Origin of the sequence: Nocardia australiensis (genome assembly GCF_020733705.1) — a bacterium.
Taxonomy (GTDB): Bacteria; Actinomycetota; Actinomycetes; order Mycobacteriales; family Mycobacteriaceae; genus Nocardia; species Nocardia australiensis.
This window is the reverse complement of the sequence record NZ_JAJFZM010000016.1, coordinates 1-230,686: the sequence shown is the minus strand read 5'-3', so window position 1 is coordinate 230,686 and position 230,686 is coordinate 1. Positions and strand designations below refer to the sequence as shown.

Sequence of the window (230,686 nt, the reverse complement as noted above, 5' to 3'; positions counted from 1 at the left end):
GCTGGGTGGGTGACGGAGCGCAATCCGCCCCTATGTCCATCAGGACTGAGAGACGAGCGGAGCACATGCGCGGTAGCCGCGCGTCCGCGCTGAGCGCGGCGAAGACCCTGATCCCCACCTCCCCCTCGGTGGTCCAGGGCACCCAGCCGATCTCCGCCCTGCCCGCAGAGCCCGGCCGCGCGCTCGTCCGCCGCACCACCAAGACCGCATGCGTCTACAACTCCATAACCGTCGAGGACCACCCACCATCACCGGCCGCGTCACGAGGCCGGGTCGGCCTCGCGACCGACCCAGGAAGCGGCCTCGGTAACGGGCCCTACATCCATGAATAGGACGGAACAGGGCGCGGGTGAGCACTCACGGCGTACAACGACGTTGCGGAACAAGGGCCGACCGCTCGCGGAATGGCAGTCACACCCCATGGGAATACGGAGCCCAGGCGGATCAACGCTGCGGACACCGCCTGGACGCGGGGAGGATGGGACAGATCTGAACGGCGGGACAAGCCGGGCCGACGAACTACCTGAGCTACGGGTACCGACCTGCTACCTCCTCGGCGGGAAGGACATCGTCGTAGATCAGCCCCGGAATCCGACCGCGACCACGCCGCAGAGCTTAAAACTCGAGCTGGTCGCGATCGCCATGTTGCCGAGTGAGCGCCTTCCACGCCTGCGCCGCCGCACGCCTGGCGGGCAAAACATTCACGTTGAGCACCCAGTGCCGTATCAGTCCGACGAAAGCTCCTGCGGCGCAATGCGCTCGCGACTCGAACGCCGACGAGCGACGTAGGCTCGCTTTCTCGGCGAGTTGACGCATTACCTGCTCGGCGACCAAATGCTGGAGACGGTCGATGAAGCGGGCCGAACCGCACGGACCGAGCATTCGCTGATACAGGACGAGCTGTGACTCCACATGGCGGAAGACCTCGACGAAGGCGTTCGGCATCGTGTCGGGCAACTCCACGAGCGGGCACCGAGCTACCAGGTCGGCCAGGGCGGCCAACTCTCCCTCCATCGCATCCAGTAGTAGTTCGTCGCGGTTGCCGTAATGCTGATAGACGGTCGCGCGGTTGACGGTGGCGCGTTCGGCGACATCGGCGATGGTGATGCTGCCCAGATCCCGCTCGGTGGCCAGTTGCAGTACCGCTTCTTGCAGCAGCACGCGAGTGCGCAGGACCCGGGGATCGGTATTCCTATGCCCTGCTTCTGTCGCCGATTCGACCATCTGCGCAGCTTACATCGCCTAACCGACAGATGTCGCGGATGACTCCTCCCTTGTCGAAGCATCTCGAAATTTACACGACATGTGTTGTATAGACGACACATGTCGTGCAATGATCTCGATGTTGCCCGATAGGACGAGGGAGAATATTCGTGAAACCCGATCAGATATCGGATGCGGCAGACGACTCCGACACGGTCACACCAGAACTGTGGTGGCTCAGCGCGATTATGGCCTTCGGCGGCTTCGCAAGCCTGCTCGACGCGACGGTCATCAATGTCGCTATCGGACCGCTGGCCAAGGTGTTCGATGCCGAACTCTCGACCGTGCAGTGGGCCGTGACCGGCTATCTGCTCGCGATCACCGCGACCCTCCCGATCAGCGGTTGGGCGATGGCCCGCTTCGGCGCGAAACAGACGATGATCTTCTCGCAGGCCGCGTTTCTGGTCGGCTCGGTATTGGCCGGACTGGCGTGGTCGGCTTCGAGTCTGATCGCCTTCCGAGTGATCCAGGGCATCGGCGGCGGCCTCGCCGTGCCGGTCGGGCAGGCGCTGCTGGCTCAAGCGGCCGGCCCCGGACGGCTCGGGAGGCTGATGTCGATCGTCACTGTGCCGGCCCTGGTCGCTCCGCTCATCGGACCGTCCCTCGGCGGCATCCTGGTCGACCACCTCAGCTGGCGGTGGATCTTCTTCATCAACGTGCCGCTTTGCGTAGTGTCCATCGCCCTGATGGCGGCGAGGGTGCGAAATGTCGTCGCCCCGTCGGCCGACATCGAACTCGATGTAGTGGGCATGGCGCTGCTGATGCCCGGTCTGACCGCGTTGGTCTACGGGCTGTCCGAGGCCGGTTCGGCAGGCGGGTTCGGCGGGGGCAGGGTCATCGGTGGTCTGGTTGTCGGCGCCGTACTGCTGGCGGCTTTCGCGCTTCGCGCCACGCAGTCGCGGCGAGAGCCACTGCTGGACCTGCGGTTGCTCGGTATCCGCTATTTTCGATCCGGCACACTGGCGAACGTTCTGTTGAGCGTGGCGATGTACGGCGTCATGATCCCGTTGCCCATGTACTTCCAAGTTGTCCGCGGAACCAGCGTGCTGGCCTCCGCGCTGCTTCTGCTTCCACAGAGCGCGGGTTTTCTCGTCGTCGTCATGTTGATGAACCGGCTTACCGCGATGCTGAGTTCGCGGTCGGTGACTGTGCTGGGCCTGCTGCTGGTGATGGTCGGCACAATTCCGTTCACTCTCATCACCGCCGATCCGAACCAGTTCGTCATCGGCGCAGCGCTGTGTATCCGTGGCATCGGCCTTGGAGCCGCGATGATTCCTACTATGACGGTCGCCTTCAGCAGCGTGCCGAAGGCGGCGGCGCCGAGCGCCACCAGCGCGTTCAACGTATTCCAGCGAGTCGGTGCGTCACTGGGCACCGCCGTGCTCGCAGTCGTCCTGCAAAAACAGGTGGCCGACCAGCTGCCCGCCGGTAGGTCGACTCTGGCCCAGGTCACGCCCGGCGGCGACGCAGCCCGCAATCTGGCGACCTCCTTCCACCTTCCTTTCGTGTGGGCGCTGGCCTTTACGGCGTTCGCGGTCGTTCCGTCGTTCTTTCTTCCCGAACGGCAGCCGGCGACAACACAGAACACGACACCCACAGAACCCAGGTCCGACACCGTCGGTAACACACAGAAAACCGGCAGGTAGTCCGGCAGGAATCGGGCCGTGTACACCGATTTCGACTCGAATCGGGCAATGAAAAGTTGGTATGCCCGGCACGGATCGGGCGCGACAACCGCGAGACCGAGAACAACGAAGGCAGTGGAATGATACGACACATATCGATCGCCCTGGCCGCACTGACGATGGTGGTCGGACTGTCGGCCTGCTCGAGACACGCAGCGACCGGGTCCGTATCAGCAACCTCGACAGCAGCGGCCGACCGAGAACCCGGCAAGGTCACGAAAACTGAGGACGTGCCCCACAACGAGTGGCTGGCCGGCGCAGGCAGCGCTCAACGCTTGACCTACTGGACTCGCACCTCGGAGGGAAAACCCGCTCTGTCCACTGGTTCAGTGTTCGTCCCGTCCGGTCCCGTACCCGCGGGCGGGTGGCCAGTGGTGTCCTGGGAGCACGCCACCACAGGGCTCGGCGACTCGTGTGCCCCCTCCGTGGCGGGCAGCGACTCGGGCAGCAAGACCTATCAGAGCCATTGGCTCGGTCAGGGGTACGCCGTGGTGGCTACCGACTACATCGGCTTGGGTACCGACGGGGTGCACCCCTACCTCGACGGCCGGGCCGAAGCGCACGCCGGGATCGATATGGTCCGGGCGGCACGCTCTGTGGCCCCCACCCTGAGCCCGCGTTGGGTGGCCATCGGCCAGTCACAGGGCGGCCAGGCGGCACTGTTCACCGCATCGCTGGCCACCAGTTACGCCCCTGATCTGGACTACCGAGGTGCGGTCGCGACCGCACCGGCGACGAACATCTCCGACATGCTGTCACTGCTGACCCCGCAAACTCCTGATATCGGAATCCCGCATGTGGTCATGTACGCCAGCTTTGTCCTGCGCGGACTTGCCGCGTCGCGCCCGGGGCTCGATATCGACAGCTACCTCACCCCGCTCGGTAAGCAACTCGTCCACGACGCCGAAACCCTGTGTGCCTATCCGATGGTCGGCCGCGCCAAAGGCATCACTGTAGGGCAAATGCTGAGCAGGCCGCTGGCGGAGGGCGATCTCCTCGAGGTCGCCGCCCCGATCGTCGATGTCCCCATCACCGGCTACGACAGACCGTTGTTCATCGGCAACGGTACCGCCGACACCGACGTCCCGCCGCCCTTGACGACGCGACTCATCGCCGACTTCACCCTGCGCGGTGTGAAGTTCGACTATCGCTCCTACCCTGGGGTCGACCATCTCGACACCGCGACAGCGGCCCTGCCCGACAGCACTCCGTTCGTCCAACGTCTGTTCGACTGAACAGAGGGACTGCTTCGCTGATGCCCACGGCGGCCGGCCCGGCCGCAGCTCGTCGGCCAACCCGGCCAGGCCGTGCGCGATGAACCGACTCCCGCCGCTGCGCCTCGGTCACCCGCAACGCCGAACCCGACCTCGACCTTCCGGTCCTCGCCACAACCGAACCCTACAATTAACCACGTATTTCCGGCGCGGAACACTTGACCGGGAACACCCACTATGACCAGATGTTTTCCGGTTGTCCATGTTTTGCATGTCCCGCCGAGGGCACGAACCCGCGACGGACGATGGTCAGACCGTTCAACTGATTGGAAGGCCGGCCCGGAAACTTGGACGTATTCCTGGCTACATACCGAGAAAAAGAGCAGGTCAAGGGACTGCCCCCACTTTGGTTGACTTGTGGGGTTGATGGTTTCAGGCCGCGTGTGCGGTCTGGTTGATTGTCTCAAACTCGATCGGGGTCAGTCGTCCGAGTCGTCGTTGCCGGCGTTTGCGGTGGTAGGTCTTCTCGATCCAGCACACGATCGCCAGCCGTAGTTCGGTGCGAGTCGGCCAGCGCCGCCGGTCGAGGACATTGTTTTGCAGCAGCGCAAAGAACGATTCCATGGCCGCATTGTCACCACAGGCGCCGACTCTGCCCATAGACCCTCGTAAACCGTTGGCTGACAACGTATTCACAAACTTTCTGGACCGAAGAGTCATTTTGGGTTGACATCCCTGGACAAGTAAGCGACCGCACGGCGCATGACCTCGGCTTCTTGCTCCAAGCTGGGGTTTCAAGATGTTCGACCCGGACCGTTCACCCGTTGATGTCGTCTGAGTCTGTGTCGATGTCGAGATCTTCTGGACGTGGCGGCCACGGTGGAGCGTCGATTCGCTGTCCGGTCCACGGGTCGAGCGTGACCACGGAAAACCCTGCCGGGGAGAGCATGCCGGATCGATTCCACATCAGAGTGTCACCGAAGAAGACAGTGGCTGTCACCTGGGGGTGCTGGTTGGAGACGAACAGGTTCCATCCGTTCCCTAATCCGAGCCGCAGGCTTCCAGACTTGAAAAATACCGGCGAGAGAATCGGCGCGGAGACATTGCGTTCAACTTCGGCTCTTGTCCAGTGGCTGATCATGTGACGCTCAGGCGAGTCTTCGGCAATCGAGCGTGGCGCCATCTCGGCTCCGTATCCGACAACTATCCGGAATGGCGTGTCCGTCTCGAATTCGACCTGTTCGGGCAGCCAAGTAGTACGAACGACACGGCTCCCGCGCAGAGGCTGCATGATCCACCTGTCCTCGTATTCCTTTATCGTCTCTCGCCGATTTTTGTCCACGTCACTCATCCAACTCGTCGAGAATGTTTCCGAGGCTGTCTTCGGACACTTCACCGCCGGGGAGCTTCACATACACCTCGCCAGTATCCAAGTCCACGACGACATCTGGGTTCTTGTTGGCGCCATCCCCGCGCCAGGCCCCCTGTGCCTTGATCTTGTGGATGGCTTCTCTCACTTCCTACGCAGGAACCCCGTAATGGCTGGCGATCTTGTTCACCTTGGTCGTAAGCGACGCAGTTGTAAACGCACCACTCGGGCTGCTCGAGTTGATGTCCTCCACGTCATCGGCGTCGAGGAAGATCTTCGCGATGATGATGACGCCGAGCTTGAGGGCTTCTTGGGTGAGGTCCACGTCTTTGAACGCGGTGATCGCGGCGGCACCGGCGCCAGTTACGGCCGCTGCCGCACCGATGATTCGGTAGAGCTTGCTGATGTCGTAGGTGGTCTTGAGTACGCGGGCGGTGTTGCCGGCGATGAGGAGGACTCCGCCCCCGGCGGCGGCGGTGCTGAGGGCGGCGGTGATCCAGGCGGCAGCAATGCCGATGACGACGGTCGCTCCCGCCGCGATCAAAGCGTTGGTGACCGCTTCCTTGAATTTGTCGCGGACTTCGGAAGTGCCTTCGCTATATGCCGCCACGGGTGCGGCGATGTTCGCCGATGCGGCCACAAGTTGGGTGGCGCCGCCGTTCAAGGTGGTCAGGTGTCCGAGCAGTCCGTCAAGGCCGCCCTTCTTGTCCTTGATGTCGGCGAACAGATTGCTGATCTCGGTGATCCGGCCCGGGGCGCCCTTGATAGTGGCGTGTTCGGAGAACGTTTTCCAGACGGACGCGGCCTTGGCGAGATCCTCTTTGTGGCCATTCGGCAGCTTGCTTCCGAACTCTTCCTGGATCTTCCCAACCAGGGCGTCATAAAAGCCAGGGACGCTGTTGTCACCTTCGGTGATGCCGTCACCGTTGTTGCCGACAGAGGTCGGCAACAACACCTTGTAGTCGGTCATCGCGGTCACCGTGGGGCGGTCGGGCATCGGGTTGGACTTGTTGGACAGCGCCCAGTTGTATCCCGCGGCCGACAGCATATAGCCGAAATTGGTCAGTGCGTCAGCCAGATTCGTGTAGGTCTGCAACGTTCCCTGAACTGCTCGGTCGTACTCCCTGCCCCAACTCTCGCAGCCCGCGGTGTCACCGGCCATGCCCGCGCACTCGCCTTTCAGTGCATCGTGGACCGGCTTATCCGCAGTGCGGAGATCAGCGGCCAGGGCGTGACACTTCTTGGCGGCGTCGTAGTAAATCTGCCAGTTGATGACAGTTCACCCATGCCGGTTACCCCTGGTTGAACATCTTGTAGTTGGTATCGACCGCGCGCATGTAGCGGGTGTGCGCTGCCTTGGCGGCGTCGCTCATATCCTGCACGCCTTCGACGAATTCGCGCGCACCGGCGACCCATTGGGCGTGGGCATCGGCATACGCCTGCGCGACGATACCTTCCCACCCGGTGCCGGTCAGGGTGGAGACGCGGTCATCGAGAAGAACACGTACAACCTCGAACCATTTTGCGCTCCTTCGGAATCCACACTTCATGGTCGCTGGCAGCAACCTCCACTGTTGCCGCCAGCCATACGGCACACAGGCCAGATGTGTGATGCGCTCGCCACCTGGCACATGGGCCAGGTGATCTTCGCCTACCGCACGCACCCGTTCCACGGCCGTGCTCTGCCGCGCGATTGAGTCGCTCAACGCCGGGTATCGGCGTGCGATCACGGTCCGTGGGCACTTCCCGTCCGAGCAGGGCGACCGGTCGGAGTGATCCGGCATTCGAAAGTGATAGCGAACGCGTTAAGCGCTGGCTTCCACCTCAGTGCCCATCGTGCCCTGCCCCGCCCGGTCGGATCCAGTGAACGGGTCACCAGATACAAGCATTTCAGCGTGGCCGTCGACGGCGGATGGACCGCACAGTGAACGCGCCGGCCTCCCGTGGGCACGAACGGCTACTGCCCGACTCCCGCTCGGCCAACTCCCGGTCGTGGTCGTGAGCCAATCGACCAGCACCGGCATATTCATGCGAGTCTCCTTGTTCCCCTTGGAGGTTCGAATCGGTGCCCGCATCATCCGGCAACAGTCCATGGACCCCTCCCGACCGTGCTCGGGACCGCGCGGTGGCAGCGGTTCTCGTCACCGCCACCACGCTGGCCATTCGAGAGCCGAAAACTAGAGCCGGACAGCCAGTTGCACACCGTCGGCCACCGGCAATGTCATCGACAGGTAGCCGTGCTCGGGATCGGCGAGGTAGGCGAGCAGTTCGCCGTGCATGTCGCTACCGAAGTCCACGTTCACGTCGTCGACCAGCACCAGGGCGCCCGGACGAAGGCTGGGTTCCAGCAGCCGCAGCACCGGGAGCGCCAGGTCGGGCCATCCGTCCAGGAGCACGAAATCTACGGGGCCGGGCACCTCGGAGAGGGTCGCGCGGGCATCGCCTTCTCTCAGGTCGATCAGGTCGGCGACCCCGGCGGCGTGGAAGTTCTCCCGCGCGACCGCGACCTTCTCCGGCTGCAACTCGGTGCCGATCACGGTGCCGCCGCCGTTGTCCCGCACCGAACTCGCCAGATAGATGGTGGACACACCGAACGAGGTGCCGTACTCGACCACGGTGCGCGCACCGATCGCTCGCGCCAACAGGTACAGGAGTTCGCCTCCCGCGGCGGACACGGACATATAGATGTCCTTGAGCATCTCGGCTCGTGCTGCGGCATCGAGATCTACCGGGAAACCCGGTTCCAAGGCGGCGAACGCCTGCGGGTCGTGTTCCTGCTCGGCGGCCAACAACTGTTGCAGCACAAGCGATACCGGTTCGGAGCGCAAGGTGGAGGTCATCTCGTCAATTCCTTCTCACTGGTCGGATACGACTTCAACGTATGCTCGAATCCCATTGCACTCCAGTGCATATTCGGTAAGGGAGAGTTATCAGAAGTGGAATTCAAGCTGGACCTCAACCTGCTGCTCACCCTGGACGCGTTGCTCGACGAGCGCAGCGTCGGCGGGGCCGCCCGCCGATTGCACACCTCGCCGCCCGCGATGAGTCGCACACTCGCGAAACTGCGGCGCATCCTCAACGATCCGATCCTCGTGCGCGCCGGACGCACCATGGTGCCGACACCACGTGCGCTCACCATGCAGGGTCGGGTTCGCGACCTCGTCGAGCAGGCGCACACACTGTTCGCGCCGCTCGAGCAGCCGGATCCGGCAAGTCTGCGGCGCACGTTCTCGGTGCAGATCGGCGACCTGATGTTCAGTGGTATCGGGTACCGATTGCTGCATCGCATGCATGCCGAGGCGCCGGGGGTGACGGTGCGCTTCGTTGCGGAGAGTCATGAGGACACCCATTCGTTGCGTGACGGCAGCGTCGATGTCGAACTGGGTCGCATCCGCCGCGGCGAACCGGAAACCCACATCGAGCCATTGCTGCGCGAGCGGCTGGTCGGAGTGGTGCGCGAGGGGCACGATCTGCTCACCGAACCGGTCACGCCGCCTCGGTACGCCGCTGCCGAACATGTGGTGTTCTCCCGCCGCGGCATCGCGACCGGCCCGATCGATGACTTGCTCGCCGAGTACGGTCTCACCCGTCGGATCTTGGCATGTGCACCGAATCCGGCGGGCGCGCTGTTCCTGCTGCCCGGTAGTGAGTTGGTCGGTGCGGTGCCCGCCCGGCTCGGCCGCGACGGGATCGAGAGGCTGGGACTGCGCACATTCGAGATTCCGCTGCCACTGCCCGTGGTGGACCTGGGCATGGCATGGCACCCACGGCACGACGCCGATGGCGCGCACCAGTGGCTCCGTGCGCACGTCCGCGCCGCCGTGCTCGACGGGGCGGTCGATTAAGGTAGCGAAAGGGTCAGTGGCCCAACAGGTCCGCGACGCGGAGCAGCTGCGCGGCGTAGCCGGGGATCATGTTCGGGTCGCGGAGCTTCCCCGATGTGGGTATACGGGTGAGAAGTTCGGCCCCGACGAGGCTCCAGGACGGGACAGTGCGCGCCGTGTGCGCGGCGATGAGCGCCGGACCCACCAGCGCCTTGGCACAAACCGGGTCCTGCGCGTCGATCCGGAACTGGGAGTCGAACAACCCGTAGCCGGTCGCGGTCGGCTTGTCGCCGAACATCGCCCGCCCGAGCTGTGAGAACACCCCGCGGTGCCGCACGGAGACCGGCGGATACATCCGGTCGAGCACCACGAGCACCACGATGAAGTTGTGCGTGGTGGTGGTCGTCGAATCGCCGCTCGATGACGTTGTCTGATAAGAGTATTCGGCGACTGTCACCCAGCGCCCGCCGAGCGACCCGCTGACGATCACGCCGAGCCCCCGCGAGTTGCGGCCGGGAAGACGCGCGGTCCAGGCCGCTCGACCGCGTTCGGTGAACGTCCATCCGTGGGTCACCGCCCAATCCCACAGGACCGCCTTGCGCGCCCGCTCGGCGCGCATCGACATCGGTACCACGACAGCCAGGAACACCACAGGTATCACCACCAACAGGCCGAACACACCCAGCACCGCGAGAGTCAGTCCCGCTTCCATCACAGGCCCTTCTGTCGACGTTTCCGTCCCCGGTCGAGGCGACCGCCTCTGCACGGCAGTGTGTGCGCGCCGACTTCCTTCGGGCTTAAGAGATGCTTGCGACGCGGCGCTGCCCATAGAGATCGAGCCGGAGAAACGATGCGGCGAGGCGGAACTCATCGGTCCTCGGGGAGGCGTGAGCGCGTGTCCAGGCGCCAGGAAACGCACGTGTGCTGCGTGCATTGCCAGCGGCAGCGGCACGAAGTCGCCCGAAAGGCTGTGCGTCAGAACTCGATGTCGTCGGTGCCGACAACCCGCGCGGTGCGGCCGGGTGCACTCATATGCTGCCAGTAGAGATTGGTGTGGCGGATGACGGCTTCGGGCGCCGGTGCACCCCATTCGGTGAGGTCCTCGCTGGTGTGCGCGTCCGCGACGAGGACGGTGTCATAGCCACGGACGAACGCGCCGTGCAGGGTGGACCGGATACAGGCGTCGGTTTGCGCGCCCGCGACGAACAGTCGGCCGACCCCGAGTCGCGCGAGGATCGGCTCGAGATCGGTGTCCTCGAATGCGTCGCCGTAACTCTTGTCGACGCGGGGTTCGTCATCGGCCGGAACCAGTTCCGGGACAATCTGCCACGGCACGCTATCGGGGACACGATCCTCGCCGACATCCTGCACCCAGGCCACGGGAACACCGGCCGCGCGCGCGTTGTCAACGAGGCGACCGATCGTCGCGAGGACGGCGTCACGCCGGTGGACGTCGGCCACCACGCTGTTCTGCACGTCGACAACGAGGACGGCGGAATTCGGGCGATCAGCAAGGGATGTCACGAATGCCGATGGTAGCGCCGGGCACCGACACGTTGTTCGCGGCGAATGCGCCTGCTGACGAGCAGCTGCCCGGTCAGCGTGCAGAAGACCGTGTCGAGCCTGCGCTAAAGTCAGTTGTATTACAAAGATTGTCGACCGAGGAGCGGACGTGCCGAAGCAGGTTGACCACGATGCACGGAGGACGGCCATCGCCGAGGCGCTGTGGAGGGTGGCGCTCGTCCGTGGTCTGGATCGGGTGACGCTGCGCGAGGTGGCCGCGGAGGCCGGGATCTCGCTGGGACAGCTCCAGCATTATTTCGGCGGCCGCCAAGAGTTGATGATCTTCGCGATGGAGTTCATGAGCCGCAAGAACGTGGAGCGCGTCACCGAGCGACTCATCCTCATGGGCGAGGGCGGGCGCGCGGCCCGGCTGCGGGCCATCGTCATGGAGATGCTACCGATCGATGAGGATTCCCGAGCAGGGAGTTCGATCAATATCGACTTTCTGCTGGAGGCCGCGCGCAATGACGTCTTACGGGAGAACGTGCGACAACGGACAGGGGCGCTGCGCGAGTTGCTGGAGGGTCAGATCGCGCTGGCCGTGCAGGCCGGGGAGATCGCGTCCGATCGCGACCCCGCCACCGAGGCCGGGTTGCTGATCTGCCTGGCCGACGGCTTGCGGACCCACTTCCTCCTCGGCATGTACACCGCCGAGGAGGTGCTGGCATTGATGGAGGCACACCTCGCACGGCTACTCGTCTCCGCCGATGCGCCGCGACGCCCTTGATTCAAGTCATCTGTATTGCTAACCTCATAGCAATACATGCGACTTGGAAAGGCGATCTGGGTGGCGTTGACAATCCCACCGAGATCGGACGGTGAAAATCCATGCCCGACAACGCAACCACCCACCCGATCGGTGGAACCTCCACCAGTCGACCCGGCGACGCGACATCGATCGCCACCGTCCGGCCGATGGCGCTGATCCGCTCACTCGCCCCCGATCTCGTCCTACCCCTCGTCATCTACTACGCGCTGCATCTGCTCGGCGTCGGCGACACGGTCGCGTTGCTGGCCGCGACCGCGCTCTCCGCGGTGCGGATCGTGTGGGGTGCGGTCCGCGAACGGTCGCTGAACCCGTTCGCCACGGTCATGTTCATCGCATTCGGAGTCGGCGCGGCGCTGGCCCTGATCAGCGGCGATCCCCAGTTCATGCTGCTGAAGAACTCGTTCATCACCGGCGCGGTCGGGCTCGTGTTCCTGGCCACCGCCCTGCGCGGACGGCCGATCTCCCTCGCGGCCGTGCAGACCTTCGACCCTTCCCGGAGTGCCCAGTTCACCGAGCAGTACCGCGTCGATCCGCGAATCCGGCATGGGCACCGGGTTAGCACCACCGTGTCGGGCACGGTCCTCGTACTCGAGTCGCTCCTGCGGATCCCGCTGGTCTACCTTCTTCCCGTCAGCGTGGGAGTCGGCGTCGGCGAAGTGCTCTTGATCGCGACACTGAGCGGCCTGACCCTGTGGAACGTCGTCTACCTCCGGCGCGCTCGCCGAGCACGTGCCGCGCAGGCGTTCACGAGCCTGACGTCGCGGCCACCCCTCGACGATCAACCGATCGCCAGGTGAGCGCGGCTCGCGAGCCGAAATCGTTGCCCGGAGGCTCGCGATGAGTCTTGGCCTTGTCGCGAGCACGCTCCGCTGCAAGCCTCACGCGCGGCGGCCGGGATGGTCATTGCCACCCAGGTCAGGTGACTGCTAGATGTTGCGGGGCAGGACGTTTATGACGGCCTGTAATGGTTGGCGAGCTCGTTGGCGAGGTCGTGTAAGCGAGCCTTGGCCTCGGGCGGGCCGTGGACGGTGACCGACCTTCCGAACGGCAGGAGCGCTCGCACATCCTCCAGTTGCAGGAACTTGATCGTGACTTCGTGGCCGTCCTGTCGAAGTCGTTGACCGAAGATCCACTTCGCTCGTTCGATCTGTGTCCGATCGAAAGTAGCGCTGACTTCGATGACGTGGTCGCGCGCCCACCACTCGGTGAGCGCGGCCGCGACGCTGGCAAGGGTCTGGTCCGGCCGGGTCCGTCGTGCACGATCGGTTTCGGACCATGCCGTGATGCGCTCGAGGCGATACATCCGCGGCACTCGGTCGCAGTCGGCGATCAGATACCAGATGCCTGCCTTGGCCAGCAGCCCGTAGGGGTCCACGACCAGGTCGAGTCGCCGACGCTGGCGAGAACTGTCGTACTCGATCCGGAGCCGTCGACCGCGCCGCACCGGACCGATCAGCGCGGCCGGAGCCGTGCCATCAGGTCGTTGCTGGAGCCAAGGGCGACTGTCCACGTGTATGACCTCCGCGAGTGGGAGAAGATCCTCGGTGTGTGGCTGCCGAACGTTGGTGATCTTGGCGAGCGCGCGCCGGCTCTCGGTCGAGGCATCGAGGTCTTCTCGCTGCTTCTCATCCAGTCCGGTCAGCGACAAGTGGTCGCGTTCGCTCGGGGTGAGGCGGGTGAGGTCGAGTCCCGTGCTGGGGAGAACCGTAACGCCTCCCAGTCGGCCACGTTGTGCGGACACCGGGAAGCCGGCGTCACGGAGCCAGTTGAGGTCCCGGGTGATGGTCCGCAGCGATACCCCGAGCGCTGCGGCGAGGTCGGAGGTGGTCACGGCATCCCGAGTTCCGAGGAGCAGCATCAGGGAGAAGAACCGGTCGGGGGTCACCCTTCGAAGTTTCTCAGCAAATACGACAGGATGTGGCGCATATTCTGTCCAGTCTGGTGGATGCGTTGCCCACAACCTTGAAAGGGAACAACTATGACCGCATCCGTCGTGACTATCGTCTATGTGAACGATGCTCCTGCCGCTGCTCGCTTCTATGGTGACCTCCTCGGTATGAGCCCGTCGTTCGAGACTCCGGGATACATCACCTTCGACCTCGGCCCCGGTGCTGACCTGGCTCTGTGGTCAGGGCAGTTCGAGAATCTTTCCTCCGACGTCTCACGCACCAGCGAGGTCTGCCTCGCCATCGACTGTGGCTCCGACCAACTCGACACCATCTTCGAACGGTGGCAGTCCAAGGGCATCACGATCCTGAAAGAACCTCACGACGCGGGCTTTGGACGCACCTTCCTCGCAGCCGACCCCGACGGGAACCGGATCCGCGTCGCACCGCAGGACTGACGAAGCCCTTCTGGCAGGCGCGGCACCATCACGTCTTTTCACGGTGCCGTGTCTGCCGCACTTCTTATTGAGAGGCCGAATAGTGACTCACGCGAATGCGCCCCTGAGCACTGCGGCGTCGAAGGTCGGTCACGTAGTCCAGCATCACCGTGACGTCGCCAGCGGTTGACCCACTTCGATGCGCAGGCGCGTGAGATGCCCATCTCGGCCGCAACATGCGCGATCGGCCTGGTCTTGCAGCGTTCGATCAGTCGCTTGCGACCCTCGATTGGCTGGCGCATCCACGGCCGCGACAGCGACCAGGCCAAGTCCGCCGACCGGGCGAAGTCAGCGGGTGCGAGAACCGGCTACACCTACCTGCACTCGGCCATCGACGGCTTCTCGCGGCTGTCCTACACCGACTCGGCTGACGCAATATCGCGCTTCCTGCCGTGCAACGAAAACCCTGCGCGGTAAGGCTATTCGATCTTCATGTGCGGGGCTCGCAAGCGCACTGTCATACCGCGACCCGCGATCCAAACCGGCCAGGGCGGTGGTTGGAAGGCCAACCGGCCGAGATCATCTCGGCCCGTCGCAAAACCACACCACATCGCCGTGCCTCGATCAGGCGCGGGACCGATAACGGCTGGTTGGGGTCAGATCAGGGCGGCCATCGGACGAAACCCTGGTGCCTACTCCTTGGCATATTCTTGGTGGAGGTCCCATTAGCAACCACATAAGAAAGGCCCCCGACCAGAAATACCTGGTCAAGGGCCTTCTTGCGCTCCCCCATCTGGACTCGAACCAGAAACCTGCCGATAACGAGCTACGGAAAGGCGCTGGTCACACCAAGCATTGAAGGCATTGTGCGCTTAGGGGGTCGAGTTGAAACGCACGAAATGCCCTATGTACCCAGCAGGTTCGCACACGGCCCCCCAGAACCGACTCGAATATCTGGCGAATATTTGGGGAGGGGTCGAATCCGAACGCGCGCCGCCGACCACGCCGAACAGCGGACGAACGGCACGTGATCGACACCAGCACCCCGTACCGCCAGCCTGCAGTCGATCGGTGAAACACATTGCGAGCGCACCGGCTGCTGATCGCGTGTCCGAGGCGGTCAGTGCTCGACGACGCAAAATCGGCACCGTCCAAAACCAGAACGCCGAGATGATCTCGGCCTGTTGGCCCTTCCAGACTTGGCCCCGACTGATACGAAGCGCGCGATCAGCGGCAAAGAGTGCGTTCTTCAGCTGATCCGCCAGCACCGCTCCCGTCGCCCGATAGGCGGCGGCTCAGCGTCGGGACTCGAGTCCGTCGAGCACGATGCGCAGGTTTCGGGTCCACTGGTTCGGCGCGGCTTGCAGGCCGATGGTGCGCGGCTGCGTCGCGACTCCCGCGAGCGCGAAAGCGACGTCGCACCATGTGATGTCGTCGCGCATGGCCCCCGCCTGCTGTGCGCGGTCGACGAGGCGGCGCAGACTGTCGCCGAGATCGGTGATGGTGTCGCCGAGATCGCAGGATCCCGCACCGCCCAGAGCATCGTTGACACCGCAGCTTTCAGCACGCAGCCGGGCGTAGACGGTGGCGAACTCGGTGAACCCGTGCCATGGGTCCGGATCGGCGAGGGCGTGGTCGGCGGCAGCCCCGGCCTCGTCGAGGACCTCCTCAAGCACGGCCGGGTCGCAGGCGGGATTTCGGTCGCTGATCGACCAGATCGTGCGTGACGGTGCGCGTCAGATGTTGGCGGCGGCGTTGAAGGTCGAGGTCGAGGTCGAGGTCGAGGTCTATGTCGAGCAGTTCGCCGATCAGGTCGACGAGAACGGCTGGCGACCATTCTGCAGTACGTCACCGTCCAATTACTCCGGATCACGATACCGGTGCAACAAATTGTTGAACATCCTTAGCTTGTCGACGGCGTCCTCGGGCACCGGGTCTGGATGGAAGTGCATAACCTTGTTGCGGATGAGCCGGATCTCTTCGAGCCGGGAGATGAATGCGGAGCGGTCCAACGGCCAGCCCAGTTTCTCCCAGACCTCCCTGTTCTCCAGCACACGGCGGTAGTCACCCACTGAGAGCTGGTCGAAACTGGTGATCTCCCGGTGACAGAGTCGTTGGACGGTCCGAACATCCAAGGTGCGGTTCAGGATCCATCGCAGTGTCTGATCCAGCTCCCCCAACTGGAAGAACGGGGTCGCCATCTCGCCGTAGCGCTGAGCCACGTCGGCTGTCGTGACGATGCCGTTAATGGCCTTGCTCTCGTCCCGGACAAAGACGAATTCGCACTGTTGCAGCGTGGGTAGGACATCGGAGAGATCGCGTTCGTAGTCGACGACCTCCACATGCGGGTCGATCGCATCGGCGAGACTCGCATCGGGCTTCTGGTGCATCGCCTGGACGATCGAGCGCCATGTGACTGCTCCGCGCAGGTTACGAGGGCCGCTGAGGACGGCGAGCTGGGAGAAATCGTTCAGAAGCATCTTGGTGATCGCTTCTTCGAGCGTGCTGTTCGGCCCGACGGACTCGACCCCGAGCAGGGGTGACAGATTCCCGACCGTCAGGCGGACATCGAGATCACGCTCCCCCTCGTCGTCCTCGGCGACCGGGACGTCGTCGAGGACGGACGGACCCGCCACCGTGTTTCCCTCCGCCTCACTGGGCGGCGTGGTCAGTGACACCATCGTGTCCAGAGTTACCGCCCGGAAGCTGGGTGACGTAACCAGTCCGTGGTTGGCCAGATCCGCCTCGATCCGGCTGACTTGGTCTCCGCGATCCGATGCTCCCCATAGCGACAGCAGTTCACGAACCGAAATGCGTTCGGCCTCATCCTCGTCCGCATGCCTGCGGGCCTGCCTCAGGCGCTCGTGGATGCGCCGGCGCACCACATCCTCGTTGTGGCGGTGCGCAGCGGCCGCGACATTCGAGATCACTCGGTCGAGCAACTCCTGACGTACGGCGTCCAACATCCGATCTTGCTCGACCACAAGCCACGCCCGCCACCCGTCGACGGCTCGCATCCCGGCGGCCACCATCGCCGCCCGGGACGGTGAGCGAAACTCCTCGCCATCGGGCTCGAGCCGGATACGTCCCTTATCGGTGACTGTCGCGTCGTAGGTCACGCCGATCCGGTTGCGCTTGAACCTGAGCTTCGCGCCAGGCTGAATAAGACCGGCGTCCAACAGGTCCGAAACCGTAACCCGGCGCCCGCCGATCAGATACATCGAGCGACTGCCTAGCTGCTCGGCTCGCTCTGCTGTCACTCCGCTCGGCACGGCGCTCACCATTTCCGCAAGCCGGCAAATTTGCGCCGGGCACCGATCGCCTGCTTGAGCACCCGCTTCTCAAGTTCGGGGCGGCTCAGGCGATCCACCCGAGTGAGCTGCAACTCCGCGGCCACGGACAGCAGACTCGCACGATCGAGATGCTGTTCACGCAGATACGCGATCCCCTCGCCCTCGGTCTCGGTCGCGCGCAGCTGCGCAGCGATCCGGGCCGCATCGGCATTCGGACTCGCGGCTCCGGTCGGCGCCGCTGCCAGCACAGGGCCGGACTCGTTGGGGGTGGGCTGCGACGCGGTGCTACCGGTATCGGTATGGCCGACCCCAGTGTTGTCAGCCGCATCATCGGCCCCGGTGTTCGCGGCCCCTGCCTTGCCGTCGGGCGGATCGAGGGCCGGTGCCGGAGTCGGGGGTTCGTCCGCGGCAGCGTCGTTCCGAGCGAAGTCGTGGTGGACCAATATCTCGAGGAGTTCCGCTTTCCTGGGTTTCGTGTAGCCGCGGAGGCCCAGCAGCTTGGCCACCTGGCGAAGCCCCTGCAGCGGCAGGTCCGCCCCATTCAGGTAGAAGCTCCGTTGCTGCCCGGACGGCAATCGTAAAAGATCCTGCACCACTTGAAGGGGAATCGTTGACGGTGCCCCGACGGGGTCGGCCGCCAGAGACTGGGAAATGCCGCGCGATACCTCATAGGAGGAGCCGACCGGTGCCGCATCGTCAGCGGGTACCACCGCCAACTCCACGGTTCCGTCGAGAATTCCCCGCAGTGTGGCCTCGTCTTGTCGTTCCAAGAACTCGTACAGCCGGGTTTGCAGGGCGACGAAACTTTTCAGGTCGTTCACTGGTGAGCACCCGCCGACGATGCGAGCGCACCCAGTACCTCATCGGCCAGCTGGTCGAACTCCTTGACAACCTCGTCCGTGCCGGTGTTGTGCAGCATCGCCGGCACACCGCTCTCGCCGGCATTGCCGAAGTGCTTGGGACTATTGCGAATCGTGCTCTTCAGCACGGGAACTCGCGAACTCTCGCGCACCTCTTCGATATAGCGGTGCTGAGCGAGCGTCACCTGTTGCGAGTAGATCTGCACCATGGTGAAGACGACACCAAGAAAACTGGGATCGATCGGCGTATGTCCAGCGCCACCACCCTTGTGGTTTACGTAGTCGTTGAACTGCTCCACCAGTCCGGCGCAGTTGCCGACCAGATAGTCCAATCCCAACGTGGACAGATAGTCCGCCTTGGCCGGCACGAGAATGAGCTCGCTGGCCACAATCGCGGTCTTGGTGACGAGGCCGAAATTCGGTGCGCAGTCGATGAGCACCAGATCGTAGGCGTTGCTGAAGTGACTGTCCGCCAACGCTTGTCGCAGACAACCGTGCAGGTCCAGGAACCGCCGCTTCGATCCGTCGAGGGTGGTGGTCCCGCCCAGCCGGGCGGCCAGCTCGAGATCGATATCGATCAGGCCGAGGTGCGACGAGATCAGGTCGAGCTGTCCGACGGGGTTCTCCAGCGCTCTGTTGACCCGCTCCGGCGTGACGACAAGGTCAGCCAGGGAGAGCTCCCTCCCGGGCATTTCACCCTGGTACCACTGTCTGATCGTGCGACCGTCCTTGAGCCGATCGTGCCAGTCGTCGACCGAGAAGAACGAGAACGTCAGATTGGTCTGTGGATCGAGATCGATGAGTAACACACGTAGCCCTCGGCCGGCGGCAACCGCACCGAGATTCGCGGTGAGCGTCGTCTTTCCCACACCACCCTTGTAATTCATAACCGCCACGACCCGCATCAGCTTCTCCCAATGGTTTCGGGCGCCGACGTTGTCGGCGAACAACGATCGATGTCACATGCCGGGGCGGGGCTGGGGCAAATGGCGACCCGAACTTCTCGCCCACCCCGCAGCACTCATCCGAACTTCTGCCCTCCCCACGACACGGCCATCCAGGCTTTCATCGATCGTGCCACCAACCACCTATCTCGCAAGCCGAAACAGATTTCTTCGCAGCAACTTTCGAACAGATTACCCCCGGTGGGATCATACCGACGAGGCCGGTCGGTATGAATATCAATACGGCGCAGTCTGTTTGGTTGAACGCCGTATACCGGACCGTCACCGGCTGAAAAGGTGTTCGGAGAGACGCTGGCCCCATGGCTAACCGATCGGCACGGAACTACTCCACCGTGGGTCGCTCGACGGGACGCCTCAGCGACACATATCGCACGAACCTCTCGACGACACGCCGGAAGACCGATTTCGGGGCGCCTCCTCGCGGTTGAAGGGCTCGTCTCGGAACCGGCGTTGCCCCAGCATATTCTGGTGGCGCCCACAGATCTGATCAAGCCGTCCCCACACGCATGCTTCGGCGGTCGCAGCAGCGGTGTATTGGCGGGATTCAACTGGTCGTTGCAATGCGGACTATGTGGATTGGGATTCGAAGCTGTAGCAAGGTGCTCGTTCAGTGCTTTACCAAATTCCTTGGGCAACAAAGTGATCAGGTGGCAGACTTCGCGCATGCAGTCGAACCCCGACGTCATGGTCGTATCCTGGCGAACCATCTTGAACGATGAGTTTCCCGAGGATGCCTACGAGCCGCACAATGACAGCTCCGCTCAGCCGATGCACCAGATCCGTGGATACGTTATGGCTCAGGCCGGCGAGACAGAGGCTGTCATCGGGCAAGCGCTCCGACATTTTGAGCCCTCGGCAAATCTCGATCGGTCGGCAGGCCGACTCTTGCATGACCTCAAAGCGGCTGCGAAAAAGAACGGTTTCATCGAGTACGGCGACGAATTTGAACTGATCACCAAGGCTTTGAAGCGTCGGAACGCGGTCGTCCACGCGGACGTTCAGATCTGTTCCACTTGGGTGCCCTACGCCACAGGAGGTGGCGAATGGCAAGAAGTCATGTATCTACTCGGCAGGGAAGAGTCGGACGAACGACGTCTGTGGGACGACCTCGAACTCCAGCAAGAGGCAACCATTGCGGCGGTTCGCATTCTCCACGCGTTATCGGTTCGAGCACGACCCCGCAACTCAACTGACGACATAGTGAAATAGATCATCAACCGCAGTACATCGCTCCAGGGCAGTCGATCGTTGGCGCACCTGCTCCTCGCCACACTCGGACCATGCGACGAGATCAGTTGTGACTTCTCGCTCAGTAATCCGAGGGCCACCGCGGACGGACGATTGCCTCGGAGTTAGCGCCGATGGCAAGAGATGTCGAAACCCGCTGGTGAACCTCGAATTTCGATACCCTGAAAGTAAGCGATGTCATCGTCGTAATCGGCCGGACTCAGTGCGGCTGATGCTCAGGGGTTTCGGGGGTCAGCTGACAGGCTCCAGTTGCTGGCACGCAGTTCACCCGGAGTGCTTCTGTGGGTGCGGGGGCGGGAATCACGGCACGGATCGAGCTGTAACGGGCGTACGCGACAATGCCTGCGCCCGTTCGGCCGTCCGTGTTCGCTCAACTGAATCCCGCTGATGCGCAACAGTAGGAACACGACGCTGGGGATCGGCCGCGATGGCGCAGAAGTGTTTTGAGGTTTCCCGCACCACTTCGTTTGCAGAGAATCACCGTCCGGGGCCGGCTCACTCGTCCTGCTCGGCCGCCCATAGCCGCGTGACACGAACGATAGCCGTGCACATCCGACATCAGCGAGCAACACGCCCGCACACCCTTCTCAACTGTCCTGAGCAGATTCCGGATCACCTGCGTCCCATCTTCTATGTGCCCCGCCACACTCCGAGGGCATTAGTTCGCGGTCCAGCGGCGCGGCGCGCCTCGGATGTGTCCTATCACCACGTCGATACCCAGATGCTCGGCAATCAGATGCTTCAGTTCGGGTCCCTCGATGAGCTGAATCTTGCCGTGCCTACCCACGAAGTCGTAGCTGGCTTTGCCGAAGTACGCCGTTGTCACCAGCACTCCGCGGCTGGCACGCATATCCTCCATCACGCCGGCGAGGGCCCGAACAGCTTCGATCTCCACCACCTTGGTATAGCGTTTCGCCTGAATAACGCACACACCGCCCATGATCGGGTCGCGGTTGACCGCAACCGCGTCAACGCCGTCATCCCTGGATCCCTGAGTCGCCCACGCTTCCATACCGATAGCCTCGAACAGCTCTCTGATCAGCCGCTCGAACTCGATCGGAGCCAGTTCGGTCAGCACAGTGCGGTGATCCACGCCGGACATCGCGGAGGCGGCATCGATCTTGTATCTCGACAGGTCGGGGTCGAACAGAGGTCGAATCGGTTCGTGGTCCCACGGATGTGGAGACACCAGCGCGTTGAGATGCTTCAGGCAGGACACCGCGTCGAGTTCGGACAGCACCAGACGATCGAACTGTTCCCGAGTGACCGACACACTGATCAGGCACTTGTCTTCCGGCTGCCCCGTCGCGGTGTTCCTGCCCGCGACCACACCGCTTACCGCCACCTCATCGATCGTCGTCAGCGGCAGCAGTGCGAACGCGTCGCGCGTGACCAGAAGAACCAGTTGGGCAATGAGGTCAGCGTAACGCTCCCGTCGCTCCTTCAACGACCTTGCGGTCGAGACGATCTCGTCGCGAGCTCGTACATACCGGAACTCCCGTTCGGCGGGAATGACGGTGACATCCGGCAGCTGGCGTACCACCAGCAGTCTTCGCGGGGCAGTTACATAGGCCACTCGGATATCCGTCGAGATGCCTTCGGGCAAGTCGGCAGAAGTCATGAACAGCTCCGCGACCTGGGCGACCGAATCGGGATCAGCATCGTCAACGCCGCGAGCCAGCACGCCGACTGCCGCGTTGTACTGCTCCATCTGTTCTCGACGAGCGGCTTCGGCGGCCTCGTGACTTGCCATGTCCTGCGCCAGCGCGGCTGTCCGGTGCGCCTCGCGCTGCTCGTATTCGGTGACCGCCCGGGCATAGTCCTGTTTGGCTTCGGCCTCGCGGATCCGCCACCGAGACTTTTGGAGCTTTTCCCACACCGTCGGTGGCGGCGGCGCGAAGTCCTGCCACAACGGCGCCCTCTCCGGCGTCACGAGCCAGCGCTCCGGGCTGTGTGGATCGGGAGTGTAGGTGCGACGGAGGTCGTCGACAGCGAAGGTCCGGGCGGATCCAGTGGACACGCTCAGCAGTCCGGACAGTTCGTCGGCGCGGGCACGCACGTTATCGGTCAGCCACCTCACCTGCACCTTCTGCTCTTCGATCCACCGGGCCTGTTTGTCACGCACTGCCTGCGCTCTTGCCCGCTCAGCCTCTCGGGCGAACCGAGCCTCATCCCTGGCAGCCTGTGTTGCGGCACGCTGCTGTTGCGACTCCGCCCTTCGGTTCGCCCGCTCGGCTTCACGAAGCTGGTGCTGCAACTCGGCAAACACCCCACGACGACGCCCCATCCGTCCTCCACGTTCGCCGGAACCACCTGAGGTGCACCGGCGTTAACGCATCCCCTAGCCACCAGGCACAGCAAGATCGATTGTGGCACAAATCCGGAAGCGCTACCCCGGCACGGGGCCGCCTCTGGGTCAGCCATGGGCGGTGGCAGGCCGCGCAGTCCCAGGCCCCTGCGATTATGCATCCGATCCTGCCCCGGGCCCAACCAGCCCGCATCCCAATGCCGCCAAGTCGACCGGATTGCCAATGTGCTGGCGCAGATAAAGCGAAGTAGCACTAAGCAATTGGTTCACACCTCTCAAACTCTCGTATCGGGGCCGGCAAATCACGCGCTCCGCTCACGTGGCCTCGATCCGCACGTTGGGAGACCGTGCCTACCAACACATCTGGACGATCGACCAACGGGCCCTCCACAGCACTACCGGATATCTGGCCAACCAGACGCTGGTTCGATATTGACGTGTGCCTTCCGAGACATTCAAATGCGTCGGCGGACACAGTTGACGGGTGGCACCGCTTGGCGGTGCCACCCCTCATTTCAGTTCGGTGCTCGACCTAGCCGGAGCGGCGGCGTGCTACCTCGTTCAGTGCGGGGCCGATCTTGTCGCCGATGAGTGTGGTCACTCCGCGGTCGTACGTATGATTTCCGGAGTACGCGGAGGTGTTGCCGCGTTGGTCGACGACCTTGGGTACATCGAGTCAGGCCGAGATGCCTTCGGTGCCAAGGTGTTTGCGCAAGCTGCGTGGCGTGACCCCTTCGGGGAGGCTGAGCGCGGCAGCCAGTCGCCGCCAGCGTCGGCCCATGCTCTTGAGGTTGCGTTGCCCGGCATCGTTCAGGTCGAAGAACATTAAGCCCTCTGGCCATTCCGCATCGTCCGGGCGCGGCGGCAACACCAACCGGACCTTCTTCAATCGACGTAGTGCCTTCCCGCATCAACATCGACTTCGATAGGTGACTTGTTGAGGTCTGGTGGCGCCGTTCGGCCGGTCTCTCAGTGTCGGAGCATGCTCAAGCTCGCCGCAGCTTTCTGGGGCGGGTGTTGGGCCTATTTGTGTTCGGATAGATGAGGTGGGCCGTGATGAATGCGTACTCGGCGTGATGATCGACCCAGAATCGCTCGGGTTCGAAAGGGTCCTGTTGTGCGAGGAAGAACAACCAGCTTCGGGCTTCGGATCCCGAAGCCTCGCGGGCTTCTCGTCGTGCTGCGGTGATTTCGCGACGCAGGGCCGCACGCAGTTTCGTTCCCCAGGTCGACCAGCTGATGGCGACCCGATACGGGCGAGCCACTCGCGCCCGGTTGTGTGGATCTCGGTCTCCGGCGTACAGCGATATCACCGCCGTGTTGGTTGTGAATTCCGGCGGACTGCTCCAGGCCACTTCGGCGTAGAAGATCCGCCGGTGAGGGTAGTCGGTGATGGCGTAGAGATCGAGTCGTTTGAATGCGTACTGGTAGTGCTGAGTGTCAACGTCGGGGAGTTTGATCCGCAGGATTCCGCGGCTGTTCGGATAGCGGATGAACGTGCGGCAGAAGGGCCGGATGGTGGAGGCGGTGGCCTCCCGGAGGCCGCGTTGGTCTTCACTGGTGGTGATCGAGCGTGTTCTACTCTGGCTGGCTTGTCGTTCGGTATCCTCAGTCGCGTGCGGGTCAACTTGTTCGTGGCGTTCAGAGCGGACCAGCTGATAGGGCATGCTCACGCCGCCACTTAGACGTTCTGTGCGCGCGGGTTCTAGTGGACCAGAACTGCGTACCAGGACCGGGTCGCCAGCGATTTGGCAGTCAGATAGATGTGACCGCTGTCTTCCTGCTCGAAAATAGGGTGTGACGTGTTCGGATGTCAGCGCCGCTGGCATGACGGGGCAGCCGCAGCCGACGCATTCGTAGGGGCCGCTCGTGGACTCGATTTGGTAGCTCAATTCGATCGCGTCGACGATGACCCGCCGACCGATATCCCACGCCTGATCCATCCCGCCTCCTTCGCGGCACGCGGCCGCGTTGCCGACCTCGCTTCCATGGTGCCTTGGCAGGTGTGAATCTTGCTGCGCGCAAGCGCGTTCGGACGCGCTCTGTGAGCGGGTGCGCTCACGTTTCACCAGCGGCGTGCCCGCACGGCGGAGAGGCGGCCACCAGCCGATGTCGCGGGCTTCGCCAATGTCAACAGCACGTTCGTGCTGCAGACGCGGTCGCGGTATTTCGAGTACGCGCCGCTGGTGCATCTGCTGTCCAGGCCGGGGCTCGACAAGTTCGGGCTGTCGGCGCTTCGGCCGGTCAGCCGCACTCGAGGCTCGGTCGAGTGCGACGGTGGTAGCTTCGCAGGGTGCACAGCAATCCCGATCAGATGCACGCCACAGCCGACCGCATGTCTTCAAGGGCGGACGAGTTCTGGGAAGACATAGAGACTTTGCGTATGGAAGCCGATGCGCTGATGTCCGCTGACTGGGTGGGTGAGGCTGCCGATACCCATGCCGCGCTCTGGACGGAGTGGGTCGAATCCGCCCGCAAAGTTGCTGTGGCACTGCGTGAGGACGCGATCCTGGTACATCAGGCCGCGGACAAGTACACGGAGACCGACAGCAAAAACGCGAGCGACGTCACCTATGTGCAGTTCGATCTGGGCGATACGTGATGGCCGCGTATATAGCGAACACCGACCAGATTCTGGCACTTGTCGCCAAGGCTCGTCTCATCGGGCAGCAGATCGAGCAACGTATCGCCGATGTCGAGCGTGAAGTTGCTGCGCTGCATATCGAATGGGAAGGCAGCGCGGCGGAAACGCACCGCGCCAAGCATGACACTTGGCAGCGCGAGATGCAGGACATGAAGGCGGCACTGGCCGAGCTCGAAACCGCGGCCCGGACCGCGCGCGATCGATACCTGGCCAATGTCGAGCACAACAAGCGAATGTGGCCCTGATGGCGCCTATTTCGATGGACTCACGCATCTTGTACGACGCCGCCACGCTGTACGAGGGCGCCTATCACAGCGCAGAAAATGTCGTCAAAGCACTCGCGGCAGCGCTCGACAAGGACTGGGGGTGCGCCGGCAGTGACAGTGCAGGGCGAACGTGGGCGGACAGTTATGACCCGGCCGCGTTCAAGGCCGTCGCCGCCGGAACAGATATTGTCAACGCGTTTGGCAAGCTACACGACCTCCTCGCCTTCACCGCCGTAAACCACTCGAACACAGAGAAACTGAACAAAAACCCTCCCGAGATACCCGACCCCGCCCCTGCGATTCTCGCGGCCACAACCGCACCGACCTTCAAGGGTGCATTCGGTGGTGAGTCCGATCCACCGTTCGGCTGGAGCATGATCAGCAGCTGGCTGCAGGGCCATACGTGGCCGAACGGGGACCCCGACAAACTGAGGCGGCTCGGTACCGCGTGGCGAACCGCCGCCAAAGGGTTACGCGACGCCAGCGACGGCACCAGTCAGGCGTGGACGAATCTCGAGGAGAACGCGTCCGAAGAGCTACCGCAGGCAATCGATCAGATGGACGCGGTATGGATGGGCGTCGGGGAGGTCGCAACGCAGTACGAGAAGCTCGGCAGCGCGTGTGAGGACTGGGCACAGCAGATCGAGGACGCGCACCAAGAAATACTCGCCATACTCGCCGGGGCGATCGGCGCGGGTCTCATCGCGGGCGTCGTAGTCGGCTTTTTCACCGCGGGCACAGGGGCTGTAGCGACAACAACCGCTGCCGGCAGTGCCGCCGGCGCCGCCGTTGTCACAGTGCTCGTCGCATTCGATACCGCCGCAGCCGTTGCGGCCGGGGTTACTGTCGCCGCAGGTGCGGCAGCCATCGGCGTAGCCACAGAGTTACAACCGCTCCTCGAAGCCAACCCTACCCAGTTCAATACCAACACGGGTACCGGTGGTGGAGGAAGTAGCAGCTATTCACGCCCGCCTGAAGTTCCGAGCGACTGGGTACCTCGTACCGCCGACAACGGGAAAGGTGTGGTTTGGCAGAAGCCGGGATCGACCGGGAACGCCGACACGATCCGGGTCATGCAGCCGAACTCGCAATATCCGAACGGATATGTCCGGTTCTACAATTCGCACGGCCAACCGGTCGATCTCGCAGGCAAACCAGGCCCCAAGAGCACAACACATATCTCGGTCAACCCAGATGGAACCTTCCCCAAGCCACAAGGATGGTAATGGAACTACCGATCACCGGACAGCGCGTCTCGGTCGCAGCCAGTGAGTACATGGTCGAGGTCACGACCGTCGGCGGATTCGAACTCCAGATCGAAGGAGACATGGAGATCCAATCCAGCCGAGGCGACCGATGGCCCATCGCACTCGCGAACGGCGGCGGTTCGCAGGTCGAACTCGAACCCGTCGTTCGTGGCGCGATCACCTCTGCTGTCGTCGACTCCTCAGGGACCCTGACCATCGACCTGGACTCCGGGAACCGGCTCGTCGTCCCACCGGATGATGAATACGAGGCATGGACACTCGTGGGTCCGAACGGATATCGGGTTGTCTGCATGCCGCACGGCGAGCTGGCAACCTGGACAGCCGACTGATCGGCTGCTCCCACATACTCGGCCGACCAGGCGGCGAATACATCAGGAGTCCCGATGGATTACTTGGACCGATGGAACGAAGAACAACGTCGTGTCGCGCAAGACTGGCGACGCAAAAATCATCAGGTACAGCAAGCGCTCGCACAGATCGCGGTCCGTGCCAGCTCCCGTCACGGCGAGCTGAGCGCGACGGTGGACGCCCACGGCAAAGTCACCGATCTACGCATAACGCCGCAGGCGCTGCGGCTCGGAGAAATCCAGCTCAGGAAAGCACTGTTGCAAGCTATCCAACGCGCGCAATCGGAGGCACAGCACCAGGTCGACGCAATTACACGCCCCTACGCTGAGGAGCCTGCCAGCGCCGCCGCGATGACATTCATCCGCGACATCCTGGGCCCGTGACGCTGGTTCGATATTGACGTGTGCCTTCCGAGACATTCAAACGTCGAACTTGGCGTGTGTCATTCACTCGAATGACGCACGGAGCCATAGGCATATCCCGCGACGGTATGTCGGCGCAAACTAGCGGAGGCACGCGAACGCACGGGGTAGCTGGTATACCCGCGTACTGCGCGAAATGAGCCGTGAGACAGGTACCCCGACCTAGAGATGACCGACTCCCACCGCAAGGGGCTGGATCGACTACCTCGACGAAGCGAACGCAACCGCCAGGCCGCCGCAGCGCTCGGTATCGTCCGGACACCGGAGCAGAACGGTGGTGAAACGATTCGGGTGCTCGGTCCCCGCCGCGTGGTACTGACCTTCGATCCCGACTCCGACGAGCCAGACTGTTGTGCGCCTCAATTATGATGCTGTGTGCCGCAGGCCTGATGGTGGTCGCTCGCAGTGGCGGTCAGCAGTTGGCCACCGCACAGGAAAGATCCGAGACGCCCTCGCCCGGTTGGAGAAGCTCGCGACGGCGAAGAAGTCCGCAGATGCCATCTTCTCCGCTCGCGCGAGGAGCACGTCCATACACGAACACTGCATCCCCCCACTGCATATGGCGATGATATTCCGCGCTAGCCACCGTTCAGCGATACGTCGAACAGTGAGACAACTTTACCCGCGGACCCACTGTCGTTCGGTGGGATCACAATACTTGGCATGGTCGGCAGTGGACTTCTAGCGGTAACCGTTCGGAACAGTTCAGCAGGAACTAGGCATTGCTCGATCAACGCCTTCTCGCCGATACCTTCGCTGTTGAGCAGCTCGACGGCACGCGGAAGCAGCGACGGTTGTTCCATCACCTTGATCGACGCGGGTTCGTCGCGTCGCCAACCCCGCGCCGAAATCGTAGCCATCGCATTGCGATAGGACACATCGCTGAGCACACCGAGCGAACGAGCGCGGTAGAGCAGCGCCTGGATGCTGACACCCCAATGCTCCTTGAGCTGGCGCAGATCTCGCCAGGCGCTGCCACCCATACTCGTCGGCAAGACTTGGCGGATCAGGTCCGCTGGCATCAGCAGTTCGGACGCGAAGCGGTTGGCCTGGTTCTCCACGATCCTGCCGCCGGGTTCCGCGTCAGTGTGCATCAACAGGTGGCCGAGTTCATGGGCCACATCGAACCGCTGCCGGTAGTAGTCGCGCTTGATCGGATTCAAAACCACGACGGGTCGCAGGCGGCTGTCGAAGGAGTACGCGTCAACATCAGCGGCTTGGTCAGGGCTGAATACGACTAGCACACCGTGATTTTCGAGGGTCCGAATGAGGTGCCCGGCGGGGCCGTCTCCGAAATTCCATTGTTGGCGGATCAGCCGTGCTGCACGTTCCGGACCATCGTCGTCATCGTGTTCGACATCGACAGGAAAGCTCGGCAGGTCGGTTTCGGGAAACTCGACGTGCCGTTCGAGACAGCTGGAGATGTCGACTGCTAGTTGCCCGTAGGCAAAGGCTTGATCGCGCGCGAGCTGACTGGTCGACCGCAACGACCGGAAGTGCGGAGTACAGCTGAGCGAAGCGACGTCGTCCGGGCGAATAACAAAAAAGCTCGGGTCGACCCCAAGCCCAAGCGCCAGCTGTGCGACCGCGGCAGCCGATGGACGTTTGGCACCGGACTCCCAGCTGGCAACGGCAGTCGGGCTCTTGTCGACCATGGCCGCCAAGGCCGTCTTGCGCAACCCAGCCAGCTGCCGCGCCAAGGTCAGGCGACCGCCGTCGAAGAAGGTGGCTGCCTCGATCGTTCGGTCGGTGGTCGAGGACCGAGTGGTCACTGTGCACCACTGGCGTCCACGCCAGGCTCGGTGGAAGCCCGGCGCCGCAGGCGCACAGGAGCGTCCGGCTCGGCATCCGGAGCCGTGGGTCCAGGGCCTGCGTCTCCACGCCGCCCACCGCTGGCAGGCGGCAGATTGAGCAGATTTTCAAGCCACAGCCATGTGTCACCACCACCGGAATTGAGCCGCGGACGCCCGAATCCGAGTTCGAGGTCGCCGCTGATCACATCGATGCTATGGCCAATCACGAAGGTGGTCATGTCCAGTTTCTGGCTTTCGATCAGCTGCGATTCCAGGGTGCTCAGCTCTGTGTCGGTGTCGCCAGCGAACAGCGAGCCCTGCTCGGGGTGCGGATCGGGCTGGGAGGCCACTTTCTGTTTGGTGGGGCTCTTCTGGGACCAAGGCAGCTCGCGCAGCTTGCCGAAGACTGCCGCTGCCAGCAGGAATCTCTTGTCCCCGAAGGCCCACCCGGAGCTCAGGTTGAGGTCGTTGCGCTCCACAAGGCCCGGGGCCAGTCGGGGCATCGACTCGATTTCGTTCTTGGGCAGTTGTGCGTACAGCAGGTCGAGCGCGGCGTCGGGATCGCTTCCGCTGACCGAGTAGCGTTTGCATGCGAAGACCCGGTCGAGGCGATCTGTGAACAGTTTGAAGCGAGAGGTACCGATCCACCCGGGGTCGTCGAAGGCGGCGTCGTCGGCCGAGGTCGTCAACAGTCGCGCGGTCGCTGACAGATACGCCCAACGGATGCCGGCGAGCACTCCGGCGCTTCCGAGTTCGGCAATGACATCCTGTTGTTCGCTCACGCGGGAAACACTACCAGAATCAGTAAATCGCGCTTGAAACTGAACCCCTGTGGCGTGTTGTGGGCCTAGATCCCAACTTCATAGGCATCGACAGGGGAGGTGTCCCGGCCAAGATGCGCCGATCTTGCAGTGTGTCACCTCCACATGCCGCGCCGTCGTTGGACAAGCGGACAAGCCAGCGGGGCCCTTGGTCTGTCTGCTCTACCAGGGCGATCGGTCGGTCAAGTCGTACTCGATCGAGCTGGAGGCCGTGCGGCGCGGCGGTCGCCGAACCCTGCCCCCGAACTGATGACCGAGCGCAGCAGCGGTGCGCTCGGGGTCCGCGGAATATATAGCCGCGCAACAGATCCCACCGACCTCGAGGAGCGAGCGGTCACGCGACTGTTGACGCAGGTACCCGATCAGTTCCGCAGCGAGATCGAAGCGTGGGTGGCCGCATTGCGCGGAACTGGACGGCGACCCTCGCGGCCGGTGGCATGGGTGACCGTGCGCACCTACCTGCAATTCGCCCTGCCGGTCCTCACCGGCTGGGCGCCACGGTTCGGAGGTCTGCGCGAGATAGTTTGCAGCGACGTCGAAGAAGCGCTTGCCAACCACGTCGGTAACTCGCCTCATAACGTCCACACCGCTCTGCGGTCACTAGTTCGTGGTCTCAAGCACGAGAAGCGTATCTTCACCGACCCCGCCTGCAGCGTGGTCGGCTACTACGCCCGCAATCTGCCGCGACCAATGCCATGACGAGCCCTGCGCGGTAGGTCAGGGCGATCGCCGATGATGCCTGCCGCCTGCAGAGCAGGCGGCTGTGCACTTCGTCTGGGACAACATGGCCATTCTCCCAACGCGACAACGCCACCCGAAGACTCGCAGTCGTCATCAACCCCACACGGTCGCGGTCGGCTTGTTCCTGCAGAGCGGAGATCAGCCGCGTCTGTGACCAGCCCCGAGCCCGCCGAGCCGACCTCAACACACTTGCGTCGATACCCACCCCGCTCCCCTTTGCCACCCATTCAGCGCCATGGGCCTCCGGGACACAGACAACACCGACTGCGCCACACCGGGATCACATTCAGCTAAGCAGAACACGGCCCACCTAGCCATTGAATCTTGCGACCTCCTGTGTGGGCGAGATCGGTGTTAGCGCGGGCGATCTCGGCCTAGCGAGATCCATATTCGACCCGGATGGCGCGGCGGCCTCGGTGCAGGGCTTCGACGAGGGGAGTCCCGACGACACCGCACAGGAAGAGATCCTCACCCAGCAACAGGCTGGTATTTGGCTCGAAGTCGCACGATGGCAAACCGACCACCGCGACAGCGGCACCACCCGCCTATAGCCGAAAATCGGCTTCAATCACCAACCGACCACCCCGAAACCGCAGGTCATCCCCGTTCCCATGTTCGACACGCCCTGCCGAGGGCACTAATTGGACATCCAAAAGGGTTCCGATACGGTCACAGTAGCGACGTCGTACACGGTCGAAGGATGGACGTGTTTGGCCGTGTGCGTTGCGGCGCAGTACCTCGCGGTTGATACGACATATGGCGATGCACTGTCGGTACCCCACATGGAAGACTATTCGAATGACCGACTCACGCCGCCTCGTAGACAAACTGTGGTCCTACTGCAACGTGCTGCGTGACGACGGCGTGGGCGTGATCGAGTACACCGAACAGCTCACCTACCTGCTGTTCCTCAAGATGGCCCATGAGCGGACCACCCGCCGCCTCAATCCGCAGCAGGTAGTTCCGCCCCAGTATTCGTGGCAGCGTCTGCTCGACGCCGAGGGCATCCAGCTGGAACTCGAGTACACCAAAATCCTGGTCGGCCTGGCCGAGCAACCGGGCACCCTCGGCACCATCTTCCGCAAGTCACAGAACAGGATTCAAGACCCCGCCAAGCTCAAGCGATTGATTGCCGACCTGATCGACCAAGAGAACTGGTCGGCCTCCGGCACCGACCTCAAGGGCGATGCCTACGAACAGCTGCTCTCAAGAGGTGCTTCCGACAAGGGCTCTGGTGCCGGTCAATACTTCACCCCGCGCGATCTAATCGCTGGCATCGTCGATGTCATCAACCCCAAACCCGACGACACCATCGTCGACCCGGCCTGCGGCACCGGTGGCTTCCTCCTCGTCGCCCACGAGCACGCCGCACGTGGTGCCGAGAACCTCACCCCTTCCCAGCGCGACCACCTCCGCGACGACTTCGCATCTGGTTTCGAGCTGGTCGACGGCACTGCTCGCCTCGCCGCGATGAACCTGCTGCTCCACGGCATCGGCACCCCAACCGGCGACTCGTTGATCGAGGTCAGGGACGCCTTGATTGCTGATCCGGGTCGTCGTTGGAGTGTGGTGCTGTCGAATCCGCCGTTCGGGCGCAAATCCTCGCTGACCATGGTCGGAGCCGACGGCCGTGAAGCGAAGGAAGACCGCGAGATCGAACGTCAAGATTTCGTCGTCACCACCAGCAACAAGCAGCTCAATTTCCTGCAGCACATCATGACCATTCTCGACATCAACGGTCGCGCCGCCGTCGTGCTGCCGGACAATGTTCTGTTCGAGGGAGGCGCGGGCGAGACACTGCGCAAGAAGCTGCTTGAGGACTACAACCTGCACACCATGCTGCGCTTGCCGACCGGCATCTTCTACGCCCAAGGCGTCAAAGCCAATGTCTTGTTCTTCGATAAGAAGCCCGCCGCCGAACAGCCGTGGACCCAACGACTGTGGGTCTACGACCTGCGCACCAACCAACACTTCACCCTGAAACAGAACCCGTTGCGCCGCAAGCATCTTGACGAGTTCGTCGAGGCGTACTGGTCGGATCGGGATGCGGTGGTCTCCGACCGTTGGCGCTCGTTCACCTACGACGAGCTCATCGCCCGCGACAAGACCAACCTCGACATCACCTGGCTGCGCGACGAGTCGCTGGAAGACACCGACAACCTCCCCGCACCCGAGATCATCGCGCGCGAAATCGTCGAAGATCTGACGGCGGCGCTAGCCGAGTTCGAAGCGGTAGCAGCCGAACTGGAACGCACGACCGCCGAAGCATCCTGACCGTTTTGTCACTCTCCTCCTTTACGCTGAAGTGACTATGAGCCAAGAGAACTCAGACCAACGGCTAGCTGCTGAGCAACGCGCTCGGGCGTTGATTGATGCCCAGCTGGTAGCAGCCAGATGGGCGGTTCAGGACCGGCGCTCGATGAACCTCTACGCCGCCGAGGGTGTGGCGGTTCGCGAGGTCATCATGGAGAAAGGTCACGGCCGCGCCGACTACTTGCTCTACGTCGGTAAGAAGGCCGTGGGCGTGATCGAGGCCAAGCCAGTGGGGACACCACTGTCCGGGGTCGAGTGGCAGTCGGCGATGTATGCCGAAGGCCTTCCCGCTGAGGTCCGGTTGAAGGCCCTCACCGTGGGTGGGCGGCTGCCGTTCGTGTTCGAGTCGAGCGGCACCGAGCTTCACTTCACCAACGGTTTCGATCCGCACCCGCGTTCCCGGGCGCTGTTCCATTTCCCGCAGGCCTCGACGCTGGGTCGCTTCTTGCGTGACGCGGCGGCGAACCCTGATGCGCCGACATGGCGCGCCAAGGTTGCCACCATGCCAGAGCTAGATCGCAAAAGTTTGCGGCCAGCGCAGGTCAAGGCGGTCGAAGGTATAGAGCGAAGCCTCGCGCAGCAGCGCTACAAGCGCAGCTTGGTGCAGATGGCGACGGGCGCGGGCAAGACCTACACAGCCGTCACCGAGTCCTACCGTTTGCTCCAATACGGCGGGTTCCAGCGAGTTCTATTCTTGGTCGACCGCAACAATCTGGCTGACCAGACACTTGCCGAATTCCAGAACTATCGTGCCCCAGGCGACGGCCGCCGTTTAACCGAGCTGTACAACGTCGACAAGCTCACCAAAGCGGGCATGCTGAGCTCGTCAAGCGTGGTGATCTCGACCATCCAGCGCGTGTTCAAAGCGCTACAGGGCGACGAGGTACCCGACACCGACGACCCGAATCTCGACGGCTACGTCCCGGACGCCCCGGTCACAGTCACCTACAGCCCCGACCTGCCGCCGGAGACATTCGATCTGGTAATCGTCGATGAGGCGCACCGCTCGATTTACGGCGTCTGGCAGGGGCTGCTGCGCTATTTCGACGCGCACATCGTTGGCCTCACCGCGACCCCAGGCAAACAGACCTTCGGGTTCTTCGAACAGAACCTGGTCTCGGAATATACCTATCCCGAGTCGGTCGCCGACCTGGTCAACGTCGACTTCGACGTCTACCGGATCAGCACCGAGATCAGTGAGCGCGGTTCCCGAATCGAGCAGGGCACCATCGTTCCGAAGGTCGATCGACGCACCAGGGTGGAGCGTTTGGAGGCTCTCGAAGACGATTTGACTTACACCGCAAGGCAACTCGATCGCGCAGTGACCAGCAAGTCGCAGATCCGCACCGTGCTAGAGACCTTCCACAACAAATTGTTCACCGAGATCTTCCCCAGGCGCAGCACCGTCCCGAAGACGCTGATCTTCGCCAAAGACGACGCACACGCCGAGGAGATCGTGACCCTTGTCCGCGAGGTGTTCGGCAAGGGAAATGATTTCGCCGCGAAGATCACCTACAGCGCCAGCGACGCCAAACGTCGCCTACAAGCGTTCCGCACCAGCCCGACGCTGCGGATCGCGGTGACCGTCGACATGATCGCCACCGGCACCGACGTCAAACCGCTTGAGTGCGTATTCTTTATGCGCGACGTACGGTCGGGCCAGTACTTCGAACAGATGAAAGGCCGTGGTGCACGGACAATTTCGAACGCCGACTTCCAGGCTGTGACCCCCGACGCCGAGGTCAAGACGCGATTCGTGATCGTCGACGCGGTCGGAGTTACCGAGCACGCGTTCTGCGACGCACCACTGAACCGCGAACGAGGCATCGGCTTGAAGAAGCTGCTCGACAAAGCTGCGGCGCTCACTCTCACCGAGCCCGAAACTGCCACGCTCGCTTCGCGTCTCGCGAAACTGGAGCTCGACCTCACCGACGCTGAGCGCATCGAACTTGATTCAGTTGCGGGTTCTCCTGTGCGCGACATCGTCCGCGGCCTCGTAGACGCGGTCAATCCCGACACCCAAGCGGCATACGACGGCGACGTCCAAGATCTACTCGATCGCGCAGTAGAACCGATCGCCGCCAATCCTGAGCTCCGCACCCGCATTCTTGAGCTCCGCGCGACCCACGACCGCACGATCGACGAAGTGAGCCGGGACATCCTGCTCGACGCATACGGAGTAGTCGACCCCTCACGCGCCAGATCGGTGGTTGATTCCTGGAGCGACTATCTGAATGAGCACCGCTCGGAGATCACCGCCATCCAGATACTCAGCGAGGCGGGAGACCGCCGCGCGACCTACGACGAGATACAAGAACTAGCTTCCCGTATCGCACGTCCGCCGTACAACTGGACTCCCGAAATTATCTGGAAGGCATACGACAGCCTCGGGGTACAGGTGAGCCGCGATATCGGGGGCCACCGCACCGTCACTGACCTCATCTCCCTGATCCGCTTCACGGTCGGCGTCGACGATGAGCTGGTCCCATACGCAGAGCGAGTCCAGGACCGCTACGACAACTGGCTCGCCCAGCAACGCCAGGCAGGCGTTGAGTTCACCGCCACGCAGCGCTGGTGGCTCGATCGGATAGTCTCAGCGATCGCGGCGTCAGCCGAGTTCACCACCGCCCAACTCGACAACGCCCCCTTCACCGAACGAGGAGGCACCGACGGCGCCCTCCGCGACCTCGGCGACGCCACTGCTGACCTGATCGACGAGCTGAATACGGAGCTGACTGCATGAGCCTTCTCGGTGAGGTAGCGCTCATCATTGACTGCGAGCATAAGACCGCGCCGCGATCTGACAACGATGCGTTCGGCTACTCCGTCGGCACCGGGGCCATCCGCGACGGGCGGATAGCACTCGACAAGGCAAAGCCAGTTTCGCGAACGACATTCGAGGAGTGGACACGACGCGCGATCCCGACGACAGGCGATCTGATCTTGTCACGGGAGGCGCCAATGGGTGAAGTAGGCGCAGTACCTACCGATAGTCCCGTTTGTCTCGGCCAGAGGACAGTCTTGATTCGACCGGACGCGTCTCGTATTGCGACCAGCTTCCTGCTGTACGCGTTGCAGGCACCGACAACACAGCAATGGATACGCGCAAACTCGGCTGGATCCACGGTGCAGCACGTGAACGTCGGTGATGTACGGAAGATCCCTCTTGGTTCGTTGCCACCCGTCGCCGAACAACACCGCATCGTCGAAATCCTCGAAGACCACCTCTCCCGGCTCGACGCCGCTGCCATTTCAGTTCAAACAGCGGTTCGCCGCGTAGAGGCTCTGAAGCTTCGGACGCTCTCCGAGCTTTATGCGGGACCGATGGCCACCTTAGCTAGCACCTCGCTGGACGCCGGTTACGGCACTTCGGAAAAGTGTGCAGCTGATGCGCCGGGGCCAGCGGTTATCAGAATCCCCAATCTTGCTGACGGGAAGATTGATTTGGCCGACGAGAAGCGGGTAGTAGATCCTTCCGTCGATGTTTCGAAATATATGGTCTCACCAGGTGATTTGTTAATTGTGCGCACGAACGGATCTGTCGACCTGATCGGCCGTTCGGCAATCGTCCAGAACGACGTGAATGCCGCATTCGCTTCGTATCTGATCCGGTACCGCCTACGCCCTGATGTGGTTCGTCCAGCATGGGTGCACGCCATGCTGCGAAGCCCGCAACTACGGTCGCGGATAACGTCGCTCGCCGCGTCCAGCGCCGGCCAGCACAATCTCAGCCTGGCGAAGTTGGACCCGCTACCAATCCCGCTGCCCAGCCTCGATATGCAGGATGCCGGATTGGAGCGGCTCGTCGAGATGGACGCACTCACACACAGGCTAAACCGGTCTATCGTCGCTGCGCAGCGTCGTGCGGTGACGCTGCGGCAATCATTGCTCGCGGCTGCCTTCTCTGGCCGCTTGACTTGGCGAGAACCCTGGGCGGATGTCACCGAAACCCTCGTCCCTGCCTGACCGGCCATCGAGGCGTCAGCGAGTCTCCGATAGGGCATCGCGATCCCTCAAACCGCATACGCACCCACAATGACCAGGCGTTTCTCAGTTGCCCATGTTTTGCGTGTCCTGCCGAGTACCGGTACCTGCGACTCTTGCTGAAATCATTACCGTAACAACAGAATTCATCAATATCGTCAACGCGGCGGCTCTCTTTCTCAACTTCCTTCCTGCTGCTGTGAAGTGTCGTGCGCGAACTCCCGGACAGCAGGAGGCCCGACCGCGCACCATGGTCATATGGTGCGGCGAAGCGATCAACTCACTGACCGGCAAGGTGATCTCCTAGAGCGGATCGCAGACGGCGACGATTTGAGCAAACCGGAGTCCGCGCCCCATCGGGTCTCGGCCCGCGCATTAGAGTCTCGCGGGCTAGTCACTGTCTCGAAGCGCAAGGGATTCTTCGCGGCCAGCATCACCGACATCGGCAGGTACTACCTGAAGCATGGCTACCATCCCGAGTGCGATCGGGCATCGGGCGGATACGCCGATGGCGACTCAGAGAATGCGGAGCGTCTGATCAGTCGGTTGGGCAAGACATCGGACGGGATCGTGCGGATTGCCGGAGCGGACGAGAAGACGCGGGTCGCGTATCGTCGCGCTGTATATGCAGCTCGGTGTCAAGGACTCGTGCCGGAAGGCCAGATACTCTGGTACACCGGTCGATCAGACGGGGACATCGTCGTACGCCTGCTGGAAGCCGGCGAGGACAACAACATCGACTGGTACCGGATTCGACAGAAGGCGCGGAAGTCGAAGGCGGAGAAGAAGCAGGCTCCCCCGCAGGATCTGCGCCAACTGCTGAGCGAGAACCCGGCAGCGCTCCAGGTCAGCGACGGACAACGAGAACGGGCAACACGTTTCCTGCTCGAACTCAATGCCGCAGCGGCCAAACAGGATCAAGAAGTCCGGCTGACGCGTCGCGGCGAACACGCCAAACTGGGCTACCGCATCGGGACCCAACAGTGGGAGTTGACCCTCACCGAGGAACACCTCAACGCGTATGGGCGCCCAGCGGATTACTGGGACATGCGATCTTCCTACAGCAAAACGACACCGACGGGAAAGCTGCAGCTGAAGATCGGCGGACACCAGGGGACACACAACGCGCACACATGGGAGGACGAGAAACGTTCGCCACTAGAAGAGCGTATCCGCAAGATCATCACGACAGTCAAGGCGAGCTGCGCAGAAGCCGAACGCCGAGCTGAGGACAGCTATCGAAAACACTTGGCGTACATGGCTGAACAGAACCAGGAACGGATGGAGGAGCGGCGACAGTGGGAATCAGCCATGGCCTCTGCGCGACGGCAGGCTGAAGCAATGCTGCAGCGCAGGACCATGGTCGCAGCCCTGGCTGCATGGCGTAATGCACAGGACCTGCGAGAAATCTGCACCATCCTCGACGACACCGCCGCTGCCGCGGACCAAAGGAACGACCCGCACTCGGCGGCAAACCTGCGTAGCTGGTGCACAGTCGGTCGCGAGTTGGCAGATCGACTCGACCCCACAACATGTCCAGCCTCTCTGGGCAAAATACCGTTCGACATCGAGCCTGGTGTCGACGACTTACGTCTTTACCTCGGTGGGTGGAGTCCAGACGGTCCGCACCAGGACTACCAACGGAAATCCGTTGAGCGGCTGGAACTGAGCAAACCGTGGCCGTCGGACTGGGAACTCGGAATAGTCCCCTAATGGTGGTATCGGCATCTAGGATGCGTGTCGTACGTGGTCATGATTCGCTGATATGTAACGGTTAATCTGTTGTGCTGGAGGATCTTTCGCAGCGATCGGTGCGTTCGGAAAGATCGGTCAACATGCCGAGGGTTTGCGCGTCTTGCTCAAGCATGGAGACGAAAGGATCGCTCAGGGTTTACCCGATGTTGCTGAACCACATCAACGACGACCAACTGCCCACTGGCATGCTACGAGCCGGTCAAACCATGCTCGTCGCCAGCGCCCAATGCTGCTGGGCTACACGAAGCACCGAAGACGCCGACTTCCATGGCAGCGCACCACAGTCGCTCAAGTGCTGGCTGCCCGCATTGGCCACACGCACGCGTCGTCAACGGTAACTGTTTCCACCGAGCCGGTTGCCCAGTGCAGGACGCGTGTCGGCGAGAAAGGCGCAGCACCATTACATTTTCCGACACTGTCCCTCCGGGGCCGGACCTCAAGAACGCCGATGTGCGGGAATCATGTTGCGCAGACGAATGCAGCGCGAGCGCCTCTATCAAACCATCCCGCCGAAGCATTGGGCCAAGGTCAGTTACGCCAACTGCCTGCAGGTGAGCCTTCTGGCAGTTGCATCGGCTGCGAGAGACGGCCTTCGGCGGCCTGCGCGAATCGCCTGAGCCACCTCTCAACGAAGTCCTCGACCTCTTGCCCGACAAGGGCGGTGAACGACACCGCGACTTGCTCGGTATGCATCACGCGTTGCAGTGCCAATAGTGTGTCCCGATCCTGCGGGTCACGACTGTACGGCTCGAGCCTGTATCGCTTCGCATAGCCACCGCCGAAGGACATGGAGTGGAAGGCGGTTTCGTACCAGTAGTACTCGCCAGGCTGCTGAGCATCGCAATACCAGAGGCTGTGAGACCGTCCTGCCCACCTGTCTGTGACCGAGGGCATCTCAACGGTGAGCGCGCCGACTGAGACGACATCGAAGGGCAGTTCGTCGTTCGCTTTGACCTCTGCGGGTTTCTTGAAGGTCAGCAACGCCTGCTCGAAGGAGAAATTCAGTTCCCCCATGCTGGAGGTTTTTTTCACTCCGGGGATGGACTCGAGCGCCTCGACGATGGGATCCATCCACTCTGCTATCAGGTAAGCGGCTGACTCAGAAAGAATCTGCCGCCGCTCCTTCTTTGTCTTCGCTTCGGCGGCCTTGGCGTCCTTGCGGGCTTTCCGCTCAGCACTCTCGCCCGCCAGCTCACGAAGCTGATTGAGCGCACTGGATGACACCTTCCGGCCTGCTTCAGCGAGGCGTTTCAAAATGTCGGTGGGGTTCGGGCGAGACTCAGGTGCCTTCGACAGCATCGTGAGGATCAACGAACGCAGCAGCGGCGAGATCCCAGTGAGCGGGGGCGGTGGAGAGTTCCGATGCTGGTCATGGAAGTCAGGGCCAGGAAACGGAAGTTCTCCTGTCACCAGTTGATAGGCAACAACTCCCAGGGAGTACACATCCGATTTGACGGTGGCTCGTTGCAGCATCCAACGCTCCGGCGCCGTCCAGGGTTCAGACGCATGCCGCTTGTAAGTGACGGTGGCGGTAGCCTCTTCGATATAGCGGGCGATGCCGAAATCCGCCAGGCACCATGCGTCCTGGTACCGAAGGATGTTCTGTGGCTTGATGTCGCGGTGAACGACCAAACTGCCCATATCTAGCAGCGCCGTCGCCACGTCCGTCAGGACTGCGATGACCTCGGACTCTGCGAGGGCACCTCGTTCTTTCAGGAGTTGGTTGAGCGATCCTTCAGCTTTGGGCATGCGGAGAAGTAGTTCAGAACCCGCGTCGTAGGTCTCATCGAAGGGCACGATGTTCCGGCAGCCCCTGAGGTCCTCTACCAGCAGATCTCGGTTGCCTCCGGCGATCTTCTTGACCTTCTTGACAACCGCGCGTGCACCATCGCGCTCGACCTCGATGACGGAACTCATGCCGGCCTGGTCTCCGATGGGGCCGATCACCGTCCAGTTTTCTTCGAGCTGAATAAATTCGGGCATGCTCGCTATCTCACCACGCGATTGCCCGCTATCAGCTCATTACTGCTATCCGTGCGCACGGACAGGACACGCCTGCTCGCCACTGCAACAACTAGTCGAAGAAGTGCTCATCGGTCGTGGCATTCAGCAGCGGCGCCACGCAGCAGGATCGGTCTCAAACTGCCAGGCCCAGCAGTGCTTCTTTGCTGACCACCTGCGAGAGCACCGGACGGCGGCCGCGCGGAAACAATCGATCGAGTGAAGGCTGAGCGCGAGCACCGACCCCGGCGACCACACCAGCAATCGCATCCACGCACATGACCCTCAGAGTCCAATTGTCAGAACTTCATCTGCGAATCCAGTACACGTCGGCGACACGGATCGGGCCAGTGTCGCTGGTTCCGATCGGGCCGCCGTATAGGTAGTAGGCGATTCTGAATTCGCCTTTGGGATTGCGGTCAGTTACTGCCTGGCCAGAAACCAGCACCGCCGTCCCGTGCCAGCCGGGCTGACTGTCGACAGCGTGGCTACCGCGCGAGTCACACTATCGGCTAATGGGAGAGCACACTGCCACCGCATACCCGATCCGACGCCGCTCGAGCCAGGTCCGGAACTTCGAATCGCCGCCGTAGGGTGGCACCGCTTGTGCCACCCCTTAATTCCGTTCGGGAGCGGCGGCGTGCGACCTGCTCGAGTGCGGGGCCGAGCTTGTCTCCGACGAGTGCGGTCACGTCGGGGTGTGGCTGGTGCCGTCGCACGTATGATTTGCGGAGTACGCGGGAGGTTGCCGAGTTGGTCGGCGACCTTGGTGACGTCGAGTCGAGGGCCTCACCCGCTGCCGCGGTGTGAGGGCAGGCGATCCATGGCCAGGGCCACGCGACCGGTAGGTCGCGGATTCGATGAACCCGTACAGCTCTCCCGACTTCGTCTCAGAAGTTCAAGCCCACTCCCCTGGGCCTACGAGGGGGCAGGACTACACACGACGACCAAACTTGTTGTAGCACTTCATTGCTGGTCGCGCCGTGGAACGATCTCGTGAGTGAAGATCGGCGCGCTGCTCGGGTTCCTATGGCGCTAACGTTGCCATGGCGTGCCGTGAACAGACCTCGTGCACAGGGTCAATAGGCGCTCGCGGCGCCGTCAATCCGTCAAACGCACAAAGGGATTCCCATGCCCATCGAACCAGACGAACACCTCGGCATACGCGGACAAGCCAATGCTGTGGTGCACGCCCTGATCACCAGCGTTGTCAGTGTGTTCGCACTGATAGTCGTCGTCGTGCTCATCTCAAAGGCGCTCGGCCTGGGTGAGCAAGAGTCGGAATCGACTTCGGCGCATACAACGAGCAGTTCAGCCCCCACCGCGCCGGCAACCACACCGACCGCTGCGCCGGCATCGCTGTCGGATCCGCGATGCGTGCCAGCGTCGGACAATGTCGTCGCGCCGGTGCAAGCGGGCCTCACCATGGATGGCTACAGGCTCATCAACGCCACGGTGATCATTGAAGGTCGTCTCACGTTCTTCGGTGCGACGACCCTCGACGCATCCGGACAGATGGAAGAGCGGTCGGACGTGTGGATCCTGCGCGACCACGTCGTCTACGCCTCCACCGGTGGCGCACGCAGCAACTCGCAATTCCCGAAAGCCTCGTCGTCACCGCTGAGTATTTCGCGGGAGACGAGCGGGTGCGACCCGTGGATGCCTGTGTAGTGGATGCGACGCGCAGAAGCTGATGCACCTCTAGGCGCGACGAACCGGGAAAGCTCGCAGCGAGGGGTAGACCGCGAATCGGAGTCGTCGAAGCCAACCGATTGGGGGGACGACAGGCAGTCGGTCGGCCACGGTATCGACGGTTCGTGGTCGACGGCGGAAGGCAAGTTGGGACTGATCGCCGCTGAGGGCATTAGTCACTTCGTAGCTCGCGGTGAGGTCGGTGCCGGTCATATCGGATGCTTCCGAATCTGGTTGTGCGGGTGGATGGCTGGAATGCGGTTAGATGTGCCCGGCCCGGGTTCCCGCGTGTGGGGCGGGTTGTTCCTGGGCCGGGGTTTGTCATGCGGCGTGTACGGCTGCCACGGCGGCGCGGGCGATGGCGGCGGGGTTGGTGAGTTCATGCACGGTCGCGCCGGTCAGCCGTTTGGACCATGTCACCTCCGGGGCCAGCCACAGCACCGCGCAGCCGCTGGCGCGCACCCGATCCAGTAGTTTCTGCGCGGCGGCGCAGGGCTCGTCACAGAAGCAGCCGTCGGAGATGATGACCAGCAGGCGGGTGTTCTCCGGCCGGGACAGTCCGAGCGCACCGTCGAGGGCATCGATGGCGGTATCAATGGCCTCGTACAGAGCGGTGGCGGCGAAGTCGGTCACCTTCTGCGGCGCGCTGCCCGGGTAGGCACCCGGCAGCACCTGCCTGCCGAAGGTCAGCGTGGCCGTTTCAGCTGGCATCACAGCGAGTTTCGCGGCAGTGGCGATAATCCGCCGAGGCCACATCGGCGGTGTAGTCCTCCATCGACCCTGACGCGTCGCAGGCGATCCCGATCCGAAGGGTGGTCGATCGACGAAGACACCTGGAGCTATCTGAGTTACCAGGAAAGCGGATGCTGTGCCAGCTCGGTGTCGACTGTCACTGCGGTGCCGGTGGGGCCATCAGCGGGCGGCGTTGCCATCCGAATCGGTAACTTCGCGCCCTGATCTGGGGGGAGGACTCCCTGATATCCGTTCTGGTCGGCGGCGACAGATCCGGGGCATGGCGATCCCTCAGACGAGATACGCACCCACGATGACCAGGCGTTTTTCAGTTGCCCATGTTTTGTGTGTCCTGCCGAGGGCACGAACCTGCGACGTTCAGGCGTCGAGCTGGAGGCGACCAACTGATCGGCCGTATCTACAGGCGAAACGGTGGCAGCGCCGGAAGTTTGGCCCGGAATTCTTGGCGTATTTTTGGTCGCAGCCCGCAAACATAACAGGTCAGGCACGGTGACCGTGCCTGACCTGTTATTTATGCTCCCCCATCTGGACTCGAACCAGAAACCTGCCGATTAACAGTCGGCTGCTCTGCCAATTGAGCTATAGGGGATTATCCTTGGCTTGTCCGTGTCGGGCGCGCCGAGGAGAAACTTTAGCGTATTGCCGCGCGGCTTCCCAAATCGTGTCACTACCAGGGGACATGTGTGGGCTGGATCGACAGGTGGGCGGGGCGTCGGGCAGGATGGTGGGCGCGAACAGCGCTATTGGGAGGAGCTCTAGGAGATGCTGCGGTTGATCATCGGCGTCGCGGCCGGCTATGTGCTCGGCACGAAGGCGGGGCGGGTTCGCTACGAGCAGATCAGTGCGGCTACGCGCGCTGTGACCGAAAGCCCGGTGACTCGCAAGCTTGTACACGTCGGCAGGCAGAAGCTGTCGGACAAGTTGAGCACCCGGCCACAGTTGGAGCCGATGGAGCCGATCGATGAGCGGACCACGATCATGGTTCCGCAGGATCAGCTGCGCCGCTGAGAGTCTGCGCGGCTGAGAGAGTCTGTGCTGCTGAGAGAGTCTGCGCCGCTGGATAACTCGGCGGGCAGGCCGCTCAGGTTGCGGCGAAGTCGTCGGAGTTGCCCATGGCCTGCTCCACCAGGCTCTTGCGGTATTGCTCGAGCGCGACCACGTCACCGAACAGCGTCATGTACGCCTCCGGCTCCTCGGTCGAGGACACCCGTTGCAGTTTCGATTTCAGCTCGGCGACCTGACGGCCAACCCACGCTGCCTGGGTGCGGGCCAGCACGCCCGCGATAAATCGGGGGATGCCGCTGGCCGATTTCACGGGCAGGGGCTCGCCCGATAGTTCGGACACCAGTGCGCGCAGGGTGAGGTCGTCGGTGCGGTCGCAGACCGCGTTCACCCATTCCGCGCCGCCGAGGCCGGCCGCGGTGCCGCCCGCTTCGGCGATCAGGGCGCGCACGGCCGCGTACGCCGGATGAGTGAATGCTTCGGGTTCCAGCGAGTCGAACAATGGACCGGCCATCGCGGGGTATTGCAGGGCCGCGCCGAGCGTCTGGCGCTGCGGCAGCAGCACCGGGTCGTTCGGGTTGGGCCTGGCTGCCGGATGCGCGGCGGCTTCCAGGTTCGGCTGAGCGGCGGGTGAACCACCACGTCGACTGGTTCCGTTGCCGCGCACGCCATTTCGATTGCGCTTGGCTTCGTCACCGACTCGGCGAACCAGTCCTTGGATATCGTCCTCGCCGACCCAGCCCGCTAGTTTCGTCGCATAGACCTTGCGTAGCGCGTTGTCTTTGATTTGCGAGACCACCGGCACGGCACGGTCGAGCGCTTTCACTCGTCCCTCTGCGGTGTCCAGGTCGTAGTCACCGAGCACACCGCGAATTACGAATTGGTACAACGGGGTTCGCCGTGCGACCAGATCACGCACAGCACCGTCGCCGGAGTGCTGGCGCAATTCGCACGGATCCTGGCCGTCCGGGGCGACGGCGATGTAGGTCTGCCCGGCCAGTTTCTGGTCGCCGGAGAAGGCTTTCAGGGCGGCGGCCTGGCCTGCCGCGTCGCCGTCGAAGGTGTAGATGATTTCGCCGCGCCAGAAGTTGTCGTCCATCAGCAGCCTGCGCAGCAGCGCGAGATGTTCGTCACCGAAGGCGGTGCCACAGGAGGCGACGGCGGTTTTCACACCGGCCAGGTGCATGGCCATGACATCGGTGTAGCCCTCTACCACCACGGCCTGGTGGCTCTTGGCGATGTCACGCTTGGCCAGATCGAGCCCGAAAAGCACCTGAGACTTCTTGTACAGCAACGTTTCCGGCGTGTTGACGTATTTGCCGGGCATAGTGTCGTCGTCGAAGAGTTTGCGCGCCCCGAAACCGATGACGTCGCCGCCGAGATTGCGCAGCGGCCACAGTAGTCGCCGATGGAAACGGTCGATCGGTCCGCGCTGGCCCTGCCGCGACAGGCCGGCCGCCTCCAGTTCCTTGAACTCGAAGCCCTTACGCACCAAATGTCTGGTCAAGGTGTCCCAGCCCGCGGGGGCGTAGCCACAACCGAACTGCTGGGCGGCGTTGCCGTCGAAGTTGCGATCGGTGAGGTATTTGCGGGCCGTCTCGGCCTCGGGCTCACGCAGCATCGACATATAGAACTCGTGGGCCGCGGCATTGGCGGCGACCAGCCGGGAACGGGTCCCGCGATCGCGCTGCACGGAGGTGCCGCCGCCCTCGTAGTTGATCTGATAGCCGATCCGGTCTGCCATCTGCTCGACCGCTTCGACGAAGCCGATGTGCTCGATTTTCTGCAGGAACGCGAAAACGTCCCCGCCTTCACCGCAGCCGAAGCAGTGGAAGAGCCCGTGGTTGGGCCGCACATGGAACGACGGCGATTTCTCGTCATGGAAGGGGCATAAGCCCTTCGCCGAGTCCGCGCCCGCCCTTTTCAGCGCGACGTACTCCCCCACCACATCTTCGATGCGGACACGTTCACGTATCGCCGCGATATCGCGATCTGGAAGTCGTCCGGCCACTCAGCGAGTCTAGGCCAGTCCGCCCGCTACCTGCCCGCTGGCTGGTGGCCAACGCCACCACCAGTGGCTCGCCCGGGAGCCGCTGCGAACGCACTCGTCCGGCGGCTGGCTCGCTGCGCTGCACCCGGCGCGACTCGAGACCAACCCCGTACCTATCAGGCTCGAAGTAGCCGCGCGACGCGCTCCAAGCGACTTTCGGTGTAGGAGGCGATCTGGTCGACGATGACGCGCACACGGGCGGTGTCATCAGCGGCGGCTTCCCACCACGGCAGCAAGAGTGGGTCGAGGTGCAGCGGTGCGGCGGCGAGCAGGCGGGTGGCCACGTCCTGGATGAGGTCGCGCTGGTCGGCCTGGCGTTGTTTGTGATCGGGGTCGGACATGACGTAGCGCAGCGCGACGATTTTGAGCATCGCGACCTCGCCGGCGACCACGTGCGGCACCTCCAGGTCGGCGTCGTAGCGCGACAGTGGATTCGTGCCCGCGATCTCGCGGGTCGCGATGATGGCGGCGGTGGCGAAGCGACCGACGAGTTCGCTGGTCAGACGTTTGAGGGCGACCGAACTGGCCAGGGTGCCATCGTAACGGGTGGCGGCGGCGACCACCGGCAGCTCCGAAAGTCGTTGGGCCGCAGCGACGAGTTCGTCGGCCGACAGCCCGCGGTGCTGGGCGTGACCGAGGTCGGCGAGCGCGATTTGCTCGGCGGGATCGGCCAGTGCGCGCAATTCGATGCGACCGGCGATCACACCGTCTTCGACGTCGTGCACGGAATAGGCGACGTCGTCGGACCAGTCCATGATCTGGCATTCAAGGCTCTTGGTGCGCTCCGGTGCTCCCTTACGAATCCAGTCGAGACGGTCGATGTCGATGTCGTAGGCGCCGAACTTGGTGCCCGGTCCCGGTCGTCCCCACGGGTATTTGATCGCGGCGTCGAGCGCGGCGCGGGTGAGATTGAGGCCCGCGCTGTCGCCGTTGTCGTCGAGGACCTTGGGTTCGAGGCGAGTGAGAATGCGCAGGTTCTGGGCATTGCCCTCGAATCCGCCGTAGGCGTCGGCGAAGGTGTCGAGCGCTTGCTCGCCATTGTGGCCGTAGGGCGGGTGGCCGATATCGTGCGCCAGACCGGCCAGATCGACCAGGTCCGCGTCACAGCCGAGGCCGTCGGCGATGCTGCGCCCGATCTGCGCGACCTCGATCGAATGCGTGAGCCGGGTACGCGGAGTGTCACCGTCGCGCGGGCCCATCACCTGGGTTTTGTCGGCGAGCCTGCGCAGGGCCGCCGAATGCAGCACACGGGCCCGGTCGCGGGCGAATTCGGTGCGGTGCCCGGTCTCGAATTCGCTGCGTGGCGGGCCGAGTCCGGCGGTCTTGGCGCCCTCGGTGACCAACCGTTCCTGGTCGTGGTCGGTGTAGCTCATCAATTCACTGTCCAGCCGAGTATTTGAAGTCCGACGAGAAGTGGGTGAGCTGATACCAGAGCAACGCACCCGTTTCGCGCAGGATGCCATGGGCCTGTGACTCCCGGGTGTACACCGCGGGTCCGGTTCGAGTCGGCGCGGTCCACGCGTCCAACCCGGCGTCGCGGGCCATCGTGCGGGTGCGCAGCGAATGCCACGGGTCGCTGACCAGTACCGCCGAGGACATATCGCGAGCGATCATGGCGGTCGCGACGGCCTCGATACTGCGCAGGGTGTCCGAGCCGGTCTCCACGGCGAGGATCTTGTCGGCAGGTATTCCCCTGGCCTCCAGGTAGTTCTTGCCCGACGCGGCCTCGGTGTACAGATCACCGTCCTGCTTACCGCCGACGGTGATCACTCGCGGCGCGACACCGGCCTGGAATAGGTGATAAGCCTGGTCGAGCCGGGCTTCGAACACTGTCGACGGTGTCCCGGAGTACTGCGCGGCGCCGAGCACCACGATCGCATCGGCCTTCGCGTAGTCGTCGATCCGCGCCACCTGCCACACCCGGAAGGCGGTCCCACCGACGAGGACCAGCGCGATCAGCACTGCGCCGAGAATCAGCCTGCGCACCCAGCGGGCCGACCCGGCACCGCGTCCACGCTGCGTGCCGGGTTCGGTCGACGTGCGCTGGGCCGAATTCACCCACCCAGTTTGCCAGGTCCGCTGCCGTCGCCGACGCCGCTCGGGTAACCGCTGGGTCTCGACTCACTTACCTGTGAGTCAGTAGCCCACAAAATAGTAGGTACTTGCCGCCGCGCGGGCAGCCAACAAGAATCGATTCCGGCGCGCCACACCGACGTTATTCCGCTCGACCGAACACTCACCCGTTCGGTCGAGCTTCTCGAATTCAACTACAGGAGTGGACATTATGGCGCAATCCGCGCGCACATCGGTAACGGTTCTCGGGCTCGGCGCAATGGGCCGAGCGCTGGGCGCCGCCTTCCTCGGCGGCGGGCACCCCACAACGGTATGGAATCGCAGCGCGGGCAGGGAGACCGAACTCGTTGCGGCAGGGGCGCTGAGCGTGTCGACGGTTGCCGAGGCGATCGCGAATGCCGATGTCATCGTGGCCTGCCTGTTCGATCATCGTTCCGTGCACGAGGTGCTCGACCCGGTAACCGGGCAACTGACCGGTAGCACCCTGGTGAACCTGACCAGCACCGAACCGCAGGCGGCCCGCGAACTCGCCGAATGGGCCGCCCGCCACGGAATCCGCTATCTGGACGGCGGCATCATGGCCACTCCCCCGATGATCGGACGGCCCGGCTCCTCGATCCTCTTCAGTGGCTCTGAACAGGTCTTCGATACCTACCGCGAGCTGTGGGAATTGCTCGGTGCCGCCGAATATTTCGGCCCCGACGCGGGCAGCGCTTCACTGATCGACTTCGCGATGCTGGCCGGAATGTACGCCATGTTCGGCGGCTTCTATCACGGTGCGGCGATGGTGCGCGGGGCCGGAATCTCCGCCGCGGACTTCGGAACCCGCGTGGCCCCATTCCTCGCCGCGATGACAGCTTCCCTACCCGTAGCAGGCGCACAGATCGACGCCGGATATCCCACGGTATTCCAGAGCCTCGACTTCACCAAGGCCGCGCTGAACGCCATCGTGTCCACCAGTCGCGACGCGGGCGTCGGCCTCGACATCGTTGGCCCGCTCGAGAATCTCGTCGACCGCCAGATCGCCGAGGGCCACGGCGCCGAGACCACCGAGCGGATGTTCGAAAGCCTCAACCCGCCGCAGCGCGTGTAACCGACTGTCCAACAGCCTTTTCCAGCGCGGAGCGGCACCCGTCCCGTGAATGGGATGTCCAGGACCGTGACTCGGCGCAGCGATATGCGGCTCGACTGTTTGGAACAGCCAACGTCCGAAAACGAAACGGTGCAGCGGTTTTCGTCTTCCGTCGAAGACTTTCTCATCCCCGCAGCGGATTCGGCGACTCGTCGCCTCGCCCAGTTCTGGATGAGGGCGGCAGTCGAGTTGAGCGGCGCTCTACCAGCCCCGATCGCGCCACTCGACCAAGTGCGGACGTTCGGCGCCGAGGGTGGTGTCGTCGCCGTGACCCGGGTAGACGATGGCGGCGTCCGGGTAACGGCCGAAGATCTTTGCCGCTACGTCGGCGTACAGGGAGGCGAAGTCCCGCTTGCTGGTAGTACGTCCGACGCCACCGGGGAACAGGGAGTCGCCGGTGAACAGGTGGGCGCCACCGCCGTCGTCGATGAGGGCGAGCGCCACCGAGCCGGGGGTGTGACCGCGCAGGTGGATCGCTTCGAAGGACAGCTCGCCGACGGTGATGATGTCGCCGTCGTCGAGCAGCCGGTCGGGGCTGACCGGCAGGGCGGGCGCGTCGATGCGGTGGGCGGCGGTGGGCGCGCCGATGGCGGCGGCGACGTCTTTCAATCCCCACCAGTGGTCCTGGTGCTGGTGGGTGGTGACGATCAGCTGGATTCGGCCGGGAGTCTCCTGGCCGATCAGCTCCACGATCCGTGCGGGTTCGTTGGCGGCATCGATGAGCAGCGCGGCACCGGTGGTCGTGCACTGCACGAGATAACAGTTGTTGTCCATGCCGCCGACGGACATTTTGACGATGCGTGCGCCGGGAACGTCACGCTGCTGGGGATTCGATCCCGGGGACACGTGGCCGGTGTACGGGAGATCGATGGCAATCACGATTCGATCGTAGCCAGCTAGATTCGTCTCATGCCGGTTACCCTGCCGAATTGTCGAGCTCGCTGGTTCACCCGGGCGTCGATCAGTCTGCTGTTCGCGGGTGTCGTACTGGTGTCAGCCGGTGCGCCATCGGTGCGCGCCCCGATGGCGGCCGCGGAGCCGCCGCTCCGGATGGACACCTATGTGGTCGATTCGGCGAACGCGCTCGACCGGGCGCAGCTCGACGAGACCCGCTCGGCGGTCGATCAGCTGTATGCCGACCAGCAGGTCCGGTTGTGGATCGTCTACGTGCACGATTTCGGCGGGTTGGGCCCAGAGGCGTGGGCCAAGCGCACAACCACCCAGTCCGGTTTCAGCGAGCGTGATCTACTGCTGGCCGTCGGCACCGAATCGCATGACTACTGGTTCTCCGGCGCGTTACCGAGCGGCATCACCGATTCCGAACTCGACAGCCTGCTGAGCAGCCGAGTGGAACCTGCGCTCCGTGGTGGTAAGTGGGCCGCGGCTGGGGTGGCGATGGCCGACGGCCTGGATTCGGCGATGCGCGGCGAAGGCGTGAACTTCTGGGCGCTGTTCATCGGCGCGGTGGTGATCGTGGTGGTCGTCGGCGGGGTGGTGTTGTTCTTCCGTAAACGGCGCGGCGACCGGAACCAGGCCCAATTGCAGGCGGCACGGAGTCTGGACCCGGACAATACGGTCGCGCTCGGGTCGCTCTCACTGGACACGCTGCACGCGAGGTCACGGGAGGTCCTGGTCGAGATCGATAACGCGATCCGCACCAGCGCCGAGGAATTGGAATTGGCGACCGGCGAGTTCGGCGACATTGCGGCCACCCCGTTCCGCGCGGCACTCGACACTGCGAAAATGGCTGCCGCCAACGCGTTTTCGATCCGTCAACAGCTCGACGATCACATCCCGGAGACCCTTGATCAACAACGCACCATGCTGGTGGAGCTGATCGGCAAGGCCGGACGGGCTGACCGGGAACTCGACGCTCGCGTGGCGGAGTTCGACGCGATGCGCGACCTGCTCATCAACGCACCGGACCGCTTGGACGCACTGACCAGGGATCTGGTCGAACTCACCGGGCGCGCACCAGCTTCGGATGCCGAACTGGCCCGGCTCACCGCCACCCACCCGCCCAGCGTGCTGGCGCCTATCCACGACAACGTGGCGATGGCGCGGGAGCGAGTCACCTTCGCCGAGCAGAACATCGACGCAGGCCGCGCCGCCCTCACTCGCCCCGTCGGTGAACAGGGCGGCGCGGTCGGCGCGATCCGCGGTGCGGAGGCCGCCATCGGCCAGGCTCGCAGGCTGCTGGATGCCGTCGACAACGCGGCGGCGAATATCCAGCAGGCAACCGACGGGCTGCCCGCCGCGTTGGACGAACTACGAGCCGATATCGCCACCGCTAAAACTCTGGCAACCTATGGCGGCCAGGAATCGGCCGCCGCCATTGCCGCGGCCGAGGCGGCAGTGCGACAGGCCGAGGCCGCCGCGACCACCGACCCACTCGGCGCGTTCCACAGTGCCGTGTCCGCCGACGGCGACCTGGACCGCGCGAATGCCGCCGCGACCGATCACAAACTGGCCGCCGAGGATCTGCGGCGCCGCCTCGATCGAGCATTGACCGACGCCGGGTCCCGGGTAGACGCGGCAACGAACTACCTGACCACCCGACGCGGCGGCGTCGACGCGAGCGCGCGAACCCGGCTCTCCGAAGCGCAACGCAATCTGGATGCGGCGCAACAACTCAACGCCACCGACCCCGCGCAGGCGCTCACCCACGCCACGTCGGCAGCCGATATGGCGGGCCGCGCACTACAGGAAGCGCAGGCCAGCGTGCGGGCATGGGAGAGCAGCCGGGCGCCGTCGGGCACGGCACAGGCGGGCGCGGTGCTCGGTGGAATCCTGATCGACGGACTGCTGCGCGGCGCGACGGGCGGATCCCGGTCGGGCGGCGGCTACCGGCCCGGCTCCTTCGGCGGCTCGTCGGGATCCCGCCGGGTCGGGCGCGGCGGGCGATTCTGACGGAATGCTTGACCCTGACACCGTGTAAGGCCCTCTCGAGCCATCGGCGATCATCCACTGCTGAGTGGGCGTTCGGTGCACATAGCGGGCGAGCCTCGAGGACGCCGAGTGGATCCACCGACGCTGAGCGCCCGGACCAGACCCGAAGTTGGCCGCGCATCGCTCAGACTCGGAATGTGACGGTATCCGTGCTACGAGCATTCTCCGCCAACCGGCCGAGCGAATAGCAGGATTCACCGCGCCTGCGAGAGACTGCGGGCATGAGTATCGCGGCGCGTTTGGAGGAACTCGGCCTGCCACTGGTCGAACAGCAGCTCACCCATCCGACGGTGGCCGGTATCGCCACCGGCGAATTGGCCGAGCCGGTGTTCAGATCGTGGCTCGAACAGGATTATCTATTCCTGCTCGACTACGTCCGGGTATTCTCCCGGCTCGCGTGGCAGGCGCCCGCGGCACACCTCGGCGACCTGGTGGATCTCGCGCATGCGACCTACCACGAGGAGCTGTCACTACACCGCTCGCTGGCCGCCGAATTCGGCGCGGATCTCAACGGCGCGACGAAAGGTGCCCCCTGCCAGGCATATACGTCATTCCTGCTGGAGTCGGCCGCCTCCTACGCCGAGGGCCTGGCCGCCCTGTATCCCTGCATGTGGGGATACTCGACCCTCGGCGCGAGGTTGGCGCAGCACCCACCAGCCGATCCGCGCTACCGGCGGTGGATCGACACCTACGCCGATCCCGGCTTCGCCGCCCTCACCCGCCGCTGCGCGCGACTGCTCGATGAGGCGAACCCCGATCCCGTCCGCGCCGAGCAGCTATTCCTGGAAGGCATGCACCACGAAATCGCCTTCTGGGATGTGCCGCGCTGACTCGTAATTGTCCGGCGCTGCCGAAGCCGCCACTGATGCCGCCGATGTCATGGGCACGCACGCTCACCTGATCGTTACCCGAACCTGCCGCGGCCGTGCGTGCCGGACCGCCGGGCAGCGACTACGCCGCCCGTTCGCAGAGCAGCTGCGAGAGTGGCTCGGCGAAAGTTGCTGTGCGTCAGCGATTCATGGGTGCAGGACGATCTTGCCGTGGGTGTGCCGCTGCTCGAGTTCGCGATACGCCTCTTGGACCCTGTCGAGCGGATATTCGGCGGCGATCGGCACTTCGACGGTTCCCGCCGCCACCTGTGCCGCCAGTTCCGCGAGCACATCGATGGTGCCGGCGGCCGCATTGCCTTCGGCCTTCACCCCGTACTTCTCGACCGCGGCCACATTGATGATGGTGTCGATCCGCTCGACCGGAACGCCGAGTTCGATCGCCACCTCCACATAGCCGGCGCCGAAGGTATCGATGAACGCGTCCACACCATCGGGCGCCACCGCGCGAATCCGATCGACCAAGCCATCGCCATAGGCCACCGGAATCGCCTCGACCGACCGCAACCAGTCATGATTGGCCTCACTCGCAATGCCGATCACCGTAACTCCAGCCGCCCGAAGCAATTGCACCGCAATCGAACCGACGCCACCCGCCGCCCCGGACACCGCGACGGTGTCACCAGGTTCGGCACTTACCGCGCGAACGGCAGCGAACGCGGTGGTGCCCGCGACATACAGCGATCCCGCTATGTCCCAGGACAATCCGGCGGGCTTGGGCGTCACCTGGTCGACCCCGACCACGACATACGTTGCGTGACTTGCCCGTTCGTCGGTGAACCCGAGAACCTCATCACCGACACGAACACCCTCGACACCGGTCCCAACCTCCTCGACCCGTCCCGCGAAGTCGGTCCCCTCCCCCGAGGGAAACGTCGCGGGCCAAAGCTCATGCAACGCACCCTTCCGAATCATCGCCTCCCCCGGATTGACACCGGCTGCCATCACGGCAACCACTACCTGCCCCGCCCCCGCCGTCGGCGTCGGCACGTCGACAACCTTCAGCTCTTCGATTCCGCCATACCGATCGAACTTCACTGCTTTTGCCATGCCGAAGCTCCTGCCTATTCGGTGACGTATGACACTTCGACCCTAAACGGTGCGACCCCGCCGGATATTTCCACCACTACCGTTCGGCCATGCCGGTACCGAACAGCGCGGCGCCTACCGACCGGGGTCAGACGCGATCGAGGTCCGCATACGGTGAACCCCAGTAGGATTCGAACGGCGATTGGCGCCTGCCCACGTGATCGACAATCGCCTCGGCGCCTGATTCAGCTACTCCGGCGCCCTTGTCATACCAGGCGAGCCGTGTGCTCTTTCCGAAGTGGAAGTTTCCCTTGTAACGGCTGACGACCGAGGCCCGGGTTCGGTATTGGCCGGAATCGACATCGACGCCACCCTTCCCAATAACGGGAAGGTGATAATTTCCGGGTAACGGCGGATTCAAGTGTGTAGCCGGCCGTTGATCGAGCGCAGGAGGAGTCGAGTGCCCGGGAGCGAAATCGTGCCGGTGAGAAAGCCGAATCTAGTTTCGGTGATCATTCCTGTTTTCAATGCTCTTCCATTCCTCGACGTCCAGCTTGAGGGGCTTGCCGCACAGGACTATGCGGGACCGTTCGAGGTGATCATCAGCGATAACGGATCCACCGACGGTCTGGTTGGGCATCTCGAGGGACATCCATTGGGCGAGCGGCTGCGTTTACGCCGCATCGACAGCTCCGATCGTGCGGGCGCACCCCATGCTCGGAATGCCGGTGCCGAGGCCGCTGATGGCGACTTTCTCGCCTTCAGCGATCAGGATGATCGGGCCCATCCGAGCTGGCTGAGCGCGTTGGTCGAGGCCGCCGCGGACTACGATGCGGTTGGCGGCCCGATCGAGACCGTGTCTTTGAACAGTCCGAAGGTGGCTCGGTGGCGACCGTCACCGCCGCCGGAGGCACGCTTCGCTTCCCACTATCTGTTCTGGGCGCACGGCAACAACATAGGCATGTGGCGGACCACCTTCGAGAAGGTCGGCGGATTCGACGAAGCCATGCTCTGCGGTGACGACATCGACATTTCCTGGACGATCCAGGAAGCCGGTATGACGCTCGGGCACGCACCGCGTGCCATGGTCGCGTATAGATTGCGGCCGACCTTACGGCAGGCGTGGCATCAGTCCGTGGGCTATGGCCGTACCCAGGTCGAGGTTTATCTCAAGCATTCACCGAATGGTTGCCCGCCGTATCCACTGCGCGCGACGTTGATAACTGTCGCGGTCGCGCTGTTCTGCAATCCGGCATTCGTGTTCGTGCGCAGGTGGGTTCCGTCAGGACTGTGGGCGCTGCACGCCGGCGTGCTGGCGGGCCGCATCCAGGGCAGCATCCGTCACCGCACATTGGCTTACCTGTAGCGCTCCCAGCGCATTGCTTCACAACCAGTCGGTCCTGCCCGATATTCGGTTATGAAGTCTTCGCTCCAAGGTCGGCCAATTCAGGATCAGGGCGCGGGTGAGCGTCGTACCGAAGGCATTGCTGACTGCGTGCGATCGGTTTTCAGAGTTTCCGGGAGAATATTGGATGTCGTTATCACGTCGAGGGTTTATGGCCGCGACGGCGCTCGGTGCTGCGGCCGGCGCACTGGGTGGCACCGCCGCACATGCTGAACCGCAGGTTGTGCCTCCCAGCGAATTGGATTACCAGCATTTGACTCGCCGGGGATACAACCGGCGCTTCGTTGCGCAGCCGGATCGAATCTATATTCCGGCGAACGCGGACGAATTGCAGGATGCGGTGACCCGGTCGATACAAGATGACTTGCGGATCGCGGTCCGCTCAGGTGGGCACTGCTTCGAAGATTTCGTCGACGGCACGGATACGAGAATTCTGATCGACCTCCAGCGGTTGAATTCTGTCAGCTGGGATGAGGAGTTCCGCGCGTTTTCGGTCGGCGCCGGCGCCGACCTGGACACCGTGTTCCGGGAATTGGCTCGGTGGGGTGTGACCATTCCCGGCGGCATCTGTCGGGCTGTGGGCGTGGGTGGCCATATCAGTGGTGGGGGCTACGGACCACTGTCGAGGCAGTTCGGACTGGTTGCCGATCATCTGTATGGCGTCGAGATCGTCACTGTCGACGCGACGGGGAAGTCGTCGCTGGTCGTGGCCACGAGAGATGGGCCGAACCAGGATCTGTGGTGGGCACATACCGGCGGGGGCGGTGGCAATTTCGGTGTCGTGACCCGATTCCTGTTGCGCTCACCGGCTGCCGATGGGACTGATCCGACGCTCGCGCTGCCCCGGTCGCCTGACAACGTGGTCGTCGGGCGGCTCTTGGTGCCGATGCCGATGTCCACCGAGGATTCTTTCGTACGGCTACTGAGCAACTATCTCGATTTCCATGCCCGGTATCGTGAGCCCGGCAACCGATTCGCGACACTCTACGCGCGGTTGAACTTTCGGCCGATCGTCGAAAGCTTCGCCGATATGTTGATCTTCTCGCATGGCGACGGGGACCAAGCACGTACCCGACTCGACGAATTCCTGGCTGCTGTTACCGACGGGGTCGCACCTGCGCCCTTGGTGCTGCCACCGGTCCAGGTCAGCTACGCCGACAGCATCGCGAAGTATTACGCACCGGCGCCACCGAACCCGGCCCGCGTCAAGATCAAAGCCGCTCTGCTGCGCCAAACGTATTCAACCGATCAGTTGCGTGTCCTCTACCGCGCGCTCGTCGATCCGACTCTGAACGGGGAATCCTTCGTGGAGTTCGCGCCCTTCGGCGGCGCGATCAACGCCGCCGAACCTGGCGCCACCGCGATGCCTGCCCGGGATTCATTCATGAAGATGCTCATCCACGCCGCCTGGCACGAGCCTGGAGACGACGACCGGTTCATTTCCTGGGCCCGGAGGACTTACGGGAATATCTATGCCGATACCGGGGCGGCCCCGGTCCCCAACGAACGCAACGGCGGCGGCTACATCAACTACCCGGACCCGGACCTGGCCGACCCGACCTGGAACACCTCCGCGGTGCCATGGCACGCCTTCTATTACGGAGACGGCTACCCTCGACTGCGGCAGATCAAAACAAAGTGGGACCCGAATAACGTTTTCTGCCACCGCTTTTCGCCCGAACCTCTATGACCGAGACCATGGAGGTTGTGCGGAGCAGTCGCCGCGACCACCACCGCCGCACCGATCCGCGGGGGCCCGAACAGTCCCGCCCGCGATATCGCGCGAATACGCGAAAGGCCGCCGGCACGAAAACGTGCGGGCGGCCTTTCGGAAGAAGATCCGGGCTCAGACGCCGATCAAGTGCTGGGCGAGGTAGCCCTCCACCTTGTCCAGCGCGATCCGCTCCTGCGCCATGGAGTCACGCTCGCGAATGGTCACGGCCTGATCGTCGAGGGTGTCGAAATCCACGGTGATGCAGAACGGCGTGCCGATCTCATCCTGACGGCGGTAACGGCGGCCGATCGCACCGGCATCGTCGAATTCCACATTCCAATTCCGGCGCAACTGCGCGGCGAGGTCCTTGGCCTTCGGCGTCAAATCGGCATTGCGCGACAGCGGAAGAACCGCCGCCTTCACCGGCGCGAGCCTGCGGTCCAGCCGCAGACTGATGCGTTCCTCCATCACACCCTTCGCGTTGGGTGCTTCACCCACGGTGTAGGCGTCGACCAGGAACGCCATCAGCGAACGGGTCAGGCCGGCGGCCGGTTCGATGACGTACGGGATATAGCGCTCGTTCGCGTTCTGGTCGAAATAGACCAGGTCGGTGCCGGAGTGCTCCGAATGCGTCTTCAGGTCGTAGTCGGTGCGGTTGGCGATGCCCTCCAGCTCACCCCACTCGCCGCCCTGGAAACGGAAGCGGTACTCGATATCGGTGGTGCCCGCCGAGTAATGCGACAGCTTTTCCTTCGGATGCTCGAACAGGCGCAGGTTGTCGGGGTCGATGCCGAGGTCGGTGTACCAGGAGAACCGGTTCTCGATCCAGTACTTGTGCCATTCGGCGTCTTCACCCGGCTTGACGAAGAACTCCATCTCCATCTGCTCGAACTCACGGGTCCGGAAGATGAAGTTGCCCGGGGAGATTTCGTTGCGGAAGCTCTTGCCGATCTGCGCGATGCCGAACGGCGGCTTCTTGCGCGCGGTGGTCATCACGTTGGCGAAGTTGACGAAGATGCCCTGCGCGGTCTCCGGACGCAGGTAATGCAGGCCCTCTTCGTCGTCGACCGGGCCGAGGAAGGTCTTGAGCAGGCCGGAGAAGTTCTTCGGCTCGGTCCACTTGCCCGGCTGGCCGGTGTCGGGGTCCTTGATGTCGGCCAAACCGTTGACCGGCGGGTGGCCGTGCTTCTCCTCGTATGCCTCGAGCAGGTGATCGGCACGGTAGCGCTTGTGCGTGTGCAGCGATTCGACCAGCGGATCGCTGAACGTCTGGACGTGGCCCGATGCCTCCCACACCTGGCGCGGCAGGATCACCGACGAGTCGAGGCCGACGACATCGTCACGGCCGGTGACCATGGCCCGCCACCACTGCTTTTTGATGTTCTCCTTGAACTCGACGCCCAGCGGACCGTAATCCCACGCCGACTTGGTGCCTCCGTAGATCTCACCACACGGGTACACCAGGCCCCGGCGCTTGGCGAGGTTGGCAACGGTGTCCACCTTCGACTTGGGTGCCACGCGAGAATTCTCCATCCACTGCGAATCGGATTTTGTTTGTTGCTACACGATCGTTTAGGACAAAACGAAAGTCTCTATAGCCTATCGGCACCGACCAAGTCGATTTCCACCGACGGGGGACACGGTCGGCGAGCCCATTTGACATGCGCAACTATGCATATCAAAATGGGATCGCTTTCCATTAAGGAGTTGGTTCGATGACTGCCGAGACCGCCACGGCTCACTCACACAACCCATATCGGTCACCCGCGCCCGCGCCAGTGCCCACACGGACCGTCCTGGAGGACGCGGGTGAGCTGCTACGCGCCCTGGCGGCTCCGGTGCGTATCGCCATCGTGTTGCAGCTACGTGAATCGCCGCGCTGCGTGCACGAGCTGGTCGACGTACTCGGCGTCACCCAGCCACTAGTCAGCCAGCATCTGCGTATCCTGAAGTCCGCCGGGGTGGTACACGGGGAGCGTTCGGGTCGTGAGGTGCTGTACGAGCTCGTAGACGACCACCTTGCGCATATCGTGGTCGACGCAGTCGCACACGCCGAGGAAGGGTAACTGGTGCAGGACAAGACGGTCTTTCCGCAGAAGCCGGTCGGTATCCGCAGCACTCGCCAGCGCAGTGCCATCGCCGCATTGCTGGGGGATATCGAGGAGTTCCGCTCAGCGCAGGAGCTACACGACGAGTTGCGCCGCCGGGGTGAGGGCATCGGGCTGACCACGGTCTACCGCACGCTACAGTCGCTGGCCGATGCCGGACAGGTCGATGTACTGCGCACCGATACCGGAGAGTCCGTGTATCGGCAGTGCTCCACCGGACACCATCACCACCTGGTCTGCCGCCATTGCGGGCGCACCGTCGAGGTGGAGGGTCCGACCGTGGAGGCATGGGCCGAATCCATCGCATGTGAACACGGTTTCACCGAGGTCAGCCACACGCTGGAGGTCTTCGGCACCTGCCGCGACTGCATGAAAGCCGGTCGCACCACACTCTGAGGACCACTCTGAGGACCACTCTGAGGACAATGAAAGGCCGTCATTGCCGTTCCGAGGGCAATGACGGCCTTCGCTCGCGCGTGTTCGGTCAGACCGTGACCGGTTCCGGCTCCGCCGCCTCGACGGGGGCGGTGTCCGCACCTCGGCCGCGCAACGCGCCGACGCCGAGCATAGCGAACGCGGCGGCGATCCAAATCAGCAGCACAACAAGCGGTTTCGTGGCACCAGCACCGTCGAAGAACGCTACCGAACGCAGCAGCGAACCCGCGGCGCCCGGCGGCAGCAGTTGGCCGATCGCGCCCCACGGCTGCGGCAGCAGCTCCGGCGCCGAGGTGGCGGCCGAGAACGGGTTGCCGATGAGCAGCATGGCCAACGAGGCAACGCCGATGCCAGCACGGCCGAAAACGGAAGCCAGACCGGCGACCGCACCGGCGACCGCAACGGCCACCAGGCCCGCGACGGCCGCCAGCTCGAGATAGGGGCCGGGGATCACCGACATCCAACCGCGCACGATCGCCATACTCAGCAGTCCACCGGTGATACCGAAGGTCACCAGACCGATCACCCGGCCACCGACCGCCGGGATCACCAGACCGAGTAGGACACCGGCCGCGATTCCCGACATGACAAGCGGCAGCACCATGGCACCGAAGGCCGTGCCGCGCGGGTCGTCGGAATCGGCCGCGACCACGTCCTCGACCGGAGCGGCGGGGACGCCGGACATCTGCTGAGCGACCGCGGTGAGCTGCTGGGCAACTGCGGGGCTCGCGCCGGAGGCAATGAGCATCCGGGGCGGACCGCCGCCGGTAATGACTGCGCCGTAGACCTCGCGGTTCTCGATGGCGGCGCGGGCGGCGGCCTCGTCGACCGGATTGGAGATATCGAAGGCGTCGGAACTGTGGCGGGCCAGCTGATCGGCAACCACGGCGGCCTGTGGGCCGGTGACGGCGAGCGGCAGATCTCGGGGCGCGACATTGGCCGCGGGCCAGGCGAATGCGAGCAACATCAACGCTTGGAGCAGGGCCGCGCCGACACCGACGGCGAGCGCCCGCTGGATAGTGTTCATGACGACTCCATAAATCGAATGCTCGTTCTTTTAATGAAATCACCGTCGCACGGGGCACCGATGTTGTCAAGAACGGACATTCGTTTTAGTTTGGTGGCATGCCCCGAGTCAGTGCAGAACACCTGGAACGCCGCAGGCAGCAGATCCTCGACGCCGCGCAGCTATGCTTTGCCCGCCGGGGTTTCCATGAGACATCGATGCAAGATGTATTCACCCAATCGGGGTTATCGGCAGGCGCGGTCTACCGATACTTCAAAAGCAAGAACGACCTGATCTCGGCGTTGGCGGCGCAGACGACCGTCGGACTACGTGCCGCGATGTCCGAGGCGATCCGCGCCGACCCGCTGCCCACCCCCGCCGAGCTGATCACCATCCTCGCCGAGCGAATGGTCGCCCTCAGCGGACCCGAGGGCCCGATCCGTCTGGCACCCCAGGCGTGGGCGTTGGCCCTGACCGACCCCGAGGCATCCGAATACGTCAAGCAGGCCATCCTCGCGATGCGCGACCGGTGGTACGAATACGCCGAGCGGATGTGCGACGCGGGCTGGCTACCTGCCGACACGGACATCCATGCGGTCGCGACGGCGCTGATCAGCCTCATGCCGGGCTTCATGCTGCAGCATTTGATCGTCGGGGACCTGGAACCGGAAACGCTGGCACGCGGAGTGCGCACGCTGCTCCCCTTCGGCGACCACACCCCTGTCACCACCTGACCGGCGGCAGAGTGACGCGCCGGCGACTCAGGGCACCAAACCCTGTCGGGCCCGGCCCCCGCCGGACAGCACCAGCAGCAGCATGGTCGCCAGCGCCTGATCGTCCAGTCCGGCGGCAGGGAAGGTATAGCGCAGGATCACATCGGCGAGCTGGCCGTGTGCGATCAAGGTGATGGAACCGAATTGCAGCGCACCATTACGTTCGGCAACTCGCTTGTGCAACTGCGGTTTCAACGGACGATCCCAGGCCAGCACGCAGGTCAGCGTCAGCACATCCAGGCCGGGCGCCAGGCTGACCGCACGCAACGAACACAGCGCGCCTTCGTATTCGAAACCGAGCGAGCCTTCCGGATCCACGCGCACATCGACGTCGTAGAGCGACAGACAGGCACCGGCGCGTGCCTGTAGCTCCTGTTCCGGGGTGACCGCTGCGTCCATATCCGTGCCGCCGTTCACTCGAGTGCCACCGTTCACTTGGTTCCCCCGAAGCGGCGGTCACGCGAAGCGTACTGGAGGCATGCCTCCCACAAGTTCCGCCGGTCGAAATCGGGAAAAAGGGTGTTCTGGTATACGAATTCGGCGTACGCGGACTGCCAGATGAGGAAGTTCGAGCTACGTAACTCACCCGATGGCCGGAGGAACAGATCGACATCCGGCATGTCCGGCTCGTCCAGGTACTTCGCGACCGTCGCCTCGGTGACCTTCTCCGGGTCTATCTCCCCTGCCGCCACCCGGCGAGCGATTTCCCTTGCCGCGTCAGCGATTTCGGCGCGACCACCATAATTGACGCACATGGTGAGGGTCATCACCGTGTTGTCCTTGGTCAGTTCCTGCGCGGTCTCCAGCTCGTTGATCACGCTGCGCCACAACCGGGGTCGCCGCCCCGCCCAACGCACCCGCACACCCATTTCGTGCATTTCATCGCGACGGCGCCGGATGACGTCGCGGTTGAACCCCATGAGGAAACGCACCTCATCCGGGCTGCGCCGCCAGTTCTCGGTGGAGAAGGCGTAGGCCGAAAGCCACTTCACGCCGATCTCGATACAGCCCTCGACGGTGTCCATCAACACCGCCTCGCCGCGCTCGTGGCCCGCGGTGCGCGGCAGCCCCCGCTCCTGCGCCCACCGGCCATTACCGTCCATCACCAGCGCGACATGATTCGGTACCAGCTCCGGCGGCAATTCCGGCGGTCGCGCCCCCGAAGGATGCGGTGACGGCGGACGGACGGTGCGCTCGGCATCCGACCGCGCACTGTTCGACCTGGTCGCGGAAGAGTCTCGGCGGAGGATCACGCCCCCATCCTGCCTGATCTCCCCACTACCCGAAAACGTCCACCCATCCCCGTGAGGTGCCGAGTGGCGCATGGCTGCGGCATACAGCGAGTAGTGCACTCGATGGTGTGCCACTCACGGCTGGAGTCAGCGTGGGTGTCCTGCTGTGGCGGGGTGGGAGCGTTCTATTAGGGGGAGGGTGCGTAGTTGGCGTTCCAGGTGCCATTGCAGGTGAGCGGCGACCAGGCCGCTGGCCTGCTTACGGATGCTCTCGGAGGTGGTTTCGATATAGGCCCATTCGCCGCGCAGCAGGGCGATCAGCAAATCCAGGACCCCGGGCGCGGGGGTGGCCGCGCCGGGCGGGCGACAGTGCACACATACCGCTCCGCCGGCGGCCACATGAAATGCGCGATGCGGACCAGGTGTCCCGCAGCGGGCGCATTCGTCCAATGCGGGCGACCAACCCGCGAAACCCATGGCGCGCAAGAGAAACGCATCCAGAATCAATTCGTGCGGCCGCTGTTTGGCCGCGATCGCCCGCAACGCCCCCGCGGTCAGCGCGTGCAATCGCGGTGCGGGTGCGCGTTCCTCGCCGGCGAGCCGCTCCGCGGTTTCCAGGATCGCGCACGCCGTCGTATAACGCCCATAGTCGTCGACGATGTCGGCCGCGAACGCCTCGACGGTATGCGCCTGCGTGACCGTGTCCAGATTCCGCCCTGGATGCAATTGCACATCCACATACGCGAAGGGCTCCAGCCGGGCACCGAACCGTGACTTGGTCCGCCGCACCCCCTTGGCCACCGCTCGCACCAACCCGTGCTGTCGGGTCAGCAACGTGACAATGCGATCCGCCTCGCCCAGCTTGTGCTGGCGAACCACCACCGCCTCGTCCCGATACAACCGCACGCCCGCCATCCTTCCACGAACCGGCGACACCCACCGTCATGGCACGGGTCGAAGGATTCGGCGGCGATCAGGTTTTCAGGATGCCCGCGACGAGGAGCATGAGGGACTGCTGTGCCTCGGCGCGGGCGGCATCCTTGTCGGTGGCATGGGCGACGATCAGGCCCGCCTCGGTCACGGCGCTGAGGATCAGTTGGGCAAGGACCTGGATCGGCGCGTCGGCGATCAGCCCGGCGGTGCGGGCGCGCTCGAGTACGCCGACGATCAGGCCGAGGCCGTGGCGGGCTTCGAGTTCACGCCAGGCCGGCCAGCCCAGGACGGCGGGAGCGTCGTAAAGGCCGATACGGATCATGTCGGGTCGCTGGCAGATCTCGAGAAAGACATTCAGGCCGATCGCCATGGCGGCGATGATGTCGTCGGAATTCGCTGCGCCGATGGCATTTTCGATTTCTTTGGTGTTCTCGATCTCTAGTTGTTCGAGCACCTCCAGGAACAGTCCGCGCTTGTCGCCGTAATGGTGGTGCAGCGCGCCACGGGTGACCCCGGCTTCGGTGACGAGTTCCTCGGCCGAGGTTGCCACGAAGCCGCGCTCGGCGAACAGCCGGCGACCGGCCTGCTCGAGCGCGGCCTTGGTGGCGCGGGAGCGATCCTCCTGACTACGGCGTTGCATGCAGCCGAGTGAACTCCAGAATCGTTTCCGAGAGCAACTCGGGCTGATCTTCGGGCAGGAAGGTGTAGGAGTCGTCGATGAGTTTCAATGTGGCGTTCGGCAGGTCACCGACCAGGCGTTCAGCGAAGGAGACGGGGAAGAATTTGTCCTCGCTCGCCCATACGACCAGCACCGGAATCCGCACCGAGGCGAAACGCGTGGCCGTATCGAGGGTGTAGCGGCGATGCACCGACTTGATGAAACGGCGCGCGTCTTTGCGGATCGCCGCCGATTCGCGGCTCGGTAGCAGGTAGGAGTCGGCGATCTCCGACGGCACCGGGTATTTGGATGCCCAGCCGAAGGCGATCGGCAGCCGGTGCAGCGCGCGAATGCGCAGCAATTCGGTCAGCGGACGCAGCGAGCCCGGGATGTGCGCGAGAGCCGGGAGCGCGGCCAATGGCTGCGGGAAGAAGCTCTCGTAGGAGTCGACCGATGCCAGCACGACCCGGCCGACGCGCTCGGGTCGGCGCGTAAGCAACACCTGGATGAGCGCGCCGCCGGTGTCGTTGGCGACGATGGTCACGTCGGTGAGGTCGAGCCGTTCCAGGAAGGCCGCGATGAGGTCGGCGATACCGGTTGGGGTGAGGTCCGCGCCGGGGACCGGGATCGAATGCGCGCCGAGCGGCCAGTCCGGGGTCAGGCAGCGGTGACCCGCCGCCGCGATCACCGGAACGACATTGCGCCATAGATCGGCATTGACGAGCAGTCCATGCACGAAGACAACCGGCGCCCCCTCCCCTGTCTCGTGGTAACGAATGCGGCCGCCGGGCAGCTCGACTTCCCGGGCGGGGCCGAGTGACGTGCTGGTTCCCATCATTCCTCCATGTGGTTGTGGTCCTTCCACTGTTACATACATTCCGTATGTATGTCTATTGCCAATAGCGGTGGAGTTTCGAAATCGACGACACGGGCCGATGCGGCCGGTTGACCAGGTGCGATACCGTGCACAACTAGAGAATGAGGAGACGGAGCTCACATGGCAGTACCTGAATCGACCCAGCTCCCGCCGGAGTCGGACCCCACCGCGCTCATCGCCGGGCAGAGCCCAACACTCCCCACCCTGTCGGCCGACCAGCTCGGCCCGGCCGATCTCGCCGCCGCGCTCGCGCAGCACACCATCAGTTCCGTTGCCGCCGTGGGTGCGGCGCTGAATCGCATCGACGCCAGTCAGCAGACGCTCAACGCCTTTCGCATCGTGCGCCGGGAACAGGCACTGGCCGAAGCGGCCGACGCCGACCGGCGACTGGCCGCGGGCGAACGGCTGCCACTGCTCGGCGTTCCGATCGCCGTGAAGGACGACACCGATATCGCTGGTGCGCCAACGGCATTCGGTTGCGGCGGCGACTTCGCGCCGAAAACCGAAGACGCCGAATCGGTTCGACGGCTACGCGCGGCCGGTGCGGTGATCGTCGGTAAGACCAATACCTGTGAACTCGGCCAACTACCGTTCACCGGCGGCGATGCCTTCGGGCATACCCGCAACCCGTGGAGTTCGGCGCACACACCCGGCGGTTCCTCGGGCGGTTCCGCCGCCGCCGTCGCGGCCGGATTGGTGCCCGTCGCACTGGGTTCCGACGGTGCGGGCTCTGTTCGAATCCCGGCCTCGTGGACGAACCTCGTCGGCATCAAGCCGCAGCGTGGCCGCATTTCCACCTGGCCGGAGGCCGAAGCCTTCAACGGGCTCACGGTGAACGGGCCGCTGGCACGAACCGTTTCCGACGCCGCGCTACTGCTGGATGTCGCCGCGGGCCCGCACGCCGGAGATCTACACACGCCCGACCCGATCCGAGTGTCGGACGCGGTCGGCCGCGATCCCGGACAGCTGCGAATCGCGCTGTCGCTGCGACTGCCCTTCACCACCGTCAAGACCGCCCTACACCCTGAGGTCGAGGTCGCCGTACAGCGCGTTGCGACCGCTCTGCGGCGCCTCGGTCATACCGTCACCGTCGCCGACCTGCATTACGGCATCATGATCGGCGCGTCCTTCCTGCCACGCTCGATGGCCGGAATTCGCGCGGTGCACAACAGAATGCCCGGAGCCGTTGTCGACCCGCGCACCCGGGCCAATGTGCGATTCGGCCAATTACTCAGCGGGCCTGCACTTTTCGCGGCCAGACAGGCGGAGCCGTTGCTGCACAAGAAGATCGGCAACTTCTTCGACGACTACGACCTCGTCTTGGCCCCCACCACGGCGACTCCCCCGCCCCGCGCCGAGGAAATCGACGGAATCGGCGTCCACGCCACCAATAACCTCATCACCGCCGCCTGCCCCTACACCTGGCCGTGGAATGTCCTCGGCTGGCCCAGCGTGAACGTCCCGGCCGGATTCACCGACGCCGGTCTCCCCGTCGGCGCACAGCTGATGGGCACCGCCAGCTCGGAGCCGCTACTGGTTTCCGTTGCCTCCCAACTGGAATCGGAACTCCGCTGGGACCGCCACCGACCCGACCCCTGGTGGTAGCCACCCGAGGTCGAACGGGGCATGGTTGCGCAGTTGCCGGTGTGGGTCGCCATGTCCGGCTTGTCGGGAGCCGTCGGCTAGAAGCCCAGTTTGCCTAGCTGTTTGGGGTCGCGCTGCCAGTCTTTGGCTACCTTGACGTGCAGGTGCAGATAGATGCGAACGCCGAGGATGTGTTCGATCCCCTTGCGGGCGTTGGTACCGACCTCTTTGAGGCGGGCACCGCCCTTGCCGATGATGATGGCTTTCTGACTGGGGCGTTCGACATACAGCAGGGCGTGCACGTCGAGCATTCCAGGAGCGGAGCGGGATGTCGGCTCGTCCTCGTCTTCTTCGCGAGGCAGGACTTCCTCGATGACGACCGCAAGCGAGTGCGGCAGTTCGTCGCGGACACCCTCGAGCGCGGCCTCGCGGATGAGCTCGGCCATCAGGGTCTCTTCGGGCTCGTCGGTGAGTTCGCCGTCAGGGTAGAAGGCCGGGCCCTCGGGCATTTTCGAGGCGATGACGTCGACGAGGACCTCCACCTGCTCGCCCTTGACCGCCGACACCGGCACCACATCGGCTTCGGGACCGAGCAGTTGCGACAGTGCCATCAACTGCTGGGCCACCTGGTCGCGGCCGACCTTATCGATCTTGGTGACCACACCGAGAACGGTGGTCTTCGGCGCCATCTGCTTGATCTGCGACACGATCCATTTGTCGCCCGGCCCGATCTTCTCGTCGGCGGGGATACACAGCGCGATCACGTCGACCTCGGAATACGTATCGCGCACAAGATCATTGAGACGCTGCCCGAGCAGCGTGCGCGGACGGTGCAAGCCGGGTGTGTCGACCAAGATCAGCTGGGCGTGCTCGCGGTGCACGATACCGCGAATGGTGTGCCGCGTGGTCTGCGGACGTGAGGAGGTGATCGCGATCTTCGAGCCGACCAGCGCATTGGTCAGCGTCGACTTGCCGGTATTGGGTCTGCCGACGAAACAGACGAAGCCGGAACGGAATTCAGCCACCCTGCACCTCCACACCTGCGGCGGTATCGAATCCCTCGGCGATATCGAAGACCGCGCCCGAGCGGTCGGTGAACACGATCCGCGCATCGGCGGAAACCTCACGCACCGCCGTGACACCGGCATCGGAGAACCGACCGCCGACCACCACGGCCGCCTCGAACCCTTCCGCACCACTGGAGATCGCGGTCGCGACGGCGGCTTGCAGCGCGGTCAGGCGCAGCGCGGAAATAGCCACCTCACCCGCCGCGTAGGTCCTGCCGTCGGTGTCGCGGATGGCGGCGCCGCTCGAGCCACCGGTACGGCCCAACGCTCCCCGGGCCAGCACAAACAGCTTGTTGTCCTCGGCGTCCAATTCAGTCATCGCTGTCTCCATCCTGGTCCGGTCCGGCCGGTGCGTCCCGATCCGATCCGCTTGTTTTGCGCTTACCGTTCGATTTCTCCGAGGACTCCTCGGCATAGGCCGGCTCAGGCGCCCGGCGCACCACCACGGTGTGCAACCGCATGCGTCCGCGCGCGTCCGCCTCACCCTCGCCGCGCAGCAGCAGACCGTGCGCGGCGGCCTTGGAGCCGGGCAGCGGGACACGGCCGAGCGCGTGCGCGAGCAGGCCGCCGACGGTGTCGACGTCCTCCTCCTCGATCTCCATGCCGTACAACTCGGCCAGATCGTCGACCGACAGCCGGGCCGAAACCCGGTAATGCCCATCGCCGAGATCCTCGATGGGCGGGGTCTCATCGGTGTCGTACTCGTCGGCGATCTCACCGACAATCTCCTCGAGTACGTCCTCGATCGTCACCAGGCCGGCGATACCGCCGTATTCGTCCACCAGCAACGCCATATGGTTGCGCCGCCGCTGCATCTCATCGAGCAGGCTGTCGAGCGGCTTGGAGTCGGGCAGGAACACCGCCGGGCGCATCGTCTCGCGCACCCGCACCTTTCGCGACCGATCCGCATACGGCACAAGGTCTTTCAGATACACCACGCCGAGAATGTCGTCGACGTTCTCGCCGACCACCGGAATCCGGGAGTGCCCACTGCGCACCGCGAGTGACATCGCCTGCGCCGCGGTCTTATCCGCCTCGATCCACACCATTTCGGTGCGCGGCACCATCACCGCGCGCGCGGAGGTCTCGCCGAGTTCGAACACCGACTGGATCATCCGGCGTTCGTCATCGGCAACGACGCCGCGCTCACTGGCCATTTCGACCACCTCGCGCAGCTCGATCTCCGAGGCGAACGGGCCATTGCGAAAACCCTTACCCGGCGTGATCGCGTTGCCGATCAGAATCAGCAACCGGCTCACCGGGCCGAGCAGCGCGCCGATGAACTGCAGCGGCAACGCCGCCGCCAACGCGATGGAATAGGCGTGCTGACGGCCGAGCGTGCGCGGGCCTACGCCGATCACCACATAATCCACCAGCACCATCACGATGGCAGTGAACAGCAATGCCCAGTCCTCGTCCCACAGCGGGATCAGCGCCGCCGCGAGCAGCACCGTCGCGCAGATCTCGCACAGAATGCGCAGCAGCACAAGAAGATTCACATAGCGTGGCCGATCGGCGACAATCCGGCTCAGGCGCACCGCGCCGGGCCGTTCGGCACGCACCATATCCTCGAGCCGGGCGGGTGAGATGGTGTTCAGCGCCGAATCCACGGCGGCGAACACACCGCCCACCGGAACCAGCAGGACCGCGGACAGAATGAGGGTCAGTGAATTCACGCGGGGCCCAGCGTGTCACCCGGTGTGGTGAAGCCCGCCTTCCCGAGCAGTCTGGCATCGCGTGCGGCGAGTTCGGCGCGACGCTGTTGTTCACGCAGGCTCTCGTACCATTCCTCGAGCAACCGGGCCTGTAGCGCGAACATCTCCTTCTCCTCCTCCGGCTCGGCGTGGTCGTAGCCGAGCAGGTGCAGGACACCGTGCACGGTGAGCAGCGCCAGTTCGTGATCGAGCGAATGTCCGGCCTTGCGAGCCTGACCCGCGGCGAACTCCGGGCACAGCACGATGTCGCCGAGCATGGAGGGGCCCGGCTCGGGGCTGTCCGGCCGCCCGCCCGGCTCCAGTTCATCCATCGGGAACGACATCACGTCCGTCGGCCCCGGCAGATCCATCCAGCGCATGTGCAGGTCGGCCATGGTGTCGAGATCGACGAGCACCATCGACAACTCGGCCGCTGGGTGCACGTCCATTTGAGCGATGGCGAAGCGCGCGACACTGACGAGGTCTTCTACGGGCACGTCCATACCCGATTCGTTGGCGATCTCGATACTCACACGATAAGACTACGGCCCGCCGAAAGGGTCGGCCGATGTCACCCCGCGAGCGACATCGGCCGATCCGCGTCGACTATCGGCGCTCGCCCCGGCCGGCCGCGCGACGTTGCGCGCGATTACCCGCATAGTGCGGCGCGACCTGCGGGCGATTCTCTTCCTCGAACCGGCCATAGGCGTCCACGATGTCCGCGACCAACCGGTGGCGCACCACATCACTACTGGTGAGCGTGGCGAAGTGAACGTCGTCGATATCGGTGAGAATCTCACTCGCCATCCGCAGCCCCGACCGCGCCCCACCCGGCAGATCGACCTGCGTGACGTCACCGGTCACCACAATCTTCGAGCCGAACCCCAACCGAGTCAGAAACATCTTCATCTGTTCGGCGGTGGTGTTCTGCGCCTCGTCGAGAATGATGAAGGCGTCATTAAGGGTGTTGTGGGTAAGCAAGAAGTTCTCGGTGACGTACAGCGAGTCCTCGGCGGCCACGTTGATGCATACCGCCTCCTCGGTGCCGACCGATTCGATCCGATCGATGAACCGCATCGGCCGGCCACCGCCGTCCGCGTCGTATTTCGCCGCTTTGCGCGCCAATCGGAACGGCGTCACGCCCGCCGGCAGGCGGATCTCGATGATATGGGCGTCCGAACGGTGTTCGACCGGTCGTCCCTTCGCCACGCCGGGCGTGCGCCCCTCGGCGATTCGTGTGCGCTCGTAGGCGATGCCGCCCAGCGACTGCACCAGGAACAGCACGTCGTCGCGCAGCTGACCCGACACCGTCGTGAATTGGATCCGGCAGGTCCTACCCTGCTGAGTCACTGGTCCACCGTCGGAGTCCAAGAGTCCCTGGAGCACGCCGAGGCGGACGTCGGTCTCGTTGTACAAGTAATCGCGCGGCACGAACTTGGTGTTCGACCGGGTACCGGCCAACCCGAGATCGCGCGCAATCCTCATGACCGGATTCGCGATCGTGATCACTTCGCCCGGGCTGGTGATTCGGTTGATCACATAATCGACAGCCGACTTCCGTCGGAGCAGGATGCCAGGGATGGCCGCTTCCAGCGCGACAGCGAGTTCCGGGTCGTTGGTGGCGAAACTCGGTGTAGTGGAACCAGTTAGGCATCCATCGCCGAGCAGCAATCCGAGCGCATAAGGATCCATCGGCACCGTACGTGCCGCGAACTGTGCGGGCGCGCCGAGTAGCGGCAGTTCGTAGCGGTGGTAGTGCGCCGCACGGAGATTGCCGATCATCTCCTTGGTTTCGAGCACCCGGGCCGGCTTACCGCGCCGCCTATCGTCGCGGGTGTAGACCGACCACAGATGGTCGCCCGAGGCGAGCGTCGAAGAACCGTCCTGGGTGTAGACCCGGTAGATGTCCTTGAACCCTTGCGGATAAACGCCGAGGACCTCGGTGGGCTTGCCGTCGGAACCGATCACCGAATCGCCGACCGCCAGCTCACCGATCGGGCGAAATCCGGTCGGCGTCAACACGTTGGTCGACAATGGCTGCGCACGACCACGCATGTACGCCAGCGGGGCGACCTCGATGACGCCGGCGGCCATCAGTTTCGGGATGGCTTCCGGGTCCATCATGTCGTGCAGCGCGTCGTAGAGAGGGCGCAGGTAGGGGTCGATCTTTTCGTTCAAGGTGCCGGGCAGGAAGCCGAGGCGCTCGCCGGCTTCCACCGCGGGGCGGGTGAGGATGATCCGGGTGACCTGTTTGGTCTGCAGCGCTTGCACGGCTTTCGCCATCGCCAGGTAGGTTTTGCCGGTGCCGGCGGGGCCGATGCCGAACACGATGGTATTTGCGTCGATGGCATCGACATACCGCTTCTGGTTGAGCGTCTTGGGTCGGATGGTCTTACCACGCCGGGACAGAATGTCCAGGCTCAGCACCTCCGCTGGCGATTCCGAAACGCCCTCGGTGAGCATCGAGATGGTGTGGCGCACCGCCTCGGGCGTGACCACCCGATTGTGTCCGGTCAGCGCGACGAGCTGTTCGATGACACGCTCGGCCAGGGCGACATCGGCGGCCCGGCCGGTGAGGGTTACGGAATTGCCGCGAACATGGATATCCGCGTCCAGTAGTTTTTCGAGTTCACGCAGGTTCTGATCGGCCGAGCCGAGGAACGGGAACACGGATTCCGGAGCGAGTTCGATGCTGGAACGCACGGTGCGTGCCGCAGGACCCGTCCCGTTGTCACCGGCACCGATGCCCGCCGTGGATGTGGATGGGTCGCCGATCTCGCCTTGTGTTCTCAAAAGTGGCTACAGCCTCTTTCCGGTCTCGACTGCGTTATTGATCAAAGTTTAACGCGCCCCACCGACAACACGCAGTGAATAAACCCGCTACCACGGCCACGCGACTACCGCTTCGGCAGCGGGATGCCCTCGCGCCGCACCGCCCACCCCTCGGCGAAGTCGCGGAACCTGCGCACCGCGTCCGAGGGCGAGCCCGCGGCCGACCAGATCAGCCCGACCTCGCGCGCGGCGCCCGCATCAGCCAGCGGCAGCATGACCAGGCCCGGCAGCGGGGCCGGGTCCTCGAGCGGCAGCACCGCCACCCCGAGCCCGGCGGCCACCAGACCGGCGACCGTGACCAGATCACTCGACTCGAACACGACGCGTGGGCGAATCTCCGCGGCAGCGCACATGTCATCGAAAATCCTGCGCATGCCGAAGCCTTGATGCATGGTGATGAATTCCGCGTCCGCCGCGTCCGCGAGCCGAATCTGCCTGCGGCCCGCCAGGCGATGTTCGGCAGGCACGGCGAGCACCAATGGCTGATGCAGCAGGCCGCGCCAGCCGACACCCGCTCGGGCCGGGCGCGGCGAGACGATGCCGAGGTCCGCCTCGCCGTCGAGCACCTGTGCGGTGACGACCTCGGCGGCGGCTTGGCGCAGGGTGACGCTGACCGGACCGGAACCGCGACGGAACCCGCCTACCAACTGCGGCACCAGCCAGCCGCCGAAGGAATGCAGAAAAGACAGCCGGACAACACCTTTGGCGGGATTGGCCAGATCGGCGATCGCCTGGCCCGCGGCATCGAGCTCGGCGCGAGCGCGACGCGCGTGCTCGTAGTAGATACGTCCGTAATCGTTGAGGGAGATGCGTTTTCCATTGCGATCGAATAGTTCGACACCGAGCCTGCGTTCGAGTCGAGCGAGCATACGCGAGAGCGTCGGCTGGGCAATGTGCAACCGTGCGGCGGTGGCGCCGACCCGCTCCAGTTCAGCGAGTGTCGTGAACCACTCCAAGTCGTCACCCAGCACGGCTCCCCTTTCTATATGCATTCATCGCATTAGAAGTCTCATTATTATTCATTTCACTTCGTAGGCGTGGGTCGCGATCCTGAAGGTGAGGAGGATCCATGGCCACTACCACCGCAGCACGGGATGCCGCGACATCGCATGAGCGGCGGATCACCGGCGCATTGTTCGCGGCGGGACTGACGACCTTCGCGTCCATGTACAGCGCTCAGGCACTGTTGCCGAGCCTGTCCGAGGCATTCGGTGCGGCGCCCGCCCAAGCGGCCCTTGCGGTTTCGCTCACCACCGGATTCCTGGCTCTTGCCATAGTCCCGGTGAGCGCGCTGTCCTCGCGGATCGGCCGGACCAACGTTATGGTCGGCTCGGCCATCACTTCGGCCGTTATCGGGCTGCTACTGCCCTTCAGCCCATCGCTGGACGCGCTGCTCGCCGGGCGAGCACTTCAGGGCATCGCACTGGCCGGGGTGCCCGCGGTCGCGATGGCCTATCTCGCCGAGGAGATCGGCACCGAGGGCCTCGGCACCGCCATGGGCATTTATGTCGCGGGCACGACAATCGGCGGGTTGGCGGGCCGATTGATCCCCGCCCTCACCCTCGACCTGGTGTCCTGGCGCTGGGCCGAGGCGGCGGTCTCGGTGGCGGCCGTGGTCTGCACCATGTGGTTCGTCCGCGGCCTGCCGCCCTCCCGACGCTTCATCGCCCGTCCCGCCGGAATGCGTACTGTCCTGCGCGATCTCGGCAACGCACTGCGCCATCCCGGACTGCTCGCGCTGTTCGGCCTCGCCTTCGTCGCGATGGGTGCTTTCGTCTCGATCTACAACTTCCTCGGCTACCGCCTGACCCGTCCGCCGTTCGAATTGCCCGCGACCGTAGCTGGTTCGGTATTCCTGCTGTACCTGGCCGGAACCGTAGCGTCGGCGACCACCGGACGGCTGGCCGATCGGCTCGGCAGGCATCGCATGCTCGCGGCATCGGTCGCCATCATGGGCCTCGGACTCGCCGTGACCATCCCCGATAACCTGATCACCCTCATCATCGGCGTAATGCTCTGCACCGCAGGCTTTTTCGGTGCACATACGGTGGCGAGCGCCTGGGTCGGCACCATCGCCACCGGCAACCGAGCCGCCGCGTCGTCCCTCTACCTGTTCTCCTATTACCTGGGCAGCGCCGTCCTCGGCGGCGCGGCGGGCATCGCCTACGCGCACACGGGCTGGATCGGCCTGGTAGCCGCCGTCGCCGCCCTTATCGCCATCGCCGCGATCCTGGTGTACACCTTGGCAATCCACGCACATCCCCACAACGCGGCAAACCGGTAGATCCGGGGCTACCAGCGGGGCGTCACCGCGCCCAGCGCACCGAGGGCAACGGCCGCGGCCGTGGACGTCCGTAGCACGGTGGGACCGAGCAGGACGGTGTCAGCGCCCGCTTCGGAGAAGGCGGCGAGTTCGGAGTCGGCCAAACCACCTTCGGGACCGATGATGAGAATGATTTCGGGGGCCTGCGTGAACGGGAGTTCGGTGAAGCGGGCAGTTTCGGATTCGTGGAGCGCGGCGACTATCGCGCCGGTTTCCTTTGCGCGACGGACCAATTCGAGTATGCCGCCAGTGCGGTGCAGGTCGGCGACATCGGGGATGTAGGCGCGGCGCGATTGCCGGGCGGCCGTGCGGGCGGCGGCACGCCATTTGTCGACAGCCTTGGCGGCCTTGCCTTCCCAGTTGGCGATGCAGCGGGACGCCTGCCACGGAACGATCGCGTCGGCGCCCGCCTCGGTCATCAACTCGACGGCCAGTTCCGACCGGTCCGACTTCGGCAGCGCCTGCACGACGGTCACCCGGGGTGCGGGCGGAGCCGAAAGCACGCGGGCGCTCACCTTCAGTTCGAGGCGGTCCTTCTGTGCCGCGACAACTTCCGACTCGGCGAGTAGCCCCTTCCCATCGGAAAGGGTGATCGGCTCGCCGACCCGAATGCGGCGCACCGTCGCGGCGTGCCGCCCCTCCGGGCCGTCGAGCACCGCGATCGACCCCGGCTCGGGAATCTCGTCGAGGTAGAAGACCGTGGCGGCCAACGGCTATCGCCCGCTGAAGGACGCCCGCAGCCGGGCGAACAGGCCGCTGTTGTGCTCGGACTGGGCCGACATCACCTCGGCGCGTTCCCGCTCACGGGTGCCCTTGTACTTGCGCAGCAGGTCGGTCTGCTTGGCGTCCAGCTTGGTCGGCACCACAATGTCCAGATGCGCGAGCAGATCGCCGCGCGCACCGGAACGCAGGCGCGGCATGCCGTGGCCACGCAGCACCGAAATCTCACCGGGCTGGGTGCCCGCGGCGATGGTCAGTTCGGTCGGACCGTCCAGGATGGTGTCGACGACCACCGTGGTACCGAGCGCGGCATCGACCATCGGCACCCGGATGGTGCAGTGCAGGTCGTCGCCGTCACGGACGAACACATCGTGCGGCTGCTCGACGACCTCCACATAGAGATCACCAGCGTGCCCGCCACCCGGACCGACCTCGCCCTGCGCCGCCAACCGGACCCGCATGCCATTGGCCACACCGGGCGGAATGGGGGCGGCGATCTCGCGGCGCGCCCGCACGCGGCCGTCGCCTCCACACTTGTGGCACGGATCAGGGATGGTCTCACCGGCACCGCGGCAGGTCGGACACGGCCGCGAGGTCAGCACCTGACCGAGGAAGGAACGCTGCACGGACTGGACTTCGCCCGCGCCACCACAGGTTTCACAGCGCACCGGCTTGGACTTGCCGTTGGTGCCCGAACCGGTGCACACATCACAGAGAATCGCCGTATCCACGGTCAGGTGCTTGGTCACGCCCACCGCGCATTCGGCCAGGCTCAACCGGGTGCGCAGCAGCGAATCGGCGCCGGGCTGCACCCGACCGCGCGGCTTGCGGTTGCCGCCACCGGAGCCGTTCATGCCACCGAAGAACGCCTCGAACACATCGCCGAGCCCGCCGAAGCCCGCGCCCGAGTAGGCGCCGCCGCCGCCGCCGGACTCGAGCGGGTCGCCACCCATGTCGACGATGCGCCGCCGCTCCGGGTCCGACAGCACCTCGTAGGCCGCCGAGACTTCCTTGAACTGGGCCTGCGCCACCTCGTCAGGATTGACGTCGGGATGCAGTTCCCGCGCCAGCTTGCGGTATGCGCGTTTTATCTCCTGATCGGTCGCGTTCTTCGCGACGCCGAGCAGTCCGTAGTAGTCCCGTGCCACTTGAGTTCTCTAGTCCTTGGGTCGCAACAGTATTTAGTCGGATGCACTCAACTTTATCCGGCCGAAAGGTCGAGAGTAGCAGCGGCGTCGTCGGACGCCGTCACCGTCAGCGTTCGGCGAGAACCTCGCCGATATACCGAGCAACAGCCGCGACGGAGGCGATCGTTCCCGGATAGTCCATCCGGGTGGGACCCAGCACCCCCATGCCGCCGAGCACCGCTCCCGCCGCGCCGTAGCCCGTCGACACTACCGAGGTTCCACGCATCTGCTCGACCTGGGTCTCCTCACCGATACGAACGGTAACAGTGCCCGGATGCTGCGCGGCGGCCAGTAGTTTGAGCACGATCACCTGCTCTTCGAGAGCCTCGAGCACCGCGCGCAACGAGCCGGGGAACCCGAAGTCGGCGGCATTGCGGGTGAGATTGGCGGTGCCGCCGAGCACGAGACGCTCCTCCGGATGCTCCACCAGGGTCTCGACCAGCACTGTCGATACGCGCACCAGCACGTCGCGCAGTCGCTGCGGGGCGCGTTCGGGCAGTTCGGCCACCGCCGCCGATGCTACGGCCAGCCGTTTGCCGTCCATGGCGCCGCCGAGCATGCCGCGCAACACGGCGAGATCGTCGTCACCGACGAGCGCGCCCAGTTCCACCAGACGCTGGTCGACGCGGCCGGTATCGGTGATCACCACCAGTAGCAGTCGCGCCGGGTTCAGCGCGACCACCTCGATATGCCGCACGGTGGAGGCCGACACCGTCGGGTACTGCACCACCGCGACCTGCCGGGTCAGCTGCGCCAGCAATCGCACGCCGCGACGCAGGACATCGTCGAGGTCGACACCCGACTCCAGGAACTCCATGATCGCCCGGCGCTCCGCGCCCGAAAGCGGCTTCACATCGGCGATCCGGTCGACGAACTGCCGGTAGCCCTTATCGGTCGGGATGCGACCCGAGCTGGTGTGCGGCTGAGTGATGTAGCCCTCGGCCTCCAGTACCGCCATATCGTTGCGGACAGTAGCGCTGGACACCCCCAGATTGTGCCGTTCCACCAGGCTCTTGGACCCGATCGGTTCCTTGGTCGACACATAGTCCGCGACGATGGCTCGCAGGACCTCGAAGCGCCGATCCTCGGTGCTCGACATCGGTCCCACCTCCTCGCTTCGTCCACGGGCCAACGCCCGTCTGTATTCGCACACCAGGTTCCCGACCGCACCACAATGTCGCGAAATCCCGATCCGCTGACTTTCCAGTCTAGTTGTCCACCGCTGGATCGCCCGTTCACGCGTGGCAGACGGGCCTATGCATCTTCGAGCGCGCGTTGCCCCATGCGACCGCCACCGCCACGGCGAACGGACTATTTCCTCCGGGTCATGTGGCACCAGCCCGTCGTGTCAGTAGTACCTGCACCGCCCAATCGGGCAGCGTCAGCTGTCGGCGTGCTCGATCGCCGCCTTTCAGGTACGGCTGGGCGTGTCGCCCGACGCCGGTCGGCAGAGGTCACCGGCAGCCCGTACATGCAGGTCACCGGCCGCCCGGTACGGGCGCGGTCCGGGCTCGCGGACCGGGCGCGATCATGCGTTCGTGCGTATCGATCTGCAGAGCCCGCATCTTGCGGTACAGCGTGGTGCGGCCGAGCCCCAGGATTGCCGCAGCACGTGACTTGTTTCCCTCGGCTTCCCGCAGCGCGCCCACGATTGCATCGCGTTCGGCCTGCTCGTAGCGGCTCATGGAGAATGTGGACGTGTGACACATCGGGGCTGGCAGGTCCTTTGTCTGAATCAATCCGCCGGCCGCCACGTGCGGCAGCAAGGCGAGAAGTCGAGCCAGTTCGGCGACATTGCCCGACCAATGCCAGGCCAACAAGCATTGAAACGCTGCGGGAGAGAACCTCGGCGCCGGTGCCTGCGGGAATAGCGTGGCCGAGACGTCGCGCACAATGCTCGGCAGTTCGTCGCGCAGCTCGGCAAGAGGGGGTATCCGCACCGTAGTCGAAGCTCCGCTGGTTTCGGCATCGTGACCTGCCGTCGCACTGCGCCGCTCGGTGAGAATGATCCGGGCATCCGGGTGCAGGTCGGTGGGCAGACGACGGGCGAAATCGACTAGGCGCGTGCGCATCTCGCCACACAGACTGTCGGCGTCGACGATGACACCACGTCTGTCGTGCAACGCGGCAACTGCGTCGTCCCAGAACACGCCGTCCTCGGCGACATCGGGAGCAGTGAAGACCTCGGGCTCTTGCCCAGTCTGCTCGCGCAGCCACTTCGCGGCCTGGTAATGCTTACCCACGCCGGGTTCTCCGACCACACATACGAGTCTGTCCATGGCAGCGGCGGCGGTGAGTCGCTGTTGGACCGGGTCGTACGGAGATCCCGAGGGCTTGTAGGCGACCAGGGCATCGAGCATGCCACCGACGACGGGTGCGGTCGTTTCCTGCGGTGCGGCGATGACGGCGGACTGCTCGGTCACCTCGACGCCGCCCGGATCCGTGAATTCCAGAGCAAAGATTGCGTCCTGGCCGCCGCGCCCGAGGCGTCGGACCAGGGCCTCGGTGCCGAGCGCAGTCAGCTCGAGTCTCAGGATGTCGTCGCCCCAGCGGTGCTGGCGCAGCTTCTCCCACAGCACCGCATGTGACTCCGCATCGAGATGCGCGAGGGACGGCAGGTCGGTCATGACGGTTTCCGAGTTCATCACCAGTACTGAGTGCCGGGCCGAGCGGAAGCGGCGGTAGGCGCGCGCCAACTCCAGGTCGCGGGAATCGGCCATGTGCTCGAGCGCTTCGGCGATCTCCTGCCCAGCCTGCCGGACCATGGCGACCATCAACGGGCTCGAGACGTCGACATGGGACGCAAGGGAGAGCGAACCGACGATCCGGCCGGTGATGGGGTGTTTGATGGGAGCACCCGCGCAAGCGAGCTTCGCGAGCCCATCGTTGAAATGCTCGTTGCCGCGGACGAAAACGACGCCGTGCGCCTCGAGTGGGGTGCCGAGCCCGTTCGTTCCCAAGGAACGTTCGGAAAAGTCGAACCCTTCGGCCGCGTTGGCACGGTCCAGAATCCGCTCATCCTGGGCGGCGACGATCCGTCGGGACACGATGCGCCCGTCCTCGTCGGCCAGGAACAGTGCCAGTCGTGACTGTGTCAGATTGCTCTGCCACTGGTCGAGGATGCGTCCCGCGGCGCGCAGGATGGCACTGCCCGGATCGATCTCCCCCAGGACGTGGGGTTCTGCGCCCGGATCGACGCGATGCGAGATCGATCGACGCCAGCTCTGCTCGATCTCGGCGGCGACGAGGGACTTGGGCACGAATGCCCGGAGCAATCCCTGCTCGAGTAACCGTTCGCGAGCGATCCGTACCTCGTCCTCACGACGTGGTCCACGCACTGGCATCTCTCCATTCTCACGATGTCAGGACGATGCGTCCAGCGACGCCTCCGGCGGTGAGGTCGTCCAGGGCGCCGGATATCTCGGCGGCTGACAGCGGCCGTTCGATGACGGGGATGGTGGGTAGCCCGCCGCTTTGCGCCAACCGTACGAGCGCCTGCATCTGCGTGAGAGTTCCGACGAAGCTGCCTTCGATCCGGATCATGCGCAGTGCCAGCAGTGCGGTGGGGACGGTGACCTCGCCACCAAAAAGCCCGACTTGCACCATGATTCCGCCCTTGGCTAGAACCTCGAAAGCCGAGGTGGCGGTGGCGCCGTTGTTGACGAAGTCGATGACCGCGCCGGCCGGTCCACCGACGGCACGGTGGAGATCACCCGCGTCTCCGGCGCCGGAGTCGAAGGTACTCGAGGCGCCCATGTCTCGGGCGGCCGCGAGATTTCGTTCGACGACATCGACGGCGCAGATGTTGAGGTGACCCAGGGAACGCAGGATCGCGATGGCCGTCAGGCCGAGTCCCCCCGCCCCGAAGACGACGACAGGCTCGTTCGGGTCGAGGGGAAGGATACGGTCCACGGCGCTGTATGCGGTGAGGCCCGAGCAGGCCAAGGTTGCGGCCCAGCTCGGTTCGAGTCCTTCGATGTCCACGAGGTATTTCTCGTCGGGCACGAGGATGCTCTCGGCGTAGCCGCCGTGGCGGGCTACGCCGAGGTTCTGCCCTGCGGCACATCGGTTGTCGTGGCCTTCCCGGCACTGTCGGCAGGCGCCACATCCGATCCACGGGTAGATAAGCCGCACATCACCCACCCGCACCGACTCGACCTCGTCGCCGACCTTCTCGACAATGCCGACCACTTCATGGCCGAGGACCATGGGGTATTCGATGCCGCGCTCCTTCATGCTCATCGTTCCGCGGCTACCCAGGTCGTATCCGCCGGCGCGCAGGTGGGTATCGGTGTGGCAGACGCCGGCTCGCACGACCGCCAGCAGCACCTGCTTGCCCTCCGCATTCGGTGTGGGCACCTGCAGGTCGTGGATGGTGGTGTCGTCGGGCATTACAGCGAATACACGCATGGGGGGTGCACTCCGTTCGATGTGGCGATCGGCATATCCGTTCACCATGCCCTAACCCACCGATATGCATCCAATACCGAATCCGGGTGCGATTAAGTACTCGAGAAGTATGAATAAGTGGGCATGCCGACTGTTTCATTTCGGAACAACTGTGTTCTGGAACACGTCTCTACGTTGGGGCTTGTCGCCGCGACGGTCATCACATCAAGACGACCGCGGCAGAAGAACTCATATTCAGACCCGAGGCCGAGCATCGCGCTCCAAAGCGGGTCCGACCCCCAAGGAAGAGTCATGACCAGCAACATTTCCGAAAGGCCCGGCACCGCTGTCGGCAGCGCCCCGGGCGAGGACGCCCTGCGCGACCTGTATGCCGAATGGTCCGAGATCATGGCGGCGAATCCGGATCTGTCCGTACGCCTGCTCCGTTCCCTCTTCGACGAGTGGCACCAGCCGACCGTCGAGCCGGAGGACGTGACCTATCGCGAGGATGTCGTCGGCGGTGTCCCTGGCATCTGGTGTCTGCCCCGGGGCGCGGACGCATCCAAGGTGCTCCTGTACACGCACGGCGGTGGCTTCGCCGTCGGCTCGGCGGCCAGCCACCGCAAGATTGCCGCCCATGTCGCCGAGGCTCTCGGCGTCATCGGATTCGTCCTGGACTACCGTCGCGCCCCCGAGTTCCAGCACCCTGCCCAGATCGAGGACGGCGTAGCCGCGTTCGATGCGCTCGTCGAGAAGGGCGTCGCCGCGCACGACATCACCACCATCGGTGATTCCGCCGGTGGAAACCTGGCCGTCTCCATTGCCCTTGCGCTCTTGGCGCAAGGCAAGCAGGGCCCCGGTGCGGTCATCGCCTTCTCCCCGTGGCTCGACATGGAGAACAAGGGCGAGACCCTGGTCACCAAGAGCGACAGTGACGCCCTCATCACCCCGGAATTGCTCGAGGGCATGATCGCCGGCGTCCTCGGCGACGCGGTGGACCCGAAGACCCCCTTGGCGAACCCACTGTATGCCGATTTCACCGAATTCCCCCGGCTGTACATCACGGCCGGCAGCGCCGAGGCCCTCCTCGACAACGCCACTCGCTTGGAGGAGCGCGCCACGGCGCACGGTGTCGATGTCACCTTGTCCATCGGTGAAGGCCAACAGCACGTGTACCCGTTCCTGGCCGGGCGCTCCTCGCTCGTCGACGACGAGTTCGCGAAGCTCGCCTCCTGGTACCGCAAGTAGCCCTCACCTGCTCTTTACCCTCATCAAAACGCCGAAGGACTCGCCATGACCGCCCAGACCACCCCCCATACCGTCGATGCCGTCGTAATCGGCGCCGGATTCGGAGGCATCTACGCCGTCCACAAGCTGCATAACGAACTGGGCCTGACCACGATCGGCTTCGACAAGGCGGACGGCCCCGCTGGCACCTGGTACTGGAACCGCTATCCCGGCGCCCTGTCCGATACCGAGAGCCACCTCTACCGGTATTCCTTCGATCGGGAGATGCTGCAGGAGGACACGTGGACACACACGTACCTGACGCAGCCGGAGATCCTCCGCTACCTCGAGGGCGTCGTCGACCGGTTCGACCTGCGCCGCCACTTCCGCTTCGGCACCGAGGTCACCTCCGCCGTGTACCTCGAGGACGAAGGTATGTGGGAGGTTGCCACCGGGGATGGCCAGGCCTACCGCGCAAAGTATGTGGTCAACGCCGTTGGCCTGTTGTCGGCCGTGAACATGCCGAAGATCGCGGGCATGGATACCTTCGAAGGGGAGATCCTGCACACCGCTGCTTGGCCCGACGGTCAGGACCTGACCGGCAAGCGCGTGGGAGTCGTCGGATCGGGCTCCACGGGCACCCAGGTGGTCACTGCCCTCGGCCCGCAGGTGAAGCACCTGACCCACTTCGTGCGCACCCCGCAGTACTCGGTCCCGGTGGGCAAGCGCCCGGTGTCCGAAGGAGATCGTGCCGCGATCAAAGCGAACTACGACCAGATCTGGGAGCAGGCCAAGAACTCCTCCGTAGCCTTCGGTTTCGAGGAATCCACCGTTCCTGCCATGTCCGTCTGCGAGGAAGAGCGCAACCGAGTCCTCCAGGAAGCATGGGAACGTGGCGGTGGTTTCCGATTCATGTTCGGCACCTTCGGGGACATCGCGACCGACGAGGCGGCCAATGAGGCCGCGGCGTCCTTCATTCGTTCCAAGATCTCCGAGATCGTCAAGGATCCGGAGAAGGCCCGGAAGTTGACCCCCCACGACCTCTACGCCCGGCGTCCGCTCTGCGACAACGGCTTCTTCGAAACCTTCAACCAAGACCACGTAGACATCGTCGCGCTCAAAGAGACCCCCTTCCGGGAGATCACCCCGAAGGGTGTGGTGACCGAAGACGGGAAGCTGCATGAGCTGGACGTACTGATCTTCGCAACCGGTTTCGACGCTGTGGACGGCAACTACCGTCGCATGGAGATCCGCGGTCGCAACGGTCAGCACATCAACGACCACTGGGGCGGTCAGCCCACCAGCTATCTGGGCATCTCCACGACGAACTTCCCCAACTGGTTCATGGTGCTCGGCCCCAACGGTCCATTCACCAATCTCCCGCCGAGCATCGAGACCCAGGTCGAGTGGATCAGCGAGATGATCGGGTACGCCGAGCGCAACGGAGTGAAGGCAATCGAGCCCACACCGGAGGTCGAGGCCGAATGGACCGAAACGTGCACGCAGATCGCCAACGCCACGGTGTTCACCAAGGTCGATTCGTGGATTTTCGGGGCAAATGTTCCGGGCAAGAAGCCCAGCGTGCTGTTCTACCTCGGCGGTCTGGGTAACTACCGGGCCCTCCTGACCGGCGTCGCCGCCGACGGATACCGAGGGTTCGAGCTGAAGTCGGCCGACACGGTCATTGCCTGACAGCCGCATCCCTCACTGATGGTGCGTCCGAACTCGCGAACCCGGCCACCGTCCACCCACAACGCAGGAGAGCCCTATGGGTGTCTACACCACCTCCGACCCCGCCACCGGGGAAAAGATCGCACAGTACCCGGAGATTTCCGACGCTGAGATGGACGATCTCATCGGGAGCAGCGCCACCGCATATCGCACCTGGCGCACCACACCGCTGACGCAGCGCCGAGCCGTCCTGGTACGAACCGCAGAGATCTATCGGGAACAGGCCGACGAATTGGCCGAGCTCCTCACTATGGAGATGGGCAAGCCGATCACACAGGCAAAAGGCGAGGTAGCGCTCGTCGCGTCGATCTATCAGTACTATGCCGACCACGTCGAGGAGTTCATGGCGGACGAGCACCTCGATATCGCCGGACCGGGTACGGCCGTCGTCCGCACCGAGCCGATCGGCCCGCTCGTCGGTGTCATGCCGTGGAATTACCCGTTTTACCAGGTGGCCCGCTTCGCTGCTCCCAACATCGCCCTCGGCAATACGATCGTTCTCAAGCACGCTCGCAACTGCCCACAGTCCGCCCTCGCCATCGCGCGAGTCCTGACCGAAGCCGGGTTGCCCGATGGGGTGTACCTCAACGCTTTCATCTCCTCCGCCCAAGTCGCAGATGCCGTCGCAGACCCACGCGTTCAGGGCGTTTCGCTGACCGGATCCGAGAAGGCCGGGTCAGCCGTCGGTGAGGTCGCCGGACGGCACATGAAGAAGTGTGTGCTCGAGCTCGGCGGTTCGGACCCGTTCATCGTGCTCCGCGACGCGGACGTCGACGCGGCGGCCGCTGCAGCCGTCGTCGGTCGATTCGCCAACGGCGGGCAGGCCTGCACAGCGTCGAAACGTTTTCTCGTCGAGGAACCCGTCTACGACGAGTTCGTTCGAAAGTTCCTCGACGGAACGGCCGGTTGGCAACCAGACGAACCGACCAACCCTGGAACGAAACTTGGTCCGCTGTCGTCGCGGTCGGCGGTCGACGAACTGGACGAGCTCGTACAAGATGCAATCTCCCACGGTGCCGAGGCACTGACCGGTGGCCACCGCCCGAGTGGGAACGGCGCCTACTATCCGCCCACCGTCCTCGTCGGTGTCACGACTGAGATGCGGGCCTACCACGAGGAGCTGTTCGGTCCGGTTGCGGTCGTCCATCGTGTCGGTTCTCTCGACGAGGCGATCGGGATGGCCAACGATTCACCGTTCGGCTTGGGAGCCAGCGTATTCACCTCGGATCCACAGCAGGCCGACCGTGTCGCGGCGGAACTGGATACCGGAATGGTGTGGATCAACAGCACCAGCAAGAGTTCCCCCGACCTTCCGTTCGGCGGAGTCAAGCGTTCTGGCATCGGCCGTGAGCTGGCCCGGTTCGGCTTCAACGAATTTGCCAACAAGAAGCTCGTGAGAAACATGGAAGGAAAACGATGACCAAGCGTGTCGAAAACAAGATCGCCGTGGTGACCGGCGGAGCGGCCGGCATGGGGCGTACACATGCTCAACTCCTGGCGCGAGAGGGCGCGGCGGTGGTGGTCACCGATATCGACATCGACGGAGGTCGCAGGACCGTCGAGCTCGTCGAAGCCGAAGGCGGCACTGCCTCGTTCGTGCAGCACGACGTATCCAGCTCCGAGAACTGGAAGGCCGTCGTCGACCACACGGTCGCGCACCACGGACGGATCGACGTCTTGGTGAACAATGCGGGGATCCTCGCCTTCAAGTCGCTACCGGAGACCGATGACGACGTATGGGATCGGATCCTCGAGGTCAACGCCAAGGGCACTTTCCTGGGATGCAAGGCGGTCATACCAGCGATGAAGAACTCAAAGGCGCCGTCAATCGTCAACATCTCCTCGATGTACGCGATCATCGGCGCACCGAACGCGGCCGCGTACGAGGCGTCCAAGGGTGCGGTGCGGTCCCTGACCAAAGCCGCAGCAGTGGACCTTCAGCAGTACGGAATCCGGGTCAACTCCGTTCACCCCGGTGTCATCGCGACGGCGATGACGAACGACATACTCGCCGACCCTGAAGGAGCCCGAGCCCTGCTGGGCACCACCATTCTCGGACGCGCGGCACAGCCCGAGGAGGTCTCCGCAGCGGTAGTGTTCCTCGCCTCGGACGAATCCTCGTTCATGACCGGTTCCGAACTCGTCGTCGACGGTGGCTATATCGCCCAGTAGATCCCCCTACCGGACCTGTTCACGAATCCGATCGGGATCACGGGCTCGACCCGCGATTCCGATCGGTATGGCGGGCTGGAGCCCATACGGTTGTTCAGCACCCGTCCATCAGGTGACGTTCGGCTGCTCCAGGGAGAAAACAAGATCGAGAACAGATCGGAGAGCCGGGTTTGTGTCGTCGCGGCGCCACGCCACCCGCAAGTCGACGTCGTTGCCAGCCACATCCAGCGGAATGAAGACCACGTGCGGATCGGAGACGTTCAGCGCGACCGAGGCCAGGGTCAGGTGACATCCCACCTCGGCGCCGACGAGTGCCAAGGCCGTCTGCGTGTCCGGAGCGACCTGCACGACATCGGCGACGAAGCCGTTCGCCTGTGCCATCTTCCGCAGCCGGTCCGGCAGTACCGCGCCCTCGTGCGGCGGCAACATGACGAACGGTTCACCGGACAACTGCGCTGCGGTCAGTCGGCGTCCACCGGCGAGCCGATGTGTGTCCGGTAGCGCCACGACGAGCGCATCCGCCATCACTACCTGCGCGGACACCTCTGCGGGAATGACGTCCCACCGCCCCAGGGCGATGTCCGACGCGCCCTGTAGGAGCTTCTTCATCGCCGGTTGCGCGAAGTTCTGGCTCGATAGTTCGAGCTGGATCCCCGGCCGCTGCGAGCGAACCGCCCGAGCCAGCCTGGCCACCAGCGGGTGCGTCGAGACCCCAGCGAACGCAACACGCACCAGCCCCGTCTGTCCGTCGTCCGCCAAACGAACCGACTCTTCCGCACGACGTATGGCGTCGAGGACGTTGCGAGCGGGACCCACCAGCGCCTGCCCACTCGACGTCAGCCGCACCGACCGCGTACTCCGGGCGAACAACACCGTCCCGAGTTCGCGTTCGAGCACTTTGATCGTGCGGCTGAGTGGTGGTTGTGCGACGTGCAGACGCTCCGCTGCCCTCCCGAAGTGCAGTTCCTCTGCCACCGCAAGGAAGGCTCGCAGCTGCCCGATGTCCATAACGCTCCCGATTATTCACCAATGGGTATTTCAGAACTGAATATTAGGTATTGGACCGATCATAATCTGACAGTGATAGTGAGGTCATGCACACTGCCAACCCCGACGTCCCCGATCATGTCTTCGCCGATGTCCTGGAGCAGGTCGGTGACTTCGTCCGCACCAGGGTCGTTCCTCGTGAGCAGGAGATCTCCGAGACCGACGCGATCCCTGAAGACATCCGAGCCGTCGCCAAGAAAATGGGTCTGTTCGGATACGCCATCCCCCAGGAGTGGGGAGGGCTGGGCCTGAACCTCATTCAAGACGTCGAACTCGCGATGGAGCTCGGCTATACCTGCTTGTCGCTGCGATCGATGTTCGGCACGAACAACGGCATCGCAGGTCAGGTGCTGGTCGGATTCGGTACCGACGAGCAGAAACAGCTGTGGCTCGAGCGGATCGCCGCGGGCGAGGTCGTCACCTCTTTCGCGCTCACCGAATCAGGCGCCGGATCGAATCCGGCCGGCCTGCGCACCAAAGCCGTCCCGGACAGCGATGGCTGGGTGATCACGGGAGAAAAGCGGTTCATCACCAACGCCCCCATCGCGGATCTGTTCGTAGTGTTCGCCCGTACCCGCCCGGCCGACGAGAACGGAACCGGTATCGCTGTGTTCCTGGTGCCGGCCGGCACCGCCGGGGTTTCCGTCGGAACCAAGGACCGCAAGATGGGGCAGGAGGGGGCCTGGACCGCAGACGTCCACTTCAACGACGTTCGGGTGCCGGCATCCTCGCTCGTAGGGGGTAGCGAGGACATCGGGTACCGGGCAGCGATGACCTCGCTCGCCCGAGGACGCGTGCATATCGCGGCGCTGGCGGTGGGCCAGGCCCAGCGCGCCCTCGATGAGTCTGTTGCTTACGCCGCGACCTTGACGCAGGGTGGCACCCCGATCGGCAACTTCCAGCTGGTCCAGGCGATGATCGCGGACCAGCAGGTCGGAGTGATGGCCGGTCGCGCGCTGGTCCGCGATGCCGCGCGGGCTTGGGTCAACGGCACCGATCGACGGATAGCGCCCTCGGTCGCCAAACTGTTTTGCACCGAAATGGTGGGCAAGGTCGCGGACCTCGCCGTTCAGATCCACGGCGGCAGTGGCTACATGCGCGAAGTGGCCGTCGAACGGATCTACCGGGATGTGCGCCTGCTGCGCCTGTACGAGGGCACCAGCGAGATCCAACGCTTGATCATCGGTGGAGGACTCGTGAAGCAAGCGAAGAGGCAGGCGTCATGAGCCTGCCACTCGACGGGGTCACCGTCGTCGCACTCGAACAGGCCGTGGCCGCACCTCTGGCCACCCGCACGCTCGCCGACCTCGGCGCGCGGGTAATCAAGGTCGAGCGGGTCGACGGCGGCGACCTTGCCCGCAACTACGACCACGTTGTCCACGGCACCGGGGCACACTTCGTCTGGCTCAACCGAGGGAAGGAATCGATCGCTGTCGACCTCAAGAGCCCCGAGGGGTGCTCGGCAATACGACGCCTGGTCGACAATGCCGACGTTTTCATCCAGAACCTCGCCCCCAGGGCCGCCGAACGGCTCGGCCTCGGCGCCGAGGAACTGCGCGTCGCGCATCCCGAGCTGATCGTCGTCAACCTCTCCGGGTTCGGCGGCGGTGGTCCGCTCGAAGACCGCAAGGCCTACGACATGCTCATTCAGGCCGAAGCCGGCTTGATCTCGATTACCGGCACCCCCGACACCCCCGTAAAAACGGGAATTCCCACAGCCGACATCGCATCCGGTGCGGCCTGCTCCCAGGCGATCTTGGCTGCCCTACTTCGCCGATGGCATACCGGTGCAGGTGCCACCATCGAGGTGTCGATGCTCGAAGCGACCATCGAGTGGATGGGGCACGCGCTCTACACCCAGCTCTACACCGGAAGCCAGCCACCGCGAATGGGATTGAGCCACACCTCGATCGCTCCTTACGACGCGTACCCCACCCGTGACGGAAAGATCCTGATCGGGATTCAGAACGACCGGGGTTGGCGCACACTCGTCACCGAAGTGTTCGGCGTCCCCGAGTTTGCGGACGACCCCCGTTTCGTGACAAATGTTCAACGAGTGGCCAACCGTCGCGAATGCGACGAACTCGTCGCGACCAAGACGGCCCGATGGACGACCGCGGAACTGGACATGAGGCTGGCCGCAGCAGGAATACCCGCCGCTCAGGTCAAACAACTCGACCAAGTCGTCGAGCACCCTCAGCTTCGTGCCCGCGACCGATGGCGGACGGTGTGGACCGAACATGCCCAGGTGCATGCCCTGCTTCCGCCGGCCACGTTCGAGGACACCGAGGCCCGAATGGGCGATGTCCCAGCTCTCGGTCAGCACACCTGCGCTCTGCTCGTCGAATCCGGACTCGATACCGATGCCGCCGACATGCTGATAACAGCCGGCATCGCGTTGCAGTCCGATACCACGTACACCGCCGCCACCCGATAATCCGCCGACGCACAGAGAAGAGGACAACATGCTCGAAGGACGGACCGCTGTGATCACCGGAGCGGCGCAAGGAATCGGACTGGCGATCGCCCGCACGTTCGCCGAGCGCGGGGCGAACATTGTCATCGGCGACCTCGACGAGACGAAGGCCCGTGCGGCCGCGGTGTCACTACTGGGACCTGCCGTCGGCGTCCGATGCGATGTGACCTCCTCCGACGACGTCACCGCCCTCCTGTCGGTGGCGACCGACTCGTTCGGCTCGCTCGACGTGATGGTCAACAACGCGGGTATCACTCGCGACGCCACGATGCGCAAGATGACCGAGCAACAGTTCGATGATGTCGTCCAAGTCCATCTCCGCGGATGCTGGAACGGAACTCGCCTCGCTGCGGGCATCATGCGTGAGTCTGGCGGAGGATCGATCATCAACCTCTCTTCGATCTCGGGAAAGGTTGGATTCGTGGGCCAGACCAACTACTCGGCTGCCAAGGCAGGAATCGTCGGTCTCTCCAAGGCAGCAGCCAAGGAAGTAGCCCACCTGGGTGTTCGGGTGAACGTCATCCAGCCCGGACTCATCCGAACTGCCATGACCGAGGCGATGCCCCAACACATCTGGAGTCAGAAGATGTCCGAGATTCCGATGCAACGCGCGGGCGAACCTGAGGAAATCGCGTCCGTCGCCCTCTTCTACGCCTCCAACCTGTCCTCCTATATGACCGGCACCGTCGCCGAGGTCACCGGTGGCCGCTACATGTAGGCATGACCGGACATCAAGCGAAGAAAAGTCGTCGCAGCCTGACAACAGCAGGCATGGAACGGCGCAGACGAAAGGCAGAGCACGGGAATGACCGTCCTGGTCTTCAATACCTCGGAAGATGTTCACTTCCATATCGGAAAACCCATCGGTCCCGGCCCATGGATGACACTGGATCAAGCCAGGATCGACATGTTCGCCAAGGCCACCGGGGACCACCAGTGGATCCACACCGACCCCGAGCGGGCCTCATCGGGCCCCTACGGAACCACGATCGCCCACGGGTACCTGACCCTCTCATTGATACCGAGGTTGGCGGCCGATCTATACACCCTTGCATTCGGATCGGCCCGCGTGAACTACGGCTGCAACAAAGTTCGGTACCCGGCCCCCATACGCACCGGCTCACGGATCCGGGCGACAGCCACACCGATTACGTGTTCGACCACCGACCGAGGGACCTTGGTCACCACGAAGTTCGCGATCGAGGTCGACAACGATGACAGGCCGGCGCTGGTGGCCGAAACCCTCACACTGGTGGTGCCCTGAATCCGCGGAAGGACTCGCCAACGACCCCGTCGACAACGTCGGCGCACGCGCGGCGCCCGACCCGGACCCGGCCCAACGGCAGCCTCGTGCCGCTCGCCGAGCAGGACCGCGGTCTGTGGGGCACCCGCCTGATCGCCGAGTGGTACGACGAACTGCTGCCGGATGCTCCGAGGCGTGATCATTCCGGCGCCGGACCCCGGGAAGTAGAAGCTTGCTCAAGGTGGACCGGCGTGGTGGGTGTCGAGGATTGGGTCGCGGCCACCTGACCGTCGAGTGCCGCGTGTTCGTCGGTGAAAGTGGGGAGGCGGCGTCGGGCGTATGCCTTGGTGATCTGCACGATCGCGACCAGCATGACCACGAGCAGCCCGACGCTGGCTCCGGGTACGACATCGACGGGTAGGGTGTATGCCATGACGACGCGGGCGGCGGCGTCGATGAGGAAAGCCGCACCCCAGGCCGCGGTCATCCGGCGCAGCGTACGGCGGAACTCCGCATTGCGGTCCCAGTCCGTGCGCCAGCGAGCGGCCGCATCGGCCGGCAGCAGAGGCAGTGTGGCGTCGTAGAGGATGGGTCTGGCACCGAGCAGTCGCAGCCCGTAGAACGTGGCGAACGGCCACAACAGGTCCACGCCCAAGAGCCCGATGAGGGCGCCGCGGCGTCCTCGACGAGCCGCAGACGGGGGAATGTCGGCGCTCATATCGACCTCCTGGTGGCGCGCTCGATCAGCGTGACGAGTTCTCGGGTGTAGGTGTCCAGATCGAAACGGGGGTCGGTGGCCAGGTGCCGGCAGCGGCGTCGATCGCGCCGCGAATGATCACCGCCACCGATTGGACGATCGCCGCCACCGCGCAGGTCAGGATCTGCTCCCTGCGCGCCTGCCTCGATGAAGGTCGGTCGAGCCCTGACGCCGATTTTTGACCGCATGGACAAAAAATAGATCACTTGGTCAGAAATGGCTAGGGTTCTCGGCGAATCGAGCCCACGCGGAAGGTTCAGGGGCCGGGCCCACAGCGGCGGTCCGAACACCAACATGCGGCGCGCGGCAATGAACCCCGCCGCCATCCACACATGGCTGAAGATCTGCGCCGGTGCGTGTCAATCCCCGGCTCTCGCCCTACGGTGGATACGACTTCGAACTGCTGCCGGTGGGTGTCGTGCAGGTCGGCCCGTGAACATCGCGGTATTCCTGGGCCGATCGTCGCTCGTGGCGTTCCACATGATCAATCGCATCGTGGACTGGCGTCCCGCCTGAGGGCCGTGGACTGAGTTTGACGCGCTGGTTCCTGCGCAGACTCGGCTACGCAATGCCGCCTCCGGTGAAATATCTGTCATCCGCCGGGTGCAGCGAACACGTGAGGCAAAAGCCCCGTATTCAACGGCTGTGATGGATGCCGGGCGCACCGGGTCGACGGCGAGCGTTGGCTGTCACCGTCAACGTCCTGCGGCGGCCTCCACCACCGCCGCGACGTCGGCGGGATGGGAAACCAGCGACGCGTGTGACGCCTCGACCTCGCTGGTGTGCGCACCCACCCGATTCGCCATGAACCGTTGCGACGCCGGGGGAATGACGCGGTCGGCACTCGAGACCAGGTACCAGCTCGGAGTCGAAGCCCAGGACGGCGATCCGGAAAGTTCGATGTTCGCCGCGGCGGCAATGGAGTGCTGGTGGGCGAGCATGTCGGCGGCGGTGGCGTCGCTGACGTCCTGTGCGAATACGTCGTGGAAGCTGTCGGCGGCGAGGTAGCCGTCGATATTCTTCCCGGCAATTCCAGTGGCGTCGTCGACAATTCGCAGCTGCAGGGCCGGTGGCAGCAGCTGAGATCCGGGGAATCGGATCGGGTCGAGTGCGAGCGCGGCCGGTTCGCCCTGCACCGGCGCGAAGGCCGCGATATAGACCAGCGCCTCGACGTTCGCGGCGTGCACGTTGCTGATCACGGTGCCGCCGTATGAATGCCCCACGAGTACAACGGGTCCCGACACCGAATCCACCGCCCGTTGCACTGCCGCCGCGTCATGGGCGGGACCGCGCAACGGGTTATCCGGTGTCACCACCTGATAGCCCTGGTCCCGCAGCAGGGCCGCGACGCTGTCCCAGCTGGTGGTATCGGCGAAGGCGCCGTGTACGAGCACAATCGTCGGCAGTGGGGCGGCGCTCGCGGGTGTGGCCGCCAAGACGGGTACGACGGCGACAATCAACGCGATCAGCGCGGCGCGCAGGCTACGGGCAAGGTTCATCGGATCTACCATCCGTTTCTTGAAGAAGTCGAGAAGGTAGGCGTTGAAAGACTTGGTAGCAGTCACCGTACGGCTCACGCGGCGTGGCAGATAGAGCTACCACAACCAGGAGCGGGATGGCCGGGCATTCGTCGAGCGGAGCCCTCGGCCATATCCGGCCCGTCGGATCGGCGCCTAGTGTTCAGGCGTGGCGCTGACCCCGGCGAGCTTGCCCGCGAGAGCGTCCAGGCCGAGCATCGCCAGCAGAGATACGCAGTCTTCGGCGTTCTCGGAATGACTGGCGACCGTCCTGGCCGCTATCGCACTCTGCCTCGCGGTTTCCGCCTTCTCCGCGGCCCGCGACTCCGCGAATTCGCTTTGTTCGTGAACAAGAGTGATGTGTCGTGCCGTGGGCATAAGACTCCTTGGGTTGCATCGGAGCCTACGCGGGTTGACCGAACCGTGATAGTGCAACCGACCGAACGGGCTCCGGCCGGGGAACATGTCGGCGGTGGCTGGTCGCGATCCGTCGTCCAATCGTTACCAAACACGGGTCCGGTGCCCGCGCAGGACTCGGCAAAATATCGGCGAACCGCTCTGGCAGGGCGGGCAGCATCAGCGAGCGCGCCGAAAGCGGCGGATGCCACCGCAACTACCGGATCAGACCAAATCGACACCTGCGACAGGCGTTGTCGTCGGCTGCGGCGAACCACCCGCCGGTTCAACGGTGATGGCCAGGGTCTCCTGGTCCGTTTCGGCGGCATCGTCCAATGCCCGCATAACCCGAGATTCCAGGGCGGCCGGAGGTCCCTGCGCGTCCAGTACCGACAGCGATGCCAACGTTTCTCGAACGCCCTGCACGGTGGCCTCGAACTCCGATACGGTCGCGTCGTCCGCGGCGTCGAGACCGCGCTCGATCGACTGCCGCTCGGGCCCGGAGACCGCATCCATCGCGTACAGGTCGGCTAGGTCGAGCAGATCCGGTTTGGGCAGCTCGCTGTCGGTCATCGGTGCCACTTCCTGTCCGGCCGGTAGGGAGACTCTCACCGGAGCCGCCGATACATGCGCGGCGGGCGGCATCAACACGGTTTCGGTCACGTGGTCCCTACACGACATGGCGAGTGACGATCGTCGACAGAGCCGTGCTCAACACAGAAGTATTTACCCGGATCGATACACGCGAAACCTGACCAATCGGTCCGAATGCTGGGAACCAATCCCGGACTGCGGCACTGGCCGGTTACCGAACGCCGCGCTATTTTGTCATCGTTGTGGGCGACACCGCCACATCGACGAGCCCGGGCTCGACGGCTAGCCGAGCAGTTCGCGAACGACGCCGTCGGCGAGCAGGCGTCCGCGATCGGTCAGCACTAAGCGGTCGCCCGTTCGTCGCGCGAGACCGTCCGCTACCACACGGGCCGCGGCGCTGGTCGCGGCCGAATCCAATTCGGTAATCAGGATCCCGGTGCGCAGGCGGACCGCGAGCATGACGCGTTCGGTGTAACGCTCGTCGTCGGTCAGCGTTTCGCAGCCTGCCACAGGCAGAGCACCATCGGCCATCCGGTCGGCGTAGCGCGCGGGGTGCTTGATATTCCACCAACGGACTCCGCCGACGTGGCTGTGCGCGCCGGGACCCGCGCCGAGCCAGTCGCCACCGTCCCAGTAGCCGAGGTTATGGCGGCAGCGAGCGGAATCGCCTGCGGCCCAATTGGATACCTCATACCAGGTGAGACCGGCGGCGGACAGGCGCGCGTCGATGCGCTCGTAGCGGGCGGCGAGCACGTCGTCATCGGGTGCGGGCAATTCACCACGGCGCACCCGCCGCGCCAACGCGGTTCCGTCCTCGACAATGAGCGAGTAGGCCGAGACGTGATCGACACCCGCGCTGAGCACCGCGTCCAGGCTGGCGTCGAGATCGGCCGCACGCTCGCCGGGGGTGCCGTAGATCAGATCCAGATTCACGTGCTCGAATCCGGCGGCGCGCGCCTCCCTCGCGGCGGCAACGGCCCGGCCCGGTGTGTGCGTGCGATCGAGCACCTTCAGCACATGTCGCGCGGCCGACTGCATACCCAGCGATACCCGCGTGAATCCGGCGGCACGGATCTGGTCGAAGAACTCCGGTGAGGTCGATTCCGGATTCGACTCGGTGGTCACCTCCACGCCGGCCGCGAGGGTGAAGTTCGCGCGTACCGCGTCGAGGACCGCACCGAGTCCGTCACCACCGAGCAGCGAGGGCGTCCCGCCGCCGACGAAGATCGTGGCTACATCGGGGGTGGTCGTCGGAAGCGCCGCGAACCGCTCGGCCGCCGTGGCCAGTTCCACCCGCAGCGCCTCGAGCCACGATTGCGGCGACGCCGAGGTCCCGAGCTCCCCCGCCGTGTAGGTGTTGAAGTCGCAGTATCCGCATCGAGTCGCACAGAACGGCACGTGTACATAAATCCCGAAGGGGCCACCGCCGAAATCACGCAGCACGAGGTCATCGGTCTCGGCTTCGGTGGTGTCAGCAGCTGAACTCACCCCACCAGTGTGAACGCCCGCGCTCGGCGCGGTTCCCCCGGGTGGCCGCGCCGAGCGGCCCGTCACACCTCCCGCCGCGCAGCGCGTCAGAGTGATGCCGACTACCGACACTCGCCGCACCGGGACCAGGGTGTGCTCGGAGAACGTCGCACGGCGAAATCCGACTGTCGCGGCGTGGGCGACCGCGCGCCATGCGGTCGCGTTTACGGTCGCCGAAACGGTGCGCTCACGCCCGGCCGGCCGCAATGGCGAACTGTCGGCCGAGTTCACGCGTCTGTATATGACGGCCATCACAGCCAGACCACACGGTCCAGGGAATTTCCCTCAATATTGCGGGAAATACGGCCGGGAGCTTCGCGCGTCCTTGTTGACGTGGCACAATATGCTCCATGCGCGGATCTGGAGTACGACTTGTGGCACGTCGCCACGTCGACTACCAGCGCGTCTGCAGTGCCTGTTGTCTGCCCGATTCCCTCCGGTAGTACAGCGGCACGCAGTTCCGGGTCTCCCCCGGCGATCTCCCGATTTCGATGACATCGGCCCGCTGACACCGCAGGCGCGAGTCAGCCCCTCGCGCCTCCAGCACGGATGTTTTCAACCACCCAGCAGGAGCGACCCCATGACGTCGAGTACCGACGCCGGTCCCGACCAGCCCACGCCGGAGTCCCGGCCCGGGCATCACGCGCGGGCCGACCGCCCAGTCTCCGAGCGACGTGCCCGACCGGACCGTCCTCGTCCCGAGGCCGCCGCAGTGCCGCGCGCACGTACCGGAAAGCCGGTGCGCCGCAAGTCCGAGGGCCAGTGGGCCCTCGGCTATCGAGAACCTCTCAACCCGAACGAACAGAGCAAGAAGGACGACAACCCGCTCAACGTCCGCGCCCGCATCGAGAACATCTACTCGAAGCAGGGCTTCGACAGTATCGATAAGAGCGATCTGCGCGGCCGCTTCCGCTGGTGGGGTCTCTACACCCAGCGCGAGCAGGGCTACGACGGCAGTTGGACCGGCGACGAGAACATCGACCTGCTCGAGGCCAGATACTTCATGATGCGCATCCGCTGCGACGGAGGCGCGCTCAACGTCGAACAACTGCGCACGCTAGGTCAGATCTCGACCGAATTCGGTCGCGACACCGCCGATCTGTCCGACCGCGAGAACGTGCAGTACCACTGGATCGAGGTGGAGAACGTCCCCGAGATCTGGAGGCGGATCGAGGCGGTCGGACTCCAGACCACCGAGGCGTGCGGCGACTGCCCGCGTGTAGTGCTCGGTTCGCCGCTGGCCGGTGAATCGCTCGACGAGATCATCGACCCGACTCCGGCGATCGATGAGATCGTCAGCCGCTACATCGGCAAGAAGGAGTACTCCAACCTGCCGCGCAAATTCAAGACCGCCATCTCGGGCCAGCAGGATGTGGTGCACGAGATAAACGACGTCGCGTTCGTCGGTGTGAATCATCCCGAACACGGCCCGGGTCTGGATCTATGGGTCGGCGGCGGTCTGTCGACGAACCCGATGCTCGCCAAGCGGGTCGGCGCGTGGGTGCCGCTGGACGAGGTGCCCGACGTGTGGGAGGCGGTCGTCTCGTTGTTCCGCGACTACGGCTACCGCCGCCTGCGCACCAAGGCTCGGCTGAAGTTCCTGATCAAGGACTGGGGCATCGAGAAGTTCCGCCAGGTACTCGAGGATGAATACCTGAAGCGCAAGCTGATCGACGGGCCCGCGCCGGAGCAACCGACCAAGCCGATCGACCACGTCGGTGTGCAGAAGCTGCGCAACGGTCTCAACGCCGTCGGCTTCTCCCCCATCGCCGGCCGCGTGTCGGGCACCGTGCTGACCAAGGTCGCCGACGCCGTGGAGCGCGTCGGCGCCGATCGGATTCGGTTCACCCCTTACCAGAAGTTGATCGTGCTCGACGTCGCCGACGACAAGGTCGACGAGCTGATCAACGAACTGGAACCGTTAGGCCTGCAGGCACGTCCGTCGCTGTGGCGGCGAAACCTGATGGCGTGCAGTGGTATCGAGTTCTGCAAGCTGTCCTTCGCCGAAACCCGCAAACGGTCCCAGGTGTTGGTGCCCGAGCTCGAGGAGCGGCTCGCGGATCTCAATGCGCAACTGGATGTTCCGGTCACCATCAATATCAACGGCTGCCCCAACTCGTGCGCACGATCTCAGGTCGCCGATATCGGGTTCAAGGGACAGCTCATCGACGATGGCACCGGGAATCATGTGGAGGGCTTCCAGGTTCATCTCGGTGGCAGCCTCGGATTCGATAGCGCCTTCGGTCGCAAGCTGCGTCAGCACAAAGTGACCACAGATGAACTCGGTGACTACATCGAGCGAGTGGTGCGCAACTTCATCAAGCACCGTGCGGACGGCGAACGGTTCGCCCAGTGGGCGGTTCGGGCCGAAGAGGCCGATCTGAAGTGACCAGGGCAGGCAGCGGCGATCGAGTAGAGCTGAGCGATAACTCGGTACGGGAGATCTGATATGACAACACCATTGGCGGACAAGCTGTCCGAAGACGAGCTACGGACGATCGCGGCGCGCGGCGCGGCCGAGCTCGGCGGCGCGTCGGCGGCGGAGCTGCTGCGGTGGACCGAGGACAACTTCGGCACCGCATCCAGCGGTGCCCAAGATAAGCGCGCCGGTTACATCGTTGCCTCAAATATGCAGGACGGCGTGCTGGTTCACCTCGCCGCACAGGTCCGCGCGGGTGTGGACGTGCTGTTTCTCGACACCGGCTATCACTTCGCCGAAACCATCGGCACCAGGGACGCGGTCGAGGCCGTGTACGGGGTGAACGTCGTCGATGTCGCGCCCGAACATACTGTCGCCGAGCAGGATCAGCTGCTCGGCAAGGATCTGTTCGCACGCGATCCCGGCGAATGCTGCCGACTGCGCAAGGTGGTGCCGCTGCAGAATTCCCTCGCGGGTTACAACGCCTGGGTCACCGGCATCCGCAGGGTGGAGGCGCCGACGCGCGCCAACGCGCCGCTCATCTCGTTCGACGAGGCGTTCGGGCTGGTGAAGATCAACCCGATCGCCGCCTGGTCCGACGACGAGATGCAGACCTACATCGCCGAGCACGGCATCCTCGTCAATCCCCTGGTCGAGGAGGGATATCCGTCCATCGGCTGCGCTCCGTGCACACGGAAGCCGAAGCCGGGATCCGATCCCCGAAGCGGCCGTTGGGCCGGCCTCGCCAAGACCGAATGCGGGTTGCATCAGTCATGACCGAAACCAGTGTGAGTGGACTTGTGAATTCATCCGGCACCTCCGAACGCGCCTTCGGCGTCAATGACTTCGACACCCTCGCGGCGTTGGAGTCCGAGTCCATCCACATCTTCCGTGAGGTGGCGGGAGAATTCGAGCGGCCGGTGATCCTGTTCTCCGGTGGCAAAGACTCGACGGTACTGCTACACCTGGCACTCAAAGCCTTCTGGCCCGCGCCGCTTCCGTTCGCATTGCTGCACGTCGACACCGGGCACAACCTGCCCGAGGTGCTGGAGTTCCGGGACAAAATCATCGAGCGTTACGGCCTGCGCCTGCACGTCGCCAACGTGGCGGACTACCTCGCCGACGGCAGGCTCGTCGAGCGGCCCGACGGCGTCCGCAATCCGTTGCAGACCGTCCCGCTGCTGGACGCGATCAGCGACAACCGCTTCGACGCGGTATTCGGCGGTGGCCGCCGCGACGAGGAGCGCTCGCGCGCCAAGGAACGGATCTTCTCGCTGCGCAACGCCTTCGGGCAGTGGGATCCGAAGCGGCAGCGCCCGGAACTGTGGAACCTCTACAACGGCAAGCACGCGCCAGGCGAGCACGTGCGGGTGTTCCCGCTGAGCAACTGGACCGAGTTGGATATCTGGCGCTACATCGCCCGCGAGAACATCGATCTGGCGAGTATCTACTACACCCATGAGCGCCCGGTCTACCAGCGCGACGGCATGTGGATGACGCCGGGCGTCTGGGGTGGCCCACGCGATGGTGAGGTGCTCGAAACCCGTTCGGTGCGCTACCGCACCGTCGGCGACGGATCCTCCACCGGCGCGATTCTTTCCGATGCCGCCGACAACGAGGCGATCCTCGCCGAGGTCGCCGCGTCCCGTTTGACCGAACGCGGTGCGACGCGCGGCGACGACCGAGTGTCAGAGGCCGCGATGGAAGACCGCAAAAGAGAGGGTTATTTCTGATATGTCCGACCTATTACGGCTGGCCACCGCCGGTTCTGTCGACGACGGCAAGTCCACTCTGGTCGGACGCCTGCTCTTCGACACGAAATCCGTGCTGGCGGATCAGATCGACGCCGTCACTCGCGCGTCGGTCGACAAGGGGCTAACGACTCCGGACCTGTCGCTGCTGGTGGACGGGTTGCGGGCGGAGCGGGAGCAGGGCATCACAATCGATGTCGCCTACCGATATTTCGCCACGCCGCAGCGGTCCTTCGTGCTCGCGGACACCCCGGGACATGTGCAGTACACCCGCAACACGGTGTCCGGCGCGTCCACCGCTCAATTGGTGATCCTGCTCGTCGACGCTCGTAAAGGGGTCATCGAGCAGACCCGTCGCCATGCCGCGGTGCTCGCGTTGCTCGGGGTGCCGAAGCTGGTGCTCGCGGTGAACAAGATCGACCTGGTCGACGATGCCGCAACCGTATTCGCGGATATCTCCGCCGAATTCAATCAGCTCACCCGCACGCTGGGCTGGAAAAGCGAGGATGTGCAGGAGATTCCGGTCTCCGCGCTCAACGGTGACAATGTCGCGACCCGGTCGGCGAACACCCCGTACTACGACGGGCCTTCGCTGATCGAGCACCTGGAATCCGTTCCGGTGGACGCCGACAGCTCGGGCACGCATTCGCTGGGGCTGCGGTTCCCGGTGCAGTACGTGATTCGCCCGCGCACCGCCGAATACCCGGATTACCGCGGGTACGCCGGCCAGATCGCCGCGGGTTCGGTCGCCCCCGGCGATGAAATCGTGGTGCTGCCCTCGGGTATTCGCTCCACCGTCGAGCGGATCGACACCCCCGATGGCGAGCTCGCCGTCGCGCAGTCCGGGCGCAGTGTCACGCTGGTCCTCGCCGATGACGTCGACATCTCGCGTGGCGACATCATCGCGTCGGTCTCCGATGCCCCCGAGCCGATCGATACCTTCGACGCTACCGTGTGCTGGCTGGGCGACAAGCCGCTGCGCCCGGGTGCGCGGCTGTTGCTCAAGCACGGCACCCGGACCACACAGGCCATCGTCGGCGCGCTGGTCGAGCGCTTCGACGAGCAGCGCCTGACCTCCGAGGCCACACCGGAGTCGTTGGAGCTCAATGACATAGGGCGCATTTCGGTGCGCGTCGCCGAGCCCATCGCGGCCGATGACTACCTCGTCAACCGGCACACCGGCAGCTTTCTGCTCATCGATCCCGCCGGGGGCAATACCCTCGCGGCCGGCCTGGTCGGTGACGCACTGTCGGCCGTCGAGGTCGGCAGCGCAGTCTGATATGCGGTCCGCGCCAGCACGTTTCGTATCCGCGATGGCGCGGACCGTTCCCATGCCCACAGCCGTGACGATCCCGCGAACCGTGGACGCGGCCACGTGGGTTGCGGCGAAGTCACCCGCACTGATCGCCGTCGCGCACGGCAGCCGTGACCCTCGATCGGCCGCAACCATGTCTGCGGTTGTCGCGCGGATCGCCGCCGCACGACCGGATCTCACGGTGCGTCTCGCTTTCCTCGACCTCAACACGCCCTCGGTGGAGCAGGTGGTGGATGTCGTTGCCGCACAGGGGCATACGCATGCGATCGTGGTACCGCTGCTGCTGGGCAGCGCCTTTCACGCCCGGGTCGACCTGCCCGGTATCCTCGCCGCCGCGGCGACGCGGCAACCACGGTTGCGACTAACCCAAGCCGACGTCCTCGGCACCGACGCCCGCCTGATCGCCGCCGTTCGCGACGCGGTGTCGGCCGAGGGCGCCGATCCCGCCGATGAACGCATCGGCATCGCGGTCGCCGCGGTCGGTTCCTCCGTACGAGACGCGAATGTCCGCACCACAACCGTGGCCCGCAAGCTCGGCACCGATACCGCATGGCAGACCACCACCTGCTTCGCCACCACCGAACCCTCTCTGACGCAAGCGGTTTCCCGACTACGCGCCAACGGCGCGACCCGCATCCTCGTCGCCCCCTGGTTCCTCGCCCCCGGCATGCTCACCGACCGTCTCGCGGCCACGGATCCGAACCTCATGCACGCGAAAACAATCGGCGACCACCCCCACCTCACCGACGTAGTCCTCGACCGCTACGCCACGGCCCACCTCACCGCCATCGGCCTTTCGGCCTGAGACGTCGATATGGACCGCACCGTTGGAACACAGCGCATGGCCCTCGATCAACCCCAGTTCCCGCAGTACCGGGCGCGCCGTCAGCAACGTCCTGCCGGTCGTCACGACCACTTGCGCGCCTGCCGCCACGGCTGCGGCAACAGCATCCGCCACCCGATTCGTGACCGGCGATCCCGTCCGCAGCAGCGTCGGCGTCCACATCCAGCGCGATGAGCTGGGGTCCCCCGGCTACAACCACCACCCCATTCTGCCCCGTTCCGGCGCTACCCATAACTCAATTGACCAGCTCCACCCCGGAGTCAGCGGCTGTGGCCGCCGCCGGAGCCACCGGAGCCACCGCCCGAATTGCCGGAGCCACCGCCCGAATTGCCGGAGCCGCCACCCGAATTGCCGGAGCCGCCACCCGAGGCACCGCTGGAGGAGCCTCGACCGGAGGAGGCACCACCCGACGAAGTACCGCCGGAGGCGGCTCCACCGGAAGTCGCACCACCGCCCGACGACGCACCACCCGAACCCGCACCACCACCCGACGACGCACCACCCGAACCCGCACCACCACCCGACGACGCACCACCCGAACCCGCACCACCACCCGACGACGCACCACCCGAACCCGCACCACCACCCGACGACGCACCACCACCCGACGACGCACTATCGGAGGTATCGGACGAGGCACCGCCCGATGCTGCGCCCCCCGAACCGGCTGAGGTGGATCCACCCGAGGTAGCTCCGCCGCTGGAGGTCGTCCCGGTCCCACTCGCGGCGGACCCACCTGCGCCGACGCCGCCGGTTGACGTGCCGGTCGAGGACGCTTCCGACGTGCTTCCGTTGGAAGCCGGTCCACCCGTAGCGGATTGACCCGGTGCCGAGCCGATAGTGCCACCGAAGCCCGGGGTGTCCAGTGACCCGCCGGTGCCGACACCGGGGATGTTTCCGGTGGTCGCACCGGGTTTGGGCGCGGGCTTCGGATTGAACCGGCCGGGAGTGGAAGCCGCGCCAGGGAAGCCGCTCGGCAGACTCACGCTCGGGATGGCGGGTGAGGACACCGGCTGGTTCGGCGTGGCGGGCAGCTGGGCCGACGGTTTCAGCGCGGGAACAGGGGGAGCGAACGGCAGCGGGTTGCGGAACCGGGCCGGGTCGGCGTACGGGGCCTCCATGGCACCGGAATTCCCTGTATTGCAGCAGGATCGGGTGTCGCGATGTACGGCGGGGCGTGATTCGCTCATGGTCGGGCCGAGTGGAGTTGTGCGCACCACGGGCGCGATCGATAGGGCCGCGGGATGTCGTGCGGTGGGGACGTATGCCACCGGCTGGGCTTCGCCGCCGGATCGCCATGATCCGGCATCCGAGTCGATGAGCACATCACCGCCGGGCTGGTAGATCAGCGCATCGGCGGGGACGTCGATGCCGGGGAACCGATCAAGTACCGGCGACATACCGGTCTCGACCGGTCCGCCGAACACCGTCACTGCCGACACCGCGATCGCGGAAGCGATTGCGGCACTGGAGAACACCGACGGATGCGGGGTCATCAACTTGCCACCGTATGCGGCGGGCTCGAAGATGCGTGCCGCATAGCACGCGGCGCCGGTGGCGACGACCTGCCCCGGATCGACCGACATCACCACAGGTCGGCCCAGTTCGGCCAGCGTCCGCGCTACCTCGGCAGGGCGTGCGGCACCGCCGACGAGCAGTACCTGATCGATATCGGAAAGGGCGAGTCCGGTCGAACGCAGGCAGGCCCGCACCACCTCGAAGGAGTCCCGAATGTGTTCGGTCCGGAGTCCGTCGATATCGACAATGGAGGTCATCGACTGCGGCGGCTGGCCCGGCGCGGCGCGGCGGGCGTATCGCGCGATCATCGAGCCCAGCGGGCGGCCGCCGAAATCGTATGAACGCTGAGGCTTTCCGACCATGGGGTGGTCGGGCCAGTCCGGTCCGACCCGCACGATGGAGACATCGAGGCTGCTGCCACCGAGGTCGTACACCAGCACGAAGCCGTCCCGCAACGGGCCCTGCTCTTCTTCGAGCCATTCCGCGGCCGCGACCGGCTCGGGCACCAACACCACGTCCCTGGCGCCGGACAGATCGAGTGCCTGCCGCAGCAGCGCGACCTGCTTACCGGAATAGACTGCGGGGTAGGTGGATACGGCGCCGACATCGGGATCGACCAGGTCGAGCATGCCGTTGACCACTGCGGCCACCAGATTCGCGGGTGACCATATCCGGCCACCGACCACTACCGAGTCCGGGTCCTGCGCCAGATCGGCGAAATCGCTGATCGCCATGCTGAATTGGGGAATTCCACCGATTCGAATGCCGCCGACGCTGTCGAACGTCACCGAAGTGCGTCGGGTGCGCACCGAAGGCCGGGGACGATCGTCGATCATCGAGGCCGATACGGAGTTCACTGAACCGATGCTGAAACCCACGCCAAAAGTCATTGCTATCCCGTCAACGCACCGTGACCACGTCCATCACACAGGAGAACCATGTGGCCGCGGTCGTCTTCCAAACAGCCCCCACAGGTTAACTGCTTACTGGCGATTACGGATGTCGAATTGATATGAAAAATTTCGCCATCGTTGATCATCCAGTGTTTGCGCAGGTAGAACGGTCGAACAAGTCTGATTAAAACCCGGAGCGACGGCGATTCGCCTGTCGTGTGCGCGATTCCGCTACTTCACAGCGATCAACGAACGCTTCCAGCGCGACGGCCGAGGCCACTCGATCGCGACCATCCAGACTTGGACAACGCACACCAACCGGTCGGTAACTAAGCCGTTGCCAGGAGTGCGCTCCTTACGGTACGACCGCACCATTTTTAATGGCACGGCCGTACTGACCCGCAAAATATGACACATCAAATGTGACGGCCATTTTCCGCTAGCACCCCTCTGTCCTACCGGCTTGACTTGGATCCAGCGATGCGGTCAGGACAGCACGGGACTCAGGACCGGATCCGAGCGAATAGCAAGAACCAGAAGGGATTTGACAACGATCGCTAGACGGTTCGCGGAGCAGGTCGTGCTCATCACCGGCGCAAGCTCAGGAGTCGGTAGAGCAATGGCCCTTCGTCGGCGCACGTGGGCGCTCGTGACCGGCGCGGCGCTCGCGATCGACGGTGGGTTCGCGGCTCAGTGATCGACCGATGAAACAGGCGCGGCACCTCGGCCCGAACACGCCCTCATCGCGTGACCGAACACCGAGGTGCCGACGACCTCTCGGACCTTACCGCCTTCGCGGCGTTCTCAGCAGCTGGTGATCAACTACGGACCAGCAGCCTGCGGACCCCGCTACGGTGGGCAACCGCGCCCGCCGCAAGGACCGCGGGCCGGCGGTTACGCACCAGACGATCGAATTCCTTTGCGCTGCTGTGTGGTTCACACAAGCGACCGGCATTGAAATCATCGGCCAGCTGCCGCACTGTCTCTTGCGCACACGACTTGTTGGTGCCGATGAAACCGGTGGGGCCGCGCTTGATCCAGCCAGTGACATACGCGCCAGGCAGCACCGCGCCGCCGGATTGCTCCAAGACGCGACCGTCGAGGTTGGGAATCACCGCGGCCCGATCATCGAATGGCAAGCCCGGCAATGGAACACCGCGGTAGCCCACCGACGTGAGTACGACGCCGGTTTCCAGTCGATCGGTTGCACCGGTGGCCACGGCACGGACACGACCATCGGCGTCGGTGACAAGCTCGTTGCGACTCACCTCGACGCCGGTCACCTCGTCGGTACCGAGAATCTCGGTCGGTGCGGCCAGATACCGGAAGACGATTCGCTTGCGCGCGCCGAACGGACGAGCGGCCACGCTGTGCAGCAGTCGCAGCTTCTGTTCGACCTGATACGGCTGGCCCGCAGACGGTTCGGGCAACCCACCCTCGATGGCGATATCGACATCGGCACCGAGCAATCCGACGAATTCCGGGACGGTGAAAGCGGATTCGGCGGGGCCGCGTCGGCCGAGGATGACGACTTCCTCGATCTTGCTGTCCCGCAACGTCCGCAGCGCGTACGGCGCGATATCGGTGCCCGTCAGGGTCTCCGGATCACTGGTGAGAATGCGCGCCACGTCGAGCGCGACGTTGCCGTTGCCGACAATCACCGCGCAGCGCTGCGAGAGGTCGAAGGTGTCGCCCGCATGATCGGGATGCCCGTTGTACCAGGCGACGAAGTCGGTGGCGGACACGTTGCCCGCCAGCCCCTCCCCCGGAATGCCGAGCTTGCGGTCGGTGGACGCACCGACCGCGTAGATCACCGCATGGAAGTGTTCGAGCAGCTCCTTATGCGAAATATGCTTACCCACCTCGAGATTCAGGTACGACCCGAAGCCGGGCTGTGCCGATATGACGTCGAAAAGCTCGCTCACCTGTCTGGTCTTGCCGTGGTCCGGTGCGACACCGTGGCGAGCCAGGCCGTAGGGCACCGGCAGGCGATCGAACACCGTCACCGATACGTCGGGCTGGGTCAGCAACTCGTCGGCCGCGTACATGGCCGAGGGACCCGAGCCGATGATCGCCACCCGCAAGGGTTGGCGTTCGGCGTGAATTTCGGCCGCGGGCACCGGCTTCGCCAGCAGCGGACGCGGACGCGACTGCCGATAGAAGTTGGCGTTGATCTCGATGAACGGCTTCTGCTCATCGGTCAGCTTCTTCGACGAGGTGATCGCGTCCACCGGGCAGGCACTCGCGCACGCGCCGCAGTCCACACATGCCTGCGGATCGACGTAGAGCATGTCCGCGCTCAGGAATTCCGGCTCGTCCGGCGTCGGATGGATGCAGTTGACCGGACAGGCGTACACGCACGACGCGTCGCTGCAGCAGGACTGCGTAACAACGTAGGGCACGTCAGGCGGCCTTGACCACGCGCAACGGCTCCGAACGGTACCGGGTGGTGTAACCGTCGATGTCGAGCAGCTTCCAGACCCGCTTGGCGATCGGGTTCATCAGGCCGATGTCCTTCGCCAGCGCGCGAACGTCGGCAAAGTAGTCGCTGAAGACCCGCTTGGCTTCCTTGGACCCGTAGAACAGTTCCTTGCGGACCAAATCCGGGATGTCGAACTCCTCGAAGAAGGTCTTCGGCGGTGTCGCGATCGAGCGACCGAGGATCCACATGACGATCGGCATCGCCAGCGAGAGCACGAACTTGTCGACCGGCTTCGAGTTCGGGACGTGCTTGTTCAGGAACTCGTGCGCGAAGGAAATGTGGCGGGCTTCCTCGGCGACGTGGATGGCCATCACGCCGAGCATGATCGGGTGGACCTCTTCACCGGAGCGCAGAATCGCCTTCTGGATGTGGTCGATCGGCTCTTCGCCGGCGAGCACGGCCATGAAGAACAGGTTCGGCATCTTCGCGGCGACCGGCGCGGCCAGATACTTGAACTTCCGGACCAGCGGGCCCATGCCGGGCACGTCGATCCCGATCCGGTTCACCATCTCCTGGAACATCAGGGTGTGGTTGTGCTCCTCGATCATCTCGTGGGAGCAGTACCGGAATTCCGGCGAGCCGTTGGGCAGGCCGAAGTTATGCGTCACCATGCCGCTGATGAGGATGGATTCGAACTGCAGGCCGACCTTGGCGACATTGGCTTGGCGGTACTTGCCGATCCGGATCTTCTCCTCGTCGGACAGCGCGAGATACCAGGGATGACGGCCGAGCGTATCGCCGGACACCGGCAGGATCCACCGCTCTTCGCCGGCGTCGGCCGCGTAGTCGGGGTTGTCCCAGTCGATGTCTTCGAAGGGGTCGAAGTGCCTGTTCACCGACCCCTCGGAAAGCAGCAGCAGCTTTGCGGCGTACTCCTGCGCCTGCTCGAGATCGGGATCGGGATCGCTGGCGGGCGTCACGGCTGCGGACATCGTCGTCACTGCCTTCCTCAGGGAACCTTTTATATGTTTCCCATAGTTACACCAACAGTGACCCGCGTCAACCCGGCACACTACGAGCAGCCCCGATGGCCCACCCCGCCACAAAAACGACAGCCGCTACCAGACCCCGAGTTCCGCCAACCCGGCGACCACCGCATCCGCGGGCAACGCCAGCGCGAGCCCGATACCACCCGCCGACATCCCGGCGGCAACGGCGAACTTCGTCCGCCCCAGGCGGGTCCAGCGGGTCAACAGCGCGGGCACGGTCGCCACTCGGCGGTGCGTGCCGCGATATTTCGCGCCGTCCGGCTTGCTCCCCTCTTCGGCCGCGGCAGTGGTTCGCCGCGCCATGATCGCCGCACCGTTGGCGATGGTGCGCTCCGGATCCGGTGCCATGATCACCGGGCGCGCCAATTCGGCCGCGAGGACCTCGGACACCTCGGCCGGTCGCGCGGCGCCGCCGACAACGAGTACACAGTCGACATCGGCCATCGTCACATCGGCCGTACGCAAGCAGCGGTACACCAGGCCCAGCGAGCGCCGCACGTGCTCGGTGCGCAATTGGTCGGCGGTCGCACCGGCGACACCACCGGTACCGGCGGCCGGGGCGATGCCGCGCCCGCCCCGCTCCGCGACCATGGCACCGAAGGCCCGGCCGCCGAATTCCGGTGACCGCAGCGACGTGCCGACAATCGGATCGGCCGAGCGCCCGGCACCGACCCGGACGAGCGTCACATCCAGGCCGGCCCCACCGAGGTCGTAGACCAGCGTGAGGCCGGGCATCAGCGGCCCCCGAGCGGCCTCCAGCCAGGTCACGGCCGCGACCGGTTCCGCGACCAGCACGACCTGCCCGAGTCCGACGGCATCCAATGCCGCACGCAGTTCAGCGATCAGATCCTCGTCGTAGCCCGCCGGATAGGTAAGAGTGACGCCCGCATCGGCCGCCCGGCAATCGCGCCGCACTTCTGTGATGAGGCATTCGGCGACGAGCGCGACCAGGTCCGCTGAGCTCAACGCGCGATGGCCGACTCTGGCCTGCCGTCGCGTGCGCTGGGTGAGGTCGGCGAATTCGGCGATCGCACGACCGTGCTTCGGCATCATGCCGACCCGGGCGGTACCGGTGCTATCGAAGGTCAGGGTGGTTCGGCGGGTTGCCGTCGGTGGCTGCTCGGCGGCGGAATGCCGTCGCCGCAGCGCGTGTCTTCCCCGCGAAACTCGGACCGAACCCTCTTGTGCCAAAGCAGAAATCGTGTTCACCGTGCCGATGCTCAGACCGAGCCCAACCGCCATCGCAAGATACCTCTTCGACGAGCCGAGTTTGCTTCGAACTCGATCAGGCAACCACTTGGCAATCAGCGTGCCAACCACCGGACATCGGGTTGTCCGCCCGCCGCCTATCTCGGCACGAGGCGGGCCGGTCGCGGCAGCCTCGCAGCTCACTCGCACCAACATCCCATCGATGTCTGGATTCGCTTATGGTGCGCGGGTATTCGACAAATGCCCGGTCGATGTTTGCCAGACGTCGATGAGCGCGTCGCTATGCATCAGCTATTCGGTCGTCCGGCGGCAGCTCGAGCCGACTGCCACAGCGGCGCCCGCTTGTCGTCGGGCGAGTGCCGCGCGAGTACAGCGAGAAAGACGAGCCCGCCAAGCGCAAGTCCGGTCAATTGCCCAGGCGCACACCATCTTTGATCAGTGCGCCCCACTTCGGCCTAGCGAAGACCACTATCCGGCCGGTAACTCCGGAATGCGAGTCGCCCTGGCGTAGACGGTCTCGCCCTCGTTCAGGTGCAATGCCGCGGCATCACCGCGGGTCACCTGCGCGGCGAACAGGTCGCCGGTGGCGGCGTTGCGCAACTCGACGCGAACCTCGAAGCCGAGGTGCACAACACGTTCCACGGTCGCCCTGGTGACACCCGACGATTCCGCAGTGCCCTCGTGCTCGGCCAACGCCATACTGGCGTCGCGTCCGACACGAATATCGTGCGGGCGCACCAGGTGTCCGTTGAGGCGGGCCACCGCGCCGAGGAAGGACATCACGAATTCGTTGGCGGGACGGTCGTACACGTCATCTGGGGTACCGATCTGTTCGATACGCCCCTTATTCATCACCGCGATCCGGTCCGCCACGTCGAGCGCCTCCTCCTGATCGTGGGTGACCAGCACGGTGGTCACGTGGACCTCCTCATGCAAGCGACGCAGCCAGGTGCGCAGGTCGGCACGCACCTTGGCGTCCAAGGCGCCGAACGGTTCGTCGAGCAGCAACACCTGCGGGTCGACGGCCAGCGCGCGAGCCAATGCCATGCGCTGGCGCTGGCCGCCCGACAGCTGCGCGGGGTAACGGTGCTGGAAGCCGTCGAGGCCGACGATGGCAAGCAGTTCGTCCACCCGCTTGGCGATCTCGGCCTTGGGGCGCTTGCGGATCTTGAGTCCGAACGCGACGTTATCGCGCACCGTCATGTGCTTGAACGCGGCGTAATGCTGGAATACGAAACCGATATCGCGCTTCTGCGGCGCGATCCTGGTGACGTCGTGTCCGGCGATGACGACAACGCCGGAGTCGAGCGATTCCAGGCCCGCGATCGAGCGCAACAGCGTCGACTTCCCCGAACCCGACGGCCCGAGCAGTGCGGTCAGTTCACCAGAGGGGATATCGATGGTGACATCGTCGAGGGCGGCGAACGAACCGTAGTTCTTCTTCGCATTGGTCACGGTAATCACTTGGTGGCCCGCTTACGTTCGAGGAGAGTCATCAGCAGAAGGACAACGAGGGCGATGCCCATCAGTAGGGTGGCGGCGGCGTAGGCACCGAAGGTGTTGTGGTCGTTGATGTATCGGCCGTGCACCAGCAGTGTCAGGGTTTGTGACTTACCCGGCAGCGCGGAGGACACCATGATCACCGCGCCGAATTCGCCGAGCGCGCGCGCCACGGTGAGCACCACGCCATAGGTGAGACCCCAGCGGATCGCGGGCAGCGTGATGCGCCAGAACGTCTGCCATCGGGAGGCGCCCAGGGTGGCCGCGGCCTGCTCCTGGTCATCACCGATTTCCTGCAGCACCGGCTCGACCTCACGCACGACAAACGGCAGCGTGACGAAGATGGTGGCGATAACCATGCCCGGCAGATTGAAAATCACCTTGAAGCCGACACCCTGCAGGCCGCCGAACCAGCCGCCCGCGCCCCACAGCGAGATCAGTGCGACGCCGACCACGACCGGTGATACCGCGAACGGCAGATCCACGATGCCCTGCACCAGCGTGCGGCCCGGGAACCTGCCACGCACCAGCGCGATCGCGGTGACAACGCCGAATACGACATTCAACGGGACAACGATCGCCACGATGATGATCGAGAGCTGGAACGCCGAGATCGCCGCTGGTGTGGTGATGGAGTCGATGAACGCGCCGATGCCCTTTCCGAAGGTCCGCCACAGAATGATGATCAGCGGCAGCACCAGCAGAATAAACAGATAGGCCAGCGCTACGGTCCGCAATGAAATGCGGGTCCATGCGGAAAGTCTCATCGTGCCGGCTCCAGTCTGCGGGGGTTCCCGCACCCCGGCGCCACGACGAGCGCGTCGCGATTGTGTCTCATCGTGCCGGCTCCAGCCTGCGGGGGTTCCCGCACCCCGGCGCCACGACGAGCGCGTCGCGATTGTGTCTCATCGTGCCGCCTGTTCCTTCCGCACACTGCGCTCGGCCCACAGCCGCAGCACCAACAGTGTCACGAACGAGATCACCAGCAGCACAACCGAAACCGCTGCCGCGTTCACCGGGCGGTCGATCTCGATCTGCTTCTGGATGTACTGCGAGGCCATCTCGGTTTTGCGCGGAATGGCGCCGCCGATCAGCACCACCGAACCGTATTCGCCGATGGCACGGGCGAAGGCGAGTCCGCCACCGCTGATGACGGCCGGGGCCAGCGTCGGCAGCACGATCCTGCGGAAGGTGGTCCAGTTGTCCGCACCGAGCGACAGCGCGGCCTGCTCCACCTCGCGGTCCGCCTCGATCAGCACCGGCTGAACCGACCGCACCACGAACGGCAGCGTCACGAACGCCAGCGCGACGATCAGACCGGGCTGGGTGGCGTTGAGGTGGATATCGACCGGGCTCTGCGGCCCGTACAGCGAGAGCAGCACGATGCTGGCCACAATGGTCGGCAGCGCGAACGGCAGGTCGATCAGCGCATTGACGATGCTCTTGCCCGGAAAGTCGTCCCGGACCAGCACCCACGCGATGAGCGTGCCCATCACCACGTTGAGCACCGCGACCACCACCGAAACCAGGACGGTAATGCGCAACGAGTCCAGCGCCGCGGGCGCGGTAACGGCGTCCCAGAAGCCGGACCAACCGTCATCGAAGGACGTGACAGTGAGCGCGGCCAGTGGCAGCAGCACGATGATGCTGAGCCATAACACCGCGGTGGCGATGCCGAGCGGGCCGACCGAACCGGTGACCCGCAACCACGACCAGTTCAAACGCCTGGATGCGGCGGACACCGCGGTGCCCGCTTCTTCGGAAACGCCGGAACCGGGCGCGGGCTCGGTTCCGGTGCTGCTGCTGTGTATCACGGTCTTCGAGTATCCCGTTCGTCCCAGGTCACCGAGCTACTTGGTCGCGTGGTCGTAGATGACCGCGACCGAACCGGTGTTCGGCGTGAACAGATCCTTGTCCACCGTCTGCCAGCCACCCAGGTCCGCGATCGTCCACAGCTTCTGCGGGCTCGGGAAGTCCTCGGCGTAGTCGGCGGCCACCTCGGGATCGACCGGGCGGAAACCGGCCGATGCCCAAGCCTTCTGCCCCTCGGGCGTATACAGGAAGTCGCGGAAGGCCGTGGCCTTCTCCAGGTTCTTGCTGTTCTTCAGCACCGCGACCGGGTTCTCGATCTTGAACGTGGTCGACGGAACGAGGTGCTCGATCGGGTCGCCGTTGCGTTCGGAGAAGATGGCCTCGTTCTCATAGCTCAGCAGCACGTCACCGGTGCCCTGCAGGAAGGTTTCGGTGGCTTCGCGGCCCGACTTCGGCTGCACCTTCACGTGATCGTTGGAGATGAGCTGGCTCAGGTAGTCCAGGCCCGCCTGCGGGTTCTTGCCGCCGTCGCTCTTGGCCGCGTACGGGGCCAGCAGGTTCCACTTGGCCGAGCCCGAACTGAACGGGTTCGGGGTGACCACCTCGACGCCCGGCTTCAACAGGTCGTCCCAATCCTTGATGCCCTTCGGGTTGTCCTTGCGGACCACGATCGACACGACCGAGCCGAACGGAATTCCCTTGGTGGCATCGGCATTCCAGCTCGAGTCGACCAGGCCGGCGTCGACGAGGCGGGTGACGTCGGGCTCGACCGAGAAGTTCACGATATCGGCCTCGGCGCCGTCCTTGACCTTGCGGGACTGATCGCCCGACGCGCCGTAGGCCCCGTTGACCTGAACGCCCTTGCCCTGGTCAGTCTTGTTGAATTCGGGCACGACCTTGTCGAAACCGGCCTTCGGGACCGCGTACGCATAGAGGTTCAGGGTGCCACCGCTACCGTCAGGGCCACCGCCTCCGACCGTGTCACTGGCTCCACCGCCGCACGCCGTGAGCACGACCGCCGCGACCGCGGTCAGAACGGCGGCGCCGAAGCGACGACGTGGCGAGAGCCAAGATTTACGAGACATGAGGGGTGGACCTTTCCAACGAACCGTCAGTTGTCGGCATTCGGTGACGGTGAAGAAGATATTGATCGGTAGAGCCGCGGCTGACTGATGCGGTGGCGCGGCTGTCGGCGGCGAAACGGCCGTCGGGGTTCGAGCAAATCTACGAAAAGGCGCACGCCAGTCTAGGGGAACGACGCGCCGAAGTGCCCGGTCACCGATCAGCGACAGTGAATGTCGGCGACCGCGAGATTGCCGACAGCGATCAACGCCAGTTCATGGCGGACCTGCGGGACGGCTCTCGAAGACACGGGCAGACTGTAGCAGAGCACCGCCACGAGTTCGAAATGAAAAATTCCAGGAAGACGGGGGTTTCATCCCATGACTACCAGCCCAGATCGCGTCCGCGTCCGCCTGCCGGGCATCAGCACGCGCACATGGGAACATCCGGCCGACCGCACCGCCCTGGTGACCTTGCGATCGCTGACCGGATTCGACACCGTGCTACGCACGATGTCGGGGTTGTTGCAGGAGCGACAGCACCGGTTGCTGTACCTCGCGACCGCGGTCCGGGTCGACGAGCGTCAGTTCCGCTCACTGCACCAGTTACGCGAGGATTGCGTCGAAATCCTCGACGCGAAAACCACGCCGGAAATGTTCGTGCTGCAGAGCCCGCACGTCAATGCGCTGACCATTGGCATGGACACCCCGTTCATCGTGTTGACCACTGGACTCATCGATCTGATGGACACCGAGGAGCTGCGCTTCGTCATCGGCCATGAACTCGGTCACGCGCTATCGGGTCACGCGGTATACCGCACCATGCTCATGCACCTGCTGCGGTTGTCGGCCGGTATCGGCTGGATGCCGGTGGGCGGCTGGGCATTACGCGCCATCGTGGCCGCGTTGATGGAGTGGAGTCGCAAATCCGAACTGTCGGGCGATCGGGCCGGGCTGTTGTGCGGACAGGACGTCGAGGCATCGGTCCGGGTGCATATGAAGACCGCGGGCGGTACCTGGATCAACGAAATGAACCATGGTGCGTTCCTCGCCCAGGCCGACGATTACGAGCGCTCCGGCGACCTGCGGGACGGGGTACTGAAGCTGCTCAATCTGGAATTGCAGAGCCATCCGTTCTCGGTGCTGCGCGCGGCCGAACTGCGCCGCTGGATCCAGTCCGGTGATTACAACCGCATTCTTGGCGGCGACTACCCGCGCCGTGAGCACGACAAGAACACCAGCATCACCGAGGAGATGAAGGAAGCCGCACGCACCTATCGGCAGAACTTCGACCAGTCCGAGGACCCTCTGGTTCGCACCGTGCGCAATCTGGGCCGCGACGTCGGTTCGGCAGTAAACACAGTCGGGCACGAAGTCGGTGAAACCGTGTCCAAAATCGGCAAACGCTTCAATGACTGGCGCGCCGGTGACCGTGACAACCCGCCCGCCGAGTAGTCCGGCCGACTCGCGCTAGCGGGTGAACAGCCAGGCGACCAGGACGAGAACAAGAAGAGCGACCAACGCCAGTTGCACGCGTGAGCGGGGCATCAATGCGCTCCGCTCTGCACGGTCTCGCGCGTTTCCACGCCGGCCGCGGGCAGATCGTCATGCGCGCCGGGGTTCGTGGGCGCGTGCCGACGATCGAGCATCCGCATTACCGCACGCAATATCCGATCGAGCGCGTAGGCGATCGCGAAGCTGACCGGCACCATGCCGACCAGGACAACCGCGAACTGCGGGATGAACGGCAACCCCGCCACCCATAGTTCGAACCCGTCCCACCATCCAGCGATCTGATGCACAACCACAGCCTACTCACGCGCCGAATCAGCTCATCCGGTGAACCTCACCGGAGGTCCGATGGCAGCCTCGCGCGCACCTACGAGAACCAGCACTGAAGTACGTGGCCTCCGGTGGCGCACAGACGCCACAAATTAGACTGCAGTATGGCGTCTTATGATGATCCTTCCGGTGAGCTGCCGATTCCCAGTGCACCGCTCATGCCGCACCATCATGCGGCCTTTCCGCCGATCGATGATTACGCCTTCCTATCGGATTGCGAGTCGACCTGTTTGATCGCCAGCAACGGCGCGGTCGAGTGGATGTGTATACCTCGCCCGGATTCGCCGACCATTTTCGGCGCCATGCTCGACCGCAGTGCGGGGCATTTCCGGATCGGCCCCTATGGGGTAAATGTGCCTGCCGCACGTCGCTATCTGCCCGGCGGGATGATTTTGGAAACCACCTGGCAGTCCGAGACCGGCTGGATCATCGTGCGCGACGCGCTGGTGCTCGGCCCGTGGCATAACACCGATCAACGCAGCAAGACGTATCGGCGAACACCGCTGGATTGGGATGCCGAACACATTTTGCTGCGCACGGTGAAATGCGTGAACGGCACGGTGGAGTTGGAGATGAGCTGTGAGCCTGCCTTCGACTATCACCGCGGCGCGGCGAGTTGGGAGTACACCGGCAAGGTGTACGAGGAGGCGACGGCGGTGCGCACGCTGGATCCGAGCGCGGGCCCGACACTGGTGCTGACCACCGATCTCCGGCTCGGACTCGAGGGCCGCGAAGCGCGGGCCCGGACCAGGATGCAGGAGGGCGACGAGGTTTTCATCGCTTTGACATGGTCGGAATTGCCCGCCCCGCGCACCTTCGCGGACGCGGCGCAGAAAATGTGGGCGACGACCGAATGCTGGCGCCAGTGGATCACATTGGGGGATTTCCCGGACCATCCGTGGCGCAATTATCTACAGCGCAGCGCGCTCACATTGAAGGGGCTCACCTATGCGCCGACCGGCGCGTTGATGGCCGCACCGACCACATCGTTGCCGGAAACACCAGGCGGGGAACGTAATTGGGACTACCGCTACTCCTGGGTCCGTGATTCGAGTTTCGCACTGTGGGGGTTGTACACCCTCGGTCTCGATCGCGAGGCAGACGATTTCTTCGCATTCCTCAATGACGCCTGCACCGATGACGATGGGGAACCTGTTCCGCTACAGGTGCTTTACGGTATCGGCGGCGAACGGGAAATCACCGAGTCCACGCTGGACAATCTGTCCGGCTATGACGGCGCGCGCCCGGTCCGCGTCGGCAATAACGCGTACAACCAGAACCAGCACGATATCTGGGGCACCATGCTCGACGCGGTGTATTTGCATGTGAAATCGCGCCAGCAGGTTCCGGAATCGCTGTGGCCGCTACTGGAACGTCAGGTGCACGCGGCTATCGCGCATTGGCAGGAGCCAGACCGTGGCATCTGGGAGGTGCGCGGCGAACCACAGCACTTCACCTCGTCGAAGGTGATGTGCTGGGTGGCGTTGGATCGGGGTGCGAAACTGGCCGAATTGCACGGTCAGTTCGAATACGCGACCCAGTGGTACACCATCGCCGAGGAGATCAAGGCCGACATACTCGAGCACGGCGTGAACGACGACGGGGTCTTCACACAGACCTACGACAGCGACACCCTGGACGCCTCGCTGCTGCTCGTGGTGTTGACCCGGTTCCTGCCACCCACCGATCACCGGGTGCGCGCGACTGTGCTCTCGATCGCCGACCGCCTCACCGAGAACGGTTTGGTGCTGCGGTATCGCACCGAGACCACCGATGACGGATTGTCCGGCGCGGAGGGCACGTTCACCATTTGCTCGTTCTGGTTGGTGTCGGCGCTGGTGGAGATCGACGAATTGCAGCGGGCCCGGCACCTGTGTGAACGCCTGCTCGGCTATGCGAGCCCGCTGCGGCTCTACGCCGAGGAGATCGACTCGCGCAGCGGACGCCATCTGGGTAACTTCCCGCAGGCGTTCACCCATCTGGCGTTGATCAACGCGGTAACACATGTGATCAGGGCCGAGGGTACGCGCTACAGCGGCGGATTCCAGCCCGCGCACACCCTGGGCATGTAACCGACCGACGCTAGACCGGGACGAGATCGTCTGCGCTCGAACGCAATCCGCGTAACTTGCCCAGTTGGGTGTCGAGTTCGGCGATGCGCGCTTCGCCGCGGTCACCGTACCTTCCAGACGCCTCCTCGGCGGCGCGCAGCCCTTCGTCGGCGGTGCGCAGCACGCTGGTGGCGGTATCGGTGAAATGGTCGCGCAGCGTGCGCTGCATGGCGCGCAACCGGTTTCGCGATTCCTTGCCGACCTGGAAGATCACATCGTCCATCAGTCGCGCGACCGCGACCTTCGCCTCGGCCTGGCGGCGCTGCTTGCGTGCCTTGCGGTCGTCCCACAGCGCGTTGACGCCGAGCAGCACCGCGGCGGCGGCCGAATACCAGTTCACCAGCGGCATTTTCAACAGGCTGGTGAGCAAGCCGACCATGAGCAGGCCGCCGTAGGACCCACGCATGGCGGTCAGCAGCTGGGTGAACACGCCGGATTTCGCGCTCACCAACGGTTCCAACGGCGCGACCGATTCCAGCACCTCACCGGGATTGGACAGTCGCAGATCCGGCAGCGGCGGGGTGCGGTTGTCGGCGGGGAACCGCGCGGCCACCTGCTCACACAATTCCACCGAGCGGTAGTGCGCCATAACGAAGTTCTCCTCGACAGCCTCGCAGATACGCGCGTCGAGGTCGGTCCCGAACTCCTTCCAGCGACGAGCCGGGTCGGATTCGATGATCTCGGCCTCGGCGTCACGAACCAGGCTGCGCAACCTGTGACGCAGGTCGTGTTCGATGTCGGCCATCAACTCGGTACTGCCGTCGACGAGAGTGATCTGCCAATTGGCCGAGCGTTGCCGCAATTGGTCGGCCTGATCGCGGGCCGCGGTCAATTGGGACGTAATCTCGGCGCGCCTGCGCGGGTCACGCAACGCATCCGCCTCGGTACGCAGCGTCGTCGCCAGATGATCGGTGACCAGCCGGATGTCCTGCACCGCGGCGTCGATAGCGACCGTGTCCGCCCGGGCCACCACATAGTCGCGCAGGTGATCGATGAGCTGCGGCACACCGGATTCGATGTCGCGCTGGTAATTTCCCGCCTGCCTGTGCAGTTGCGCGGAGACCGGCGCCACGGCGAAACTGAGCCCGGCCGCGTCGAGCAGTTCCCGGTTACGCTGCTGAACCTGCTGCCATTGCGGATACAGGTCGATCTTGTTGAGCACGCACACCACGGTCGGGCACACCTGCTGGATGCGCTGCAACTGGGTGATCTGTTCGGGTCCGAGTTCGGCGGCGGCCGCACCGACGTAGAGCACGGCGTCGGCGGCGGCGATCATCGACCAGGTGGTGTGGTCGTCGGCATCGGCGCCGGGCGCGTCCATCACCACGACGCCGTCGGCCAGTAATGCGGCGGGCTCGGTGAACTCGGCGCGGATCACACCGTCGGCGCGCAATGCCGGGGCCGGGTCCAGCGGATCCACCGACTGACGTTCAGTGCGCCCATTGCCGAGCGACTTCACCAGGGTCGCGGTCGGTTCAGGTCCGTACTCGACGATCACCGGGACGCTCAACGTACTGTCGGTGGCGCTGACCTCCGCGCCGACCAACCCGTTGACCAGGGTGCTCATCCCGTTCTTCGAGTCACCGACGACCACGACCCTGACCCGGGGGTCGCTGACCCTGGCCCGGACCATGTTCAGGCGTCCACCCAGGTCGTCACGCCCCGCGGACCGGGTCATCTCCCGCAGTTCGTCGAGAATCCGGATGAGCGGCGCCATCGCGTTCGGGTGTTTCACCGTCACGGCCTCCAGCCCGGCTGCGGCAGACAACGCCCCTCCTCACACTCGCTTCTTCGATCAACGATGTCTTCGATAAACGATGACATGGTGGCGCGGGGACCGTGTAAGCGCCCCACGTCCGGCTACTGCGGTGCGACCCGCCTACATCAACACAATGTCCAGTCCGCCCGGCATCAGGTGATGAGTCCCGGCGACGGTCGCATCGGACATCAGCGGCGTGGCCAGACCGTCGGCCGCCATGACCGTCAGCGCCGCGTGCTCATCGCCGACCGGCACCAGCAGGGACGCGTTGTGTGGGTCGAGCAACCCGCCCCATCCCAAATCACCCGCGATGGCATGCGGTTTGGGATCCACGCCTGCCGGGGGCTGCACCTGCGCGGTCGGCACCGGCATCGTCGGCACCTGCGCGGTCGGCAGCTGCGCGGTCGGCACCTGCGCGGTCGGCACCTGCACTGTCGGCATGTCGACGTCCATCGTCGGCACGGTCTGGGTCGGCACGGTCGCGCCGTGCGACACCGTGGGTTGCGATGGGTACTGGGTGGGCACATCCGCGGTCGGAATGTCGGCGGTCGGAACAGCCACGGTCGGCTGGGTGTTCGTGGACGGTGCGGGATGACCGGTGGCACCCGCACCGCCGGTGCTGGGGGTGGATACGTCACCACCGGTACTCGGTGTGGTCACGCCTCCCGTGCCGGGCTTGGTCGAGCCCGCGCCACCGGTGCTCGGCGTGGTCACATCGTCATCCACTGTCGTGGGCACGGTGTGGGTCGGGGTGACCTGCGTCGGGTGTGGCAGTGTGACGCTCGGCAGCTTGGTCGGATCGATGTCGGTCCCGGTTCCCGGGATCGGCTTCGTGGTGATACCCGTGCCCGGCGTGTGGGTAGTCCCGTCCGGTGTTTTGGGCAAGCTCGGGGTGGGGATGGTCGCGGTGACCGTCGTCGGATGTGTCGGCACTGTCGAACCGCCGGAATGCGACGAATCGCCGGTATTGCCGTGATCGCCCACCACCGGCTTCACCGGTGCCGGACGCGAGGTCTCGAACAGCGCGGGAACCGCTGCGGCGGGCGCTGTCAGCGGTGACGGACCAGGTGGCGGCGCAAGGACATTGGCGACCGGGGTGCTCGCGATATCCGGCTGGATCGTGGTCTGCAACGGGGTGGCCGCGACCGGCTGCGCGACGTTCACCACTGGCGCCGCGGGCGCCGCGGGCGGCGGCGGCGCGATAGGCGCAACCGGCGCGATGGGCGTTGCCGCGACCATTGGCTGCGCCGCGACGGTCGGCAGTGCGGGCTGACCCACGCTCGCGCCGACCCCCTGTGAGGCGGGTCCGAAACCTGAATTTCCCGCCGCCCCATGATGATCCGTCGTCGAACGCGCCGGGCTCCCCGGATGCGCACCCGGTGTGGAGCTATCGAGCCAGTCGCTGTAGCGATCGACCTGATCACCGACATTGTTGCCCGCCGCGGCGGTGACCTTCATCCCGGCGGACGCTTCCACCCGCAGGTCGGTATTCACATATGCGCCGCCCGGGCCGATACCGACATCGATATGAAACCCGGTGTGAATGTGCGCATCGGCCTGCACGCCGAGATACGCGCCGAAGTCGTTGTCGCCGATACCGTCGAAGAGATGGCTGCCCGCGCCGCCGGCACCATGGTCGAGACCGTCGTCGTGGCCGTTGAAACCGTTGCCCGCGAACCCGTTACCCATGAACGTGGTGCCATCCACACCATGGTTACCGAAGCCGTGGCCATCGAAGGCATGGCTGCCGATACCGTCGAGGTGATGGGTCGGGGCCGCGTCGTCGTCACTGCCGGACACCGACCTGTCGGCGACGGCCTTCTCCTCGGCGTGCGCCGGAAGGCGGGGCAGGCCAAAGATATCGGAGCCCGGCGGCACGAAGCCCGCGCCATCCGGAAGTCCGAAACCATGTCCGGCCGGGCCGAGGCCATGCCCGGGCAGACCGAAGCCGTGACCGCCGTCCTCGCCGCCACTGCGCCAATCGGGAATCTGCGGGATATGGATGTTCGGCCCCGGGATCGTCGGGGCGTGCGCCTCGGGGGCGGCATCGTTGGGTGTGCGCCAGCCGTCGCGATAATCCTCCCGGTTCGGGATCGACGGTGCGTGTCCCCCGGGGGCCGTGTCGTTGGGTGTGCGCCAGCCATCGCGATAATCCTCCCGGTTCGGGATCGACGGTGCGTATCCCCCGGGGGCCGTGTCGTGCGGGGTGCGCCAGCCGTCGTGGTATTGCTCCTGACTCGGCAACGAGTTCGGGCCAGGACCACCTTCTTGCCACTTGGGCACCGGCGGCTGCCAGGCGGGCGGTGCGGCCTCGCCGGTCGGCGGATGGAAACCGTGGCTGACATCGCGGATCGGTGGTGGAGGCACCGAATCCGGGTCCGGCTCGGGAAAAGTGACGACGGGGCTCGGCGCGTCCGGTTCCGGATCGGTGCTGCGAGCCCAACCGGTGTGCCAGCTGTCGAGCCGCTGCGAATCCGGTTGCGCGGGTACGCCGCCACCGTTGGCAGCTACCAGCGCGCCACCGGTGACATACGCGCCGGCCCTCGCCACCCGTGCGACACCGGTCGCAACGCGATACGCCGTATCGCCCGCACGGTCGTCAGCGTTGGTGTCATCGCTGTCGAATGGCAGGTCACTCGTCATGCAAGCTCCACTCTCGGGTTTCCAGCATCCTCACCGCGCCGGGAGACCGAGTGAAGATCATCTAACGATATTTCCGGAAATCGCAGCTGTCACATTCTCCGGCAACCCTGCCACGCTGGTTAACAGAACGGAAGCCCTCTACTTTGGGGGCATTGCATACTGGGCACCCTCTTTAAAAGGTAGTGCCACCAGGCATAATCCGTATGTCCAAGTCCTCGTCGCAATCGCGCGACGAAGCCGCGGCGGCGAAGATTAAGAAGTCTCTGACAATTTACTCGAACGCCCTACTTACCCTTGGGTTTGTCGGAGGCGGCGTCCGAAGACAGCGCGGCGACAAAGGCTTCCTGCGGAACCTCCACCCGGCCGATGGTCTTCATCCGCTTCTTGCCTTCCTTCTGCTTCTCCAGCAGCTTGCGCTTACGGCTGATGTCACCGCCGTAGCACTTGGCGAGCACGTCCTTGCGGATGGCCCGAATGTTCTCGCGGGCAATGATTTTCGAGCCGATTGCGGCCTGAATCGGCACTTCGAATTGCTGGCGCGGAATGAGCTCACGCAGCTTGGTTGTCATCTTGTGGCCGTAGGCCTGGGCGGCATCGCGGTGCACGATCGCCGAGAACGCGTCGACCGCCTCGCCCTGCAGCAGGATGTCCACCTTCACCAGCGCCGCCTGCTGCTCGCCCGCCTCTTCATAATCGAGGCTGGCATAGCCACGGGTGCGCGACTTCAGCGAATCGAAGAAGTCGAAGATGATCTCGGCCATGGGCATGGTGTAGCGCAGTTCGACGCGCGTCTCCGACAGGTAGTCCATGCCGCCGAGCTCGCCGCGACGCTGCTGACACAACTCCATGATGGAGCCGATGAACTCGCTCGGCGAGATGACCGTGCACTTCACCACCGGCTCGAAGACGTTGCGCACCTTGCCTTCCGGCCAGTACGAGGGATTGGTGACGACGTGCTCGGTGTCGTCCTCCATCTCCACCCGGTACACCACGTTCGGCGCGGTGGAGATCAGGTCCAGATCGAACTCGCGCTGTAGTCGTTCGCGCGTGATCTCCATATGCAGCAGCCCGAGGAACCCGCAGCGGAAACCGAAGCCGAGCGCGACGGAGGTTTCCGGCTCGTAGGTCAGCGCGGCGTCGTTGAGTTGCAGCTTGTCCAGCGCGTCGCGCAGGTCCGGGTAGTCGGAGCCGTCGACGGGGTAGAGGCCGGAATAGACCATCGGACGCGGCTCCCGGTAACCGGTGAGCGGTTCGATAGCGCCGTTGCGGGCAACGGTGACGGTGTCACCGACCTTCGACTGACGCACATCCTTCACGCCGGTGATCAGGTAACCGACCTCGCCGACGCCAAGGCCCTTGGTGGCCTTGGGCTCCGGGGACACGATGCCGACCTCGAGCAGTTCGTGCGTCGCGCCGGTCGACATCATCTTGATCTTCTCGCGCGGAATGATCTTGCCGTCCACCACCCGGACATAGGTGACAACGCCACGGTAGGTGTCGTAGACGGAGTCGAAGATCATCGCGCGGGCGGGTGCGTCGGGATTGCCTACCGGCGCGGGCACCTGCTTGATGACCTCGTTCAGCAGCTCCGTCACCCCGACACCGGTCTTGCCCGACACCCGCAACACGTCGTCGGGCTCGCAACCGATGATGTGCGCGATCTCGGCCGCATAGCGGTCCGGGTCGGCCGCGGGCAGATCGATCTTGTTGAGCACCGGGATGATCGTCAGATCCTTGTCCAGCGCGAGATACAGATTCGCCAGCGTCTGCGCCTCGATGCCCTGTGCGGCATCCACCAGCAGCACCGCGCCCTCGCATGCCTCCAGCGCACGCGACACCTCGTAGGTGAAGTCGACGTGCCCCGGCGTATCGATCAGGTGCAGGACGTAGTCCTCGGATCCACCTGGCGTTTCGATCGTCCAGGGCAGGCGGACGTTCTGGGCCTTGATGGTGATACCGCGCTCACGCTCGATATCCATCCGGTCCAGATACTGGGCGCGCATCTGCCGCTCTTCGACCACACCGGTCAACTGCAGCATGCGATCGGCCAGCGTCGACTTTCCGTGGTCGATGTGCGCAATGATGCAGAAGTTCCGGATCCGCGCGGGATCGGTGAACGTCGTGTCGGCGAAGCTGGCGGGCACTCCACTCCTCATGGGTATCGGCAAACTTCGTCCATCGTCCCATGAGCGGTGCACGCCATTTGCCATCGGTTGGCCGTAGTCCAGATCACAGTCGATGCACGCGGGCGATACTCGACGGCGGATTCGGCGCGCAAGCGGCAAATTCGCCGCGAAACCCGTCGAATTCCGGCACGGATGAACGAACGTGGGCGCGCCGTTATTCTGCTGAGATGGCCCGAAGCTGGAACTCTCTCGGCAAGCAGTTAGGCATCATCGCGAAGGATCAGGGTCCCAAGTTCGTCAAGCAGCAGGGACCGAAGCTGGTGGACAAGCTGGTCAGCAGCCTCGCGCAGCGCCGCACCCCCACCGTCCCGGTGCGTCCGACGGCGGGCGTGGGGGTGCCGACCGCGCAGCGCGCCCGTCAGATCGTCTACGCGCCCCAACTGGATGGGCGCGCCGACCCCGGCGAGATCGTGTGGACCTGGGTGCCCTACGAGGAAGACCCGAACAATGGCAAAGATCGCCCGGTGCTCGTCGTCGGCCGCGACAGCCGCACCCTGCTCGGCCTGATGCTGTCATCGAATCCGCAGCGGGCGCACGATCGCAACTGGGTCGGAATCGGCAGCGGCAGTTGGGATCACGAGGGCAGGCCGAGCTGGGTCCGGCTCGATCGGGTGCTCGACGTGCCCGAGGACGGGATACGCCGTGAGGGCGCGATCGTGGCGCGCAAGACCTTCGACCTGGTCGCGCACCGTCTGGTCATCGAATATCACTGGAGCTGAGGCGAATACACGTCGCGGGTAATCGCTGTACAGAACTCATGCGAACATCTCGCGGGAGCGGCCGTATAACAGACCGTAGATCAGCGCGCCCAGCGCGCCGCCGATCAGCGGGAACACGATGAACGCCCACACCTGCCCCATCGCACCGTCCTGGTAGGGCGCGACGCCGAGGCTGCGAGCCGGGTTGACCGACGTGTTGTCCACGGGAATGGCGATGAGGTGGATGACCGCGAGGGTGACACCGATGGCCAAGCCTGCCATCGGCACATCGGAGATTTGATCCGTGGAGGCCAGCACCACGAACACCAGCACCGCGGTCAGCATGACCTCGATGATGATCACCGCGGCCAAGCCGTAACCGTTCTGGACGACGACCCCGCCGAGCGGTCCGGTCTGCGCCGACGGGCTGTGCTTACCCCAGCCGTTGGCGCCGAGCCCGTCGATCGCCCGGTCGTAGGCAGGCAGGTTCTTGGCGAGCGCGAACAGTACGAGACCGGCCAGGAACGCGCCGATCAGCTGGGCGATCACATAGCCTGCGGCGCTGATCGCCGACAGTCGCCCGAGCAGCAGATGGCCGATGGTGACGGCGGGATTGACGTGGCAGCCGGAGATCGGCCCGATCGTATAAACCAGGAACATCAGTGCGAGGCCGAAGGCGAGCGCGATCCCCAGCGCGCCGACCCGGTTGCCTGCCAGCACGGCGGTACCGACACCACCGATCACCAGAATGAAGGTGCCGAGCGCCTCCGCGGCCCACTTCTTGACCTCGGGAGTCGGTTCTAGTTCGGCGGCCTCTTCGACAACTTCCTGAGCAGTAGGCATACTCGTCACCTTCCGAGAGGATGACCCCCGCGAACACGGGGAGCACTGGTCATGCAGGTCCTAGGCGTTCGATACCGGCGAAAATTGTCGATCTGCTCGGACGTTACGCGAGGTCGATGTGCTCCACAACAACCTCGGCACCAGGACGGCTTTTTTCGCCGGCCTATCGGGTGGCTACGCGAGGCGGGTTATCTCGACGACGACCGCAAGGTCGGTCGATCCGCCGCCCGAGAAGATGCCCTTCAACGGCGGCACATCCGCGTAATCGCGCCCGACGCCGACCGAAACATGCTGTTCGTTGATGGCGATGTTGTTGGTGGGGTCATAGCCCCACCACATTCCGGTCCACGCCTCGATCCAGGCATGCGATTGGCCTGCCTCGGTATGGCCGATCTCGGCGGCGGGATCGGGGTGCAGGTAGCCGGAGACGTAGCGGCTGGGGATCCCCATACTGCGCAACAGCACCAAGCTCAGGTGCGCGTAGTCCTGGCAGACTCCCTTGCGTTCGGCGAACGCCTGCACGGCCGAGGTGTGCACCGAGGTGGTGCCCGCGGTGTAGTCCATGTTTTCGTGCACCCATTCGGCGGCGCGGACCACGGCTTTCGCCGGTGCGACCCCCTTGGCCAGCTGCCGGGCGATGGTGTCCAGTTTTCTGTTGCGCGGTACGTAGGTGGTGGCCGACAGCATTTCGTCGAAACGGTCACCGATCGACTCGGAACGCAACTGTTCCCACGACAATTCCTCGGCCGGGCTCGCGAATGGTTCGGTCTCGACTACCGATGAACCGGTGACCTCCAGTTCGGTGTGCGGGGCATGCAGGTCGAAGGCCGTTACCGCGGTACCCCAGTAGTCGGTGTAGCGATAGGACCGCGTGGCGGGCACCGTCTCCACGCGATTGAGGATGACGTTCTGCCTGCTGTCGGCGCGCGGGGTCAGCCTGGCCTCATTGAACGACCGGGTGACCGGCGCGTCGTACACATAGCCGGTGGTGTGCACCACCCGGATTCGCCAGCTCACAATTCACCTTCCACCCGCACGTGGTTGTCATGGCTGCTGCGCAGATCGGTCCAGGCCACCCAGGGCGCGGCGTGAAAGTACTGCAACGCGATCGCCTCGCTGACCTCGCGACAGGTCGTCTGCAACGAGAGCAGCCGGGTCTGCAGGTCCTCCAAAAGCACACCCGGAGGCAGGAATTCGAGTTCGCTGCGGGCCCGGCCGAGCAGCCTCTGCGCCTCGTGCCTAGCACCGACCCGGCTGTTGGGCCGTTGATCGAGCTCGGCGAGACAGGTTTCGGCAACCCGCACCGAATGGAAGACCGAACGCGGAAACAGTCGGTCGAGCAGGATGAATTCGGCGACCAGGTTAGCGTCCAGTGCGCCACGATGGGTACGCAGATAGGTGTCGTGCGCGCCCGCCGAGCGCAGCACGGTCACCCAGGCTGGTGAGGAGGTGCGGTCCCCGGCACGCGAAAGCAGCAGGCGCACCGTCATATCCACGCGTTCGATGGAGCGCCCGAGCAGCAGGAAGCGGTAGCCGTCGTCGCGGCTGAGGGTGGAATCGGAGAGACCGGCGAACATCGCGGTCCGGTCCTTGATATAGCGGAAGAACTCGTGCGGGCCGAGACTGCGCGCGGCCCGCTCCGCCACCGACAGGCCGATATAGGTGGCGTTGAGGCACTCCCACATTTCGCTGGAGGTGACTTCCCTCGCGCCCCTGGCATTCTCGCGAGCATTGACGATCGAGTCGATAATCGAGCCGCCGCGATCATGACTGAACGCGACCAGATCCGTGACCGACCAGACGTCGAGCTCACCGGCCTGCGGCTCGATTCCGAGCACGCGCAACAGCACTCGGGAGGTCCGGTCCGGGTCGACCGTCGCGTCCTCGAGTAGTTGATGCACCGCGACATCGAGAATGCGGGCGGTATCGTCGGCCCGTTCGACATACCGGCCGATCCAATACAGCGATTCGGCGTTGCGGGCCAGCATCAGGCCACCACCCCTGACCCCGGCCGTCGGCCCGGTACCGGCCCCAACGAGTGCTGGTGCTGTTCCTGCTGTTGTTGCTGTTGTTGCTGATTCGCCTGATCGGTGGTGAGACCCCGGCCCAGCTCCCGGGTATCCGATTGGGGCGGATCGCTCACCAGCTCGTCACCGGCGAGCTCGCGGTCGGCGGGCGAGGCCCGCCCCGAGAGCACCCAGGTGTCCTTACTGCCGCCGCCCTGACTCGAATTGACCACCAACGAGCCCGCTGGCAACGCGACGCGCGTCAGCCCGCCGGGCAGCACCCAGATGTCGTCGCCGTCGTTGACCGCGAATGGCCGCAGGTCGACGTGGCGCGGCACCAACTCGTCGCCGATCTTGGTCGGCACCGTCGACAACTGCACCACCGGCTGCGCGATCCACCCCCGCGGATTCGCCCTGATCTTGCGACGCGTCGCCTCCAACTCGCGCGCCGAGGCGTCCGGACCGATGACGATGCCGTAACCGCCGGAACCCTCCACCGGCTTGATCACCAGCTCGCCGATCCGGTCGAGCACCTCCGCGCGTTCATCGTCGAGCCAGCAGCGATAGGTGTCGACATTCGGCAGCACCGGCTTCTCACCGAGGTAGTACTCGATGATCGTCGGGACATAGGCGTAGATCAGTTTGTCGTCGCCGACGCCGTTGCCGATCGCGCTGGAGATGACCACATTGCCCGCTCGCGCGGCGTTCACCAGTCCGGCGACGCCGAGCACCGAATCCGGCCGGAAGTGCATCGGATCGAGGAAGGCGTCGTCGATGCGGCGATAGATCACGTCGACCTGCCGCTCCCCCGCCGTGGTGCGCATGTAGACGACATTGTCGCGGCAGAACAGGTCACGGCCCTCGACCAGCTCCACCCCCATCTGCCTGGCCAGCAGCGAGTGCTCGAAGTACGCCGAGTTGTACACACCCGGTGTGAGCACGACGACCGTCGGATCGGCCTCGTTCGGCGCGGCCGAGGCGCGCAGCGCACGCAACAGGTGGGTCGGGTAGTCGCCGACCGCGCGCACCCGATGCGAGAAGAACAGATCGGGGAAGACCCTGGCCATGGTGCGCCGGTTCTCCATCACATACGAGACGCCCGACGGGGAGCGCAGATTGTCTTCCAGTACGCGGAACTCGCCGTGCTCGTCACGGATCAGGTCGATACCCGCGACGTGGATACGGACCCCGTTGGGCGGGACCAGGCCTGCGGCTTCGCGGTGAAAGTGCTGGCAGGAGGTGACAAGGCGCCTCGGGATCACCTTGTCGCGCAGGATGTTCTGCTCGCCGTACACGTCGGCGAGGAACAACTCCAGCGCCGTCACCCGCTGTTTGATGCCACGCTCGAGCTTGTTCCACTCCGCCGCCGCGATCACCCTCGGCACCAGATCGAGCGGGAACGGTCGTTCCTGCCCCGACAGTGAGAAGGTGATGCCCTGATTGATGAAGGCCCGGTCCAGGGCGTCGGAGCGGGCGGCCAGATCAGCCACATCGATCGGCGCCAGTGCGGCGAAAATCCCCTTGTAGGGCTGGCGCACTCGGCCGGCGCTATCGAACACCTCGTCGAACGCTCGCTCGAATCGACCCGGCCGATAGCCTTCGAACAGTCCTTGCGGCACCCCTCTGCTATGGCTACCGGTAGGCAGGTTCGACCGGACCGATGACGGCACAGCAGCGCGGGCCGCGCGCGGCGGCGAGGCGGAGGTCATGCAAGAATCGTGCGCCATGCAGCGGCTTTGCCGTGTGAGACGCAGGTTGAATTCTTGCATCGCTCCCGCATTTCAGTCGAAAATCTCGTTCTGCCGATCGGCGGGTCCTACCTCGGCGTTTACCACGATTTCGTGTGCTGTGCGACGGCTGGTACCCTCGATCTTCGGCGTTGCGTTACCGAATTACCTCGGGTGTGTCGCACGCTCCCGAACTTTTCAGCACAGTCCATTCAGCGACAGGAACACGAGGAAACAGGCGTGGCCAACATCAAGTCCCAGATGAAGCGGATCCGCACCAACGAGGCGGCGCGTCAGCGCAACCAGTCGGTCAAGTCCGCGCTGCGCACCGCGATCCGCAGCTTCCGCGAGGCGGCGGCCGCGGGCGATAAGGACAAGGCTGCCGAGCAGCTGCAGTTCGCCAGCCGCAAGCTGGACAAGGCCGCCTCGAAGGGCGTCATCCACGCCAACCAGGCCGCCAACAAGAAGTCGGCCCTCGCGCTGGCCCTCAACAAGATCTGATTCAGCCGGTATCGCGAGATACCGCTTCTGCTTCTGACGCAGCCGCCGTGGCCTCGACGACCACGGCGGCTTTTGTCGTCTCCGAAATCTGAAGCCGCCGGTGATCTGCGGCGATAGTCCAGGGAGACGAATGGTGCGTGAACGGTCTCGGGCAAACGCTCGGCTTCCCGACCGTCGGCGGTAGGGTCTGCGGAGCGAGGGCACTCGTCAGCACTGTTCCACTAATGATTGGAGTTTCCGTTGGACGACGACCGCAACACCATCACGTTGTATGCCAACCAGACAGTGGTTCGGTCCGAGGACCTGGCCGATGTCATCCGGGCCGCTGATGTTCTGCAGATTGGTATCAAGATCGAGAACATCATGATTCCGGCAGGCGAGGGCGCGGTCTCGTTGGAGTGGATCGTCACCCGCGACGACGAGGTCCCGTTCTATGAGGAGTGGGACGGCCGTTACGAAGAGGCCGACGAGGAAGAAGAAGAGGCGATCCTCAGCTCCGTCGAATAACAGCTCGACCACATCGCGGCATTCCCTGTATCAGGACTCGGCCGCCAGCCGATCCAATGCCGCCTGGGAAGCGGCGTCCGTCGCGCGGTAGCGAATGGTCCGCCGGTCGGGGCCTTGGATAGGCATCAGTGCCAGGTGTTGAAAGAGGTTGCGGCACAAGCGGATAGGACGACATCGCAGGTTGCGCTGGCGTGGGCACTCCGCAACCCCGGCACAACCGCACCGATCATCGGGGCACGCACCGCCGCCCAGCTGGCGGACAACCTCGGCGTGCTGGATGTCGAGTTATGCCGAGCGCCTGCCCCGCCTGGAACAGGTCAGCGCCATCGACCTCGGCTTCCCGTACGTCTTCCTGAACCGGCCGATGACTCGATGGGTCACCATCGGCGACCTGAAGGTGCGGGGCGCTGAGTCGGCATCGCCGCGAGTCGGATGGTGGTTGACCGGGGGAGCCACTATTTCACTCGCGCCGATCCGCGGTACCGAGTGCTCAGCAGTCTGCCGGGGGTGCGGTGCGCGCCCGAACCGGCACCGCACCTGAAAACAGCGGCAAGCCAACGTATTTGGTAGATCACCCACAGCGTACCGGCGCGAATGTGCTGAGCACCGAGATCGCCACTGGGTCAGCGACTGTGCGAATTCGGGGCATTGGACATTGGGCATTGGGACGAGAGCCGCGTCAGTTCACGCACGGAATCGCGTCGCCGGTGATGTCGTCTTCGAAAGGCTTGCCGACATCCGGTGTGGGAGTTAATGATCCGCTGACCGATGCACCGGCACGCTCGGAGGTTCGGGCGGTTGGTGTTGGGGTTGCGGTCGTCGTTATCGCCGCAGTCGGGGGTGCGGCCGAGGTTCGAGCAGTGGTAGTCGCGGGGGCGGCCGGATCGGTTGCGCTGAAGGCGGCGCGGATTTCGCGGCGGATGGCGGCCGGGTCAACGATATTGACGTCCTGGCCGTTGATCACGTCGTAGCGCAGCACCGGCAGGGTGCGGAATTCAACGGTCGGACTGTCGACCTGGCCGGCAGTGCGCAGGAAGTCCGTCACATTCCAGTCGTTCGACAGCACGATATTGCGGTGCGCGACATCCATCAGCGCCGCTAACTTCCCGACGTCGGCGAAGGTTCCGGAACGGCGCAGATCTCTGGCGACGGAGGTGAGGAACGCCTGTTGGCGATGGGTCCGGTCCAGGTCACCGTTCTCCAGGCCATGTCGCTGACGGACAAAGGCAAGCGCTTGGGCCGGGTCGAGCCGCTGACGGCCCGCCGGGAAATCGGCACCGGAGAATTCGAGGTCCTGCACCGGCTTCTTCAGGCAGACCTCGACACCGTTCAGCGCTTCGGCCAGATCGTAGAAACCGGCCAGTGTCACCTCGGCGAACCGGTCGATCGGCACACCGGTCAGGTTGCGGACGGTCTGCACGATGGATGCCCGGCCCGCCTCCCGGCCCGCATGCTCGAGGGTCTTCGGATCGGTGACACCCTTTTTGATCATCTGGTCCTGCACGGCGGCTTTCTTCAGTCCGTAGGCTTCCTTGATCTTTGCCTTGCTGTAGCCGGGGATGCCGGTGACCGATACGTAGTCGTCGCGCGGGATGGAGACGGCCGTGATCTTCTTCAGATCGGCCGGGATGTGCACGAGGATCAGCGTGTTGGCGTTGTAGCCGCCTTCCTCGCCGTCGCCCGCGTGCAGTTGCGACAGAATCTCCTCCGGGAGATTGTTGCCGTCCGGGTCCTTGCGGGTATCCAGGCCGATCAGCAGGATGTTCATGTCGCCGTCGAGTGAACGCGGCGCATCATCGTCGAGGGCCGACGACCTGGAAAAACCGTTCTCGAAACTGCCCGCCGTTCCCCAGCCGATAGCGGTGGCCGCCAGCGCGGCCGCCGACAGTACGCCGACGATCACCTTCCCGATCATTCGGCCCACCCGCCACCGCGACGAGCGGCGGTGTAGTTCGCGCACGCTATGGCGCCGAGCGCGGGCGGTGCGGGTGCGCTCGGCAGGATCGACGCGTTCTGACCCGAATTGCTCATGCATAGCTGATACCAGACTGCCATGGCTGACGCCTGTCCGGTATCCGCTAAAGTCGATTAACCATGCTGGTCAGCGGGATTTGCCAACCGTACGCGAGAGGCGCTGGTTCCCGGTTCGAGGCAAACGCCGCCCCCACGGGCGGTAGGTGAGACATTCTTTGCTGAACCACCCGCGTGGGCGATTCCCTCAGCTGGCGGTGTGCAGGTCGAGGATCTGGGTGAGGGCGTGTTCGAGCGCGTAGCTGGCGTCGGCGGCGCCACCCTTGACGTCGGCATTCAGGGCCGCCACGACCTGGAGTGCGGAGCCGATGGTGGCCGAACTCCAGCCACGAGCTTGGGCCTGGGCCTTCTTCACCTTCCACGGCGGCATGCCCAAGTGCTGGGCCAGCTTGAACGGGTCGCCGCGGCCCGCCGACCCCACCCTGGCGATGGTGTGCACGGAGTCGGCGAGTGCGTCGGCCAGCAGGACATGCGGGACGCCGCGATCATTGGCCCAGCGCAGTGCCTCCATCGCGCCGGGACGGTCACCCGCCACCGCCAGTTCGGCGACATCGAAACCCGTCACCTCGGCTCGGCCCGAGTAGTAACGCCGCACGGCCGCCACGTCGATCTTGCCGCCGGTGTCGGAAGCCAGCTGCGAACAGGCGGCAGCGAGTTCACGCAGGTCCGAGCCGACCGCTTCCAGCATCACCTGCACGACATCACCTGACACCCGTGCCCCCGCGGTCCGGAACTCGCCGCGCACGAACTCGACTCGTTCGGCCGCCTTGGTCAATTTGGCACAGTTGTGAACCTCGGCCCCGGCTTTCTGCAACGCAGGCGCCAACGCCTTGGCCCGGCCGCCACCCGAATGCAGTACCACCAGCACCGCGCCCACGGGCGGATCCGCCGCAGCCGCGGTGATAACCGCGACCGCGTCCTTGCCTGCCTCAGCAGCCGACTCCAGAATGATCAGCCGCTCCTCGGCGAATAGCGAGGGGCTCAACAGTTCGGCCAGCTCCGCGGTACTCGCATCGCCCGCCCGCAACCGATCGACCGGCACCGCATCAGCCGCGGCAGCCCGCACCCGCGCGGAAATACCCGCCACCGCACGCTCGATCAACAACTCTTCATCCCCGAGCACCAGCTGCACGGACGCAACCCCCTCACTCACGACCGCACCTCGCTCCCGTTCGGTCCGAAGTCGCCGCACCCATCGTTCGCCCGCCGCGCTCGCTCACGGCCCCGATCGTACGTTCCCCCACCGACACCTCCAGTCATCGCACCAATTCCCTACCTGTCTACAGTCCCCGCCGACACCTCCGGGGCATCGCACCAGGCCCCCGGCTCGCACGCCGTCCGCCACTCGCGCGCCGCGCCGTCCAGTTCGCTGGCGGCGCCGCGATAGCGTGACCCACTAGCGCTCGACCTCAGCGGCACGTCAGCCCTGTTTTCTTAGTCCGGCGCGGTAGCCCAAAACAACATTGCTCGTACCGGGTGGCCGGCCGCACCAACGCAAGTCAGCACGGCGCCGAACCCACGGCACAGGTGACGGTGCGATCCGAGCGGTAAGGGACGGATCCGCCACGCAGCACCTGCCACCTAAAACGGTTCCTTCGTATCAGGCAGTACAGCACCAACACGGCCAGCAGCGCGGAGCCGGACCACACGGAGTGACCAACGAGCGCAACCGAGCAGTAACGAACCAACTCTCCGCTCGACTTCGGTCACGACTTCCGAGACGTTGTGACGCGAAGTTCGCCACCGGACCCGATCACCACTACGTCGCCTCGTTGGTCGGTGCGGATCGCGTTGACGCCGAGGGCGGCCAGGTCGGTGAGGAGGCGGGGGTTGGGGTGGCCGAAGGTGTTGTCGGCGCCGACGCTGATCAGGGCTAGGCGCGGGTGGACGGCTGCCAGGAATTCCGGTGTGGTGGTTCGTGATCCGTGGTGGGGCACCTTCAGGATGTCGGCTTGGACGGGGGCCGCGGTGTTGAGTAGGCGGTGTTGCGCGGGAGCCTCGATGTCGCCGGTGAGCAGTATCCGGCCCGCCGATGTGCTGGCGGCGAGGACGATCGAGCGATCATTGGCGTCGTCGGCCGCGGCCCTTCCGGTGCGGCCGGGTATCCCGGGCGCCGGTGCGAGCACCTCCAATTCGACGGTACCGAAATGGAATTCGCGACCGGCGGTCAGCTCGACGACAGGGATGTTCGCACGTGCGGCCAAGTCGGCGACTTGCGCCGGTCCGTCGTTCGAGCCCTTTAAGGAACCAGGCGCATCGGTCGGCGATCCGCGCGCGGCGCTCAGTCGTAGGGAGTCGTGACCGGTCGGGCTCGACTGCGCGGCCTCCTTCGGACCGGTTCGAGGTGACGCCGGTGCGCACGCGGCGACGGCCGGTGCAGGCATCTCGGCCGTTTTCGCGCACGAATCGGCCGCAGTGCCCCGCGAGTTGGAGGCTGCGGTGCCGTTACCGTCGAGTGCTTCGGCTTCCATTCGCCGCAGCCCCGGCACTGCCGGGAGCTCACCAGGCCCGACAGCTAGTGCCGCGACCGGTCGGCCCTCGATGGCGCCGGTCAGCCCGCCGATGTGGTCGGCGTGCGGGTGGGTCAGAACCAGCAGCGGAATCCGCTTGATGCGCAGGCGATCCAGGCACGTGCGGATGGCGCGGGGCTCGGGTCCTACGTCTATCACCATTGCGGCGCCGTCACCCAGCGAAACAGCAAGTCCGTCACCCTGACCAACATCACACATCGCGAGCACCCAACCCGGCGGCGGCCACCAGGGATGCCAGATTCGGATCGGTACGAAAACCGCCGCAAGGCCGAGAATTGTCGCGGCGACGAACCTGCGCACGATCGCGCAGCGCAGCGACCACACGCTTACCGCCACAATGATCGCGGCGATCAGGCCGCCGACCGGCCCGCCGGGAACACTGACCGAAGCACCGGGCAAAGCGGCCGCACGTTCGGCCACGGACAACAGCCACCACATCGGTGGCCCGGCGCAGCGCAATACGAGTTCGGCGGGCGGTGACCAGACCACCGACAGCACGGCACCGGCCGCACCGATGACCGTCAACGGCGCGACGACCGGCGCGACAAGCACATTCGCGGCAACGGCGACCAGGCTGAGCTGTCCGGTGAGCGCGACCATGAGCGGGGTCGTAATAACGAATGCGGCCGCTGACACCGCGACAACCTCCGCCGGGAGTCGCCACCAACCACGAGCTCGCAGCCAGTCGGCCCAACTGGGCGCCAACAGAATCAGTGCCGCTGTCGCGATGACCGACAGTGCGAAACCGGCCCGCACCGACAGCTCCGGCCATATCGCCAGCAGCCCGATCACCGCGGCGCACAATGCGGGCAGTGCCTGCTTTCTCCGACCGGTTACCAGGGCCAGCAACGCAATAGCCCCCATGGCCGCCGCCCGTAGCACGCTTGGGTCCGGCCTCGCGACGACAACGAACATGAGCAGCGCGACCGCGGCTACCGTCGCGGCCAGGCGCGGGCCGAGAGTAAGCACACGGACGACCAACAGCACCACCGCGAGCAGGATCGTGAAATTCGCGCCGCTGACTACACAAAGATGTTGCAGACCAGCGATTTTGAACTCGTCTCTGATGTGGTCGGGTAGCGCGGAGGTATCCCCGATGACCAGTGCGGGCAGCAGGCCCGCCGCATCGGGCGAAAGGGCGTGCGATGCCGCCGCGGCGAAATCGGTGCGCACCGATCCGGCGGCGCGCTGCCACCACGGCGGCGAACCGGCAACGACCGGCTTTCCGAGCGCCCGCAAGGTCGCGACCGTAAGATCGCGCTGCCACGGCTGATCCACTCGCGCACGAAACTCCAGCGGCTGTCCCGGCAGCAGGCTCTCCCACTCCGGCCCCGACGCCAGAATTACCACCGAACCACCGGCCCGGACCGTCACCTCACCACGATGGTATTCACGCAGGCTCGCGCGCACCGTCCACCGACGCTCACCCGTGAACGATAGGGAGCGTATCGGTTTCGGGTCATCGGTCGGCGTCACCACCACCCGCACTGTCGCGCCGACGGCCATACGCAACGGATGCGTGGCCGCCCGATGCTCCCGCCATACACCCGCGACCGCGAAACCCACCCCCAGCAGCACGGCCGCCAGGGTCACAACCGCCACCACCCGCCACCGCTCGCTCCGATGCGCCATCGCCCACAGCAACGACACCCATAACCCGATGGCCAGCACCACCAGCCCACAGGCCAGCACCAGACCGACTACCCATCCGCCGGCGAGCGCCACAATTGTTGTGCCCCAACACAACAATGTCGCTGGCACCAACCGCGCATCGAGCACCGTCGGCTCCTGTCCCGGTTCGGCCTCGACCTGCTCATCTGCACCCCGCGCCGGGTCCGCCCGCACGGCACCCATCTCCTCGTCACCGCGGCGCCTCATACCGTCACCAGTTCCCGACGACGCGTGAGTCGGGGAGCTCGGCCATCAACGTCGCCCATGCGCTGCCGCCGGATTGCGGGTGCGCGACAAAGATGGTCGAGTGAGGTGAACCCGAACGGGGTAAGCCGCTCGAATCGGCTGATTATGTTGTACCGAGCCATGATTGAGCCAGCGGTGACCAGGCCGACGCCTGGCAGCGTGGCGAAGTCGACGGCGTCGCCCAGCTCCTCGTCGAGGTGTGCCATGTTCACCCGCACCGCGCCCATTTCCTCGGTGCCGACGCTCATACCATCACCTGGTTCCGAAGACGCGCCAGTCGAGCCGGGCCTATGCCATCGACCTCGCTGAGTTGTTCTATTTCGGTGAATCGGCCATTCGTGGTGCGCCAGGTGATGATTGCGCGGGCGGTGACCGGGCCGACGCCGGGTAGGGCGTCGAGATCGGATTCGGTCGCGGTGTTGAGATTGGTACGCCCGGATGTCGCTGGGGTAGGCGCCGATCCGGAGCGGGGCGCCTGAGCGCCGGGGATGCGATCGGCCGCGGTGATCGTGACGCTGCCCGGCTGTGGTGGTCCGGAATTCGGGCCGATAGCGCCGACGACCACCTGGTCGCCGTCTTGCAGACGCTGAGCCAGGTTGAGCCCGTTGATATCCGCGCCCTCTTTCGCGCCGCCTGCCGCCGCGATGGCGTCGGCGATTCGAGACCCGCCGGGCAACCTCTGGAGTCCGCTGTGATGCACGAACCCGACGACGCTGACCACCACTTCGGCGGTCACGACATTGTCTGGACCAGTAGCGGCCTGGGGCTCGCCAGCGGGTGCGGAAGTGGGTATCCCGCCCGAGACCGATGGGCGAGCAACCGAAGTCGTCCGCGCCACGGGTATCGGCGCTACCGACTGGGCGACGGGCTTTTCCCGCAGCACCACCACCGTCGCGATAACCACCGCCGCCAACCCCACCAAGGCCAGCGTCAGCACACCTCGTCGGCCCGGGTCGAGCCGAGCACCCCGAAACCGGTCGGGCACAAGCCGATCCCGCCATGTCGCAGCCCGCCCCGGCATATCCAACCAGCCAGGTGTACGCACCTCGCCGACCTCGTCCTCCCAATCCCCCGCGTCGGCATTCCTCCCCACGGAGTCCGCCGCTTCCGGCCGCAAGTGCTCCTCATCCCAACGCCCCGAGCTGCCCGGCTGCCCGGCGGTACCCGGGCGTCCGGCGTAATCCGACTCGTCGAACTGCTTGTTCCCACGCGAACTCGCGTAGACCGATCCCTTCGCACTCCCCGTGCCCGCAGTCCTGCTGGCGCCGACCCTGGTCGTCAGCGCGCAGAGTCGCCGCCGGGTTCGCTCGCGCTCGTCGTGTCGTGACATGCCATTGAACGTAATGACATTCGGCACCTAGAGACCTGCAACGACCAGGCCTTTCGATATGTCTGTGGATAACCGTCGCCCTGTGGAAAACGTTGCGATCAATCAGGTTTCGGACGCGACCACGGGTCGACACCATCCGGGCGTGAGGTATAAGCGAGATCAGACGGTGCGCATCACCGAGACGACCTTGCCGAGGACAACGGCCTCATCTCCGTCGATAACGTCGTAGGCGGGGTTGCGCGGCTCGAGATACACGTGGCCGTTGCGACGGCGATACACCTTGACGGTGGCCTCGTCGTCGATCATCGCGGCGACGATTTCACCCGAATGCGCCTCGTGCTGTTGACGGATCACCACGATATCGCCGTCGCAGATCGCCGCGTCGATCATCGAATCACCACGCACGCGCAGTCCGAAAACCGTGCCGCGCCCGACCAGCTGGCGCGAGATCGTCAGCATGTCATCGGTGTGCTGCTCGGCGAGGATCGGGCTGCCCGCGGCGATGTCGCCGATAACGGGCACACTGACCGAGTCATTGTTCGTTTCGCGCGGCGCGGACGCCGCCAGGAACATGCGCACATCGATCGGCCGTGATATAGACCTGCTGCGGCGCAGGAAGCCCTTCTCCTCCAAGCTCTTCAGATGCTTGGATACCGACGACGAGGAGCGTAGCCCGACCGCATCGCCGATCTCCCTATTGCTCGGCGGATACCCGTGCTTGAGCACGCAGTCCCGAATTACCCCGAGAATCTTCCGCTGTCGCTCCGGCAACACTGAAGTATCAGGAACCTCGAACCCATCCAACTCGTCATACCCGGTCACCGCGAAATAATAAGCGCCACAACCCCCAGCCCATCCTCCGACACCACCCGGCGAGTGGCACACATCCTGGAGAGTCCCTCTCACGATTCGCCGCATTACGGATTCGGAATTACCTCGGGTTGCGCGAGCCGCTGGATTGTTTCGGCGATGTCGACACTGTGTCGACCGAAGACAGTGTCGAAGTAGGCACGCAAGTACGTGCGTTGGAGGTCGATCGACCGCTGGGCGTCGATGGTGCCGACCGCTTTGGTTTTCGTGTCCGCCGCGAGTAGTCCGGCCGCAGCGACTTGGGGCAGGATCGCCTGCTGATCGCAGAAGGACATGTGCTCGGTCCCTGCCACTCGTAGCGGCAGTTTCAGCCCGGTGTTGTTCGTCCAGTACGGCTCCCAGCCGGGTTGACCGAACCAGGGTGAGGACTCACTGGCGAGCATCAGCAGGGGCCGGTCGGTCCCCTCGACGGCGACCGAACCCAGGACCGGGCCGTCCAGATTCACTCCGGCGGCAATGCGGGGGTCGTCGTGCATGGCTTGGATTGTGGTCGAACCGCCCAGCGAGTGACCGAACATCCCGACCTGCGACAGGTCGATGCTCTGGGCCAGACGTGTGGGCAGAACACGACCGGCGGCAGAGGGCTGCTGCGCGGCGATGGCGGCGAGTTGATCCAGCACGAACCGGGCATCGGCCACGCGTGTCGGCAGAAGCAGATCCCGCAGGACCTCCTGGGGGGAATCCAGCGGTACCACTGTGTGCTCCACCCGGCCGTCGGGGAACTCGACAGCAAACGCTTCGTGTGTGTGATTGAGCGCGACCACGATATAGCCGTGGCTGGCCAGGTCCTCGGTCTGGGCAGTACTCCAGCCGGTGGTGTCCCCCATTCCGGGGGAGTTGATCAGGACCGGGAACCTGCCCTGGTCGGAGCGGGCCGGCCGGTCGCGGTAGCTGTGGCTCGGTGCGAGCTCCCAACTGCTCTCGGGAACACCGAGTTCGGTGAGATAGGTGTGCTGGGCCTGCCTGCCACCGAGCGGCATCCAGGGGTCGACCGACGACGCGGGCGACGACTCGGGCGACGACTCGGCCGGGTACCAGACCTGGACCATCAACTCACGCCGGCGACCGCTGTCCCATGGGTCGACACGATTCGGGTCGACCATGTGTAATTCTGTGACGCCGACCGGATGCGGTCCGGTCGGAGCGGGAACCGAGACGGTCGAAGTGTCGTGCGACGCCACATCGGGTGATGCCGACACCACACCGGACGTACTCGCGAGGACCGCCAAAGCGGTCGCGGCGGTAATCGCGAATCGTCGTAAACGGCTGCGCACTATAACAACTCCCGTTGGTCGGTACCCGCCGCCGCGGAACGACGGTGGTGCAGAGCTTCTGGGCGGCTTACGCGGGAAGCGTATACGGTTCGTCGGTGGCGCCCAGCCCCACGGCATCGGGGTCTCTTCGCGATCACGACGTGCCGTGAAGTCCGTGTTCGAGTAGGTCGAAGACGGCGTCGAGGGCCGCGCGGGGGTCCGCCTCGTCGCTGAGAAATTGGGGAATCTCCAGGACATAGCGTGCGACGGCGCGGGCGGTGAGGTCGTCGGCGTCCCGGCCGAGTTCGGTAGCGATGGCCTCTGCCAGGGGTGTTTCGCAGCGGATCCACAGTTTACGCGAGTGGTCGCGTAGGTCCGGGGTGTTCATGATCAGTTCGGTGCGCCTGCGAATCTCTGGTGTGGGGTCTGTCAGAAAGGGGCCGCGGTTGGACATGAACTCGCGCAGCGCGGACATCACCGACATTCCGGCGGGACGTTCACGCACAGCGGCCAGCAGGCTTTCGCGGCGTTCGACGCCGCCGTCGAAGATCAGAGCTTCCTTGCCGTCCGGGACGTGCTTGAACACCGTTGGCACTGAGATATCTACCGCGTCGGCGATCTCCTTGACGCTGACCTGCTCGTAACTCCGCTCCAAGAACAGTCGCAGCGCAGCGTCGGCCAATGCCTGGCGAGTCTGCGCGTTCTTGCGTTCCCGGCGTCCCAGTGGCTCAACAGTCATGCCACCATCATAACAATTAACTTAAGGCAGTAAAACCCTTAACTCGATTGCGTTTTTTACTGAGTTTGTGTTTTCCTGGGTGGAGTTCTAGGCGCGACTGAGTTATACGGAGGGACGCTCGAGATGAACGACAACGAAAACGAGACACCGGTACTGATCGTCGGCGGAAGCCTCGTCGGCCTGTCTGCCGCGGCTTTCCTCGCCTGGCACGGCGTACCGGTCGTGGTGATCGACAAGCACCTCGGTAGCTCGCCGCATCCCCGGGCCATCGGCTTCACCACCCGTACCGTGGAGCACTTCCGACAGGTCGGGGTCGAAGTTCCTGCCTCGCTTCAGGGTATGAAGCCCCCTCGGCGAGCTCGAGTGGAGAGCCTGACCGGCACCTGGTTCGAGGAGTACCCGTGGACGCCCGGAGGCAAGGGCAGCTACGGCGCCGAAGATTCCCCAGTGCACGCGATTGCCATCACTCAGGATCGGCTCGAACCCATCCTGCGCGAGCGGGCTCGCGAGCTGGGCGCGCAACTGCGCCTGGGTACCGAACTGCTCGACCTGACCCAGGACCGCGACGGCGTGACAGCCAGACTGCGCCGCCGCGAGGACGGCCGCGAATACCAGCTGCGCGCACAGTATGTGGTGGCCGCGGACGGCGCGATCAGCCCCGTGCGCGCGGCTCTAGGCATCGGCCGCCACGGAGTGGGCCCGCTGTCGGTGCAGCGCAGCATCCTGTTCCGGGCCTCCCTCGATGAGTACCTGCAGCACGGTGTGGTTCAGTTCGAGATCGAACAGCCCGGATTGCGGGCATTTCTGACGACCTACTCCGACGGCCGGTGGGTGCTCATGCTGAGCGACGACGTCGAGCGCGCCGCCGACGAACAGATCCAGGTCGTACAACGCGCACTCGGCTGCACCGATATCCCCATCGAACTGGTGACCACCGGCCGATGGGAGCTTGCCGCGTTGATCGCCGACCGCTTCTCGGTCCGACGGGTGTTCCTCGCAGGAGATGCGGCCCACCAATTGCCGCCCAACCGTGGCGGTTTCGGAGCCAACACTGGTATCGACGACGCCCACAATCTGGCCTGGAAACTGGCGGCAGTGCTGTCCGGCAAGTCGCAGCCCCGGCTGCTGGACACCTACGATGCCGAACGCCGACCGATCGCCGACCTGCGACACGACCAGCTCTTCGCCCGCGCCGACTACAAGGCCTACCTCGCAACCCCACAGTCGGATGTGCCAGTCCTCGACGACGCCTCCATAGAACTCGGGCAGCTCTACCGGTCGGCAGCTGTGCTGGGTGCGGGCGCGGACCTCCCGCCAGCGCAGCGCCCCGGCCAATGGGCCGGTCAGCCCGGCACCCGCGCCCCGCATTTGTGGATCACGGTCGACGACAGGGAATGCTCGACATTGGACCTGTTTCAACGTGACTGGGTGTTGCTGTCCGAAGACGACCGATGGGCTGCCGCAGCGACCCGCGTCGCGGATCAGTTGGGCATCCCTGTCGCCTTCATCGGCATCGGTACCGACACGAAACCGGCGGAAGCCAACGCCTTCCGGACCGCGTACGGGATAGAGCCCGACGGGGCCACTCTCGTTCGCCCCGACGGATACATCGCCTGGCGCTCAGTCACCGTCTCAGCCGATCCCACCCAAGCTCTGGCCACCGCGCTCAACGCCATTGCCGTTCCCACTCACACTGCCGAAGCAGCAGCAATCGAGGCCTGATCATGACCGAAACTACACTCGAACAACGTATCCGCCGCCTCGAAGACCTCGAAGCGATCCGTGATCTCACCGCCCGCTACGCCGACGCCATCAACAAAGGATGGAACGGCATTGGAAAGGGTTGCGATCATCCCCAAACAATCGCGTCGCGGACGTAAGTCAGCCACAGCCACCGGGAACCACGAGAACACCCACGGCACCGACACCGAGATGGACGCCGAGCGCCGGGCCGAATTCGGCGATGACGAGTTCGCGGATTCCCGGGATGAGGTCGCGGAGTTGGGTGGCGAGTGTGGTCGCGGCTTCTTCGGCGCCGAGATGCTGGACGGCTACCGCGGCGCCGTCTTCGCCCGCCGCGTCGACCGCTGCCGCAACGAGTTTCGCGTAGGCCTTGGAACGGGTGCGGACCTTCTCACGCAGTTCCAGCCGACCTTCGACAATCTGCAGCAGCGGTTTGGTGACCAGCTCGCTGCCGAAGAAGGCGGCGGCACTGGACAATCGGCCGCCCCGGCGCAGTTGCTCGGTACGGTTCACCAGGATGAACGCACGCGATCGGCTCGCCGCCGCGACGGCGGTTTCATAGACGATGTCGAGGGCGGCGCCGGTGATCGCGCGCCGGGCCGCCGCCAGAACCGGAAAGCCGGTGGCCAGGCCCGCGCCGAGCGAGTCGACCAGCCGGACGCGCTCCCCGGCGTCCATATCGCGGACCGCCTGCCTGCCCGCCTCCCAGGTGCCGGAGAGTTGACGTGAAAGATGCACCGCGACAACACCATCGCCGCCACTGCGATCGAGCGCCCGCTCATAGGCCACGCGCAACTCGCCCGGCGAGGCCGCCGAGGTCGTCACCGTATCCGCGCTGTAGTCGATGTCGATGGGGTCGATACCTTCGCGGATCGTGCGATCGCCGACCAGCACGTGCAGTGGTACGACGGCAATGTGCAGCTCGCCTACGAGCTCGGCGGGCAGGCTGGCCGACGAATCGGTGACGACCACAATGGCCACGGACTACCGAACCTCCTGCAGGGTCTTCACCATGGCATTGGCTACCGCGGAGTGCCCGGCCCAGCCCCAGTGGATGCCGTCGGGGTTCGCGTCGCCGGAGAAGATGTTGTCGCGCACCGCCTCACCGAGATCGACCAGCGGCACCGAGGTGCGACCGGACCATTCGCGCAGCGCCTTCACCGCACGTTCACGCCCCGAGTGCACGCGCCCGTATGCCGCGCAGTTGTGCACCGAAGGCAGCACCGCGACGACCGGAAGGCCGGGACGCAACTGCGCCAACGCTTCCCGCGACTGCTCCAGGTAGTCGACGCTCACCTTCGGCGGCAACGCCACCGGGCGCCCGAGCCGCGCAAGTTTCGGTTGCAGCCAGTTATAGGTGGCGCGTACCCCTCGACGTAACACGGGCGGCCGGACATAGCGAATGAGCTCACGCAGCGCGGTCGGCAGCGGCGAGGGCAGCGTGTCCATACCGCCGACCGCGAAAACCACCGCGCCGGCGCGCGGTACCACCGCCCAGATCCTTGGATCGCCGATCAACGCCCAGTACGCGTCGCGGCAGGTCCAGCCGATCCGGCCGACCAGCTCGACATCCCAATCGAGCTCGGCCGCAACAAGGTTCGGCCAGATCTGCGGATGATCGGCGGGCAGCCCGCCCTTCGGGCCGAAGTAGGACAGCGAATCCGCGATGACAAGCAGCACCGGTCGCGCGGATTGCTCCAGCTCTCCCCGGGCAGCCGCGGCGTTGACGGATTCGATCGCGCCTTCCGACGCACCTGCGGCACCGGATTCGGTCACCGAAACCTCGGCATCGCTTGCCGAACCACCGGACTCAGCGGAGCTTCCCGTCGACCCGGCCGCCACTTCGGGTGCCGAAGCTTCGGACACGGTATGGCCGACAACAGATTCAGCCGCACCACCGGCAGACTCGGCACTGCCGCCCGCAACTACCGGCTCGGCAGCCTCGTCAACCGAACCGGCCGACTCGTCCCCATCCGCAAGCACCGACTGCGCGGTCGCGCCGACGGACTCGCTCGGTTCCAGGGACTCTCCGGCAACACCGGCGACGGCACCCGCCGATTCGACAGATTGCGCTGCGACAGAACCGGTCTCACCGACGGCATCTACCGCACCCGAAGACTCTCCATCGCCCCCAGCACGAACGCCGGAATCAGCCACGCCCTCAGCAGAATCAGAAGCAACCTCAGATCCCGCAACAGCGGAAGCGGACTCGTCCGTCCCGCGTTCTCCCGAAGGTTCTCCCGCGCGACCGGAAGGCACATCACCACCGCTGGAGACCGCGTCGGCCACGGACTCGGTAGCGCCGGGGGCGGATTCCGCTGCGGGCAGGGCGGACTCGCCGCCACCCGCAGCACCGGGCTCGACTGATTCGGCGACCGGTTCGACAGGCTTCTTGACCGGAGGGGGTCCGAAAAGCGCATCCGGCATCGACCGTTCAGGCTTGGCCGATACACGCCGGAACAGTTCGTCCGGAACCTGCCGAATCGGATCTTCAGAGGACATCGGGGGCCACCTTCGCCGCTGCGTTCCACACATCCAGGCGCCAACCGGGCTGATCAATGCTCGGACCGTGGCTGCTCAGCTGCACCCAACTGGTGTTGGCCAATCCCCCAAGGGCTGGCCAGTTCTGCGGCGGCAGGTCGAGCAGCGCAGCCGTGAGGGCGGCGATCAGCCCGCCGTGCGCCACCAGGATGATAGTCCGGCCCGGCCAATCCTGCCGGTCGGCGAACAGTTCCTCGACCACAGGCCGCGATCGCGCACCGACCTCGAGCTTGCTCTCGCCACCGGGCGGGGTGTAGCTCGCGTCCAATCGCCAGGCCACTCGCGCGCCGGGGTAGTCGGCGTCGACATCGAGGTGGGTGAGCCCCTCCCAGTCGCCGAGGTCGGTTTCCCGCAGTCGCGTATCCGTCACGACCGGCACCGACGTGTGTTCACCCAGCGCGGAGGCGGTATCGAAGGCGCGCCGTAGATCCGAGGAGATAATGGCGATCGCATTACGCGAGACCAGTTCGCGGGCAGCCTCTTTCGCCTGGCGACGACCGAGTTCGGTGAGATCGGTGTCGATCTGGCCCTGCATCCGGTCGGTAGCGTTCCATTCGGTCTGCCCGTGCCGCAAGAGGATCAGAGTGCGGACGCCGGCATATCTACTCACTCGACGCTATCTCCGGCCTCGCCGTTCACCACCGCGGCAGCACCGAGGCCCTCCACCGGAACCACCGGACAATCCTTCCAGAGCCGTTCCAGCGCATAGAAATTGCGCTCGTCGTTGTGCTGGATGTGCACAACCACGTCGACGTAGTCGAGCAGCGCCCAGCGCCCTTCGCGGGTACCCTCGCGTCGCACCGGCTTGTGCCCGGCCTCGCGCAGCTTGTCCTCGATATTGTCGACGATGGCGTTCACCTGACGCTCGTTCGGCGCGGACGCGATCACGAAGCAGTCGGTAATCACCAACTGCTCGGAAACGTCGAGCACCACGACATCGGTCGCCAGCTTCTCGTCCGCCGCGCGCGCTGCGACCACCGCCACCTCGATGGCCTCGACAGACGCACTCATCCCTTTACCTCGCTGCGCTCGCTCACGCTCAGCTACCTTCCGCTCCGGCGGGCACGTAAAGGTGCCGCTTCGATATGTACTGGACCACCCCGTCGGGGACGAGGTACCACACGGGCCGATTCTCGGCCGCGCGGCGACGGCATTCGCTCGACGAGATCGCCAAGGCCGGGATCTCGATCATGGTCACCGCGTCGACCGGCAGGTCGCGCAAGTGTTCTGCGAGATGGTCGGCATTCAGTTCGTACCCCGGTCGGCTCACCCCGACGAACTTCGCCAGTTCGAACAATTCGGCCCAATCCTGCCATGTCAGGATGTTGGACAGCGCATCCGCTCCGGTGATGAAGTACAGCTCGGCGTCGGGATGCTTGCTGCGCATCTCGCGCAGGGTGTCCACCGTGTAGGTGACCTTGCCGCGGTCGATATCCGCCCGGCTCACCGAAAACCGGGGGTTGGAGGCGGTCGCGATCACGGTCATCAGGTAGCGGTCCTCGGCAGGGCTGACCTGTTTATCCGCTTTCTGCCACGGCTGCCCGGTTGGTACGAAGATCACTTCATCCAGGTCGAACCGATTGGCGACCTCGCTGGCGGCGACCAGGTGACCGTGATGGATGGGATCGAACGTCCCACCCATCACCCCCAGCTTGCGTCGGCGCCGACCTGTCTCGTGCATGAGTGCCGAGCTTAACGGGTCGGGCCCGGCGCGACCGGGTCGGCAACCGCCACGACGTCAACTGCTGAGGACTGCCCGCAGACCTGGCCGCAGTACACCGTCGAGCGCCGACCACGGGACCGTGATGTCGATATAGCCCATCGCGTGCGACGCGATCTCGCCGAGATAGACCCGCATACCATCGGGGACCGCCACCCAACGCTCGAAGTTCTCCACCTTCGGTTCGATGTTCTGCTTGGTGTAGGTGTTCGTGCCGACGCGCGTCTTCGGTATCAGCAGCGCGGCCTGTGCCGAGAGCGCGTCCAGCCCCTGCTGCAGATCGGTGAACACATCCGCGAGCGCCAGCGGCCGACCGGTCTCGATCTCGGTGACATGCGTGGCCTTATAGGTGGTCGGATGCAGCCAGCCGGCGTCGACCTCGATACCGAGCACACCGCTGAGCACATGGGCGCCGATGCGGGTGACCTCGCTGCGGAATCCGGTGACCTTGTAGTCCGGGCCGGCCTGCTGAATGAATTTGTCCGCCTCGGCGTGCATGCCGTCGTTGAATTCGGTGCGCGCGTCGGCCTTACCGCCCGCCACCTGTGGCAGGTCGACGCCATACCCCTCACCTTCCAGCCGCACCGTGGTCACGGTGAAACCCCAGGTCGAGTCGGGCGCGGGCGCTGCCGAAACGGATGTGGGCGAGAGCGTCGCCGTGGCCGCCCTGTCATCGGACCCGCATGCCGCGACGACGGCTACCAGGACCGCGGCCAAGAGCCCGGCGGCAGTCTTCTTCATTCGCGCTACCTCCCCATTGGATGCCGGTAACAGCCTAGTGATGCGGTTCGGCGACGCCCCGGAATACCGGCCTTCAGCCCGGCCGGTGCGCCGGCGGCGTCGAGCGGCCGCGCTGATCGTCATCATCCTGCCGCATATCCGCGAGCTGACTGCGCGTGTGCACGAGTTCGTTCGCTATCTCGGTCGATGGCGCGGTGACGGCAAGCTGCTCCAGTTCGGCGAGCAATGCGCCCATGGTCGTCAACCACGGCCGATCGTCGGCATCCGCGCCAAGACTCCACCGCTGCGCCCAGGCGGCCGAGCGCAGGCATCTGGCCCGCGCGCCGACCCGACCCAGCGTTCCCCACAACCGCGCGGCACGCAGATAGGCGACCAGCGCCTGCGCGTCCTCGTCGCAGTTGTCCAGCGCGATGGCCGCCGCCCAGATCAGGTCGGCTCGCAACTCGACGCGGCTCGGATCCTCACGCACCAAACGCGCCCCCTCGGCGAATTGTTGTGCCGCGGCACGGAAACGGCCGAGTCTGCGCAGCGATTGCGCGTATTGGCCACGAACCACGGCCATTTCGGCTGCCGGGTAGGGTGTCTTCCCGGCCATGATCGGCGGCTCGAACACGGCGACAGCGGCCTCGTCGCGACCGGCGCGGTGCAGGGCGCGCGCCGCGACGAAGGACAGGTGCACGGCGTCGGCGTCGGAGATCGGCTCCCATCGTGCGGCGGCGTTCATTGCCGCGACGGCCAATTCGAGCTCACGGCCCGGCTGACCGGAAATCACCATGACCAGCTGAGAGCTCAGGCGGGCCAGTTGTTCGGCGGGTAGAACGGACGCTCCGATCGAAAGTGCCTGCCGCAGATGCTGTTCGGCGTCCGCGGGCCGGTAGAGCAGTCGCGCGGCGGCCAGGTCGGCATATCGTTGTGCCTCGATACCATTCTCATCCCCCGCCGAGTATCCATCCCCCACCGATTCGCCACCCGGCATGCCCTGCCCCATGGCGAGCGATCCTGGTTGCGGGGGCCAATGGTTCGCTTAAAGGATTCTAATGATCCTCGCGCAGTAGTGGACTCAGCACAGCGGTGGACTCACACGGGAAGCAGCCGGGAAACCACGGCTGTCAGCTGTTTGGCCGAGCGGCATTCGTGCATCTCGATCACCTGCCCGTACTTGTCGGCGGCGGAATCGCCCGAACCCCAATTGGTGCGCATCTCGGGGTTCAGCCAGTGCGCGTGCTTGGCGGTGCGCACCAGCGACCGCAGCGTATCCAGTTCCGGGTCACGATAATTGGTGCGCGCGTCACCGAGGACCAACAGAGAGCTGCGGGCGGTGACCGCGTCGGGCCAGTTCCGCGCGAAGCCGGCCAGGGCGCTGCCATAGTCGGAATGCCCATCGGCGCTGACGACGTTCGACTCGATGAGGATTCGAGACATCGCGTCGTCGAGTTGGGTTCGTGGATCGAAGAATTGAGTCACCTCGTCGGTCTGGTCCACGAACGCGAAGATCCGCACCCGCGAGAACTGTTCACGCAGAGCGCTGACCATCAGCAGGGTGAAGTTACTGAACCCGGCCACCGAACCGGAGACATCGCACAGCAGCACCAGTTCCGGGCGGCCCGGCCGGGGTTTGCGATTCACCAGGTCGATCGGCACGCCGCCGGTCGACATCGACTTACGCAGCGTTTTGCGCAAATCGATCTCGCCACGGCGAGAATGCCTGCGCCGCACCGCAAGCCTGGACGCGAGAATCCGAGCGAGTCGTTGGGTGCCGCGCCGCATCTCGGCCAGTTCGGTCGCCGAAGCGCGCAGGAAGTCGACATCCTCCACCTGCTTCTTGACGCTGTAGCTCGCCACCCGTTCGCGGCCGATCTGTTCGGCGGCTCGCCTGCGGGTCTCGGACTCCACGCTGACCCGAAAGTCATCGATGCGTTGCCGGGCGGCTCGGCGGGCGATCTCGATATCGAAGTCGCTGGTATCGGGTCCGGCGGCCAGACCGGCAAGAATCCTGGCCAGTAGTGTTTGCGGCTGAACGTCTTTCAGCGCCTTATACGCCGAGAATGACGGACCACGGGAGGACTGGTACTGGCCGAGCTGCTCGACGATTTGACCCGCGAGCATATCCAGCCGCGCCGTGCTCTCCTCGGTCAGCAATTCGGCGAGCAACTCGCGCAACGCCTGGATGTCGACCTCACCGGTTGGTGTGCGCGGGATCTCGACATCATCGACGGCCCCGCTGCGCTCCCCCAGCGCGGCTGGGAACCATAGATCGAACAGTCCGTCGAAGGTGGCGCGATGGGTGGTCCTGCGTAGCAGCGCACACGCCAAGCCCTCGCGCACCACATCTCGGTCCAGTAGATTCAGGACGGTCACCACCCGGCCCGCGTCGACGGTCTCCGATGGACCCACCGGAATGCCGTGGGCACGTAGCGCTTCGACGAAACCCACCAGATGCCCCGCGATGCCGTGCTCGGCACTGAATTCGGTGGGTACCGATCCCGCCGTCATCGCTCAGGCCAGCTTCAGCTCGGCCAGTGCGCGCTGGTGGTCGCTCTGATGTTTGAGCACCACACCGAGGGTGGCGCGGACGGTCGTATCGTCGAGATCCTTCAGGCCGAGTGCGAGCAGCGTGCGACCCCAGTCGATGGATTCGGCGACCGACGGCAGTTTCTTCAGCTGCATGCCGCGCAGCACGTGCACGATCCGCACCAACTGCGCGGCAACCGCTTCCGACAGCTCGGGGACCCGGCTGGCCAGGATTCGACGCTCCAGTTCCTCGTCGGGAAAGTCGAGATGCAGGTAGAGGCAGCGACGCTTGAGCGCTTCCGACAGCTCGCGAGTCGCATTGGAGGTCAACACCACGAACGGCTTGCGTTCGGCGGTAATCGTGCCCAATTCCGGGACGGTGACGGCGAAATCGCTGAGCACCTCGAGCAGCAGACCCTCGATCTCGACGTCGGCCTTATCGGTCTCATCGATGAGCAGCACCGTCGGATCGGTACGCCGGATCGCGGTCAGCAAGGGCCGCGAGAGCAGGAACTCCTCGGTGAAGACATCTGATTTCGTTTCCTCCCAGTCATTCTCGGAGGACGCCTGGATACGCAGGATCTGCTTGGCGTGATTCCACTCGTAGAGCGCGCGGGCCTCATCGACGCCCTCATAGCACTGTAGCCGCACTAACTCGGCGTCGGAGGTCTGTGCCACCGCGCGGGCCAGCTCGGTCTTGCCGACACCGGCGGGCCCCTCGATGAGCAACGGCTTACCCAGCCGGTCGGCGAGGAACACCGAAGTGGCCGTGGCCTTATCGGCGAGGTAGCCGGTGGTCGCCAGCCGTTCGATCACATCGTCGACCGACGTGAAAATTGGCTGTTGCGCTGCATCGGCCACTATGAAGTCCTTCCTAACCAAAGTTCTAAACCGGCCGAACCTGGCCGTCGCCCCACACGATCCATTTGGTGGAGGTCAATTCCGGCAACGCCATCGGGCCGCGGGCGTGCAGTTTCTGCGTGGAGATACCGATCTCGGCACCGAAGCCGAACTGCTCGCCGTCGGTGAACGCGGTGGACGCGTTGACCAGCACAGCGGCCGCGTCGACCCGGCTGGTGAATTCGCGCGCCGCGGCCAGCTCACCGGTAATGATGGCCTCGGTGTGGCCGGTGCCCCAGGTATTGATGTGCTCGACGGCGGCGTCGAGATCGTCGACCACCCGCAGCGCGATATCGAGGGTGAGGTACTCCTCGCCCCAATCCTTATCATCGGCCGGTACCAATCCGGGCAGGTCGCCGTGCACCGTGACGCCGTGCCGTTGCAGTGCCTCGATCAGGCGTGGGACCGCGACGGTGGCGATCGCGTCGTCGATGAGCACCGTCTCGGCCGCGTTGCACACGCTCGGACGGCGGGTCTTGGCGTTGATCAGGATGCTCTCGGCCATGTCGAGGTCGGCGGCGGTGTGCACGTAGACGTGGCAGTTGCCGGTGCCGGTCTCGATGGTCGGCACCGTCGCGTCGCGGACGACCGCATTGATCAGCCCGGCGCCGCCGCGCGGAATGACCACATCGACCAGGCCGCGAGCCTGAATCAGGTGGGTCACGCTGGAGCGGTCGGCGCTCGGCAACAGTTGCACGGCGTCTTCCGGGAGGTCTTGTGCGGCAAGCGCTTCCCGCAGTACCGCGACCAGGGCGGCGTTGGAATGCGCGGCCGAGGACGAACCGCGCAGCAGCACGGCGTTGCCGGATTTCAATGCCAGGCCGAACGCGTCGACAGTGACATTCGGCCGTGCCTCGTACACCATGCCGACCACGCCGAGCGGGACCCGGGTCTGCTTGATCTCGAGCCCATTGGGCAGTGTCGAGCCGCGCACCACGGTTCCGATCGGGTCCGGCAGACCGGCCACCTGACGCAACCCGGAGGCGATGCCGTCGATCCGGTGCTTGTTCAGCCGCAACCGGTCGAGCAGTGACTCCTCGACACCGGCCGACTTCGCCGCGAGCAGATCCTCGACATTGGCGTCGATCACCCGGTCCGCGGCGGCGAGCAGGGCATCGGCCGCGCCATGCAGCGCGGCGTCCTTGCGGGCGGTGGTGAGCCGAGCCAGCACCCGCGACGCCACGCGAGCCTTGCGCGCGGCCTCATGTACCAGCTCGCGGGTATTTTGCTCGGTCGTCGCACCTGACGTCATGGGTTACAGCCTACGCACCCGATACGGCACCGGTTCCACCCGCTCGGGCGGCGCTGCCACCGTCAAAGGGGACATCAGCGGCGGTGTATTCGAGGCCATCCGCACCGCATCCGACACCGAACCGGCAGCGGATACCCGGACATCACTCCCGCGGCTCGATATTCATTCGGCCGCCGCGCCCGGCACCGCGATGGCACCAGTTGCCACGATATCCGGCGGGCCAGAGCTACCGTCCGAGGTGTGATCACCGATCCCAGCAAGCCAACCATCGTCGTGCTCGGCAGCATCAATATGGACCTGGTGACCACCACCGAGCACCGCCCGCAGCCCGGCGAAACCGTGCTCGGCACCGGTTTCACCATGGTCCCGGGCGGAAAGGGCGCCAATCAGGCGATTGCCGCGCAACGGGCCGGCGGGCGCGTGGAATTCCTCGGCGCCGTCGGTGACGACGTATTCGCCGGTGAACTGCGTGGCGTGCTGCGCGATTCGGGTGTCGCCATCGGGCGGCTGCGCACCGTGACGGGCCCGAGCGGAATCGCCGCGATCGTCGTCGATTCCAGTGGCGAGAACAGCATCATCGTCGTCGGCGGGGCCAACGCCACCATGACCGCGCTCACCGATGACGACCTGGCCGTCATCGCGTCCGCCGATATTCTGCTGTGCCAGTTGGAGATTCCGGTCGGCGCTGTCGCGGCGGCGGTTACCCATGCCAGCGCGAACGCTACCGTCGTCATGCTCAATCCGTCTCCGGCACAACATCTTCCGTCCGACCTGTGGGCGCACGTCGACGTGGCCGTGGTCAACTCGGGCGAAGCGAAAGACCTCGGCCACGACCTCGACCCGGTAGCCCATTTGGTGGTCACCCACGGCGCGGCAGGCGCCCACTATCGCGGCCCCGGCGGCCGGGAACTATCGCAACCGAGCCCACAGGTCGATGTTGTCGACACCACCGGCGCGGGCGACACCTTCACCGGCGCCCTCGCCACCGCTTGGCATCGCGGCCCCGAACAGGCGTTGGCCTGGGCGAGCACGGCGGGCGCACTCGCCACAACCAGGTTGGGTGCCAGCACATCGATCCCCACCCATGAACAGATCACGGCGGCCATCGAGCACGGCGACTAGGTTCATCGGCCGAGTGCCGCTCACCTGTTGAGCGCCCGAATCCCATGCACAGCCACGTGCGCTCGCTGGGATCGTCGGTGTCGGCGTCCCATCCGTCGGCGATGGCGATCACTCCGTCACGACCGGCGAGGACGCGACGCGATGCCGGTGTCGGCGGGCTCTGGGTGCCGGAAAAACGCAGTGCGGTCGCTGGGCCGCGGATCTAGCGTTAAGGGGTCGAATCAATCGAGGTAAGGATGTTCCACAATGTTTCCCGTCGAGCTGCGCGGTACCCGGGCGCAGACACTGATGTGGGCCGATGAGCACGAGGTCGATCAGGCCGCGTTGCGGCAACTGCGGAATATCGCACAGTTGCCATGGGTGCACGGCGTCCGCGTGATGCCGGATGTGCACCTCGGCAAGGGCGCGACGGTCGGGTCGGTGATCGCGATGCGGGACGCGGTCGCGCCCGCCGCGGTCGGGGTGGATATAGGTTGCGGGATGGAGAGCGTGAAGACCGATCTCACCGCCGCCGATCTGCCCGATAGCCTGCATTCGCTGCGCTCGCGCATCGAGGCGGCGGTACCGGTCGGGTTTCAGGCGCACAAGAATGCGGTCGATGTGGTGAAGCTGGGCGCGCAGTTCACCGCGACGCATGGGGATCTAGCACGGCACAAGACCGGCTGGAACCGGTTCTGGTCGGCGTTCGGCACGCTGGATACGGGCGTGCAGGCGCTGGAGTCCAAGGCCCGCAAGCAGATCGGATCACTCGGCGGCGGAAACCACTTCATCGAGGTGTGCCTCGACGAGCACGACTCGGTATGGATTCTGCTGCATTCCGGGAGCCGGAATATCGGCAAGGAACTCGCCGAACGGCATATGGCGGTGGCGCGAGTACTGCCGCACAACTCCGATCTGCCGGATCGCGATCTGGCCGTATTCCTGGCAGACACACCGGAAATGGCGGCCTACCGACACGATCTGGACTGGGCGCAGGAGTACGCCGCGCGTAATCGCGCGGTGATGCTTTCGCTGGTCTGCCGTGCGATGCGGGACGAATTCGCCGAGCGCGACGTGCATTTCGATCAGCCGATCTCGTGTCACCACAACTATGTCGCCGAGGAGATGATCGACGACCTGCCGATGTTGGTGACCCGTAAGGGTGCGGTGCGTGCCGGGGCCGGCGACCTCGCGCTGATCCCTGGTTCGATGGGCACCCGCTCATATGTGGTGCGTGGCAAGGGAAATCCGGCCTCGTTCCAGTCCGCGTCGCACGGCGCGGGCCGCCGGATGAGCCGCAACGCCGCGAAGAAGCAGTTCACCGTGGCCGACCTGATCGCGCAGACCGAGGGCGTCGAATCCCGCAAGGACGCCGGCGTGGTCGACGAGATCCCGGCCGCCTACAAGGATATCGACGAGGTTATCGCCGCTCAGGCGGATCTGGTCGACATCGTCACCACCCTGCGTCAGGTGCTCTGCGTCAAGGGCTGATACCCACTCCCCGCGCGGCTGCGGGTATCAGCGCCGCCGGACGGTAGCGGCGATACCCGCGCCGACCAGCAGCAAACCGGTGACGAGGGCGAAGCCGTTCATCAGCCAGGCGTGCAACGCCTGGTGCATTTGGTCCGACATGCGCGGCAGGTCTTCGACGAAACGCCAGGTGTCGTCGGGAAAGGTGATATGGGCGATACCGGGAATGAGGCCCCAGACCAGACCCGCGATAACCGTGCCCGCGGGCGAATAACCTGCCAGCGTCGCGACCAAGAACAACAACAGCGCGCCGCCGACCATTTGGGAGGTCGAACTCCATCGGGCGCCGGCGTCGCCCATGATGAACCACTGCCTGGCGTCCAGCGCGCCGTTGGCGGCAAGCCCGATGCCGATCGGGGTGACCACCAAGCCGATCAGCGTGCCGACAAGCGTGCGCGAGCCGGAGCCCGCAGTGCGGAACTGTGCGCCCGGCGGCGACCATGCCGGCGGTGGCGGATAGCTACTTGTCATGATGTGCCTCCTGCGCGGTACCGCGATACCGAGGGAATGGTCTCACCATATTGGCCGTCGCCCGGGGTGATTTCGCGTTTTATGAGAAACCGGCGCCGAACAGTTCGGTGTGGCGTGGCTGTCACCGATCGCGGCGGCCCGATTCGCTGTCGGTGTCATCGGGCACGATGGAGCCCATGACCACGGCGGCAGGCAGTCAAGCGATCGACCTCACCGCACCCGACCTGCGGGAGCGTGCGGAAGAACTGTTGGGCGACCTCGCGGGCCCGCGGGCGCGGCTGCGTGAGGACCAGTGGACGGCGATAGAGGCACTGGTGGTGCGGCGGCGCCGGGCACTGGTGGTGCAGCGCACCGGCTGGGGCAAGTCGGCGGTGTATTTCATCGCGGCCAAGCTGTTGCGCCGAGCCGGTCGCGGACCGACGGTGATCGTGTCGCCACTGCTGGCGCTGATGCGTAACCAGGTCGCCGCCGCGCAACGCGCGGGAGTTGTTGCGGCGACCATCAATTCGGGAAATGCCACCGAGTGGGATGAGATCCACGATCGGGTCGCGGCGGGCGCGGTCGATGTCTTGCTCGTCAGCCCGGAGCGGCTGAACAACCCGGACTTCCGCGACCAGGTGCTGCCGAAACTCGCCGCCGACGCAGGACTCATCGTGATCGACGAGGCACATTGCGTATCGGACTGGGGTCACGACTTCCGGCCCGATTATCGCCGGATCCGCACGTTGATCGCCGATCTCGGGTCCGATGTGCCGGTGCTCGCCACCACCGCGACGGCGAACGATCGGGTGGTCACCGATGTCGCCACGCAGATCGGCACTGACACCCTGGTGTTGCGCGGGACGCTGGATCGCGAGTCGCTGCATCTGTCGGTGGTGCGCTTCGATGACGCGGTCGAACGCACGGCGTGGCTCAATGGCCATCTCCGCACTCTGCCCGGCTCTGGCATCATCTACACGCTCACCGTCGCCGCCGCCCACGATCTCGCCGATGTGCTGAATTCGCACGGACACAACGTCGCCGCGTATACCGGGCAGACCGACACGGCCGAACGCGAAGCGCTCGAGACCGCACTGTTGAACAACGAGGTGAAGGCGCTCGTCGCCACCTCCGCTCTCGGCATGGGTTTCGACAAACCCGATTTGGGTTTCGTGGTGCACATCGGTGCGCCGTCCTCCCCGATCGCCTACTACCAGCAGGTCGGTCGCGCGGGCCGCGGCACCGACCGGGCCGAGGTGCTGCTGTTACCCGGCCCCGAGGATGCCAGGATCTGGAGTTACTTTGCCTCCGTTGCCTTTCCACGCGAACACATCGTGAGCGCCGTGCTGGCGGCACTCGACTTCGATAGGGCCCTGTCGACCGCGGCGCTCGAGCCGCTGGTCGAGCTGAATCGCTCCCGGCTGGAGATGGTGCTCAAGGTGCTCGACGTGGACGGTGCGGTGCGTCGGGTCCGTGGCGGCTGGATCGCCACCGGCCAGGAGTGGACCTATGACACCGAACGCTATGAACGCCTGGCCGCCGCCCGCGAGGTCGAACAGCAGGCGATGGTCGACTACCAGTCCACCACCGGCTGCCGGATGCAATTCCTCCGCCGCCAGCTCGACGACCCCGGATTGCCCGCGCTGGATGGTAATTCGCCCGGCTGCGGGCGGTGCGACAACTGCACCGGCATCCGCACCGACGTCGCGGTCGACGGGCAGGTGCTCGCCGCCACCCGCGCCCGCCTCGATCGTCCCGGCCTCGACTTGGCGCCGCGCAAACAATGGCCGACGGGTATGGCGAAACTCGGAATCTCGTTGTCCGGCAAGATCACCTCCGGCGCTGAAACCGGGCGCGTGCTCGGCAGGCTCACCGACCTCGGCTGGGGTCAACGGTTGCGCGCCCTGCTCGACGCTCCCGACGATCCCGTTCCGGACGCGGTTTTCGATGCCTGCGTCGCGGTACTTCGCGACTGGAATTGGACAACCCGCCCGACCTCGGTACTGGCGTTGGAATCCGCCCGCTACCCGGTCCTGACCGCGACCCTCGCCGCCCGCCTCGCCGAGGTCGGCCGCCTGCGCGACCTCGGCACATTACAGATCCGCCCCGACAGCCCACCCGTCTCCGCGGCCAATTCCGCCCACCGGGTCGCGGGCCTGCACGACTCATGGCTGATCCCCGACCTGAGTTCGGTCGACGGCCCGATCCTCTTGGTGGACGCCGTAACCGACACGGGATGGACGATGACCGTCGCCGCCCGCGCGCTGCGTGCGGCGGGCGCACCTGCTGTGCTGCCGTTCGCCTTGGCGACGCCTACCTGATCCGCCGCACCGTCACTGGTGGGAATCGGGCATCGTCACGGTCCGCGGATCCGTTTTCCCCAGGACTGAACCAGACGGAACCACAGCTGTGGATGTGTGCTCGTGTGGACAGAGGGCTACGCCGCGTGGATATACGCCGTCAGGGTTCCCCGCATTTCACCCGCGACTGCTGAGTCTGGGAAGTGCTTGTCGAGAAGGCCGTCGAGCTGGTTGAGCCGCTTCCGCACCCACGAAAAGTGGGCGCTGATCGGGTTGTTCAGAACCGGCGACACCGCTGCGATACTCGCGTCCAGATCACCCAGACGTGCCTTCGCCGTCGCTAGGTAGATCTGACTCAACATCTCATCGCCTGGCGACCGTTGCACCTGCCATGCGTCGATTGCGTCCTCAGACGCCTTCGCCGACTTCACTAGGGTCCGCTTGTCGTCAGACCACATCAGCGAGAAGCCGCGGTAGTAGATCTGCTTCGCTGGCGAGAACGTGAACAGGCCGGGGATTTCGTCTCGGCTAGCGGCATCGCGCGCCCGCTCTGCGGCGTCGAGAAGTTCCAATGCTCTAGCCGAGTCGCCGAGGTTGGCGACCGACGCGGCTAGCCCGCACAGCAGACGCGGTTCAGTGGTCCCGGTGGAACTGCCGACGTACTTAAGCCCATCTGTCGCGGCAGCCGCCGCCAGCTCAAAGTCCTTGGTAAATCGGAGCGCGAGAGCCTGAGTGCCCCTTGCCCATGCCCGCAGTTGATCGTGGTCGGCGCGATCGCCGAGTTGGAAGGCCGCCTGAGCGTGGACACGAGCGGTGTCTGCCTGCCCGAGGTCCAATGTCAGGTAAGAGAGGACTCCACACACTCGACCGAGCGCGACGTACAGGTCTCGGATCTCATCCGCGCTGTGCGCCCCCAACTTGATTCGGCGCATCAGCTCGGCCCGGATCTCGGTAGCCCGCGACAGTGTCCGGTCATAGGACTCGAACCGGGCGTTCTTGGCGATGTGGATGATTCCGTCATGCACCTGGTCGAGCTGAGCGCCATCAGGCGCAACAAGGAGGGATTCCGAATCGCGCCGTGCTTGTTCGAGCATCCGCACTGTGTCATCCAACCGGGAGCGCTCACGCTGGTCAGCGTCCCACGCCGCCACTAACGTGCCATTCGCCTGCAAAGTCAGGTCGGCTTGCTCAGCCCAGTTGCGATCTTTGGGCCAGCGTCGGCCTGCCTCGATGTTGCAGAGCCAGGAGTAGTCACAGAACAGGGTGCCGGCCAGCTCGCGCAGGCTGAGCCCCCGGTCAGTCCGCAACTGCCTGAGCGTGCGTCCGGTGCGTTCGGGTTCCATCCCGAGCAATTGTGTCGCCGCCGTGTCCAATTCACACCCACCCATGTGTTTTCAGATCAGGTTCCATGGCTTGGAAACAGCGTAGCCCTACTGGCCCGGCGCTACCCGTGGTCATCTAAATATGCGCCCGGAGAGGACTCTCCTGCTTCCCTCATCGAGGACGGTTTTCTCAGGGGCCGGGCGCACCCTTCTTCCCGCCTTTGAGAGGCTATGATGCTGAACCATCCACTGCCACAACGAGTTCCACTACTGGGACCGGCAAGCCCGGTCTGCTGCGATATGCCGGTCGCGGTACTCACCGAATACCTCGACGCGATGTACGAGTGGATGACCCAAATGCGCCCCGGCGGCGGGGTGGAGTGTCCCCCGCCACCGGGTGCCATCACACCTTCCGGGGTGTCGACACCCGGTCCGGACCGGGGCGTGAGCGATGCGTGAGCTGACATCGGATCCACTCGGTGATACACCCACCAGTCGATGCCGGTTCTACCGGCATACCTGCGGTCTGGCAGCCGCGATCGAACCCGAACTCGGCCGAATCACGGTGCGAGCCGACACCGTATCCGCAATCACCACGCCCGCCATCCTCGGTCAAGCGGTCAAGGTCCACATGCAGACCCGGCACTACGCGGTCGGCCCGATCATCTCCCACCCCCGCTCACAACGATGGACATTCCTGGTCCGACCCGACCTACCCGACGAAGTCCCGTTGTTCTCAGAGTTGTTCCGGCTCAACGTGACCATCGCCCGATCCGGCGCGCAGATCGCGCTACCATCACCCACCGATAGACACGCCGGGCTACGAGTCTGGATCGAACCACCCCGCGACACGTTCCGGCCACCGGGAACGGTTGTCGTGGAAGCGATCCGCGCCTGTGTCGGTGTTCGCCCACCCGGAGCGAACCGGTGAACGGTTTCGAACTCCGGGAGACGGTGCGAGACGGCGCTTCCGCTACGTGGTTCGTGCGTGACGGCGTCATCCATGTCACCAGCGTGCAGCGACCGGACGGCACCGAAACCGAACTACCCGACACACCCTCGCTGGGCGAGTCTTTCGATGCCATGCCGCGCGCCCTGTGGGACCAAATCAGCTACGAATTCGAATCGTCACGACGACCCGCCCCCGGCTGGCACGGATGGCCGCAATGAACAACAACATGCCCAGCAAGGCAATTGGTGTTCTCTCACTCGACGTGACCGGCCCGCACCTGTTGCGGGATGAACGCCTCATCACCGAGTTGGCGCAGCGGCGCGGCTACACCCTCACAGGGCTGGTCACCATCAGTGACGACACGTTCATGCCGACCACGCTCATTGTCTCGACAGCACGAGGCAAGGGAGCGGTAGCGGTCATCGCGCCCAGCATGGCCCACGTCAATAACCGCGTACGGGCTATCGCTCTGGCGTGTGACCTGATCACACCGACCAAGTTCGTGGCCTGCACCAGCATCGACCGATCACCGAGACCGAGTCATGAGTGACCAGGCTTCCCCACGACCAGATGATCCGGAGGTGCACCGCAGAGTTCCTTCTGGCCCATGAGTCTGTGTATCACCCGCAAGAGCTTTCTTTCATGTCATCAACGTGTGCGTTCGAACTGCTCGAACAGGAGAGTTCGCAGGTAGCGCACTCGCTTGCGGGCAGCTCGGACCGGCCGATCCGCTATGGTCGGACTCGTGGCAGGCAAGTCCGCGAGCGCCGCCGTCGAGTTGGATGTCGGCGACCACACGATTCGCATTTCAAATCCGGACCGGATCTACTTCCCGGGGACCGGCGCGACCAAGCTCGACCTGGTGCAGTACTACCTGAGCGTCGGGGACGGGATCGTCAACGCGCTGCGGGAGCGTCCCTGCATGCTGCACCGTTTCCCGAAGGGCCTCGCCGGTGACAAGGTGCATCAGAAGCGGCTGCCCGTTGGGGCGCCCGATTGGGTTCCGACGGTCCGGGTCTATTTCCCGCGCTACGGCAGGCACGCGGACGAGCTGTGTGTGCGCGATTTGGCCGAGGTGATCTGGGCAGTCCAGATGTCGACAGTGGAGTTCCACCCGTGGAATTCGCGGCGCGCCGATACCGAGAGCCCGGACGAGTGGCGGATCGATCTCGACCCGATGCCCGATTGCCCGTGGTCGCGGGTGCAGCGGGTCGCGGGTGTCGTACACGAGGTGCTCGACGAACTCGGGGCGGTGGGCTGGCCGAAGACTTCCGGCGGCAAGGGCATGCACGTATATGTCCGTATCGCACCGGAATTCGGGTTCAAGGACGTGCGCCGCGCCGCGCTGGCGTTCGCCAAGGAGGTCGAACGGCGTGCACCCGACGACGTCACGACCACCTGGTGGCGCCGCGACCGCGACCCCCGTCTACTGTTCGTCGACTACAACCAGAACGCCCGCGACCACACCATCGCGGCAGCGTATTCGGTACGCGGCGTATCCGACGCCACGGTCTCCACCCCGGTCCACTGGAACGAGATACCCCACATCGACCCCCGCGACTTCACCATGAAAACCGTCCCACCTCGCTACGCCCAACTCGGCGACCTACACGCCGGCATCGACAACGCGGTATTCGCGATCGACCCACTGCTGGAATGGGCCGACCGCGACGGCGTCGACGCGGACCTGGACGGAGACTGACAAAATGCCGCCGACCAGGTCACGGCGCTGCGGGTGCTACCGTCACTGCTGAGCTTCCCGCGACGTAGCCACATCGGCGTGGACCCGTCAACACCGGCTTTACCGCGAGCGCATAGCGTGCCCGAAGGAGGTCCCCACCATGAGCGATGCAATCGGATATCGGCACGCTCCGTGCACGTTGGTGCGCGGCTGCGGCGAGGTGGCGGTATGACTCGCCCGGGGGTTCCGGTTCCGGTCGCGGTCGGTCCGGCCAGCCCCGCGCCCACGCTGCTACAGAAGGCGGTTGTCGAAGGCGGCGCCACGCTGGTCGAATTGGAGCGGGCGCGTGGGTTGATCTGGGTCGGTGGCCCCGGCGAGTTCCCCGATGACCTGCCCGCGAGTATCGAATGGGTGCAGCTTCCGGCGGCGGGTGTCGAGGACTGGTTCACCGCAGGCATCTTTGCCCGGCATCCGAATGTTCGATTCACTTCCGCCGCAGGTGCTTTCGCCGCGAGCGTCGCTGAGCACTCGCTGATGCTGCTGCTCGCGGGTGTGCGCTATTTGCCCGAGCATCTGCACGCGGGCAGTTGGCGACAGCAGGATTTCTTTCCGCACGTCGGCACCCTGCGCGGCAAGACCGTCACCATTGTCGGCGCGGGCGGTATCGGTCGCGCGCTGATCCCCATGCTCATCCCGCTCGGCGTGCATGTCATCGCGGTCAACCGCTCCGGCCGCCCGGTCACCGGGCCCGGCATTCCCGATACCGTCGAGACGATCCGCGCCGACCAACTCGGCAAGATTTGGTCGCGCACTGATCACGTCGTAATCGCCGCCCCGGCCACCCCGGCCACCAAACACCTGATCGGCGCCGAGGAACTGGCCCGCCTGAAACCGTCGTCGTGGGTCATCAATGTCGCGCGCGGCAGTCTCGTCGACACCGACGCGCTGGTCTGCGCGCTGGCCTCCGGCGCGATCGGTGGCGCGGGCCTCGACGTCACCGACCCCGAACCGCTTCCCGACGGCCACCCACTCTGGGTGCTGCCGAATGCCATTGTCACCCCGCATGATTCGAATCCGCCCCAGCTGCGCCTGGCCGCCTTCGCCGATCATGTCGTGGAAAACGTGACACGGTTCGTCGCGGGCCGCAAGCTGCTGGCGCCGATCGATTCCGAGCGCGGCTACTGAGCCGGCCGCCGATTCCGGCGGCAGGCACCACGTAATCCGAGGACGCCCACATCTCCGATTTCATGGGTGCCTACCTAGCGACCGGCGCCGACCGCAACGTCACGCCGATAATCCCGTCGCCACCCGCTGACGCCGCCGCCCCGCCGTGGCCGGCTCCGCCAATACCGCACCTGCCTGCGCGTCGCGCGAGATAATCTCCGGTGAGGAGTCTCCGCCGAGCACCACGCAACAGGATGGAGTTCACCCATGACGTCCAGCCGGTCGAAGATGCCGCCGCCCGCTTTGCTGCGGGCGGTGGACACGGTCAGAAATACCCTGGCTCGGGTACATCGCAGACTCGCGCCGGGACCGATCGCCCTGATGGAGCTGATCGGGGCGGGCTGGTTGTCGCAGGCGATTCACGCCGCCACCGTGCTCGGCGTGGCCGACGCACTCGCCGACGGCCCGCGCAGTGGCGCGGAGTTGGCGCGCGCGACCGGCGCGGACGAAGAATCCCTGCATCGACTGCTGCGACTGCTGATCAGCCACGGGGTCTTCGATCGACGCTCCGACGGTAGATACACGCTCACCCCGATCGCCGACGCACTGCGCCGGGACGCCGATGTCACCCTGCGCGACGCGGCGCTGTTCTTCGGCTCGCCGATCCACCGCAATCATTGGTCGCACCTGGTCGACGCGGTCCGCACCGGTCGGCCGGTGGGCACCGAGCTGGAGGGCATGCCGTTCTTCGAATACGTGAAGACCGACCGCGAGACGGGCGAACTGTTCGATCGCGCGATGACGAGCATCAGTACCCTCGGGCTGGAACCGCTGCTGGCAGCCTACAACTTCTCCGCCTACCGCACGATCGTCGACGTCGGCGCGGGCGAGGGCGCGCTGCTCACCGAAATTCTCAGCCGCACACCACAATCCAGCGGCATACTGTTCGATATGCCGGAGGTGGTCGCCGAGGCTCCCGCGCGACTGGCCGAGCTCGGACTCGCTGACCGTTGCGCCGTGGCGGCCGGATCCTTTTTCGAGAATGTCCCTGCCGGCGGCGACGCGTACATCCTCAAACACATCATTCACGACTGGTCCGACGAACAAGCCAAGCAGATTCTGCGCGCCGTCCATACCGCCATGCCCCAGCACGCCAAGCTGCTGCTCATCGAACTCGTTGTCCCCGAAGACAAACGCCCCCACCCGGGCAAACTCATCGACCTGGAGATGCTCGTCAACGCCGGTGGCCGCGAACGCACGGAATCCGAATACCGAGCTTTCCTGGCGGAAGCCGGCTTCACCCTCCAACGCCGAGTCCCCACCCTCTCCCCCGACAACGTCTTGGAAGCCAGCCCTAGCTAGCAGGCGGGGTTCGCACTGATGGCATGACCGTTTGCCCGGCGGCCGCATCCACGCGCGACATCGTGTCGCATTACGGCCACGGCCGCGCCGGTAGCCTCGTACTCACCTCAGCACGAGTGACTGGACGATCAGGGTGATGTACAACGCGAGGATGAATCCGACCGCGGGCAAAACCGGGTAATCGGCGGCGCTCACACGCCGGAAGTTGCGTGCGCCGATAGCGGGAATCACCAAGAGCACCAGGGGAATCCATGCGATCAGTGCTTGCGGCATCGGGTGGTTCCACGGCTGCACCAGAGCTAAGTCGCCGAGGACCGCCACGGCCGCGCACAGCAACGATGCGGCCGCGCTGCCACCGGTGCCGAGCGCATTCGAGTAGTACATCTCGCCGGGGCGCACCACCTTCGAGGTTTTGCGAGCGAATTCGAACTGCAGGAACGCACCCGCGAAGATGATGGCGACGGCCGCTGCCTGCCAACAGGGTCGGACTTCCCCGGTGCCGATCGCCGAGACGACGACATATGCGGTGACCAGCAGCTGCACCGGATAGGTGACGACCAGATTCAGCACGATATCGGTACGCACGGTTGCCGAGATGGCCTCCAGGCCCCAGAGGGCGAGACCGTAACCGAGCACGGCGACGATGAGTGCCGCTGAGCCGGCCGACAACGTCAGGCTGGCGCCGATGGACACGATGGCAATCACGACCATGGCAGCGCGGAGTTCGGTAGCGCTGATCGCACCGGTCACCAGTGGCCGGTCGGGGTTGTGAACGCGGTCGTAGTCGAGGTCCTTCTGTTCGTCGACCATCCGCAGATACAGCAGCACGACAGCGACGACAACGATGCGGACCACGGTGGATCCGAACGGACGCCACACCGAATCCAGCTGGGAGACAAGAGCGGCCGTGCCTTCCAGCGCCAGCACCCACAGCACGCCGTACAGCAGATAGTGCGGCTTGTACATCACCGCGGTGAACCGGGCGATGCGCGCGACGGACCGCAGCGGGCGCGGTGTCGACGTATCCGCCAACTCGCTCACTGCTCGCTCCAGCTGTTCCACATCGTCACCTCGGCGGCGGGGATCCGGCGCGGGCCCGGCGCGGTGGTGCCGGGCAGCAGATGCGCCACCGGAAGCATCGCGACCTGTGTCACCCGCTCGAACGGGATGCCGAGCAACTCGGCGATTTCGCGTTCATAAGCCAGGTGCGCGGTAGTCATGGTGGATCCGAGGCCGCGTGAGTGCAGGGCCAGCATGAGGTTCCAGACGGCCGGATAGATCGAGCCGAAGAAGCTGGCGAGGTGCAACGCGGACGCGTTCGCCGGTGGTCGCCCCAGAGAGCAGACGACGACGAGGGCCGGAACTTCGTGCAGGTGCGCGGCGAGGTATCGGCCGGAGGCCAGGTCCCCGAGCTGATCGGGGCGCGGAGTGCGTGCGGAAAGGTAAGCGGCGAAACCCTTCCGGTAGTACTCGGCGATCTGCTGTTTGGTGTCGGAATCCTCGACGACGAGAAAGCGCCACGGTTGCCGGTTGGTGCCGCTCGGGGCGTGCACCGCGACGTCGAGGCAGTCGATCAGATCTTGGTGCGCGACCGGCCTGGCGAGATCGAGACGACGACGGAAGGCCCGCGTCGTGGTCAACAGCTCGGCACCGGCCGGACTGCCATCCATCAGATGTCCCCCGCATCGTATTCCGGATCCAAGGTTTCCTCGGCGAATTCGAGATCGATCCGGGCCGCGACAGCGCCGGCCTGCTGGATCTCACAGTGGATCACCACTGCCCCGCCACCCTGCTCGGCGACCTCCGCCACACACTCGGCGGGCAGGTCCAGCTCCACGAATCGATCGAAAGCGCTTGCCACACATTCCAATTTCGGTAGATCACCGACCACCATGGACAGCGCCGTCTGCCTGCACGCCTCGATGAGCAGGCTGCCCGGAATGTGGTCGAGTTGATGATCGAACAGGAATGGATGCCCCAGGTCCGCTACCAGCGCGGCGCGCACCGTCACACCGTCGGGCCGAGGCGGGCCGATCACGACATTGCGCCAGTTCTCCCGCCCCACCGTGGCCGGGTCCGCGCGTTCGGTCAATGCCGAGGCGCTGTGGTAGGGCTCCAGGCCGAGGCTGTCGCGAAACGCCGAGCGCAGCCCCGACCACTGGCGGGAGGTCACCCAGGAGAACGAGCCGTCGACGGTCAGCATCGGCACGCCCGCTGACTCGATGTCCAAGACCATATCCAGCCCGTGCAGCACGCCATCACGGCGGTGCTGCTGCGGAACTCGCACCCGTATCACCAGATCCTCGGGCGCGGTACCGATCTCCCAGGCCGTGGTATCCGCGCCGGCACCGTTGAATGTCCTGACCACGAAGGCCATTTCGAGCGGCACCCCGTAGAACTCGTGGGCCACCGCGATGGCGGCCTGGCGGGCGGCTTCCATCACCAGCAGCGGATCATGGCGCATAGCAAGCGAACCCGCGTGATCGCCGTAGTAGGCATGCATGCGCGGTAGCTGTGCGCCCGCGATGAACAAGTCCTCGCCGACCGCGTCCAGCGACGTCACGAATACCTCGGAGACGGCGCAGCGATGCGTCAGCTCGCGGGAGATCGTACGAAGATGACGCGCTGTCCGCATCGGTGCCGCATCTGTTGTCACGGTCGAGCCTCCAACCATTCTCGCGCGGACACGGGCCGCAGCATCTGCGGCTGTGTACCGGTCCGCATGGGCAGTACATAGGACCCGAGCACGATCACCGACCACGGGTCCAGCTCCTTGCCCTCGGTCCATGCCGAATGCAGCAATTGCGCGCATCCCGCGTCGGTGTCGAGGTCGAGCTCGGGCGGCACCGGGAAACCACCGCGCGCCAGATCCCGCAGTAGTCGTTCGAGTGCGTCCGTCCGGTCGAAACTGCGTGCCGGGCTGCGGGAGTAGAGGTCGTTCGCGATCGCGATCGCGTCGGCCGCGCGGTCCGCACCCGCACTCGCTCGCTCGAGCACCGTCGCCCGGCGCCGCTCATCGAAGTAGATGGCCAGCTCCCGCAGTACATCGGCGGGGTCGTCCGGCGAATGCACCAGGTTCAGCAGATAGTTGTGGCGACCGAGTAGGTATCGGAGCTCGCCCGGCCTTCGCTTACGTGGATCGGTGGCGCCCTTCGCCTCGGTGAGCCGGACCGAGGTGGGCAGATCGCGATCGTCGTCGCCCGGAAGGCCCCGCACCACTAGGACCAGCACGTCGGAGATGCCGACAAGTAGGTCGGCGAGGCGGCGGCGTTCGGGTGAGGCGATGTTCCAGGCGAAGTACCACAGCGCCCTCGCCAAATGCCGGTCCACCGGTACGCGATAGGCACCGACTACTCGAAAGCCATTGTCCGCGAGCCAATTCAAGGTCGGTTCGACCGCGCGCGCGACGATGGCGTCCGGCTTGAGCAACAGCAGCGAGTGCCCGGCCGCGAACTTCGTGGCGTCGAGACCGAGTCGATCGAGCTGGTCGACGGTTTCCTGGAGATAGGTATCGTCGGCATAGGCATCGATCTTGCCGGTCGAGGGCGTCATGGCGGTCAACAACTCCCGCAATGGCTCCCCCGCCGAGTTGTTCGCTTCGCTCATCGTCGCACCCCGCCGAAGTCATTGCCCGCCAGTACATCTTCGATCGAAGGCAGCGGTACACCCAGGTAGCCCGATTCCAGGCAGAAGTCCAGTAACAAGCGTAAATAGTCCTTGCCGCTGGGCGGTGCCGGTTCGCCGAGGAGCACGTCGGCATGGTGGGTGTCGAAGCTCAGGCGCCGCTGGAAATAGTTGGTGTAGAGCGAACCGATGCGACGGTAGTACTCGCGCTCGATCGGCTCCAGGTCTTCCTCGGCGAAGGTTGCGGCAGGCACGAAGGTAGCCACCTCGAAGGAGGGATACTCGGCCAGCACGTCGGACACCTCGCGCAGTGACAGCGTGTCCCGGCCGACCGCATGCATGGTGCGACCGTGCGCGGAATCGAAATCCAGTACCGCTGCGGAGATTACGTCGGCGACGTGGTCGACCGGCGCCAGCGCGAGTGTCGCGCCGTAGCGGCCGGGTAGCGACCGGAGTTTGCCCTCGACCATCAGTTTCACGACGGTGTACAGGTTCTTGTATTCGCGGATCGCGCCCGTGTCCGTCGCGCCGGTCACGATGCCCGGGCGCACGATCGCCCAGCGCAGACCCTGCTCGCCTGCCAGGCGCACCAATTGTTCGGCACGAAACTTACTGTCCTCGTAGCCGTTTCCAAAGGTCTGTCCCGCTTCGAGGTCGTCCTCGGCGATCGCCCCGCCACGCATTCCGCACACGTAGGCGGTACTGACATGCACCAGCGGTACATCCCACCCGCGAGCCAGCGCGATCGCGTTGGCGGTGCCACGCACATTCAGCTCTTCGTACTCGGCGACCGAGGCGTCGAACGCGGTGGTCGCCGCGCAGTGCACCACCACACCGACGCGTTCGGCCAGATCCGCGGTGTCACGCTCGGAGAGACCGAAACCGTGTGCCCGGATATCGCCCGCAACCGGCGCGCCGGCCTCCAGCACCGTGCCGTCATTGCGAACGATGCTCGAATTGCTGTGCAGTACCGCGGCAACGGGGCGGCCCGCGGCGGCCAGGCGCGCGACGACCTCGGCACCGACCAATCCGGTCGCGCCGGTCACCAGCACCGTATCGCGTTCACTCATGACTTACCGTCCGCGGCAAGCGATCCCGAGACCAGCGTTATTACTTCACCGACGCGCCGGACACCGACCAACTGCTCCGGACGGTAGCGTGGCAGCTCGAAGGAGCGTTCCAGCACGACGGTGAGTTCCATCAGGCGCAGCGAGTCGAAGCCGAGGTCCTCGATCAGGCGCTTGTCATCCTCGGCGGGAGCCGACTGCGGCGCCATCGCGAGAACCAGGCGACGGACTTTGTCGGCGATAACGGTGTTGGCTGCGGCGCTCACGCGGGCTCACCTCCGGATAGATGGGGTTGGTTACCACCGGAGGCCAGCAGGTCGCGGGCCTCGTCGAGGGGCAGATCGGTATTCAGGTACCCGGCCAGGCGCAGCCAGTCATAGCCGATGGCCAGGGTTCGCCGCCATTGGTCACGCGAGTCGAATGAGGCCGGGAACGCTGCCCCGGGTTCCGCGCCACCGGCGAGCGAACGCACCAGCGCGACGAAATCATCGAGGACCACGAGACCGGCAACGGTGTCGCCGCCTGCGCGAATGATCTCGGAGAAGCGGACCGCCTGTGCCGAGGCCAATTCCACCAGCAGTTCATCTCGGCGCGGCGCGTGTGGTGGCAACGCACGCGTGAGCGTCTCCGCGGGCGCCACATCGGCGGGCAGCGGGTGAATACCGAACGCGGACAGCACAACCCGCACCGCCATGGCGATCAATCGGTGGGCCGCGATATCGGCGACCGCGCCCTGCGAGTTCTTGACCGCGCCCGCCAGGTCCTCGCGCGCGTTCTCCAGAACGATGTTGGACCACACCACATTCAGCGCGCACTCGGTGAATCTGGTTGCGGGCAACGGCGAGAGAGTCACGGTGGCGTCGTCACGGGCCGCGCCCGTAACCCCGAGAGCGGGTGCGGTCACGCTCGGCACCAGCGTGAATGGCGCGAGCGGTTTACACATCGCCAATGCGGGCACGATGGGTTCACCGCCACGCCACTGCAATCCGACGAAACCGAGTCTGATGAACTCGGCCAGCTCGGTGGCGATGTCGTGCTCGGCACGCGCGAGCACATCGCGCACCGAATGGCGGAACACCACCGAGCGCCAGGCACGCGCCGCATCATCCGACAGCACGAAAACGTCACGATCATCGCGCACGACATGCGCACGGCCACCGATGGTCCAGGTGGTTACGCCGGCTCGACGCGCGAACAAGACCTGATTCGAATCATCGACCACCCCATCGACACCCAACGCGGCGGCCAATTCCCAGAGCTGCTCCCATTTCGCCTGTGGTACGGCCGGCGTTGAGGCGCTCGCGGTCCAGGAACTCGGGTCGCTCAGCTCGCGATAGCGATCGATGAGTTCGTCGTGGCCGATCCGGTCGAGCTGTTGGGGCAGCCACTTGGTTTCCAGATAGCTTTCGCCGCGCCCGGCCACCCACCCCTTCACCGCCTGCAACAGCCCGTCACGCGCCCATCCCGCCGCCTCCGCATGCGCACCCAATGCGCGCAGCGCGACAGTGAACCGTAATGCCTGGGTCGCCCGGCCGGTCCACCACTGCGCGATCAACGCTGTGAAGTCGGAATGCGGTATGAGCGAACGCAATTCGGTGACGTCGACCGCACCGCCGCGGACCACCGTCGCCCGCAGGAAACGCTGGCAGCGGTTGAGCACATCCTCGTCGAGGTCGGTCACCCGCACCGCGTCCACGACCTGCTCCAACTGGCGACGCAGCTGCGCCCGCGAGCGCGTGCGCACCTCCACTCGGCGGCCGTCTATGAACAGGACCGTCGGCAGGGTCGGCATCTCCTCGTCGCCGCGCGCGAGTACCAGCAAGTCCACGTCGGACCCGTCGTTGCCGAACCCCTCGGCCAGCGACCCTTCGAACAGCACCGTCGAATCTGCCGGTACGGCAACGGTTTCCAAGGCCCGATCGAGCAGCTGCCGCACCCGCTCGGCAGACAGTGCGGGCTCGGGGGTCACCTCGTCCGCAGGCCAGCCGAAACCACTTTCTCCCGCGATATTTCGTTCGGCCGCGGCGCCACTGGAACCACCGGCCTCCTCCGGCTGGATGTCCTCGCCGGCCACGGCGGGCGATGCGGCGGGTTCCGTACCGTCGGCGTGGTGCGCGACGGCCCCCTCGAGGACTCCGTCGCGCAATAGCTGCCACATGTGCCGGCGGCGTGGTTTTCCACTGGAGGTGCGTCGGATTGTTCCGCGTGGGCCGGTCACGATCGAAACCGTCTGCGCGGGGCCGAGCTCGCCGCGAATAATGCGGCGCGCCTCGGGAATCCATTCGCCCGGTTTCGACTCGACGAACAATGCGATGCCCTGGGAACCCGCTTCGCTGATAGCGACCGCCGCGATCTTGCCCTTGGTGATGCCGGTTTCCTGGGCGACGCGCGACTCGATGTCCTCCATGAATACCGAACGGCCACGCACCTTCAGGCTCGAACCCATCCGGCCGAGCACGAAAACCTCGCCGCGATAGCGGAATCCCGCGTCGGCGGAATACAGCCTGCCGTCGGTGATCCTCGTCGACGAGCCCGCCGCCGGTTCCCCGGAGCCGTCCGGGGCCGCCGAGTAACCCAACGCCACCGAATCGCCGATCACCACCATCTCGCCGAGCACGCCGTCGGGCAGTTCCCGGCCGTCCTCGTCGACCACCATGACGGTCGACTCCGGCGTCGAGTAGCCGAGCCCGGTGATCCAGCCCGCGCCCTCGACCCGATGGGTGTCGTCGAGTAGCTGTTGGTCCAGTATGGTGACGCGTTCGCCGTGGCGCAGATTCGGATTGTCGATGCGCAAGGCGGTGATCGGACGATCGCGCGCCGAGGAGGTCACCATCAGGGTTGCCTCGGCCAGGCCATATGCCAGCGTGTACGCCTTGGTCGAAAATCCTTGCCGGCCGGTGAGATTCGCGAATGACTGCAAGTCGGCCACCTCGACGGGTTCGGAGCCGACGGCCAGCGTGCGCCATCCCGACAGATCGAGATCGGCGATCTCCTCGGGCGAAACCCGGTGTGCCACATAGCCGAGCGCGAACGACGGCGACGGCGAATGCTGGGCGTTGGCCATCGCGCGCAACCAACGCGCGGGGTCGCGCACGAACTGGTCGGGCCGCATCAGATAGAGGTCACCCTGGTTGGTGACGGTGGTCAGGAACGCGCCGACCAGGCCCATGTCGTGATAGAGCGGCAGCCAGGAGACCATGGTCTCGCCGGCGCGCCAGTCCACTAGCTTCGAGATCATCGTGATGTTGTTGGACAGGTTGCGCCAGCTCACGCGTACCCCGCGCGGGGTGCCGGTGGACCCGGAGGTGAATTGCAGCAGCGCGCACTCGTCGGGCTCGCCGAACTCACGCTCGGCGGGCGGCTGCCCCAGTGTCGCGGCGTCGATAACCAGGGGCTCGTCGGTCCGGCCCGCCTCGATGGCCGCCCGGCGGACGAGCTGCTCGAACTCCGTCGAGGTCACCACGAGACGCGGGCGGGCCTGTGCCAGGATCGCGGCGATATGGGCGACGATCTGATCGAGGTCGCCGAACATCGGCGGCGCGACCGGGGTGAAGACGCCGCCGCAGGCCCACACGGCGTAGAACGCTGCGGCACACGGATATCCGGTCGGCATGATCACGCAGGCGCCGTCCCCGCCGCCCAGGCCGTGCGCGCGCATGAGCGCGGCGATCGACCAGGTGGTGTCGGCGAGTTCGCGGTAGCTGCGGTAGTCCCACCCATCGGCCTCGTCGGCCAGGTAGATCCCGGCGTCCTCGGCCGGATCGATAAGCCAACTACGAACTGCCGCAACGTATTTGTCAGGCTTCATGGCGGGCCCCTCCTTCGGACAGCACAGTAACCGCTCCGTTGGTTCCATCGACCCTGATTCGCATACCGGACCGTATCTTTTTCGTGAGGTCCTTGACCTGGACCACTGTCGGCACCCCCAACTCCCTGGCCACAATCGCGACATGGGTGAGCGGGCTGCCGCGTTCGATCACCAGCGCCGAGGCCGAGGGCAGCGCGGCCACCCACCCGGGGTCGGTGCGGTAGGCCACCAGAATCCCGCCGGCGACGTCGCGTGGCTCGTCGACCACCACCGCCGTGCCCTCGACTATCCCCGATGCCGACGGCGTCCCGGCCAGCACCGTTCCCACGGTCGCGGCCGGGGTGTCGGTCACCGGCACCCACCCCTGACCGGCCAGCTCGGCCCGCCCGAAGGCCGGACCCGAGGTGACGAAGCGCGCGGGCGCGACAAGTTCGCTGTCGCGGGCGCGCTGCGCTTTACGCGCGGCGACCAGATCGCGAAGGCTATCGGCGTCGGCACCCTCGTAGCAGCCGCGCAGTTCCTGCACCGTCAAGAAGAAGACGTCACCGAATTCGTCGATGACCTCGCGGGCGACCAGATCCCGGCCCATCACCCGGATCATTCGCTTCACCATGCCGAAGGCCCTGGTCCGGCAGAAACGCAGCCGTTCCCGGTGCGCTGCACAACGAGATACCTTGCCGCGCATACGTTCATAGATCCGCCGCCGGAACCCGTGCAAATGCGCGTCGAGGTATTCATCGGCCTCGATCCCGCGACTGGTCGAGGCGCCGGTATCGCCGACCCGTCCGATCGCGCTGCGCAGCATGACGAACAGGCTCGCCGGATCCTCGCGCAGGTCCGGCGTTTCCAATTTCAATTCGTCCAGGCTGCGGTATCCATACCGATCAATATAGGAATCGACGCGTGCGAGGAGTTCAGCCCGATCGGGTTCCCGCAGCAGCGGATAGATCTGTTCCGGCGGAGTCGAATTGACCAGCGACACCAGTTCCGGGTCGGTCCGCACAAAGGCCGCGAGCTCGGTCATCGCGCGGGCGGGCTCGGCCGATTCGACATCCGCGCCCGGCCCGACAACCGCGTACAGGAACCACTCCGGCGCTTTGGGCAGCAGCAGCTTCGTCAGCACATACATCAATCCGGTGCAGGTCAACAGGATCGCGTCGAGCACCATCAGCGGTCCCCAGCGTTCGACCAGATCCCGGTCCACCGTGCGATAGGACTTATAGGCCCGCTCACCCGACAGCGTGGTGTAGTCGATGGCGTCGTATTCGTCGTAGACGCGATAGAAATCGGTCATGAACTGCTCGACCATGTCATCGATGCCGAACAACCGGCGCACGTAGGTCACTGTGGTGACCGCCCGCGACCGCAGGCGCGCGAACTGGGTCCGAAAAGCGAATGGGCGCAAGGTCTTCGCGACCTCGTCGGCCAGCGGCTCGTCGACACCGAGCGCGGCCTCGAGCACCTTCCGGTTCAACGGGTAGCCCGGCGCGATGCCGACCATCCGATACCAGTGCAGCAGGTTGTAATAGACCCGGCCGTGGAAGTAGCCGAGCAGCACCGGAGTCCACCGGTCGGTCTGGGCCAATTGTTCGGGCGGCACCCGCAGCGATTTCGCGTACCCGCGATAGACACGGCCGTAGATATCGGCCGCAGTGGTGAAGGTCAGCGGCGAGGTGATGCCGCTGAAGCTCTCGATGATGTTGGAGTTATCCCAGATTCGGGTCTCATCGGCGGCGAGCGCCTCACCCGCACCGCGAATGAGCGCGCCCGGACCCGCGGCGTCGCCGCGCAGCGCGGTCGTGATCGGCCGCGCCTGCAACAACCAGATTCCGTCGTCATCGATCGCCCACTCGATATCCTGGGGCGCACCGAGACTCGCCTCCAGCTTGCGGCCCAGCTCGACCACTTCCAGCAACTCGCTATCCGACAACGCGGTGACGTCGCGCCGGGCCGGATCGACCTCCGACACGACGCAGCCCTGATCACCCGCCGGCGCGTAGCAGCGGTCCTTGTCCCCGACAATCGTTTCCAGCACCGCACCGGAACTTTTGTCGACGATCACCGAATCCGCGTCCACCGCGCCCGAGACCAAACCCTCACCGAGCCCATACACCGCGCTGATCACCAGCTCGTCGGGCGCACCGGTCATCGGGTTCGCCGTGAACATCACCCCACTTGTGCGCGCGACCACGAGCCGTTGCAGCACCACGCCAGCGGCACTGGCCCGAGGCAGACCGTGTGCGAAGGCGTAGCGGACCGCCCGCTCCGAGAAGGCCGAAGCCCAGCATTCGCGCACCCGGCCGGTCACCGCGTCGAGGCCGTTGACGTTCAGGAACGAATCGAACTGTCCCGCATAGGAGTGTTCGGGGCCGTCCTCGGCGAGCAGTGACGAACGGACCGCGATCGGGCCGCCCTCGAGCCGGTCGTAGGCATCGGCGATCAGTACCGAAATCGGCTCGGGTAGCGATACAGTCGCGATCTCGGTCCGCAGGGCCGCGGCAGCCGCGAGGGCCGGGTCCAGCTCATCGATCGCCCGGAAATCCGAAACCCTCCCCGCGAGGTCGTCCACATGCAGGACCTGCTCGAAGACGTCCGCCCCGAGCACCGCCCAGTCCGGAACGCGGAACCCGCCGCTGCGCAGACTGTGCAACCCGCGCGCTTTGCCGCCGGCCAGTGCAGCGATGGTCGCTGCGTCGGTCCACGGTCCAAGTACCTGCACTTGGTATCTCTCCCATCACCCATGATCACCCGATCGGAGCAAGCTGCTCCAGCGCACGGCATCTCAAAAAACCGAAGGCACCTGTCTGGATATATCCGACATTTCATGCTGACGTTAGCCCGCAATCCTGCGGGCATGCAGGATCATGAGTTGATCACCGCGTGCCGCGCCATTCGGCGTAGCCCCCTACTCGCCGCTAAACTCCTGGGAGTTTCGGTGGGTTCGGTGAGGATGTGATTCGGCATGGGTTGGACCTTCACCCCGGACGAGTTCGCGCATGTTTGGCGCGAAACCCAGGTAGATCGCCATCCATATCCCATCCAAATCCTGGAAACACCGCGCACCGAGCACGAGGCCAGCACATTGCGCATCGGGCTGAACGAACGGCTACCACCGGGTGGCGACCCGGACCTGTCGGCGTGCCTGCGCATCCTCGCGCAACCGCACACCCGGATCGTCGCGATCGGCGGCACGCATACGCCCGGTAGCGAGATCAGGCTGCTGGCCGGCGCGATCTTCGACCGTGCGGTACTCGCCATGCAGGAGCCGGGCACCAGCCCGGAGTTCGGCGGCCGGGTGCGGCTGTCCATCGGGCACAGCAACAAGCTCGGCGCCCGGATAGCCGCGCTCTTGCCCAACACACCAGCCGGGAGGGAACCGGCGCGGGCGGCGCCCGCTGACGCGATCCGCGACCAGGAGACCGTGGTCGCGCCCCAACCCACCGCACCGCCGATCCGCAGGCTGCTGCTGAAACCGCACACTGCCGACGGACACATTCGAATCGAGCCACGGCTGGACCGGCCGGACCCGCCTGCGCCGATCCACTACACCTGGATCGATGTGCAGGGCGACGGGCGTTATTTGATCAAGGCTGGTGACACCGTGCACATCGTGCCCGCGTCGGCCGAACAGCTCGCCGGCCAACTACAGAAACGCATTCCGGTATCGGGCGGGTGAGGATCGACTGTGAGCAACCACTACTGACCGGGTACGCGGGTTCCGGTTAGTCTGGGTCGGACCGACCGATCTCAGGGGGTGCGCGTGACGATCGAGACCAGCCGAGCCGATATCGCCCGGTTCAAACAACAGGCGCAGGCAGGCACCGTCAAGTTCGACCCGGCCGCGGCCCGGCGCTGTGCCGAGATGTACGACCGTCAGGCTGACCAGCTGATCGATCTGCGACAGCGCCTCGAGGCCGCGTCCGAGACGGGCGGATTCGGCGGATTCGTCTCCGCACAGCAGATCCAGGCCGGATTCGGGCACAAGGCTCGCGACGCCGCCGCCCTACTCGATCACTACATCGAGGCCGCCTACCGCATGAAAGAGGCGTTTCTGATCAGTGGCGGGCTGTTGCAGGAGGCCGACTCCGCTAACGCCGCCGCCCTGCGTGCCATCGAAACGAGGGTGCCGCGATGACAGGTACCGACCCCGACTACATCAGCTCGATGGAGCACTTCGAGTCGATGCGGCACGAAGAGATCTATGCCAAAACCCAGCAAATCGACGCCGCGCAAATCCTGAACGCGTCGGTCGTCTGGCTGGAGGTCGCGAGCACGCTGGCCACCTCGTTCCCGCTGACGCTGGCCGGCTCGGACCGGGTACTGAATTCCATGGAATGGGTGGGCGCCACAGCCGATGCCGCGTACGCGAGCGCCCGCAGCTATGCCGCGTCCGTTGACGAACTCACCGCGATCATAGGGCAGGTCGGCGCGCGCCTCAGCGGGGTCGCCGCTGCCGCCGAGGCGGTCAAGATCGCGGTGGCGCCGCCCGGCAGTTCCGGCCCGATCGGTGCCGTAGCGAAGCTGCTGGAGGCGGGCGGCATCATCGACGCGCAAATGGCCGAGGAAGCGCTGCGCCAGGAAGCCGTGCTCGCCATGAACATGATCTACAAACCCGCCTACGGAGCGGCGGGCACCGGCGTTCCCGCCCTCCCCGAGCCGCCCGCACTGCCCAACGAACCGCATCCGCAGCCGCTCGAGCCCGGACATCAGCCGCGTCAGAGTACGCCGGAATACACCGATCCGCCTGCGCCGCAATCGGATCAGCGGCCGACCACGCCGGGCAACCCCACTCCCCAGCCGGGCGTGCCAGCCAACCCCGCCCCCGAGTCGGCGCCGGACACCACACCGCCGGTGCCGTCGAATCCGGAATCACAAGCCCCCCAACCTGTTCCGACTCCCACTCCCGCGCCGCCGCCCCAACAGGCACCACCACCACCGGCACCCGAAACCCCGCCCCCACCGCCCGCACCCGCGCCCCCGGCACCCGCCCCACAACCCCACCCCGAGCCCGCCCCGTCCCTCTCAGACCCCGGCGGACAGCCCGGCATCACCGGCCCCATCCCGGAAAACCAAGACCAGCAACCCCCTTCGACCACCAACCAGCCCGGCGTCATCCCCACCCCAAATAAGTAGGGCCCTGACCCACGCGCACCGGTCCCACCGACAAGAAACCCGGCGCCCAGACAAGCTCATTACCCGCGATCGTCGCCCCTCAACTGGGTACAGAAACGGTCGGTGCCGCACAAACCCACTCGCCACGACACCAGCTTCCGAGCCAACCCAGACCGACCAGACCACCAAACCCCAGGTGCCACACGTCCCCCATAACGCGCCCACTCGCCACGACAACAGTTTTCGAGCGTAGCGAGATCGAGCACTAAAGTTCGCGGCCGGCTCGCGTCCGAGGGGCAAATACGATGCGACGAAGGAGCAAGTATTTGCCCCTCGGACGCGAGCCATAGGGGGCCGCGAACACGCCGCACCAGCGGCCAAAAAACACAGCTACACCTTCACCAGGTCGTCGGCGTGGATTACGGGCCGCTGCATGGTGTCCGGAAGATCGGCAGTGGAGCATCCGAGTATGCCGGTGAGTTCAGTGCTGTCGTATTCGACTACACCACGGGCGACCACGCGATTGTCAGGTGCCACCAGGTCGACTACGTCGCCGCCGTGGAAGCGGCCGCGCACACCGATAACTCCGGCGGCAAGCAGCGAGCGGCGGCGGTGGGCGACGGCTTGAACGGCACCCTCATCGATGAGGACCGCGCCACGGCTGTCGGCGGCGTGCCGGACCCAGAATTTGCGGGCCGATAGGCGTACCGGTCGCGCGGCGAAGGCGGTGCCGACCGTGCCGGTGGTGAGCGCCTCGGCGGCCTCGGTGGCGGCGGCGAGCAGGACGGGGACACCCGCATCGGCGGCCAGGCGGGCGGCCGACAGCTTGGAGGCCATACCACCGGTGCCGAGCGCCCCGCCGCTGCCCGCGATGACACCGTCGAGGTCGGCGCTACTGCGCACCTCGGGGATAAAGCTCGCGGCACCTTTGCGTGGATCACCGTCGTAAAGACCTTCGACATCCGACAGCAAGATCAGTGCGTCCGCGCCGACCAGGTGGGCGACCAGTGCGGCGAGCCGATCGTTGTCGCCGAATCGGATCTCTTCGGTTGCGACAGTGTCGTTTTCGTTCACCACCGCGACCGCGCCGAGCGAACGCAAACGGTCCAGCGTGCGCTGGGCATTGCGGTGATGTTCCCGACGGGAGAAGTCGTCGGCGCTGAGCAGCACCTGCCCGACCGTCCGGCCGTAGCGCGTGAAAGAGGTGCCCCACGCGTGTGCGAGCGCCAGCTGACCGACGCTCGCGGCGGCCTGCTTGGTGGCCAGATCACGAGGACGTTTGGTCAACCCGAGCGGAGCGATTCCGGCGCCGATCGCACCGGAGGACACCACCACCACATCCGATCCCGCGCGCATTCGCGCCTCCACCGCGTCCGCGAGGCGATCCAGGCGTACGGTGTCCAACCCGCCCTTCAGACTCGTCAATGCCGACGACCCGATCTTCACCACCACGCTGCGCGCCGACGCGATCGCCAACCGGGCGTCACTGAGCCCCGACTGCGACATCGCCTCAGCTATACCAGAACTCACCTGCATCGCAACCGAACTCCCTGTACCGCAATAGAACTCACCGTGAGCTGCGAAACGGCCCGTGCCGGTCGTGGCCACATCCCATCATCGCCGCGACCAACGCCGGACCGCGGCGTCACCCGGTCAACCCAGCGAACCAGACGGACACCATCGAATTCCGGCATCCGCCGAACCGAGGTGGCCGTGCCGGTGCTCATTCCTCGTCCTCGTCCTCGTCCTCGTCCTCTTTCAACAGACCACGGCGCACCCGCGACGCATGCTTACGCTCGGCGGCACTGATCCGGTCGTTCTGTTCCAACCGAATATCTGTGCCGCGACCGGTGGGCACCCTATCGATGCCCGCCGAAATCTGCGGCTCCCACTCGAATGTCACATCGCCGATGGTGACCGGTGCTCCCGGCTCGGCGCCCTGCTTCACCAGCGCGTCCTCCACGCCGAGGCGGGCAAGCCGGTCGGCCAGATAGCCCACCGCTTCGTCGTTGTCGAACTGGGTCTGGCGCACCCACCGCTCCGGCTGGGGGCCGCGCACGATGAAGCCACCCGGCTCCTCCGGATCGGCGACGACGGTGAACCCGGTCCGGTCCACCGCGATCGGCCGGATAACCGGACGCGCCGGCGCCGCCTTCGGATGCGCCTCGCGATACTTCAGCACCATATCGGCGAGGGCGAAAGTCAAGGGCCGCAAGCCCGCCCGGCTCACCGCCGAAATCTCGAACACCGGCCAGCCGCGAGCGGTGAACTCGTCGGTCACCATCTCGGCCAGTTCGGCCGCATCGGGCACGTCGACCTTGTTCAGGATCACCACGCGCGGCCGATCGGCCAGGTCACCGAGCCCGGTATCGGTATTGAGCAGCGATTTGTAGGCAGCCAACTCGGCCTCGAGCGCATCGACATCCGACACCGGATCACGTCCCGGCTCCAAGGTGGCGCAGTCGACAACGTGTGCCAGCACCGCGCACCGTTCGAGATGACGCAAAAATTCCAGCCCGAGCCCACGCCCCTCGCTTGCACCTGGGATCAGCCCGGGCACATCGGCGATCACGAACGTGGTGTCACCGCTGGCCACCACACCGAGGTTGGGCACCAGCGTGGTGAACGGATAGTCGGCGATTTTCGGCTTGGCCGCCGACAGCACCGACACCAGCGACGATTTGCCCGCCGACGGGAACCCGACGAGTCCCACGTCGGCGAGCGATTTGAGCTCGAGGACCAGGTCACCCTCGTCGCCCTCCTCACCCAGAAGTGCGAAGCCGGGTGCCTTGCGTGCCTTGGACGCGAGCGCGGCGTTACCCAGACCACCGCGACCACCACGGGCCACGATGAAGCGGTTACCGGCGCCGACGAGGTCGATGAGCACCTTGCCCTCGCCATCGAGCACCACGGTGCCGTCGGGCACCTTCAACAGCAGATCCTCGCCCTGCTTACCGTCCCGATTGCTGCCCTCGCCCGGCTTGCCGTTGCCCGCTTTAGCGTGCGGATGGAAATGGAAGTCCAGCAGGGTGTGCACGTTCGGGTCGACCTCGAGCACCACATCCCCGCCGCGACCACCGTTACCGCCGTCGGGTCCACCGAGCGGCATGAACTTCTCGCGGCGCACGGAGGCACAACCGTGACCACCCTTGCCCGCATGCACGTGCAATACGACACGGTCGATGAATTTGGACATAGCCGAATCATCCTCCTCGGTGGTTGGTTGTCGGTGCCGACGCGGTCGTACGAGAACGCGAAAACGGGCCAGGGTGTATCACCCTGACCCGCTCGGCTGTTGTCTGGAGAGGCTCGGCGGTCAGGCCTGAACCGGCTCCGGGATGACGATGTTGACGGTCTTACGGCCACGCTTGGTGCCGAACTCGACCTTGCCCGCCGCGAGGGCGAACAGGGTGTCATCGCCGCCACGGCCGACGAGCACGCCGGGGTGGAAGTGGGTGCCGCGCTGGCGAACCAGGATCTCACCGGCCGAGACGACCTGGCCGCCGAAACGCTTGACGCCGAGTCGCTGGGCGTTCGAATCGCGACCGTTACGGGAGCTGGACGCACCCTTCTTATGTGCCATTTCTGAACTCCTGTGAAGTAACTCGAAATCGAGGAGGCTTACTTGATGCCGGTGACCTTGATGACCGTCAGCGGCTGACGGTGGCCCTGCCGCTTGTGGTAGCCGGTCTTGTTCTTGAACTTGTGGATGCGGATCTTCGGGCCCTTGGTCTGCTCAACGACCTCGGCCGCCACGGAAACCTTGGCCAGCTTGGCCGCATCGGTGGTCAGCTCGGCGCCATCGACGACGAGAACCGGGGCCAGCGCGACGGAAGTACCCGGCGCACCCTCGATCTTCTCGACCTTCACCAGGTCACCGACCGCGACCTTGTACTGCTTTCCGCCGGTCTTGACGATCGCGTACGTTGCCATCGGTCGGCTGCCCTTCTTCCTGTAAAGCGCGCGGCTACTTGCTCACGCGGCTGCGTGCTCCCATTCGGATCACTCCGCTGGAAACCACAGCACATCTGGTCTGATAGTCACCGCCGCCTCAGCAAATCTGATGGCCCTCGGCTTCGGGGCCGAGTCGCAAACACAGCACATTAGAGTGCTGTCGCCGGGCAGCGACTGTTCGAGATTACCCGACGCCGACCACCCGGTCCAAACCGGCATCCTCCGAATAGCCTCCAGCACCGGAAAGGCAAGACCCCCGTCACCATGATGACGGGGGTCTCGGCTCTGTCGGCTCGGCTGGAACCGATCAGTTCGGCTCGTCCACCGGCGGTCCGGCGGGCCTGCCGACAGCGCGACGACGCGGCTTGCGCACCGGCACCTCGACCGGGGCATCGGCCGTGTAGTCCACGACCGGCGCCGTCACCGCCTGATCCGTGGTCGGCACGACGAATACCGCACCGGCACTGTCGGCGGCGGGTGCCGCGGCAGAGCGCGCGACCCGCCGACGGCGACTCGGACGGGTGGCGGGCTCGGGTACACCGTTTCCTGCCGATTCCGCGACCGCTGGCGCGACGACCTCGGCGGAGGCTTGCGTGGTGGCAGCCGGTGTGGTGCCATTCGCAGCCGGAGCGGCGGTTTCCGCAGCCGCAACGACGTCCGGGGTGACCGGGGCCGGCTGCGAAGCCGCCGAAGGCGCGTCCGCGGCAGCGGTAGCCGTTTCCTCGACCGCCACAACAACTTCGGTCTCGACCGCCACCACCTGCTCGGTGGCCTCCTCGGTGACCGACTCGACGTCACCGTGGTGTGCGGCCATCGCCAACGCGGCCGGGTGCGCCCGCTTGACGGCGGCATCCTCCTCAGCGGCCTCGGCCACTGGTGCGGCACCGCTGGTCGGGGCGGGCGTGGACACGGGGCTCTTGTCGCGACCTCGACGACGACGCGAACCGACCTCCCGATTCTTCGCGGCGCCGTCCTCGACACCGGCGGAGGCTTCCACCGGGTAGGTGTGCACCAGGATGCCGCGGCCGTGGCAATGCTCACACGTGGTCGAGAATGCCTCGACCAGGCCGGTGCCCAGCTTCTTGCGGGTCATCTGCACCAGACCGAGCGAGGTCACCTCGGAGACCTGATGACGGGTGCGGTCGCGGCCGAGCGCCTCGGTCAGCCGACGCAGCACCAGGTCGCGATTGGACTCCAGCACCATGTCGATGAAGTCGACCACGATCATGCCGCCGATATCGCGCAACCGCATCTGGCGCACGATCTCCTCGGCCGCCTCCAGATTGTTGCGGGTGACCGTCTCCTCGAGGTTGCTGCCGCCGGCACCGGTGAACTTGCCGGTGTTGACGTCGACAACCGTCATGGCCTCGGTGCGGTCGATCACCAGGGTGCCGCCCGAGGGCAGCCACACCTTGCGATCGAGCGCCTTGGCGAGCTGCTCGTCGATGCGGTAGGTCTCGAACACGTCGACGCCGTTGTTCTCGTGTCGCGACACCCGCGCTAGCAGGTCCGGCGCGACGGTGCCGATGTACTTCTCGACGGTGCTCCAGGAGCGCTCGCCCTCGATGACGAGCTTCGAGAAGTCCTCGTTGAACAGGTCACGGATGACCTTCACCAGCAGATCGGGCTCTTCGTAGAGCGTCTTCGGCGAGCCGGAATCCTTGCCCTCGGCGGCCTTCTCGATGGTGCGCCAGGTGGCCTGCAGTCGCTCGACGTCGCGGGCCAGCTCGTCTTCGTCGACCCCCTCCGACGCGGTGCGGATGATCACGCCCGCGTCGGCGGGCACGATGTCACGCAAGATCTCCTTGAGGCGCTTGCGTTCGGTATCGGGCAGCTTGCGGCTGATGCCGGTGGACGAACCACCCGGCACATACACCAGGAAACGACCGGCCAGGCTGATCTGCGTGGTCAGCCGGGCACCCTTGTGTCCGACCGGATCCTTGCTGACCTGAACGAGCACCTGATCGCCCGGCTTGAGCGCCTGCTCGATCTTGCGTTCCTTGCCACCGAGCCCGGCGGCCTCCCAGTTCACTTCACCGGCGTAGAGCACACCGTTGCGACCACGGCCGATATCGACGAACGCCGCCTCCATGCTCGGCAGCACGTTCTGCACGCGACCGAGGTAGACGTTTCCGACCATCGACGCGGAACCGGTACTGGTGACGAAGTGTTCGACGAGGATGTTGTCCTCGAGCACCGCCACCTGCGTCGCGGTCGGATAGTCCGGGAACGCCTTCTCGCGCACCACCATCACCCGGTCGACCGCCTCACGGCGGGCCAGGAACTCCGACTCGGTCAGGATCGGCGGGCGACGGCGACCGGCCTCACGCCCGTCGCGCCTGCGCTGCCGCTTGGCCTCCAGCCGGGTGGAGCCGCTGATGCCCTGCACCTCATCGGATGCGGCGGCACGGTTGCGGCTCTTGTTGCGGGGTTCACGCTCGTGCACGACGGTGTTCGGCGGATCGTCCTCGGAGCCGGCCTCGCTCTCGGCGCCATCCCCCGCCACCTTGCGGCGACGACGGCGACGGCGGCGACGCGTCGTGCCCTCCGACAGATCGGCGTCGTCCTCGTCGGACTCGGCGCTGTCATCGGCGGTGCCGTCGGGCTCAGCGGCGGCGGCTGCCTGGGCAGGCTGTGCGTCCTCGGTGCCACCCTCGGCGTCGATAGTGTCGTTCTCGTCGTCGGAATCGCCGTCCGCGTGCTGTTCGCCACGTCCACGACCGCGCCCACGACGACCACGGCGCCTGCGACGCGGCTGACCATCGGCATCACCCTGCTGGTCGGATGAGTCCTGTTCGTCCTCGGCGGTCTCGGTCTGCTCCTCGACCACCTCGGCCGGAGGTTCTTCGGCACGACGGGCGTCACGCTCGACGCGACGCTGGCGCCGAGCCTGCTCGGCCGCGGCGGCGTCCGGCGACAGGAACAGCGGCGCCTGAACCGCTGCGGCCCCCTCGAACACCACGGGCGCCGCAACCTGCGGTTCCTCCCGGTCCAGATGCGTGAACAGCTGCACCGAGGGCTGGTGGGCGGGTTCGGCCTGCGAGGTCTCCTGGCCGAGCTGGTCGATCACCTGATCGGGTGCCGAGAACAGCAGCCCGGGCTGCCGGGCCTGCGCCGACTCCGTCGCGGGAGTTTCTGACCCGATAGCTGCCGCCGGAGTCTCGGACACCGCGGCGGGCGGCTCCGGTTCGGCGGCGGGGGCCTCGGCTGCGGAAGCGGAAGCCTCCGAAGTGGCGGTGACGTCAGGCTCGACAAGCGCGTCGCGAACCGACTCCGCCACCACTCTGTCGACATTCGACTGCGCACTGCGCGCGTCGGCACCCAACTCGGTGAGTTTGGCCAGGATGCGCTTACTCGTCACTCCCAGCAGTTTGGCAAGCGCGTGAACTCGGATTCGCTCCGGCAATTGTTCGGCATCCTGTGATGTTGTTTCCAGCGGCTCTTTTTCGGCCACGAAGTCTCCTCGGGACCCCCGGGCGCGTCCCTCCTGGCAGAATTGACGCGGCCGACGCGGGGGCACTAATCGTTCGCCTCACGCGGTTGACGCGAGGTCGTGTGGTCTCGCCCCGCGTGTCCGGTTACCACCTGGTTGTTCGTCGGGCTAACTGGTCACGCGGCGCCTGGCTGTTGGCTGAACTCCACGGACCAGCGCTCATCCAGCGTGCCGACGCGGACTCACACCACCGATAACGGGTTGTTTGTCCGTGGCAGCGATGATCGGCATCGAACCGCGGTGTCATCCGGTCGCCTCCGTCACCGTCCGCCCGCGTACCAGCGCGAACGGTCGCTATCGGTGGCAACCAGTGCCAGTATCCCACACCGTCCGCCAACGGTTCGCCATCGGCGCACGACTCCCGCACACCTACACGGCGTCGAGGCTGGGTATCAGGCCGGGAATTCGGGGAACCAGAGAGCAATCTCGCGCTTGGCGGATTCCGGCGAGTCGGAGCCGTGCACCAGGTTCTCCTGGGTCTCCAGCGCGAAATCGCCGCGAATGCTGCCGGGGACGGCCTTCTCGACCGGATCGGTGCCGCCGGCGATCTGCCGGAATGCCGCAATGGCGCGTGGGCCCTCCAGAATGGCCGCGACGACCGGGCCGGAGGTGATGAACTCGATCAAAGAACCGAAGAACGGCTTCTCGGCGTGCTCGGCGTAGTGGCCACGGGCCACTTCCTCAGATACCTGCTTCAGCTCCAGGGCGGCGATCTTCAGCCCCTTGCGCTCGATCCGGGCCAGCACCTCGCCGACCAGGCCACGGGCCACGCCGTCCGGCTTGATGAGTACCAACGTCTGCTCAGTCACGGCGCACAGCCTACTGGCCGCCTACGGTACCCGGTAATCAGCGCCGGATCCGCTACGAACGCTGGGTGCGCTGGCTCGGGAGCAATCCGAGTTCCATGCGTCGTTTGACGTCGTAACGCAGGACCAGGATGAAGCCCCACACCACGGCGAACAGGATCCCCATGATGCCGATGGCGAGGTGCACGAAGACGCCGAGGATGAGCAGCACCTGTAGGGCGAGGTTGAACGGGACCGCCCATGGGCGGCGCTGGAAGCCGGCACCGAGAATCATCACCAGCGCCAGGATCACCAGATAACTCCCCGAGGCCCACGTGACACCGCCACCGACCGCGGCCACGACCGGCAGCGCGAGCAGCACGGTGATCGCCTCGAGAATCAGGGTGCCCGCCATGACACCGCGCAACCCCTTCCACGGATCGGTGGCGGGCGGCGCGACAGTCTTGTCGGCGTCGGTCGGCTCGGGCTCGGCAGCGCCGTCGGTTGCACTCATCGTGTCTCCTGATTCCGGCGCGCGCGGGTCGTCATGCCGGGTCCTTTCCGAACAGCGCGCGGGCCGCGCCCGCCGTGACTACCGAACCGGTCACCACGATACCGGCGCCGGATACCATTTCGCCCGCGTCGCCGACCTCTTCGGCCAGCGCGATGGCCGTTTCGAGTGCGTCGGGCAGTGCCTCGGCGGTGACCACGCGCTCGTCACCGAAGCGTTGTACCGCGAGGTTCGCGAGGGTGTCGACATCCATGGCTCGCGGGGAGCCGTTGGTGGTTACGACGATCTCATCGAAGACCGGTTCGAGCGCCTCCAGCATGCCCGCCGCGTCCTTGTCACCGAGCACCCCGACGACACCGACCAATTTGCGGAAGTCGAATTCGGCGGTCAGCGTCGCCGCCAGCGCCTTGGCACCGGCCGGATTGTGTGCGGCGTCGATAAAGATCGTCGGCGCGCTGCGCATGCGCTCGAGCCTGCCCGGGCTGGTGACGCTCGCGAAACCGGCGCGAATCGCCTCGATGTCGAGTTGACGCTGCGCGCCCGCGCCGAAGAACGCCTCGACCGCGGCGAGCGCGAGCGCGGCATTGCGGGCCTGGTGTTCGCCGTGCAGCGGCAGGAAAATCTCGTCGTAAACCCCACCGAGGCCCTGCAATTCGAGCTGCTGGCCGCCGACAGCGATCTGCCTGGCCAGTACCCGGAACTCCGAACCCGCCCGCGCGACCGCGGCATCGACCTCGACGGCGCGACGCAGCAGCACCTCCATCGCCTCGGGTTCCTGTTCGGCGATCACCGCGACGGTATCGCGCGGTACGACGCTCTCGGGCGCACGCTTGATGATTCCGGCCTTCTCCCCCGCGATGGCGGTGAGGTCGGTACCGAGGTAGTCGGTGTGGTCGAGGCCGATCGGCGTGATCACCGCGACCTGCCCGTCGATGACATTGGTCGCGTCCCAGCTGCCGCCCATGCCGGTCTCGACGACCGCCACGTCGATGGGCGCCTCGGCGAAGGCGGCGAAGGCCATGCCGGTGAGCACCTCGAACTTGCTCATGTCCGGGCCATCGGCCGCGGCGGACTGTTTATCGATCATCTCGATATAGGGCACCAGTTCGCGGAAGGTCTCCACGTATTGCGCGGGGGTGATCGGCTTGTTGTCGATGCTGATCCGCTCGGTAGCCAGTTGCAGGTGCGGGCTGGTTATCCGGCCGGTTCGGCGATGCAGCGCGGTGAGCAGCGCGTCGATCATCCTGGTCACCGAGGTCTTACCGTTGGTGCCCGCGATATGGATCGCCGGATAGTTCTGCTGCGGCGAGCCGAGCAGATCCATCAGGGTAGCGATGCGGGTCAGCGACGGCTCGATCTTGGTTTCGGGCCAGCGTCGATCGAGTTCCGCCTCGACCAGCGCCATTTCGGCTAGATCGACCGGCGACGGCCCGGCGCCGAGCCGCCCACCCGAGGTGGGCGAGCCCTCGTCGTCGTACTGCGGTTCCGGTTCGGTGTTCACTTGCCGCTCAATTCCGCGAGCCGGGCGCTGATGCGTGCGACTTCCGTCTCGGCGACATCGCGGCGGTCCTTGATTTTGTCGACCACCGCCTCGGGTGCCTTGGCGAGGAACGCCTCGTTTCCGAGTTTGACGGTGGTGGCAGCCAATTCCTTCTCGGCCGCGGCCAGGTCCTTTTCGAAGCGGCGGCGTTCGACGTCCAGGTCGACGGCGCCGGAGGTGTCCAGTTCCACGGTCACAGTGGCGCCGCTCAACCGGACCTCGACGGACGCGGTCACCGCGAAGCCGTCACCGGGCCCGGTCAGCCGGGCCAGATTGGCGACCGAGGCGTGCTGCTCGGTGAGCCCGGCGGCGTCGAGGCCGATCAGCTTGGCCGCGACCTTCTGCTTATCGGCCAGGCCCTGGTCGCTGCGGAACCGGCGAATCTCGGTGATCAAGCGCTGTGCGTCCGAAATGCGTTGCGCCGAAACCGCGTCAGCGGGCACGCCGGTTGCCTGCGGCCACGCGGCGACGACGACCGACTCGCCATCGGTCAATGCCTGCCACAGTGATTCGGTGACGAACGGGATCACCGGGTGCAGCAGCCGCAGCACAGCATCCAGGACATTGCCGAGCACCAGCGCGGTCGCCTCGGCGCGCGAACCCTCGGCGGCGAACTGCACCTTGGCCAGCTCGAGGTACCAGTCACACAATTCGTCCCACGCGAAGTGATACAGCGCCTCACACGCCTTGCCGAACTCGTAGCCGTCGAACGCCGAATCAACCTCGGCGCGAACCTCTTCGAGTCGATCGATGATCCACCGGTCGGCGTCGGTGAGGTCACCGCGAGCGGGCAGCGCGCCGGTGTGCGCGCCGTTCATCAGCGCGAACTTGGTGGCGTTGAACAGTTTTGTGACGAAACTGCGCGACGCGAGCGCGTGCGCCTGGCCGACCGACAGGTCGCCGCCGGGCTGGGCGCCGCGTGCCAGGGTGAAGCGCAACGCGTCCGCACCGTAGTCCCTGATCCACTCCAGCGGATCGATGCCGTTACCGCGCGACTTCGACATCTTCTTGCCGAACTGATCACGAATCAGCCCGTGCAGGAAAACATCCTTGAACGGAACCTGGGTGGCGCCGTTCTTGCCCGCGGTGAGCACCGGATCGTCGGCGACGAAGGTACCGAACATCATCATCCGGGCCACCCAGAAGAACAGGATGTCGTAGCCGGTGACGAGAACGCTTGTCGGATAGAACTTCTGGAGCTCCTCGGTGGAATTCGGCCAGCCCATGGTGGAGAACGGCCACAGTCCCGAGGAGAACCAGGTGTCGAGCACGTCGGGGTCCTGTACCCAGCCCTCGGGCGCGACCTCGTCCGGGCCGACGCACACCACCTCGCCCTCGGGGCCGTACCAGATCGGGATGCGGTGACCCCACCACAGCTGCCGTGAAATGGTCCAGTCGTGCATATTGTCGACCCAGTCGAACCAGCGTGGCTCTTGGCTGGGCGGATGAATCACAGTGTCGCCGTTGCGGACCGCGTCGCCCGCGGCCTTGGCCAGTGACTCCACCTTGACCCACCACTGCATCGACAGCCGCGGCTCGATCGCCTCGCCGCTGCGCTCGGAATGCCCGACGCTGTGCAGATAAGGACGCTTCTCGGCGGCGATACGGCCCTCGGCCGCCAACCGCTCGCGCACCTTGACCCGCGCCTCGAACCGGTCGATGCCATCGAATTCGGTACCGGTATCGCTGATCCGGCCGCGCTCGTCCATGATGGTCGGCATCGGCAGGTTGTGGCGCAGGCCCATCTCGAAGTCGTTCGGGTCGTGCGCGGGGGTGATCTTCACCGCACCGGAACCGAATTCGGGATCGACGTAATCGTCGGCGATGATCGGGATCTGCCGCCCGGTGATCGGGTGGTAGAGCGTGGTGCCGATCAGCGCCTGGTAGCGCGGATCGTCGGGGTGCACCGCGACGGCCGTATCGCCGAGCATGGTCTCCACCCGAGTGGTGGCCACGATGACGTGCGGCTCGTTGTCGTCGAGGGAGCCGTAGCGCAGCGAGACCAGCTCGCCTTCCACGTCCTCGTGCTTGACCTCGATATCGGAGATGGCGGTGCGTAGTTCCGGCGACCAGTTCACCAGTCGCTCGGCGCGGTAGATCAGGCCCGCGTCGTAGAGGCGCTTGAAGATGGTCTGCACGGCCCGTGACAGGCCCTCGTCCATGGTGAAGCGGTCGCGGCTCCAGTCGACGCCGTCGCCGAGCGCGCGCATCTGCCACTGGATGGCGCCGCCGGATTCACGCTTCCAGTCCCACACCTTTTCGATGAACAGTTCGCGGCCGAAGTCTTCCTTGGTCTTGCCGTCCACCGCGAGCTGCTTTTCCACAATGTTCTGCGTGGCGATCCCCGCGTGGTCCATGCCGGGTAGCCACAGCACTTCGTAACCCTGCATGCGCTTGCGGCGCGACAGCGTGTCCATCAGGGTGTGGTCGAGAGCGTGGCCCATGTGCAGGCTGCCGGTGACATTCGGCGGCGGCAGCACGATCGAGTAACCGGGCTTGTCGCTTTCGGCGTCGGCGATGAAATAACCGGCGGCTACCCAGCGCTCGTACATCTCGGCCTCCACCTCGCTGGGGTTCCAGCTCTTGGGGAGGGCATCGGCACGATTACGCGAGTTGTCAGAGGCTGCGCTGGTCACCCGACGATTCTAGTGGTCGGGTTGGATGCGCTCGCACAGGCCACCGAGCATAGAAAAAGACGGAGCCTTCGGTGGATGAGGGACACCGAAAACTCCGCCTACACATAAAAGCCTACCGCCGATCAGAGCCCGACCGTGGAATCCATATGCAATTCTCAGATTCTCGCCCGCACTCAGAGAACCAGCACCGTGAGCGCGCCCGATACCGCGCGCAGCGTGACCGGCAGCGTGCCCGCCGGCTCGCCGTCGGCGGTCGCGGGAGCGCCGGGCGCGGTGAGAGTCACCTGCTCGACGCGGTACTGCTTGGTCTTCGGGTGGTCGATCCGTTTGCCCGCCGACAGCGCGGGCAACAGCCGCAGCATGTCCCGCCGCGTGACGGCGCCGACCACGGTCAGATCCAGCAGCCCGTCGTCGGGTTTCGCATCCGGGCAGATCAGCATGCCGCCTCCGTAGGTGCGGGTATTACCCACCGCCACCATGACCGCGGCGGTCTCGATCACGGTGTCGGACACCGGATTATCGAGCGCGCGGTGGGCGACACCGAATAGCTCCATCCGGTAGGGCACGGCGAAGCGGCCGACGATCTCGACGAGCGCGGCGATCGTATAGCGCAACGGCCCCTTCGGCCACCGCATCCTGTTTGCGCGCAGTGTGACTCGCGCGTCGAAACCGGTGCCGGTGACGGTGGCGAACCATTTGGGTTCGACACCCGGCGCCTCCGATTCGACCACGCCGAGGTCGATGGTCCTGGTGCGGCCGCGAAGTATCAGATCGGCGGCGGCGACGGGATCGTCGGTGGGCACGCCGATTTCCCTCGCCAAATCATTGCCGGTGCCGGCGGGGATCAGCCCCAGCGGAACACCGGTCTGTGCGACCGCCCCGAGCAGGACGTTCATCAGCCCGTCGCCGCCGATACAGACCACCGCGTCCGGCGGGTGCGCGCTGTCGATCGATTCCCGCACCAGGCGCACCGATTCGGCTGCCGTCGGCGCGCGAACCTCGGTGACCTCGACACCGCGTTCGGCGAACCTGGCCAACGCCGCCGCGGCCACGCCGTGTCCTCTTCCGACACCGGAGTGCGGGTTGGTCACCACCGTCAGCGTGCGCAGCGAACGGGGCGAATCGGGTGTCACGGGACCAGCTTTCCCGGGTTGAGGATGCCCGCCGGGTCCAGCTGCTGTTTCACCGCTCGCAGAATCCGAACGCCGAGGTCGCCGATCTCGGCGGGGATCCACGGGCGGTGGTCGGTGCCGACCGCGTGGTGGTGGGTGATGGTGCCGCCCGCGGTCATGATCGCATCGCCGACGGCCTGTTTCGCCGCGTGCCACTGGGCGATCGGATCGTCGAGCTGTTTGGCGATGATGGTGAAGTACAGCGAAGCGCCGGTCGGGTAGGTATGCGAAATGTGGCACATCACCAGCGGCGGGGTGCCCTGTCCGGCAAGCGAATCCGTCAGCGCCGCGGTCACCTTCGACTTGAGGGCGGCGAGGTTCGACCAGGTAGTCGCCGTTTCCAGGGTTTCGCACAGCACGCCGACATCCAGTAGCGCGTCGCGCATGTAGGGCGCGGCGAAACGGCCGTGCTCCCATTCCTGAGCGGGCGTCTGTCCCAGCGCATTGCCGCCCGCCGCCGCGAGCAATGCGCCCGCCTCGGCGCTGCGTGCCGCGACGTGCGCGGCGGTGCCCTCGAAGGTGGTGATGGCCAGACAACCCGCCACCGGGTTACCACCGATATCGGCGGTGCGGGCCAGGTTGACGCCGGTCTCGACCTCATCGGACAGCCGGAGCACGGTCGGCGCCGCACCCGCCTGCACCACCGAACGCAGTGCGGCGGCGCCGGTTTCGAAGTCGGGGAACGACCACGCCTGGTAGCCGATGGTTTCCGGAACCGGATGCACCCGCAGTGTGACCTCCGTGATCACACCGAGCGCCCCCTCCGAGCCGACGAAAAGCTCGCGCAGATCCGGACCCGCGGCCGACGCGGGTGCGCGGCCGAGTTCGATGGTGCCGCTGGGAGTGGCGATCTTCAGGTGCTGGACCATATCGTCGAAACGGCCGTAGCCCGCCGAAGCCTGGCCCGATGATCGGGTCGCCGCGAAGCCACCGATGCTGGCGAATTCGAAGCTTTGCGGGAAGTGGCCGAGCGAAAGGCCATGGGCGGCGAGCAATTTCTCGGCCGCCGGCCCCGTGAGGCCCGCGCCGAGTGCGGCCGTGCCGCTGATGGGGTCGACCTTCGAAAGCGTGTCCAGCCGTCGCAGGTCCAGCGCGATGACGGTATCGAAGCGACCGCCGATCGGATCCACGCCGCCGACCACGCTGGTGCCGCCGCCGAACGGGACGACCGCGATGGCATTGGCGGCGCAGTAGGTCAGCACCGCGAGCACCTGGTCGTGATCGGCCGGGTAGACGATCGCGTCGGGGGCGTCCTGAGGCCCTTCGGCGCGGCGGCGCAGCAGGTCGGGGGTGCTCTTTCCGCCGGCACGCAGCAGGCGGTCGTGATGGTCGACCGAGACGTTGTCAGCGCCGACCACCGCGCCCAGGCCGTCTCGCCGGTCAGGCGTGAGCGCCGACTCACGCAGCGGCACGTCAACCTCATCGCGGCGCGTCACCGGATCTCCGGACACTCCGAATACCTGCGCCAACAGCCCCCGAATCTGCGCCGATAGCGGCTTGTGTCCGGCGGGAATACCCCAGGCGTCCCACACCATACTCGCCGCTTGCTCCGGCCAGCCCGGCTTTGTGGCGCTGGAGGACTCGCTTGCGGATTGCCCGGTGTCGCCGGTGCGCTGCGTCTCGACCATACGTTACAGTTTGACATATACTGTCAAGCAGTAACGTTCCGACATACCGTTTCCGGCGCCTGGCGTTTGCCACGACGCCGCCTACCCCGGTGGTGACCCGATGACTGCCCCCGACGAGTCCGCGACCGAATCCACGCTCTCGGCAATCGACCTCGCGATCCTCGACGCGGCCCGCGACTGCGTAGAGGAATTCGGGGTCCGACGCACCACCCTGACCGAGGTCGCCCGCCGCGCCGGAGTCAGCAGGCCGACGGTCTATCGCCGCTGGCCCGATACCGGCTCGCTGGTGGCCGAGCTGCTGGTGCGCGAGTTGCGCACGGTCGTCACCGCGACCATGCCCACCGCGGGAACGGCGCGTACCCGCCTGGTCGGCGGCATCGTCACCGGCGCTGCCGCCATCCGGGAAAATCCGTTGTTCGGCAAGATCTTCCGCACCGACACCGATCTGATGCTCACCTATGTCTTCGGTCGCCTCGGCCGCAACCAGCGACACCTGATAGCCCTGTTCACCGCAGGAATCGAAGAGGGCCAACGTGATCGCTCCGTCCGCGACGGCAACCCCGAACAGATGGCGACAATGCTGCTGTTGATCGCCCAATCGGCGGTGCAATCCGCGGGCACCGTCAGCTCGATCCTCACCGGCGCCGCCCTCGATGCCGAGCTGGTCCGCGCCATCGACGGCTACCTCGCCCCCGCCTCGCCGACGCCGGGAAAGCACCCCGCATGACCGCGCGACCCGAAGACGCGGCGATCCGGCCACCGCAACCATGCCGTATTGCGATAACGAAAGAGACTGTCATGACCGTGAATTCCGCCGACACCACCGGCAACTCCGCGCTGAACGCCGAACGGCGCGCCCGCGAACTGCGCGACCTGGGCGACGGAGCCGAGATCGATGTGCTGGTGATCGGTGGCGGCGTCACCGGTGTCGGCGCCGCCCTCGACGCGGCCGCGCGCGGGCTGCGGACCGTGCTGGTCGAGCGGCATGACCTGGCCTTCGGCACGAGCCGTTGGAGTTCGAAACTGGTGCACGGCGGGCTGCGCTATCTGGCTGGCGGACAGGTGGGCATCGCCCACGAAAGCGCCGTCGAGCGCGGCATTCTGATCGGCACCACCGCACCGCATCTCGTGCGCCCGCTACCGCAACTCGTCCCGTTGCTTCCGGAAATCGGTGTCGCACAACAATCGCTGATTCGCGCCGGCTTCGTCGCGGGTGACGTGCTGCGTCGCAGCGCGGGCACTTCGCCCGCCACACTGCCCCGCTCGCGTCGCGTCGCCGCCGCCGAAGCACTGCGACTGGCGCCGACGGTGCGCCGCGACGGACTGCGTGGCGGGCTGCAGGCGTGGGACGGACAGTTGGTTGACGACGCCCGCCTCGTTGTCGCGCTGGCACGTACCGCGGCTGCTCAGGGCGCGACCATCCTCACCAGAACCGAGGCGATCGAGGTGACCGGAGATTCAGCCACACTGCGCGACACCCTGTCCGGCGAAACCATGTCCGTCCGGCCGCGTACCGTCCTCAACGCCACCGGCGTCTGGGCCGACGAGGTCGACCCGAGCATCGAACTGCGTCCGAGCCGCGGCACCCACCTGGTGTTCTCCGCCGAATCATTCGGCGGCCTCACCGCCTCACTGACCGTCCCGGTTCCCGGCAGCACCAGCCGCTTCGTCTTCGCCTTCCCCGCCGCGCACGGCCGGGTCTACCTCGGCCTGACCGATGAGGACGCCCCCGGCCCGGTCCCCGACGAGCCGAAGCCCACCGACGCCGAAATCGACTTCCTACTCGACACCATCAACACCGTGTTGCGAGAGCCACTGACCCGCAACGATATTCGCGGCAGCTACGCCGGTCTGCGTCCGCTGTTGAAGACGGCGGACAACAGCACCGCCGACATCTCCCGCAAGCACGCGGTACTGCACTCCCCCACCGGGGTCATCACCATTGTCGGCGGCAAACTCACCACCTACCGCCAGATGGCCGAAGACGCCGTCGACGCCGCGATCACGCAGGGCATGCTCACCGCAGGCTCCTGCCGGACCAAACGACTGCCTTTGGTGGGAGCCGTCTCCGGCGCGGCGCGCGACCATATCGACGCACCCCCCGCCCTGATCGAGCGCTATGGCAGCGAAGCCCCGCTCATTCTCGCTGCGGCGCATAACGATCCAGCGGGACAAGAACCCGTAGCTCCCGGAATCGATGTAATCGCAGCGGAATTCGACTTCGCCGTCTCCCACGAAGGCGCCCTGGATATCTCCGATCTACTGGACCGCCGCACCCGGATCGGCCTCGTCGCCGAAGACCGGCAAGCCGCGCTACCGGCAGCCGAAGCCGCGTTCGCCGACCGCCGTTAGCGCATCTCGTCGGCGGACCAGACCAAAACAGGGGTTCAGAACGCCGGGTCGAAGGCCCAGGTATCCACCTCCGCACGCATGCAGGCGCGTGGCCACTGATCCAGGCCGTGAGCGGCTTCGGCGGCACGAATCGCGCACAGAGCCGGCGTCTCGTCGGCAGCAGGGAGGTAGCGGAAGCCCAGGCGCTCGTAATATGGGCCGTTCCAGGCGACGTCGACGAATGTGGTGAGCGTTATCGCCTGCATCCCTTGGTCTTTCGCCCACCGCACCGCGTGGTCGAGCAGGCGTTTGCCGATGCGTCTGCCCGCATGGTCCGGATGCACCGAGACCTGTTCGACGTGCGCGGCACCGTCGACGATGCCGAGGATCAGGTAACCGACCGGATGATCGGTGTCGTCGGTCCATACCCAGGCGCGGCCCGCCCGCTGAAATTCGCGCAGGGTTTCCAGCGGCGGCGGCGGGTCGTCGGCGACCATTGTCATGCCGATGTCCGCGAACAGTTTCCCGCTCGCATCCTCGATGTCCCGCAACACCGGAAGCTCATCGAGGGTGGCCTGCCTGATCATCCGCACGACGGCTCCTTGGTTGTCATCGAATCGCCCGAGTCATCGACCGGGGTAGCGAGGATGCCGTTGATCAGGACCCGCAAGGCCCAGGCCTCGCGGGAATCGCCACCACCGCCGAGGACCTGATCCCGCATGGACACGATCGACGGATCCCCCTCGACGGGAAGCCGCGCGGATATTCGCTCGATCCCCGCAACGTAATCCTCCTCGCTACCGCCCTCGACATTGTCAACGCTTTGCTGCGCGGCCCGCGCGGTGATGTGCAGATAGATCAGGTCGACGGCCCAGGAATTGGTCCGTGCGTCCAGTCCGCCCTCCTCCAGCAGTGTCAGCAATCGCTCGACCAACAGCAGCGCGTTCGGGCTGGTGGGTTTCGCCCCGAGCGCGACGAGCGCGAGCCCCTCGTGCCTGCCCATCGCCGCGACGACCGACTCGACCAGGGTGATGATCCGGTCACGCCAGGTGCCGCCGGTCGGCAGCGGCACGGTGCCGAGCACCTGATCGAGCATCGCGGCCATCAGGTCGTCACGATTCGCGACATACACATACAGCGACGCCGCACCGGTATCGAGATCCTGGGCCACGCGGCGCATCGTGAGAGCGGCCAGGCCCTCGGCGTCGAGAATCCGCAGGCCGGTTTCGACGATAGTCTCACGACTGAGAGGAGCCTTCGCGGGACGAGCCCGGCGGCTGACGGGTGCGGCACTCATGCCGGCGAGCATACGCGCCGACGAACACCGTTCGTCACGATCGACGCTCGCGCACCGTGTGCTTTCACACAATCGGCTGTGGCTCGATCCGACCGCTGCCGGTGCACCGAATCCACTGCCCACCAGACCAATTCGCCCGCCACCCGTGAACAACCGCAGTCGTCGAGCCCACTCCTGCAGCGCCCCGGATAGCCAAGGGCCCGATTCCGGCCGCCCGGACGCTCTATGCTGGACGCCGAGTGTGCCGGAAAGGAGGGCGCGGGTGCGCAGTGACCCGTCCACCGTTGGCATCGCGCCTGGTAATGGTTTGATCGCACGTTTCGGCGCGGTCGTCGTCTATCTCGCCGACGAAACATCCTCTACCGACCGGATTCTCGGTGCGGTCGAGGCCGTCGCCGACACCCCGCATCCTGGGGCGGCCATTGCGCTACGGCTGGCCACGGTCGTGTTCGGGAGCGGATCCCAGCCGCCACCGTTCGGGGTGATCGCACCGACCGCCGACGGCACCGTCATCTTGCTGCGCGGCGCGGTGAGCGCTGAGATCGACGGACCGGAGGGTGTGCGGCGGCTGGCTGGAGCCAGGGCGTTCACCTGGGTCGACGAGATCGTGCGTGAACCGGTGCGGCGGATTTCCGTTGGCGCGGACTCCGCGCTGCCCCTGACCCCGCACCCACGCGCCGACTTGCGCGCCGGGGTTGTTCCCGGCGGTGGATTCGTCTTCCGCGTCGGCCTGCGCAAGGCCCGGAAAAAGATCGAATCCACACCCGGCCCGACCGCACAGGGTGGCGGCGACAAGCCCGAACCACCACCCACCGCGCCGGCCGGACTGGCCGCACTCGCCGAATCGGCACCGGACGACTCCGACCCGACAGGCTCGACAGTCCGCGCGAACTCCGGCACCGGCGGCCGATCATCGACCGCCCACTCCTCGAATGGCGGCAGCCTGAACGACCGCGGGTCCAACAGTCGTACGTCGAACAGCCCTGCTTCGAACAACTCGGCGCGCAATCCCCACGCTCCGGAGGACATCGGGACCCAGGCCGTGCATCTCGCCTGGTCCCAGGTATCCGACGCGACCAGGCCCGCGACGCCGTCGCGCCCCGAACCCGTGGCGCTGAGAAAGGTTCCGGCTCCCGACCGGATCCACCCGCGACGCGTGTGCGGGGCGCAGGGCGCCCCCAAGGCGGATACCTCGAAGGCAGTCGGTTCGCCCACCGGCGCGCTGGTGCTCGAGGACGGCGCCGCATTCCCGCTGGACCGTCCGTACGTCATCGGCCGCAATCCCACCGCCGACGACGCGGTGCGGACGGCGACCGCCTCCCCACTCGCCGTCCCTCGTGACCGGCACGTTTCGCGGGTGCACGCCTATGTCTCGCCCGATCGCGGCAAGGTGTATGTGCGCGACGCATCCACTCCCGCAGGCACTTTCATCGCGGCTCCCGGCACCGACCAGTGGACTCGTGTCGGCACCTCTCCCGTCGAATTACCGCCCGGCTGGCGAGTGCGCATCGGCCGGCGCATCCTGACCTACCGCACGGAGGATCGGCGCGAGACTCCTTCCGAGATCTCCGGTGCGCGCGGCCGACCCTGACGGCGAGGCCCACCGAGATCCTCTTCTCACCGAGAGGACAATGACGACCATGCACCGTAATGGGCCGACACAGGACGTCAATGAGTCTCTGCTGAGCGTGACCCACCCGAAGCAGCAGGCGGCAGGCCTTACCGCTGTCGCGGTGGCACTGAAACGCGCGGTCGAAGAGATGGGCGTGGTCCGCACCGCCCGCACGCTGGCGCGGGTCAACCAGGTACACGGCTTCGACTGCCCCGGCTGCGCGTGGCCGGAGCCGACCGGTCATCGACGCCCGGCCGAATTCTGCGAGAACGGCGCGAAGGCGGTCGCCGAGGAGGCGACATTGCGCACCGTCACTCCGGAGTTCTTCGCCGCGCATTCGGTCGAGGACTTGGCCGGGAAGTCGGGCTACTGGCTCGGTCAACAAGGCAGACTCACTCACCCGATGGTGCTGCGCCCTGGCGACACCCACTACTCCCGCATCGAGTGGGCCGACGCCTACCAGTTGATCGTGTCGCACCTGCGGGCAGTCGGCTCCCCCGACGAAGCCCTCTTCTACACCTCCGGACGCACCGCTAACGAGACCGCCTTCCTCTATCAGCTGATGGTCCGCAGCTACGGCACCAACAACCTGCCGGACTGCTCGAACATGTGCCACGAATCCTCGGGCGCCGCACTGACCAGCTCCATCGGCATCGGTAAGGGCTCGGTGTCGATCGATGACTTCGACGCCGCCGACCTGATCATCGTCGCGGGCCAGAATCCGGGCACCAACCATCCACGCATGCTGAGCGCGCTCGCGGGCGCGAAGGCCAAGGGCGCCAAGATCATCGCGGTCAATCCGCTGCCGGAGACCGGGCTGCTCGGCTTCCGCGATCCACAGACCGTCAAGGGCTTCACCAGTGGCGTGTCCATCGCCGACGATTTCCTGCAGATCCGCCTCGGCGGTGACCTGGCATTGTTCCAGGGCCTTGGCAGGCTGCTGCTGGAAGCAGAGGATGCCGCACCCGGCACGGTGGTCGATCGCGAGTTCGTCGACACTCACTGCGCGGGTTTCGCGGACTACGAAAAGCATATTCGCGCCATAGATTTCGATACTGTACGAGTAGCGACCGGTTTGACCGCTGACGAACTCCGGCGCACCGCCGGACTGTTGGCCGAATCGAAGAACACGATCATCTGCTGGGCAATGGGCCTGACCCAGCAGGCGCACGGTGTCGCCACCATCGAGGAGGCGACCAATCTCCTATTACTGCGCGGCATGATCGGCAAACCGGGCGCGGGCGTATGCCCGGTGCGCGGCCACTCGAATGTGCAGGGCGACCGCACCATGGGTATCTGGGAGAAGATGCCCGACACCTTCCTCGATGCGCTCGACCGCGAATTCGGCATCACCAGCCCGCGCAAGCATGGCCTCGACACGGTCGACGCGATTCGTGCCATGCGCGAAGGCAGGGCGAAGGTATTCTTCGGCATGGGCGGCAATTTCGTCTCCGCCACCCCCGACACCGCCGTCACCGAGGCCGCGCTGCGCGGGTGCGCGCTCACCGTACACGTCTCTACCAAACTCAACCGCAGCCATATCGTGCACGGACAGACAGCGCTGATTCTGCCCACCCTGGGACGCACCGACGAGGACCTGCGTGATGGCGTGAAACAGCAGGTGTCGGTAGAGGATTCGATGTCGATGGTGCATCTGTCCACCGGTCGCCTGAAGCCGGTAAGCGACGAGTTGCGCAGTGAGGTCGCCATCGTCTGCGAACTCGCGCAGGCAGTGTTCGGCCCCGACCATCCGGTGCCGTGGTCGCAATACCAGCGCGATTACGACAAGATTCGCGACGCGATCGCCCGCGTGGTCCCCGGCTGTAGCGATTACAACCGGCGGGTGCGCGAGCGCAACGGCTTCGTACTACCCCATCCACCGCGCGATTCCCGCGAATTCCGCACCGCCACCGGCAAAGCCAACTTCGCGGTGAACGACCTCACATGGACACCGGTCCCGCCCGGCAGGCTGATCCTGCAAACGCTGCGCAGCCACGATCAGTACAACACCACCATCTACGGCCTGGACGACCGCTATCGCGGCGTACACGGCGGCCGGAAAGTCATCCTGGTGAACCCCGACGACATCGCCGAATCAGGTTTCCACGAAGGCGATTTGGTAGATGTGATCTCCGAATGGACCGACGGCACCGAACGCGCGGTGTCGGGCTTCCGCATCGTCGGCTATTCGACACCACGCGGGAACGCTGCCGCCTATTATCCCGAGACCAACCCGCTCGTCCCGCTGGATCATGTTGCGGCACGGTCGAATACACCGGTTTCCAAGGCCGTGACCATCCGGCTGAAACGACACGATCACCTCGGAGGCAGCGATGAGTAGGGTCACCGCACGCCGCCGCACCATCCGGATCACCCCGAACGGTGAGATCACCCGGCCGGACACCTTGGTGGTGGAGGAGCCGCTCGAAATCCGCGTCGACGGTCAGCAACTCACTGTCACCATGCGCACACCGGGCAGCGATATCGAACTCGTACACGGATTCCTGTTGGGCGAGGGCATCATCGGTGCCGCTGACGACGTGGTCTCCGCCCGCTACTGCGCCGGAACTGACGAGAACGGGCACAACACCTACAACGTGCTCGATGTCCAACTGCGTACCCCGGCACCGATACACGGTCGCAACGTCCTCACCACCGGCGCGTGCGGGCTCTGCGGCAAAACAGCGCTGGAAGATGTCCGCACCCGCACACGATTCCCCGTCCCCGCCGATGGGCCTGCCGTCAGCATCACAACGCTGGCTGAACTGCCCGGCGAATTACGTTCCCGCCAAAGAGTTTTCGAGGCCACCGGTGGCCTGCACGCGGCGGGCCTGTTCACCACCGACGGCACCGAACTCGCCGTGCGTGAGGACATCGGCAGGCACAATGCCGTCGACAAGGTACTCGGCTGGGCGCTACTGGAAAACCGCGTTCCCGCAAACGATCTCGTGCTCATCGTCAGCAGCCGCGCATCGTTCGAACTGGTCCAGAAGGCGGCGATGGCGGGCATCCCGGTGCTCGGAGCCGTCTCCGCGCCCAGTTCCCTCGCGGTAGATCTGGCCGATGAATCCGGCCTCACCCTCATTGGATTCCTTCGCGGCGACACCATGAACATCTACACGGGATCACACCGCCTCGATCGCGCCGCCGCCCCGTCCCCGACCGTCGTTCGGACGCGGTGACCCGCTCCTGACCAAGGTGACTCTTCGCCCGTCGCCGATGTCCGAATTACGGTTGCGTCACTCGATCGAGAAATTCGGCATGAGCGGAGCGAGCGATGCGAATCCCGGTGGAAGGCAAATCCGGTGAGCTGTGCGTGCGAATGCGATATCCCACCCTGTCCGGTCCGGCGCCGGTGCGTATCCGATTCCCACGGCGCCGCGAACACTGATCGGTCAGGACTCGTTGCCCCAGCCACCGACCGAGGTGAGGTGGTCGAGCGCCTTGCCGACCGCCGGAGCACACAGGTAATGGTCGGCGGGCCCGAGCCAGGTCAGCTCCTCGATCTCCGCCGCCGGTGCGGGGTCACCGTGTCCCGGCGCGCTGAAGCAGTGCATTTCGACGACGGTGCCGGGACGCCCGTGGGCGGGAGCGGTAATTGTCACCACGGGCGTGATCCGGTGCGCCTCCAACTCGACGCCGACTTCTTCACGAACTTCACGAACGAGCGCTCGCGCCAGCGTTTCCCCCGGCTCAGGCTTGCCGCCGGGCAGGTAGAAGGCGTCGCGTCCCTTAGTGCGGACCGCGAGCAAGCGGCCGTTCTCGACGCAGAGCCACGCCACCGACGTGAGCGTTCGTTCCCCAATCATGATCTGCAGATACTACGACGCGCGTCAGGCCTCGAGCGCCTCGAGCAATGCCGCACGCTGACGGGCGCCGAGCCCGCCGATGCGGCGATCCTCGGGAATCTCGGCCTGGTCGAGCAGCTTCGCCGCCTTCACCGGACCGACCCCGGGTAGAGCCTTGATAACGGCCGCGACCTTGGTCTTCTTCACCAACTCGTCGCTGTCGGCCTTCTTCAGCAGCTCGGCGACCGAAACCTGGCCCGCCTTCACTTTGCCGATCAGTTCGGAGCGCGCCTTGCGGACCGCAGCCGCCTTGGCCAGCGCTTCAGTGCGCTGTTCCGCGGTCATGGTAGGCAGTGCCATGTCTCCTCCGCTTTCACTCGTCACTCGAACATCTGGTTGACCGGACCGAGTAAACAGCACCGCGCCGACAGCACAACCACGACACACCGGGGCTAGATCCCACGAAATGGAGACGAGTTCCCGGCCTGGGGGCGTTCAAACCTGTGAAAGGCTGGCGGGTAGCGGTCAAAATGGACGAAACGAACCCGATCAAGCAGCCGCCGCTTACTCAATTCGGCCCCCTCGACGGCGGCCATCAGGCACCCGGCGGAACACAAATCGTGCGCCAGGTAACGCCCAGGTCATCGAGCACGACACCTTAAACAAGTGCACTGCACGACATCAAGGTTCAACGGCGAACCAAGGAGGATCAACGGCGATCTTCGCCCCGGGCGCGATCGGCAGGCAGCAGCTACCGATCACCACCGTATCGAATGCAGCGCACTATGAACAGAACACAACCGGCATGTAAGACGCCGGAGCGAGCACAGGCGCTCGTGACTACTCGCGGGGCGCAGTCGTCGACGCGGGCACCCACAGCGCCACCCGCTGCGCCGATCCGCAGACCAGAATGCAGGACTCCATCGCGTGGACACTGCTACCCTCCAAATTGGAACACGTTTCAATTTGGAGGGAGTTTTCATGGCAGAGCAGGTTCGCGATGTGGTCGAGCGGTACGTCAAACTGGTCGGCTCCGGTCCGACCGAAGAAATCGTCAACCTCTACGCCGCCGACGCGACCGTCGAGGACCCCATCGGCACACCGATCAAGCACGGCCACGCGGAGATTCGCGAGTTCTACGAGGTGCTCGGCAAACTCGACCGGGAAACCGAACTGAAAGTGGAGACCGTGCGAATCGCGGGCAACCACGCGGCCTTCATGTTCACCATCGTCACCAAGTTCGGCGACCAGAGCTTCACTCTGATGCCCATCGATGTCATGGAGTTCAACGACGAAGGCAAGATCATCAACATGCGCGCGTACTGGAGCCCGGAGGATATGAGCAGCCAAGCGGTTTGAGACAGGGTAGGTAGGCCGGTCGACTAGCTGGAGCTTCGACGACGCAACATCGCGTAGTACACGCACAGGGGTTCGATCGGGTTGGTGAAAATGGTGACCAGCTCGAACCCGAAATGCTCGTCCAGCCATTCGACACACGTCGTCAGACCGGCCACCAGACCGTCCGTGTCCGGCTCCGGGCCTATCCGCCAGCGCAAGCCGCCCTGGATTCGGCTGAACAGCACAAGGTGCTTGTGCTGGTAGGTGCGCATATCGACAGCACCCGTCAGCACGGCTCGGACATCCAATAGCTGACCCGGCCCAGCCGGACTCATCGGTTGTTGCGGTTGCACCCCGAAAAACCTACCGCCAGTAGACGATTACGCCGACTTCTCGCGCCGCTCCGCCCGCTGCGCCTTGCGCGGCACGATGGTCGGCAGCACATTGTCGTTGACCGTGTCGGAGTCGATGACGACCTTGGCGACATCGTCGCGACTCGGAATATCGAACATCGCCGACTGCAGGACTTCCTCCATGATGGCGCGCAGACCACGAGCGCCGGTACCACGCAGAATGGCCTGATCGGCGATCGCCTCGAGCGCGTCGTTGGTGAACTCCAGATCGACACCGTCCATCTCGAACAACCGGACGTACTGCTTCACCAGCGCGTTCTTCGGCTCCGAGAGGATCTTGACCAGGGATTCCTTGTCCAGGTTGGTCACCGAGGCGACGACAGGGAGACGGCCGATGAACTCCGGGATCAGACCGAACTTGATGAGATCCTCCGGCATGACCTCAGCGAAGTGATCGGAGGTGTCGACCTCGGCCTTGGAACGCACCTCGGCGCCGAAGCCGATGCCACGGTGGCCGGTGCGGTCGGAAACGATCTTCTCCAGCCCGGCGAACGCGCCCGCGACGATGAACAGCACGTTGGTGGTGTCGATCTGGATGAACTCCTGGTGGGGATGCTTGCGTCCACCCTGCGGCGGCACGCTGGCCTGGGTGCCCTCCAGAATCTTCAGCAGCGCCTGCTGCACGCCCTCACCAGAGACGTCACGAGTGATGGACGGGTTCTCGCTCTTGCGGGCGATCTTGTCGACCTCGTCGATGTAGATAATGCCGGTCTCAGCGCGTTTGACGTCGTAGTCTGCGGCCTGGATCAGCTTAAGCAGGATGTTCTCGACATCCTCACCGACATAGCCCGCTTCGGTCAGCGCGGTCGCATCGGCGATGGCGAATGGAACATTGAGCATCTTGGCCAGCGTCTGCGCGAGGTAGGTCTTGCCACAGCCGGTCGGCCCGAGCATCAGAATGTTCGACTTGGCCAACTCGACCGTCTCACCGCGCGTGTCGCGGCCCTTGTCGCCGGCCTGGATGCGCTTGTAATGGTTGTAGACGGCCACGGCGAGCGTGCGCTTGGCGGTGTCCTGCCCGATCACGTAGTTCTCCAGGAAGTCCCGGATCTCGGCGGGCTTGGGCAGCTCATCGAGTTTGACCTCGCTGGACTCGGCCAGCTCTTCCTCGATGATCTCGTTGCATAGATCGATGCACTCGTCGCAGATGTACACCCCTGGTCCCGCAATGAGCTTCTTGACCTGCTTCTGGCTCTTCCCGCAGAACGAGCACTTCAGCAGATCGCCGCCGTCTCCGATGCGCGCCATCTCGTGGGTCCCTACTTCCTTGTTTGCGTGCAACCGTCTGTCCAGGTTGCCAGCAATCCGTCACCCTCGGGCACTGCCGTCAACCAGGAGCAAAGGCCCCTAGGTCGACCGTACCCGGTGTGCGCGACGGAGGTCGACAACTCGAGCATGTTTCTCGCCGGGGTTACCGGCCGCCTGTCCCGTGACCCGCTCCGCCGGACAATTCTTCCGGGTGGCCGGTTCCATCGAAACGGTCCGGCCGGGACACATGCCGCGTGGCACCCGTCCCGGCCGAATCTTCCTGATTTACAGTAACTTACGAGCGATCAGCGCACTAACCTTACTTCTGGGCGCTGAGCTTGCGGTAATCGAACACCGTATCAACGATCCCGTATTCCTTGGCATCATCGGCGGTCAGGATCTTGTCCCGGTCGGTGTCCTTGCGGATGGTATCCGCGTCCTTACCGGTGTGGCGCGCCAGCGTGGTCTCCATCAGGCGACGCATGCGCTCGATCTCGGCGGCCTGGATCTCGAGGTCGGACACCTGGCCCTGGATGCCACCCTCCAGCGACGGCTGGTGGATCAGCACCCGCGCGTTGGGCAGGCAGGCACGCTTGCCCGGGGTGCCCGCTGCCAGCAGCACGGCCGCCGCCGAGGCCGCCTGACCGAGGCAGACCGTCGCGACGTCGGCACGCACGTACTGCATGGTGTCGTAGATGGCCATCAGCGAGGTGAACGAGCCACCCGGCGAGTTGATGTACATGGTGATGTCGCGGTCGGGATCGAGCGACTCCAGCACCAGCAGCTGCGCCATGATGTCGTTGGCCGAGGCGTCGTCCACCTGCACGCCGAGGAAGATGATGCGCTCCTCGAACAGCTTGTTGTACGGGTTGGACTCCTTGACACCGAAGCTCGAGTGCTCGATGAACGACGGCAGGATGTAGCGCGCCTGCGGGCTCTGCGGCGCGATACCGCCGAGGCCAGCGCGCGGGTCGATCGAATTGGCCATCTTCGTCTCCAAAGTCTCTGTGCGGATGAGCTTGTCGCTACTTGTTGCCTGCGCCGTCGGCCTGATCCGCGTGGCTGATCACACGGTCGATGAAGCCGTACTCGAGTGCCTGCTTCGCGGTGAACCAGCGGTCACGATCGGCGTCGGTGGCAACCTGCTCCACGCTTTTGCCGGTGTGCAGCGCCTGCAGCTCGTTGAGCTCGCGCTTGGTGTGCGCGAACTGCTCGGCCATGATCGCGATATCCGCGGCCGAACCACCGATGCCCGCCGAGGGCTGGTGCATCATGATCCGCGCGTGCGGCAGCGCGCTGCGCTTGCCCTTGGTGCCCGCGGTGAGCAGGAACTGCCCCATGGAGGCGGCCAGACCCATCCCGAAGGTGGCGATGTCGCACTCGGCGAACTGCATCGTGTCGTAGATGGCCATACCGGCGGTTACGGAACCACCCGGCGAATTGATGTAGAGCGAGATGTCCTTGGTCGGGTCCTCCGCCGAGAGCAGCAGGATCTGCGCGCACAGCTTGTTCGCAATGTCGTCGTCGACCTGAGTGCCGAGGAAGATGATGCGCTCACGCAGCAGGCGCTCGTACACCGAATCACTGAGGTTCAGACCAGCAGTCGCGGACGTCATGACGACCCCTGCCTTGTTCATTGTCACGGATACCTGCCTTCTCTTACCGGGCTCGTTGCTGATGCCGAACAGCCATCTCGGGTTCGCTTGTCACAAACAGTAACGAAGCAGGGCGGCACCGAACTCCCGGTACCGCCCTTTCTTCGCTTACAGCGCAATCACACAACCAGTTATAGGTCGATCACGCTGGCATTGCATGGAATTATTCGGCGCTCGCCGTGGTGGTCTCGACCACTTCCGCGCCTTCTTCGGAATCCTCAGGGCCACCGAACATTTCGGAGGTGTCCACGGAGTTGCCCTCGGAATCGGTGACCTTCACCTGGCCGACCACACCGGCCAATGCCTTGCCGCGGCGCACGTCGGCGAAGACCGCACCGAGCTGGCCTGCCTGCTGCACCTGCTGGATGAACTGCTCCGGCGACAGGCCGTAGCGCTGCGCCTGGAACAGAATCCGCTCGGTGAGCTCCTCCTGGCCGACCTGGGTGTTCTCCGCCTCGGCGATGGCATCCAGCAGCAGCTGGGTCTTCACCGACTTCTCGGCGGCTTCCTTGGTGTCGGCGTCGAACTCTTCGCGGGTACTGCCCTGTGCCTCCAACGCGGCGGCGAAGGCGTCCTCGTCATGGTCGAAGCCGTGCACGGCGTCGTGCTGCACGGCGTCGATCTCGGCTTTGACGACGGCCTCGGGCAGCGGCACCTCGACCTGCTCGAGCAGGTTCTCGAGCACCTTGTCGCGGATCTCACCGGCCTGCTCGACCTTCTTGACCCGCTCGACGCGGGTGCGCAGGTCGGCCTTCAGCTCGTCGAGCGTGTCGAATTCGCTTGCCAGCTGGGCGAAGTCGTCGTCGGCCTCGGGCAGCTCGCGCTCCTTGACCGAACCGACGGTGACGGTGATGACCGCTTCCTTGCCCGCGTGCTCACCGGCGACCAGCGTCGAGGTGAACTCCTTGGACTCACCGGCCGACAGCCCGGTCAGCGCCTCGTCCAGGCCATCGATCAGCTGACCGGAACCGACCTCATGGGACAGACCGGTGGTGGCGGCCTCGGGGACGTCCTCGCCGTCGACGGTGGCCGCCAGGTCGATGGAAACGAAGTCGCCGTCCTGGACCGGACGCTCGACACCGGTCAGGGTGCCGAAACGCTGGCGCAGCGACTGCAGCTGCTCCTCGATGTCCTCATCGCCGATGGTGAACGCGTCGACGGTCACCTCGATGCCGTCGTAGGCGGGCAGGGCGATCTCGGGGCGGACGTCGACCTCCGCGGTGAACGCCAGCTCCTGGCCGTCCTCGATCTTGGTGATCTCGATCTCGGGCTGGCCGATGACCTTCACCTCGGAGGTGCTGACGGCCTCGCTGTAGCGCGCGGGAAGCACGTCGTTGACGACCTGCTCCAGGATCGCGCCGCGACCGACACGAGCCTCGATCAGCTTGGCCGGTGCCTTGCCCGGGCGGAAGCCGGGGATACGAACCTGGTTGGCCAGCGCCTTGTACGCCTTGTCGAAGTCCGGCTTCAGTTCCTCGAAGGGCACCTCGACGTTGATCCGGACCCTGGTCGGGCTCAGCTGCTCGACGGTGCTCTTCACGGACATGCTCCTTGTTCGTTGGTTCTGATCGGCGTATTACTCAAAAGACTTGGACACGCCACGCCCACGCGTGCGCATCCCGATCAGGTTAGTTGACCGCTCGCAGCCACCTGCGGGCAGGACCACCAGCACCTGATGCGCGCAGCCGACAAAGTCCATCGGGCCCTATTCCGCCCCGCGACACTGCCGAACGACCACACCCAAAACTCAGCTATTCGGCACAGTCACCGCGTCGGTGACAAAAACCAGGGTCTCATTCGGTTTGACGCCGTTACCGCCCGAGCCATAGCCGAGCTCCGGCGGGACGATCAACAACCGCCGCGCGCCCTGCTGCACACCGACCAATCCCTGGTCCCACCCCGGAATGACCTGTCCGGCACCCAGCGTCAACTGGAACGGCTTACCCCGATCGAACGAGCTGTCCAGCTTCTTCTTGTCCGACCAGGTGACCAACGAATAGTTCATGGTGAGCTCCTGACCGGCGGCCGCGCCGGGGCCGCTGCCCTCGACCAGGTCCTTGGTGATGAGTTCCTTGGGCGGGTCGCAATCGTCAGGGATGGTGATCTTCGGACTGTCGCCGAACCCACCGTCCACCTTCACATCGTCGGCCGCGCATTCGCGGCCTGTGCTCTGCGGCATGGCGGCAGCCGACGAGGCAGCGGTTCGCGATGACGTGGGCGCGGCCGAGTCCTTGGCGTCGTCCGAACCGCAGGCGGCGAGCCCGAACGCGGCGGCGGCAATGGTACCGATTCCGATGATCCTGCCGAGTGTGTGCATGCGGCGGACCATAATCCACCGCCCTCCGATCGGCCCACCCACCCTGCGCCGGATCGGTATGAATCACTGTCACGCCGAACGCCGGGTAGGGACGACGGCTGGTCGCGGGTACGGCACCTACCGGCGGCATCGTCCGCACGCGCGGCCCCCCGGAAATCGGTAGCCGTGGGTAGGCTTGCTGGCGATTCTCCATCCGACGTTGTCGATCGACGTCGGCAACCATGCAGGTCCCGGCGACAGCGGTGGCTCGAGCCGCGCGCTGTCGATGACCGAGGGTGAGGAGTCGACACATGACACAAACGGACCCAGGCGCGGGCGATACCGCCGCCGACAATGTCGACAGTGCCGGCGGTGCGACTATCGCGCCGCGTCCGTATCGGCTCGCGGAGGTGTCGGGGCCGCTCGAACGTGACGAACTGGCGTCGATCGACGCGTGGTGGCGGGCCGCGAATTATCTCGCCGTCGGCCAGATCTATCTGATGAGCAATCCGCTGCTACGGGAACCGCTGCGCGCCGAGCACATCAAGCCACGACTGCTCGGACATTTCGGCACCGTGCCGGGTCTGAATCTGGTGTGGGCGCATGCCAATCGGGCGATCCGGCAGCGCGATCTGAATGCGGTATTCGTCGCGGGACCAGGCCACGGTGGGCCGGGGCCGAACGCGTGCGCGTGGCTGGAGGGCACCTACTCCGAGCTCTACAGTCACATTCCACGAGACGGCGAGGGGATGGGCGCGCTGTTCGCCCAGTTCTCTTTCCCGGGCGGGGTCCCCAGCCACTGCGCACCGGAAACGCCGGGCTCCTTCCACGAGGGGGGCGAGCTCGGTTACTCCCTGCTGCATGCTTTCGGGGCGGCACTGGACAATCCCGACCTCACGGTGTTCTGCGTGGTCGGGGATGGCGAGGCGGAGACCGGCCCGCTGGCCACCAGTTGGCACGCGAACAAGTTTCTCCATCCCGGGCGAGACGGCGCGGTGCTGCCGATTCTCGCGTTGAACGAGTACAAGATCGCCAATCCGACCATCCTGGCGCGGATTCCGGAGCGTGAGCTGGCGTCGCTGTTGCGCGGCTACGGATACGAACCGGTCGTCGTGTCGGGCAGCGATCCGGCCGAGGTTCATCAGTCCATGGCGGTCGCCATGGACGCGTGCCTGGAACGCATCGCGCAGATCCAGCGGACCGCGCGCGCGGGCTCCGACGGGCCGCGCCCGATCTGGCCGATGATCGTGCTGCGTACACCGAAAGGCTGGACCTGCCCGCCGGTGGTGGACGGCGATCAAGTCGAGGGCACCTTCCGCGCGCATCAGGTGCCGTTGCCCGCGGCCCGCACCGATGACCGGCATCGCGCCGTGCTCGAACAGTGGCTGCTGTCGTATCGTCCGGACAAGCTGTTCGACGAGGCCGGCCGACCTGTATCCGCCCTCGACGCGCTGGTTCCCAACCGCGACCGGCGAATGAGCGCGAATCCGATTACCAACGGCGGCATGCTCATTCGGGATCTCGAACTGCCCGACTGGCGCGAATACGGCGTCGATGTCGCGGCTCCCGGCGCGGCACAGCACGAGGCGACCCGGGTACTCGGCGGCTGGCTGCGCGATGTCACCGCGCGCAATGCCGACAACTTCCTCACCTTCGCACCCGACGAGCTGGCCAGCAATCGACTCCAGGACATCCTGGAGGTCACCGGGCGCGACTGGCAGGCCGAGATCGGCGAATTCGATGTCGGCCTCGACCGCACCGGCCGGGTGATCGAGGTGCTGTCCGAGCACATGTGTCAGGGACTGCTCGAGGGCTATCTACTCACCGGCCGCCACGGCGTCTTCACCTGCTACGAGGCGTTCGTTCACATTGTCGATGCCATGTTCAACCAGCATGCCAAGTGGCTGGACGCCAGCGCGGCGGTGCCATGGCGGCGACCGATCGCGAGCCTGAATTACCTGCTGTCATCGCATGTCTGGCGACAGGACCACAATGGGTTCACCCACCAGGACCCCGGCTTCCTCGACGTGGTGCTGAACAAGAAAGCCTCGATCGTGCGGGTGTATCTGCCGCCGGATGCGAACACGCTGCTGTCGACCTTCGACCATTGCCTGCGTTCACGGCATTACGTCAATGTGGTGGTCGCAGGCAAACAGCCGCAGGCGGACTGGCTTTCGGTCCCCGACGCCGCGGTGCACTGCGCGCGCGGCGCGGGGATCTGGGAGTGGGCGGGACAGCGCGACGATCCTGGCACCACCCCCGACGTTGTCCTCGCGTGCGCGGGCGACGTGCCGACCCTGGAAACCCTCGCCGCGGCGGCCATTCTGCGCCACCACCTGCCCGAGCTGCGGATCCGCGTGGTGAATGTGGTGGATCTGATGCGGCTGCAACCCGCCGACGAGCATCCACACGGCCTGTCCGATAGCGAATTCGACACCCTCTTCACCCGCGACCGGCCAGTGATCTTCGCTTTCCACGGCTACCCGTGGCTGGTGCATCGACTCACGTATCGACGCACCAACCACGGCGAACTCCATGTCCGCGGCTATCGGGAAAAGGGCACGACGACAACACCGTTCGACATGGTGATGCTCAACGACCTCGATCGGTTCCACCTGGTCATGGACGTAATCGACCGGGTATCGACGCTGCGGGAAAATGCCGCTGGACTGCGTCAAGAAATGGTCGACGCGCGCTGGCGGGCCCGCGCCTGGACCCGCGAACACGGTGCGGACATCCCCGCCGTCGCCGACTGGACCTGGCCCGCCCTCAGCCTCTGACTGCGGCGAAATTTCCTGCCGGCTGCCATCGTCGACAAGGTTCGGCGCGCATCGACGTGGCCGCCGGGATGTTGTGTGGCGTGGGGCTCACTGCCCAGGGTCGACGCGGAACACCGCGTCGATGGCACCTTCAACCGACGCCGCCACGCTCGGTCGACTCGTCCAGCCGGGAGCGAAATGCCGAGGTCCCGAGTATCTGCGGATCATCTACGGCCCGGAATTAGCTGCGCGAGAGCAATCTGCACAGGTTGCGGACCTAAGGTCTTGGACGTAAGCGCTCGATGCCCCTACGGGAATTCGCGCTCGGCATGGAATCGCTGGACCGAATCGTCGCGGGTGAGCGGCTGCGGCGGGTTCGTGAGGCGGTATTCGCGGTGCTGGTGCTGGAATTAGAACCGGTGGATCCGAGGTTGTAGTGATGGCGCTGCTCGCACCGGGATCAGTGGGCGGATCATTGCCCAGCCAGACTGGAACCGTTACAGTTACTGTTAGCAAGGTGCTTGCAACTGTTAAGCGCCAGGTTGCTGTGCGTTCTATCCGGCCGATGTTCGATATGGCCCGCGCACTGAGCAGACAAAGGAGTCTGACCATGACCGCTGCGAGCACCGATGGAGTCGCCGCGCCCAGAAAAATGCTGATCGACGACCGTTTCACCGCGGTCGCGGCGAAGTTCTTCTCGATGTTCCGGCGCAAGGCGCAAGGCGGCGGCGGGCTGGCGGTCTATCTGCACGGTGAGCCGGTCCTCGATATCTGGGCGGGCTGGGCGGACCGCGATCGACGCTGGCACGCGGATTCCATGGCGCTGTCCTACTCGACGGGTAAAGGCGTCGTCGCTACCGCCGTGCACCGGCTGATCGAGCGCGGCATCCTCGAACTGAACGCGCCGGTGGCGACCTACTGGCCGGAATTTGCGGCAAACGGCAAGGCGGAAATCACCCTTCGCGAGGTGCTCAACCATCGCGCCGGGCTGCAGCGCACCCGCGACCTGCTTCCCCATCCGGACGATCTGCTCGACCACGACGCGCTCGCGGCCGCCATCGCCGCCTCGGCACCCGACCCGATGCGGATGCGGGCGTCGGGCTACCACGGCCTGACCTTCGGCACGCTCGTCGCGGAAATCACGCAGCGCGCCACCGGTCGCATCTTCCTCGATGTCGTGCGCGGCGAGCTCGCGGAACCGCTCGGCGACAATGATTTCTGGTTCGGCGTGCCCGAGCATCAGCGCCATCGTCTGGCTCGCCTTTCGCCGCGCCTCGGCGTCGCCAACGTGCCGTTCGACACCCTCATCGCGCCGTTCGCGGCGGTGAAACTGGTGAGATCCGCACGCAGCGCCATCTACGACGGCTGGGCCGATATGACCCTCGGCATGCGCCCCTACGACACCATGATGCCCGGCTGGAATGGCGTTTTCACCGCCCGCTCGCTGGCCAGGATGTACGGCGCGATCGCTAACGACGGTATGGTCGGCAACCGCCGCCTGCTGCGCCCCGAGACCACCGGGCTCATCGCCCAGATGCCCGCGAACAGCCGCTACGACTACGTCCTCGGCGCCGGACCGCAGTTCGCCCTCGGATACCATCGCGCCGTTGTCGGCACCAGAATGACCCGGAATGCCCTGGGCCACTTCGGTATCGGCGGCTCGGGCGGCATCGCGTTCCCACACCTCGGCCTATCGGTCGGCTTCGTCACCAATCACCTCGGCAACTACGCCATGTCACTCGGCGACGCCCGGCTCCCCTTCCTCGCCGCCATGTCCGAACGCGCCGCCCGCACCTCGAGCGCCGAAGCCGTGACCGAACTCGCCGACCAACAGGCCGCCAGCTAGCCACACTGGCCGAGCACAAACCGGCTCGCGGCAACAGCTTCACTCTGGTTCCTGGTGACTTTGGTCCTGACTATCGGTGGCATGTGGAACTTCCGTGCTATGGCGGCAGGCACGCAGGATGGGTTTTGATGTTCGACTTCCTGCTGTTGTGAGGTAGGTGCGACATGCCGGCAACCAGTCACGACTGGAGCAAACCAGCGGCGATGACCATCCCCAAGGAGGGCTATTTCGAGCTGGTGCGGGGCAGATACGGTCCGACCTATCCACGGACACCGGCCTGCTACGGGTTCTCGATCATCGCAAAGGTGAAACCAGGTCGCGAAGAGGCCATTCGTGCGTACGGCAAGCAGATCGCAGCGGCGGTAGCGAGTAGTCCGGATGTGCTGGCGCCGCTGCGACTGCATTATTTGCGGTGGATATTGTTCGACGTCGGATCGGGACTGCATTTTCAGTATCAGGGCATCTTCGACACCGATTTCGACAAGTACACCGAGGATGCCGTGATGCTCTTCTCCCAGACCGGTATCACCACCGTCTTCACCAACCTCGAAGGTTTTCCCGAGGACTGGAAGGAGAACCCGGAGGCGTTTGTCGCATTCGTGCGAGAACACCATTTTCCGAGCTTCCTCGAGTACGGTGAGTACCCCTATGTCACCGCCGACAAGATCAAAAAGGCGCTGCGGCTAGAGGCAGCGTTTTCCCATATGCTCGATCAGATGCAGTGATCGGCTGAGCCGATGCTCGAACTCGACGATATTCAGCACATCCTGCTGACTCGCACGCCGGCGATGACCGGTCGCTACGAATTCCTGTCCTTCGACGATCCCGCCGGGGGGCGGGCCTGGTTGACCGCGCTGCTGGATCGGGTTCAGTCGGTTGCGGACGCGCGTACCACGCTGGAAAGTTCCGAGCGCTGGATTACGCTGGCCTTCACGTGGCGCGGGCTGCGGGCGCTCGGGGTGTCCGAAGAAGCGCTCGCCACCTTCCCCGACGAGTTCCGTGAGGGCATGGCCGCCCGTGCTGACATCCTGAGCGACACCGGCGCCAACCACCCGGATCACTGGGTGGGCGGGCTGGCCGGTGATGACCTGCACGCCATCGCGATCTTGTTCGCCCGCACCGATGCCGAACATCGACGGTGTACTGCCGAGCACCACAAGCTGGTGGCCAGCTGCCGGGGTGTGCGCGTCTTGTCGTTCCTCGATTTGAACGCGACGCCGCCATTCGCCTACGCCCATGACCATTTCGGGTTCCGAGACCGGTTGTCCCAGCCGGTGATCGACGGGTCCGGTGAAGAACCGACGCCGGGCTCGGGTGCACCGCTGAAACCTGGTGAATTCATCCTGGGCTACCCCGACGAGGAGGGGCCACCCCGCGGGCTACCGCAACCAGAGGTGTTGTCCCGCAACGGCAGCTACATCGCCTACCGACGGCTGCAAGAACACGTCGGTGCATTCCGGAACTATCTGCGCGAGCACGCCGACACCCCGCAGGCGCAGGAGCTACTCGCTGCGAAGCTGATGGGCCGCTGGCGAAGCGGAGCCCCTCTGGTGCTGGCCCCTGACCGTGATGATCCCCAACTGGCTGCGGATCCCATGCGGAACAACGACTTCAACTACAAAGAGATGGACCCGCACGGCTACGCAGTACCGCTTGGCTCGCACGTGCGGCGACTCAACCCACGCGACACCGCAGCAAACATGAACCGCCGCAGAATGATTCGCCGCGGCGCCACCTACGGGCCGAAGCTACCCGAAGATGCCCCCGACGACGGGGTGGACCGGGGCATTGCCGCGTTCATCATCTGCGCCAGCCTGGTCCGCCAGTTCGAGTTCGCCCAAAACGTCTGGATCAACGACAAAACATTCCACGAACTCGGCAACGAACGCGACCCCATCTGCGGCACCCAGGACGGCAGCATGGATTTCACAATCCCCAAGCGGCCCATCCGCACAGTGCTCGCGGGGCTACCGGCGTTCACCACGCTGAAGGGTGGCGCGTACTTCTTCCTCCCGGGCATCAGCGCCCTGCGATACCTGGCCACGCTCGACAATCGAGAGGTGACGTCATGAGCCCCCTGCCGCCGGCACGCACCTACAACCAGAACCACATCCCACGCAAGCACGACGGGCGGCGGCGGATCAGCATTTACTGGACGTGGAGCTACCCGTGGGAGGCACAACGCGATCCCGCCGAAATGTACAACCGCTTCTCCACGATGACCGAAGTCCGCAACGTGGCGTGGCCAAGTTACGAGACTCCCGAGTACGACGCAGCGCACTTCCTGCAAGGTATCGCCGGCACACTGGAGCTGTTCCATCGCTCGACACTCGCGTTTCAGCAGCTGGCCGGTGCGGCGACCGGCCATCCCGTCGCGGTGTTCCAGCGCATCGACCAAGCAGGCTGCACATTGCCGATCGACGAGCGGATCCTGGCCGACACCGACACGCTGATGGTGTTCGGGCTCGATCACATCCTCTCCGAACAGGAGTCCGCACCCGAAGAGAGCGCCGCAATCCAGGAGTGGCTGCAACGCGAAGGCACCTGCCTGCTTTTAGCGCCGCACCACGATGTCGGCTTCACCGACGACAACACGCAACGACAAATCGAATACGAGCATCACGGCGACCGGCTGGTGCCCCGCCAACAACGATTCGGCCAGTACACGCGCTCGCTGATGAAAGCGCTCGAGGTGCCGGTGCACAACAAATGGGGACTGCGGCCCGCGGTCGTCGACGGCACCGCTGAGATCGCACCCCTGACCGGGTTCCGCGATCTGGACACACCCCGACTGCTGGACAACGTCACCACATTCAACTTCCACCCACATCTGCCGCACTACGAGCTCACTGCGCCGGAAAGCGACTCCCTGCGCGTCCTGGGGCGCCAACGCATCGACCCCACGCGACCCCATCCCTTCACCACGGCCGGCAACACCGAGTTCAATGCGCTGATCTGGATGCCGCCCACCGGCCGGCGTGCCGGGGACATCGTGCTCATCGACTCCACCAACTTCACCACACTCTTCGGCGGCACCGACAGCCTCAGAAACCTCTGGCACAACCTCGCCACCATGAAATGACCCGAATTCTTCGGCGGCACCCGTGGCGGCAACACCATTGGTCGGGCGCACTCCACCCAGCATCCCCGGCGAAAACAACGGACGGTTGCGGTGGGCACTACCGGGCGAGAAAGTGCCAGCCGAACCATCCCCACACAAGCACAGCGGCAATTCTCGCCGCCCGAGTACGGGTGAGGTACGCGACTGTCTCACCCACGGGCGCGACCAGATCCCGGCGGACATGCGTGGCCGCAACCGTGCCGAGCGTGGCCACAAGCAGCAGCACGAACCCGACGATGACGATCTCCCGATCGCTCATCTCGACACCAACCACCAGCCGAAACCCAGCCACGCCAGCCACCCGACGAACCGCAGCGGCCATCGCTCGAGTGCCGGATCCAGCAGCACCGACAACGTCGGGTGCTCGTAGCTCGGTCGGATCCAATCCGGTTGCCGCGCAAGTGCATACACTTCCCACACCGACCCCGCGACCACCAGCGTCGACCAGACGGCCACGCCGCGCCGCAGTCGGGCTGTGCCCGGAGTCCGCTCGGGCCTCGCACGGCAGGCCAGCACCGAAGCCACCACCACCGCCGCCACCACCAGCGCAGTTGCCGACCAGCTGAACGGTCGGGTGCTGGCCCCACCTGCCGCCAGCACGGCACCGATGGCCAGCGGCGGCACGAGCCGCCGGAATCGTGGTTCCGAGCGCGCCGGTTCTCTCGTCACATTGGCAGAATAAGTCCACGGGCGACCGGATTCGGATAGGTGCGGCCGCACGGCGGGCCGAGTAGCTCTCGAACTGCGCGATGGCGCGCTCGCCCCCGGCGTCGGGGACCTCAGCCGGGGGCGAGCGCGCGGTCGGCGAGCGCGCCGATGACCGGTGCGAGAGTCTCGGCGTAGCTGACCGTGAGGTGATTGTCATCGCGGTACACCAGCTTGTCGCCGACGATGAGGGGGCAGCGGGCTGTCGTACAGAACAGGGAGGTCAGGTCGGCGTACTGCCCGCCGCCGGATGTGGCCGCCGCCTGCTCGGCCGCGATACCCGCGTCGTTGACAGCGACCGGCCGTGCGGGAGTGCATGCCGAGGCATCGTCGATATGTTCGGACAGGCACGCCGGCACGATGGCGTGTGGATCGGGGATCGCCCCGAGAACCAGGACGGCCGAGCCGATCGCTCGCAGCTGGGTAACCAGGTGGTTCAGGCCGTCGACCCATGCCCGGTCATAGGAGACGAAGCCGAAGTCGCCACCATAGCGCCGGGACATGCTCACCACGATCAGCCGCGGGCGTTCGACCTGCAGCCTGGCCATAACCTGGCCGCGCCACTGCTCGCATTCGGTGTACTCCCGGCCGAGATAGGGGCTGACGATAGGCAGGTCCAGCAGTGGACAGGTGACCTTGGCCATGGTTTCCAGCCGCCAGTGCCGTGGTGCTGCGATCAGCTCGAACGCTGGAGTCCACATCGCGGCATGTGAATCGCCGACCAAGGCCACCGTTGTGGCCGAGTCCGTATCACCGGAGGCGCATTCGGCCTGGCCCGCATCATGCCAGGACCGCACGCAGCCGTTGACGAACACCTCGGCCTTGTCGCCGGGCGCGTCGGCGAGTGAAGGGGTGAGATTCGAAGGCACAGCATGGATTTCCGCCGATCCAGCAACCACGGATCGGGTTTGTGCCACCAACTGCCCGATAGCCTCGTCGCGCGGGTCGGTGGTGGGGCCAGCCGGTGCGGCGGGTGCGGTGAGCGTGAAGGCCGGCGCTGCCATGCCACGACCGACCGGGGTGGGCACGAGCATGAGCAGTACCAGCGCCACACCGATGGCGACTGCGCTGCTCGCACCGCCCCAAGCGAGGCTGAGCGTGGCCGAACTCCGCAATCGGGGGGCGAAACGAACCGGATTCTCGACCAACCAGTGGGTGAGCATGGCGAGTCCGCCGGCCATGGCGACCGCACCCAGTGATCCGAGCAGCCCGAGCGGGTGGTCGAGCACCTGCGGTGCCAGCACCAGCACCGGCCAGTGCCATAGATACCAGGAGTAGGAAAGCTTGCCGATCGCTCGCATCCCCGGGACAGCCAAAACGCGACCGACACCGAATCGTGGTTTGGCGCAGTCGGATACGATAACGAGGGCCGCGCCCAGGACGGGCACCAGTGCCGCAGTGCCGGGATACGGTGCCTTTTCGTTCAGATGAGCGCAGGCCGCACCGATCAAGGCCAACCCGACCCAACCAGCGGCGGCGGCCACCGATTTCGGCAACCTGGACCACATGACGGTCGAGAGCGCCACCATCCCGCCAACAGCCAGTTCCCAAGCCCGTGCGGGCAGCGAGAAGAACGCCCACGACGGCAGCATGCCAGTCCAGGTCAGCGAGATCGCGAATGAGAGCGCGGCGACGCCCGCGAGGACGAGAAGGTATGGGAGTAGCGGCGCCGAACTCGTTCGGCGCCGCCGCACGAACCAGGCCGTCGCGATCATGAGCGCAGGCCACACCAGATAGAACTGCTCCTCCACGCCGAGCGACCAGAAGTGCTGAAACGGCGACGGGGGCAGGTCGGCGGCAAGGTAGTCGGTGCCGTGCAGCGCAAGCCGATAGTTTCCGGCATACAGCGCACTGGCGAGCCCGTCGCCGAGGACTTGGCGGGCCTGTAGCGGCGGCAGTAGCACGGCCGTGGCGATCGCGGTGGCGACCAGCACGATCCCCGCTGCGGGAAGCAGCCGACGGGCGCGGGCGCCGTAGAACCTGGCCAGTCCGATAGTGCCGGTGGCCGCCACTTCGCGGCAGAGGATTCCGGTGATGAGAAAGCCGGAAATGACAAAGAAGACGTCCACACCGACGAATCCGCCCTCAATCCCCGGCACGCCCGCGTGGAAAAGCACGACGGCCAATACCGCGACCGCTCGCAATCCCTCGATGTCGGGGCGAAATCCCTCCCGCGGCGACGCGTTGTGCCCCTGACCTGCGCGCCAATTTCGCAATCCGCTGTCGACCGTGGCCGTCATGGGCAGCATTGTTACCGATCTTGTCGGCTGTGTCGCGACAACTCGCCGCTTGGCAGGAGTGCTGGCCTCGGTCTTTCAGGCTGCCCGGCGTGATCGGATCGGGTGTCCGCGGGCCTCCGAGTTACTCCGCGGTGGTGGCGATGTCGGGTTCGCCCTCGTAGCCGAGATCGCTGAGCGATGGTGGCCGCTGATCATCATTTCACCCCGATTACGGCCCCGATCGACTGGACCCGAATTAAGCTGGCAGCCAACGAGATCGAGCGCAACCGGCCCAGCGATGGAACCGATTCGCGGCTTGCATCACAGGTTCGGGAGGGGACATGACAACCGATCACGCGGGCGAACAGCCTTCGCGCCACTTCTGGCGGACTACTGGGTTGCTGGGGTTGTTGACTACTGTGTTGGCCCTTATCGGCATCGGCGTGGAGCGCTACGTGAACACCGATGCGCCAGCGCCGTCGCCACCGGTGATATTGAGGCTCGAGCCTTCCGCATCGACCATTCCGATCGATGTTTACGCCGAAGCGTCCGGACTAGACCCCAACAGTCAGTACGAACTCCGAGAGGCTGACAGAAAGTTCTCGCCACGCAACGTCACATCGGCCCCCACCGGCCAACTGTCCGAGAAGCTCACTTTCAATAGTGCTTCCGATCCCGGCACCTATAAGGTCCAGCTCTATCGTGATGGCACTCTCGTCACCAGCGCCACGCTGGAACTCACCCGCAAAAGGTAGCCGCCTCGTTGCGTTGATATCTGCGGGATCGGCCACCGCCGCACTGGTCCTGCTCCACACCGAACACCGCCGAATCGCCTGACCGAATGACACGCCGGTTACCCCGAATGGCTCAATGACCCGATTCGCCCGCGCGCTTCAATTTGCGCCAGCCACCGGCCCGATTGTTGGCGATGATCTGGCGGAACATGGTCAGCAGGGCTGGGGCGTTGAGGGTTTCACCCTCGCGAACCGCAACGGTGCGGGCGGTTTTGTTGTCGTGGCCCGCAGTGATGATGCCATCAGGGTCGGGCACGATGGCGCCGTCGTAGACGAACACATTGACATGGGTTTTCGCCGCGAGCAGGGCGCAGATATTGCCCTCCAGCACGAAGTACGGCTGCACGGTGCGCTTGATGGTCTCGACGACCTCCGGATCGGCCGCGTGCACCAATTCGCGGACCTCCCGGCAGATCGCCCGCTGCCATTGCGGAAGCGGGTCGATGTAGGCATCGACACGCGGGTCGGCCTCAAAGGACATGTGCCGATCCAAGCACAGTCGCCGGCCGCGGTGGTGGTGTTCGACCGAATCCGCGGCCGGGGTGATCGATCGCTTGGCAGCCGACGGCCGCGGCGATTCCTCCCGATGCGGACCTCATCGTGCGAAACTCCCCTCGCCGACGCCTGGTCTACATCTGCCACACCTGGTTCGGATGGGGCAGTTTCAGTGGCACCCCGGGACCGACCGCACGCCCGATTCGGCCGAATTCACCGACCATCGGCGGCAACCAGCACATCGACGGCTATCGCACCGCTTACTCCCAGCAGATCGGCCAGGTCTACGACTCGCCGATCGGCCACGCCGGTGCCGCCGCCAGAACGTCGATGCTTCCGGACATGATCATGCGGACACGCCGGTATTCGCAGGTCGGGCACGGCCGTGTCGAGGGCCTGCTCGCATTACACATTCGGCGGTTCGATACCCAGCTCGGCCACTCGCTCGCGGTAGCGCTCGACGTTGGCGAGCTTGATGTCCTCGTATCCCCGCACCACGTCGGCGAGCACCGCCGCCGCGACCGCGCGGTCGTAGCCGGCGCTGTCGAGATCGGCGGCGAGGTTGGTCACCATTTCGGTGTAGTGCGCGAGCAGGACGCGCTCCACCTTGCGCACACGGGCGTAACCGAATGGATCGAACTTGGTGCCGCGCAGGCGCTTTCCCTTCGCTAACACCCGCAGCGCGAGGTGCCCGCGCGGGCCGATGCCGATCTTCTTCTTACGGCCCATGGCGCGCAGGATCGGTGGGTGCAGGCGGTAGGTGAGGTTCGCGCCATCGGGTAGCCCGGTCTTCAGGTCCTCGAGGAAAGACGGGTCGGTGAGGCGGCGGGCAACCTCGTATTCGTCCTTGTAGGCGGTGAACTTGTAGAGCCCCTGTGCCACTTGCTCGCTGAACTCGGTGCGATCGGTTACCCGCTGCTGCGCCTCCCAGATGAACTGCATAGTCCGCACGTACTCGCGCGCGACCCGCACACCCTGAAAACCGATCAGTTCGACCGCACGCAACTCCACCCGACGCTTGGTCTCCCCTGTGGCGGTCAGGGCATCGAAAAGGTCGGCTGGAACTGCGGTCTCGGCGCGTGCCGCCCGATCCGGAACGGTCGCGGCGGCGAACTCGTCGGGACGGGCGACCGCGACGCGACCCCAGCGGAAGGCGGCGATATTCGCCTGCACGGCGACACCGTTGATCTCGATCGCCTCCTCGATCGACGCGGCGGGCAGACGCAGGCCACCGATCTGGTATGCCGCACCGACCAGCAGAAAATTGGCGGCCGAGGTATTGCCGAACAGCACCTCGGCAGCGGCAAGGGCGTCGAACGAACGCAACGAGCGCGATACCCGCTGCAGCCGCGACAGCAGCAGGCTCGTCTCGGGATAGGCGACGGACTTGTCGTAGACCATGTCGCCGGTCGGGGTTTTGCTCGTCGAGGCGACCGAAAGAGTGGCCGCGTTCGAGCCGTAGGCCAGGTTCTTGTTGTCGGTGGCCGCAAGCAGGTCGAAGGCCACGATGCAGTCGGCCGACCCCGGGGTCAGGCGGTTGGCGGGCTCCAACTCGCCCGGCGCGAACCGCAAATGCGAGACCACCGGTCCGGCCTTTTGACTCAGACCGATCTGATCCAGGCTCGCCACCTCGTAACCCGCACGCAGTGCGGCGGTCGCCAGCACTTGGTTGACAGTGACGATGCCGGTGCCGCCGATACCCGCGAGGAAAACATTCTGGGTCACGGTCGGCGCCGCGCCGGGCACGTCGGGCAGCACCGGCGGCTCGGGATGCCGGATGGCCTTGCGCTTCCTCGCTTTCGCCGGATCCGGGAGTTCTACCGTAACGAAGGAGGGGCAGTCGCCGTCCAGGCAGCTGTAGTCGGTATTGCATGAGGTCTGATCGATCCGGGTCTTGCGCCCGAACTCGGTGTCGACGGGCTGCACCGACAGACAGTTGCTCTTTACACCGCAGTCACCGCATCCCTCACAGACCGCCTCGTTGATGACAACCCGCGTCCGCCGTACCGGCAGCGTGCCGCGCTTGCGCCGACGACGCGCGTCTGCGGCGCAGTGCTGATCGTAGATGAGTACGGTGACTCCGGGAATCTCACGCAGCGCGCGCTGTGCCTCGTCGAGCCGGTCGCGGTGCCACAGCAGGGTGCCCGCCGCGAGGTCGCGCTTGCGATATTTCCCCGGTTCGTCCGCGCAGACGATGATCTGCGCGACACCCTCGGTGCGTAACTTTTGCGTCAGCATCGGCACCGCGAGCGCGCCTTCGGCGTCCTGCGCGCCGGTCATCGCGACGACGTCGTTGTACAGGAGTTTGTAGGTGATATTCACCCCCGCGGCGACACACGCCTGCACGGCGAGCTGACCGGAGTGGAAAAACGTTCCGTCGCCGATGTTTTGGAACAGGTGCCCCACATCTGTGAAGGGCGCCTGCCCGATCCATTGCGCGCCTTCACCACCCATCTGCGTCAACCCGGTGACCGCGCTGTCTTCGCGACCCGACATCGTCACCAGGGTGTGGCAGCCGATACCGCCGCCTGCCAGCGAGCCTTCCGGAACCGCGGTGGACCGGTTGTGCGGGCAACCGCTACAGAAGTATGCCGCGCGTTTGGCGGGCAGCACTGACAGCGACAGCGGCTGCGGTAGCGGGCGTTTCATCTCGAGATGACCATCGAGGACCCGCCGCAGCGGCCCCGCGATGCGGCCGGTGGTGAGCTCGCCGTCCTGCGCGAACAGCACCCGGCCCGCGGCGTCCCGCTTGCCGAGAATCTGCGGCGCGTCCGGTGTGCCGTAGAGAATCTCGCGAATCTGGGTCTCGATGAAGGCGGTTTTGTCCTCGACGACCACAATGTGCGCGAGCCCGTCGGCGAACCGCCGGACACGCTCGGGGGCAATGGGATACGGCATGCCGATGCGCAGCAGCCGGACGCCGGCACGCATCAGTGCCTCGTCATCGGCGCCGAGGTCGAGCAGTGCCTGACGCACCGCGTCGAAAGTGGTTCCGGTTGCCGCGATCCCGACAGTGGCGCGGGGTGGGTCGACCTCGATGACATCCAGTTCGTTGATGGCACTGTATGCCTTGACGATCTCCCAGCGCGGCCCGTAGAGGTCCGCTTCGGCGATGACACTGTCCGTCGGCGCGGCCATCGGCCGCTGCCGGTAGATGAACGGACGCCCTTCCCAGGCGATCTCGGGCACGGTAATGGGAATATCACCCACCTGGCCGTCGACCGTCCATGCGCCATCGGCCACGTCTGCCACAATCTTCAGCGCCACCGCACAACCCGACGCGCGTGACAACGCCACTGCGTGCAGACCCATGGTGACGATCTCGCGGGCGTTGCGCGGGAATAACACCGGAATGTTCAACGCGGCCAGCGAGCGTTCGCTGACCGCGGGTACCGTCGACGACTTCGATGCCGGATCGTCCCCGACCAACAGCAGCATGCCGCCGCGCGGATTGACGCCGTACATATTCGCGTGCCGCAGTGCGTCGGTCGCCCGGTCGAGGCCGGGACCCTTGCCGTACCAAACACCGACCACACCGTCGTGTGTCGCGCTGCCCGCGGGCAGGTCGGCCTGACTCCCCCACACCGAGGTAGCGGCGAGTTCCTCGTTCAACCCCGGCACGAAGGAAATGTCGTGTTCAGCACGGACATCCGGCATCCCGTTCAGCATCTTGTCGACACCACCGAGCGGGCTGCCCTGATACCCGGAGACGAACGTCGCGACCCGCCTGCCCGCGCGCAGGTCGCGCACATGCTGTTCCACCAGCTGCCGCGCGATCGCTTGGACACCGGTCAGGACGACGGTTGCCGCCCCGACGCGGTATCGGTCGGCGAGGTCGTACGGTGCCGGGACCAGGTCGCGGTCGGCAAGTTCGGTCATGGAAGTCCACCCGTCCGCTCGGCGCCGATGTGGCACCTCGACTCGTTGAGCACTTGACGCCAATATCTTGCATCTGGAGCGCGAATTGAACAACATCGCTCACAAAAAATGAGCAGAATGCTCAATTTCGGGGGCAAGAAACGTGCACAGACCATGCAAGATGTGAGGGAATATATGACGCGGGTCACGAAGGACGAGTCGAACCGCACGTCCGATGACGCACCACCCTCGGGCGGCTCGCGACGATCGTGCGTCCGGCGAAAACTTCGGGACTGCGGTCGGTGACCGGGAGGCGTCCGACGCGCTCGCAGTCGCGCTCCCATTGGGGTACCGATGCGAGAGAGTGTGTTGGCTACAGGTTTGGCTACAGTAGCCAATCGAGGCGACTGGCCGGATCTTTGTCGGGGTGACAGGATTTGAACCTGCGACCCTCCGCTCCCAAAGCGGATGCGCTACCAAGCTGCGCTACACCCCGATCCGACGGCCGAGAAGGCCGACGCTCCCCGATGGGGGAAGAGAGCGGGTGACGGGAATCGAACCCGCACCATCAGCTTGGAAGGCTGACGCTCCACCCCATTTCACATGGGGATTCATCTAGTTTTCCCTGCTAGTGGCCTTTTGGCCGTTGGTAAGAACCTGTGCAGGACCGTACCATTGGCTACACTAATTGGCTACACCTGGAATCGCAAATCGGTGACGACTACTCCCCCACGATTCCAAGCGCCAGCAACCACGCAGTCCACGATAGACGTTCGAGGGCCCCCGCAATGACAACCCCTAAGAAGCAGACCTTCAAGACCCCCGGCAAGAAACGCAAACGCCAGTACGGGCAGGGCTCGATCTATCGGCGCGCGAACGGCCTGTATTGCGGGTACGTCTCACTCCCGCCCGGCCCCGACGGTAAGCGCCGACGCACCCCGCCGGTTTACAGCATGGATCGCAACACCGTCACGGAGATGCTGGAGGAGGTCAAAGAGAACCTCCGCAAGGGGATCCTGCCGTCGCCGAAGAAGAAGGTTTCGGTCACCGAGTGGATGCTGAAGTGGGCGGAGATCAAAAAGCCGGAGTGGGCGCCGCGCTATTACAAGACGGTGCTGTCCACGATCAACCAGCAGATCACCCCGTCCATCGGCGGAGCCGACGTCAAGACTCTCACCCCTGACCACATCCGCTACATGATCGACTGGATCGATGGGCAGACCAAGGAGGGGAAGGTCGAACGACCTGACGGCACAGTGGAGTTGGCGAAGGTGCCGAAGTGGTCGACCCGCACAACGCAGGTCGCCTACGACCGAATACATTTGGCGCTCGAGGACGCCAAGCGTCAGCGCCCACCGCTGGTGCGGGAGAACGTCGCGGCACTCGTTAAACGCCCTAAGGCAATCAGCGCGACAGGCGAGCACCACACGGCCGAACAGGCGCGCGCAGTGCTGGAGGCCGCGCTGGAATGGGGCGACCCATATGTGACGCTGTGGGCCACCCGCTACCTGACCGGGCTACGGCAGGGCGAACTACTCGGGCTCACCAGTGAGCGGATTGACTTCGATGAGCTGACCATCGATGTCTCCTGGCAGCTACAGTGGCTGCCGCTGCTGCCAGGGATGAAGAACTCCGATGCCCCTGGAAGGTTCGATGCTCCTCCGACGTACGAGATCACCCCGCTGTATAAGGCCGCGGCACTGGTGAAACCGAAGACGGACAAGCCGAGGATTATCCCCATGCCCGCCGAGCTGGCGGTGTTGCTGAAGATCTATGTGCAGAACCAGGTTCCGAACCACTATGGACTGCTGTGGGTGTCGGAGCAGTTTCGGCCGATCCAGGCGAAGGATGACACCGCGGCGTGGAACGACGCGCAGGCGCGCGCTGAGGTGCCGCAGATCAGAGGGCACGGAACACGGCATACCGCGAACACTCTCCTGCCTGTGGATGAGGTGACGCGGATGCAGATCCTCGGGCACTCGACGGCGGCGGCGAACCGGCTGTATCTCCATGCCGATCTCGGCAAGTTGCGAACTGGTATGGGCGCTCTGGCGGGGATGTTGCTGCCGGAGAAGATTGTGCCGACGAGTCAGCGCCCGTGATCCGCAATCTGCATGACCTGCTGAGACTTTCATGACTTGTCACAGCAGGATTGCAATCTGAATCTCTCGTCTGCTGGCCGGACGATAGCTATGATCAGGCTTCTACCTATTACACATTTCAACCGATCGGAGTCGGGGCCGCGTCGGGTTGCGGAGGTTTACGCATGACCAAAACTCGCGAGCCCCAGGTAGTGCGACATCGGGACGGCTTGCCATGACGGACCTACACAGCAGGGATTCGGGCCGCAGAGTGGGTTTGCCTGATCGTCGCTTGATCGAGGTCAGATCCGCGCAGAGTCCCCTAGGTTGTCCCAGTCCGCCTGGGCGCATCCACCGTCCAGCGAGGATGACGACCGCCATAGTGGGGATTGTAGAGGCGAAACCGTCCGGAACGATTGCGGCAGAGGGTGGTTGGGCCGTCATTGGGACGGTCATCCTCAATGGCGGGGAGGTTCGGAAGGTGCCCCGCCGAGGGCTGAGCTCCGAGCAATCCCTGGCGTTCGACGCCGCCTCTGAGGCGGTGTGGCTACACGGCCGAGACGCCCTCCGCGGGTGGCGATTCCATCCCCGGATCGGGTGGCTGCTCGACGTCCGAGTGGCTATCCGTCCGAGGTGAGATCGTCGCGCTCCAGCAGCCCGGCGAGATGCTCATCACCGGTCCGCGTACCGGAGGCGTACTGCGGGTCCAATCGGCCGTCCGACAGGTAGGGCACGTCACCGTTGGACCTCACCTCATGGAGCACCGCAAGAAGCATCCGGCGGCCCTGCTCGGACAGAGTGGGGTCGGTGCGGATGGCGGTTTCGCTATCGGCCTCGGGCTCCGTGAGGATGATGCCCATATCGGCCAGGGCCGCCCGGGCGACCGTGGCCGGCGTGACACCCAGGCCGGCAGCGAGCCCGAAGATGGCGCTGCGGCTGATCGCGGGGTTGCCTCCGCCCGCGATGCGGCCGATGTTGGATTTGCCCAGCTTCTGACCACGCTGTTTCGCGCGCTCCACCACCTGCGCGTCGGATATATTGTTCAGCCCCTTCTGCTGCTCGATCAGCGCACCCAGGTGCGTCTCGTAGCGTGCGGCCATCCTGTCCTCCTCCGAGGCTGAGACCCCATCATCGGGACATCAACACAATCCAGGACACGTCTCGATTGTGGTCGACGTGTCCAGTTGGACACCATAACCATGTTACGGGCGTCCAGGGAAGTATGCAGGTCCGAACGCATTATTGCGATCCCATGCAGGGCGTTGTGTTGCTAGGCGGACACTGCCCTACATTTATTTGACCATAAATACTGGACACCGCGACCACAGAAGAGTAGCTTCGTCGTGGACAGGGTCACCCAAAGCAGGAGGTGCCGATGATCCTGAAGGACCGCAAGAAGCTCCGGCGGCTGATGGTCATCCAGGAAGTTAGCCAGCGCGAGCTTGCTGCCGCAGCGGGCTATAACGCTCACAGCTACGTAGGCCGTCTGGTTCGCGGGCAAGTCTCCTCGGTTGGAACTGATGCCGCCCTGCGGATCGCTCATCGATTGCGGGTGGGCGTCGAGGATCTTTTTTTGCCCGACGAGTCCAGTAATTCTGGAGACGAAGACCACAAAGGGGCGTCATGAAAATGGACCGGTCCCATCAAGGCCACCAGACAGCGGAGAACGCAACCGTAGACCTCCGACCGGTCACCCTCGACCTCGAAGGTGCGAAAGCGTATACGGGGCTGTCGAAATGGCGCCTGGAGACGCTGCTTCGCGAGGAAAAGATCACCGGCCGGAAAGAGGGCACGAAGAACCTCTACGAGCGCGCGAGCCTCGATCGATACATCAAGTCCCTGCCCGCGTGGGGGACGGTATGAGCACCGACCTGATGCCGTTCACCTACGAGGGTGTGAGCGTCCGCACCGTCGTCATCGATGGCGAGCCCTGGTTTGTTCTCGCGGACCTCTGCAAGCTGCTGGAAATCGCGAACCCGAGCAACGTCGCGTCGCGGCTCGACCCGAGCGGCGTCAATACCCTCCGCCTGGCGGATGGTAATCGCGGCAACCCGAACGTGACTGTCGTCAACGAGTCGAACATGTACGAGGTCGTTATCCGGTCGGACAAGCCGGAGGCCGTGGCGGTTCGCCGATGGATCACCGCTGAGGTTCTTCCGGCGATCCGCAAGACGGGCGGCTACGGCCAGGTTGCGCCGAAGGGTGAGGAGCTGCTGGCCCTCGCGGTTCTCGAAGCGAGGACGATGCTGGCCGCGAAGGATCAGCGGATCGCCGAACTAGAGCCAAAGGCGGAGGTCGCCTCGCGGTTGCTCGACGCCGACGGAGATCTGAGCGTGCGCGATGCTGCGCAGACCCTCACCCGAGCAGGAGTGAAGACCGGACAAGGGCGGCTCTTTGCTGATCTTGCACGGCGGCAATGGATTTCCCGCGCCGGTGATGGCCGTTGGCGGGTGCTGCAATACGCGATCGACCACGGGTTCATGTCCGTGATTCCCCAGTCTCACTACCACCCGAAGTCCGGTGAGTTGGTCCTGGACCCACCGCAGCCGCGCGTGACGCCGAAGGGTTTGCAGCGCTTGCTGTCCGACCTGGGCGGCTGACATGACTTCCTCGCCACTGGTGTCCCGTCCTGGTGGTGAGGCCGCATCCCCGGCGGTGACCGTGTCACGTGACGCCGCCGGGGATGCCTCCAAATGTCCGTCCGTAAAACGG

General features: G+C 65.2%; 209 protein-coding genes, 2 tRNA genes and 7 pseudogenes. 89 read left to right on the top strand and 129 right to left on the bottom strand.

What is annotated here, in order from left to right:
• Positions 1-65 precede the first annotated feature (65 nt).
• On the top strand, positions 66-332 hold the full coding sequence (locus LKE06_RS28390; RefSeq protein WP_228002407.1) for a hypothetical protein: 267 nt from the start codon (positions 66-68) through the stop codon (positions 330-332).
• 283 nt (positions 333-615) lie between these two features.
• Here the strand turns inward: LKE06_RS28390 and LKE06_RS28385 are convergent, their stop codons facing one another.
• Positions 616-1,224, bottom strand: a complete 609-nt coding sequence (locus LKE06_RS28385; protein WP_228002406.1) for a TetR/AcrR family transcriptional regulator — start codon at positions 1,222-1,224, stop codon at positions 616-618.
• A gap of 149 nt (positions 1,225-1,373) precedes the next feature.
• Between LKE06_RS28385 and LKE06_RS28380 the strand changes: the two genes are divergently transcribed.
• Both LKE06_RS28380 and LKE06_RS28375 read left to right on the top strand, forming a co-directional pair.
• Positions 1,374-2,909, top strand: coding sequence for an MDR family MFS transporter (locus tag LKE06_RS28380; RefSeq protein ID WP_228002405.1), 1,536 nt, complete (start codon positions 1,374-1,376; stop codon positions 2,907-2,909).
• A 269-nt stretch (positions 2,910-3,178) separates the two neighbouring features.
• Positions 3,179-4,183, top strand: a complete 1,005-nt coding sequence (locus tag LKE06_RS28375; protein WP_228002404.1) for a lipase family protein — start codon at positions 3,179-3,181, stop codon at positions 4,181-4,183.
• A 411-nt stretch (positions 4,184-4,594) separates the two neighbouring features.
• Here LKE06_RS28375 and LKE06_RS28370 read toward each other — a convergent pair.
• From LKE06_RS28370 to LKE06_RS28345, 7 genes and pseudogenes are all read right to left on the bottom strand, one after another.
• Positions 4,595-4,873, bottom strand: a pseudogene (locus tag LKE06_RS28370) (integrase core domain-containing protein); the annotation flags it as partial.
• A 106-nt stretch (positions 4,874-4,979) separates the two neighbouring features.
• Entirely contained in the window at positions 4,980-5,513 is a 534-nt protein-coding gene (locus tag LKE06_RS28365) for a hypothetical protein (protein WP_228002403.1), read from the bottom strand.
• Complete coding sequence (locus LKE06_RS28360; RefSeq protein ID WP_228002402.1) at positions 5,506-5,679, bottom strand: hypothetical protein; 174 nt, start codon at positions 5,677-5,679, stop codon at positions 5,506-5,508. Before LKE06_RS28360 ends, LKE06_RS28365 begins: the two co-directional genes overlap by 8 nt.
• Positions 5,680-5,682: 3 nt before the next feature.
• Complete coding sequence (locus tag LKE06_RS28355) at positions 5,683-6,693, bottom strand: hypothetical protein (protein ID WP_228002401.1); 1,011 nt, start codon at positions 6,691-6,693, stop codon at positions 5,683-5,685.
• Positions 6,694-6,823: 130 nt separating this feature from the next.
• Entirely contained in the window at positions 6,824-7,204 is a 381-nt protein-coding gene (locus tag LKE06_RS28350) for a WXG100 family type VII secretion target (protein ID WP_228002400.1), read from the bottom strand.
• A 53-nt stretch (positions 7,205-7,257) separates the two neighbouring features.
• Positions 7,258-7,443 (bottom strand): annotated as a pseudogene (locus LKE06_RS33395) (hypothetical protein); the annotation flags it as partial.
• Positions 7,444-7,708: 265 nt separating this feature from the next.
• The gene (locus LKE06_RS28345; RefSeq protein ID WP_228002399.1) at positions 7,709-8,371 is read right to left on the bottom strand and encodes an O-methyltransferase; all 663 of its coding nucleotides are present in this window, start codon (positions 8,369-8,371) and stop codon (positions 7,709-7,711) included.
• A 96-nt stretch (positions 8,372-8,467) separates the two neighbouring features.
• Between LKE06_RS28345 and LKE06_RS28340 the strand changes: the two genes are divergently transcribed.
• The gene (locus LKE06_RS28340) at positions 8,468-9,376 is read left to right on the top strand and encodes a LysR family transcriptional regulator (protein WP_228002398.1); all 909 of its coding nucleotides are present in this window, start codon (positions 8,468-8,470) and stop codon (positions 9,374-9,376) included.
• Between the two features lie 13 nt (positions 9,377-9,389).
• Here LKE06_RS28340 and LKE06_RS28335 read toward each other — a convergent pair whose 3' ends face one another.
• Both LKE06_RS28335 and LKE06_RS28330 read right to left on the bottom strand, forming a co-directional pair.
• Positions 9,390-10,070: a hypothetical protein gene (locus LKE06_RS28335; RefSeq protein ID WP_228002397.1), complete on the bottom strand. Its 681-nt coding sequence runs from the start codon at positions 10,068-10,070 to the stop codon at positions 9,390-9,392.
• Between the two features lie 260 nt (positions 10,071-10,330).
• The gene (locus LKE06_RS28330) at positions 10,331-10,879 is read right to left on the bottom strand and encodes an isochorismatase family protein (protein WP_228002396.1); all 549 of its coding nucleotides are present in this window, start codon (positions 10,877-10,879) and stop codon (positions 10,331-10,333) included.
• A 148-nt stretch (positions 10,880-11,027) separates the two neighbouring features.
• Here LKE06_RS28330 and LKE06_RS28325 point away from each other — a divergent pair, with 148 nt between their 5' ends.
• Together LKE06_RS28325 and LKE06_RS28320 are read left to right on the top strand one after the other, a co-directional pair.
• A complete protein-coding gene (locus tag LKE06_RS28325) occupies positions 11,028-11,645 on the top strand; it encodes a TetR/AcrR family transcriptional regulator (protein ID WP_228002395.1) in 618 nt (205 codons plus the stop codon).
• Between the two features lie 101 nt (positions 11,646-11,746).
• On the top strand, positions 11,747-12,484 hold the full coding sequence (locus LKE06_RS28320; protein WP_228002394.1) for a VC0807 family protein: 738 nt from the start codon (positions 11,747-11,749) through the stop codon (positions 12,482-12,484).
• A gap of 152 nt (positions 12,485-12,636) precedes the next feature.
• Here the strand turns inward: LKE06_RS28320 and LKE06_RS28315 are convergent, their stop codons facing one another.
• On the bottom strand, positions 12,637-13,572 hold the full coding sequence (locus LKE06_RS28315) for a helix-turn-helix transcriptional regulator (protein ID WP_228002393.1): 936 nt from the start codon (positions 13,570-13,572) through the stop codon (positions 12,637-12,639).
• Positions 13,573-13,665: 93 nt separating this feature from the next.
• Here LKE06_RS28315 and LKE06_RS28310 point away from each other — a divergent pair, with 93 nt between their 5' ends.
• A complete protein-coding gene (locus LKE06_RS28310) occupies positions 13,666-14,031 on the top strand; it encodes a VOC family protein (RefSeq protein WP_228002392.1) in 366 nt (121 codons plus the stop codon).
• Positions 14,032-14,144: 113 nt separating this feature from the next.
• Here LKE06_RS28310 and LKE06_RS28305 read toward each other — a convergent pair.
• Positions 14,145-14,312 (bottom strand): annotated as a pseudogene (locus tag LKE06_RS28305) (helix-turn-helix domain-containing protein); the annotation flags it as partial.
• Here LKE06_RS28305 and LKE06_RS28300 point away from each other — a divergent pair.
• Positions 14,299-14,436: pseudogene (locus LKE06_RS28300) on the top strand (IS481 family transposase); the annotation flags it as partial. The pseudogenes LKE06_RS28305 and LKE06_RS28300 overlap by 14 nt on opposite strands.
• Positions 14,437-15,305: 869 nt before the next feature.
• Here the strand turns inward: LKE06_RS28300 and LKE06_RS28295 are convergent.
• The 4 genes from LKE06_RS28295 to LKE06_RS28280 form a co-directional block, all read right to left on the bottom strand.
• Complete coding sequence (locus LKE06_RS28295) at positions 15,306-15,686, bottom strand: SbtR family transcriptional regulator (protein ID WP_228002608.1); 381 nt, start codon at positions 15,684-15,686, stop codon at positions 15,306-15,308.
• Positions 15,687-15,869: 183 nt separating this feature from the next.
• Positions 15,870-17,282 (bottom strand): CBS domain-containing anti-phage protein, encoded by a 1,413-nt coding sequence (locus LKE06_RS28290; RefSeq protein ID WP_228002391.1) that lies wholly within the window; start codon positions 17,280-17,282, stop codon positions 15,870-15,872.
• A 5-nt stretch (positions 17,283-17,287) separates the two neighbouring features.
• The gene (locus LKE06_RS28285) at positions 17,288-18,124 is read right to left on the bottom strand and encodes a hypothetical protein (RefSeq protein WP_228002390.1); all 837 of its coding nucleotides are present in this window, start codon (positions 18,122-18,124) and stop codon (positions 17,288-17,290) included.
• Positions 18,121-19,113, bottom strand: coding sequence for a ParA family protein (locus tag LKE06_RS28280; RefSeq protein WP_228002389.1), 993 nt, complete (start codon positions 19,111-19,113; stop codon positions 18,121-18,123). The genes LKE06_RS28285 and LKE06_RS28280 overlap by 4 nt, the downstream gene beginning before the upstream one ends.
• Positions 19,114-19,791: 678 nt before the next feature.
• On the opposite strand from LKE06_RS28280, the gene LKE06_RS28275 reads away from it, so the two are divergent.
• Entirely contained in the window at positions 19,792-20,337 is a 546-nt protein-coding gene (locus tag LKE06_RS28275) for a hypothetical protein (protein ID WP_228002388.1), read from the top strand.
• Between the two features lie 697 nt (positions 20,338-21,034).
• Here the strand turns inward: LKE06_RS28275 and LKE06_RS33000 are convergent.
• The 3 genes from LKE06_RS33000 to LKE06_RS28260 form a co-directional block, all read right to left on the bottom strand.
• Positions 21,035-22,501 (bottom strand): restriction endonuclease, encoded by a 1,467-nt coding sequence (locus LKE06_RS33000; protein ID WP_228002387.1) that lies wholly within the window; start codon positions 22,499-22,501, stop codon positions 21,035-21,037.
• A gap of 859 nt (positions 22,502-23,360) precedes the next feature.
• Positions 23,361-23,573, bottom strand: coding sequence for a hypothetical protein (locus LKE06_RS28265; RefSeq protein ID WP_228002386.1), 213 nt, complete (start codon positions 23,571-23,573; stop codon positions 23,361-23,363).
• A 97-nt stretch (positions 23,574-23,670) separates the two neighbouring features.
• Positions 23,671-24,357, bottom strand: coding sequence for a hypothetical protein (locus tag LKE06_RS28260; RefSeq protein ID WP_228002385.1), 687 nt, complete (start codon positions 24,355-24,357; stop codon positions 23,671-23,673).
• Between the two features lie 620 nt (positions 24,358-24,977).
• On the opposite strand from LKE06_RS28260, the gene LKE06_RS28255 reads away from it, so the two are divergent.
• From LKE06_RS28255 to LKE06_RS28235, 5 genes are read left to right on the top strand one after another with little or no spacing between them, the layout of a single operon-like run.
• Positions 24,978-25,286: a WXG100 family type VII secretion target gene (locus LKE06_RS28255; RefSeq protein WP_228002384.1), complete on the top strand. Its 309-nt coding sequence runs from the start codon at positions 24,978-24,980 to the stop codon at positions 25,284-25,286.
• Positions 25,286-25,573 carry a WXG100 family type VII secretion target gene (locus LKE06_RS28250; protein WP_228002383.1) on the top strand — a complete coding sequence of 96 codons (288 nt, stop codon included), beginning with the start codon at positions 25,286-25,288 and terminating at the stop codon, positions 25,571-25,573. Before LKE06_RS28255 ends, LKE06_RS28250 begins: the two co-directional genes overlap by 1 nt.
• A gap of 14 nt (positions 25,574-25,587) precedes the next feature.
• Complete coding sequence (locus tag LKE06_RS28245; RefSeq protein WP_228002382.1) at positions 25,588-26,820, top strand: WXG100-like domain-containing protein; 1,233 nt, start codon at positions 25,588-25,590, stop codon at positions 26,818-26,820.
• Entirely contained in the window at positions 26,820-27,191 is a 372-nt protein-coding gene (locus tag LKE06_RS28240) for a DUF6188 family protein (RefSeq protein WP_228002381.1), read from the top strand. The genes LKE06_RS28245 and LKE06_RS28240 overlap by 1 nt, the downstream gene beginning before the upstream one ends.
• Positions 27,192-27,245: 54 nt before the next feature.
• Positions 27,246-27,593: a YbaB/EbfC family nucleoid-associated protein gene (locus LKE06_RS28235; protein ID WP_228002380.1), complete on the top strand. Its 348-nt coding sequence runs from the start codon at positions 27,246-27,248 to the stop codon at positions 27,591-27,593.
• Positions 27,594-28,210: 617 nt separating this feature from the next.
• Here the strand turns inward: LKE06_RS28235 and LKE06_RS28230 are convergent.
• Together LKE06_RS28230 and LKE06_RS28225 are read right to left on the bottom strand one after the other, a co-directional pair.
• Entirely contained in the window at positions 28,211-29,404 is a 1,194-nt protein-coding gene (locus LKE06_RS28230) for a helix-turn-helix domain-containing protein (protein WP_228002379.1), read from the bottom strand.
• Positions 29,401-30,207 carry a hypothetical protein gene (locus tag LKE06_RS28225; protein ID WP_228002378.1) on the bottom strand — a complete coding sequence of 269 codons (807 nt, stop codon included), beginning with the start codon at positions 30,205-30,207 and terminating at the stop codon, positions 29,401-29,403. The genes LKE06_RS28230 and LKE06_RS28225 overlap by 4 nt, the downstream gene beginning before the upstream one ends.
• Before the next feature lie 288 nt (positions 30,208-30,495).
• On the opposite strand from LKE06_RS28225, the gene LKE06_RS28220 reads away from it, so the two are divergent.
• From LKE06_RS28220 to LKE06_RS28195, 6 genes are all read left to right on the top strand, one after another.
• On the top strand, positions 30,496-30,945 hold the full coding sequence (locus tag LKE06_RS28220) for a hypothetical protein (protein WP_228002377.1): 450 nt from the start codon (positions 30,496-30,498) through the stop codon (positions 30,943-30,945).
• 380 nt (positions 30,946-31,325) lie between these two features.
• A complete protein-coding gene (locus tag LKE06_RS28215; protein ID WP_228002376.1) occupies positions 31,326-31,538 on the top strand; it encodes a hypothetical protein in 213 nt (70 codons plus the stop codon).
• 247 nt (positions 31,539-31,785) lie between these two features.
• Complete coding sequence (locus LKE06_RS28210) at positions 31,786-33,261, top strand: class I SAM-dependent DNA methyltransferase (RefSeq protein WP_228002375.1); 1,476 nt, start codon at positions 31,786-31,788, stop codon at positions 33,259-33,261.
• Between the two features lie 145 nt (positions 33,262-33,406).
• On the top strand, positions 33,407-36,043 hold the full coding sequence (locus tag LKE06_RS28205; protein WP_228002374.1) for a type I restriction endonuclease subunit R: 2,637 nt from the start codon (positions 33,407-33,409) through the stop codon (positions 36,041-36,043).
• A complete protein-coding gene (locus tag LKE06_RS28200) occupies positions 36,040-37,266 on the top strand; it encodes a restriction endonuclease subunit S (RefSeq protein ID WP_228002373.1) in 1,227 nt (408 codons plus the stop codon). Before LKE06_RS28205 ends, LKE06_RS28200 begins: the two co-directional genes overlap by 4 nt.
• 276 nt (positions 37,267-37,542) lie before the next feature.
• Positions 37,543-38,997, top strand: coding sequence for a hypothetical protein (locus LKE06_RS28195; protein ID WP_228002372.1), 1,455 nt, complete (start codon positions 37,543-37,545; stop codon positions 38,995-38,997).
• Positions 38,998-39,567: 570 nt separating this feature from the next.
• On the opposite strand, the gene LKE06_RS28190 is transcribed toward LKE06_RS28195, so the two are convergent.
• Both LKE06_RS28190 and LKE06_RS28185 read right to left on the bottom strand, forming a co-directional pair.
• Complete coding sequence (locus LKE06_RS28190; protein WP_228002371.1) at positions 39,568-41,022, bottom strand: serine/threonine-protein kinase; 1,455 nt, start codon at positions 41,020-41,022, stop codon at positions 39,568-39,570.
• A 154-nt stretch (positions 41,023-41,176) separates the two neighbouring features.
• The gene (locus tag LKE06_RS28185; protein ID WP_228002370.1) at positions 41,177-41,314 is read right to left on the bottom strand and encodes a hypothetical protein; all 138 of its coding nucleotides are present in this window, start codon (positions 41,312-41,314) and stop codon (positions 41,177-41,179) included.
• A gap of 857 nt (positions 41,315-42,171) precedes the next feature.
• Between LKE06_RS28185 and LKE06_RS28180 the strand changes: the two genes are divergently transcribed.
• Positions 42,172-42,711 (top strand): hypothetical protein, encoded by a 540-nt coding sequence (locus LKE06_RS28180; RefSeq protein ID WP_228002369.1) that lies wholly within the window; start codon positions 42,172-42,174, stop codon positions 42,709-42,711.
• Positions 42,712-43,053: 342 nt separating this feature from the next.
• Here LKE06_RS28180 and LKE06_RS28175 read toward each other — a convergent pair whose 3' ends face one another.
• Both LKE06_RS28175 and LKE06_RS28170 read right to left on the bottom strand, forming a co-directional pair.
• Positions 43,054-43,443, bottom strand: coding sequence for a vWA domain-containing protein (locus LKE06_RS28175; RefSeq protein WP_228002368.1), 390 nt, complete (start codon positions 43,441-43,443; stop codon positions 43,054-43,056).
• Between the two features lie 558 nt (positions 43,444-44,001).
• A tRNA-Asn gene (locus tag LKE06_RS28170) sits at positions 44,002-44,074 on the bottom strand.
• Between the two features lie 173 nt (positions 44,075-44,247).
• Here LKE06_RS28170 and LKE06_RS28165 point away from each other — a divergent pair.
• The gene (locus tag LKE06_RS28165; protein WP_228002367.1) at positions 44,248-44,493 is read left to right on the top strand and encodes a hypothetical protein; all 246 of its coding nucleotides are present in this window, start codon (positions 44,248-44,250) and stop codon (positions 44,491-44,493) included.
• 73 nt (positions 44,494-44,566) lie between these two features.
• Here the strand turns inward: LKE06_RS28165 and dnaG are convergent, their stop codons facing one another.
• From dnaG to LKE06_RS28150, 3 genes are all read right to left on the bottom strand, one after another.
• The gene (dnaG, locus tag LKE06_RS28160; protein WP_228002366.1) at positions 44,567-46,498 is read right to left on the bottom strand and encodes a DNA primase; all 1,932 of its coding nucleotides are present in this window, start codon (positions 46,496-46,498) and stop codon (positions 44,567-44,569) included.
• 155 nt (positions 46,499-46,653) lie between these two features.
• Positions 46,654-47,910 (bottom strand): deoxyguanosinetriphosphate triphosphohydrolase, encoded by a 1,257-nt coding sequence (locus LKE06_RS28155; RefSeq protein ID WP_228002365.1) that lies wholly within the window; start codon positions 47,908-47,910, stop codon positions 46,654-46,656.
• A gap of 4 nt (positions 47,911-47,914) precedes the next feature.
• The gene (locus tag LKE06_RS28150; RefSeq protein WP_228002598.1) at positions 47,915-48,523 is read right to left on the bottom strand and encodes a YdcF family protein; all 609 of its coding nucleotides are present in this window, start codon (positions 48,521-48,523) and stop codon (positions 47,915-47,917) included.
• A gap of 298 nt (positions 48,524-48,821) precedes the next feature.
• Between LKE06_RS28150 and LKE06_RS28145 the strand changes: the two genes are divergently transcribed.
• Positions 48,822-49,703, top strand: a complete 882-nt coding sequence (locus tag LKE06_RS28145; RefSeq protein ID WP_228002364.1) for an NAD(P)-dependent oxidoreductase — start codon at positions 48,822-48,824, stop codon at positions 49,701-49,703.
• Positions 49,704-49,943: 240 nt separating this feature from the next.
• Here the strand turns inward: LKE06_RS28145 and LKE06_RS28140 are convergent, their stop codons facing one another.
• Positions 49,944-50,618, bottom strand: coding sequence for an MBL fold metallo-hydrolase (locus LKE06_RS28140; RefSeq protein ID WP_372477445.1), 675 nt, complete (start codon positions 50,616-50,618; stop codon positions 49,944-49,946).
• A gap of 33 nt (positions 50,619-50,651) precedes the next feature.
• Between LKE06_RS28140 and LKE06_RS28135 the strand changes: the two genes are divergently transcribed.
• Positions 50,652-52,652 carry a TPM domain-containing protein gene (locus LKE06_RS28135; RefSeq protein WP_228002362.1) on the top strand — a complete coding sequence of 667 codons (2,001 nt, stop codon included), beginning with the start codon at positions 50,652-50,654 and terminating at the stop codon, positions 52,650-52,652.
• A 260-nt stretch (positions 52,653-52,912) separates the two neighbouring features.
• Positions 52,913-53,521 (top strand): TenA family protein, encoded by a 609-nt coding sequence (locus LKE06_RS28130; protein WP_228002361.1) that lies wholly within the window; start codon positions 52,913-52,915, stop codon positions 53,519-53,521.
• Between the two features lie 186 nt (positions 53,522-53,707).
• On the opposite strand, the gene LKE06_RS28125 is transcribed toward LKE06_RS28130, so the two are convergent.
• The gene (locus LKE06_RS28125) at positions 53,708-54,628 is read right to left on the bottom strand and encodes an NADP-dependent oxidoreductase (protein WP_228002360.1); all 921 of its coding nucleotides are present in this window, start codon (positions 54,626-54,628) and stop codon (positions 53,708-53,710) included.
• Between the two features lie 439 nt (positions 54,629-55,067).
• Between LKE06_RS28125 and LKE06_RS28120 the strand changes: the two genes are divergently transcribed.
• A complete protein-coding gene (locus tag LKE06_RS28120; protein ID WP_372477441.1) occupies positions 55,068-55,973 on the top strand; it encodes a glycosyltransferase family 2 protein in 906 nt (301 codons plus the stop codon).
• A 166-nt stretch (positions 55,974-56,139) separates the two neighbouring features.
• Positions 56,140-57,702: an FAD-binding oxidoreductase gene (locus tag LKE06_RS28115; RefSeq protein ID WP_228002359.1), complete on the top strand. Its 1,563-nt coding sequence runs from the start codon at positions 56,140-56,142 to the stop codon at positions 57,700-57,702.
• Between the two features lie 156 nt (positions 57,703-57,858).
• On the opposite strand, the gene LKE06_RS28110 is transcribed toward LKE06_RS28115, so the two are convergent.
• The gene (locus LKE06_RS28110; RefSeq protein ID WP_255649942.1) at positions 57,859-59,259 is read right to left on the bottom strand and encodes a glycine--tRNA ligase; all 1,401 of its coding nucleotides are present in this window, start codon (positions 59,257-59,259) and stop codon (positions 57,859-57,861) included.
• A gap of 182 nt (positions 59,260-59,441) precedes the next feature.
• On the opposite strand from LKE06_RS28110, the gene LKE06_RS28105 reads away from it, so the two are divergent.
• Together LKE06_RS28105 and LKE06_RS28100 are read left to right on the top strand one after the other, a co-directional pair.
• Entirely contained in the window at positions 59,442-59,792 is a 351-nt protein-coding gene (locus LKE06_RS28105) for an ArsR/SmtB family transcription factor (RefSeq protein ID WP_228002357.1), read from the top strand.
• A 3-nt stretch (positions 59,793-59,795) separates the two neighbouring features.
• Positions 59,796-60,230 (top strand): Fur family transcriptional regulator, encoded by a 435-nt coding sequence (locus LKE06_RS28100; protein WP_228002356.1) that lies wholly within the window; start codon positions 59,796-59,798, stop codon positions 60,228-60,230.
• Between the two features lie 88 nt (positions 60,231-60,318).
• Here the strand turns inward: LKE06_RS28100 and LKE06_RS28095 are convergent, their stop codons facing one another.
• The gene (locus LKE06_RS28095) at positions 60,319-61,296 is read right to left on the bottom strand and encodes an ABC transporter permease (RefSeq protein ID WP_228002355.1); all 978 of its coding nucleotides are present in this window, start codon (positions 61,294-61,296) and stop codon (positions 60,319-60,321) included.
• A gap of 98 nt (positions 61,297-61,394) precedes the next feature.
• Here LKE06_RS28095 and LKE06_RS28090 point away from each other — a divergent pair, with 98 nt between their 5' ends.
• Positions 61,395-62,009, top strand: coding sequence for a TetR/AcrR family transcriptional regulator (locus tag LKE06_RS28090; RefSeq protein ID WP_228002354.1), 615 nt, complete (start codon positions 61,395-61,397; stop codon positions 62,007-62,009).
• 27 nt (positions 62,010-62,036) lie between these two features.
• On the opposite strand, the gene LKE06_RS28085 is transcribed toward LKE06_RS28090, so the two are convergent.
• The 5 genes from LKE06_RS28085 to LKE06_RS28065 all read right to left on the bottom strand — a co-directional run bounded on the left by LKE06_RS28085 (position 62,037) and on the right by LKE06_RS28065 (position 65,706).
• The gene (locus LKE06_RS28085; RefSeq protein ID WP_228002595.1) at positions 62,037-62,447 is read right to left on the bottom strand and encodes a YbjN domain-containing protein; all 411 of its coding nucleotides are present in this window, start codon (positions 62,445-62,447) and stop codon (positions 62,037-62,039) included.
• Positions 62,448-62,479: 32 nt separating this feature from the next.
• Complete coding sequence (locus LKE06_RS28080) at positions 62,480-63,301, bottom strand: isoprenyl transferase (RefSeq protein WP_228002353.1); 822 nt, start codon at positions 63,299-63,301, stop codon at positions 62,480-62,482.
• Positions 63,302-63,427: 126 nt separating this feature from the next.
• Positions 63,428-64,186 (bottom strand): DNA repair protein RecO, encoded by a 759-nt coding sequence (recO, locus tag LKE06_RS28075; protein WP_228002352.1) that lies wholly within the window; start codon positions 64,184-64,186, stop codon positions 63,428-63,430.
• A 67-nt stretch (positions 64,187-64,253) separates the two neighbouring features.
• Positions 64,254-64,853, bottom strand: a complete 600-nt coding sequence (locus LKE06_RS28070; protein ID WP_228002351.1) for a TetR/AcrR family transcriptional regulator — start codon at positions 64,851-64,853, stop codon at positions 64,254-64,256.
• On the bottom strand, positions 64,840-65,706 hold the full coding sequence (locus LKE06_RS28065) for an alpha/beta fold hydrolase (protein WP_228002350.1): 867 nt from the start codon (positions 65,704-65,706) through the stop codon (positions 64,840-64,842). The genes LKE06_RS28070 and LKE06_RS28065 overlap by 14 nt, the downstream gene beginning before the upstream one ends.
• Before the next feature lie 162 nt (positions 65,707-65,868).
• Between LKE06_RS28065 and LKE06_RS28060 the strand changes: the two genes are divergently transcribed.
• Positions 65,869-67,353, top strand: coding sequence for an amidase (locus LKE06_RS28060; protein WP_228002349.1), 1,485 nt, complete (start codon positions 65,869-65,871; stop codon positions 67,351-67,353).
• Positions 67,354-67,430: 77 nt separating this feature from the next.
• On the opposite strand, the gene era is transcribed toward LKE06_RS28060, so the two are convergent.
• The 6 genes from era to LKE06_RS28030 form a co-directional block, all read right to left on the bottom strand.
• Positions 67,431-68,357 carry a GTPase Era gene (gene era / locus LKE06_RS28055; protein WP_228002348.1) on the bottom strand — a complete coding sequence of 309 codons (927 nt, stop codon included), beginning with the start codon at positions 68,355-68,357 and terminating at the stop codon, positions 67,431-67,433.
• Positions 68,350-68,718 (bottom strand): cytidine deaminase-like protein, encoded by a 369-nt coding sequence (locus tag LKE06_RS28050; protein WP_228002347.1) that lies wholly within the window; start codon positions 68,716-68,718, stop codon positions 68,350-68,352. The genes era and LKE06_RS28050 overlap by 8 nt, the downstream gene beginning before the upstream one ends.
• On the bottom strand, positions 68,711-70,075 hold the full coding sequence (locus tag LKE06_RS28045; protein WP_228002346.1) for a hemolysin family protein: 1,365 nt from the start codon (positions 70,073-70,075) through the stop codon (positions 68,711-68,713). The genes LKE06_RS28050 and LKE06_RS28045 overlap by 8 nt, the downstream gene beginning before the upstream one ends.
• On the bottom strand, positions 70,072-70,626 hold the full coding sequence (gene ybeY / locus LKE06_RS28040) for an rRNA maturation RNase YbeY (RefSeq protein ID WP_228002345.1): 555 nt from the start codon (positions 70,624-70,626) through the stop codon (positions 70,072-70,074). Before ybeY ends, LKE06_RS28045 begins: the two co-directional genes overlap by 4 nt.
• A 73-nt stretch (positions 70,627-70,699) precedes the next feature.
• The gene (locus LKE06_RS28035) at positions 70,700-72,838 is read right to left on the bottom strand and encodes a PhoH family protein (RefSeq protein ID WP_228002594.1); all 2,139 of its coding nucleotides are present in this window, start codon (positions 72,836-72,838) and stop codon (positions 70,700-70,702) included.
• A 152-nt stretch (positions 72,839-72,990) separates the two neighbouring features.
• Entirely contained in the window at positions 72,991-73,896 is a 906-nt protein-coding gene (locus tag LKE06_RS28030; RefSeq protein WP_228002593.1) for a LysR family transcriptional regulator, read from the bottom strand.
• Between the two features lie 98 nt (positions 73,897-73,994).
• Here LKE06_RS28030 and LKE06_RS28025 point away from each other — a divergent pair, with 98 nt between their 5' ends.
• Positions 73,995-75,209, top strand: a complete 1,215-nt coding sequence (locus LKE06_RS28025) for an MFS transporter (RefSeq protein WP_228002344.1) — start codon at positions 73,995-73,997, stop codon at positions 75,207-75,209.
• Positions 75,210-75,217: 8 nt separating this feature from the next.
• Here the strand turns inward: LKE06_RS28025 and LKE06_RS28020 are convergent, their stop codons facing one another.
• From LKE06_RS28020 to LKE06_RS28000, 5 genes are all read right to left on the bottom strand, one after another.
• Positions 75,218-75,958 (bottom strand): 16S rRNA (uracil(1498)-N(3))-methyltransferase, encoded by a 741-nt coding sequence (locus LKE06_RS28020; protein ID WP_228002343.1) that lies wholly within the window; start codon positions 75,956-75,958, stop codon positions 75,218-75,220.
• A gap of 3 nt (positions 75,959-75,961) precedes the next feature.
• Positions 75,962-77,116, bottom strand: coding sequence for a molecular chaperone DnaJ (gene dnaJ / locus LKE06_RS28015; protein ID WP_228002342.1), 1,155 nt, complete (start codon positions 77,114-77,116; stop codon positions 75,962-75,964).
• A gap of 106 nt (positions 77,117-77,222) precedes the next feature.
• Positions 77,223-78,254: a heat-inducible transcriptional repressor HrcA gene (gene hrcA / locus LKE06_RS28010; RefSeq protein WP_228002341.1), complete on the bottom strand. Its 1,032-nt coding sequence runs from the start codon at positions 78,252-78,254 to the stop codon at positions 77,223-77,225.
• A gap of 379 nt (positions 78,255-78,633) precedes the next feature.
• Positions 78,634-80,499, bottom strand: coding sequence for a helix-turn-helix domain-containing protein (locus LKE06_RS28005; protein WP_228002340.1), 1,866 nt, complete (start codon positions 80,497-80,499; stop codon positions 78,634-78,636).
• Positions 80,500-80,509: 10 nt separating this feature from the next.
• Positions 80,510-81,565 (bottom strand): alcohol dehydrogenase, encoded by a 1,056-nt coding sequence (locus LKE06_RS28000; RefSeq protein ID WP_228002339.1) that lies wholly within the window; start codon positions 81,563-81,565, stop codon positions 80,510-80,512.
• A 291-nt stretch (positions 81,566-81,856) separates the two neighbouring features.
• On the opposite strand from LKE06_RS28000, the gene LKE06_RS27995 reads away from it, so the two are divergent.
• The 4 genes from LKE06_RS27995 to LKE06_RS27980 all read left to right on the top strand — a co-directional run bounded on the left by LKE06_RS27995 (position 81,857) and on the right by LKE06_RS27980 (position 86,674).
• Complete coding sequence (locus tag LKE06_RS27995) at positions 81,857-82,792, top strand: alpha/beta hydrolase (protein ID WP_228002338.1); 936 nt, start codon at positions 81,857-81,859, stop codon at positions 82,790-82,792.
• Between the two features lie 45 nt (positions 82,793-82,837).
• Positions 82,838-84,463, top strand: a complete 1,626-nt coding sequence (locus LKE06_RS27990) for a flavin-containing monooxygenase (protein ID WP_228002337.1) — start codon at positions 82,838-82,840, stop codon at positions 84,461-84,463.
• A 76-nt stretch (positions 84,464-84,539) separates the two neighbouring features.
• Positions 84,540-85,922 (top strand): NAD-dependent succinate-semialdehyde dehydrogenase, encoded by a 1,383-nt coding sequence (locus tag LKE06_RS27985; RefSeq protein WP_228002336.1) that lies wholly within the window; start codon positions 84,540-84,542, stop codon positions 85,920-85,922.
• The gene (locus LKE06_RS27980; RefSeq protein ID WP_228002335.1) at positions 85,919-86,674 is read left to right on the top strand and encodes a glucose 1-dehydrogenase; all 756 of its coding nucleotides are present in this window, start codon (positions 85,919-85,921) and stop codon (positions 86,672-86,674) included. The genes LKE06_RS27985 and LKE06_RS27980 overlap by 4 nt, the downstream gene beginning before the upstream one ends.
• A gap of 108 nt (positions 86,675-86,782) precedes the next feature.
• Here LKE06_RS27980 and LKE06_RS27975 read toward each other — a convergent pair whose 3' ends face one another.
• Positions 86,783-87,682: a LysR substrate-binding domain-containing protein gene (locus LKE06_RS27975; RefSeq protein ID WP_228002334.1), complete on the bottom strand. Its 900-nt coding sequence runs from the start codon at positions 87,680-87,682 to the stop codon at positions 86,783-86,785.
• A gap of 86 nt (positions 87,683-87,768) precedes the next feature.
• Between LKE06_RS27975 and LKE06_RS27970 the strand changes: the two genes are divergently transcribed.
• The 5 genes and pseudogenes from LKE06_RS27970 to LKE06_RS32995 form a co-directional block, all read left to right on the top strand.
• Entirely contained in the window at positions 87,769-88,947 is a 1,179-nt protein-coding gene (locus tag LKE06_RS27970) for an acyl-CoA dehydrogenase family protein (RefSeq protein ID WP_228002333.1), read from the top strand.
• Complete coding sequence (locus tag LKE06_RS27965; protein WP_228002332.1) at positions 88,944-90,158, top strand: CaiB/BaiF CoA transferase family protein; 1,215 nt, start codon at positions 88,944-88,946, stop codon at positions 90,156-90,158. Before LKE06_RS27970 ends, LKE06_RS27965 begins: the two co-directional genes overlap by 4 nt.
• Before the next feature lie 28 nt (positions 90,159-90,186).
• Entirely contained in the window at positions 90,187-90,915 is a 729-nt protein-coding gene (gene fabG, locus LKE06_RS27960) for a 3-oxoacyl-ACP reductase FabG (protein ID WP_228002331.1), read from the top strand.
• A gap of 87 nt (positions 90,916-91,002) precedes the next feature.
• Positions 91,003-91,461: a MaoC family dehydratase gene (locus LKE06_RS27955; protein WP_228002330.1), complete on the top strand. Its 459-nt coding sequence runs from the start codon at positions 91,003-91,005 to the stop codon at positions 91,459-91,461.
• 44 nt (positions 91,462-91,505) lie between these two features.
• Positions 91,506-91,649, top strand: a pseudogene (locus LKE06_RS32995) (DUF6596 domain-containing protein); the annotation flags it as partial.
• Here LKE06_RS32995 and LKE06_RS27950 read toward each other — a convergent pair.
• From LKE06_RS27950 to hemW, 6 genes are all read right to left on the bottom strand, one after another.
• Complete coding sequence (locus LKE06_RS27950; protein WP_228002329.1) at positions 91,640-92,158, bottom strand: DUF3159 domain-containing protein; 519 nt, start codon at positions 92,156-92,158, stop codon at positions 91,640-91,642. The pseudogene LKE06_RS32995 and the gene LKE06_RS27950 sit on opposite strands and share 10 nt — an antisense overlap.
• Positions 92,155-92,385 (bottom strand): hypothetical protein, encoded by a 231-nt coding sequence (locus LKE06_RS27945; RefSeq protein ID WP_228002328.1) that lies wholly within the window; start codon positions 92,383-92,385, stop codon positions 92,155-92,157. The genes LKE06_RS27950 and LKE06_RS27945 overlap by 4 nt, the downstream gene beginning before the upstream one ends.
• 507 nt (positions 92,386-92,892) lie before the next feature.
• Positions 92,893-93,696 (bottom strand): alpha/beta fold hydrolase, encoded by an 804-nt coding sequence (locus tag LKE06_RS27940; RefSeq protein WP_228002591.1) that lies wholly within the window; start codon positions 93,694-93,696, stop codon positions 92,893-92,895.
• A gap of 174 nt (positions 93,697-93,870) precedes the next feature.
• On the bottom strand, positions 93,871-94,092 hold the full coding sequence (locus LKE06_RS27935) for a hypothetical protein (RefSeq protein WP_228002327.1): 222 nt from the start codon (positions 94,090-94,092) through the stop codon (positions 93,871-93,873).
• Between the two features lie 243 nt (positions 94,093-94,335).
• Complete coding sequence (locus tag LKE06_RS27930) at positions 94,336-94,773, bottom strand: RskA family anti-sigma factor (protein WP_228002326.1); 438 nt, start codon at positions 94,771-94,773, stop codon at positions 94,336-94,338.
• A 213-nt stretch (positions 94,774-94,986) separates the two neighbouring features.
• Positions 94,987-96,192: a radical SAM family heme chaperone HemW gene (hemW, locus tag LKE06_RS27925; protein WP_372477440.1), complete on the bottom strand. Its 1,206-nt coding sequence runs from the start codon at positions 96,190-96,192 to the stop codon at positions 94,987-94,989.
• A 389-nt stretch (positions 96,193-96,581) separates the two neighbouring features.
• Between hemW and LKE06_RS33390 the strand changes: the two genes are divergently transcribed.
• The 6 genes from LKE06_RS33390 to LKE06_RS27900 all read left to right on the top strand — a co-directional run bounded on the left by LKE06_RS33390 (position 96,582) and on the right by LKE06_RS27900 (position 102,521).
• Entirely contained in the window at positions 96,582-96,674 is a 93-nt protein-coding gene (locus LKE06_RS33390; RefSeq protein WP_372477439.1) for an Ms4527A family Cys-rich leader peptide, read from the top strand.
• Positions 96,675-96,811: 137 nt separating this feature from the next.
• Complete coding sequence (locus tag LKE06_RS27920) at positions 96,812-98,620, top strand: nitrite/sulfite reductase (protein ID WP_228002325.1); 1,809 nt, start codon at positions 96,812-96,814, stop codon at positions 98,618-98,620.
• Positions 98,621-98,680: 60 nt separating this feature from the next.
• Positions 98,681-99,427, top strand: a complete 747-nt coding sequence (locus LKE06_RS27915; protein WP_228002324.1) for a phosphoadenylyl-sulfate reductase — start codon at positions 98,681-98,683, stop codon at positions 99,425-99,427.
• Positions 99,424-100,383: a sulfate adenylyltransferase subunit CysD gene (cysD, locus tag LKE06_RS27910; RefSeq protein WP_228002323.1), complete on the top strand. Its 960-nt coding sequence runs from the start codon at positions 99,424-99,426 to the stop codon at positions 100,381-100,383. Before LKE06_RS27915 ends, cysD begins: the two co-directional genes overlap by 4 nt.
• Position 100,384: 1 nt before the next feature.
• On the top strand, positions 100,385-101,680 hold the full coding sequence (locus tag LKE06_RS27905; protein ID WP_228002322.1) for a sulfate adenylyltransferase subunit 1: 1,296 nt from the start codon (positions 100,385-100,387) through the stop codon (positions 101,678-101,680).
• 52 nt (positions 101,681-101,732) lie between these two features.
• Positions 101,733-102,521, top strand: a complete 789-nt coding sequence (locus LKE06_RS27900) for a sirohydrochlorin chelatase (RefSeq protein WP_228002321.1) — start codon at positions 101,733-101,735, stop codon at positions 102,519-102,521.
• A gap of 69 nt (positions 102,522-102,590) precedes the next feature.
• On the opposite strand, the pseudogene LKE06_RS27895 reads toward LKE06_RS27900, so the two are convergent.
• From LKE06_RS27895 to LKE06_RS33385, 10 genes and pseudogenes are all read right to left on the bottom strand, one after another.
• Positions 102,591-102,722 (bottom strand): annotated as a pseudogene (locus LKE06_RS27895) (HAD family hydrolase); the annotation flags it as partial.
• Between the two features lie 98 nt (positions 102,723-102,820).
• Positions 102,821-104,935, bottom strand: coding sequence for an Hsp70 family protein (locus tag LKE06_RS32840; RefSeq protein ID WP_308188451.1), 2,115 nt, complete (start codon positions 104,933-104,935; stop codon positions 102,821-102,823).
• An 854-nt stretch (positions 104,936-105,789) separates the two neighbouring features.
• Positions 105,790-107,373: an FAD-dependent oxidoreductase gene (locus LKE06_RS27885; protein WP_228002320.1), complete on the bottom strand. Its 1,584-nt coding sequence runs from the start codon at positions 107,371-107,373 to the stop codon at positions 105,790-105,792.
• A gap of 1 nt (position 107,374) precedes the next feature.
• Positions 107,375-108,385, bottom strand: coding sequence for an AurF N-oxygenase family protein (locus LKE06_RS27880; RefSeq protein ID WP_228002319.1), 1,011 nt, complete (start codon positions 108,383-108,385; stop codon positions 107,375-107,377).
• Positions 108,386-108,511: 126 nt separating this feature from the next.
• A complete protein-coding gene (locus tag LKE06_RS27875; RefSeq protein WP_228002318.1) occupies positions 108,512-109,651 on the bottom strand; it encodes an Hsp70 family protein in 1,140 nt (379 codons plus the stop codon).
• A 468-nt stretch (positions 109,652-110,119) separates the two neighbouring features.
• The gene (locus LKE06_RS27870) at positions 110,120-111,115 is read right to left on the bottom strand and encodes a sulfate/molybdate ABC transporter ATP-binding protein (RefSeq protein WP_228002317.1); all 996 of its coding nucleotides are present in this window, start codon (positions 111,113-111,115) and stop codon (positions 110,120-110,122) included.
• Positions 111,112-111,918: a sulfate ABC transporter permease subunit CysW gene (cysW, locus tag LKE06_RS27865; protein WP_228002316.1), complete on the bottom strand. Its 807-nt coding sequence runs from the start codon at positions 111,916-111,918 to the stop codon at positions 111,112-111,114. The genes LKE06_RS27870 and cysW overlap by 4 nt, the downstream gene beginning before the upstream one ends.
• 138 nt (positions 111,919-112,056) lie before the next feature.
• Complete coding sequence (gene cysT / locus LKE06_RS27860) at positions 112,057-112,872, bottom strand: sulfate ABC transporter permease subunit CysT (RefSeq protein WP_228002588.1); 816 nt, start codon at positions 112,870-112,872, stop codon at positions 112,057-112,059.
• Between the two features lie 129 nt (positions 112,873-113,001).
• On the bottom strand, positions 113,002-114,048 hold the full coding sequence (locus LKE06_RS27855; protein WP_228002315.1) for a sulfate ABC transporter substrate-binding protein: 1,047 nt from the start codon (positions 114,046-114,048) through the stop codon (positions 113,002-113,004).
• A 197-nt stretch (positions 114,049-114,245) separates the two neighbouring features.
• Entirely contained in the window at positions 114,246-114,335 is a 90-nt protein-coding gene (locus LKE06_RS33385) for an Ms4533A family Cys-rich leader peptide (protein WP_372477438.1), read from the bottom strand.
• 70 nt (positions 114,336-114,405) lie between these two features.
• Between LKE06_RS33385 and LKE06_RS27850 the strand changes: the two genes are divergently transcribed.
• Positions 114,406-115,479, top strand: a complete 1,074-nt coding sequence (locus LKE06_RS27850; protein WP_228002314.1) for a M48 family metallopeptidase — start codon at positions 114,406-114,408, stop codon at positions 115,477-115,479.
• A 92-nt stretch (positions 115,480-115,571) separates the two neighbouring features.
• Here the strand turns inward: LKE06_RS27850 and LKE06_RS27845 are convergent, their stop codons facing one another.
• Positions 115,572-115,826, bottom strand: a complete 255-nt coding sequence (locus LKE06_RS27845) for a hypothetical protein (protein WP_228002313.1) — start codon at positions 115,824-115,826, stop codon at positions 115,572-115,574.
• Positions 115,827-115,970: 144 nt separating this feature from the next.
• Between LKE06_RS27845 and LKE06_RS27840 the strand changes: the two genes are divergently transcribed.
• A complete protein-coding gene (locus tag LKE06_RS27840) occupies positions 115,971-117,938 on the top strand; it encodes a glycoside hydrolase family 15 protein (RefSeq protein WP_372477437.1) in 1,968 nt (655 codons plus the stop codon).
• 10 nt (positions 117,939-117,948) lie between these two features.
• Here LKE06_RS27840 and LKE06_RS27835 read toward each other — a convergent pair whose 3' ends face one another.
• The 3 genes from LKE06_RS27835 to lepA form a co-directional block, all read right to left on the bottom strand.
• Complete coding sequence (locus LKE06_RS27835) at positions 117,949-119,745, bottom strand: dynamin family protein (RefSeq protein ID WP_228002312.1); 1,797 nt, start codon at positions 119,743-119,745, stop codon at positions 117,949-117,951.
• Between the two features lie 111 nt (positions 119,746-119,856).
• Positions 119,857-122,379: a hypothetical protein gene (locus LKE06_RS27830; RefSeq protein WP_228002311.1), complete on the bottom strand. Its 2,523-nt coding sequence runs from the start codon at positions 122,377-122,379 to the stop codon at positions 119,857-119,859.
• A gap of 284 nt (positions 122,380-122,663) precedes the next feature.
• Positions 122,664-124,535, bottom strand: coding sequence for a translation elongation factor 4 (gene lepA / locus LKE06_RS27825; protein WP_228002310.1), 1,872 nt, complete (start codon positions 124,533-124,535; stop codon positions 122,664-122,666).
• 197 nt (positions 124,536-124,732) lie between these two features.
• Here lepA and LKE06_RS27820 point away from each other — a divergent pair, with 197 nt between their 5' ends.
• Positions 124,733-125,284, top strand: a complete 552-nt coding sequence (locus LKE06_RS27820; protein WP_228002309.1) for a type II toxin-antitoxin system PemK/MazF family toxin — start codon at positions 124,733-124,735, stop codon at positions 125,282-125,284.
• 36 nt (positions 125,285-125,320) lie between these two features.
• Here LKE06_RS27820 and LKE06_RS27815 read toward each other — a convergent pair whose 3' ends face one another.
• The 4 genes from LKE06_RS27815 to LKE06_RS27800 form a co-directional block, all read right to left on the bottom strand.
• A complete protein-coding gene (locus tag LKE06_RS27815) occupies positions 125,321-126,106 on the bottom strand; it encodes an aquaporin (RefSeq protein WP_228002308.1) in 786 nt (261 codons plus the stop codon).
• Positions 126,107-126,280: 174 nt separating this feature from the next.
• Positions 126,281-127,123, bottom strand: a complete 843-nt coding sequence (locus LKE06_RS27810) for a transglutaminase family protein (RefSeq protein ID WP_228002307.1) — start codon at positions 127,121-127,123, stop codon at positions 126,281-126,283.
• Positions 127,120-128,094: an alpha-E domain-containing protein gene (locus LKE06_RS27805; protein WP_228002306.1), complete on the bottom strand. Its 975-nt coding sequence runs from the start codon at positions 128,092-128,094 to the stop codon at positions 127,120-127,122. Before LKE06_RS27805 ends, LKE06_RS27810 begins: the two co-directional genes overlap by 4 nt.
• On the bottom strand, positions 128,094-129,821 hold the full coding sequence (locus LKE06_RS27800) for a circularly permuted type 2 ATP-grasp protein (RefSeq protein WP_228002305.1): 1,728 nt from the start codon (positions 129,819-129,821) through the stop codon (positions 128,094-128,096). Before LKE06_RS27800 ends, LKE06_RS27805 begins: the two co-directional genes overlap by 1 nt.
• 258 nt (positions 129,822-130,079) lie before the next feature.
• On the opposite strand from LKE06_RS27800, the gene rpsT reads away from it, so the two are divergent.
• From rpsT to LKE06_RS27780, 4 genes and pseudogenes are all read left to right on the top strand, one after another.
• Positions 130,080-130,340, top strand: coding sequence for a 30S ribosomal protein S20 (gene rpsT, locus LKE06_RS27795; RefSeq protein WP_228002304.1), 261 nt, complete (start codon positions 130,080-130,082; stop codon positions 130,338-130,340).
• Between the two features lie 240 nt (positions 130,341-130,580).
• Complete coding sequence (locus LKE06_RS27790) at positions 130,581-130,847, top strand: hypothetical protein (protein WP_228002303.1); 267 nt, start codon at positions 130,581-130,583, stop codon at positions 130,845-130,847.
• 135 nt (positions 130,848-130,982) lie between these two features.
• Positions 130,983-131,075: pseudogene (locus tag LKE06_RS27785) on the top strand (hypothetical protein); the annotation flags it as partial.
• 49 nt (positions 131,076-131,124) lie between these two features.
• Entirely contained in the window at positions 131,125-131,388 is a 264-nt protein-coding gene (locus LKE06_RS27780) for a hypothetical protein (protein ID WP_228002607.1), read from the top strand.
• A gap of 138 nt (positions 131,389-131,526) precedes the next feature.
• Here LKE06_RS27780 and LKE06_RS27775 read toward each other — a convergent pair whose 3' ends face one another.
• From LKE06_RS27775 to LKE06_RS27740, 8 genes are all read right to left on the bottom strand, one after another.
• Positions 131,527-132,762, bottom strand: coding sequence for an LCP family protein (locus tag LKE06_RS27775; protein WP_228002302.1), 1,236 nt, complete (start codon positions 132,760-132,762; stop codon positions 131,527-131,529).
• Positions 132,763-133,065: 303 nt separating this feature from the next.
• A complete protein-coding gene (gene holA, locus LKE06_RS27770) occupies positions 133,066-134,031 on the bottom strand; it encodes a DNA polymerase III subunit delta (RefSeq protein WP_228002301.1) in 966 nt (321 codons plus the stop codon).
• A gap of 553 nt (positions 134,032-134,584) precedes the next feature.
• Positions 134,585-137,287 carry a ComEC/Rec2 family competence protein gene (locus tag LKE06_RS27765; RefSeq protein ID WP_228002300.1) on the bottom strand — a complete coding sequence of 901 codons (2,703 nt, stop codon included), beginning with the start codon at positions 137,285-137,287 and terminating at the stop codon, positions 134,585-134,587.
• Positions 137,284-137,574 carry a hypothetical protein gene (locus LKE06_RS27760; RefSeq protein ID WP_228002299.1) on the bottom strand — a complete coding sequence of 97 codons (291 nt, stop codon included), beginning with the start codon at positions 137,572-137,574 and terminating at the stop codon, positions 137,284-137,286. Before LKE06_RS27760 ends, LKE06_RS27765 begins: the two co-directional genes overlap by 4 nt.
• Positions 137,571-138,656 (bottom strand): ComEA family DNA-binding protein, encoded by a 1,086-nt coding sequence (locus tag LKE06_RS27755; RefSeq protein WP_228002298.1) that lies wholly within the window; start codon positions 138,654-138,656, stop codon positions 137,571-137,573. Before LKE06_RS27755 ends, LKE06_RS27760 begins: the two co-directional genes overlap by 4 nt.
• Positions 138,657-138,815: 159 nt before the next feature.
• Positions 138,816-139,478, bottom strand: coding sequence for a transcriptional repressor LexA (lexA, locus tag LKE06_RS27750; protein ID WP_228002297.1), 663 nt, complete (start codon positions 139,476-139,478; stop codon positions 138,816-138,818).
• Between the two features lie 95 nt (positions 139,479-139,573).
• The gene (locus tag LKE06_RS27745; protein WP_228002296.1) at positions 139,574-140,800 is read right to left on the bottom strand and encodes an alpha/beta hydrolase family protein; all 1,227 of its coding nucleotides are present in this window, start codon (positions 140,798-140,800) and stop codon (positions 139,574-139,576) included.
• Positions 140,801-140,933: 133 nt separating this feature from the next.
• Complete coding sequence (locus tag LKE06_RS27740) at positions 140,934-141,518, bottom strand: TetR/AcrR family transcriptional regulator (RefSeq protein WP_228002295.1); 585 nt, start codon at positions 141,516-141,518, stop codon at positions 140,934-140,936.
• A 123-nt stretch (positions 141,519-141,641) separates the two neighbouring features.
• Here LKE06_RS27740 and LKE06_RS27735 point away from each other — a divergent pair, with 123 nt between their 5' ends.
• Positions 141,642-143,240 carry an FAD-dependent monooxygenase gene (locus tag LKE06_RS27735; protein ID WP_228002294.1) on the top strand — a complete coding sequence of 533 codons (1,599 nt, stop codon included), beginning with the start codon at positions 141,642-141,644 and terminating at the stop codon, positions 143,238-143,240.
• A 2-nt stretch (positions 143,241-143,242) separates the two neighbouring features.
• Positions 143,243-143,398: a hypothetical protein gene (locus LKE06_RS27730; protein ID WP_228002293.1), complete on the top strand. Its 156-nt coding sequence runs from the start codon at positions 143,243-143,245 to the stop codon at positions 143,396-143,398.
• Position 143,399: 1 nt separating this feature from the next.
• Here the strand turns inward: LKE06_RS27730 and LKE06_RS27725 are convergent, their stop codons facing one another.
• Complete coding sequence (locus LKE06_RS27725) at positions 143,400-144,242, bottom strand: DegV family protein (RefSeq protein ID WP_228002292.1); 843 nt, start codon at positions 144,240-144,242, stop codon at positions 143,400-143,402.
• Positions 144,243-144,245: 3 nt separating this feature from the next.
• Positions 144,246-144,962 (bottom strand): diglucosylglycerate octanoyltransferase, encoded by a 717-nt coding sequence (gene octT, locus LKE06_RS27720; protein WP_228002586.1) that lies wholly within the window; start codon positions 144,960-144,962, stop codon positions 144,246-144,248.
• A 168-nt stretch (positions 144,963-145,130) separates the two neighbouring features.
• Here octT and LKE06_RS27715 point away from each other — a divergent pair, with 168 nt between their 5' ends.
• The gene (locus LKE06_RS27715; RefSeq protein WP_228002291.1) at positions 145,131-145,628 is read left to right on the top strand and encodes a hypothetical protein; all 498 of its coding nucleotides are present in this window, start codon (positions 145,131-145,133) and stop codon (positions 145,626-145,628) included.
• Between the two features lie 124 nt (positions 145,629-145,752).
• Here LKE06_RS27715 and LKE06_RS27710 read toward each other — a convergent pair whose 3' ends face one another.
• The 8 genes from LKE06_RS27710 to LKE06_RS27675 form a co-directional block, all read right to left on the bottom strand.
• Positions 145,753-146,412: a histidine phosphatase family protein gene (locus LKE06_RS27710; protein ID WP_228002290.1), complete on the bottom strand. Its 660-nt coding sequence runs from the start codon at positions 146,410-146,412 to the stop codon at positions 145,753-145,755.
• Entirely contained in the window at positions 146,409-146,813 is a 405-nt protein-coding gene (gene rsfS, locus LKE06_RS27705) for a ribosome silencing factor (RefSeq protein ID WP_228002289.1), read from the bottom strand. Before rsfS ends, LKE06_RS27710 begins: the two co-directional genes overlap by 4 nt.
• Positions 146,814-146,841: 28 nt before the next feature.
• Positions 146,842-147,483: a nicotinate-nucleotide adenylyltransferase gene (nadD, locus tag LKE06_RS27700; protein ID WP_228002288.1), complete on the bottom strand. Its 642-nt coding sequence runs from the start codon at positions 147,481-147,483 to the stop codon at positions 146,842-146,844.
• 57 nt (positions 147,484-147,540) lie between these two features.
• A complete protein-coding gene (locus LKE06_RS27695; RefSeq protein WP_228002287.1) occupies positions 147,541-148,263 on the bottom strand; it encodes an RsiV family protein in 723 nt (240 codons plus the stop codon).
• 73 nt (positions 148,264-148,336) lie between these two features.
• Positions 148,337-149,251, bottom strand: coding sequence for a hypothetical protein (locus tag LKE06_RS27690; protein ID WP_228002286.1), 915 nt, complete (start codon positions 149,249-149,251; stop codon positions 148,337-148,339).
• Between the two features lie 89 nt (positions 149,252-149,340).
• A complete protein-coding gene (locus tag LKE06_RS27685; RefSeq protein ID WP_228002285.1) occupies positions 149,341-150,756 on the bottom strand; it encodes a vWA domain-containing protein in 1,416 nt (471 codons plus the stop codon).
• Between the two features lie 3 nt (positions 150,757-150,759).
• Positions 150,760-151,638: an AAA family ATPase gene (locus LKE06_RS27680; RefSeq protein WP_372477444.1), complete on the bottom strand. Its 879-nt coding sequence runs from the start codon at positions 151,636-151,638 to the stop codon at positions 150,760-150,762.
• A 22-nt stretch (positions 151,639-151,660) separates the two neighbouring features.
• Positions 151,661-152,926 carry a glutamate-5-semialdehyde dehydrogenase gene (locus tag LKE06_RS27675; protein ID WP_228002283.1) on the bottom strand — a complete coding sequence of 422 codons (1,266 nt, stop codon included), beginning with the start codon at positions 152,924-152,926 and terminating at the stop codon, positions 151,661-151,663.
• Here LKE06_RS27675 and LKE06_RS27670 point away from each other — a divergent pair.
• The 3 genes from LKE06_RS27670 to LKE06_RS27660 all read left to right on the top strand — a co-directional run bounded on the left by LKE06_RS27670 (position 152,925) and on the right by LKE06_RS27660 (position 155,518).
• Complete coding sequence (locus LKE06_RS27670; RefSeq protein WP_228002282.1) at positions 152,925-153,170, top strand: hypothetical protein; 246 nt, start codon at positions 152,925-152,927, stop codon at positions 153,168-153,170. The two genes, LKE06_RS27675 and LKE06_RS27670, sit on opposite strands and share 2 nt — an antisense overlap.
• Positions 153,167-154,048 carry a ribokinase gene (locus tag LKE06_RS27665; protein WP_372477436.1) on the top strand — a complete coding sequence of 294 codons (882 nt, stop codon included), beginning with the start codon at positions 153,167-153,169 and terminating at the stop codon, positions 154,046-154,048. Before LKE06_RS27670 ends, LKE06_RS27665 begins: the two co-directional genes overlap by 4 nt.
• A gap of 246 nt (positions 154,049-154,294) precedes the next feature.
• Positions 154,295-155,518 (top strand): RtcB family protein, encoded by a 1,224-nt coding sequence (locus tag LKE06_RS27660; protein ID WP_228002281.1) that lies wholly within the window; start codon positions 154,295-154,297, stop codon positions 155,516-155,518.
• 27 nt (positions 155,519-155,545) lie between these two features.
• Here LKE06_RS27660 and LKE06_RS27655 read toward each other — a convergent pair whose 3' ends face one another.
• Entirely contained in the window at positions 155,546-156,028 is a 483-nt protein-coding gene (locus tag LKE06_RS27655; protein WP_228002280.1) for a hypothetical protein, read from the bottom strand.
• 176 nt (positions 156,029-156,204) lie between these two features.
• Between LKE06_RS27655 and LKE06_RS27650 the strand changes: the two genes are divergently transcribed.
• Positions 156,205-158,328 carry a RecQ family ATP-dependent DNA helicase gene (locus LKE06_RS27650; protein ID WP_228002279.1) on the top strand — a complete coding sequence of 708 codons (2,124 nt, stop codon included), beginning with the start codon at positions 156,205-156,207 and terminating at the stop codon, positions 158,326-158,328.
• 116 nt (positions 158,329-158,444) lie between these two features.
• Here LKE06_RS27650 and LKE06_RS27645 read toward each other — a convergent pair whose 3' ends face one another.
• Positions 158,445-159,650, bottom strand: coding sequence for a helix-turn-helix domain-containing protein (locus LKE06_RS27645; protein ID WP_228002278.1), 1,206 nt, complete (start codon positions 159,648-159,650; stop codon positions 158,445-158,447).
• Between the two features lie 210 nt (positions 159,651-159,860).
• Here LKE06_RS27645 and LKE06_RS27640 point away from each other — a divergent pair, with 210 nt between their 5' ends.
• The 7 genes from LKE06_RS27640 to LKE06_RS27610 all read left to right on the top strand — a co-directional run bounded on the left by LKE06_RS27640 (position 159,861) and on the right by LKE06_RS27610 (position 164,788).
• A complete protein-coding gene (locus tag LKE06_RS27640; RefSeq protein ID WP_228002277.1) occupies positions 159,861-160,088 on the top strand; it encodes a hypothetical protein in 228 nt (75 codons plus the stop codon).
• On the top strand, positions 160,081-160,560 hold the full coding sequence (locus LKE06_RS27635) for a DNA-directed RNA polymerase subunit beta (protein WP_228002276.1): 480 nt from the start codon (positions 160,081-160,083) through the stop codon (positions 160,558-160,560). Before LKE06_RS27640 ends, LKE06_RS27635 begins: the two co-directional genes overlap by 8 nt.
• Positions 160,557-160,799 carry a hypothetical protein gene (locus LKE06_RS27630; protein ID WP_228002275.1) on the top strand — a complete coding sequence of 81 codons (243 nt, stop codon included), beginning with the start codon at positions 160,557-160,559 and terminating at the stop codon, positions 160,797-160,799. Before LKE06_RS27635 ends, LKE06_RS27630 begins: the two co-directional genes overlap by 4 nt.
• A complete protein-coding gene (locus LKE06_RS27625; protein ID WP_228002274.1) occupies positions 160,796-161,131 on the top strand; it encodes a hypothetical protein in 336 nt (111 codons plus the stop codon). Before LKE06_RS27630 ends, LKE06_RS27625 begins: the two co-directional genes overlap by 4 nt.
• Before the next feature lie 183 nt (positions 161,132-161,314).
• Positions 161,315-162,283, top strand: a complete 969-nt coding sequence (ligD, locus tag LKE06_RS27620) for a non-homologous end-joining DNA ligase (protein WP_372477435.1) — start codon at positions 161,315-161,317, stop codon at positions 162,281-162,283.
• 207 nt (positions 162,284-162,490) lie between these two features.
• Positions 162,491-163,447, top strand: a complete 957-nt coding sequence (locus LKE06_RS27615; RefSeq protein ID WP_228002272.1) for a D-isomer specific 2-hydroxyacid dehydrogenase family protein — start codon at positions 162,491-162,493, stop codon at positions 163,445-163,447.
• Positions 163,448-163,693: 246 nt separating this feature from the next.
• Positions 163,694-164,788 (top strand): methyltransferase, encoded by a 1,095-nt coding sequence (locus LKE06_RS27610; RefSeq protein WP_228002271.1) that lies wholly within the window; start codon positions 163,694-163,696, stop codon positions 164,786-164,788.
• A gap of 102 nt (positions 164,789-164,890) precedes the next feature.
• Here the strand turns inward: LKE06_RS27610 and LKE06_RS27605 are convergent, their stop codons facing one another.
• The 8 genes from LKE06_RS27605 to LKE06_RS27570 are packed head-to-tail and all read right to left on the bottom strand — an operon-like array spanning position 164,891 to position 176,006.
• Positions 164,891-165,829, bottom strand: a complete 939-nt coding sequence (locus LKE06_RS27605) for a UbiA prenyltransferase family protein (protein WP_228002270.1) — start codon at positions 165,827-165,829, stop codon at positions 164,891-164,893.
• Positions 165,826-166,458 carry a nitroreductase family protein gene (locus LKE06_RS27600; protein ID WP_228002269.1) on the bottom strand — a complete coding sequence of 211 codons (633 nt, stop codon included), beginning with the start codon at positions 166,456-166,458 and terminating at the stop codon, positions 165,826-165,828. The genes LKE06_RS27605 and LKE06_RS27600 overlap by 4 nt, the downstream gene beginning before the upstream one ends.
• On the bottom strand, positions 166,458-167,444 hold the full coding sequence (locus LKE06_RS27595; RefSeq protein WP_228002268.1) for a ScbA/BarX family gamma-butyrolactone biosynthesis protein: 987 nt from the start codon (positions 167,442-167,444) through the stop codon (positions 166,458-166,460). Before LKE06_RS27595 ends, LKE06_RS27600 begins: the two co-directional genes overlap by 1 nt.
• Complete coding sequence (locus LKE06_RS27590; protein WP_228002267.1) at positions 167,441-168,394, bottom strand: nucleoside-diphosphate kinase; 954 nt, start codon at positions 168,392-168,394, stop codon at positions 167,441-167,443. Before LKE06_RS27590 ends, LKE06_RS27595 begins: the two co-directional genes overlap by 4 nt.
• Positions 168,391-169,482 (bottom strand): SDR family oxidoreductase, encoded by a 1,092-nt coding sequence (locus tag LKE06_RS27585; protein WP_228002266.1) that lies wholly within the window; start codon positions 169,480-169,482, stop codon positions 168,391-168,393. Before LKE06_RS27585 ends, LKE06_RS27590 begins: the two co-directional genes overlap by 4 nt.
• Positions 169,479-169,745, bottom strand: coding sequence for an acyl carrier protein (locus tag LKE06_RS27580; protein WP_228002265.1), 267 nt, complete (start codon positions 169,743-169,745; stop codon positions 169,479-169,481). Before LKE06_RS27580 ends, LKE06_RS27585 begins: the two co-directional genes overlap by 4 nt.
• Positions 169,742-173,287, bottom strand: a complete 3,546-nt coding sequence (locus tag LKE06_RS27575) for an AMP-binding protein (RefSeq protein WP_228002264.1) — start codon at positions 173,285-173,287, stop codon at positions 169,742-169,744. Before LKE06_RS27575 ends, LKE06_RS27580 begins: the two co-directional genes overlap by 4 nt.
• Positions 173,277-176,006, bottom strand: coding sequence for a phosphoenolpyruvate synthase (locus tag LKE06_RS27570; RefSeq protein ID WP_228002263.1), 2,730 nt, complete (start codon positions 176,004-176,006; stop codon positions 173,277-173,279). The genes LKE06_RS27575 and LKE06_RS27570 overlap by 11 nt, the downstream gene beginning before the upstream one ends.
• 243 nt (positions 176,007-176,249) lie before the next feature.
• Between LKE06_RS27570 and LKE06_RS27565 the strand changes: the two genes are divergently transcribed.
• The 3 genes from LKE06_RS27565 to LKE06_RS27555 all read left to right on the top strand — a co-directional run bounded on the left by LKE06_RS27565 (position 176,250) and on the right by LKE06_RS27555 (position 178,420).
• Positions 176,250-176,963 carry an ESX secretion-associated protein EspG gene (locus LKE06_RS27565; RefSeq protein WP_228002262.1) on the top strand — a complete coding sequence of 238 codons (714 nt, stop codon included), beginning with the start codon at positions 176,250-176,252 and terminating at the stop codon, positions 176,961-176,963.
• Between the two features lie 84 nt (positions 176,964-177,047).
• A complete protein-coding gene (locus LKE06_RS27560) occupies positions 177,048-177,422 on the top strand; it encodes a hypothetical protein (protein ID WP_228002261.1) in 375 nt (124 codons plus the stop codon).
• Complete coding sequence (locus LKE06_RS27555) at positions 177,419-178,420, top strand: hypothetical protein (protein WP_228002260.1); 1,002 nt, start codon at positions 177,419-177,421, stop codon at positions 178,418-178,420. Before LKE06_RS27560 ends, LKE06_RS27555 begins: the two co-directional genes overlap by 4 nt.
• 369 nt (positions 178,421-178,789) lie before the next feature.
• On the opposite strand, the gene proB is transcribed toward LKE06_RS27555, so the two are convergent.
• The 11 genes from proB to LKE06_RS27500 all read right to left on the bottom strand — a co-directional run bounded on the left by proB (position 178,790) and on the right by LKE06_RS27500 (position 194,025).
• Positions 178,790-179,905, bottom strand: a complete 1,116-nt coding sequence (gene proB / locus LKE06_RS27550) for a glutamate 5-kinase (RefSeq protein WP_228002259.1) — start codon at positions 179,903-179,905, stop codon at positions 178,790-178,792.
• Between the two features lie 217 nt (positions 179,906-180,122).
• Positions 180,123-181,595: a GTPase ObgE gene (gene obgE / locus LKE06_RS27545; protein ID WP_228002258.1), complete on the bottom strand. Its 1,473-nt coding sequence runs from the start codon at positions 181,593-181,595 to the stop codon at positions 180,123-180,125.
• Between the two features lie 120 nt (positions 181,596-181,715).
• Positions 181,716-181,982: a 50S ribosomal protein L27 gene (rpmA, locus tag LKE06_RS27540; RefSeq protein ID WP_228002257.1), complete on the bottom strand. Its 267-nt coding sequence runs from the start codon at positions 181,980-181,982 to the stop codon at positions 181,716-181,718.
• Positions 181,983-182,020: 38 nt separating this feature from the next.
• Positions 182,021-182,332, bottom strand: coding sequence for a 50S ribosomal protein L21 (gene rplU / locus LKE06_RS27535; RefSeq protein ID WP_228002256.1), 312 nt, complete (start codon positions 182,330-182,332; stop codon positions 182,021-182,023).
• Positions 182,333-182,660: 328 nt separating this feature from the next.
• Positions 182,661-185,807 (bottom strand): translation initiation factor IF-2 N-terminal domain-containing protein, encoded by a 3,147-nt coding sequence (locus LKE06_RS27530; RefSeq protein WP_228002255.1) that lies wholly within the window; start codon positions 185,805-185,807, stop codon positions 182,661-182,663.
• A gap of 431 nt (positions 185,808-186,238) precedes the next feature.
• Positions 186,239-186,655 (bottom strand): nucleoside-diphosphate kinase, encoded by a 417-nt coding sequence (gene ndk, locus LKE06_RS27525; protein ID WP_228002254.1) that lies wholly within the window; start codon positions 186,653-186,655, stop codon positions 186,239-186,241.
• A gap of 52 nt (positions 186,656-186,707) precedes the next feature.
• Complete coding sequence (locus LKE06_RS27520; RefSeq protein WP_228002253.1) at positions 186,708-187,145, bottom strand: DUF4233 domain-containing protein; 438 nt, start codon at positions 187,143-187,145, stop codon at positions 186,708-186,710.
• Positions 187,146-187,176: 31 nt separating this feature from the next.
• Positions 187,177-188,643, bottom strand: a complete 1,467-nt coding sequence (gene folC, locus LKE06_RS27515; RefSeq protein ID WP_443678139.1) for a bifunctional tetrahydrofolate synthase/dihydrofolate synthase — start codon at positions 188,641-188,643, stop codon at positions 187,177-187,179.
• Positions 188,640-191,318 carry a valine--tRNA ligase gene (locus LKE06_RS27510; protein ID WP_228002252.1) on the bottom strand — a complete coding sequence of 893 codons (2,679 nt, stop codon included), beginning with the start codon at positions 191,316-191,318 and terminating at the stop codon, positions 188,640-188,642. Before LKE06_RS27510 ends, folC begins: the two co-directional genes overlap by 4 nt.
• Positions 191,319-191,491: 173 nt before the next feature.
• Complete coding sequence (locus LKE06_RS27505; RefSeq protein WP_228002251.1) at positions 191,492-192,451, bottom strand: diacylglycerol kinase family protein; 960 nt, start codon at positions 192,449-192,451, stop codon at positions 191,492-191,494.
• On the bottom strand, positions 192,448-194,025 hold the full coding sequence (locus LKE06_RS27500; protein WP_228002582.1) for an FAD-binding oxidoreductase: 1,578 nt from the start codon (positions 194,023-194,025) through the stop codon (positions 192,448-192,450). The genes LKE06_RS27505 and LKE06_RS27500 overlap by 4 nt, the downstream gene beginning before the upstream one ends.
• A 193-nt stretch (positions 194,026-194,218) precedes the next feature.
• Between LKE06_RS27500 and LKE06_RS27495 the strand changes: the two genes are divergently transcribed.
• Together LKE06_RS27495 and LKE06_RS27490 are read left to right on the top strand one after the other, a co-directional pair.
• Positions 194,219-194,845, top strand: a complete 627-nt coding sequence (locus LKE06_RS27495) for a TetR/AcrR family transcriptional regulator (RefSeq protein WP_228002250.1) — start codon at positions 194,219-194,221, stop codon at positions 194,843-194,845.
• 71 nt (positions 194,846-194,916) lie between these two features.
• Complete coding sequence (locus LKE06_RS27490) at positions 194,917-196,470, top strand: glycerol-3-phosphate dehydrogenase/oxidase (RefSeq protein ID WP_228002249.1); 1,554 nt, start codon at positions 194,917-194,919, stop codon at positions 196,468-196,470.
• 35 nt (positions 196,471-196,505) lie between these two features.
• On the opposite strand, the gene LKE06_RS27485 is transcribed toward LKE06_RS27490, so the two are convergent.
• Positions 196,506-197,036, bottom strand: coding sequence for a GNAT family N-acetyltransferase (locus LKE06_RS27485; protein ID WP_228002581.1), 531 nt, complete (start codon positions 197,034-197,036; stop codon positions 196,506-196,508).
• On the bottom strand, positions 197,033-197,746 hold the full coding sequence (locus tag LKE06_RS27480) for a TetR/AcrR family transcriptional regulator (protein WP_228002248.1): 714 nt from the start codon (positions 197,744-197,746) through the stop codon (positions 197,033-197,035). The genes LKE06_RS27485 and LKE06_RS27480 overlap by 4 nt, the downstream gene beginning before the upstream one ends.
• Positions 197,747-198,008: 262 nt before the next feature.
• On the opposite strand from LKE06_RS27480, the gene LKE06_RS27475 reads away from it, so the two are divergent.
• From LKE06_RS27475 to fdhD, 3 genes are read left to right on the top strand one after another with little or no spacing between them, the layout of a single operon-like run.
• Positions 198,009-199,337 carry an FHA domain-containing protein gene (locus LKE06_RS27475; RefSeq protein ID WP_228002247.1) on the top strand — a complete coding sequence of 443 codons (1,329 nt, stop codon included), beginning with the start codon at positions 198,009-198,011 and terminating at the stop codon, positions 199,335-199,337.
• A gap of 49 nt (positions 199,338-199,386) precedes the next feature.
• The gene (locus tag LKE06_RS27470; protein ID WP_228002246.1) at positions 199,387-201,699 is read left to right on the top strand and encodes an FdhF/YdeP family oxidoreductase; all 2,313 of its coding nucleotides are present in this window, start codon (positions 199,387-199,389) and stop codon (positions 201,697-201,699) included.
• A complete protein-coding gene (gene fdhD, locus LKE06_RS27465; RefSeq protein WP_228002245.1) occupies positions 201,692-202,540 on the top strand; it encodes a formate dehydrogenase accessory sulfurtransferase FdhD in 849 nt (282 codons plus the stop codon). The genes LKE06_RS27470 and fdhD overlap by 8 nt, the downstream gene beginning before the upstream one ends.
• Positions 202,541-202,753: 213 nt before the next feature.
• Here the strand turns inward: fdhD and LKE06_RS27460 are convergent, their stop codons facing one another.
• A complete protein-coding gene (locus LKE06_RS27460) occupies positions 202,754-203,167 on the bottom strand; it encodes an NUDIX hydrolase (protein WP_228002244.1) in 414 nt (137 codons plus the stop codon).
• Between the two features lie 24 nt (positions 203,168-203,191).
• Positions 203,192-203,506, bottom strand: coding sequence for an integration host factor, actinobacterial type (gene mihF / locus LKE06_RS27455; RefSeq protein WP_228002243.1), 315 nt, complete (start codon positions 203,504-203,506; stop codon positions 203,192-203,194).
• Between the two features lie 621 nt (positions 203,507-204,127).
• Here mihF and LKE06_RS27450 point away from each other — a divergent pair.
• Complete coding sequence (locus tag LKE06_RS27450) at positions 204,128-204,505, top strand: nuclear transport factor 2 family protein (RefSeq protein ID WP_228002242.1); 378 nt, start codon at positions 204,128-204,130, stop codon at positions 204,503-204,505.
• 23 nt (positions 204,506-204,528) lie between these two features.
• On the opposite strand, the gene LKE06_RS27445 is transcribed toward LKE06_RS27450, so the two are convergent.
• From LKE06_RS27445 to LKE06_RS27420, 6 genes are all read right to left on the bottom strand, one after another.
• Positions 204,529-204,837, bottom strand: coding sequence for a hypothetical protein (locus tag LKE06_RS27445; protein ID WP_228002241.1), 309 nt, complete (start codon positions 204,835-204,837; stop codon positions 204,529-204,531).
• A 27-nt stretch (positions 204,838-204,864) separates the two neighbouring features.
• Complete coding sequence (clpX, locus tag LKE06_RS27440) at positions 204,865-206,145, bottom strand: ATP-dependent Clp protease ATP-binding subunit ClpX (RefSeq protein ID WP_228002240.1); 1,281 nt, start codon at positions 206,143-206,145, stop codon at positions 204,865-204,867.
• Positions 206,146-206,464: 319 nt separating this feature from the next.
• Positions 206,465-207,133, bottom strand: a complete 669-nt coding sequence (locus tag LKE06_RS27435; protein ID WP_228002239.1) for an ATP-dependent Clp protease proteolytic subunit — start codon at positions 207,131-207,133, stop codon at positions 206,465-206,467.
• Between the two features lie 37 nt (positions 207,134-207,170).
• The gene (locus LKE06_RS27430) at positions 207,171-207,782 is read right to left on the bottom strand and encodes an ATP-dependent Clp protease proteolytic subunit (RefSeq protein WP_228002238.1); all 612 of its coding nucleotides are present in this window, start codon (positions 207,780-207,782) and stop codon (positions 207,171-207,173) included.
• A gap of 181 nt (positions 207,783-207,963) precedes the next feature.
• Positions 207,964-209,340 carry a trigger factor gene (tig, locus tag LKE06_RS27425; RefSeq protein WP_228002237.1) on the bottom strand — a complete coding sequence of 459 codons (1,377 nt, stop codon included), beginning with the start codon at positions 209,338-209,340 and terminating at the stop codon, positions 207,964-207,966.
• Between the two features lie 207 nt (positions 209,341-209,547).
• On the bottom strand, positions 209,548-210,117 hold the full coding sequence (locus LKE06_RS27420) for an FKBP-type peptidyl-prolyl cis-trans isomerase (RefSeq protein WP_228002236.1): 570 nt from the start codon (positions 210,115-210,117) through the stop codon (positions 209,548-209,550).
• A 290-nt stretch (positions 210,118-210,407) separates the two neighbouring features.
• Here LKE06_RS27420 and LKE06_RS27415 point away from each other — a divergent pair, with 290 nt between their 5' ends.
• The 7 genes from LKE06_RS27415 to LKE06_RS27390 all read left to right on the top strand — a co-directional run bounded on the left by LKE06_RS27415 (position 210,408) and on the right by LKE06_RS27390 (position 217,783).
• Positions 210,408-212,876, top strand: a complete 2,469-nt coding sequence (locus LKE06_RS27415; RefSeq protein WP_228002235.1) for a phosphoketolase family protein — start codon at positions 210,408-210,410, stop codon at positions 212,874-212,876.
• Between the two features lie 121 nt (positions 212,877-212,997).
• A complete protein-coding gene (locus tag LKE06_RS32990) occupies positions 212,998-213,150 on the top strand; it encodes a hypothetical protein (RefSeq protein WP_308188449.1) in 153 nt (50 codons plus the stop codon).
• A gap of 7 nt (positions 213,151-213,157) precedes the next feature.
• Positions 213,158-213,292, top strand: coding sequence for a hypothetical protein (locus LKE06_RS32985; protein ID WP_308188447.1), 135 nt, complete (start codon positions 213,158-213,160; stop codon positions 213,290-213,292).
• A 173-nt stretch (positions 213,293-213,465) separates the two neighbouring features.
• Positions 213,466-214,701: a serine hydrolase domain-containing protein gene (locus tag LKE06_RS27405; RefSeq protein WP_228002234.1), complete on the top strand. Its 1,236-nt coding sequence runs from the start codon at positions 213,466-213,468 to the stop codon at positions 214,699-214,701.
• Between the two features lie 164 nt (positions 214,702-214,865).
• Positions 214,866-215,426 (top strand): hypothetical protein, encoded by a 561-nt coding sequence (locus tag LKE06_RS27400; protein WP_228002233.1) that lies wholly within the window; start codon positions 214,866-214,868, stop codon positions 215,424-215,426.
• Between the two features lie 12 nt (positions 215,427-215,438).
• The gene (locus tag LKE06_RS27395; protein ID WP_228002232.1) at positions 215,439-216,773 is read left to right on the top strand and encodes a Dyp-type peroxidase; all 1,335 of its coding nucleotides are present in this window, start codon (positions 215,439-215,441) and stop codon (positions 216,771-216,773) included.
• Complete coding sequence (locus LKE06_RS27390) at positions 216,770-217,783, top strand: hypothetical protein (RefSeq protein WP_228002231.1); 1,014 nt, start codon at positions 216,770-216,772, stop codon at positions 217,781-217,783. Before LKE06_RS27395 ends, LKE06_RS27390 begins: the two co-directional genes overlap by 4 nt.
• A 97-nt stretch (positions 217,784-217,880) precedes the next feature.
• On the opposite strand, the gene LKE06_RS27385 is transcribed toward LKE06_RS27390, so the two are convergent.
• From LKE06_RS27385 to LKE06_RS27375, 3 genes are all read right to left on the bottom strand, one after another.
• Positions 217,881-218,081, bottom strand: a complete 201-nt coding sequence (locus tag LKE06_RS27385) for a DUF6186 family protein (protein ID WP_228002230.1) — start codon at positions 218,079-218,081, stop codon at positions 217,881-217,883.
• Positions 218,078-218,491, bottom strand: a complete 414-nt coding sequence (locus LKE06_RS27380; protein ID WP_228002229.1) for a hypothetical protein — start codon at positions 218,489-218,491, stop codon at positions 218,078-218,080. Before LKE06_RS27380 ends, LKE06_RS27385 begins: the two co-directional genes overlap by 4 nt.
• 110 nt (positions 218,492-218,601) lie before the next feature.
• The gene (locus LKE06_RS27375) at positions 218,602-220,767 is read right to left on the bottom strand and encodes an acyltransferase family protein (RefSeq protein ID WP_228002228.1); all 2,166 of its coding nucleotides are present in this window, start codon (positions 220,765-220,767) and stop codon (positions 218,602-218,604) included.
• A gap of 320 nt (positions 220,768-221,087) precedes the next feature.
• Between LKE06_RS27375 and LKE06_RS27370 the strand changes: the two genes are divergently transcribed.
• Positions 221,088-221,501, top strand: a complete 414-nt coding sequence (locus tag LKE06_RS27370; protein ID WP_228002227.1) for a hypothetical protein — start codon at positions 221,088-221,090, stop codon at positions 221,499-221,501.
• A gap of 112 nt (positions 221,502-221,613) precedes the next feature.
• Here LKE06_RS27370 and LKE06_RS27365 read toward each other — a convergent pair whose 3' ends face one another.
• From LKE06_RS27365 to LKE06_RS27355, 3 genes are all read right to left on the bottom strand, one after another.
• Positions 221,614-222,021, bottom strand: a complete 408-nt coding sequence (locus tag LKE06_RS27365; RefSeq protein ID WP_228002226.1) for a DUF1801 domain-containing protein — start codon at positions 222,019-222,021, stop codon at positions 221,614-221,616.
• Between the two features lie 419 nt (positions 222,022-222,440).
• Positions 222,441-225,914: an indolepyruvate ferredoxin oxidoreductase family protein gene (locus LKE06_RS27360; RefSeq protein ID WP_228002225.1), complete on the bottom strand. Its 3,474-nt coding sequence runs from the start codon at positions 225,912-225,914 to the stop codon at positions 222,441-222,443.
• Positions 225,915-226,315: 401 nt separating this feature from the next.
• Positions 226,316-226,389: transfer RNA gene (locus LKE06_RS27355), tRNA-Pro, on the bottom strand.
• 292 nt (positions 226,390-226,681) lie between these two features.
• Between LKE06_RS27355 and LKE06_RS27350 the strand changes: the two genes are divergently transcribed.
• Positions 226,682-227,995 (top strand): tyrosine-type recombinase/integrase, encoded by a 1,314-nt coding sequence (locus LKE06_RS27350; protein WP_228002191.1) that lies wholly within the window; start codon positions 226,682-226,684, stop codon positions 227,993-227,995.
• Between the two features lie 599 nt (positions 227,996-228,594).
• Here the strand turns inward: LKE06_RS27350 and LKE06_RS27345 are convergent.
• Positions 228,595-229,074, bottom strand: coding sequence for a hypothetical protein (locus LKE06_RS27345; protein WP_228002190.1), 480 nt, complete (start codon positions 229,072-229,074; stop codon positions 228,595-228,597).
• 275 nt (positions 229,075-229,349) lie between these two features.
• On the opposite strand from LKE06_RS27345, the gene LKE06_RS27340 reads away from it, so the two are divergent.
• The 3 genes from LKE06_RS27340 to LKE06_RS27330 are packed head-to-tail and all read left to right on the top strand — an operon-like array spanning position 229,350 to position 230,574.
• Positions 229,350-229,601, top strand: a complete 252-nt coding sequence (locus LKE06_RS27340) for a helix-turn-helix domain-containing protein (RefSeq protein ID WP_228002189.1) — start codon at positions 229,350-229,352, stop codon at positions 229,599-229,601.
• On the top strand, positions 229,598-229,837 hold the full coding sequence (locus LKE06_RS27335) for a hypothetical protein (RefSeq protein ID WP_228002188.1): 240 nt from the start codon (positions 229,598-229,600) through the stop codon (positions 229,835-229,837). The genes LKE06_RS27340 and LKE06_RS27335 overlap by 4 nt, the downstream gene beginning before the upstream one ends.
• Complete coding sequence (locus tag LKE06_RS27330; RefSeq protein WP_228002187.1) at positions 229,834-230,574, top strand: BRO family protein; 741 nt, start codon at positions 229,834-229,836, stop codon at positions 230,572-230,574. The genes LKE06_RS27335 and LKE06_RS27330 overlap by 4 nt, the downstream gene beginning before the upstream one ends.
• Positions 230,575-230,686: the final 112 nt, after the last annotated feature.

Bases quoted from the DNA above. Each gene is read 5' to 3' on its own strand.
- LKE06_RS28390 (WP_228002407.1), top strand. From the start codon at position 66: ATGCGCGGTAGCCGCGCGTCCGCGCTGAGCGCGGCGAAGACCCTGATC.
- LKE06_RS28385 (WP_228002406.1), bottom strand. From the start codon at position 1,224: ATGGTCGAATCGGCGACAGAAGCAGGGCATAGGAATACCGATCCCCGG.
- LKE06_RS28365 (WP_228002403.1), bottom strand. From the start codon at position 5,513: ATGAGTGACGTGGACAAAAATCGGCGAGAGACGATAAAGGAATACGAG.
- LKE06_RS28355 (WP_228002401.1), bottom strand. From the start codon at position 6,693: ATGGCCGGTGACACCGCGGGCTGCGAGAGTTGGGGCAGGGAGTACGAC.
- LKE06_RS28345 (WP_228002399.1), bottom strand. From the start codon at position 8,371: ATGACCTCCACCTTGCGCTCCGAACCGGTATCGCTTGTGCTGCAACAG.
- LKE06_RS28320 (WP_228002394.1), top strand. From the start codon at position 11,747: ATGCCCGACAACGCAACCACCCACCCGATCGGTGGAACCTCCACCAGT.
- LKE06_RS28310 (WP_228002392.1), top strand. From the start codon at position 13,666: ATGACCGCATCCGTCGTGACTATCGTCTATGTGAACGATGCTCCTGCC.
- LKE06_RS28275 (WP_228002388.1), top strand. From the start codon at position 19,792: ATGCAGTCGAACCCCGACGTCATGGTCGTATCCTGGCGAACCATCTTG.
- LKE06_RS28250 (WP_228002383.1), top strand. From the start codon at position 25,286: ATGGCCGCGTATATAGCGAACACCGACCAGATTCTGGCACTTGTCGCC.
- LKE06_RS28245 (WP_228002382.1), top strand. From the start codon at position 25,588: ATGGACTCACGCATCTTGTACGACGCCGCCACGCTGTACGAGGGCGCC.
- LKE06_RS28240 (WP_228002381.1), top strand. From the start codon at position 26,820: ATGGAACTACCGATCACCGGACAGCGCGTCTCGGTCGCAGCCAGTGAG.
- LKE06_RS28235 (WP_228002380.1), top strand. From the start codon at position 27,246: ATGGATTACTTGGACCGATGGAACGAAGAACAACGTCGTGTCGCGCAA.
- LKE06_RS28220 (WP_228002377.1), top strand. From the start codon at position 30,496: ATGACCGAGCGCAGCAGCGGTGCGCTCGGGGTCCGCGGAATATATAGC.
- LKE06_RS28210 (WP_228002375.1), top strand. From the start codon at position 31,786: ATGACCGACTCACGCCGCCTCGTAGACAAACTGTGGTCCTACTGCAAC.
- LKE06_RS28205 (WP_228002374.1), top strand. From the start codon at position 33,407: ATGAACCTCTACGCCGCCGAGGGTGTGGCGGTTCGCGAGGTCATCATG.
- LKE06_RS28200 (WP_228002373.1), top strand. From the start codon at position 36,040: ATGAGCCTTCTCGGTGAGGTAGCGCTCATCATTGACTGCGAGCATAAG.
- LKE06_RS28195 (WP_228002372.1), top strand. From the start codon at position 37,543: ATGGTGCGGCGAAGCGATCAACTCACTGACCGGCAAGGTGATCTCCTA.
- LKE06_RS28190 (WP_228002371.1), bottom strand. From the start codon at position 41,022: ATGCCCGAATTTATTCAGCTCGAAGAAAACTGGACGGTGATCGGCCCC.
- LKE06_RS28180 (WP_228002369.1), top strand. From the start codon at position 42,172: ATGCCCATCGAACCAGACGAACACCTCGGCATACGCGGACAAGCCAAT.
- LKE06_RS28175 (WP_228002368.1), bottom strand. From the start codon at position 43,443: ATGCCAGCTGAAACGGCCACGCTGACCTTCGGCAGGCAGGTGCTGCCG.
- LKE06_RS28165 (WP_228002367.1), top strand. From the start codon at position 44,248: ATGCTGCGGTTGATCATCGGCGTCGCGGCCGGCTATGTGCTCGGCACG.
- LKE06_RS28155 (WP_228002365.1), bottom strand. From the start codon at position 47,910: ATGAGCTACACCGACCACGACCAGGAACGGTTGGTCACCGAGGGCGCC.
- LKE06_RS28145 (WP_228002364.1), top strand. From the start codon at position 48,822: ATGGCGCAATCCGCGCGCACATCGGTAACGGTTCTCGGGCTCGGCGCA.
- LKE06_RS28135 (WP_228002362.1), top strand. From the start codon at position 50,652: ATGCCGGTTACCCTGCCGAATTGTCGAGCTCGCTGGTTCACCCGGGCG.
- LKE06_RS28130 (WP_228002361.1), top strand. From the start codon at position 52,913: ATGAGTATCGCGGCGCGTTTGGAGGAACTCGGCCTGCCACTGGTCGAA.
- LKE06_RS28125 (WP_228002360.1), bottom strand. From the start codon at position 54,628: ATGGCAAAAGCAGTGAAGTTCGATCGGTATGGCGGAATCGAAGAGCTG.
- LKE06_RS28115 (WP_228002359.1), top strand. From the start codon at position 56,140: ATGTCGTTATCACGTCGAGGGTTTATGGCCGCGACGGCGCTCGGTGCT.
- LKE06_RS28110 (WP_255649942.1), bottom strand. From the start codon at position 59,259: ATGGAGAATTCTCGCGTGGCACCCAAGTCGAAGGTGGACACCGTTGCC.
- LKE06_RS28105 (WP_228002357.1), top strand. From the start codon at position 59,442: ATGACTGCCGAGACCGCCACGGCTCACTCACACAACCCATATCGGTCA.
- LKE06_RS28095 (WP_228002355.1), bottom strand. From the start codon at position 61,296: ATGAACACTATCCAGCGGGCGCTCGCCGTCGGTGTCGGCGCGGCCCTG.
- LKE06_RS28090 (WP_228002354.1), top strand. From the start codon at position 61,395: ATGCCCCGAGTCAGTGCAGAACACCTGGAACGCCGCAGGCAGCAGATC.
- LKE06_RS28085 (WP_228002595.1), bottom strand. From the start codon at position 62,447: ATGGACGCAGCGGTCACCCCGGAACAGGAGCTACAGGCACGCGCCGGT.
- LKE06_RS28070 (WP_228002351.1), bottom strand. From the start codon at position 64,853: ATGCAACGCCGTAGTCAGGAGGATCGCTCCCGCGCCACCAAGGCCGCG.
- LKE06_RS28065 (WP_228002350.1), bottom strand. From the start codon at position 65,706: ATGGGAACCAGCACGTCACTCGGCCCCGCCCGGGAAGTCGAGCTGCCC.
- LKE06_RS28060 (WP_228002349.1), top strand. From the start codon at position 65,869: ATGGCAGTACCTGAATCGACCCAGCTCCCGCCGGAGTCGGACCCCACC.
- LKE06_RS28050 (WP_228002347.1), bottom strand. From the start codon at position 68,718: ATGACTGAATTGGACGCCGAGGACAACAAGCTGTTTGTGCTGGCCCGG.
- LKE06_RS28025 (WP_228002344.1), top strand. From the start codon at position 73,995: ATGGCCACTACCACCGCAGCACGGGATGCCGCGACATCGCATGAGCGG.
- hrcA (WP_228002341.1), bottom strand. From the start codon at position 78,254: ATGTCGAGCACCGAGGATCGGCGCTTCGAGGTCCTGCGAGCCATCGTC.
- LKE06_RS28005 (WP_228002340.1), bottom strand. From the start codon at position 80,499: ATGCCAGTGCGTGGACCACGTCGTGAGGACGAGGTACGGATCGCTCGC.
- LKE06_RS28000 (WP_228002339.1), bottom strand. From the start codon at position 81,565: ATGCGTGTATTCGCTGTAATGCCCGACGACACCACCATCCACGACCTG.
- LKE06_RS27995 (WP_228002338.1), top strand. From the start codon at position 81,857: ATGACCAGCAACATTTCCGAAAGGCCCGGCACCGCTGTCGGCAGCGCC.
- LKE06_RS27990 (WP_228002337.1), top strand. From the start codon at position 82,838: ATGACCGCCCAGACCACCCCCCATACCGTCGATGCCGTCGTAATCGGC.
- LKE06_RS27985 (WP_228002336.1), top strand. From the start codon at position 84,540: ATGGGTGTCTACACCACCTCCGACCCCGCCACCGGGGAAAAGATCGCA.
- LKE06_RS27980 (WP_228002335.1), top strand. From the start codon at position 85,919: ATGACCAAGCGTGTCGAAAACAAGATCGCCGTGGTGACCGGCGGAGCG.
- LKE06_RS27975 (WP_228002334.1), bottom strand. From the start codon at position 87,682: ATGGACATCGGGCAGCTGCGAGCCTTCCTTGCGGTGGCAGAGGAACTG.
- LKE06_RS27970 (WP_228002333.1), top strand. From the start codon at position 87,769: ATGCACACTGCCAACCCCGACGTCCCCGATCATGTCTTCGCCGATGTC.
- LKE06_RS27965 (WP_228002332.1), top strand. From the start codon at position 88,944: ATGAGCCTGCCACTCGACGGGGTCACCGTCGTCGCACTCGAACAGGCC.
- fabG (WP_228002331.1), top strand. From the start codon at position 90,187: ATGCTCGAAGGACGGACCGCTGTGATCACCGGAGCGGCGCAAGGAATC.
- LKE06_RS27955 (WP_228002330.1), top strand. From the start codon at position 91,003: ATGACCGTCCTGGTCTTCAATACCTCGGAAGATGTTCACTTCCATATC.
- LKE06_RS27950 (WP_228002329.1), bottom strand. From the start codon at position 92,158: ATGAGCGCCGACATTCCCCCGTCTGCGGCTCGTCGAGGACGCCGCGGC.
- LKE06_RS27945 (WP_228002328.1), bottom strand. From the start codon at position 92,385: ATGCGGTCAAAAATCGGCGTCAGGGCTCGACCGACCTTCATCGAGGCA.
- LKE06_RS27940 (WP_228002591.1), bottom strand. From the start codon at position 93,696: ATGAACCTTGCCCGTAGCCTGCGCGCCGCGCTGATCGCGTTGATTGTC.
- LKE06_RS27935 (WP_228002327.1), bottom strand. From the start codon at position 94,092: ATGCCCACGGCACGACACATCACTCTTGTTCACGAACAAAGCGAATTC.
- LKE06_RS33390 (WP_372477439.1), top strand. From the start codon at position 96,582: ATGCGCGGATCTGGAGTACGACTTGTGGCACGTCGCCACGTCGACTAC.
- LKE06_RS27920 (WP_228002325.1), top strand. From the start codon at position 96,812: ATGACGTCGAGTACCGACGCCGGTCCCGACCAGCCCACGCCGGAGTCC.
- LKE06_RS27915 (WP_228002324.1), top strand. From the start codon at position 98,681: ATGACAACACCATTGGCGGACAAGCTGTCCGAAGACGAGCTACGGACG.
- cysD (WP_228002323.1), top strand. From the start codon at position 99,424: ATGACCGAAACCAGTGTGAGTGGACTTGTGAATTCATCCGGCACCTCC.
- LKE06_RS27905 (WP_228002322.1), top strand. From the start codon at position 100,385: ATGTCCGACCTATTACGGCTGGCCACCGCCGGTTCTGTCGACGACGGC.
- LKE06_RS27900 (WP_228002321.1), top strand. From the start codon at position 101,733: ATGCCCACAGCCGTGACGATCCCGCGAACCGTGGACGCGGCCACGTGG.
- LKE06_RS27880 (WP_228002319.1), bottom strand. From the start codon at position 108,385: ATGTCCGCAGCCGTGACGCCCGCCAGCGATCCCGATCCCGATCTCGAG.
- cysW (WP_228002316.1), bottom strand. From the start codon at position 111,918: ATGAGACTTTCCGCATGGACCCGCATTTCATTGCGGACCGTAGCGCTG.
- LKE06_RS27855 (WP_228002315.1), bottom strand. From the start codon at position 114,048: ATGTCTCGTAAATCTTGGCTCTCGCCACGTCGTCGCTTCGGCGCCGCC.
- LKE06_RS27850 (WP_228002314.1), top strand. From the start codon at position 114,406: ATGACTACCAGCCCAGATCGCGTCCGCGTCCGCCTGCCGGGCATCAGC.
- LKE06_RS27840 (WP_372477437.1), top strand. From the start codon at position 115,971: ATGGCGTCTTATGATGATCCTTCCGGTGAGCTGCCGATTCCCAGTGCA.
- LKE06_RS27830 (WP_228002311.1), bottom strand. From the start codon at position 122,379: ATGACGAGTGACCTGCCATTCGACAGCGATGACACCAACGCTGACGAC.
- lepA (WP_228002310.1), bottom strand. From the start codon at position 124,535: ATGAGGAGTGGAGTGCCCGCCAGCTTCGCCGACACGACGTTCACCGAT.
- LKE06_RS27820 (WP_228002309.1), top strand. From the start codon at position 124,733: ATGGCCCGAAGCTGGAACTCTCTCGGCAAGCAGTTAGGCATCATCGCG.
- LKE06_RS27815 (WP_228002308.1), bottom strand. From the start codon at position 126,106: ATGCCTACTGCTCAGGAAGTTGTCGAAGAGGCCGCCGAACTAGAACCG.
- LKE06_RS27805 (WP_228002306.1), bottom strand. From the start codon at position 128,094: ATGCTGGCCCGCAACGCCGAATCGCTGTATTGGATCGGCCGGTATGTC.
- LKE06_RS27800 (WP_228002305.1), bottom strand. From the start codon at position 129,821: ATGACCTCCGCCTCGCCGCCGCGCGCGGCCCGCGCTGCTGTGCCGTCA.
- LKE06_RS27780 (WP_228002607.1), top strand. From the start codon at position 131,125: ATGTCGAGTTATGCCGAGCGCCTGCCCCGCCTGGAACAGGTCAGCGCC.
- LKE06_RS27775 (WP_228002302.1), bottom strand. From the start codon at position 132,762: ATGATCGGGAAGGTGATCGTCGGCGTACTGTCGGCGGCCGCGCTGGCG.
- LKE06_RS27765 (WP_228002300.1), bottom strand. From the start codon at position 137,287: ATGAGGCGCCGCGGTGACGAGGAGATGGGTGCCGTGCGGGCGGACCCG.
- LKE06_RS27760 (WP_228002299.1), bottom strand. From the start codon at position 137,574: ATGAGCGTCGGCACCGAGGAAATGGGCGCGGTGCGGGTGAACATGGCA.
- LKE06_RS27755 (WP_228002298.1), bottom strand. From the start codon at position 138,656: ATGTCACGACACGACGAGCGCGAGCGAACCCGGCGGCGACTCTGCGCG.
- LKE06_RS27740 (WP_228002295.1), bottom strand. From the start codon at position 141,518: ATGACTGTTGAGCCACTGGGACGCCGGGAACGCAAGAACGCGCAGACT.
- LKE06_RS27735 (WP_228002294.1), top strand. From the start codon at position 141,642: ATGAACGACAACGAAAACGAGACACCGGTACTGATCGTCGGCGGAAGC.
- LKE06_RS27730 (WP_228002293.1), top strand. From the start codon at position 143,243: ATGACCGAAACTACACTCGAACAACGTATCCGCCGCCTCGAAGACCTC.
- LKE06_RS27715 (WP_228002291.1), top strand. From the start codon at position 145,131: ATGGCCGACAACAGATTCAGCCGCACCACCGGCAGACTCGGCACTGCC.
- rsfS (WP_228002289.1), bottom strand. From the start codon at position 146,813: ATGAGTGCGTCTGTCGAGGCCATCGAGGTGGCGGTGGTCGCAGCGCGC.
- nadD (WP_228002288.1), bottom strand. From the start codon at position 147,483: ATGCACGAGACAGGTCGGCGCCGACGCAAGCTGGGGGTGATGGGTGGG.
- LKE06_RS27695 (WP_228002287.1), bottom strand. From the start codon at position 148,263: ATGAAGAAGACTGCCGCCGGGCTCTTGGCCGCGGTCCTGGTAGCCGTC.
- LKE06_RS27690 (WP_228002286.1), bottom strand. From the start codon at position 149,251: ATGGGGCAGGGCATGCCGGGTGGCGAATCGGTGGGGGATGGATACTCG.
- LKE06_RS27685 (WP_228002285.1), bottom strand. From the start codon at position 150,756: ATGACGGCGGGATCGGTACCCACCGAATTCAGTGCCGAGCACGGCATC.
- LKE06_RS27670 (WP_228002282.1), top strand. From the start codon at position 152,925: ATGGGTTACAGCCTACGCACCCGATACGGCACCGGTTCCACCCGCTCG.
- LKE06_RS27675 (WP_228002283.1), bottom strand. From the start codon at position 152,926: ATGACGTCAGGTGCGACGACCGAGCAAAATACCCGCGAGCTGGTACAT.
- LKE06_RS27660 (WP_228002281.1), top strand. From the start codon at position 154,295: ATGTTTCCCGTCGAGCTGCGCGGTACCCGGGCGCAGACACTGATGTGG.
- LKE06_RS27655 (WP_228002280.1), bottom strand. From the start codon at position 156,028: ATGACAAGTAGCTATCCGCCACCGCCGGCATGGTCGCCGCCGGGCGCA.
- LKE06_RS27650 (WP_228002279.1), top strand. From the start codon at position 156,205: ATGACCACGGCGGCAGGCAGTCAAGCGATCGACCTCACCGCACCCGAC.
- LKE06_RS27645 (WP_228002278.1), bottom strand. From the start codon at position 159,650: ATGGAACCCGAACGCACCGGACGCACGCTCAGGCAGTTGCGGACTGAC.
- LKE06_RS27640 (WP_228002277.1), top strand. From the start codon at position 159,861: ATGATGCTGAACCATCCACTGCCACAACGAGTTCCACTACTGGGACCG.
- LKE06_RS27635 (WP_228002276.1), top strand. From the start codon at position 160,081: ATGCGTGAGCTGACATCGGATCCACTCGGTGATACACCCACCAGTCGA.
- LKE06_RS27625 (WP_228002274.1), top strand. From the start codon at position 160,796: ATGAACAACAACATGCCCAGCAAGGCAATTGGTGTTCTCTCACTCGAC.
- ligD (WP_372477435.1), top strand. From the start codon at position 161,315: ATGGTCGGACTCGTGGCAGGCAAGTCCGCGAGCGCCGCCGTCGAGTTG.
- LKE06_RS27615 (WP_228002272.1), top strand. From the start codon at position 162,491: ATGACTCGCCCGGGGGTTCCGGTTCCGGTCGCGGTCGGTCCGGCCAGC.
- LKE06_RS27610 (WP_228002271.1), top strand. From the start codon at position 163,694: ATGACGTCCAGCCGGTCGAAGATGCCGCCGCCCGCTTTGCTGCGGGCG.
- LKE06_RS27600 (WP_228002269.1), bottom strand. From the start codon at position 166,458: ATGGATGGCAGTCCGGCCGGTGCCGAGCTGTTGACCACGACGCGGGCC.
- LKE06_RS27590 (WP_228002267.1), bottom strand. From the start codon at position 168,394: ATGAGCGAAGCGAACAACTCGGCGGGGGAGCCATTGCGGGAGTTGTTG.
- LKE06_RS27585 (WP_228002266.1), bottom strand. From the start codon at position 169,482: ATGAGTGAACGCGATACGGTGCTGGTGACCGGCGCGACCGGATTGGTC.
- LKE06_RS27575 (WP_228002264.1), bottom strand. From the start codon at position 173,287: ATGAAGCCTGACAAATACGTTGCGGCAGTTCGTAGTTGGCTTATCGAT.
- LKE06_RS27565 (WP_228002262.1), top strand. From the start codon at position 176,250: ATGGGTTGGACCTTCACCCCGGACGAGTTCGCGCATGTTTGGCGCGAA.
- LKE06_RS27555 (WP_228002260.1), top strand. From the start codon at position 177,419: ATGACAGGTACCGACCCCGACTACATCAGCTCGATGGAGCACTTCGAG.
- proB (WP_228002259.1), bottom strand. From the start codon at position 179,905: ATGTCGCAGTCGGGGCTCAGTGACGCCCGGTTGGCGATCGCGTCGGCG.
- obgE (WP_228002258.1), bottom strand. From the start codon at position 181,595: ATGTCCAAATTCATCGACCGTGTCGTATTGCACGTGCATGCGGGCAAG.
- rpmA (WP_228002257.1), bottom strand. From the start codon at position 181,982: ATGGCACATAAGAAGGGTGCGTCCAGCTCCCGTAACGGTCGCGATTCG.
- rplU (WP_228002256.1), bottom strand. From the start codon at position 182,332: ATGGCAACGTACGCGATCGTCAAGACCGGCGGAAAGCAGTACAAGGTC.
- LKE06_RS27520 (WP_228002253.1), bottom strand. From the start codon at position 187,145: ATGAGTGCAACCGACGGCGCTGCCGAGCCCGAGCCGACCGACGCCGAC.
- LKE06_RS27500 (WP_228002582.1), bottom strand. From the start codon at position 194,025: ATGGTGTGGGACGCCTGGGGTATTCCCGCCGGACACAAGCCGCTATCG.
- LKE06_RS27495 (WP_228002250.1), top strand. From the start codon at position 194,219: ATGACTGCCCCCGACGAGTCCGCGACCGAATCCACGCTCTCGGCAATC.
- LKE06_RS27490 (WP_228002249.1), top strand. From the start codon at position 194,917: ATGACCGTGAATTCCGCCGACACCACCGGCAACTCCGCGCTGAACGCC.
- LKE06_RS27485 (WP_228002581.1), bottom strand. From the start codon at position 197,036: ATGATCAGGCAGGCCACCCTCGATGAGCTTCCGGTGTTGCGGGACATC.
- LKE06_RS27480 (WP_228002248.1), bottom strand. From the start codon at position 197,746: ATGAGTGCCGCACCCGTCAGCCGCCGGGCTCGTCCCGCGAAGGCTCCT.
- LKE06_RS27470 (WP_228002246.1), top strand. From the start codon at position 199,387: ATGCACCGTAATGGGCCGACACAGGACGTCAATGAGTCTCTGCTGAGC.
- fdhD (WP_228002245.1), top strand. From the start codon at position 201,692: ATGAGTAGGGTCACCGCACGCCGCCGCACCATCCGGATCACCCCGAAC.
- LKE06_RS27460 (WP_228002244.1), bottom strand. From the start codon at position 203,167: ATGATTGGGGAACGAACGCTCACGTCGGTGGCGTGGCTCTGCGTCGAG.
- mihF (WP_228002243.1), bottom strand. From the start codon at position 203,506: ATGGCACTGCCTACCATGACCGCGGAACAGCGCACTGAAGCGCTGGCC.
- LKE06_RS27450 (WP_228002242.1), top strand. From the start codon at position 204,128: ATGGCAGAGCAGGTTCGCGATGTGGTCGAGCGGTACGTCAAACTGGTC.
- clpX (WP_228002240.1), bottom strand. From the start codon at position 206,145: ATGGCGCGCATCGGAGACGGCGGCGATCTGCTGAAGTGCTCGTTCTGC.
- LKE06_RS27435 (WP_228002239.1), bottom strand. From the start codon at position 207,133: ATGGCCAATTCGATCGACCCGCGCGCTGGCCTCGGCGGTATCGCGCCG.
- LKE06_RS27430 (WP_228002238.1), bottom strand. From the start codon at position 207,782: ATGAACAAGGCAGGGGTCGTCATGACGTCCGCGACTGCTGGTCTGAAC.
- LKE06_RS27420 (WP_228002236.1), bottom strand. From the start codon at position 210,117: ATGCACACACTCGGCAGGATCATCGGAATCGGTACCATTGCCGCCGCC.
- LKE06_RS27415 (WP_228002235.1), top strand. From the start codon at position 210,408: ATGACACAAACGGACCCAGGCGCGGGCGATACCGCCGCCGACAATGTC.
- LKE06_RS32990 (WP_308188449.1), top strand. From the start codon at position 212,998: ATGGCACCTTCAACCGACGCCGCCACGCTCGGTCGACTCGTCCAGCCG.
- LKE06_RS32985 (WP_308188447.1), top strand. From the start codon at position 213,158: ATGCCCCTACGGGAATTCGCGCTCGGCATGGAATCGCTGGACCGAATC.
- LKE06_RS27405 (WP_228002234.1), top strand. From the start codon at position 213,466: ATGACCGCTGCGAGCACCGATGGAGTCGCCGCGCCCAGAAAAATGCTG.
- LKE06_RS27400 (WP_228002233.1), top strand. From the start codon at position 214,866: ATGCCGGCAACCAGTCACGACTGGAGCAAACCAGCGGCGATGACCATC.
- LKE06_RS27395 (WP_228002232.1), top strand. From the start codon at position 215,439: ATGCTCGAACTCGACGATATTCAGCACATCCTGCTGACTCGCACGCCG.
- LKE06_RS27390 (WP_228002231.1), top strand. From the start codon at position 216,770: ATGAGCCCCCTGCCGCCGGCACGCACCTACAACCAGAACCACATCCCA.
- LKE06_RS27385 (WP_228002230.1), bottom strand. From the start codon at position 218,081: ATGAGCGATCGGGAGATCGTCATCGTCGGGTTCGTGCTGCTGCTTGTG.
- LKE06_RS27375 (WP_228002228.1), bottom strand. From the start codon at position 220,767: ATGACGGCCACGGTCGACAGCGGATTGCGAAATTGGCGCGCAGGTCAG.
- LKE06_RS27370 (WP_228002227.1), top strand. From the start codon at position 221,088: ATGACAACCGATCACGCGGGCGAACAGCCTTCGCGCCACTTCTGGCGG.
- LKE06_RS27365 (WP_228002226.1), bottom strand. From the start codon at position 222,021: ATGTCCTTTGAGGCCGACCCGCGTGTCGATGCCTACATCGACCCGCTT.
- LKE06_RS27360 (WP_228002225.1), bottom strand. From the start codon at position 225,914: ATGACCGAACTTGCCGACCGCGACCTGGTCCCGGCACCGTACGACCTC.
- LKE06_RS27350 (WP_228002191.1), top strand. From the start codon at position 226,682: ATGACAACCCCTAAGAAGCAGACCTTCAAGACCCCCGGCAAGAAACGC.
- LKE06_RS27345 (WP_228002190.1), bottom strand. From the start codon at position 229,074: ATGGCCGCACGCTACGAGACGCACCTGGGTGCGCTGATCGAGCAGCAG.
- LKE06_RS27340 (WP_228002189.1), top strand. From the start codon at position 229,350: ATGATCCTGAAGGACCGCAAGAAGCTCCGGCGGCTGATGGTCATCCAG.
- LKE06_RS27335 (WP_228002188.1), top strand. From the start codon at position 229,598: ATGAAAATGGACCGGTCCCATCAAGGCCACCAGACAGCGGAGAACGCA.
- LKE06_RS27330 (WP_228002187.1), top strand. From the start codon at position 229,834: ATGAGCACCGACCTGATGCCGTTCACCTACGAGGGTGTGAGCGTCCGC.